219 protein-coding genes, 3 pseudogenes and 1 riboswitch (1 of these 223 running past the window's edge) are annotated in these 230,686 nt (G+C 34.3%); of the genes and pseudogenes, 185 read left to right on the plus strand and 37 right to left on the minus strand.

Annotated elements, in window-relative coordinates; all coding sequences use genetic code 11:
• Positions 1-95 precede the first annotated feature (95 nt).
• From rpsO to AB4Y30_RS07700, 34 genes are all read left to right on the plus strand, one after another.
• The gene (rpsO, locus tag AB4Y30_RS07535) at positions 96-365 is read left to right on the plus strand and encodes a 30S ribosomal protein S15 (protein WP_368654868.1); all 270 of its coding nucleotides are present in this window, start codon (positions 96-98) and stop codon (positions 363-365) included.
• Between the two features lie 428 nt (positions 366-793).
• Entirely contained in the window at positions 794-2,893 is a 2,100-nt protein-coding gene (gene pnp / locus AB4Y30_RS07540; RefSeq protein ID WP_368654869.1) for a polyribonucleotide nucleotidyltransferase, read from the plus strand.
• A gap of 71 nt (positions 2,894-2,964) precedes the next feature.
• The gene (locus tag AB4Y30_RS07545; protein ID WP_368654870.1) at positions 2,965-3,912 is read left to right on the plus strand and encodes a polysaccharide deacetylase family protein; all 948 of its coding nucleotides are present in this window, start codon (positions 2,965-2,967) and stop codon (positions 3,910-3,912) included.
• Positions 3,913-3,941: 29 nt separating this feature from the next.
• Entirely contained in the window at positions 3,942-5,156 is a 1,215-nt protein-coding gene (locus AB4Y30_RS07550) for a M16 family metallopeptidase (protein ID WP_368654871.1), read from the plus strand.
• Between the two features lie 69 nt (positions 5,157-5,225).
• Entirely contained in the window at positions 5,226-5,465 is a 240-nt protein-coding gene (locus AB4Y30_RS07555) for a YlmC/YmxH family sporulation protein (protein WP_368654872.1), read from the plus strand.
• A 190-nt stretch (positions 5,466-5,655) separates the two neighbouring features.
• Positions 5,656-6,702, plus strand: coding sequence for an aspartate-semialdehyde dehydrogenase (locus AB4Y30_RS07560; RefSeq protein ID WP_368654873.1), 1,047 nt, complete (start codon positions 5,656-5,658; stop codon positions 6,700-6,702).
• 77 nt (positions 6,703-6,779) lie between these two features.
• Complete coding sequence (locus tag AB4Y30_RS07565; protein WP_368654874.1) at positions 6,780-7,496, plus strand: ClpP family protease; 717 nt, start codon at positions 6,780-6,782, stop codon at positions 7,494-7,496.
• On the plus strand, positions 7,493-7,702 hold the full coding sequence (locus tag AB4Y30_RS07570; protein ID WP_368654875.1) for a YlzJ-like family protein: 210 nt from the start codon (positions 7,493-7,495) through the stop codon (positions 7,700-7,702). The genes AB4Y30_RS07565 and AB4Y30_RS07570 overlap by 4 nt, the downstream gene beginning before the upstream one ends.
• Before the next feature lie 946 nt (positions 7,703-8,648).
• Positions 8,649-10,937 (plus strand): DNA translocase FtsK, encoded by a 2,289-nt coding sequence (locus AB4Y30_RS07575; RefSeq protein ID WP_368654876.1) that lies wholly within the window; start codon positions 8,649-8,651, stop codon positions 10,935-10,937.
• Between the two features lie 180 nt (positions 10,938-11,117).
• Positions 11,118-11,843: a GntR family transcriptional regulator gene (locus AB4Y30_RS07580; protein ID WP_368654877.1), complete on the plus strand. Its 726-nt coding sequence runs from the start codon at positions 11,118-11,120 to the stop codon at positions 11,841-11,843.
• A gap of 378 nt (positions 11,844-12,221) precedes the next feature.
• Positions 12,222-13,505, plus strand: a complete 1,284-nt coding sequence (locus AB4Y30_RS07585) for a M16 family metallopeptidase (RefSeq protein WP_368654878.1) — start codon at positions 12,222-12,224, stop codon at positions 13,503-13,505.
• On the plus strand, positions 13,498-14,781 hold the full coding sequence (locus AB4Y30_RS07590) for a M16 family metallopeptidase (protein WP_368654879.1): 1,284 nt from the start codon (positions 13,498-13,500) through the stop codon (positions 14,779-14,781). The genes AB4Y30_RS07585 and AB4Y30_RS07590 overlap by 8 nt, the downstream gene beginning before the upstream one ends.
• Before the next feature lie 8 nt (positions 14,782-14,789).
• Positions 14,790-15,500 carry an SDR family oxidoreductase gene (locus tag AB4Y30_RS07595; RefSeq protein WP_368654880.1) on the plus strand — a complete coding sequence of 237 codons (711 nt, stop codon included), beginning with the start codon at positions 14,790-14,792 and terminating at the stop codon, positions 15,498-15,500.
• Positions 15,501-15,578: 78 nt separating this feature from the next.
• Positions 15,579-15,836 carry a DUF3243 domain-containing protein gene (locus AB4Y30_RS07600; protein WP_368654881.1) on the plus strand — a complete coding sequence of 86 codons (258 nt, stop codon included), beginning with the start codon at positions 15,579-15,581 and terminating at the stop codon, positions 15,834-15,836.
• A 567-nt stretch (positions 15,837-16,403) separates the two neighbouring features.
• Positions 16,404-17,279 carry a helix-turn-helix domain-containing protein gene (locus AB4Y30_RS07605; RefSeq protein ID WP_368654882.1) on the plus strand — a complete coding sequence of 292 codons (876 nt, stop codon included), beginning with the start codon at positions 16,404-16,406 and terminating at the stop codon, positions 17,277-17,279.
• Between the two features lie 162 nt (positions 17,280-17,441).
• Positions 17,442-18,020, plus strand: a complete 579-nt coding sequence (gene pgsA / locus AB4Y30_RS07610) for a CDP-diacylglycerol--glycerol-3-phosphate 3-phosphatidyltransferase (protein ID WP_368654883.1) — start codon at positions 17,442-17,444, stop codon at positions 18,018-18,020.
• Entirely contained in the window at positions 18,017-19,264 is a 1,248-nt protein-coding gene (locus tag AB4Y30_RS07615; protein WP_368654884.1) for a competence/damage-inducible protein A, read from the plus strand. The genes pgsA and AB4Y30_RS07615 overlap by 4 nt, the downstream gene beginning before the upstream one ends.
• A 165-nt stretch (positions 19,265-19,429) precedes the next feature.
• Complete coding sequence (gene recA, locus AB4Y30_RS07620; protein WP_368654885.1) at positions 19,430-20,473, plus strand: recombinase RecA; 1,044 nt, start codon at positions 19,430-19,432, stop codon at positions 20,471-20,473.
• Between the two features lie 203 nt (positions 20,474-20,676).
• A complete protein-coding gene (locus AB4Y30_RS07625; protein ID WP_368654886.1) occupies positions 20,677-21,798 on the plus strand; it encodes a CAP-associated domain-containing protein in 1,122 nt (373 codons plus the stop codon).
• 518 nt (positions 21,799-22,316) lie between these two features.
• Positions 22,317-23,882: a ribonuclease Y gene (gene rny, locus AB4Y30_RS07630; RefSeq protein ID WP_368654887.1), complete on the plus strand. Its 1,566-nt coding sequence runs from the start codon at positions 22,317-22,319 to the stop codon at positions 23,880-23,882.
• A gap of 95 nt (positions 23,883-23,977) precedes the next feature.
• Positions 23,978-24,775 carry a TIGR00282 family metallophosphoesterase gene (locus AB4Y30_RS07635; RefSeq protein WP_368654888.1) on the plus strand — a complete coding sequence of 266 codons (798 nt, stop codon included), beginning with the start codon at positions 23,978-23,980 and terminating at the stop codon, positions 24,773-24,775.
• A 112-nt stretch (positions 24,776-24,887) separates the two neighbouring features.
• Complete coding sequence (locus AB4Y30_RS07640; RefSeq protein WP_368655193.1) at positions 24,888-25,148, plus strand: stage V sporulation protein S; 261 nt, start codon at positions 24,888-24,890, stop codon at positions 25,146-25,148.
• A 583-nt stretch (positions 25,149-25,731) separates the two neighbouring features.
• Positions 25,732-27,288, plus strand: a complete 1,557-nt coding sequence (gene miaB / locus AB4Y30_RS07645) for a tRNA (N6-isopentenyl adenosine(37)-C2)-methylthiotransferase MiaB (RefSeq protein WP_368654889.1) — start codon at positions 25,732-25,734, stop codon at positions 27,286-27,288.
• Position 27,289: 1 nt separating this feature from the next.
• The gene (locus tag AB4Y30_RS07650) at positions 27,290-27,694 is read left to right on the plus strand and encodes a RicAFT regulatory complex protein RicA family protein (RefSeq protein ID WP_368654890.1); all 405 of its coding nucleotides are present in this window, start codon (positions 27,290-27,292) and stop codon (positions 27,692-27,694) included.
• A gap of 181 nt (positions 27,695-27,875) precedes the next feature.
• A complete protein-coding gene (locus AB4Y30_RS07655) occupies positions 27,876-28,622 on the plus strand; it encodes a hypothetical protein (protein WP_368654891.1) in 747 nt (248 codons plus the stop codon).
• Positions 28,623-28,647: 25 nt separating this feature from the next.
• The gene (locus AB4Y30_RS07660; protein WP_368654892.1) at positions 28,648-29,886 is read left to right on the plus strand and encodes an ABC transporter substrate-binding protein; all 1,239 of its coding nucleotides are present in this window, start codon (positions 28,648-28,650) and stop codon (positions 29,884-29,886) included.
• Between the two features lie 290 nt (positions 29,887-30,176).
• Complete coding sequence (gene cotE / locus AB4Y30_RS07665; protein ID WP_368654893.1) at positions 30,177-30,740, plus strand: outer spore coat protein CotE; 564 nt, start codon at positions 30,177-30,179, stop codon at positions 30,738-30,740.
• Positions 30,741-30,981: 241 nt separating this feature from the next.
• A complete protein-coding gene (gene mutS, locus AB4Y30_RS07670; protein ID WP_368654894.1) occupies positions 30,982-33,585 on the plus strand; it encodes a DNA mismatch repair protein MutS in 2,604 nt (867 codons plus the stop codon).
• Between the two features lie 16 nt (positions 33,586-33,601).
• The gene (gene mutL / locus AB4Y30_RS07675) at positions 33,602-35,446 is read left to right on the plus strand and encodes a DNA mismatch repair endonuclease MutL (protein WP_368654895.1); all 1,845 of its coding nucleotides are present in this window, start codon (positions 33,602-33,604) and stop codon (positions 35,444-35,446) included.
• Between the two features lie 27 nt (positions 35,447-35,473).
• Entirely contained in the window at positions 35,474-36,409 is a 936-nt protein-coding gene (gene miaA, locus AB4Y30_RS07680; protein ID WP_368654896.1) for a tRNA (adenosine(37)-N6)-dimethylallyltransferase MiaA, read from the plus strand.
• A 37-nt stretch (positions 36,410-36,446) separates the two neighbouring features.
• Positions 36,447-36,671: an RNA chaperone Hfq gene (gene hfq, locus AB4Y30_RS07685; RefSeq protein WP_368654897.1), complete on the plus strand. Its 225-nt coding sequence runs from the start codon at positions 36,447-36,449 to the stop codon at positions 36,669-36,671.
• 119 nt (positions 36,672-36,790) lie between these two features.
• A complete protein-coding gene (locus AB4Y30_RS07690) occupies positions 36,791-37,699 on the plus strand; it encodes an AAA family ATPase (protein ID WP_368654898.1) in 909 nt (302 codons plus the stop codon).
• A 91-nt stretch (positions 37,700-37,790) separates the two neighbouring features.
• Positions 37,791-39,068 carry a GTPase HflX gene (hflX, locus tag AB4Y30_RS07695; protein WP_368654899.1) on the plus strand — a complete coding sequence of 426 codons (1,278 nt, stop codon included), beginning with the start codon at positions 37,791-37,793 and terminating at the stop codon, positions 39,066-39,068.
• Positions 39,040-40,302 carry an aminotransferase class I/II-fold pyridoxal phosphate-dependent enzyme gene (locus tag AB4Y30_RS07700; RefSeq protein WP_368654900.1) on the plus strand — a complete coding sequence of 421 codons (1,263 nt, stop codon included), beginning with the start codon at positions 39,040-39,042 and terminating at the stop codon, positions 40,300-40,302. The genes hflX and AB4Y30_RS07700 overlap by 29 nt, the downstream gene beginning before the upstream one ends.
• A gap of 71 nt (positions 40,303-40,373) precedes the next feature.
• On the opposite strand, the gene lexA is transcribed toward AB4Y30_RS07700, so the two are convergent.
• Complete coding sequence (gene lexA / locus AB4Y30_RS07705) at positions 40,374-40,997, minus strand: transcriptional repressor LexA (protein ID WP_368654901.1); 624 nt, start codon at positions 40,995-40,997, stop codon at positions 40,374-40,376.
• Between the two features lie 467 nt (positions 40,998-41,464).
• Here lexA and AB4Y30_RS07710 point away from each other — a divergent pair, with 467 nt between their 5' ends.
• The 9 genes from AB4Y30_RS07710 (at position 41,465) to AB4Y30_RS07750 (ending at position 48,891) form a co-directional block, all read left to right on the plus strand.
• On the plus strand, positions 41,465-42,139 hold the full coding sequence (locus tag AB4Y30_RS07710; protein ID WP_368654902.1) for a haloacid dehalogenase type II: 675 nt from the start codon (positions 41,465-41,467) through the stop codon (positions 42,137-42,139).
• A gap of 349 nt (positions 42,140-42,488) precedes the next feature.
• Positions 42,489-43,127, plus strand: coding sequence for a recombinase family protein (locus tag AB4Y30_RS07715; RefSeq protein ID WP_368654903.1), 639 nt, complete (start codon positions 42,489-42,491; stop codon positions 43,125-43,127).
• A gap of 386 nt (positions 43,128-43,513) precedes the next feature.
• Positions 43,514-43,747 carry a DUF896 domain-containing protein gene (locus AB4Y30_RS07720; protein ID WP_368654904.1) on the plus strand — a complete coding sequence of 78 codons (234 nt, stop codon included), beginning with the start codon at positions 43,514-43,516 and terminating at the stop codon, positions 43,745-43,747.
• A gap of 71 nt (positions 43,748-43,818) precedes the next feature.
• Entirely contained in the window at positions 43,819-45,822 is a 2,004-nt protein-coding gene (tkt, locus tag AB4Y30_RS07725) for a transketolase (RefSeq protein WP_368654905.1), read from the plus strand.
• A 183-nt stretch (positions 45,823-46,005) separates the two neighbouring features.
• Positions 46,006-46,455, plus strand: a complete 450-nt coding sequence (gene sirA, locus AB4Y30_RS07730; protein WP_368654906.1) for a sporulation inhibitor of replication protein SirA — start codon at positions 46,006-46,008, stop codon at positions 46,453-46,455.
• Positions 46,456-46,498: 43 nt separating this feature from the next.
• Entirely contained in the window at positions 46,499-46,720 is a 222-nt protein-coding gene (locus AB4Y30_RS07735) for a YneF family protein (RefSeq protein WP_368654907.1), read from the plus strand.
• Between the two features lie 213 nt (positions 46,721-46,933).
• Positions 46,934-47,392, plus strand: a complete 459-nt coding sequence (locus AB4Y30_RS07740) for a hypothetical protein (protein WP_368654908.1) — start codon at positions 46,934-46,936, stop codon at positions 47,390-47,392.
• Between the two features lie 255 nt (positions 47,393-47,647).
• Entirely contained in the window at positions 47,648-48,361 is a 714-nt protein-coding gene (locus tag AB4Y30_RS07745; protein ID WP_368654909.1) for a cytochrome c biogenesis CcdA family protein, read from the plus strand.
• 56 nt (positions 48,362-48,417) lie between these two features.
• On the plus strand, positions 48,418-48,891 hold the full coding sequence (locus AB4Y30_RS07750) for a CcdC family protein (RefSeq protein ID WP_368655194.1): 474 nt from the start codon (positions 48,418-48,420) through the stop codon (positions 48,889-48,891).
• A 33-nt stretch (positions 48,892-48,924) separates the two neighbouring features.
• Here AB4Y30_RS07750 and AB4Y30_RS07755 read toward each other — a convergent pair whose 3' ends face one another.
• On the minus strand, positions 48,925-49,413 hold the full coding sequence (locus AB4Y30_RS07755; RefSeq protein WP_368654910.1) for a DUF2621 family protein: 489 nt from the start codon (positions 49,411-49,413) through the stop codon (positions 48,925-48,927).
• 416 nt (positions 49,414-49,829) lie between these two features.
• Here AB4Y30_RS07755 and AB4Y30_RS07760 point away from each other — a divergent pair, with 416 nt between their 5' ends.
• The 5 genes from AB4Y30_RS07760 (at position 49,830) to AB4Y30_RS07780 (ending at position 55,553) form a co-directional block, all read left to right on the plus strand.
• Positions 49,830-50,942, plus strand: a complete 1,113-nt coding sequence (locus tag AB4Y30_RS07760; protein ID WP_368654911.1) for an ATP-binding protein — start codon at positions 49,830-49,832, stop codon at positions 50,940-50,942.
• A gap of 216 nt (positions 50,943-51,158) precedes the next feature.
• The gene (gene acnA / locus AB4Y30_RS07765) at positions 51,159-53,864 is read left to right on the plus strand and encodes an aconitate hydratase AcnA (RefSeq protein ID WP_368654912.1); all 2,706 of its coding nucleotides are present in this window, start codon (positions 51,159-51,161) and stop codon (positions 53,862-53,864) included.
• A gap of 155 nt (positions 53,865-54,019) precedes the next feature.
• A complete protein-coding gene (locus AB4Y30_RS07770; protein WP_368654913.1) occupies positions 54,020-54,607 on the plus strand; it encodes a TlpA disulfide reductase family protein in 588 nt (195 codons plus the stop codon).
• 215 nt (positions 54,608-54,822) lie between these two features.
• Positions 54,823-55,245: an acyl-CoA thioesterase gene (locus AB4Y30_RS07775; RefSeq protein WP_368654914.1), complete on the plus strand. Its 423-nt coding sequence runs from the start codon at positions 54,823-54,825 to the stop codon at positions 55,243-55,245.
• A gap of 2 nt (positions 55,246-55,247) precedes the next feature.
• Entirely contained in the window at positions 55,248-55,553 is a 306-nt protein-coding gene (locus AB4Y30_RS07780; RefSeq protein WP_368654915.1) for a hypothetical protein, read from the plus strand.
• Positions 55,554-55,592: 39 nt separating this feature from the next.
• On the opposite strand, the gene AB4Y30_RS07785 is transcribed toward AB4Y30_RS07780, so the two are convergent.
• From AB4Y30_RS07785 to AB4Y30_RS07805, 5 genes are all read right to left on the minus strand, one after another.
• Positions 55,593-55,874, minus strand: coding sequence for a HesB/YadR/YfhF family protein (locus AB4Y30_RS07785; RefSeq protein ID WP_368654916.1), 282 nt, complete (start codon positions 55,872-55,874; stop codon positions 55,593-55,595).
• A gap of 30 nt (positions 55,875-55,904) precedes the next feature.
• Positions 55,905-56,141, minus strand: a complete 237-nt coding sequence (yidD, locus tag AB4Y30_RS07790; RefSeq protein ID WP_368654917.1) for a membrane protein insertion efficiency factor YidD — start codon at positions 56,139-56,141, stop codon at positions 55,905-55,907.
• 20 nt (positions 56,142-56,161) lie between these two features.
• On the minus strand, positions 56,162-57,082 hold the full coding sequence (gene folE2 / locus AB4Y30_RS07795; RefSeq protein WP_368654918.1) for a GTP cyclohydrolase FolE2: 921 nt from the start codon (positions 57,080-57,082) through the stop codon (positions 56,162-56,164).
• Between the two features lie 121 nt (positions 57,083-57,203).
• A complete protein-coding gene (plsY, locus tag AB4Y30_RS07800) occupies positions 57,204-57,788 on the minus strand; it encodes a glycerol-3-phosphate 1-O-acyltransferase PlsY (RefSeq protein WP_368654919.1) in 585 nt (194 codons plus the stop codon).
• 530 nt (positions 57,789-58,318) lie between these two features.
• A complete protein-coding gene (locus AB4Y30_RS07805) occupies positions 58,319-58,642 on the minus strand; it encodes a DUF2834 domain-containing protein (RefSeq protein WP_368654920.1) in 324 nt (107 codons plus the stop codon).
• 409 nt (positions 58,643-59,051) lie between these two features.
• Here AB4Y30_RS07805 and AB4Y30_RS07810 point away from each other — a divergent pair, with 409 nt between their 5' ends.
• The 3 genes from AB4Y30_RS07810 (at position 59,052) to parC (ending at position 64,651) form a co-directional block, all read left to right on the plus strand.
• Complete coding sequence (locus AB4Y30_RS07810) at positions 59,052-59,474, plus strand: CoA-binding protein (RefSeq protein WP_368654921.1); 423 nt, start codon at positions 59,052-59,054, stop codon at positions 59,472-59,474.
• A 763-nt stretch (positions 59,475-60,237) separates the two neighbouring features.
• Positions 60,238-62,178, plus strand: coding sequence for a DNA topoisomerase IV subunit B (gene parE / locus AB4Y30_RS07815; RefSeq protein WP_368655195.1), 1,941 nt, complete (start codon positions 60,238-60,240; stop codon positions 62,176-62,178).
• A 28-nt stretch (positions 62,179-62,206) separates the two neighbouring features.
• A complete protein-coding gene (gene parC / locus AB4Y30_RS07820) occupies positions 62,207-64,651 on the plus strand; it encodes a DNA topoisomerase IV subunit A (RefSeq protein WP_368654922.1) in 2,445 nt (814 codons plus the stop codon).
• Between the two features lie 46 nt (positions 64,652-64,697).
• Here the strand turns inward: parC and AB4Y30_RS07825 are convergent, their stop codons facing one another.
• Both AB4Y30_RS07825 and AB4Y30_RS07830 read right to left on the minus strand, forming a co-directional pair.
• Positions 64,698-65,249 carry a dihydrofolate reductase family protein gene (locus AB4Y30_RS07825; protein ID WP_368654923.1) on the minus strand — a complete coding sequence of 184 codons (552 nt, stop codon included), beginning with the start codon at positions 65,247-65,249 and terminating at the stop codon, positions 64,698-64,700.
• Positions 65,250-65,364: 115 nt separating this feature from the next.
• Positions 65,365-66,642 (minus strand): MFS transporter, encoded by a 1,278-nt coding sequence (locus tag AB4Y30_RS07830; protein WP_368654924.1) that lies wholly within the window; start codon positions 66,640-66,642, stop codon positions 65,365-65,367.
• Between the two features lie 227 nt (positions 66,643-66,869).
• Between AB4Y30_RS07830 and AB4Y30_RS07835 the strand changes: the two genes are divergently transcribed.
• From AB4Y30_RS07835 to AB4Y30_RS07895, 13 genes are all read left to right on the plus strand, one after another.
• A complete protein-coding gene (locus tag AB4Y30_RS07835; RefSeq protein WP_368654925.1) occupies positions 66,870-67,220 on the plus strand; it encodes a flavin reductase family protein in 351 nt (116 codons plus the stop codon).
• A 376-nt stretch (positions 67,221-67,596) separates the two neighbouring features.
• Positions 67,597-68,547: an alpha/beta fold hydrolase gene (locus AB4Y30_RS07840; RefSeq protein WP_368654926.1), complete on the plus strand. Its 951-nt coding sequence runs from the start codon at positions 67,597-67,599 to the stop codon at positions 68,545-68,547.
• Between the two features lie 241 nt (positions 68,548-68,788).
• Positions 68,789-69,139, plus strand: a complete 351-nt coding sequence (locus AB4Y30_RS07845) for a hypothetical protein (protein WP_368654927.1) — start codon at positions 68,789-68,791, stop codon at positions 69,137-69,139.
• 420 nt (positions 69,140-69,559) lie between these two features.
• Positions 69,560-69,931 (plus strand): GntR family transcriptional regulator, encoded by a 372-nt coding sequence (locus AB4Y30_RS07850; protein WP_368654928.1) that lies wholly within the window; start codon positions 69,560-69,562, stop codon positions 69,929-69,931.
• Positions 69,932-69,939: 8 nt separating this feature from the next.
• Entirely contained in the window at positions 69,940-70,809 is an 870-nt protein-coding gene (locus AB4Y30_RS07855) for an ABC transporter ATP-binding protein (protein ID WP_368654929.1), read from the plus strand.
• Between the two features lie 360 nt (positions 70,810-71,169).
• Positions 71,170-72,039, plus strand: coding sequence for an ABC transporter ATP-binding protein (locus tag AB4Y30_RS07860; protein ID WP_368654930.1), 870 nt, complete (start codon positions 71,170-71,172; stop codon positions 72,037-72,039).
• The gene (locus AB4Y30_RS07865; RefSeq protein ID WP_368654931.1) at positions 72,032-72,643 is read left to right on the plus strand and encodes an ABC-2 transporter permease; all 612 of its coding nucleotides are present in this window, start codon (positions 72,032-72,034) and stop codon (positions 72,641-72,643) included. Before AB4Y30_RS07860 ends, AB4Y30_RS07865 begins: the two co-directional genes overlap by 8 nt.
• 93 nt (positions 72,644-72,736) lie before the next feature.
• Positions 72,737-72,994 carry a YfzA family protein gene (locus AB4Y30_RS07870; RefSeq protein ID WP_368654932.1) on the plus strand — a complete coding sequence of 86 codons (258 nt, stop codon included), beginning with the start codon at positions 72,737-72,739 and terminating at the stop codon, positions 72,992-72,994.
• 409 nt (positions 72,995-73,403) lie between these two features.
• Positions 73,404-77,021 carry a dynamin family protein gene (locus AB4Y30_RS07875; RefSeq protein ID WP_368654933.1) on the plus strand — a complete coding sequence of 1,206 codons (3,618 nt, stop codon included), beginning with the start codon at positions 73,404-73,406 and terminating at the stop codon, positions 77,019-77,021.
• Between the two features lie 16 nt (positions 77,022-77,037).
• Positions 77,038-77,901 carry a 5'-3' exonuclease H3TH domain-containing protein gene (locus AB4Y30_RS07880; RefSeq protein WP_368654934.1) on the plus strand — a complete coding sequence of 288 codons (864 nt, stop codon included), beginning with the start codon at positions 77,038-77,040 and terminating at the stop codon, positions 77,899-77,901.
• Positions 77,902-77,926: 25 nt separating this feature from the next.
• A complete protein-coding gene (locus tag AB4Y30_RS07885; protein ID WP_368654935.1) occupies positions 77,927-79,264 on the plus strand; it encodes a D-serine ammonia-lyase in 1,338 nt (445 codons plus the stop codon).
• Positions 79,265-79,489: 225 nt separating this feature from the next.
• The gene (locus AB4Y30_RS07890) at positions 79,490-82,225 is read left to right on the plus strand and encodes a UPF0182 family protein (RefSeq protein WP_368654936.1); all 2,736 of its coding nucleotides are present in this window, start codon (positions 79,490-79,492) and stop codon (positions 82,223-82,225) included.
• Between the two features lie 105 nt (positions 82,226-82,330).
• Positions 82,331-82,480: a hypothetical protein gene (locus AB4Y30_RS07895; protein WP_368654937.1), complete on the plus strand. Its 150-nt coding sequence runs from the start codon at positions 82,331-82,333 to the stop codon at positions 82,478-82,480.
• Positions 82,481-82,536: 56 nt separating this feature from the next.
• Here the strand turns inward: AB4Y30_RS07895 and AB4Y30_RS07900 are convergent, their stop codons facing one another.
• Positions 82,537-83,436, minus strand: coding sequence for an acetamidase/formamidase family protein (locus AB4Y30_RS07900; RefSeq protein WP_368654938.1), 900 nt, complete (start codon positions 83,434-83,436; stop codon positions 82,537-82,539).
• A gap of 176 nt (positions 83,437-83,612) precedes the next feature.
• On the opposite strand from AB4Y30_RS07900, the gene AB4Y30_RS07905 reads away from it, so the two are divergent.
• From AB4Y30_RS07905 to AB4Y30_RS07945, 9 genes are all read left to right on the plus strand, one after another.
• Complete coding sequence (locus AB4Y30_RS07905) at positions 83,613-84,833, plus strand: MFS transporter (protein WP_368654939.1); 1,221 nt, start codon at positions 83,613-83,615, stop codon at positions 84,831-84,833.
• A 171-nt stretch (positions 84,834-85,004) separates the two neighbouring features.
• Positions 85,005-85,958, plus strand: a complete 954-nt coding sequence (locus AB4Y30_RS07910) for a M23 family metallopeptidase (protein ID WP_368654940.1) — start codon at positions 85,005-85,007, stop codon at positions 85,956-85,958.
• A 616-nt stretch (positions 85,959-86,574) separates the two neighbouring features.
• Positions 86,575-87,207 carry a TetR/AcrR family transcriptional regulator gene (locus tag AB4Y30_RS07915; RefSeq protein WP_368654941.1) on the plus strand — a complete coding sequence of 211 codons (633 nt, stop codon included), beginning with the start codon at positions 86,575-86,577 and terminating at the stop codon, positions 87,205-87,207.
• Between the two features lie 10 nt (positions 87,208-87,217).
• On the plus strand, positions 87,218-89,533 hold the full coding sequence (locus AB4Y30_RS07920) for an ABC transporter permease (RefSeq protein ID WP_368654942.1): 2,316 nt from the start codon (positions 87,218-87,220) through the stop codon (positions 89,531-89,533).
• Between the two features lie 3 nt (positions 89,534-89,536).
• The gene (locus AB4Y30_RS07925) at positions 89,537-90,295 is read left to right on the plus strand and encodes an ABC transporter ATP-binding protein (RefSeq protein ID WP_368654943.1); all 759 of its coding nucleotides are present in this window, start codon (positions 89,537-89,539) and stop codon (positions 90,293-90,295) included.
• Positions 90,296-90,652: 357 nt separating this feature from the next.
• Positions 90,653-90,841 (plus strand): hypothetical protein, encoded by a 189-nt coding sequence (locus AB4Y30_RS07930; protein WP_368654944.1) that lies wholly within the window; start codon positions 90,653-90,655, stop codon positions 90,839-90,841.
• A complete protein-coding gene (locus tag AB4Y30_RS07935) occupies positions 90,841-91,755 on the plus strand; it encodes an ATP-binding cassette domain-containing protein (RefSeq protein WP_368654945.1) in 915 nt (304 codons plus the stop codon). Before AB4Y30_RS07930 ends, AB4Y30_RS07935 begins: the two co-directional genes overlap by 1 nt.
• Positions 91,756-91,761: 6 nt before the next feature.
• The gene (locus AB4Y30_RS07940; protein ID WP_368654946.1) at positions 91,762-92,478 is read left to right on the plus strand and encodes an ABC transporter permease; all 717 of its coding nucleotides are present in this window, start codon (positions 91,762-91,764) and stop codon (positions 92,476-92,478) included.
• A 54-nt stretch (positions 92,479-92,532) separates the two neighbouring features.
• A complete protein-coding gene (locus tag AB4Y30_RS07945) occupies positions 92,533-93,177 on the plus strand; it encodes a class I SAM-dependent methyltransferase (protein WP_368654947.1) in 645 nt (214 codons plus the stop codon).
• 52 nt (positions 93,178-93,229) lie between these two features.
• On the opposite strand, the gene AB4Y30_RS07950 is transcribed toward AB4Y30_RS07945, so the two are convergent.
• Positions 93,230-96,316, minus strand: coding sequence for an ATP-binding protein (locus AB4Y30_RS07950; RefSeq protein ID WP_368654948.1), 3,087 nt, complete (start codon positions 96,314-96,316; stop codon positions 93,230-93,232).
• A 407-nt stretch (positions 96,317-96,723) separates the two neighbouring features.
• Complete coding sequence (locus AB4Y30_RS07955) at positions 96,724-98,022, minus strand: glutamine synthetase family protein (protein ID WP_368654949.1); 1,299 nt, start codon at positions 98,020-98,022, stop codon at positions 96,724-96,726.
• 398 nt (positions 98,023-98,420) lie between these two features.
• Between AB4Y30_RS07955 and AB4Y30_RS07960 the strand changes: the two genes are divergently transcribed.
• The 8 genes from AB4Y30_RS07960 to AB4Y30_RS07995 all read left to right on the plus strand — a co-directional run bounded on the left by AB4Y30_RS07960 (position 98,421) and on the right by AB4Y30_RS07995 (position 108,561).
• Positions 98,421-100,028 (plus strand): CTP synthase, encoded by a 1,608-nt coding sequence (locus AB4Y30_RS07960; RefSeq protein WP_368654950.1) that lies wholly within the window; start codon positions 98,421-98,423, stop codon positions 100,026-100,028.
• Positions 100,029-100,127: 99 nt separating this feature from the next.
• On the plus strand, positions 100,128-101,933 hold the full coding sequence (gene glmS, locus AB4Y30_RS07965) for a glutamine--fructose-6-phosphate transaminase (isomerizing) (RefSeq protein WP_368654951.1): 1,806 nt from the start codon (positions 100,128-100,130) through the stop codon (positions 101,931-101,933).
• Positions 101,934-102,214: 281 nt separating this feature from the next.
• A complete protein-coding gene (locus AB4Y30_RS07970; RefSeq protein ID WP_368654952.1) occupies positions 102,215-102,751 on the plus strand; it encodes a DinB family protein in 537 nt (178 codons plus the stop codon).
• A 683-nt stretch (positions 102,752-103,434) separates the two neighbouring features.
• On the plus strand, positions 103,435-103,713 hold the full coding sequence (locus AB4Y30_RS07975) for a hypothetical protein (RefSeq protein ID WP_368654953.1): 279 nt from the start codon (positions 103,435-103,437) through the stop codon (positions 103,711-103,713).
• Positions 103,714-104,263: 550 nt separating this feature from the next.
• On the plus strand, positions 104,264-105,580 hold the full coding sequence (locus AB4Y30_RS07980; RefSeq protein WP_368652261.1) for an IS1380 family transposase: 1,317 nt from the start codon (positions 104,264-104,266) through the stop codon (positions 105,578-105,580).
• Positions 105,581-105,802: 222 nt separating this feature from the next.
• Positions 105,803-106,657, plus strand: a complete 855-nt coding sequence (locus AB4Y30_RS07985) for an aldo/keto reductase (RefSeq protein WP_368654954.1) — start codon at positions 105,803-105,805, stop codon at positions 106,655-106,657.
• 409 nt (positions 106,658-107,066) lie between these two features.
• Complete coding sequence (locus tag AB4Y30_RS07990; protein WP_368654955.1) at positions 107,067-107,852, plus strand: SDR family oxidoreductase; 786 nt, start codon at positions 107,067-107,069, stop codon at positions 107,850-107,852.
• Positions 107,853-108,243: 391 nt separating this feature from the next.
• Entirely contained in the window at positions 108,244-108,561 is a 318-nt protein-coding gene (locus AB4Y30_RS07995) for a hypothetical protein (protein ID WP_368654956.1), read from the plus strand.
• Positions 108,562-108,622: 61 nt separating this feature from the next.
• Here the strand turns inward: AB4Y30_RS07995 and AB4Y30_RS08000 are convergent, their stop codons facing one another.
• Positions 108,623-109,051 carry an SRPBCC domain-containing protein gene (locus AB4Y30_RS08000; RefSeq protein WP_368654957.1) on the minus strand — a complete coding sequence of 143 codons (429 nt, stop codon included), beginning with the start codon at positions 109,049-109,051 and terminating at the stop codon, positions 108,623-108,625.
• Between the two features lie 264 nt (positions 109,052-109,315).
• Between AB4Y30_RS08000 and AB4Y30_RS08005 the strand changes: the two genes are divergently transcribed.
• From AB4Y30_RS08005 to istB (AB4Y30_RS08020), 4 genes are all read left to right on the plus strand, one after another.
• Positions 109,316-109,765 (plus strand): DUF1569 domain-containing protein, encoded by a 450-nt coding sequence (locus AB4Y30_RS08005; RefSeq protein WP_368654958.1) that lies wholly within the window; start codon positions 109,316-109,318, stop codon positions 109,763-109,765.
• Between the two features lie 301 nt (positions 109,766-110,066).
• The gene (locus tag AB4Y30_RS08010) at positions 110,067-110,510 is read left to right on the plus strand and encodes an SRPBCC family protein (RefSeq protein ID WP_368654959.1); all 444 of its coding nucleotides are present in this window, start codon (positions 110,067-110,069) and stop codon (positions 110,508-110,510) included.
• Between the two features lie 460 nt (positions 110,511-110,970).
• Positions 110,971-112,470: an IS21 family transposase gene (gene istA / locus AB4Y30_RS08015; protein WP_368652493.1), complete on the plus strand. Its 1,500-nt coding sequence runs from the start codon at positions 110,971-110,973 to the stop codon at positions 112,468-112,470.
• The gene (gene istB, locus AB4Y30_RS08020; RefSeq protein ID WP_003320558.1) at positions 112,467-113,186 is read left to right on the plus strand and encodes an IS21-like element helper ATPase IstB; all 720 of its coding nucleotides are present in this window, start codon (positions 112,467-112,469) and stop codon (positions 113,184-113,186) included. The genes istA (AB4Y30_RS08015) and istB (AB4Y30_RS08020) overlap by 4 nt, the downstream gene beginning before the upstream one ends.
• 424 nt (positions 113,187-113,610) lie before the next feature.
• Here istB (AB4Y30_RS08020) and AB4Y30_RS08025 read toward each other — a convergent pair whose 3' ends face one another.
• Positions 113,611-114,654 carry a hypothetical protein gene (locus AB4Y30_RS08025; RefSeq protein WP_368654960.1) on the minus strand — a complete coding sequence of 348 codons (1,044 nt, stop codon included), beginning with the start codon at positions 114,652-114,654 and terminating at the stop codon, positions 113,611-113,613.
• A gap of 731 nt (positions 114,655-115,385) precedes the next feature.
• Here AB4Y30_RS08025 and AB4Y30_RS08030 point away from each other — a divergent pair.
• From AB4Y30_RS08030 to AB4Y30_RS08065, 8 genes are all read left to right on the plus strand, one after another.
• Complete coding sequence (locus AB4Y30_RS08030) at positions 115,386-116,546, plus strand: sensor histidine kinase (RefSeq protein ID WP_368654961.1); 1,161 nt, start codon at positions 115,386-115,388, stop codon at positions 116,544-116,546.
• Positions 116,524-117,156 (plus strand): response regulator, encoded by a 633-nt coding sequence (locus tag AB4Y30_RS08035; protein WP_368654962.1) that lies wholly within the window; start codon positions 116,524-116,526, stop codon positions 117,154-117,156. Before AB4Y30_RS08030 ends, AB4Y30_RS08035 begins: the two co-directional genes overlap by 23 nt.
• Positions 117,157-117,279: 123 nt before the next feature.
• Positions 117,280-118,212 (plus strand): ABC transporter ATP-binding protein, encoded by a 933-nt coding sequence (locus AB4Y30_RS08040; RefSeq protein WP_368654963.1) that lies wholly within the window; start codon positions 117,280-117,282, stop codon positions 118,210-118,212.
• 16 nt (positions 118,213-118,228) lie between these two features.
• Complete coding sequence (locus tag AB4Y30_RS08045; protein ID WP_368654964.1) at positions 118,229-119,488, plus strand: ABC transporter permease; 1,260 nt, start codon at positions 118,229-118,231, stop codon at positions 119,486-119,488.
• Positions 119,488-120,591, plus strand: coding sequence for an ABC transporter permease (locus AB4Y30_RS08050; protein WP_368654965.1), 1,104 nt, complete (start codon positions 119,488-119,490; stop codon positions 120,589-120,591). The genes AB4Y30_RS08045 and AB4Y30_RS08050 overlap by 1 nt, the downstream gene beginning before the upstream one ends.
• 77 nt (positions 120,592-120,668) lie before the next feature.
• Positions 120,669-120,815: a hypothetical protein gene (locus AB4Y30_RS08055; RefSeq protein ID WP_368654966.1), complete on the plus strand. Its 147-nt coding sequence runs from the start codon at positions 120,669-120,671 to the stop codon at positions 120,813-120,815.
• 30 nt (positions 120,816-120,845) lie between these two features.
• On the plus strand, positions 120,846-121,199 hold the full coding sequence (locus AB4Y30_RS08060) for a VOC family protein (RefSeq protein ID WP_368654967.1): 354 nt from the start codon (positions 120,846-120,848) through the stop codon (positions 121,197-121,199).
• 179 nt (positions 121,200-121,378) lie between these two features.
• Positions 121,379-122,113 (plus strand): MerR family transcriptional regulator, encoded by a 735-nt coding sequence (locus AB4Y30_RS08065; protein ID WP_368654968.1) that lies wholly within the window; start codon positions 121,379-121,381, stop codon positions 122,111-122,113.
• A 132-nt stretch (positions 122,114-122,245) separates the two neighbouring features.
• Here the strand turns inward: AB4Y30_RS08065 and AB4Y30_RS08070 are convergent, their stop codons facing one another.
• Positions 122,246-122,920 carry a hypothetical protein gene (locus tag AB4Y30_RS08070; protein WP_368654969.1) on the minus strand — a complete coding sequence of 225 codons (675 nt, stop codon included), beginning with the start codon at positions 122,918-122,920 and terminating at the stop codon, positions 122,246-122,248.
• 687 nt (positions 122,921-123,607) lie between these two features.
• Here AB4Y30_RS08070 and AB4Y30_RS08075 point away from each other — a divergent pair.
• The 7 genes from AB4Y30_RS08075 (at position 123,608) to AB4Y30_RS08105 (ending at position 129,812) form a co-directional block, all read left to right on the plus strand.
• The gene (locus AB4Y30_RS08075) at positions 123,608-123,871 is read left to right on the plus strand and encodes a UPF0715 family protein (protein ID WP_368654970.1); all 264 of its coding nucleotides are present in this window, start codon (positions 123,608-123,610) and stop codon (positions 123,869-123,871) included.
• Between the two features lie 65 nt (positions 123,872-123,936).
• Complete coding sequence (locus AB4Y30_RS08080) at positions 123,937-124,524, plus strand: AAA family ATPase (protein WP_368654971.1); 588 nt, start codon at positions 123,937-123,939, stop codon at positions 124,522-124,524.
• Between the two features lie 51 nt (positions 124,525-124,575).
• Positions 124,576-125,061 carry a GNAT family N-acetyltransferase gene (locus tag AB4Y30_RS08085; RefSeq protein ID WP_368654972.1) on the plus strand — a complete coding sequence of 162 codons (486 nt, stop codon included), beginning with the start codon at positions 124,576-124,578 and terminating at the stop codon, positions 125,059-125,061.
• Between the two features lie 236 nt (positions 125,062-125,297).
• The gene (locus AB4Y30_RS08090; RefSeq protein WP_368654973.1) at positions 125,298-125,768 is read left to right on the plus strand and encodes a DUF6323 family protein; all 471 of its coding nucleotides are present in this window, start codon (positions 125,298-125,300) and stop codon (positions 125,766-125,768) included.
• Positions 125,768-127,207: a DUF6179 domain-containing protein gene (locus AB4Y30_RS08095; RefSeq protein ID WP_368654974.1), complete on the plus strand. Its 1,440-nt coding sequence runs from the start codon at positions 125,768-125,770 to the stop codon at positions 127,205-127,207. The genes AB4Y30_RS08090 and AB4Y30_RS08095 overlap by 1 nt, the downstream gene beginning before the upstream one ends.
• Positions 127,208-127,816: 609 nt before the next feature.
• Positions 127,817-129,412: an ABC transporter substrate-binding protein gene (locus tag AB4Y30_RS08100; protein ID WP_368654975.1), complete on the plus strand. Its 1,596-nt coding sequence runs from the start codon at positions 127,817-127,819 to the stop codon at positions 129,410-129,412.
• A gap of 181 nt (positions 129,413-129,593) precedes the next feature.
• The gene (locus AB4Y30_RS08105) at positions 129,594-129,812 is read left to right on the plus strand and encodes a DUF3221 domain-containing protein (RefSeq protein ID WP_368654976.1); all 219 of its coding nucleotides are present in this window, start codon (positions 129,594-129,596) and stop codon (positions 129,810-129,812) included.
• Positions 129,813-129,990: 178 nt separating this feature from the next.
• Here the strand turns inward: AB4Y30_RS08105 and AB4Y30_RS08110 are convergent, their stop codons facing one another.
• Entirely contained in the window at positions 129,991-131,103 is a 1,113-nt protein-coding gene (locus AB4Y30_RS08110; protein WP_368654977.1) for a C45 family autoproteolytic acyltransferase/hydolase, read from the minus strand.
• A gap of 72 nt (positions 131,104-131,175) precedes the next feature.
• Positions 131,176-132,729, minus strand: coding sequence for an ABC transporter substrate-binding protein (locus AB4Y30_RS08115; RefSeq protein WP_368654978.1), 1,554 nt, complete (start codon positions 132,727-132,729; stop codon positions 131,176-131,178).
• 570 nt (positions 132,730-133,299) lie between these two features.
• On the opposite strand from AB4Y30_RS08115, the gene AB4Y30_RS08120 reads away from it, so the two are divergent.
• Both AB4Y30_RS08120 and AB4Y30_RS08125 read left to right on the plus strand, forming a co-directional pair.
• Positions 133,300-134,055 (plus strand): SDR family NAD(P)-dependent oxidoreductase, encoded by a 756-nt coding sequence (locus tag AB4Y30_RS08120; protein ID WP_368654979.1) that lies wholly within the window; start codon positions 133,300-133,302, stop codon positions 134,053-134,055.
• A 151-nt stretch (positions 134,056-134,206) separates the two neighbouring features.
• Complete coding sequence (locus AB4Y30_RS08125; protein WP_368654980.1) at positions 134,207-136,066, plus strand: IS1182 family transposase; 1,860 nt, start codon at positions 134,207-134,209, stop codon at positions 136,064-136,066.
• Here AB4Y30_RS08125 and speB read toward each other — a convergent pair.
• Positions 135,978-136,910, minus strand: coding sequence for an agmatinase (speB, locus tag AB4Y30_RS08130; protein ID WP_368654981.1), 933 nt, complete (start codon positions 136,908-136,910; stop codon positions 135,978-135,980). The two genes, AB4Y30_RS08125 and speB, sit on opposite strands and share 89 nt — an antisense overlap.
• A 140-nt stretch (positions 136,911-137,050) precedes the next feature.
• On the opposite strand from speB, the gene AB4Y30_RS08135 reads away from it, so the two are divergent.
• The 11 genes from AB4Y30_RS08135 (at position 137,051) to AB4Y30_RS08185 (ending at position 144,943) form a co-directional block, all read left to right on the plus strand.
• Complete coding sequence (locus AB4Y30_RS08135; protein WP_368654982.1) at positions 137,051-137,515, plus strand: SMI1/KNR4 family protein; 465 nt, start codon at positions 137,051-137,053, stop codon at positions 137,513-137,515.
• A gap of 232 nt (positions 137,516-137,747) precedes the next feature.
• A complete protein-coding gene (locus tag AB4Y30_RS08140; protein WP_368654983.1) occupies positions 137,748-138,065 on the plus strand; it encodes a PadR family transcriptional regulator in 318 nt (105 codons plus the stop codon).
• Positions 138,052-138,606 (plus strand): DUF2812 domain-containing protein, encoded by a 555-nt coding sequence (locus AB4Y30_RS08145; protein WP_368654984.1) that lies wholly within the window; start codon positions 138,052-138,054, stop codon positions 138,604-138,606. The genes AB4Y30_RS08140 and AB4Y30_RS08145 overlap by 14 nt, the downstream gene beginning before the upstream one ends.
• Before the next feature lie 91 nt (positions 138,607-138,697).
• Positions 138,698-139,384 carry an MBL fold metallo-hydrolase gene (locus tag AB4Y30_RS08150; protein WP_368654985.1) on the plus strand — a complete coding sequence of 229 codons (687 nt, stop codon included), beginning with the start codon at positions 138,698-138,700 and terminating at the stop codon, positions 139,382-139,384.
• 41 nt (positions 139,385-139,425) lie between these two features.
• The gene (locus tag AB4Y30_RS08155) at positions 139,426-139,722 is read left to right on the plus strand and encodes a hypothetical protein (protein ID WP_368654986.1); all 297 of its coding nucleotides are present in this window, start codon (positions 139,426-139,428) and stop codon (positions 139,720-139,722) included.
• Between the two features lie 222 nt (positions 139,723-139,944).
• The gene (locus tag AB4Y30_RS08160; RefSeq protein WP_368655196.1) at positions 139,945-140,829 is read left to right on the plus strand and encodes an AraC family transcriptional regulator; all 885 of its coding nucleotides are present in this window, start codon (positions 139,945-139,947) and stop codon (positions 140,827-140,829) included.
• Positions 140,830-141,023: 194 nt separating this feature from the next.
• On the plus strand, positions 141,024-141,947 hold the full coding sequence (locus AB4Y30_RS08165; RefSeq protein WP_368654987.1) for an ABC transporter ATP-binding protein: 924 nt from the start codon (positions 141,024-141,026) through the stop codon (positions 141,945-141,947).
• Positions 141,940-142,893, plus strand: coding sequence for an ABC transporter permease (locus AB4Y30_RS08170; RefSeq protein WP_368654988.1), 954 nt, complete (start codon positions 141,940-141,942; stop codon positions 142,891-142,893). The genes AB4Y30_RS08165 and AB4Y30_RS08170 overlap by 8 nt, the downstream gene beginning before the upstream one ends.
• Before the next feature lie 24 nt (positions 142,894-142,917).
• Positions 142,918-143,127 (plus strand): hypothetical protein, encoded by a 210-nt coding sequence (locus tag AB4Y30_RS08175; RefSeq protein ID WP_368654989.1) that lies wholly within the window; start codon positions 142,918-142,920, stop codon positions 143,125-143,127.
• A gap of 186 nt (positions 143,128-143,313) precedes the next feature.
• Complete coding sequence (locus AB4Y30_RS08180) at positions 143,314-144,438, plus strand: threonine synthase (protein ID WP_368654990.1); 1,125 nt, start codon at positions 143,314-143,316, stop codon at positions 144,436-144,438.
• Between the two features lie 118 nt (positions 144,439-144,556).
• On the plus strand, positions 144,557-144,943 hold the full coding sequence (locus AB4Y30_RS08185; protein WP_368654991.1) for a DUF1801 domain-containing protein: 387 nt from the start codon (positions 144,557-144,559) through the stop codon (positions 144,941-144,943).
• A gap of 96 nt (positions 144,944-145,039) precedes the next feature.
• Here the strand turns inward: AB4Y30_RS08185 and catA are convergent, their stop codons facing one another.
• Positions 145,040-145,690 carry a type A chloramphenicol O-acetyltransferase gene (gene catA / locus AB4Y30_RS08190; protein WP_368654992.1) on the minus strand — a complete coding sequence of 217 codons (651 nt, stop codon included), beginning with the start codon at positions 145,688-145,690 and terminating at the stop codon, positions 145,040-145,042.
• A 483-nt stretch (positions 145,691-146,173) separates the two neighbouring features.
• On the opposite strand from catA, the gene AB4Y30_RS08195 reads away from it, so the two are divergent.
• The 4 genes from AB4Y30_RS08195 (at position 146,174) to AB4Y30_RS08210 (ending at position 150,462) form a co-directional block, all read left to right on the plus strand.
• Positions 146,174-146,851, plus strand: coding sequence for a hypothetical protein (locus AB4Y30_RS08195; RefSeq protein ID WP_368654993.1), 678 nt, complete (start codon positions 146,174-146,176; stop codon positions 146,849-146,851).
• A gap of 330 nt (positions 146,852-147,181) precedes the next feature.
• Entirely contained in the window at positions 147,182-148,054 is an 873-nt protein-coding gene (locus AB4Y30_RS08200) for a cation diffusion facilitator family transporter (RefSeq protein WP_368654994.1), read from the plus strand.
• 669 nt (positions 148,055-148,723) lie between these two features.
• Entirely contained in the window at positions 148,724-150,043 is a 1,320-nt protein-coding gene (locus AB4Y30_RS08205) for a Y-family DNA polymerase (RefSeq protein WP_368654995.1), read from the plus strand.
• Complete coding sequence (locus AB4Y30_RS08210; RefSeq protein ID WP_368654996.1) at positions 150,040-150,462, plus strand: hypothetical protein; 423 nt, start codon at positions 150,040-150,042, stop codon at positions 150,460-150,462. The genes AB4Y30_RS08205 and AB4Y30_RS08210 overlap by 4 nt, the downstream gene beginning before the upstream one ends.
• A 44-nt stretch (positions 150,463-150,506) precedes the next feature.
• Here AB4Y30_RS08210 and AB4Y30_RS08215 read toward each other — a convergent pair whose 3' ends face one another.
• Complete coding sequence (locus AB4Y30_RS08215; RefSeq protein WP_368654997.1) at positions 150,507-151,370, minus strand: Ku protein; 864 nt, start codon at positions 151,368-151,370, stop codon at positions 150,507-150,509.
• A gap of 96 nt (positions 151,371-151,466) precedes the next feature.
• Here AB4Y30_RS08215 and AB4Y30_RS08220 point away from each other — a divergent pair, with 96 nt between their 5' ends.
• The 10 genes from AB4Y30_RS08220 (at position 151,467) to AB4Y30_RS08265 (ending at position 161,189) form a co-directional block, all read left to right on the plus strand.
• Positions 151,467-153,242, plus strand: a complete 1,776-nt coding sequence (locus AB4Y30_RS08220) for a DNA ligase D (protein WP_368655197.1) — start codon at positions 151,467-151,469, stop codon at positions 153,240-153,242.
• Positions 153,243-153,436: 194 nt separating this feature from the next.
• Entirely contained in the window at positions 153,437-154,471 is a 1,035-nt protein-coding gene (locus AB4Y30_RS08225; protein ID WP_368654998.1) for an ABC transporter permease, read from the plus strand.
• 1 nt (position 154,472) lies between these two features.
• A complete protein-coding gene (locus AB4Y30_RS08230) occupies positions 154,473-155,159 on the plus strand; it encodes an ABC transporter ATP-binding protein (protein ID WP_368654999.1) in 687 nt (228 codons plus the stop codon).
• Positions 155,160-155,303: 144 nt separating this feature from the next.
• Positions 155,304-155,984 (plus strand): response regulator transcription factor, encoded by a 681-nt coding sequence (locus AB4Y30_RS08235; protein ID WP_368655000.1) that lies wholly within the window; start codon positions 155,304-155,306, stop codon positions 155,982-155,984.
• Positions 155,981-157,360 (plus strand): sensor histidine kinase, encoded by a 1,380-nt coding sequence (locus AB4Y30_RS08240; RefSeq protein ID WP_368655001.1) that lies wholly within the window; start codon positions 155,981-155,983, stop codon positions 157,358-157,360. The genes AB4Y30_RS08235 and AB4Y30_RS08240 overlap by 4 nt, the downstream gene beginning before the upstream one ends.
• 150 nt (positions 157,361-157,510) lie before the next feature.
• Positions 157,511-157,900: a hypothetical protein gene (locus tag AB4Y30_RS08245; protein WP_368655002.1), complete on the plus strand. Its 390-nt coding sequence runs from the start codon at positions 157,511-157,513 to the stop codon at positions 157,898-157,900.
• Between the two features lie 328 nt (positions 157,901-158,228).
• Positions 158,229-158,564 carry an ArsR/SmtB family transcription factor gene (locus tag AB4Y30_RS08250; protein WP_368655003.1) on the plus strand — a complete coding sequence of 112 codons (336 nt, stop codon included), beginning with the start codon at positions 158,229-158,231 and terminating at the stop codon, positions 158,562-158,564.
• A gap of 42 nt (positions 158,565-158,606) precedes the next feature.
• Positions 158,607-159,605, plus strand: a complete 999-nt coding sequence (locus AB4Y30_RS08255) for an NADP-dependent oxidoreductase (RefSeq protein WP_368655004.1) — start codon at positions 158,607-158,609, stop codon at positions 159,603-159,605.
• Positions 159,606-159,778: 173 nt separating this feature from the next.
• The gene (locus AB4Y30_RS08260; protein ID WP_368655005.1) at positions 159,779-160,768 is read left to right on the plus strand and encodes a zinc-dependent alcohol dehydrogenase family protein; all 990 of its coding nucleotides are present in this window, start codon (positions 159,779-159,781) and stop codon (positions 160,766-160,768) included.
• A gap of 211 nt (positions 160,769-160,979) precedes the next feature.
• The gene (locus tag AB4Y30_RS08265) at positions 160,980-161,189 is read left to right on the plus strand and encodes a PepSY domain-containing protein (protein WP_368655006.1); all 210 of its coding nucleotides are present in this window, start codon (positions 160,980-160,982) and stop codon (positions 161,187-161,189) included.
• A gap of 239 nt (positions 161,190-161,428) precedes the next feature.
• Here the strand turns inward: AB4Y30_RS08265 and AB4Y30_RS08270 are convergent, their stop codons facing one another.
• A complete protein-coding gene (locus tag AB4Y30_RS08270; RefSeq protein WP_368655007.1) occupies positions 161,429-161,911 on the minus strand; it encodes a DUF1259 domain-containing protein in 483 nt (160 codons plus the stop codon).
• 359 nt (positions 161,912-162,270) lie between these two features.
• Positions 162,271-163,257 (minus strand): NAD-dependent epimerase/dehydratase family protein, encoded by a 987-nt coding sequence (locus AB4Y30_RS08275; protein WP_368655008.1) that lies wholly within the window; start codon positions 163,255-163,257, stop codon positions 162,271-162,273.
• A gap of 347 nt (positions 163,258-163,604) precedes the next feature.
• Between AB4Y30_RS08275 and AB4Y30_RS08280 the strand changes: the two genes are divergently transcribed.
• The 12 genes and pseudogenes from AB4Y30_RS08280 to AB4Y30_RS08335 all read left to right on the plus strand — a co-directional run bounded on the left by AB4Y30_RS08280 (position 163,605) and on the right by AB4Y30_RS08335 (position 174,309).
• The gene (locus tag AB4Y30_RS08280; RefSeq protein WP_368655009.1) at positions 163,605-163,775 is read left to right on the plus strand and encodes a hypothetical protein; all 171 of its coding nucleotides are present in this window, start codon (positions 163,605-163,607) and stop codon (positions 163,773-163,775) included.
• 139 nt (positions 163,776-163,914) lie between these two features.
• Complete coding sequence (gene istA / locus AB4Y30_RS08285) at positions 163,915-165,381, plus strand: IS21 family transposase (protein ID WP_368653017.1); 1,467 nt, start codon at positions 163,915-163,917, stop codon at positions 165,379-165,381.
• The gene (gene istB / locus AB4Y30_RS08290) at positions 165,374-166,096 is read left to right on the plus strand and encodes an IS21-like element helper ATPase IstB (RefSeq protein WP_368653018.1); all 723 of its coding nucleotides are present in this window, start codon (positions 165,374-165,376) and stop codon (positions 166,094-166,096) included. The genes istA (AB4Y30_RS08285) and istB (AB4Y30_RS08290) overlap by 8 nt, the downstream gene beginning before the upstream one ends.
• A gap of 118 nt (positions 166,097-166,214) precedes the next feature.
• Complete coding sequence (locus tag AB4Y30_RS08295; protein ID WP_368655010.1) at positions 166,215-166,409, plus strand: hypothetical protein; 195 nt, start codon at positions 166,215-166,217, stop codon at positions 166,407-166,409.
• Positions 166,410-166,501: 92 nt separating this feature from the next.
• Positions 166,502-167,422: a hypothetical protein gene (locus AB4Y30_RS08300; RefSeq protein ID WP_368655011.1), complete on the plus strand. Its 921-nt coding sequence runs from the start codon at positions 166,502-166,504 to the stop codon at positions 167,420-167,422.
• 321 nt (positions 167,423-167,743) lie between these two features.
• The gene (locus AB4Y30_RS08305) at positions 167,744-168,079 is read left to right on the plus strand and encodes an ArsR/SmtB family transcription factor (RefSeq protein ID WP_368655012.1); all 336 of its coding nucleotides are present in this window, start codon (positions 167,744-167,746) and stop codon (positions 168,077-168,079) included.
• 18 nt (positions 168,080-168,097) lie between these two features.
• Positions 168,098-169,396 (plus strand): arsenic transporter, encoded by a 1,299-nt coding sequence (locus tag AB4Y30_RS08310; protein WP_368655013.1) that lies wholly within the window; start codon positions 168,098-168,100, stop codon positions 169,394-169,396.
• A gap of 47 nt (positions 169,397-169,443) precedes the next feature.
• Positions 169,444-169,848, plus strand: a complete 405-nt coding sequence (gene arsC / locus AB4Y30_RS08315) for an arsenate reductase (thioredoxin) (protein ID WP_368655014.1) — start codon at positions 169,444-169,446, stop codon at positions 169,846-169,848.
• A gap of 129 nt (positions 169,849-169,977) precedes the next feature.
• Complete coding sequence (locus tag AB4Y30_RS08320; RefSeq protein WP_368655015.1) at positions 169,978-170,493, plus strand: PepSY domain-containing protein; 516 nt, start codon at positions 169,978-169,980, stop codon at positions 170,491-170,493.
• 344 nt (positions 170,494-170,837) lie between these two features.
• Positions 170,838-171,708 (plus strand): annotated as a pseudogene (locus AB4Y30_RS08325) (pirin family protein).
• A 33-nt stretch (positions 171,709-171,741) separates the two neighbouring features.
• The gene (locus AB4Y30_RS08330; protein WP_368655016.1) at positions 171,742-172,290 is read left to right on the plus strand and encodes an NADPH-dependent FMN reductase; all 549 of its coding nucleotides are present in this window, start codon (positions 171,742-171,744) and stop codon (positions 172,288-172,290) included.
• Positions 172,291-172,536: 246 nt separating this feature from the next.
• Positions 172,537-174,309 carry an IS1182 family transposase gene (locus tag AB4Y30_RS08335; RefSeq protein WP_368655017.1) on the plus strand — a complete coding sequence of 591 codons (1,773 nt, stop codon included), beginning with the start codon at positions 172,537-172,539 and terminating at the stop codon, positions 174,307-174,309.
• A gap of 89 nt (positions 174,310-174,398) precedes the next feature.
• Here AB4Y30_RS08335 and AB4Y30_RS08340 read toward each other — a convergent pair whose 3' ends face one another.
• Positions 174,399-174,611 carry a hypothetical protein gene (locus AB4Y30_RS08340; protein ID WP_368655018.1) on the minus strand — a complete coding sequence of 71 codons (213 nt, stop codon included), beginning with the start codon at positions 174,609-174,611 and terminating at the stop codon, positions 174,399-174,401.
• 207 nt (positions 174,612-174,818) lie between these two features.
• On the opposite strand from AB4Y30_RS08340, the gene AB4Y30_RS08345 reads away from it, so the two are divergent.
• Entirely contained in the window at positions 174,819-175,475 is a 657-nt protein-coding gene (locus AB4Y30_RS08345; RefSeq protein WP_368655019.1) for a GntR family transcriptional regulator, read from the plus strand.
• A gap of 198 nt (positions 175,476-175,673) precedes the next feature.
• On the opposite strand, the gene AB4Y30_RS08350 is transcribed toward AB4Y30_RS08345, so the two are convergent.
• From AB4Y30_RS08350 to AB4Y30_RS08360, 3 genes are all read right to left on the minus strand, one after another.
• Positions 175,674-176,831 carry an endospore germination permease gene (locus AB4Y30_RS08350; protein ID WP_368655020.1) on the minus strand — a complete coding sequence of 386 codons (1,158 nt, stop codon included), beginning with the start codon at positions 176,829-176,831 and terminating at the stop codon, positions 175,674-175,676.
• A 226-nt stretch (positions 176,832-177,057) separates the two neighbouring features.
• Positions 177,058-178,248, minus strand: a complete 1,191-nt coding sequence (locus tag AB4Y30_RS08355; protein WP_368655021.1) for a Ger(x)C family spore germination protein — start codon at positions 178,246-178,248, stop codon at positions 177,058-177,060.
• Between the two features lie 21 nt (positions 178,249-178,269).
• Positions 178,270-179,868: a spore germination protein gene (locus tag AB4Y30_RS08360; RefSeq protein WP_368655022.1), complete on the minus strand. Its 1,599-nt coding sequence runs from the start codon at positions 179,866-179,868 to the stop codon at positions 178,270-178,272.
• Positions 179,869-180,324: 456 nt separating this feature from the next.
• Here AB4Y30_RS08360 and AB4Y30_RS08365 point away from each other — a divergent pair, with 456 nt between their 5' ends.
• Together AB4Y30_RS08365 and lepB are read left to right on the plus strand one after the other, a co-directional pair.
• The gene (locus tag AB4Y30_RS08365; RefSeq protein ID WP_368655023.1) at positions 180,325-180,774 is read left to right on the plus strand and encodes a GNAT family N-acetyltransferase; all 450 of its coding nucleotides are present in this window, start codon (positions 180,325-180,327) and stop codon (positions 180,772-180,774) included.
• Positions 180,775-181,667: 893 nt separating this feature from the next.
• Positions 181,668-182,219, plus strand: coding sequence for a signal peptidase I (gene lepB, locus AB4Y30_RS08370; RefSeq protein WP_368655024.1), 552 nt, complete (start codon positions 181,668-181,670; stop codon positions 182,217-182,219).
• 61 nt (positions 182,220-182,280) lie between these two features.
• Here the strand turns inward: lepB and AB4Y30_RS08375 are convergent, their stop codons facing one another.
• Both AB4Y30_RS08375 and AB4Y30_RS08380 read right to left on the minus strand, forming a co-directional pair.
• The gene (locus AB4Y30_RS08375) at positions 182,281-182,463 is read right to left on the minus strand and encodes an SDR family oxidoreductase (protein WP_368655025.1); all 183 of its coding nucleotides are present in this window, start codon (positions 182,461-182,463) and stop codon (positions 182,281-182,283) included.
• A 27-nt stretch (positions 182,464-182,490) separates the two neighbouring features.
• Positions 182,491-183,903, minus strand: a complete 1,413-nt coding sequence (locus tag AB4Y30_RS08380; RefSeq protein WP_368655026.1) for a catalase — start codon at positions 183,901-183,903, stop codon at positions 182,491-182,493.
• Positions 183,904-184,187: 284 nt separating this feature from the next.
• Between AB4Y30_RS08380 and AB4Y30_RS08385 the strand changes: the two genes are divergently transcribed.
• From AB4Y30_RS08385 to AB4Y30_RS08485, 21 genes are all read left to right on the plus strand, one after another.
• Entirely contained in the window at positions 184,188-184,814 is a 627-nt protein-coding gene (locus AB4Y30_RS08385; protein WP_368655027.1) for a TetR/AcrR family transcriptional regulator, read from the plus strand.
• Between the two features lie 120 nt (positions 184,815-184,934).
• Positions 184,935-185,558, plus strand: coding sequence for a class I SAM-dependent methyltransferase (locus AB4Y30_RS08390; RefSeq protein ID WP_368655028.1), 624 nt, complete (start codon positions 184,935-184,937; stop codon positions 185,556-185,558).
• Positions 185,559-185,681: 123 nt separating this feature from the next.
• Positions 185,682-186,527 (plus strand): pentapeptide repeat-containing protein, encoded by an 846-nt coding sequence (locus tag AB4Y30_RS08395; RefSeq protein WP_368655029.1) that lies wholly within the window; start codon positions 185,682-185,684, stop codon positions 186,525-186,527.
• An 87-nt stretch (positions 186,528-186,614) separates the two neighbouring features.
• Positions 186,615-187,160, plus strand: a complete 546-nt coding sequence (locus tag AB4Y30_RS08400; RefSeq protein WP_368655030.1) for a DUF1697 domain-containing protein — start codon at positions 186,615-186,617, stop codon at positions 187,158-187,160.
• Positions 187,161-187,204: 44 nt separating this feature from the next.
• Complete coding sequence (locus AB4Y30_RS08405; RefSeq protein ID WP_368655031.1) at positions 187,205-187,999, plus strand: MerR family transcriptional regulator; 795 nt, start codon at positions 187,205-187,207, stop codon at positions 187,997-187,999.
• 105 nt (positions 188,000-188,104) lie between these two features.
• Complete coding sequence (locus AB4Y30_RS08410) at positions 188,105-188,905, plus strand: lysostaphin resistance A-like protein (RefSeq protein WP_368655032.1); 801 nt, start codon at positions 188,105-188,107, stop codon at positions 188,903-188,905.
• A 308-nt stretch (positions 188,906-189,213) separates the two neighbouring features.
• A complete protein-coding gene (locus AB4Y30_RS08415) occupies positions 189,214-191,169 on the plus strand; it encodes a serine hydrolase domain-containing protein (RefSeq protein ID WP_368655033.1) in 1,956 nt (651 codons plus the stop codon).
• 97 nt (positions 191,170-191,266) lie between these two features.
• The gene (locus tag AB4Y30_RS08420) at positions 191,267-191,845 is read left to right on the plus strand and encodes a TetR/AcrR family transcriptional regulator (protein WP_368655034.1); all 579 of its coding nucleotides are present in this window, start codon (positions 191,267-191,269) and stop codon (positions 191,843-191,845) included.
• Positions 191,846-191,869: 24 nt separating this feature from the next.
• On the plus strand, positions 191,870-192,178 hold the full coding sequence (locus AB4Y30_RS08425; RefSeq protein ID WP_368655035.1) for a DUF3784 domain-containing protein: 309 nt from the start codon (positions 191,870-191,872) through the stop codon (positions 192,176-192,178).
• An 80-nt stretch (positions 192,179-192,258) separates the two neighbouring features.
• On the plus strand, positions 192,259-192,495 hold the full coding sequence (locus tag AB4Y30_RS08430) for a hypothetical protein (RefSeq protein WP_368655036.1): 237 nt from the start codon (positions 192,259-192,261) through the stop codon (positions 192,493-192,495).
• Positions 192,496-192,758: 263 nt separating this feature from the next.
• Positions 192,759-193,145: a hypothetical protein gene (locus tag AB4Y30_RS08435; RefSeq protein WP_368655037.1), complete on the plus strand. Its 387-nt coding sequence runs from the start codon at positions 192,759-192,761 to the stop codon at positions 193,143-193,145.
• Between the two features lie 440 nt (positions 193,146-193,585).
• The gene (locus tag AB4Y30_RS08440; RefSeq protein ID WP_368655198.1) at positions 193,586-194,866 is read left to right on the plus strand and encodes an adenylosuccinate synthase; all 1,281 of its coding nucleotides are present in this window, start codon (positions 193,586-193,588) and stop codon (positions 194,864-194,866) included.
• 204 nt (positions 194,867-195,070) lie between these two features.
• Positions 195,071-196,312 (plus strand): LL-diaminopimelate aminotransferase, encoded by a 1,242-nt coding sequence (locus AB4Y30_RS08445; protein ID WP_368655199.1) that lies wholly within the window; start codon positions 195,071-195,073, stop codon positions 196,310-196,312.
• Positions 196,313-196,451: 139 nt separating this feature from the next.
• Positions 196,452-197,747: an adenylosuccinate lyase gene (gene purB, locus AB4Y30_RS08450; protein ID WP_368655038.1), complete on the plus strand. Its 1,296-nt coding sequence runs from the start codon at positions 196,452-196,454 to the stop codon at positions 197,745-197,747.
• 13 nt (positions 197,748-197,760) lie between these two features.
• Positions 197,761-198,474 carry a phosphoribosylaminoimidazolesuccinocarboxamide synthase gene (gene purC / locus AB4Y30_RS08455; RefSeq protein ID WP_368655039.1) on the plus strand — a complete coding sequence of 238 codons (714 nt, stop codon included), beginning with the start codon at positions 197,761-197,763 and terminating at the stop codon, positions 198,472-198,474.
• Positions 198,471-198,713, plus strand: coding sequence for a phosphoribosylformylglycinamidine synthase subunit PurS (gene purS / locus AB4Y30_RS08460; RefSeq protein ID WP_368655040.1), 243 nt, complete (start codon positions 198,471-198,473; stop codon positions 198,711-198,713). Before purC ends, purS begins: the two co-directional genes overlap by 4 nt.
• A 5-nt stretch (positions 198,714-198,718) precedes the next feature.
• Positions 198,719-199,405, plus strand: coding sequence for a phosphoribosylformylglycinamidine synthase subunit PurQ (purQ, locus tag AB4Y30_RS08465; RefSeq protein ID WP_368655041.1), 687 nt, complete (start codon positions 198,719-198,721; stop codon positions 199,403-199,405).
• A complete protein-coding gene (purL, locus tag AB4Y30_RS08470) occupies positions 199,389-201,617 on the plus strand; it encodes a phosphoribosylformylglycinamidine synthase subunit PurL (protein ID WP_368655042.1) in 2,229 nt (742 codons plus the stop codon). The genes purQ and purL overlap by 17 nt, the downstream gene beginning before the upstream one ends.
• A complete protein-coding gene (gene purF / locus AB4Y30_RS08475) occupies positions 201,593-202,978 on the plus strand; it encodes an amidophosphoribosyltransferase (RefSeq protein ID WP_368655043.1) in 1,386 nt (461 codons plus the stop codon). The genes purL and purF overlap by 25 nt, the downstream gene beginning before the upstream one ends.
• 239 nt (positions 202,979-203,217) lie before the next feature.
• Positions 203,218-204,018, plus strand: a complete 801-nt coding sequence (locus tag AB4Y30_RS08480) for a nucleotidyltransferase (protein WP_368655044.1) — start codon at positions 203,218-203,220, stop codon at positions 204,016-204,018.
• Positions 204,019-204,263: 245 nt separating this feature from the next.
• Positions 204,264-204,833 (plus strand): hypothetical protein, encoded by a 570-nt coding sequence (locus AB4Y30_RS08485; protein WP_368655045.1) that lies wholly within the window; start codon positions 204,264-204,266, stop codon positions 204,831-204,833.
• 88 nt (positions 204,834-204,921) lie between these two features.
• Here the strand turns inward: AB4Y30_RS08485 and AB4Y30_RS08490 are convergent, their stop codons facing one another.
• The 5 genes from AB4Y30_RS08490 to AB4Y30_RS08510 form a co-directional block, all read right to left on the minus strand.
• Positions 204,922-205,608: a response regulator transcription factor gene (locus AB4Y30_RS08490; protein ID WP_368655046.1), complete on the minus strand. Its 687-nt coding sequence runs from the start codon at positions 205,606-205,608 to the stop codon at positions 204,922-204,924.
• Positions 205,609-206,694: a sensor histidine kinase gene (locus tag AB4Y30_RS08495; RefSeq protein WP_368655047.1), complete on the minus strand. Its 1,086-nt coding sequence runs from the start codon at positions 206,692-206,694 to the stop codon at positions 205,609-205,611.
• Between the two features lie 65 nt (positions 206,695-206,759).
• The gene (locus AB4Y30_RS08500; protein ID WP_368655048.1) at positions 206,760-206,948 is read right to left on the minus strand and encodes a DUF5957 family protein; all 189 of its coding nucleotides are present in this window, start codon (positions 206,946-206,948) and stop codon (positions 206,760-206,762) included.
• A complete protein-coding gene (locus AB4Y30_RS08505; protein WP_368655049.1) occupies positions 206,945-207,358 on the minus strand; it encodes a DUF6220 domain-containing protein in 414 nt (137 codons plus the stop codon). The genes AB4Y30_RS08500 and AB4Y30_RS08505 overlap by 4 nt, the downstream gene beginning before the upstream one ends.
• A 324-nt stretch (positions 207,359-207,682) precedes the next feature.
• Positions 207,683-208,336: a hypothetical protein gene (locus tag AB4Y30_RS08510; RefSeq protein WP_368655050.1), complete on the minus strand. Its 654-nt coding sequence runs from the start codon at positions 208,334-208,336 to the stop codon at positions 207,683-207,685.
• A 451-nt stretch (positions 208,337-208,787) separates the two neighbouring features.
• Between AB4Y30_RS08510 and AB4Y30_RS08515 the strand changes: the two genes are divergently transcribed.
• A complete protein-coding gene (locus tag AB4Y30_RS08515) occupies positions 208,788-209,213 on the plus strand; it encodes an immunoglobulin-like domain-containing protein (RefSeq protein WP_368655051.1) in 426 nt (141 codons plus the stop codon).
• Between the two features lie 180 nt (positions 209,214-209,393).
• On the opposite strand, the gene AB4Y30_RS08520 is transcribed toward AB4Y30_RS08515, so the two are convergent.
• A complete protein-coding gene (locus AB4Y30_RS08520; protein ID WP_368655052.1) occupies positions 209,394-209,825 on the minus strand; it encodes a hypothetical protein in 432 nt (143 codons plus the stop codon).
• 103 nt (positions 209,826-209,928) lie between these two features.
• Here AB4Y30_RS08520 and AB4Y30_RS08525 point away from each other — a divergent pair, with 103 nt between their 5' ends.
• From AB4Y30_RS08525 to AB4Y30_RS08585, 13 genes are all read left to right on the plus strand, one after another.
• On the plus strand, positions 209,929-210,393 hold the full coding sequence (locus AB4Y30_RS08525; RefSeq protein WP_368655053.1) for a DUF3995 domain-containing protein: 465 nt from the start codon (positions 209,929-209,931) through the stop codon (positions 210,391-210,393).
• A gap of 60 nt (positions 210,394-210,453) precedes the next feature.
• Positions 210,454-210,563: riboswitch (TPP riboswitch) on the plus strand.
• 86 nt (positions 210,564-210,649) lie between these two features.
• Entirely contained in the window at positions 210,650-211,699 is a 1,050-nt protein-coding gene (locus tag AB4Y30_RS08530; RefSeq protein ID WP_368655054.1) for a long-chain fatty acid--CoA ligase, read from the plus strand.
• Positions 211,696-213,132, plus strand: a complete 1,437-nt coding sequence (locus AB4Y30_RS08535; protein ID WP_368655055.1) for an acyl-CoA reductase — start codon at positions 211,696-211,698, stop codon at positions 213,130-213,132. Before AB4Y30_RS08530 ends, AB4Y30_RS08535 begins: the two co-directional genes overlap by 4 nt.
• 12 nt (positions 213,133-213,144) lie before the next feature.
• Positions 213,145-213,894, plus strand: a complete 750-nt coding sequence (locus AB4Y30_RS08540) for an ABC transporter ATP-binding protein (RefSeq protein ID WP_368655056.1) — start codon at positions 213,145-213,147, stop codon at positions 213,892-213,894.
• Positions 213,887-214,645 carry an ABC transporter permease gene (locus AB4Y30_RS08545; RefSeq protein WP_368655057.1) on the plus strand — a complete coding sequence of 253 codons (759 nt, stop codon included), beginning with the start codon at positions 213,887-213,889 and terminating at the stop codon, positions 214,643-214,645. The genes AB4Y30_RS08540 and AB4Y30_RS08545 overlap by 8 nt, the downstream gene beginning before the upstream one ends.
• A complete protein-coding gene (locus tag AB4Y30_RS08550; RefSeq protein ID WP_368655058.1) occupies positions 214,642-215,616 on the plus strand; it encodes an ABC transporter substrate-binding protein in 975 nt (324 codons plus the stop codon). The genes AB4Y30_RS08545 and AB4Y30_RS08550 overlap by 4 nt, the downstream gene beginning before the upstream one ends.
• Positions 215,617-215,622: 6 nt before the next feature.
• A complete protein-coding gene (locus tag AB4Y30_RS08555) occupies positions 215,623-216,387 on the plus strand; it encodes an SDR family oxidoreductase (protein WP_368655059.1) in 765 nt (254 codons plus the stop codon).
• 76 nt (positions 216,388-216,463) lie between these two features.
• Positions 216,464-216,901: a VOC family protein gene (locus AB4Y30_RS08560; RefSeq protein ID WP_368655060.1), complete on the plus strand. Its 438-nt coding sequence runs from the start codon at positions 216,464-216,466 to the stop codon at positions 216,899-216,901.
• 178 nt (positions 216,902-217,079) lie between these two features.
• Complete coding sequence (locus tag AB4Y30_RS08565) at positions 217,080-217,979, plus strand: ABC transporter ATP-binding protein (protein WP_368655061.1); 900 nt, start codon at positions 217,080-217,082, stop codon at positions 217,977-217,979.
• A gap of 16 nt (positions 217,980-217,995) precedes the next feature.
• Entirely contained in the window at positions 217,996-218,742 is a 747-nt protein-coding gene (locus AB4Y30_RS08570) for an ABC transporter permease (RefSeq protein ID WP_368655062.1), read from the plus strand.
• A 31-nt stretch (positions 218,743-218,773) separates the two neighbouring features.
• Positions 218,774-219,223: a LytTR family DNA-binding domain-containing protein gene (locus tag AB4Y30_RS08575; RefSeq protein ID WP_368655063.1), complete on the plus strand. Its 450-nt coding sequence runs from the start codon at positions 218,774-218,776 to the stop codon at positions 219,221-219,223.
• Positions 219,224-219,225: 2 nt separating this feature from the next.
• Entirely contained in the window at positions 219,226-219,636 is a 411-nt protein-coding gene (locus AB4Y30_RS08580) for a DUF3021 domain-containing protein (protein WP_368655064.1), read from the plus strand.
• A 144-nt stretch (positions 219,637-219,780) separates the two neighbouring features.
• Positions 219,781-220,302, plus strand: a complete 522-nt coding sequence (locus tag AB4Y30_RS08585) for an NUDIX domain-containing protein (RefSeq protein WP_368655065.1) — start codon at positions 219,781-219,783, stop codon at positions 220,300-220,302.
• Between the two features lie 174 nt (positions 220,303-220,476).
• Here AB4Y30_RS08585 and AB4Y30_RS08590 read toward each other — a convergent pair whose 3' ends face one another.
• The 3 genes from AB4Y30_RS08590 to AB4Y30_RS08600 form a co-directional block, all read right to left on the minus strand.
• Positions 220,477-221,727 (minus strand): IS110 family transposase, encoded by a 1,251-nt coding sequence (locus tag AB4Y30_RS08590; RefSeq protein WP_368654095.1) that lies wholly within the window; start codon positions 221,725-221,727, stop codon positions 220,477-220,479.
• Positions 221,728-222,202: 475 nt separating this feature from the next.
• Complete coding sequence (locus AB4Y30_RS08595) at positions 222,203-223,198, minus strand: hypothetical protein (RefSeq protein ID WP_368655200.1); 996 nt, start codon at positions 223,196-223,198, stop codon at positions 222,203-222,205.
• Positions 223,191-223,553, minus strand: coding sequence for a PadR family transcriptional regulator (locus tag AB4Y30_RS08600; protein WP_368655066.1), 363 nt, complete (start codon positions 223,551-223,553; stop codon positions 223,191-223,193). The genes AB4Y30_RS08595 and AB4Y30_RS08600 overlap by 8 nt, the downstream gene beginning before the upstream one ends.
• Positions 223,554-223,983: 430 nt before the next feature.
• Here AB4Y30_RS08600 and AB4Y30_RS08605 point away from each other — a divergent pair, with 430 nt between their 5' ends.
• The 8 genes and pseudogenes from AB4Y30_RS08605 to AB4Y30_RS08640 all read left to right on the plus strand — a co-directional run.
• Complete coding sequence (locus AB4Y30_RS08605) at positions 223,984-224,520, plus strand: phosphatase PAP2 family protein (protein WP_368655201.1); 537 nt, start codon at positions 223,984-223,986, stop codon at positions 224,518-224,520.
• Between the two features lie 152 nt (positions 224,521-224,672).
• Positions 224,673-225,533 carry a diaminopimelate epimerase gene (gene dapF / locus AB4Y30_RS08610; protein WP_368655067.1) on the plus strand — a complete coding sequence of 287 codons (861 nt, stop codon included), beginning with the start codon at positions 224,673-224,675 and terminating at the stop codon, positions 225,531-225,533.
• A 62-nt stretch (positions 225,534-225,595) separates the two neighbouring features.
• Positions 225,596-226,081 carry an immunoglobulin-like domain-containing protein gene (locus AB4Y30_RS08615; protein WP_368655068.1) on the plus strand — a complete coding sequence of 162 codons (486 nt, stop codon included), beginning with the start codon at positions 225,596-225,598 and terminating at the stop codon, positions 226,079-226,081.
• A 19-nt stretch (positions 226,082-226,100) separates the two neighbouring features.
• Positions 226,101-226,481 (plus strand): annotated as a pseudogene (locus AB4Y30_RS08620) (ribosomal protein L7/L12); the annotation flags it as partial.
• A 180-nt stretch (positions 226,482-226,661) separates the two neighbouring features.
• Positions 226,662-227,501: a helix-turn-helix domain-containing protein gene (locus tag AB4Y30_RS08625; protein ID WP_368655069.1), complete on the plus strand. Its 840-nt coding sequence runs from the start codon at positions 226,662-226,664 to the stop codon at positions 227,499-227,501.
• Between the two features lie 306 nt (positions 227,502-227,807).
• The gene (locus AB4Y30_RS08630; RefSeq protein WP_368655070.1) at positions 227,808-228,857 is read left to right on the plus strand and encodes an NAD(P)/FAD-dependent oxidoreductase; all 1,050 of its coding nucleotides are present in this window, start codon (positions 227,808-227,810) and stop codon (positions 228,855-228,857) included.
• Positions 228,858-228,869: 12 nt separating this feature from the next.
• On the plus strand, positions 228,870-230,597 hold the full coding sequence (locus tag AB4Y30_RS08635) for an ABC transporter ATP-binding protein (protein ID WP_368655071.1): 1,728 nt from the start codon (positions 228,870-228,872) through the stop codon (positions 230,595-230,597).
• Positions 230,598-230,640: 43 nt separating this feature from the next.
• Positions 230,641-230,686: pseudogene (locus AB4Y30_RS08640) on the plus strand (hypothetical protein) (its annotated part continues 384 nt past the right edge of the window); the annotation flags it as partial.

Raw genomic sequence — 230,686 nt, forward strand, 5'->3', positions numbered from 1 at the left:
TACGATATAACACGTAAAACCATCGCTTGGCAATTCGATTCTCCGACGGTTGCTAGGAGATTGGGGATATAAAAAAATAACTGGAGGTGCCTAACATGGCAATTTCAAACGAAAGAAAAACAGAAATCATTAATGAGTTCAAAACACACGAAAACGACACTGGTTCTGCAGAAGTGCAAATCGCAGTATTGACTGCAGAAATCAATTCTTTAAACGATCATTTACGTGTTCATAAGCATGATCACCATTCTCGTAGAGGATTATTAAAAATGGTTGGTAAGCGTCGTAACTTATTAAGCTACCTACGTAATAGAGACATCGCTAGTTACCGTGAGTTAATTAAAAAATTAGGCTTACGTCGCTAGTCACTGAAAAAGCAGGAGAAATCCTGCTTTTTTTTAAGAGATAAGCTCATGCCTCGCCTTATCTAACTTCTAAAATATTGTCTCTTCCATTCTTACGCCATAAGGTCATTCTATATAAACGGATGGGATTTTCGAAGATGAACAATCGAAAAAGTGGACATGTGTCATCTAGAAGTATAAAGATTGCATTTCGTTTACTTTGATCCAATAATGGTGCCAAGGTGAGTTGAATAGAATGAAACTGGTGAAAATACTTTCCTACATGAGAATATCAATTATCAATTATTGACCCTGCCTAATTTGCTTTAGTACCTCTTTAAATTAGAGGCAGGAATTTTTATGAATAATTATAGCATGATAAAATTTACATTTTGAATAGATAGCTTTAAAATAGACTTAGTATGAGTGTTGAAAGGAGTACGCATGAAATGACAGAAAATAAACACGTATTCTCCACTGAAATATCTGGAAAAAAATTAATTGTTGAGGTTGGAGAATTAGCAAAACAAGCAAATGGCGCATGTATGGTGCGTTATGGAGATACAGCTGTGCTATCAGCAGCGACAGCTTCTAAAGAACCAAAAGATTTGCCATTTTTCCCATTAACGGTTAACTATGAGGAAAAATTATATGCAGTGGGTAAAATTCCGGGAGGTTTTATTAAGCGTGAAGGAAGACCTAGTGAAAAAGCTGTTCTAGCTTCTCGTTTAATTGATCGTCCTATTCGTCCGTTATTTCCTGATGGCTTCCGTAATGAAGTTCAAGTAATTAGTACAGTGATGAGTGTGGATCAGGATTGCTCATCTGAAATTGCAGCAATGATCGGATCATCTATCGCATTAGGAATTTCTGATATTCCGTTTGATGGACCAATTGCTGGTATTAATATTGGACGAGTTGATGGAGAATTTGTAATCAATCCAAATGTTGAGCAGCAAGCAAAAAGTGATATTCAACTGACTGTTGCAGGAACAAAAGATGCAGTGAACATGGTAGAAGCCGAATCGGATGAGGTACCTGAAGATGTAATTTTAGATGCAATTATGTTAGGTCACCAAGAGATTATTCGCTTAGTTGAGTTCCAAGAAGAAATCGTAAAAGCTGTTGGCAAAGAAAAATCAGAAATTGTTTTATTTGTTGGAGACGAAGAAATTTTTGCCAAAGTAGAAGCAGATGCAAAAGAAAAATTAGTTGAAGCAATTAAGGTTGTTGAAAAGCATGCTAGAGAAGAAGCTATTAGTGCTGTGAAAGACGAAGTACTAAGCGCTTATGAAGAAGCAGAAGATGAAGTAATTAAACAGGTGAAACTTGCTTTAGATAAAATGACAAAAGCAGAAGTTCGTCGTCTTATTACCGAAGAAAAAGTTCGTCCAGATGGTCGTAAAATAGATGAAATTCGTCCATTATCCCATCGAGTGGGTGTTTTACCAAGAACACATGGTTCAGGCCTGTTCACAAGAGGACAAACACAAACCCTAAGTGTTTGTACATTAGGTGCTTTAGGAGATGTACAAATTCTAGATGGTCTTGACCTTGAAGAAACAAAACGTTTTATGCATCATTATAATTTCCCACAATATAGTGTTGGAGAAACAGGTCCGTTACGTTCGCCAGGTCGTCGTGAAATTGGACATGGTGCATTAGGAGAACGTGCATTGGAAAAAGTAATTCCATCAGAAGCTGACTTCCCTTACACGATTCGAGTGGTTTCAGAAGTTCTAGAATCTAATGGTTCTTCATCACAAGCTAGTATTTGCTCAAGTACATTAGCGATGATGGATGCTGGTGTTCCAATTAAGGCTCCAGTTGCTGGGATTGCAATGGGATTAGTAAAATCTGGTGATGATTATTCCATTTTAACAGATATTCAAGGTATGGAAGATGCATTAGGTGATATGGACTTTAAAGTAGCAGGTACTACGAAAGGTATTACTGCACTGCAAATGGATATTAAAATTGAGGGTCTATCAAAAGAAATCTTAGAAGAATCATTAAACCAGGCTAAAGTTGGACGTTTAGCTATCATTGAGTCAATGATGCAGACAATCGATCAACCAAACACAGAGCTTTCACCATATGCACCGAAGATTTTAACAATGAAAATTAACCCAGATAAAATCCGTGATGTTATTGGACCAAGTGGAAAACAAATCAATCAAATTATTGATGAAACTGGCGTGAAAATCGACATTGAGCAGGATGGAAATGTATTTATTTCATCTACGGATGACGAAATGAACCAACGTGCAAAACAAATTATTGAAGATCTAGTAAGAGAGTTAAAAGTTGGAGATATCTACTTAGGTACAGTACGTCGAATCGAAAAATTTGGCGCATTTGTAGAATTATTCCGCGGAAAAGACGGCTTAGTACATATTTCCGAGTTAGCTGAGGAAAGAGTTAAGAAAGTAGAAGATATTTTATCCATTGGTGAGCAAGTGATGGTTAAAGTAATCGAAATTGATCGTCAAGGTCGTGTCAATCTTTCTCGTAAAGCCGTGCTTAAGGAAGAAGAAAAAGCAAAATAAATGGCTATGATTCATTTTGATGAACATAACAAGTCTACCCTTCTCATATAAATAAATGAGGAGGGTTTTCTATGCAAAAGAATAAAATAATCATTCATTTTATTGTTTTCACCATTGCATTTTTTATTGCTGTCCAAGTTCATCCAGATAAACATATCTTCCCAAACGTTTCCAATGTACTTCCAGCAGTAGCGGTAAAAGAAAAAAATTTACGAGAAGAAATTGAGGAAAAGAAAGAGTCATATGAAGAGCAACCTCAGGATGCGTATATTGATGAGGTATGGAAAAAGACTCCAGGAAGAAATGGACGAAAAGTAGATGTGGAGAAATCACTAGAAAAGATGAAGAAAGAAAATAGATTTGATGAATCGCTTCTTGTTTATAAAAATATAAAACCAAAAGTAAGTATAGAGGATTTACCTCCTGCGCCTATCTATCGTGGCCATCCAGAGAAGCAAATGGTAAGCTTATTAATCAATGTAGCTTGGGGGACGGAACATATCCCAACTATATTAGAAATATTAGAGGATCAAAAAGTACGAGCTAATTTTTTCCTTGATGGGAAATGGGCAAAGGAAAACATGAAGATGGTGAAGAAAATAGCTGAGGCTGGACATGTTATTGGCAGTCATGCATATAATCATCCTGATATGGCAATGTTGACAGAGGATCAAATGAAAGAAAATATTGAGCAAACAAATAATATTATTCAATCTATTATTGGACATCCCCCAGAATGGTTTGCGCCTCCAAGTGGAAGCTTTAATGATAAGGTAGTAGAGATAGCACATCAATTTGATATGGAAACAATCCTGTGGACAGTGGATACGATTGATTGGAAGAAGCCATCTGTTTCTGTTATGATTAATCGTGTTATTTCAAATATCCATCCAGGAGCAATGATATTAATGCACCCAACACCTTCTGTTGCGAATGGATTAGCGGAATTAATAGATGAATTGAAACAAAAAGACTATCAAATAGATGCTATTGATAAACTATTAGATGAATCAAGATAGGCATGCCCTATGTTTGTGGAGGAGATAGAATGGTAGTAAAGCATACAGGAAAAAATGGTTTAAGAATCGTATTAGAGAAAGTGCCTTTTGTTCGTTCGGTATCCATAGGAATTTGGATTTTAACTGGCTCACGTAATGAATCAGCAGAAAATAACGGGATTTCTCATTTCTTAGAACATATGCTATTTAAAGGGACTAAAAAACGAAATGCACAAGATATCGCTGAAGCATTTGATTCGATTGGCGGACAAGTCAACGCATTTACAGCAAAGGAATACACATGCTATTATGCAAAAGTGTTAGATCATCATAAAGAATATGCATTAGAGATTCTATCAGATATGTTTTTTAATTCTATTTTTGATGAAGAGGAATTAGAGCGAGAGAAGAATGTAGTACTAGAAGAAATCAAAATGGCAGAAGATACACCAGATGATATTATTCATGATTTATTAGAAAAAACATCATTTGCTAATCATCCATTAGGAAATCCTATTTTAGGTAAAGAGGATACTGTTCAAGCATTTCATAGAGAAAAGCTACAAGAATACATGAAGAATCACTATATTCCAGAAAATATGGTTATTTCAATTGCTGGTAATGTTGATGAGTCATTTATTCAAACAGTAGAAGATGCTTTTCATCATTTTCAGGAAACTGGTACAAGTATGAAGGTAAAAGCACCTCATTTTTCGGCAGGTAGAATTGAGCGAAACAAGGATACGGAACAAGCACATATTTGTTTAGGATATCGTGGACTTGCTTTGGAGGATGAATCTATTTATAGTCTTATTATGTTAAACAATCTTTTAGGTGGCAGTATGAGTTCACGTCTATTTCAAGAAATTCGTGAAAAACGCGGTTTAGCATACTCTGTTTTTTCCTATCCTTCCACTTATATGGATAGTGGTTTACTGACGATTTATGCAGGGACAAGTAAAGACCAGCTATCCCTTTTAGAAAATACCATTCAAGATACGATTGAACAATTGGTTAAAAACGGAATAACAGATAAAGAGTTAACCAATAACAAAGAACAATTAAAAGGAAACCTTCTTTTAAGTCTGGAAAGCTCTAGTAGCATTATGTCTCGTAATGGAAAAAATGAGCTATTATTAGGTAGAGAGCGTCCAATTGATGAAATGGTGCAAGCTATTGACATGGTTACAAAGGAATCCATTCAATTTGTGATTGAAAAGATCTTCAAACAATCAGCATCCAGAGCATTGATTTTCCCTAATTAAATAACGAAAAAACATAACTCTCCCTTTCCACTCATAAACATAAGACAATAATAGTGGAGGAGGGAGTTTATGCGTTTTAGCGAAATTAGCAGTAAAGAAATAGTCAACATTACAACAGGAACTAAATTAGGAATGCTAGGACATACTGATTTAGAGATAAATGCAGAGACAGGAGAAATTCGTGCATTTATTTTGCCAAACTACAAATGGTTTGGCATAAAAAAAGAAGCAAGTGAATTTAAGATTAATTGGAATGCGATAAGCAAAATTGGTGAAGATATGATTATGATTGAGGAACAAGAAGGTTAAAATAAAGTTTGCCGTAGGAGTAGAAATTAGACTTCTACGGCTTAAAAGCATTATTTTTAATAATTATCTTACGAATCTAATAAAAGTATGATAGAATCAACTATTATAATTTAATGTGTTAAAGAGGTTGGGAAGAAGGACAACCTAGTTAAATGAATAGTCATTTTATTAAAAAGGGGAGAAGAAGACAATGGCTAAAAAAGCGGCGTATAATGTAGCGATTTTAGGTGCTACTGGAGCAGTAGGTCAAAAAATTTTAAACCTATTAGAAAAGGACAAATTACCAATTAATGAATTAAAGTTATTATCTTCAGCACGTTCTGCTGGAGCGAAATTAACTTTTCTAGATAAAGAGATTACCGTAGAAGAAGCAACACCAGAAAGTTTTGAAAATATTGATATTGCATTATTTTCAGCAGGAGGCAGTGTTTCTAAGAAGCTTGCACCTGAAGCAATTAAACGTGGTGCAGTAGTTATTGATAATACAAGTGCATTCCGTATGGATGAAGATACGCCATTAGTAGTTCCAGAGGTAAACCCTGAGGCATTAAAAGATCATAAAGGATTAATTGCCAATCCAAACTGTTCGACGATCCAAATGATGGTTGCATTAAAGCCAGTTAAAGATGCATTCGGTCTAAAGCGAATTATTGTATCTACATATCAAGCGGTATCTGGAGCAGGCTTACAAGCAATTGAAGAATTAAAAACACAAACAAAGCAATATTTAAATGGTGAAGAGATGGAAGCAAATATTTTACCAGCTGGCTCAGATAAGAAGCATTTTCCAATTGCTTTTAATGCGCTTCCTCAAATTGATGTATTTGGAGAAAATGGATATACAGCAGAAGAAATGAAAATGATTAATGAAACGAAGAAAATTTTGAGTGCACCAGAATTATCTGTTGCTGCTACTTGCGTTCGTTTACCAGTTGTTTCATCGCATGCAGAAAGCATCTATATTGAGCTGGATCAGGAAGATGTAACTGTTGCTGACCTTCACAAGGTATTTAGTAATGCAGAAGGACTTGTATTAGAGGATGATATTACAACTCAAACATATCCAACACCACTTGCAGCTGCAGATAAAGAAGAAGTATTTGTTGGTCGTGTACGTAAAGATTTAGATCATAAAAATGGATTCCATCTGTGGGTAGTAACAGATAATATTGTAAAAGGTGCTGCATTAAACACGATTCAAATTGCTGAATCTCTATTGGAGCAAGATTTAATTTAGGATAAATGTATAAAAGCACTCTTCTTTTGAACATACTATGAATAATCATAGATGGATCATAGGGGGAGTGTTTTTGAATGAGTGAAAAAGAAAAGGAAAAAGAAAATTCAAATCCAGCAGTATCATCACCACTAATGGAAACAATTCAACAGCTTGGCCAAACTAATATTCCGCAAGCGCCTGACTCAAATGTACATGTGTTAACGATCATTGGACAAATAGAAGGACATATTCAATTACCACCACAAAATAAAACAACGAAATATGAGCATCTACTGCCACAAATTATTGCGATTGAACAAAATCCAAAAATTGAAGGATTAATTTTATTGCTTAATACTGTCGGAGGAGATGTAGAAGCAGGGCTTGCACTTGCTGAGATGATAGCTTCCTTATCGAAGCCAACTGTTTCCATTGTATTAGGTGGTGGTCATTCTATTGGATTACCAGTAGCACTATCGGCTGACTATTCTTTTATCGTTCCAACAGCTACGATTACTATTCATCCAATTCGTTTGACAGGATTAGTTATTGGTGTGCCACAAACTTTTGAATACTTGGATAAAATGCAAGAACGTGTGCTTAATTTTATTGTTATGCATTCTGAGGTAGGAGAGCATAAGCTTAAAGATTTAATGTTTGCAAAAGGAAATTTAACTCGAGATATAGGAACAAATGTAGTAGGAAAAGACGCTGTCGAATATGGATTAATAAATGAAGTAGGCGGAGTCAAAGAAGCAATGGAAAAAATAACAGAATTAATACAATCAGAGAAAAAGGTGGAAGAAAAATGATTTTATATACCCCTTTATCCATGGAAGAGATTTTTCCAGCGACTGATTCATCAACAACCCAATTGATCCAATATGAAGGTAAGCATTGTTACGCAGAACCTCTAGAGGACGGGCAATATAAATTAGTTCAATTACTATCTACCAATCCACATGACTTTCTAGAGGTAAATTATATGCCAGGACGTGTAATAACAAAGGATTTTTAAGTAGCATTTAAGCTGATTAGATTATCTAATTCACTTGAGCTTGAATTTTCACTTTATGCTATAATGATGAAAAGACCGTTGAGGTTGAGACAAAAATTTTTTAGTTTAAAAGAACCGAACAAAGTTCAAATAAAGCGTAGGAAATATACGTAGACTCCTCGTCGGCTATGGTCGGTCACGTCATGAGCACCAACGCCGACACTGGGACATCGTGCTCATCTTGGGAGCAAGGCCTAGGTGAGACCCCACAGTGCGACAACCACGAGGCAGACGAGTACACCACGTCTGCATTAGGACGTCCTGCCTGTCGAGGCTCTCCAGTTGCCCATGGAAAGCGAAGTATATTTCCGAAGCGGGTATTTTCAGCATCTTTGTTTGGGAACTACTAACTAAAAATGTCTCAACCTCTTGTTATTCTTTTTTTAGAAGATGCAAGTATAAAAGTATTGCACAAATTTATTCTTATTCGGAGATAGCGCTGTCTAGCTCCGAGCGCCAAAAACGAAGAGCTAACGCGAGCCACCCTACAATAAAGAAGACTTAGCGATTGGCAAGCCGACAGGCGCAGACAGAGCTAAAGTCGCACTTTCATCAGCTAAATACGGTCACGTCACGAGCACCAACGCTGATATTAGGACATCCTGTCTGTCGTGCCCTGCGGGTGAAAGTCAACATCGGTTTTGTTTGATAAGGAAGCCCAACTAAAACCAGGCTAAAGCCCAACGTTGGATACCCCTAAAAGGGCATGTTTCCTTTATCTCGGTTGTGCCATTCCAATCTCTACGCTTTTACGACGTACAGGACGTTGTGCTCGTGACGTCGCGTTTTTAGCCTGTAAGGGCGCTCTGCGCTTTTCGTTCGAAAGTTTAATAATATGTGAGGATACAGTCAGTTGCTATGATATCCTTGCATTTTTACTAATGAACAAAATGAAAGAGGTGAAACAATGGCAAAAAAGAAAGCAAAGCCTAAGAAAAATGCACGGAAATTTTTAAAGCTTGAATTAATAGGACTATTATTTATCTTTTTAGCAATATTTGGAAGTGGCGCAAGTGCGATTAGTGATGGCGCTTTTCCAAGTATATTAGAGAACTTTTTTCGATTTTTCATTGGGATTTGGTATTTTGTAGCGTCTATAGCATTGCTTGTTATTGGAATTTACTTAATGGTAAAAAGGAAGTATCCGTTATTTTTTACGAAAAAATTATTTGGTTTTTATCTTGCTTTCTTAGGGGTTTTACTGTTCACACATATCCAAGTATATGAAAAGCTATTATACATAAATCCAGATATCTCTATTTTTTCAGAAACATGGGAGAATTATTTTGCTTACTTAGATGGAGAAGTAAGTGCAAAACAAATTGGTGGCGGAATAGTTGGTGGACTATTGTTCACCATTACAAAAGCTTTATTTTCTACCATTGGAGCAAAAATTGTTTCCATATTTATGGTCATGGTCGGATTCGTATTCATGACGAATTATTCTCTTGGAGAATTATTCTCGTATTTTGGTAAAAAAATAGTTCAGACAACGAAGAAAAGCAAAGCATTTATTCAAACGAAACAAAAAGAAAGAGCAACGAAGAAATTAGAAATACAATCATTGGAAAATGAAAAGCAACAAGAAGAACAAGTCATTGAACCACCAATTGAAGATTTTGTAGATGTGGCATACTCCTTTGAGCACCAACAAGAGGAACAAAATCAACAAGAATTATCCAAGGAGAAGGATAATGAACAACAAAAAATAGAAGAAGCTGAAGAAGTTGTTATTCCGCCAACTACGACAGTGACGGAAAACTATGATTATGAGCTTCCAACAATCGATTTACTTGGAAAACCGGCCTATAATGCGCAGCAATATGAAAAATCTCATATTCAATCAACCGTAAAAACACTAGAAAAAACATTTCATAGTTTTGGAGTAAAGGCTAAAGTTACTAAAGTGCATGTGGGTCCTGCTGTAACAAAATATGAGATTTATCCGGAAGCAGGTGTGAAAGTAAGCAAGATTGTGAGTTTACATGATGATCTGGCCTTAGCTTTAGCAGCACAGGATATTCGGATTGAAGCTCCAATCCCTGGAAAGTCTGCAGTTGGAATTGAAGTACCGAATACAGAAGTCGCCATGGTATCATTAAGAGAAATTTTAGAAGCAACAACAGCCAATTCTTCTAAACTACTATTTGCTTTAGGAAGAGATATTTCAGGTGAAGCAGTTGTAGGCGAATTAAATAAAATGCCTCACTTATTAATTGCAGGTTCTACAGGAAGCGGGAAAAGCGTTTGTATTAATGGAATTATTACGAGTGTATTGATGCGTACAAAGCCACATGAAGTTAAGTTAATGATGATTGACCCGAAAAAAGTAGAGTTAAATGTTTATAATGGAATTCCTCATTTATTAACACCTGTGGTGACTGAACCGAAGAAAGCTTCACAAGCATTGAAAAAAGTAGTTGCAGAAATGGAAAGAAGATACGAATTGTTCTCAGAAACGGGTACACGTAATATGCAAGGATATAATGATTATGTCCATAAGCATAATGAATATAGTGAAGAAAAAATTTCTTTATTACCTTTTATTGTAGTGATTGTTGATGAGCTTGCTGACTTAATGATGGTTGCTGCTAAAGATGTAGAAGATTCGATTACACGATTAGCTCAAATGGCTAGAGCAGCAGGAATTCATTTGATTATTGCAACACAGCGTCCTTCTGTGGATGTTATTACAGGAGTGATCAAAGCAAATATCCCGTCAAGAATTGCTTTTAGTGTATCTTCACAAATTGATTCACGTACCATTCTCGATATGGGTGGAGCGGAGAAACTACTTGGTAGAGGGGACATGCTCTATATTCCAGTAGGTGCATCCAAACCAATAAGGGTACAAGGGGCATTTCTATCAGATGAAGAAGTTCAACGTGTTGTTCAGCATTGTATTAGCCAGCAAGAAGTAGATTATGTCGAAGAAATGATTCCAGAAAATACTACCGAAGTAACAGAACAAGTGGAAGATGAGCTTTATGAAGATGCTGTCCAAATGGTAGTAGAGATGCAAACAGCAAGTGTTTCTTTACTACAACGTAGATTCCGAATTGGTTACACTCGAGCTGCCCGTTTAATTGATGCGATGGAGGATCGAGGGGTAGTTGGACCTTATGAAGGAAGTAAACCAAGATCTGTCTTAGTATCTGTTACGGAGGAAGAACAAACACCACCAAATACGAATTGATATTTCTACAATTTATTGCTTTTAATCCTTTTCTTTGTAAAACAGTATAAGGAATTTAGGAATTTTAAAATGTATAAATATTTTCAAATGTCGAAAGAAATGTTATATTGATTTTATATGTCTATTAGAGATTGTTGAACACACATTATTATGAAAGATCATCTTAAGAGGGGGGACATTATGTCTACTACATCTGATTCCCGCCATTTTTATTTTCAAGTTATTGATGAAATTAAACGAAGAATTGAAAATGGTGTTTATAAGGAAAAACAAATGCTTCCATCTGAATTTCAATTGACCAAAGAATTGGGTGTTTCGAGAACAGCACTTAGAGAGGCATTACGAATTTTGGAAGAAGATAATATTGTTATTAGGAGACATGGTGTTGGGACGTTTGTCAACTCACGTCCAATTTTCAGTTCAGGTATTGAAGAGCTTTATAGCATACATCATATGATTGAAAAATCGGGTAAAGTGCCAGCATCACAGTATTTATCTACAGATATTGTCGTTCCAACTGAAGAGGAACGTGAGAAATTTGCTCCGCTTGAAGTAAATGAACTAATAAAAATAGAGAGAGTACGTACGGCAGATGGTGCTCCTGTTGCATTTTGTATAGAGAAAATTCCAGCACAAATTATGTCAATAGAGAATATATTTAAAAATGATTCTTTATTTTATATTATGGAAAATTACGCTAACAAAAAAATTGCATACGCTGTAACAGATATTGAACCAATTAGCTATCATGATCGTATTTTTGATATTTTAAATTGTGAACCAGATCAGTCATTGCTGTTATTAAAGCAAATACATTATACAGAAAACGATGAGCCAATTCTTTATTCGGCACATTATTTTCGACCAGATGTTTTTAGATTTCATGTGTTACGCAAAAGATCTTAATCCAGAGATAGAACTGACTTGCTAAACGATTGTTTCAAGTCAGTTTTTTTGTGGAGTAAGGAAATAAAAAAATTACATAATTTAATTTTTTTGCAGAGATAGCACTGTCCAGCTCCGAGCGCCAAAAACGAAGAGCTAACGCGAGTCACCCTACAATAAGTCAATATCGGTTTTGTTTTATAAGGAAGCCCAACTAAAACCAGGCTAAAGCCCAACGTTGGATACCCCTAAAGGGGCATGTTTCCTTTATCTCGGTTGTGCCACTCTAATCTCTACGTTTTTAAACGGGCACTCTGCGCTTTTTTTATGGTTAACTGGAGCTTGATTGGGTATGATTATAGTAATTGGATAAACGCAGTTTTAATTAGGAGGATTTTCATGACAATGATTCAAGAAGAAACAATGAAGTTACAAGGTTATCATTTACATCTTGTTCCTACAAAGAAATACAAAACGATTACAGTAGTAGTCAAATTTAAAGGGATTTTAGAGCGTGAACAAATTACAAAACGTGTGCTTCTACCATATATACTTAGAAAAGGAACAGCAAATTATCCAACAGAGAAGCTGTTTCAAGAAAAATTAAATCAACTATATGGCGCTGTACTGTCCATTGATGGGGCAAAAAAAGGGAATCAACATATTTTAAGCTTTCGCTTAGAATTCGCTAATCAAAAATATATTGCTGATGAAGCCTCAATTTTAGACGAAGCTATTCGTTTATTACATGAAGTAATTTTTTCGCCTTCTCTTGAGGGAGAAGCATTTAAACAAAAAACAGTAGAGCGTGAGAAGGAGTCATTAAAGCAAAGAATTGCTTCCATTGCAGATGATAAAATGGCATATGCTAATCAACGTTTAATTGATGAAATGTGTGAGAACGAAAGGTTCAGCATTCATTCTAGTGGTTATATGGAGGATTTAGAGGATATTGATGCAGAGAATATGTATGCATATTACCAATCCGTTATTCAAGAAAAGATGGATATTTATGTAGTAGGAGATATTCAAAAAGAAGCTATTGTCCATAGTATTCGTACATCATTTGACCGAGAAAATACTTTGATAGCAACTCAAGCAATAACACCAGAAGAACATACTACAAGTGAAGTAAAAGAAGTAATAGAGAAGCAGGATGTGCAGCAGGCCAAGCTACATATTGGTTATCGAACGCACACCACATATCAAAGTGAGGATTATTTTGCTTTACAAGTCTTTAACGGCATTTTTGGCGGGTTTCCTAGCTCTAAGCTATTTATAAATGTACGTGAAAAAAATAGTTTGGCTTATTATGCTTCCTCAAGAGTTGAAAGTCATAAAGGGCTGTTATTTGTAATTAGCGGAATTGCTCCAGCAGATTATCAAAAAGCACGAGAAATTATCGAGCTCCAATTGCAAATGATGCAATCAGGTGATTTTACAGAAAATGATGTAGAAGAGACAAAAGAACAATTAATTAATCAAATATTAGAAACGCTTGACCATACACAAGGTATTGTTGAGATGTTATACCAGGAAGTAATAGGAGAGAGAGATCTTCCACCACATGCGCTTATTGAGGGAATTAAAGCTGTAACCCGAGAGGATATTATTCAGGTTGCTAATAAAATTAAGCAAGATACCGTTTATTTACTAACAGATAAGGGTGAAGTAAATGATTAAGAAAGTATATGATGCGATAGATGAAATAATTTATAGTAAAAAATTAGATAATGGTCTTACAGTCTTACTCTTGCCAAAAGAAGAAATGTCAAAAACCTATAGTTTATTTTCAACGAATTATGGGTCGATTGATCAGTCATTTGTTCCATACAATAGCACAGAGAAAATTACTGTTCCAGAAGGGATAGCACATTTTTTAGAGCATAAATTATTTGAAAAAGAAGATCATGATGTATTTGCTGATTTTGGAAAGCAAGGAGCATCTGCAAATGCATATACATCTTTTACGAATACAGCTTATTTGTTTTCTGCGACAAGCCAAATCGAACAGAATTTATTAACATTACTTGATTTTGTTCAAGATCCTTATTTCTCTGATCAATCAGTGGAGAAAGAAAAAGGAATTATCGAGCAAGAGATTAAGATGTATGATGATCAACCTGGTTGGCAATCATTTATGGGCACAATGAGAGCAATGTACGTACATCATCCTGCAAATATTGATATTGCTGGAACAGCTGATTCGATTAAAACAATCACGAAAGAGGATTTATATACTTGTTATCACACCTTTTACCATCCACAAAACATGACCTTATTTGTTGCAGGTAATTTTAATCCTGAAGAGATTATGCATTTAATTGAGGAAAATCAAAGTAAAAAAGAATTTCCAAAGGCAAAAGAAATCGAGCGATTTTTCCCTGAAGAGCCATCTCAAGTAGCAACAGAAGAATTAGTTGTTCCATTACCTGTATCTATTCCAAAATGTACAGTTGGTATTAAAGAATTGACAAGGGAATTAAGTAAAGAGGAATTTCTTTTTCGTGAGCTGATGTTAGAGATTGTTCTCGATCATTATTTTTCTAAAGGAGGCTCCTTTTATCAAACGCTTTATGATGAGCAACTGATTGATAGCAGCTTTGGCTGTAGTGCGACATTAGAGCGTGGATTTGGTTACACGATGATTAGTGGAGATACAAGTCGACCAGATGACTTTGCAAATAAGGTAAAAGAATTATTATTGCAAACAAAAACCGATGTATTAACAGCAGAAGAGTTAGAAATACTGAAGAAAAAGAAAATTGGGCAACTCTTAAGTGGCATGAATTCTTTGGAATTTATTGCGAATCAATATACACATTATTATCAGTTTGACATTGATTTATTTGAGATGATTCCATCTATTCAAGAAATCACCTTAGAAGCAGCTAATAATTTCTTACAGAATTGGATTGATGAGGAACGCTTAACTGTATGTAAAGTAATGGAAAAGTAGGGTTTCTTATGAAAAAAAGAAATATATTAATCATAGGGGCGAGCGGGGATATTGGTTTATCCATTGCAAATAAGTTATTAGAGCAAGGATACCAGCTTATCTTACATTATTATTCCAATTCAGCTGTTATCGAAGAATTATTTAAACATGAACAGGTGCTTGCCAGTATACAAGCAAATTTATCGAAGGAAGAAGAAATTAAGTTATTTCTAAAACAACTTGCTTTTCCAGTAGATGGAGTAGTCTTTGCTAGCGGTAAAGCACAATTTGGTCTTTTCCAGGATGCATCAGAAGAAATATTAGATGAAATGCTGACTCTTCATGTAAAAGCTCCTTGGATGATTACACAGCATGTACTACCAAGTATGATTCAAGAACAATACGGTAAAATTATTTTTATTTCTTCTATCTGGGGAACAGTAGGTGCGAGCTATGAAGTAATTTATTCAACTGTCAAAGGAGCTCAAAATAGTTTTGTAAAAGCTTTAGCAAAAGAAGTTGCTCCAAGTAGTATATCTGTAAACGCAATTAGTCCTGGGTTCATTGATACTAAAATGAATAATCATCTTACAGAAGATGAAAAAGAAGCTATCCTTGCAGACATTCCAATGCAACGTGCTGGAAAAGCAGAAGAGATTGCAAATACAGTAAATTTTTTATTGGGAGACCAGGCAAATTATATTCAAGGTGAAATAATTCATATCACTGGTGGCTGGTAAGACAAATTATTCCTTTCTATCGTATAAATTTTGTGAAATACAGAATACTAAGCTTGAAAACGATAGGAGGTATGAAAGATGTCTGTACTAGATAATTTCGAAACATGGAAAGACTTCTTAGCAAATCGACTTGGTGATGCTCTTCAACAAGGATTAGGGGAAGAGACAATCACAAACCTCGCTTATGAGGTTGGGGATTATTTAGCTAGCAACGTAGAAGCGAAAAATCCTGAAGAAGCAATGCTAAGAGAGTTATGGAATGCGGCATCAGAAGAAGAACAACATGCAATAGCCAGTACAATGGTAAAATTAGTTCAAGATAAAAGAAAAGCGTAATTCTAGGCAGGGCTACAATAAAATATTGTAGCTCTTTCTTTTATGGCAAAAGCGGAGAGCTAAGCATTTGTATTATATACAATGATATCTGAACATAATTTATTATCCTAAAATCTTTACATTTTCTAAACGAGAAATATGGATACATTTTCTCTTAAAAAGCTCAATAATTAATTATAAAAGCACATTGCTTTTATGTATTTCTTTATGTAACATGTAACATAGGTATGCAACCATATTTGTATATAATTTAATGATTATTTAAAATACTTTTTTAAAGATGATAATTTTTTGATGGGATGAAGAAAATCCATAGATAATAAATAATTAAGAAGAATGAATAAATAGAATTGGAATATATATGAGTATATATTAGCGAAGCAAAAGGTTTAGTGAGAACTTCGACGTTATCAAAAAGCACAAGGCACACGTTGCAGGAGCAAGAATGGACATCCTGTAAAAAACCGAGCTTAGTCGATAAAAGTGCTGTGAAGGCAATCTGGCGCCTATTGGGCCTGGCTTGCTAATTTTCTTTAGATAAATTGAAATGAAGCTGGAAGGTGTTGAATGATGGAGGTAGGAAATGTTTTAAAGGAGGCAAGAATCGCTAAAGGTCTCTCTTTAGAAGAAATACAAGAACAAACAAAAATTCAAAAACGTTATCTTCTTGCTGTAGAAGAGGATAATTTACATTTATTGCCCGGAAAATTTTATGCAAGAGCATTTATTAGAGAATATGCTTTAGCAGTTGATCTTAATCCAGATGATTTGCTTGGAGAAGCTGAAATAGAAGTGCCGAAAGAGATTACTAAAAATAATGTTACCTATTCACGTATGTGGTCAAGAAAGGTAAATTCTCAGACGAAAAACACGTCTTCCTTTTCTTTTGTTCCACTATTTATTGTAGTGTTATTAATTATTGGTATTATATTTGTTGCGATTACCCTGTATCAAAAAGCAATGAATGATGACGCTGATCCAATTGATCCAGATAATAGTAATGGTTTTATTAGGGATAATACAAGTGATGATACAAATGATTCAGATGATGTAGATGCTGATACAGAAGAACCTGAAGAGGAACCGGAGGAAGAACCAGAAGAAACTAATCCTGAATTTGAGTTAATTGATCAGCAAACAGGAAGAAATACGACTTCAACTTATGAGCTGAAAAATGCAGGAGATCAAATTACACTAGAATTGAGCTCTACTGGTGAAACTTGGTTGGATGTCCAAGACAGTGATGGAACATCTATCTATACAGGCACATTAACAGAAAGTGAATCACCTCTTGAATTTGATATTTCGGATGAGGAAAAAGTATATATTCGAACAGGTTATGCAGAGGCATTAGGTATCACAGTAAATGATACTCCGCTTGATATTGAAACTCCACCTAGTGTCCAAATTTTTTGGATTCATTTACAAGAAGGAGTAGAATAAAGAAGATTAGCGTTAGATGAAGTTTTTAGATTTCATCTAGAATTAAGTCTTATTTATTTCTAAGTTGGAGTAAGGAGTTTTAGAAATACAAAGTTAAATAGTTAAAGCCTTTCCTTATCACATGGAGGAGGGCTTTTCTTTCCCATATAGGAGGTACAATTGATGAATATCCCAAATCGAATTACAGTTTTTAGAATTCTTTTAATCCCAGTATTTATTTTATTATATACGGTTCCATTTAATTGGGGAGAATGGGCTATTGGTGATCAGACATTGCCAATTGCTCATTTTATTGGTGCTTTAATCTTTATCTTTGCAGCAGGAACAGATTGGTTAGATGGTTATTACGCTAGAAAATATAATCTAGTAACGAATTTGGGTAAATTTTTAGATCCACTAGCAGATAAATTACTTGTATCTGCAGCTTTTATTTTATTAGTTGAAATTGGACTTGCTCCTGCTTGGGTAGTTATTGTAATTATTAGTAGAGAATTAGCTGTTACAGGTTTACGACTTGTTGCAGCAGGTGAAGGAATTGTCCTTGCGGCTGGGAATATGGGTAAATTAAAAACCGTTACTCAATTATTAGCTATTGCTTTACTGTTATTAAAAAACTTTCCATTCGAGTATATTAACTTCCCGCTTGGAACAATCATGCTATATATCGCATTATTCTTTACAGTAGTTTCTGGAGTCGATTATTTTATTAAAAACTGGCATGTCATGAGGGATTCAAAATGAGACAAATAAACTGTGAAATTATTGCTGTTGGTACAGAATTACTATTAGGGCAAATTGCTAATACAAATGCAAAATGGCTTTCGGAACAATTAGCAGTATATGGGATCAATACGTTTTATCATACGGTTGTTGGCGATAATCTATTTCGTGTAGAGGAAGTATTTCGTCAAGCCCAACAGCGCTCAGATGTGATTATTGTTTCTGGTGGTCTTGGTCCAACAGATGATGATTTAACAAGAGAAGCATTTCAACAGCTTACTAACTTTGAATTAGTGGAAGACAAGGAGTCAATGGATAAAATTGAAGATTTCTTTGTTAAACAAAATCTTGAGATGACTCCTAATAATAGACGCCAGGCAAGAGTTTTTGCTAATGCTGAAGTATTGCAAAATCGGGTTGGAATGGCTCCTGGGATGCGAGTTATATTTGACGATAAGATCTGGTTTTTTCTACCAGGTGTACCAAGGGAAATGAAGCAATTAGCATTAGATGGTGTTTTTCCTTATTTAGTAAGCCAATTAGACGCTCAGGTAACCATTCAATCTATGGTTTTAAAATTTATTGGTATTGGTGAATCGGAGCTAGAACATAAATTACAAGATTTAATTCGTGGACAAAACAACCCAACCATTGCGCCACTTGCTCAAAAAGAAGGGGTTGTCATTCGATTAACTGCGAAGGAACAAACAGCAGATCAAGCAAGAGCATTACTAGAGGATACGAAGGAAAAAATTCTTGAAAAAGTTGGTCAATATTTTTACGGACTTGACAATCAAACACTTGAGGAAAGATTATATTTAAAATTAAAATCACAGAATAAACGTCTTGCTGCCGCGGAGAGCCTAACTGGTGGTATGTTTACAGAAAAATTGGTTTCTATTATCGGTGCATCAGATGTTTGTTTAGGTGGGATTGTTTGTTATGATACAAGTGTGAAAAGAAATGTACTAAAGATTCCTGCTGAAATTATTGATAATCAAGGTGTAGTAAGTGAGGAATGTGCCCTAGCAATGGCCAAAAATGTTTCAGAAATACTAAATTCTGATATTGGCATTAGTTTTACAGGTGTAGCAGGGCCAACCACTATAGATGGACACCCTGTAGGTACGGTATATATTAGTATTTATCAAAAAGACGGTAAGCAGCTTACAGAAAAATTTGTATTTCAAGGCGATAGATTTGCTGTCCGTAGGCGTTCTATGTTAAAAGGATACGAGCTTCTATTAAACTTTTTAAATTCGTAATTTGATCATGCTTGTCATAGAGAAAATTAAATTTTTACATAGGTATTTTTTATTTTTCATATAAATGTTAATACGAAAAAATAAGAACATTCATTCGCATTTTTGTTGGCAAAAGGGAATAAAAGGTGTATGATATACATAGTTAATTGAAGGAGGTTTTACACTTTGAGTGATAGAAAACAAGCTTTAGACATGGCGTTAAGACAAATAGAGAAACAATTTGGTAAAGGATCAGTTATGAAACTTGGTGAAGATGCAGAACGAAAAATCGCAACCATCCCAAGTGGATCCTTGGCTTTAGATATTGCATTAGGAATAGGTGGGTATCCTAAGGGACGTGTAATTGAAATTTATGGACCAGAATCTTCTGGTAAAACAACGGTGGCCCTCCATGCGATTGCGGAAGCGCAGAAAAATGGTGGACAAGTTGCTTTTATTGATGCAGAGCACGCACTTGATCCTAAATATGCAAGAGCGCTTGGAGTGAATATAGATGAGTTATTATTATCACAGCCAGATACTGGAGAGCAAGCATTAGAGATTTCAGAAGCTCTAGTACGAAGCGGTGCTATTGATATTATCGTAATTGACTCTGTAGCAGCACTTGTGCCAAAAGCAGAGATTGAAGGAGAAATGGGCGATGCACATGTTGGTTTACAAGCTCGTCTAATGTCCCAAGCATTAAGAAAATTATCTGGTGCGATTAATAAATCAAATACCATTGCTATTTTTATCAACCAAATTCGTGAAAAAGTAGGAATCATGTTTGGTAACCCTGAAACAACACCGGGTGGAAGAGCCCTAAAATTCTACTCTTCCGTTCGTTTAGAAGTAAGAAGAGCTGAAACTATTAAGCAAGGAAATGACATGGTAGGTAATAAAACAAGAATTAAAGTTGTAAAAAATAAAGTAGCTCCACCATTTACTCAAGCTCTTGTTGATATCATGTATGGTGAAGGAATCTCTAAAGAGGGAGAGATTTTAGATATTGGTTCAGAATTAGATATTGTTGAGAAGAGTGGAGCTTGGTATTCTTATGAAGGCGAAAGACTTGGACAAGGTCGTGAGAATGCAAAACAATTTTTACGGGAAAATGAAGCCGTAATGAATACAATCCATCAAGCAATTAGAGCCCATTATAAATTAGATGAAGTAGAAACAGCAGATGTTCGTGAAGAAGTTCCTGAACAAGATGCTTTAGATTTATAAAATCTTGAATTTGAAAATGAAGCAGACAATCTGTATTTTGGCAGACTGACTGTTTCATTTTTTTCTTTTAATAAGTTTTATTGTTATATGATAAGGTAATAATAGTTCTAAAAAGGGAGAAAGAAAATAGTTAAAAAAGAAGAAACAGGGTCATATCTTAAGTTTACAGCATTGATTAAACAGAAGTTTGGAGTGAGAAGATCATGAAATTTAGAAATATATTTTTCCTATTGCTTATTTTCGGCGTACTATGGTATATCTACGCTGATCATTATAAACAAGATGGCGTGACCGGTGTATGGAATGGGATGAAACAAGATTTTTATGATATTCGTGATAGTGAATTCTTTCATACCTCAATGGAATATGCTAATGATTCTATTGGACGGATAAGCAACTTTATTTCTGACCAAATTTCAAAGGATGAAAAGAATCCTGTAGCTCCCAAACCTGAATTACAAACACCACTAGAACAAACCTTTTCCATTCATAATATTGAAATAGCAGAAGAAAAAGCAGATGTAGAATCAAACCTTCCAGAGAACACGAGAATAACTGCGAATGAGTATAATAGAGATTGGCATACATATCATGAGCATTATCAGAACTTTGTAATGGTTGCTTATGATGCAGAGGATAAAGTATCTGGTTTATTTACAAATCAAGATTTATTAAGCTCTAAGGATGGAATTACATTGAGTAATACAAAACAAGAAGTAAGAGAAATGTATGGAGAGCCGATTCAATCGATACAAAAAGGAATGACACGTTATCGACTTAATGAAAATGAAGAGCAGGATACTTTTAAAGTTGATGGGAACTACGTTACTTTCTTTTATGATAAGCATCAAGGTGAACAAATTGCGGCTATTCAAATTATCTCAGAAGAAATGGAAGCAGAAAAGAAATCGTATTATGGAGAAACAAATGCAGAAATTGCGCAAGGATTTGAGTATCAATTGTTTGACTTAACGAATGCGGCTAGAGCTAAATTTGATAAAAGGATACTCGATTGGTATGAACCAGCTCAGTCAACAGCTCGTAATCATAGTCTAGACATGGCTTCACATAATTATTTTAGTCATGATAATTTAGAAGGTTTATCTCCATTTGACCGATTAACAAATGATGGTATCTCCTATAGAGCAGCAGGAGAAAACTTGGCGATGGGGCAGTCAAGTAGTATTTATGCACATCAAGGGCTAATGAATTCAGAAAATCATCGAAAAAATATTCTACATGATGATTTCCGATTAATGGCAGTAGGTGTTGCACAGCATGAAGATGGTCAACCTTATTATACAGAAGCTTATTTAACTCAATGATTGAAGGTTTCGTCTATTGGTCAAATTGAGGAAATAGATAAAATGCATAAATTAATTCTTGTTTCAGAGCTAGCCATGTCCAGCGCAGAGCGCCAAAAACTAAGAGATTTCACGTCACACCCTACAATAAGTCAACATCGGCTCTGTTTTATAAGGAGGCCCAACTAAAACCAGGCTAAAGCCTAACGTTGGATACCCCTAAAGGGGCATGTTTCCTTTATCTCGGTTGTGCCGCTCCAATCTCTACGTTTTTACGACGCATAGGATGTGCTAGTGCAGGACGTTGTGCTCGTGACGTCACGTTTTTAGTCTGTAAGGGCGCTCTGCGCTTTTCCTAATATGTTAAAGTATGAGAAAAGGATTTAAGTTGGAACGTTTACTTGACATAAATTCACTAGACAATTAAAATTAACATGTATAGTTATATTATTATACCTTTAAGATGTTTTCATTTATTGAATCTGTAAAATGCCGACAATAATGAATCAAACAACTTTATAGCAATAGGAGGTGAGACTGTGGACAGTCCTTTAATCATCTCCATTTTGCTTGCCCTAATCCTGATCGTCGGTATTGTTGTTGGTTATCTGATTCGTAAATCTATTGCAGAAGCTAAAATATCTAGTGCTGAAACTTTAGCGAAACAAATTGTTGATGAAGCACATCGAAATGCGGAAGCGTCAAAGAAAGAGGCACTTCTAGAAGCGAAAGACGAGATTCATAAATTACGCCAAGAAGCGGAAGTTGAAATTCGTGAGCGTCGCTCGGAGGTTCTTTCACAAGAAAATCGTCTAATGCAACGAGAAGAAAATCTAGATAGAAAAGGTGAAACGCAAGATAAGCGTGAGCTCATGTTAGAGAAGCGAGAGCAAACTCTAACGGAAAAACAACAACAAATTGAAGAAATGGAAAGCAAAGTGGAAGCGATGGTCCAGGAGCAGCAAACCGAGCTTGAACGCATATCAGGATACACTACTGACCAAGCAAGAAAGATTATTTTAAATCGTGTCGAACAAGACGTTACTCATGAATCAGCATTATTAATTAAAGAAATTGAAAACCGCGCAAAAGAAGAAGCGGATAAGAAAGCGAAAAATATTCTTTCTCTTGCCTTGCAACGTTGTGCAGCTGATCATGTGGCAGAGACTACTGTATCAGTAGTTAACCTTCCAAACGATGAAATGAAGGGTCGTATTATTGGACGTGAAGGTCGTAATATTCGAACGTTAGAAACATTAACGGGAATTGATCTCATCATTGATGATACACCGGAAGCAGTTATTTTATCTGGATTTGATCCAATACGTCGAGAAATTGCTCGTTTAGCATTAGAAAATCTTGTTCAGGATGGAAGAATCCACCCGGCAAGAATAGAAGAAATGGTCGAAAAAGCGAGACGAGAAGTTGATGAATATATCCGTGAAATCGGTGAAGAGACCACTTTTGACATTGGTGTTCATGGAATACATCCAGATTTAATTAAAATTTTAGGTCGTTTAAAGTATCGTACAAGTTATGGTCAAAATGTGTTGAAACATTCGAGAGAAGTTGCACATTTAGCAGGGTTACTAGCTGCTGAACTTGGTGAAGATGAAATGTTAGCAAGAAGAGCAGGCTTACTTCATGACATTGGTAAAGCGATTGATCATGAAGTTGAGGGAAGCCATGTTGAAATCGGTAAGGAATTAGCAATGAAATATAAAGAGCCAGAGGTAGTAATTAATTCTATTGCTTCACATCATGGCGATGAAGAAGCTACAAGTGTAATTTCTGTTTTAGTTGCTGCAGCAGATGCTCTCTCAGCAGCAAGACCAGGAGCAAGAAGTGAAACATTAGAGAATTACATTAAGCGCTTGGAAAAACTAGAAGAAATTTCTGAATCATTTGCTGGTGTTGAAAAATCATTTGCTGTTCAAGCCGGACGAGAAATACGAATTATTGTTAAACCAGAGGAGATTGATGATGCAGCGTCAATCCATATTGCAAGAGATATTCGAAAACGTATTGAAAGTGAACTCGACTATCCAGGGCATATCAAGGTAACAGTAATTAGAGAAACAAGAGCTGTAGAATACGCAAAATAATATACGCTCTTTCAAATAAAGTGGTCAATCGACCACTTTATTTTTTTAGGAATTATTATAGTGAAAAAGGCTCTTTACAGATTGGATGGGTTGAAATGAAGATTTTATTTATAGGTGATGTTGTAGGTTCACCAGGCAGAGATATGGTCAAGACCTATTTGCCGAAGCTAAAGGAAAAGTATCGCCCGACAGTAACAATCATTAATGGTGAAAATGCAGCGTCGGGAAAAGGGATTACAGAAAAAATTTATAAAGATTTTTTATCTTGGGGTGCTCAAGCTGTAACGCTTGGTAATCATACATGGGATAAAAAGGATATTTTTGAATTTATTGATGAAGCGAAATACTTAGTTCGTCCAGCAAACTATCCGGCGAATAACCCTGGAAAAGGGATTGTCTATGTAAAAATAAATGATATAGAAGTAGCAGTCATTAATGCTCAGGGAAGAATATTTTTGCCAGCTATAGAAGATCCCTTTGATAAATTAGATGAACTAGTGACAGAAGCAAAAAAACGAACAAATTATATTTTTGTTGATTTCCATGCTGAAGCAACTAGTGAAAAGCAGGCAGTTGGTTGGTATTTAGATGGAAGAGTAAGTGCTGTAGTTGGCACACATACACATGTACAAACGGCAGATGAACGAATTTTACCGAACGGTACAGCATACATTACTGATGTAGGAATGACAGGACCTTATAATGGAATTTTAGGTGTAGAAAGAGATAGAGTCATTGAAAAATTTAAAACTAATCTACCAACACGTTTTGAAGTTACCAAAGATGGGAATAATCAATTAAATGCGGTATGTATTACTTTAGATGCTAAAACGGGTCAATCCAAGAAGATCGAGCGAATTTTAATTAATGAAGATCATCCATTTTATGGGTGAATATTTGAATAATTGTAAAAATTATTGCATAATAAAAGATAAGTAATAAGTAATCATCCCTAAGAATATACTAGTCGAAGAACTACATTAGCAAATGAAGGAGGTACTAGTAATGGATGTATTAAAGGTTTCAGCTAAATCAAATCCAAACTCAGTAGCAGGTGCACTCGCAAATGTATTAAGAGAACACGGTTCAGCGGAGCTTCAAGCAATTGGTGCTGGTGCAATTAATCAGGCGGTGAAAGCTGTGGCGATCGCTAGAGGTTTTGTTGCACCGAGCGGCATTGACTTAATATGCATACCAGCGTTTACTGATATTCTTATTGATGATGAAGAACGTACTGCAATAAAATTAATTATAGAACCACGATAAGTAAGAATTGCCTTAAGGGTGCTGCATAGATTTGCAGCACCCTTTTCCCTGTTTTTCCACTCATAACTTTCTTGTTTGATTATTTGTTGGTATCCATGGCTATCCGTAATCATGAGGTTAGGGATCATAGAGAGTTTTTTCATGATCGGAACCCAATTTAACTTCCTTAATTTATTTTTCTATTGTAAAGCTTTAAATAACATGAATTTATATTTTCGATCAGCAGTTGTATATAAAGGCTATTTTCTTTCTATTCTTTGAACGTTTTTTCTTGTTAGTACATTTTTTCGGTGCATTGTATTTAGTTATTCATTTAATCATGAAATGTAGTTTAATTTAATTGTTATTTTAAAGCTTTTTCTGCTATTATAGGACATGCGATAATACTAATAGTTTGAGGAATGAATGGTAACATACAAAATATATATAAATTGCCTACATATCAGTGTTAACAGCACTTTTTTATTCCACAGGCATAAATACAATACTGTAATGAGCGGTCATAAATAATTTATTATTAGAATATTTTTGTAGAAATCAATTCATTATAGAGAGATTTTTGGAAAGGAGATTTATTTACACTATGAACGAAGAGCAAAGAAAGTCACAATCGCAGATTAAACAAGTGGAATCTACAAAAGTGGAAAAGCCATTAAGTGAAAAAACAACTGCTGATTTTGCAAAGTATTTTCAAACTACTTATCAACCGCCTGATATTCGTAAAGCGCGTAAAAGATATCGTGAGAAAATTGAGGTACATTATGATTTTGAAATACCTGACGATATGAAAGAGATTGGGGAAGGGAAAAAATTCCTTATCCAAACATATGGCTGTCAAATGAATGAACATGATACAGAAGTGATGGCAGGAATTTTAACAGAGATGGGTTATCAAGCAACTACCGTGACTGAAGAGGCTGATATTGTCTTATTAAATACTTGTGCAATCCGAGAAAATGCGGAAAATAAAGTGTTTGGTGAGTTAGGTCATTTAAAGCCTTTAAAAATGGAGAAGCCTGACCTAATCATTGGTGTTTGTGGTTGTATGTCACAGCAGGAATCTGTTGTAAATAAAATTATGCAGAAGCACCAGCATGTGGATCTAATTTTTGGAACACATAATATTCATCGTTTACCACATTTAATTAAGGAAGCATTTTATAGTAAGGCAAAAGTGGTAGAAGTATGGTCGAAGGAAGGAGATATCATTGAAAACCTTCCAAAAGTACGTCATGGAAAAATTAAAGCATGGGTAAATATTATGTATGGCTGTGATAAATTTTGTACATACTGCATCGTTCCAATGACTCGTGGTAAAGAGAGAAGCCGTCGCCCAGAGGATATTATTCAAGAAGTACGTCGTTTAGCGGCAGAAGGGTATCAAGAAGTGACATTACTTGGGCAGAATGTAAATGCATATGGAAAAGATTTTGAGGACATTGATTATACCTTCGCTAATTTAATGGATGATATGCATAAGATCGATATTCCACGTGTTCGTTTTACAACATCACATCCACGTGATTTCGATGACCACTTAATTGAAGTATTGGCACAAGGTGGAAATCTACTTGATCATATACATTTACCTGTTCAATCTGGAAGTAGTGAAGTATTACGCAGAATGAATCGTAAATATACAAGAGAAGAATATTTAGAATTAGTTAGAAAAATAAAACAAGCAATTCCTAATGTAACATTAACGACTGATATTATTGTTGGTTTCCCGAATGAAACAGAAGAACAATTCGAAGAGACAATGACATTAGTAGAAGAAGTTGGTTTTGAATCAGCTTATACATTTATTTATTCTCCGCGTGAAGGTACTCCTGCAGCGGCCCGTAAAGATGATGTATCAATGGATGAGAAAAAACGTCGACTATATCGTTTAAATGAATTAGTAAATCATCAAGCAGCAGATTCGATGCAAGAATATCAAGGAAAAGTTGTTAAAGTCCTCGTTGAGGGAGAGAGTAAGAAGGATCCAGATGTTCTTGCTGGTTATACGGAAAAGAATAAAGTTGTTAATTTCCGTGGGCCAAAATCAGTAATCGGCCAAATTGTTGATGTAAAAATTACAGACGCAAAAACATGGTCTTTAAACGGAGAAATGGTTGAAAATCAAGTTGAGGTGAACTAACATGGCAAAATACACAAGAAAAGAAGTATTAGAAGAAGCAAAGCAATTAGCTGCTATGCTTGCACATACAGAAGAAATTGAACGTTTCAAGCAATTAGAAGCACAAGTAAATAATCATGAAAATTTACAAAAAATGATTAAAGCATTGAAAACTTTACAGAAACAAGCAGTTAACTTACAAGCATATGAAAAAATGGAAGCATTGAAAAAAGTAGAGGAAGAAATTGAACGCTTGCAAAACGAAATTGATGCTATTCCAGTTGTTCAAGAATTTAAAGAAAATCAAATTGTAGTAAATGATGTATTACAGCTTGTAACAGGTACCATTGCACGTGAGATTACGAATTCTGTTATTGAAGCAACAGGCGGAGATTTGATGTCTGGTAAAACAGGAAAACAAATCTAAAATTTAAATAGTTTACTGAAATCCGACGATACGATTAATGTATTATCGGATTTTTTTGTGGAGAAAAATTTATTTTAAACTATTAACATTCCTCAATATACATAATCCAAGAAATAATATATGATCAAAAAGAAGTGGGCTATTTTAGCTATTTAGAGTTGATTAAAAGGAGCTATCGATGATGAAAAAATGGAAACATGCTACATTATTGTCTGTAATCGCTGGAGGATTGGCGACATCTAGTTTTATAAATATTGTAGAAGCAAATAATGACTCGAATGCAGAGATAATAGAAGCAATCGAGACAGTACAGCAAGAGTATACTGAAATTACTGGAGATAATCTGGAATTAGATTCATCTGTTATTGCTGAGGAAGAGGCGCAAGAGCAGTATCAAGAAGAATTAGAGCAATCATTGGAAGCAATAGAAAACGTTGAAGAAGAAATAACTGAGTTAGCGGAAGAATTGGTCAATGCTCAAGAAAAAGAAGATGAAAAAGCTGTAGCGCAGATAGAAGCGCAAGTAGCACAAAAGCAAACACAGCAAGTTCAAATTGCGGCAATGGGATCAAATTTAAATGGACTTGACCTTAGCTCAATGGATCTAGAAACAGCTTTAATGCATGTTCAAACACAAAGGACACAACTTTTAGATACGCAATTAAAGGAACAGCTACAAGCCGTACAAGCTAGAAATGACGAAGTTGCAAGATTACATGAACAAATTCGTTTGGCTCAAGAAGCAAACGATAAAGCATTAGAAGAATCATTAAACAGGGCTATGGATGTTTTACATAATACTCAACAAATGGACATGCTTAGGTTACAATCTTTATCTAATAAACGAAATGAAGCATTTGATCTAATGACTAATTTTATCAAAAAAATGCAAGAATCAAGAAGCTCCATTATTGGCAATATGAGATAAAGTATTTTTATAAGGAGAGTAGAGGATGAAAAAGAAGGCAGTACAATTATGGCTATGGCCTGCTCTTATTCTTATAGGAATAGCTATCTATTGGGTAAGTCAGAAAGAAGATGAGCCAACTCTGGCGAATACTGAGGCAAAAATCATTGAAATTGGTGTAATTTTACCATTAACTGGAGAGTTGTCATCAAAAGCTGAAATGATAAACCAGGCATTGAATATCTCAGTAGCAGATACGAATGAATTCTTAACAATAGCTGGTTTTGAATTTCAATTTCGTTTAGTAGTAAAGGATAGCCAAAGTGATCCAGATGAAGGACTAAAACAAGCCAAACAACTTTATAAAGAAGGAATTTCTATCTTTATTGCAGGAGCTAGTCAGGAAATAGAAGCTTTAAAACCATGGGCAGATACAGAGGATGTTGTAGTTCTTAGCTACAGTAGTACAGCCCCATCACTAAGTGAAGCTAATGACGGGATCTTTCGCATTGTACCAAATGACCATCATCAAGCTAATGCACTTGCGACATTATTGACTGATGAAGAGATAGAATATGTGATACCAGTATACCGTAATGATATCTATGGAAATGAATTACTACAATTATTTGTGGAAAATTATAAAATGCTATCTCCTACAGGCAATATAGCCGAACCAATTCAATATCAACCAGATAAAACTGATTTTGAAGTAATAGCTAAGCAAATTGAGGATGCCACGACACTAAATGATACAAAGACGGGTGTTATGCTGATTGCATTTGATGAAGCAACTGAAATATTTAAAGCATCGAAACATCTAACCGCTGTTCAGTGGTATGGTACTGAAACTTTAACACGTAATGAACCGTTAATGGCAGATAAGGAAGCTTTTGATTTTGCAAAGGAAGTAGCATTTACAGGTTTATCTTTTAGTGCACCAGAAACGGATATTTATCAAGCCATTGCACAAAAGATTGCCGATCAGGCTGAAGTGGAAGTTATACCAACAGCTGTATTTGCATATGACATCATTGGATTGCTAATGTCTGTTTCTCAAAAAATGGATATACCAGGTGATCCGATTGAGCTAAAGGAAAACCTTATTTCTCTTTCAGAAAACTATGCAGGAGCTACGGGATGGATAGTGTTAGATGATGCTGGCGATAGAAAGTACTCTAATTATGATGTATGGCAAGTAGATAAAGCATCAGAAAATAAATGGATAAATCGAGGCACTTATCAAAGAGATCCTGGTTTACCAGGCTATATTAATTATAAATAAAAAGTGGTTCTGTTCATTGCTGATCGCAATGGATAGAATCACTTTTTTTGATGGGTATGAAAGTATAATGAAAACTGACTTCCTACAGGGACATTTGCATGATAGGAACATATCTATATAAAAGACTAATTACTTTTCTGTTTTTATGCTTGGAGAGACAAAATTAATAAAATATATCATGAATTTCTAAACTTCTTCTATTTTTAATTATGAAATGTAAGAAAGCTCTATGCACTTTAGGTAAATGCCTTGCATAAAATGAAATGGAGAAAAGAGGAGGTTGCGTGTAAATGTCTTATTTAGATAAAGATTATCGTGAAATCATTACGAAAGCGGTTTGTGGAAAAGGGAAAAAGTTTGTAAAAGATAAGCACAAAATAGAACCGCTTCATCGCCCATCAAGTATTCTAGGTTGCTGGATTATCAATCATGAGTATCAAGCAGTCCAAAAAGGACGTCATAAAGTAGAGATTAATGGAAGCTATGACATCAATATTTGGTATTCATACAGTGATAACACGAAAACAGAGGTTGTAACAGAACGTGTAAATTATTGTGATGAGATTCCTTTAACTATTCGTGATGATCATTGTATTAGTGATGATTTTGAAATTATTGTCCGTGTTGTCCAGCAGCCAAATTGTTTGGAATGTGTAATTGAAGAAAAAGGCAATCGAATGGTTGTAGAAGTAGAAAGAGAATTTGTTGTTAAAGTTATTGGCGAAACAAAAGTATTTGTCCGTGTTGATCAAAAAGCATATGAAGATAAAGACAGTGACGACTGGGATGAAAAAGTCACAGATGAGGAATTGCGTGATGTCAGCCCTGATTTTTTACGGAAGAAAAGAGCATAAACTCTTAACAACTAATAAATTTAGAATCAATACAAAGAAAAAACATGTAAAAAGAAATGCTGAATAAGGGAGAGGTGAAGTTTAATCATGCATTTGCAGATAACTAACAACCTCTCTTTTTTTGTTATTTGAAAAAAATGCTTAAACGCTAGAAAATTTAGATGTAATTATGTCTGACGTAATTGGTCTAGTGATATGTTATAATTAATCTAACTAATTTTGTGTATTTGGAGGACAAATCATGGCAAAGCACACACCAATGATGGAACAATATTTACGAATTAAAGCTGAACATAGAGATTCTTTCTTGTTTTTTCGTCTCGGCGATTTTTACGAGATGTTTTTTGATGATGCGGTACTAGCTGCAAGAGAATTGGAAATTACATTGACAAAAAGAGATCCAGGGCAAAATGAACCAATTCCAATGTGTGGGGTACCTTATCATGCTGCACAAAATTATATCAAAATATTGATTGATAAAGGCTATAAAGTGGCTATTTGTGAACAAGTGGAGGATCCTAAAAAAGCTGTAGGCGTAGTAAAACGTGAGGTTGTCCAAATCATTACACCAGGAACGGTGATGGATCATGGAATGTTGAAGGAAAGTGAAAGCAATTATATTGCAAGCCTTACACATTTCAATGATGGTTCTTATGCGATTGTCTATAATGATTTATCAACTGGTGAGAATAGTATTGCATTAATTGAAGAAGGCTGGGATGCAGTCTTTCATGAGTTATATAATCAATCGGTAAAAGAAATTGTTATTTCATCAGAGCTTCCAAATGAATTCCAAGAACAGCTTCGTGAGAGACTGCATGTAACGTTATCCTACCAAGATGAGGTTAATTTTAATGCAGAGTTTCGTAATCTTTGTGATCATCTGTTGAATGATGAACGTCTGATGAAGGCATTTAGCCGTCTATTAAACTATATTCAACATACACAAAAGCGATCTCTTGATCACTTACAACCAGCAAAAGTAATTAAATTAGATAATTACTTAAAACTAGATATGTACTCCAAACGTAATCTAGAGCTTACAGAAACAATTATGAAAAAAGGAAAACATGGCAGCTTATTGTGGGTGTTAGATCGCACGATAACCGCAATGGGAACTCGTTTATTAAAAAAATGGTTAGAACGTCCTTTATTAAATAAAAAACGTATCGAAGAAAGACTAGCAATTGTATCAAGTTTATATGATAACTTTATGGAAAGAGATAGCTTAAGAGAGACATTAAAATCTGTATATGATTTAGAACGTCTAGCGGGAAGAATTGCTTTTGGGAATGCGAACGCTCGTGATCTTATTCAATTGAAGCAATCTTTACAAAATATCCCAGAAATTCTTTCCGTGCTTGAGCTATTAAATGATAATCAAGAAATTAAGAATTTAATGGAGCGCCTTTTCTATCCAAAAGAAATTGTGGAGTTACTGGAGACAAGCATTATTGATGAACCACCTATTTCAGTAAAAGAAGGTTCGATTATTAAAGAAGGTTGTAATGAAACATTAGATAAATACCGTGAAGCTGCTAAAAATGGCAAGAAGTGGATTACAGAGTTAGAGATTGCGGAGAAAGAAGCAACAAATATTAAATCACTTAAAATTAAATACAATCGAGTATTCGGTTATTTTATTGAAGTGACGAAAGCTAATCTATATCTTATTCCAGAAGACAGATATGAACGTAAGCAAACATTGACAAATGCGGAGCGCTTTATTACTCCTGAATTAAAGGAAAAAGAATTACTTATTTTGGAAGCCGAAGAAAAAAGTGTTGAATTAGAGTATGAATTATTTACAGAGATTCGTGAGAAAATCAAAGATCATATTCCAGAGATTCAATTTTTAGCAGAAGTGATTAGTACGATTGATGTTTTACAGTCTTTTGCGACAGTTAGTGAAGCGAATAATTATACACGACCAAATTTTGTTGAGAAGGAATTAAAAATTACCCAAGGAAGACATCCGGTAGTAGAACAAGTGATGAAAAACGGATCTTATGTACCTAATGATGTTTCCTTAAATGATGAACGAACGATTTTATTGATTACAGGACCAAATATGTCTGGGAAGAGTACATATATGCGTCAACTTGCTCTAACAGTGATTATGGGACAAATTGGATGCTTTGTTCCTTGTGAACATGCTGATCTATTAATATTCGATCAAATATTTACAAGAATCGGGGCAGCGGATGATTTAGTTGCAGGCCAGAGCACTTTTATGGTAGAAATGCTGGAAGCTAATCATGCTCTGCAACACGCAACTGAGAATAGCCTTATTTTATTAGATGAAATTGGTAGAGGGACAAGCACATATGATGGAATGGCACTTGCCCAAGCCATCGTCGAATATATTCATCATCATGTTCATGCAAAAACATTATTCTCTACCCATTATCATGAATTGACATCCATGGAGGATGAGTTAGACCGATTGAAAAATATTCATGTTCGGGCAGAGGAGCATGATGGAAAAGTAGTATTCCTCCATCAAATTAAAGATGGAGCAGCAGATGAAAGCTATGGGATACATGTTGCTAGATTAGCCAATTTACCAGCAGGATTAATTTCTAGAGCAACAGCAATTTTAGAACAGCTTGAGGATAAAGAGAAAGTAAATACGGTTAAAGAAACATCAGAAGAAATGGAAGTAGGACAGCTATCTTTCTTTGTAGAAAACAAGCAAGCGACAAAATCTGTCTCAAAAGAAATAGTTTCTTCTGCTCATAAAAAGGTTATGGAAGAACTAAAGGAGATTCCTTTGTTTGAAATGACTCCATTAGATGCAATGAATGCATTATATCGCTTGCAGAAACAAATACAAGAGCAATAGAGAGAGGGTGGAAGCATTGAAAATTATTCAGCTCCCAGCGTCACTTGCTAATAAAATTGCTGCAGGAGAGGTTGTTGAAAGACCCGCCTCAGTTGTAAAAGAGTTAATGGAGAACAGCATTGATGCAAAAAGCACATGGATTAAAATTGATTTAGTAGAAGCAGGTCTTGAAGAAATTAAGATCACGGATAATGGGGAGGGGATGTCTCCAGAGGATTGTGAACGTGCCTTTTTAAGGCATGCAACGAGCAAAATAAAGTATGAAACAGATTTATTTCATATTGGTACTTTAGGCTTTCGTGGTGAAGCATTAGCGAGTATTGCTTCAGTTAGCAATCTAACTATTAAAACATCATTAGGCGAAGAAGCAGGAACGCTACTACAATTAGAAGGTGGCGAAATTACGCATCGAGATCGTAGTGATGCCAGACAAGGTACGGAAATTACTGTGCAGCAATTATTTTTTAATACACCTGCACGGTTAAAGTACATGAAAACACTCCATACTGAATTAGGGCATATTACGGATGTCCTGAACCGAATTGCTCTTGCAAATCCATCTATACGAATTGAAGTAACACATAACGGGAAGCGATTATTCCAAACGACAGGATCTGGTGATGGACGACAAGTGATTGCGAATATTTATGGAATGAATGTAGCAAAGCAAATGCTAGCTGTAGAAAAGCGAACATTAGATTTCCAGATACAAGGTTTTGTTTCTAAACCAGAATTAACAAGAGCTAGTCGTTCATATATTTCTATTATCATTAATGGTAGGTATATCCGTAGTCATGCATTAAATCATGCGATTACACGTGCTTATCACACATTACTTCCAATTAATCGCTATCCAGTTGCTGTCTTAGCTATACAAATGGATCCAATCTTAGTTGATGTGAATGTACATCCAACAAAGCTAGAAGTACGTTTTAGTAAAGAAAAAGAGCTAATAGAGGCCATTGAAGTAATGATACGTGATAACTTTCGTAAACAAACATTAATACCAGAAATAAAGCCTAAACCAACGACAGAAGAAAGAAAATCAGTTCAACATGAGCTTGATTTCAATCAATGGCAAAAACATGTAGTTCCGGAACCATACAAAGTAAATGAAACAATGCAAATCCACGAAACTCCAGTTTTTGAGCATAAAAGTATTACTGAAGAATTACCAAATCAAATAGAACAAGAAATTCATATAGAGCAAAAAGAACCAAAAGAAACTCCGTTACCTGTTCAAGAAAATTCACCGCAAATAGAAGTAGAGCCACAACAGCGTGTTCCAGTTATGTATCCTGTTGGACAAGTTCAAGGAACTTATATTATTGCTCAAAATGAACAAGGATTATATTTAATTGATCAGCATGCTGCACAAGAAAGAATTAAATATGAATTTTTTAAAGAGAAATTAGGTAAAACCATTAATGAATCTCAGGAGCTGCTTATTCCACTTACCTTTGAATTTTCGAAGACAGAAGCTATTTTTATTGAAAAATTTAAAGAAGAATTTGAAAAAGTAGGTTTATTTTTCGAATCGTTTGGTCATCAAACGTATATTATTCGCTCTCATCCTACATGGTTTCCAAAAGGATTTGAAATAGAAATTATTCAAGAAATGGTAGAACAAATCATTCAAAATGAAAAAATTAACATCGAAAAATTACGTGAAGAGGCTGCAATTTTAATGTCATGTAAACGTTCGATTAAAGCAAATCACTATTTAAATGATAAAGATATGTTTCGCTTGCTTGAAGACTTACGAAATACAGTTGACCCATTTACATGTCCACATGGCAGGCCGATTATTATTCATTTTTCTTCATATGATTTAGAAAAAATGTTTAAACGTGTGATGTAGTTATTAAATCGTAATAGGAGTAGAATATTGAAAAAGACTGTGATAGTGATTGTTGGCCCAACTGCGGTTGGAAAGACAAATTTAAGTATTGAAGTTGCTAAACAATTTAACGGTGAAATTATTAGCGGTGATTCCATGCAAGTATATAAAACGATGGATATTGGAACTGCAAAGGTAACCCCAGTAGAAATGCAAGGGATACCTCATTATCTGATTGATCAAATAGAACCGAATGAAGCATACTCTGTAGCTGATTTTAAAGAAGATGTTCAAAAATATATTCATGAGATTTCAGAAAGAGGAAAATTGCCAATTATTGTTGGGGGTAGTGGACTCTATATTCAAGGAGCGTTATATAATTATCATTTCTCTGATAAACAACGTGATGAATCAATTACTAAAAGATTAGAGGAACAGCTAGAGAAGCATGGTATTTCTCCATTGTATGAGTATTTACAGGAAGTAGATCCTGCTCAAGCAGAGAAAATACATCCAAATAACCATCGTCGTGTTATTCGAGCATTGGAAATTTACGAAACAACTGGGAAGAAGATGTCTGAGATAGAAGCAACACAGACGAAAGAATCTCCATACCATATTATTTTTATTGGTTTAGAAATGGAGAGAAAATTATTATATGAACAAATTAATCACCGTGTAGATCTGATGATGGAGGCAGGATTGTTAGCTGAAGTAAAAAGACTTTATGAGCTTGGATTAAAGGATTGTCAATCTATGAAAGCCATTGGTTACAAGGAATTCATTCCTTATTTCGAAGGATTTCAAGAATTAGAAGAAGCAATCGAACTACTCAAAAGAAATTCCCGTAGATATGCTAAACGTCAATATACTTGGTTTAAAAACAAAATGGATATTACTTGGTATTCAATGAATCCAGATGAGAAAATAGAAAATTACAAAAAAATATTAAAAGATATAGAAGGAATCCTTAAAAAAATATAGAATGTTATTTATTAGATAGAAATAAGGAGGAATCGCTATGGCACAATCAGTAAACATTCAAGACTTCTATTTGAATCAACTTAGAAAGACACACGGGGCTGTAACAGTGTTCTTAACCAATGGATTTCAATTAAGGGGAATAATAAAAGCCTTTGATAATTATACGGTCTTACTGGAATCAGAAGGGAAGCAGCAACTTATATACAAGCATGCGATTTCAACATATGCACCACAGAAGAATATATCTTTTGAAGAAGAATAATAAAAATCGTTTTGTGAGGAAGTAAGTAATCCTTACAAAACGATTTTTTATGAAAAAAACTGGGCGAATGTCACAATTCTGATATGAATTCATATACTAGCTTACACAGGGGTGATCTTGTGAAAGTGAAGGCTATGGAAGCAAAAACATCCAAAATTAATATTGTTCTCCAAGAAGAGAAAAATGTTTTATATCAACGGGAGAATGAAGTAAGTCATCCTTTATTAGAACAAATCGATAAAGCATTTGCAGATTTAATTAATATGAATGAAATAAAGGGCACATTAAAGGAAATTTGCGCGATGTTATGGATTAATCAGCAACGAGAAAATTTTGGTTTACTAAGCAGCAAACAAGTTTTGCATATGCTATTTACAGGTAATCCTGGTACAGGAAAAACAACCGTTGCTCGTAAGCTTGCAAAAATTTATTATGAATGGAATTTTTTGTCTAAAGGACAATTTATAGAAGTAGAGCGTGCTGACCTTGTTGGAGAATACATTGGGCAAACTGCACAAAAAACAAGGGCATTGATTCAGAAGGCACAAGGTGGGATCTTATTTATTGATGAAGCTTATTCTCTTTCAAGAGGTGGAGAGAAGGATTTTGGAAAAGAAGCAATCGATACACTCGTAACACATATGGAGAATAATTATACTGATTTTGTACTTATTTTAGCAGGCTATCCGAATGAAATGGAAAATTTTTTGAATTTAAATCCTGGACTACAGTCAAGATTCCCATTTATTATTGATTTTCCTGATTTCTCAGGTAAAGAATTACTTGAGGTAGCTAAAAAGATGGTTATGGCAAGAGAGTTTTCTTTAACGAAGGAAGCGGAATGGCATTTGCAAAAGCATTTTCATGAAAAAACAAGCACATCAACCCGCCATTTTGCTAATGCTCGTTATGTACGAAACACAATAGAACATGCGATTCGTAAGCAGGCGGTTCGTTTAATGAAAAAACAACCTTTAACTGCAGAAGACCTCATTTTTTTATCAAAAGAAGATTTTTCTTTTTTATAGAATTTCCCCAAAGCATTACCTATTGCTATCATATTTTCTAAATTAATGTAGAATAAAAGTAATCTATATGTAAAGGACGGAAAAAAATTATATGAATGAAAAAGAAAAAATTCTTATCATGGCAGTAAAAAGACCATTCGAAAAAGAAGAACGATTTTTATCCTCCGTTGACGAGTTAAAATCATTAAGTGCAACAGCTGGTGGTGAAGTGATCGAAGTAATTACACAAAATCGTCAGCAGATTCATCCAGCTACTTACTTAGGTTCAGGAAAAGTGAATGAAATAAGAGAAAGAGTGGATAGTTTAGAAATCGATCTTGTTATTTCTAATGATGAGTTATCTCCTGGGCAGTTACGAAATTTAGGAGATTTATTTGGAGTACGTGTCATTGATCGGAGTCAATTGATCCTAGATATATTTGCTATGCGTGCAAAGACAAAAGAAGGTAAGCTACAGGTCGAATTGGCACAATTAGAATATACATTGCCGAGATTACGAGGTATTGGAATTGAACTATCTCGTCTTGGAGCGGGAATTGGTACACGTGGTCCTGGGGAAACAAAACTTGAGACAGATCAACGACATATTCGTAGACGTATTGATGAAATTAAACGTCGACTTACTTTAGTGGTAAAACAGCGTGAACAATATCGAAAGCATCGCAGGGAAAAGGGCGTATTTCAAATCGCTATTGTCGGTTATACCAATGCCGGTAAATCAACCATCTTTAATCGGATTACAAATAGTGATTCATTAGAAGAAGATCAGCTTTTTGCTACGCTTGATCCGTTAACGAGACAGCTCCCATTGCCTTCAGGCTTTCAAACATTAGTTACGGATACGGTAGGATTTATTCAAGATTTACCTACTTCATTAATCGCTTCTTTTCGTTCGACTTTAGAAGAAGTTACTGAAGCAGATTTAATCTTGCATGTTGTAGATAGCTCACATCCTGATCAAGAGCAGCATCAAGCAACAGTGTTAAAAATTTTGGAGGATTTAGAAGCACATCAAATTCCCATGTTGACGGTCTATAATAAAAAGGATAAAATAACATCGGATTTTATTCCATTACATCAACCAAGTATTGTTATTAGCGCATATGATGAAGCTGAGTTAGAGCGTTTAATTATAAAAACAGAAGAAACAATTTGTGAAAACTGGGAGTCATATGCTTTACGTTTACCAATGAATGAAACAAAGAGATTACACCGTCTATTAAATGAATCGATTGTGAAATATAATCAATTTGATGAAGAAACAAATGAATATGTTGTCCATGGTTATATATCAGGAGAGCATCCACTACAAGGCTTTATAAAGGAGAACAATATCATAAATGATGGAACGAATCATACAACAAGTTGAAGCAGAGTGCGTGGCACTACATGAACAAGTAAATAAAATGGTAGAGATAAATCAAAAACGAGTCTTAGAAGCATTTAAAAATAATCGTATTGGCGATTATCATTTTAACTCTACAGATGGTTATGGCTATGATGATCTAGGTCGTGAAGGTCTAGAAAAACTGTATGCAGAAGTATTTGGGGGAGAAGATGCACTTGTGCGTCCGCAAATTATCTCTGGAACACATGCGATCTCAACAACCTTATTTAGCTTATTGCGTCCAGGTGATGAGCTATTGTATATTACAGGCGCACCATATGACACGTTAGAAGAAGTAATCGGAAAACGTGGAAATCAATCAGGTTCTTTAAAGGATTACCATATAGAATATAATGAGATTCCCTTACTGGAAAGTGGAAATGTAGACTTTCAAGAAGTGGAAAAAGCTATTACTAGTAAAACAAAGGTTATTGGGATTCAACGGTCAAAAGGATATAGTGATCGGCCTTCATTTACGATTGATGAAATTGCAGAAATGGTTAATTTCATAAAAGGAATAAATGAAAACATCATTGTCTTTGTTGACAATTGTTATGGAGAATTTGTAGAAGAATGTGAACCATTACATGTAGGAGCTGACGTTATTGCTGGTTCTTTAATTAAAAATCCCGGTGGAGGCTTGGTTCGTTCTGGTGGTTATATCGTTGGGAAAGAACATATTGTAGAACAAGCAGCTAATCGTTTAACAGCTCCAGGTTTAGGAAAAGAAGCAGGAGCAACTTTAAATATGCTCCAGGAAATGTATCAAGGATTCTTCTTAGCACCGCATGTTGTTGGGGAATCTATCAAAGGCTCGATTTTTACTGCAAGACTTATGGAATTACTGGGATATACGACAACACCTCATTATCAAGCAAAACGTACGGATTTAATTCAGTCGATTACTTTTAATGATCCAGAACAGATGATTGCTTTTTGTCAGGCGATTCAAGAAAACTCACCTATTAATTCATTTGTTGCCCCCTATCCAAGTAAGATGCCAGGATATGATAATGAAGTAATTATGGCAGCTGGAACCTTCATTCAAGGGGCGAGTATTGAGTTAAGTGCTGATGGCCCAATTAAACCTCCTTATCTTGTGTTTGTACAAGGAGGATTAACATATGCGCATGTCAAACTCGCGATAATAGGTTGTGTAAATAAATTAATAGAAAAAGGTTATATCCAACAAGGTAACTTAATAATTAGTAAATAAAAAAAGCAAGCTTCGTTGATCCATATTAAAATCAACGAAGCTCGCTTTTTATGGTTTAAGGCTATATTTTCTTATCCAAAATGACGATATAATCCAATGACTTTACCTAGAATCGATACATTTTGTAAAAGCAGTGGCTCCATATAATCGTTCTCAGGCTGTAAACGGATATGATCAGATTCTTTATAAAAAGTTTTGACAGTTGCTTCATCATCCTCTGTCATCGCTACTACAATATCACCATTTAATGCTGTGTTTTGCTGTTTAACAATAACCCGATCTCCATCTAGGATTCCTGCATTAACCATACTTTCTCCTTCAACAATTAAAATAAATAAATTATCGTTCTCATTAGCAGCAGAACGTGGTAGAGGAATATATTCTTCTATGTTTTCAATTGCTGTAATAGGAATACCAGCTGTAACTTTCCCAATAACGGGAGCATAGCGAGCTTCATCTTTTGGAACTGAATTTTCCATATCTAAATCCAAAATTTCAATCGCACGAGGTTTGGTAGGATCTCTTCGGATATAGCCTTTCCTCTCTAATCTTGATAGATGTCCATGAACAGTTGAACTAGAAGCTAATCCAACAGCTTTAGCAATTTCACGTACAGATGGTGGATAACCTTTAATCTCAACCTGCTCTTTTATGTAATCGAGTATCATTTGTTGTCTTTTAGCCAGTTTTGACATGTCTGCTTCACCTCGCTCTTTATGTTTGATTGTATTAATTTTATCATTCATAAAATCAAAATGCAAACATTCGTTCGAATAAATTAGTGGAAAAGCTGATAACAAAGGGGAGTGGGGCTGAGCTGTTTCTATTTAGCCCCAAAAATAGCCCCAGTAACATTGTTTCCAAAAAGTTGAACAGCTTTATCTTGAGTTTCTTTTAGTAGTGTATTATCTAGTCGCTCAGCAATAATGTTTCTTGGTAATTCTTTATTTAATGTAAGCAAGCTTATAGAAAATAACTTGTGTGGTAAAGATTTATCAAAAAATGAAATACTTGTAACGATTAATTATAAAGCTTTAGCGGATATTTATTAAAGTTTAATCAGGACAAATAAAAATGTTAGAATATATTAAAGGATAAGAAAGTTAATATAAATATAGAGTACTATAATAGCTTCAGATTAAATTCAAATTGGAGGTTTATCATGAATCCTAAAGTTATTACATTTGATGTATATTCAGCTTTAACTGATCTTAAAGGTAGTGTAGTTCAGGAATTGCAAAATGTTTTACAGGATGAAAATATTCACTATCCTACCATGTTTCAAATGTGGCGCGATAGACAATGGAATTACTTATTGATTACTAATTCTCTGCAAAAAGGATATGTTAGCTATCATACATTAACGACACGCGCACTAGAATATACGTTAAATCAATATAAAATTGATCTGACAGAGCAAGAAAAGGAACAATTAGTAGCCGGATGGAGCCGATTAAAGCTTTGGCCTGAAGCAGAACAAATATTGATGAGGCTTAGAGAAAAAGGGTATAAACTCGGAATGCTTTCAAATGGGGATGAGTACATGCTACGTACATTAGATCAAACATTTAATTTTTCTTTTGATTATATTTTTTCTTCAGATCAGGCAGGAGTTTATAAGCCTAGTGCGGAGATTTATCAACTTCCTTTAAATTTATTAGAGATTTCTCCTGAAGAAGTTCTCCATGTTGCTGGGTCATATATCGATGTTATGGGAACAAAATCAGCTGGGTTGCCATGTGTCTGGACGAATAGGCTTAATGACACTATTTTTGATCCTGCCTATGCTCCAGATTATGAATTGAAAAATTTAGAAGGTTTATTACAATTTTTATAAAAGTAAAGACTTACATATTTTTTAATGTAGATATAATCAAGGCGATGATATTTATCTTTTTTAAGGGTAAATATCATCGTTTTTTTGCTTAACTTTTCCCTATATTTCATCCTTTTGTTCGCATAATAAAACAAAACAAACATTTGTTCGCAAAAACTGTTGACAAGAACAAATGATCGTATTATTATATAAATAACCAAAGGCGAACAAAAGTTCTTATCTGAAATAGGAGGGTTCAAATATGTTTAGTAATTTATCAAAAACAGATTTATTTTATATTGTAGGATTTGGAGTATCACTAGTACTTATGTATTTTGCAATGGTTTCTGTACTTTAATAGGTTATTATCATGAATGCGATTATCTATTGCCGAGTCAGTACAAATAAGGATGAACAAATTACCTCTTTAGATCGACAACGAATAGAATTGATGAAATTAGCAGAACAATACCAATTTATAGTGGTTGATAGTATTTTAGAACAGCAGAGTGGTTATGACATTGAAAGAGAAGGTATTTTACAACTGTTAGATTATTTTACATCAGGAAAGGCTGATTGCCTCCTAATTCAAGATGAAACTCGTTTAGGAAGAGGAAATACAAAGATTGCATTATTTCATCAATTGAATAAGCTAAATATTCCTATCTATACGGTGACTCATCAAGGAGAACTGCAATTATCTGAATCAGACTCAATGGTTCTAGAAATAGTAGGCATTGTAGAAGAATACCAGCGTATGATTCATAATATGAAAATAAAACGAGGCATGCGACGGGCAATAGAAAAGGGCTATCAACCTGAGCAAAATTTGACTAATCGTAATCAAGCACCTGGGAGAGAGCGGATTGAATTTCCTATCGAGGAAGTAATACGTTTACGTGAGAAGAAATTAACCTTTATGGAAATTACAACGATTTTAAAAGGTCTTGGTTACAATGTTTCTAAAGCAACCGTGCATCGTAGATATAAGGAATTTCAAAACTCTTGAAAATGATATAGGGGAAGAGTAAGATAAAGGCAGGTAGTTACTGCCTTTTTTGTTGTATAGGAAAGTATAAAATTTTCCTAAGGTTGGTTCTTATTCCAAGCTAGTGTTGTCTAGCTCCGAGCGCCAAAAACTAAGAGATTTCACGTCACATCCTACAATAAGTCAACATCGGTTCGTCACCTCACCGTGTTTCCTTTATCTTGGTTGTGTCGCTCCAATCTCTACGTTTTTAAACGGGCGCTCTGCGCTTTTCGTTCCTGTTTATAAACGAATTTTGTCAAAATATCTAAATTCATATAATTAATATGTTTGAAGTGCAAAAAACTAAGTAATATTACCTGGATAAATTTAAATAGTTCTTATTAAAATAGGAGGTCATATATAACATGACATTTGAAGAAAAATTAGCAAGAATTAATGAGTTAGCTCATAAGGAAAAAAAAGAAGAATTGACAAAGGAAGAAAAACAGGAGCAACAACAACTGCGTCAGGACTATTTGCAGAATTTGAGAAAGTCTTTTTCCAATCAAATTGAAACATTAACTGTTATCGATCCAGAGGGAAAAGATGTTACTCCAGAAAAATTAAAAGAAATCCAAAAGCGAAACAAATCAAACTAACCTTGTTTTTGTAGGTTTTTCCATATAAAATGAAGGCAATAAGTGAATTTTAATTAAAAGGAGCAAATAAATTGTCAATTCAAGTTGAACAACTATCTATCAATACAATTCGTACTTTATCTATTGATGCAATTGAAAAAGCAAATTCTGGTCATCCAGGACTACCTATGGGAGCAGCACCAATGGCTTATACCCTATGGACTGATTTTATGAACCACTATCCAAAGCAATCAAAATGGTTTAATCGAGACCGTTTTGTTTTGTCAGCAGGTCATGGTTCTATGCTGTTATATAGCTTACTTCATTTATCTGGTTACGATGTGACAATGGATGATATTAAATCCTTCCGTCAATGGGATTCACGTACACCAGGACACCCAGAGGTTCATTATACGGATGGTGTAGAAGCTACAACTGGTCCATTAGGTCAAGGACTGGCAATGTCTGTTGGTATGGCAATGGCGGAAGCACATTTAGCTGCAAAGTTTAATAAGGAAAATTACCCAATAGTAGATCACTATACTTATACATTAGTTGGTGATGGAGATATCATGGAAGGTATCTCACATGAAGCAGCTTCTTTAGCTGGTCATCTTGGATTAGGTAAACTTATTGTCTTATATGATTCAAATGATATTTCATTAGATGGTGATTTAAATCGCTCTTTTTCTGATAACACAGAACATCGCTTCCAAGCATACGGATGGCAGGTACTACGTGTAGAAGATGGAAATGATACTGCTGCACTTAGAAATGCGATGAAAGAAGCACGAGCAAATACAGATCAACCAACATTAATTGAGGTTAAAACAATTATTGGTTATGGTTCACCAAACAAAGGAAATTCTTCTGCATCACATGGTGCTCCATTAGGTAAAGAAGAAGTTACTTTAACAAAAGGAAATTATGAATGGGCACATCAGGAATTTCATGTACCACAAGAGGTCTATTCTGATTTTAATGAAAAAGTTGTCGAAAAAGGTGAGAAGCGCTTTAAAGAGTGGGAGCAATTGATTGCCTCTTATAAAGAAGCTTACCCTGAATTAGCGCAAGAACTTGAATTAGTAATGAAGGATGAACTCCCAGTAGATTGGGATAAAGATCTTCCTACTTATGAAGCTGGTAAAGATAATTTAGCAACAAGAGTTTCATCAAGTGAAGTAATTAATGCTGTTTCAAAAACAGTTCCAAACTTCTTTGGTGGTAGTGCAGACCTTGCAAGCTCTAATAATACGATGATGAAGGCTGAAGAAGATTTTACTAAGGAGAATTATGCTGGTAGAAACATCTGGTTTGGTGTTCGTGAATTTGGAATGGCTGCAGCTTTAAATGGTTTAGCACTTCATGGAGGATTGAAAGTATATGGCGGAACATTCTTCGTGTTCTCTGATTATTTACGCCCAGCAGTTCGTTTATCTGCAATTATGAAAATGCCTGTTACTTATGTATTTACACATGATTCTATTGCAGTAGGAGAAGATGGACCAACACATGAGCCAGTAGAACATCTAGCTTCATTTAGAGCAATGCCAGGATTATCTGTTATTCGACCTGCAGACGGCAATGAAACACAAGCTGCATGGAAATTAGCATTAGAATCTCAAGATAAACCAACAGCACTAGTATTAACAAGACAAGGCTTACCTACATTAGAAGGCACTGTTGAACATGCTTATGAAGGTGTGAAAAAAGGTGCTTATGTAGTAAGTAAATCTGCAAAAGAAACTCCAGATGCATTATTATTAGCAACTGGATCTGAAGTTCAGTTAGCAGTGAAGGCCCAAACGGTATTGAAGGAGAAAAATATCGATGTGTCTGTAGTGAGTATGCCTTCTTGGGATCGTTTTGAAGCTCAGGATGAAGCATATAAAAATGAAATCATTCCACCAGAAGTAACATGCCGTGTTGGAATTGAAATGGCTTCAACATTAGGCTGGGATCGTTATGTTGGTAATGGAACAATGATTGGTGTGGAAACATTCGGCGCTTCTGCAAAAGGGGATACAGTAATTGCTGAATATGGCTTTACTGTCGAGAATGTTGTTAAGCATGTAGAAGCATTATTAAATAAATAAGTAAATAAGTATTAAAAAGAAGACTGCTTGAGAAGATTCACCAGGTATAAATATCAACCTAGGTGATTTCTCTCAAGTAGTTTTTTTCTTTTTGCTATTCGACAAAACAAGTGCTAGTCCAAAACAAATATTGACAATTATTTTTATGGAAATGGGGTAATATGAAGAGAAGGGAGTGATTACATGCTGCAATATCAAATATTTGCGATAAAAAAAGATTTTGCATATCATTACTATTACAAAGGGGATATATTATATCGATTTATTCAACACTATGTTGAGAACAAACATTGTGAAGACTTTTCTAAGCAGTATCATTATATTACTCGAGATATACCTGAAAATGTATTCCTATCAAATTTAAAGCAAAAAAATATTAATAGTAAAGTTATTGATCCACAAACCATTCAAATATCTGACACCCATCAAAGAATATATCTTCAAATCCATAAGCGGCATATAACGATTTATTGCCCTTCTTTAATTGAGCCAGAAAAACTAATTTTTCCAGTATTACGCAAACTAAACAGACATCTTTTTGTAGTGGGCATCAACGTACAGGAGTATGGTTGGTTAACTTCTTTAAGTAAAATTGAGGATATGCATCATCAGGAGTTGTATTCTTTTCATTGATTTATTATACTGTATTAGGAACGAATGAAGGGGGACAAGCGTGATGCATATAATTTGGATTATTTTAATTGCTCTTGCAGCATTAATTGCCGGAGTAGCATTAGGGTTTTTTATTGCGAGAAAATCAATGATGAATTACTTAAAGAAAAATCCACCAATTAATGAGCAAATGCTTCGCACATTAATGATGCAAATGGGACAGAAACCATCACAAAAGAAAATCAATCAAATGATGCGCTCAATGAATAATCAAATGGATAAGTAAGTAGAGCTAAATGTCTTATATATCAAGGAATTTGGTGAATACGAAGACAGGCAATTTTCCTATAATAATGAGTTTGATTAATTTTCATTGTAGAAAATCAATCAAAAATTGAAACACTTTTTTATTAGTTAACTGACTGATAAGGAGGTGTTTTTTAACGTTATGGTCAATTAGTAAGAAATAACGAATAATACTATACGAGGAGATATTCTAATGAAAAAACTAATTACATTATTATCATTACTCTTGCTACTAGCAGGATGTGGTCAAAGTGATGAGGAGAAAATCAAAGCAAACGAAGAATTTTTTGCACCTCTTGATGAAATAATCAAAATAAGTGATGATGAACTACAAGAAATAGAAGAAGGCATGCTTAGAGTGTGGAGGAAGCATGTAACAAAGCTAGAAGAAGGGTTCAGTAGATATAGTCTTGAAGACTGTAGAGTTATATCGCTTTGCGATGAATACATAACAAAAAGTGATTTTGATTTAGATGTTGGGCGTGAAATTATAGATTATTATAGTGGACTAAGAGAAGGAGAAACTATTAATTATTCTCTGGAAGAAATAAAGGAAAGTATAGAAAGAAGTTTTGAAGAAGATTGGGAACTTAAAATGTATAAAGAGTTTATCACTATTATCGTGTCAAATACGATAACACATAATTTATAAGATTAACATTTATTCTAACGCAATTCGCTTATCATAAATTAATTTGTGCAAAATAATGAACAAAGAATACCTTTTTGTAGTAATGAAATAAATTACTATAAAAGGGTGTTTTTTCTTTGTTTAGATATAATTGTTTTCCTAATGTTGCATGATAATCTATAATAGTCAGCAATTTGTCAAATAACTAACTGTATTATTTTGTTAAAATAGTAATAGTTGTAATATTTCTCACGCAGTTTAAAGAGGAGGAGTTACATGTCTGCAGTGATTAGTGTTTTGATGGCGTTTGGTGGTGGGGTCTTATCTTTTGTTTCACCATGTACGCTCCCATTGTATCCAGCATTTTTATCCTATATTACAGGAATGAGTGTTGGGGAGTTGAAGGAAAATAGAAAGTTTAATTCAAAAGCCTTTTTACATACGATCTTCTTTCTATTAGGTTTTTCAGTTGTATTTATAATGATTGGATTTGCTTATACTAATGTTACAGCTGTTTCCGATTTTTTGATGCAATATAAAGATTTATTCAGACAGCTTGGAGCTATCTTAATGGTATTTTTCGGATTAGTGATTATTGGAGTGTTTAATTTCCAATTTTTAATGAAGGAAAGAAAAATTACATTTAAGAACAGACCAGCAGGATTTATTGGTTCATTTATTATTGGATTAGCTTTTTCAATGGGATGGACTCCGTGCATTGGGCCTATTTTAATGGGGATATTTGGTAAAATGCTAGATGAACCACAATTAGGTATGGTAATGATGATTTCATATGTACTTGGATTTTCTATACCATTTTTAATCCTTTCTTTCTTTATAGGACGTTTAGACTGGATTAAACGACATAGTGTAAGATTGATGAAAATTGGCGGATATATTATGATCTTACTTGGAATTGCACTATTTTTCGACTGGATGACAGCATTTACTTCATTTTTAGCAAATTGGTTTGGCTGGTTCGGATTTTAGCGGTATAATTATGTTTATATGGAGATAAACATTAAAGGGGTCAATCATATATGCATATGTTTTTAGTAATTGGAAGTGTTATTGTTACCATATTTATGGCAACATTGATGATATTTGTTCGCCTACGAGCGGCTAAACAACCAGCAAGTGTAAAAAAAATTATTTTACCACCTATTTTTATGAGTACTGGTGCATTTATGTTTCTTTTCCCTATATTTCAAGTGAGCTGGGTGCAAGTTGCAGAAGCTCTTCTTGTAGGAATGATTTTTTCTATTGTATTAATAAAGACATCGAAATTTGAGATTAAGGATAAAGATATTTATTTAGTTCCTTCCAAATCATTTGCGTTTATTTTATTTGGATTATTATTTGTTCGAATTATATTTAAGCTTATTATTGGAAGTCAGATTAGTTTTGGCGAAACAAGTGGGATGTTTTTCTTGCTTGGTTTTGGAATGATTTTTACATGGCGTATGGCAATGCTTTACAAATATAGTCAATTAAAAAAAGAATTATTGTCGGTAACATAAAGAAAAGATGCTTAAATCGTATTTTCCTTCGATTTAAGCATCTTTTTGTGCTTGTTGATGTTTTTCTTTCCAATTTTCGCGATAATCTTTCTTTGACAAAGCGAATAAATGCTCATATGGTGCTACATCAATATTTAATTGGGCAAGCTTTTTACGCAAAAAGCGATGATCCTTTTTAGGTGTTCCAATAATATATCCTTCAAGAAGAATTTCACGAGTGATTTTTGTCGCATTTTTTTCTAGAGCAACTTGACCGACTTTTCCTGCAATTGTTTGTCTAGCTACATCTCTAAATAATTCTGGTACTGGTGAAACAAGCTCTTCAAGCAAAGCCTTTTGCTCATCATCCCACATATGCTTGGTTTCTTCTATATGATATCGTTCCCAATCCATCATCGAACGTCCATCTTTTTTGGGCAATTGCTTTAGAAATTTTCGAAACATAAAAAATCCGCCTATTGCCATAAAAACAATCATAAAAAGTCCCCAGAAAATGATAAAATAATCTGTGATAACCGACATTTCCTTCACCTATCTTTTATAGAAATTAACGAAACATGCCATTTAATCAATAAATATTTTTCTTTGTTCGGAGAATATTGTACTCTAGTTGAACAAAGATAAAGCTTCTAGTAGGTGTCATAGATTTTTTCAAGATTAACTATTAAAAAAATCTGGACGTAATTACGCCAAAATATAATAAATTTTATTTAATCGAAATTGATTGAATTATTGGCAAGTTTTATAAATATGGTATATTAATTATACTGGTTATAAATAATTCGTGATAATTATTTAAAGTATATTATAGCAATTTTTACAGTAAATAGGAAGAATAGAGACGTTACGAGTAATTGTATAATCATATTTATATTTTTTTCATCATATTACTCCAATAAATGATTGATGCAAATCGAATGGTATTGGGAGATGATAAGATGAACAATAATGATACAGGAATCGAAAACTTTATAGAACCAAGAAGGGATGATATGACAATTTATCAGAGTTTGGGATCATTACCTAGTGAAATTTTACAATGGCTCGATAAAAACAGTATGTCGCATGTCATGGTATGGGATACTGGTGGAAAATTAAGATATATAACAGATTCAATGGAAAATGTTCTTGGATACAAGGCAGAAGAATTAATTGGTAAAACATGGCGTGAAATCGTTTCACCTATGGATATAAAATATATAGAACAGGCTTTTTACGACGAGGGAAACGACGGATTAGAGTCTGAGGATTCTAGTTTTGATGTAAGTATGGTGAATAAAAATGGTCAAGTTATCTGGTTTGAATATCGCCTTGGAAAGGTTCATAGTAAGAAAGATGAGAGCTTTTTTATTACTACAATACAAGAGTTAAAAGACCAGCAAGAAGCAAAAAATCGATTAATTCAATCAGAGAAATTATCTGTTGCTGGGCAGTTAGCTGCTGGAATTGCACATGAGATTCGTAATCCATTAACATCTTTGAAAGGTTTCTTGCAATTATTACAGGCAGGAGTTAGTCAAAAAGAAGTCTATTATAAAATAATGTACGAAGAAATTGAAAAAATTGAAGCGATTACTACAGAGCTTCTGTTTTTGTCTAAGCCAATGACAAACAACAAAAAAGAAGAAAGCGTTCAATCCATGATAAACGATGTAATTATTTTATTACGACTACAAGCAAAGTTAAATAATATTGTAATTGAAACACAAATCGATGAGGATTATTCGATTTTTTGTGATCGTTCTCAAATGAAACAGGTATTTATAAATTTAATAAAAAATGCGATAGAAGTATCAGAAGCTGATACTAAGGTAGTCGTTATAAGTAGAAAAAAGGAAGATTGTATTGAGATTGATGTAGTGGATGAAGGCCCCGGTATACCAGAATCAATTATTCATAAAATTGGCGAACCGTTTTTTACAACTAGAAATGGTGGAACAGGATTAGGGATTATGATAACGAAACAAATTCTTAAGCATCATGAATCAAAATTAGAAATATTGTCGAATGAATCGAAAGGAACAATATTTAGAATTTGTTTTCCAATTTAATTATTTTTATATATAACGAACTGTTTTCTTTTATTTCATAACGTATAAGTAATATTTATCCAATTGAATAAGTTTTTAGTATACGAAAAAGGACGTAAACATTTGTTTTATGTCCTTTTTTTGTATAAGATAGGATTAGGACTGTGGTGTTTAATGACCACTGTGAGTTTTTATTTGATAGTACATTTTAAGTATGTTTGAGAGGAGTAAAAAACCATGACAAAAAATGCATTTAATGCAAAGAAACAGTTTGAATTAGATGGTAAGAAGTATAATTATTATCATCTAAAACAGTTAGAGCAAGATGGTTTAGGAGAAATTGCAAGATTACCTTTCTCTATTCGTGTTCTACTTGAATCTGTCTTACGTCAACATGATGGATTTGTAATTAATGATGATCATGTAAAAAGCTTGACAAAGTGGGGTAAAAAAGAGTGTACGGAGGATGTACCTTTTAAACCTTCCCGTGTAATTTTACAGGATTTCACAGGAGTTCCAGCTGTAGTAGACCTTGCTTCACTACGTAAAGCGGTAGTTGATATGGGAGGAAGCCCAGATGAAATTAATCCAGAGGTTCCAGTAGACCTAGTAATTGACCACTCTGTACAGGTAGACCAGTATGGATCTCCAACAGCACTTCAAGCAAATATGGATTTAGAATTTGAGCGTAACGCTGAGCGTTATTCATTCTTACATTGGGCACAGAAAGCTTTCAATAACTATCGTGCTGTACCACCAGCAACAGGTATTGTACACCAAGTAAACTTAGAGTACTTGGCAAATGTTGTTCATGCATATGAACAAGAAGATGGTTCTTTTGATGCTTTCCCTGATACACTTGTAGGTACTGATTCTCATACAACAATGATCAACGGTCTTGGTATTTTAGGCTGGGGTGTTGGTGGTATTGAGGCAGAAGCTGGTATGTTAGGTCAGCCTTCTTATTTCCCTGCACCTGAGGTAATTGGTGTTAAATTTACAGGAAGCTTCCCAGAAGGAACGACTGCAACAGACTTAGCATTAAAAGTAACTCAGGTATTACGTGAGAAGAATGTAGTAGGGAAGTTTGTTGAATTCTACGGCCCAGGTCTAAAGGATATGCCACTTGCTGACCGTGCTACTATTTCTAACATGGCTCCAGAATATGGTGCAACATGTGGATTCTTCCCAATTGATGAGGAGTCTTTAAATTATTTACGTTTAACAGGACGCAGCGAATCATTAATTGACCTAGTTGAAAAATATTGTAAAGAAAATGATCTTTGGTATTCTGCAGATCAAGCGGATCCAGATTATACAGTAACAATAGAGGTTGATCTTTCTGAACTAGAGCCTAACTTATCAGGACCAAAACGTCCTCAAGATTTAATCCCATTATCTGCAATGCAGAAAGAGTTTAAGAAAGCAATTACTGCACCTGTAGGGAACCAAGGATTTGGTCTTGATAATGAAGAATTTGATAAAGAAGCAACAGTTAAATTTGCTGATGGAAAAGAAGCAGTAATGAAAACTGGTGCAGTAGCTATTGCAGCTATTACTTCTTGTACAAATACATCTAACCCATATGTTATGTTAGGTGCTGGACTTTTAGCGAAAAATGCTATTGAAAAAGGTCTGGAAGTACCTGCATATGTGAAGACATCTTTAGCTCCAGGTTCTACAGTAGTTACACGCTACTTAGATGATTCTGGTTTAACTCAATATTTAGATCAATTAGGATTTAATACAGTTGGTTATGGTTGTACAACATGTATTGGTAACTCTGGTCCATTACTTCCAGAAGTAGAAGATGCAATTGTTAATAGTGATTTAACAGTATCATCTGTACTTTCTGGTAACCGTAACTTTGAAGGACGTATTCACCCACTAACAAAAGCAAACTACTTAGCTTCACCGCCATTAGTAGTAGCTTATGCATTAGCTGGTACTGTGGATATCGATCTAGTAAAAGATCCAATTGGTCAAGATAAAGCAGGAAACGATGTATATCTTAAAGATATTTGGCCAGCAATGGAAGAAATCAAGTCTACCATTAACGAAGTGGTAAATCCTGAAATCTTCCGCAGCGAGTACGATAATGTATTTGCTTCTAATGAGAAGTGGAATGAAATTAACACAACAGATGAGCCATTATATGAGTGGGATAATGAATCTACATATATTCAAAACCCACCATTCTTTGAAAACTTATCTAAAGAAATCAGAGAAATTAAGCCATTAACTGGTTTACGTGCGCTTGCAAGTTTTGGTGATTCCATTACTACAGACCACATTTCTCCTGCAGGTGCGATTGCGATCGACATGCCTGCTGGTAAATATTTACAAGAAAAAGGTGTATCTCCTCGTAACTTTAACTCTTATGGTTCTCGTCGTGGTAACCATGAAGTAATGATGCGTGGTACATTTGCAAATATTCGTATTCGTAACTTACTAGCTCCTGAAACTGAGGGTGGCTATACTACTTACTTCCCAACAGATGAAGTAATGCCAATCTATGACGCTTCTATGAAATATCAAGAAGATGGCACAGGCTTAATCGTAATGGGTGGTAAAGATTACGGTATGGGATCTTCACGTGACTGGGCAGCTAAAGGTACTAACCTATTAGGCGTAGAAGCAGTAATTGCTGAGAGCTTTGAGCGTATTCACCGTTCAAACCTTGTAATGATGGGAGTTCTTCCATTAGTGTTTGAAAAAGGCCAAAATGCTGAGAAGCTTGGGTTAACAGGTAGAGAAACATTTAAGATTGAATTAGACGAAAATGTTCAACCTAACCAGTTAACTGCTGTTACTGCAGTAGCTGAAGATGGAAAAGAAACTAAATTTAATGCTGTAGTTCGTTTTGATAGTGAAGTAGAGGTAGATTACTATCGTCATGGTGGTATTCTTCAAAAAGTACTTCGCAGTAAATTACACGCATAAATCATAATAAATCTTCCTATTCAATCAATTTTTGGATAGGAAGATTTTTTTGCGTTCTAGAAATGTTCCGAAAGCTTTAACAATCTGCTAATGATGTTTCACTATGATAATGGTATCATTTAGGAAAGAGTAGATTTTTAATGGGATGTGATGAAATGATAAAGAAAATAATTGGTATCTCAATTATTGTAGTGCTCATAGGGATTGTAATTTTTAATGTGATTGAAAAATATATATCAGAACCGAGTAGACAAGCAGAGGAAGATACTTTAACTGCACAGGAGGGAACAACCCTTGTACCTCCACAAATTGATGGATTAGCAGTTGGGGATGAAGTAGCTCCCTTCACTTTAGAAACAATGGATGGAAACTATTTAAATATTGCTGATTTAAAAGGAAAGAAAATCATCTTAAACTTTTGGGCATCTTGGTGTGGGCCTTGTAAAGCAGAAATGCCAGATATGCAGAAATTTTATGAGAATCATAAGGATGAGGTAGAAATTATTGCGATTAATATGACTGGTAAAGAGACAAATTTCAGTGATGCAGAGGAATTTGTGGAAGCATATGAGCTTACTTTTCCTATTTTATTAGATCATGATTTAGAACTTAGTGACAAGTACGGAATTATGGCTATTCCAACAACTTATTTTATTGGTACAGATATGACTTATCAATTACCACCAAAATTAGGTCCTATGACTTATGATGAGATGATTGAAAAGATGGAAGATATAAATTAATTTATGGAGAAGTTGAGGTAAAACTCAGCTTCTTTTTAATAGGCAAAATGTATTGAAATTTTAGCACAGATGTATCTTTAGAGAGGAGAAATACTAATACAGGCAATTACTCTCATGACATCTATTTTTAGCTTATAAGAGCTTCTAAGAGGCATTGTAACATACAACAGATTCAAACTATGTTAGAATAGTTATGCATGAAGGAGGTATTTTCTTTGAAAAAGGTTAAGACACCTATTGAGGTTAGATATCAGGAAACTGATCAAATGGGTATTGTTTATCACGCAAATTATTTAGTTTGGTTTGAGATAGGTAGGACCAAATTTATCGAACATTTAGGATTTAAATATGCAGATATGGAAAAAAGTAATGTGGTTTCCCCGGTTATTGATGCCCAAATTACATATAAGAAAGCAATTCGTTATGGCGAGAAAGTAATGATTGAAACATGGTTGGAGCAATATGATGGAATTCGCACAGAATATGGCTATCGTATTTTAAATGAAAATGGAGAATTAGCTGTTTCTGGAACAACAAAACATGTGATTGTTAATAAAGATACTTTTCGTCCCATGTCATTAAGAAAAGCATTTCCAGATTGGCATGCGGCGTATTCAAAACAATTAAATGAGGAATAATCATGGCATTTGGAATTAACCGACAAGAATTATTAATATGGAAAGAACAAGTAGGGCGTGGAGAAATAGCCTTTTTAACACATTATTGGATCGATGAACGTTTTCCAGACTGTAATACCGTTACTAAGGTAGGCTGTAATGATCTTACAAAGCTTATTATCTGGGGAGAACAATATGGTCTACTAGCTGATTGGATCGATAAACGAGGTGGATTTCCCCATTTTGATCTATTTGGTGAAAGACAACTACATATATTGCAAAAAGAAAAACAGTGGTCACATATTGATAAATTTAACCTTCGTAATTAAAAATTAAAAAAGGCGTTTAAGAACGCCTTTTTTCTATGATTACTGAATATTAATTTTTGGTTCTTCTAAGTTTTCATCCCATGTAACGTCGATATTTAAACCTTCAAAAAACCAAGCATCTTTTTCTTCTACATAAAAAGTGATTTGTTCTATTTCCTTGGAAACATGAACTGTCTCAGGTGGATCATCAATTACCGCAATGGCAAAGCCTGGTATATGTCCGCCTCCGCCATATCGAGGATAGAATCGGATAAATGGTGAAGTATTAATTAGTTCGTCCTTATACCATTGTACAGCTTTTTGGTCAACGTTAATATGCATGTTTATCTTCCCCTTTGTAAAAATAGTGAGTTATCGCTTCTTCTTTTTCTCTTCTTTTTCAGGTACTAAATCGATTCCTCCAGGGTGAAATGGATGACATTTACTAATTCGTTTAATGGTTAAATACCCGCCTTTTATAACCCCAAAACGCTTAAAAGCAGTTATTCCATATTCTGAGCAGGTAGGTAAGAATCTACATGTTGGTGGTTTAAGAGGACTGATTACTTTTTGATAAAATTTAATAAGTCCAATAAATATATATTTCATATTATTCCCACCTATTCTGTTTATTCTTCCAGTTTATTATAAGAAATTGACGCAATTGCATCATGCATATGAATGGATTCTTCATTTCGACAGGTTACTTCAAATTGTGTAATGAAAGATGTTTCATACAAGTCAGCAGCAACTAGACGAACCATATCCTCTACAAATCGTGGATTTTCATAGGCTAATTCAGTTACTATTTTTTCATCAGGGCGTTTAAGTACAGGGTGAATTCTTGCACTTGCATTACTTTCAGCCGCCTCTAGTAATAATTGCTTCCAATCATATTGATCTTCATCATAAGTATCAGAAAGGCTAACTTCCATGAGTACTTCTCCACGCTGGTTATGAGCACTATATTCACTAATTTCTTTTGAACAAGGGCAAAGCGTTGTGATAAGTACAGATAAACTTACTTTTACAGTGTAGCCAGTTTCTTTATGATATTGAACATGAATACTTACATCTGCATGATTCATTCCTTTTAAATTTGATTGTGGTCCTTTTCTTTCATAGAACCAAGGGAATGAAACTTTTATTTCGGCATCGTTTTGCTCTAGTCGATCAGCTAGTTCTTTAGTGAATTTCTTTAATGTTTTGATATCTGTTACACAGCCGTCTTCATAATAGAGTTGTAATTGTTCGGTAAAACGACTCATATTTGTACCTTTTGCAGATTGTGCAATACTTGATGAGAAGAAGAAAGTCCCAATGGTTGTTTGTGTCATTGGCTGTAAACTACTTTTCACCGTAATAGGATGTTTTACATTAGAGATTCCAACTACATCTATATGAAAAAGAAAATCCTTTTTAACATTTTGTAAGTCCTTCATTTTATTTTTCTCAGTCGGTTTTGATTTAGGACCTGGAGAGACTGAGCCAAACAAATGATGACGCTCTGTTTTATTTGGTAAATGCCTAGTTGGCATTGGTTTGTCCATGATGAATGACTCCTTCCAACAAAAAGTTCAACAGCAATATGTGTTGAACAAATAGATAATTCGCTATTTCAAAGTATACTTAACGATTTGCTTATTTTCAATTGTTTGAACTGGACAGTAGTTACATCCACTTGATTTTTGGCTCTGTACCATTCCAAATACGCTTTATATTTGCTGCATGTCGATATAATACAAATGCAGTAACAACAACTAATGCAATGGTTAAGCCGATATCCTTTAAGAATAAAGATACAATGACAGCAACTATACCCGCAACAATAGAGGATAGAGATACATATTTGGATAAATATAAACTAAGGAAGAATGTAGCAAACATCATTAAAAATAAAATAGGGCTAATTCCTAAAAATACTCCACTTGATGTTGCAACAGCTTTACCACCTTTAAATTTAGCAAAAATAGGATAAGTATGGCCTAAAATAGCAAATGCACCAATGATTAATGGATACACATCTGCTTTAAAAATAAGTGTAGGAATAATAATTGCTAATGTACCTTTTAAGATATCGGATAAAGTAACAATAAATCCAGCTTTTTTTCCTAATGTACGAAAAGCATTTGTTGCACCGAGATTTCCGCTTCCATGCTCACGAATATCTATATTATAACCAACTTTCCCAACAATTAGTGCAAAAGGAATTGATCCAATCAGATAAGCAATAATCCCAAAAATAATATAATCCATATAATATTTCCTCTCTCATTTTCTCTAAATAAAATTTTCTTTTAAATTTCCTTATCTATGCTGTTTTTCACTAATTGAAATTATAACATTTTTATTAATCATTGTGTGAATTCATTGTAAATATCTCGTAGTATATGTGAATTGCTTGATTTCCATCTGGCAAAACCTTCTTCATCTATCAAGCGTTCGAGAGAAAGGAAAGGAGGGAATTAAATAATAAAGATCTTAAGTAGTTTAATGATGATTTAGATAACATATTAGATGAAGGAAATTATATAAATGCCCGTACAAGCAACTACATGATGAATATTGAACGAGAGTTAATCCGTGACGGATATCACCTATCCGATACGGATTGTTTTATTAATGGATCAACGTTATTTGATAAACATGTAGACATTGACCATATTTCCTCCAGATTTACTCGATTAAAAATAATAAAGTCGTTTAAATCTAAAGGTTTATACAACAATCGCGCCCGATACTTAAATAAAGATTTTATTATAGCTGGAGCATGCTTATTTTCCAATTTATATTTCATCTTTACTCTTAATATAAGAATGTCTAAAAAACAAAAATAAAGGTAGTGCTAAAGATAATCCAACTGTAAACAGAGATAAAAGACAAATCCATTTTTCCTTAATGTTATACTTTCGTGATTCATTGAACATAAATACCAAGAAAACAACACATGAGATTAAAAAATCAACTGCAAAAAAGGCCGATATCGTGTTAGTAAATAATAATTCTATTAATAAACCCAAATTAAGTCCATTATCCTTGATGAACTGAATTAAAAAATAATACGGAAAAACAGTACCAATTAGCCCTAAAATTAAATATAATTTTTTCACTGGATAATTTCCCCTTTTTTAACAAAGTTACTATTAGATTACCATACTAAGACCGTTCAAAATATATATTATTGAAGATTGCTTTACTAAACAATCTGGCCCGATTACTGAATAGGCATGATTGACGTTTGTTAAATAACTTTATTTAACACCACTCACATTTACGGACGGTGTTATACGAGTTTATAGTATTGAAACTACTTTATTGTCATTAATTAGCCAATAAAAACAAAAGACCTCAAGCTTCTCTAATTAACCCACGCTTTTCAATCTCATGATATAACGTTTTGTTTTTAAATATATGGTGAAATTTTTAAAAATCTTATATACAGCAGTATTGTGTGTTGTTACGTTTGAAAAAATTGTGTTATGATGAAGCATAATAAGTTACAGAAAAATAAGACAAGGAATGATTATATTGGTACAGAACCCGACAAAAGAAGAATTGAAAGGCATTTTAGAAGATGCAAAAACAATTGCTGTAGTTGGTTTATCTGGAAATCCTGAACGAACTTCTTACCAAGTATCAGCAGCAATGCAAAAGGCAGGATATCGAATAATACCCGTAAATCCAACAGTGGATGAAGTACTTGGAGAAAAATCATATCCTTCCTTAACAGATATCAAAGGGAAAATTGACATTATCAATGTGTTTCGTAGACCAGAGCATTTGCCACAAGTTGCTAAAGAAGCAGCTCAAACAGATTGTCGTATCTTCTGGGCTCAGCAAGGGATTGTTAATGAAGAAGCGGCGGACTACCTACAAGAAAGAGATTTTACGGTCATTATGGATCTATGTATTAAAGTAGCACATGCTACGTTAGTTAAATAATTGACTTCAAGGATGACTATTATACTAGGTCATCCTTATTTTGTCTTTATTTAGCGAAGTTTGCTATTTAGAAAGGATGTTCAAAAAGTCCAGTAAAATGACATAGGACATCGAAGTCATCACAACACGCGCAATTCCGCTAATCTAAGCTGTGCTGTCTTGAACTTTTGACGGACAAGATGTACTAGTACGGATGTTGCTCTCATGACGTTCCGAACTTAACCGATTGCAGTTCTTTTTACTGACCTTTTTGAATACGCACTTATATAGCTACCTCGTCTAGATATTTTAAAATGATTCTCCATGGATGCATAAATATTTGTCTAAGCTTCGTCAAATTTCCGTTTGAAAACGATGAAAAAACAGATTACCATTGGACAATAGCGGGAGATACCTATACTATTTAAACAAAAGATTTTTTGCATAATACTATTGCATAGATGAATTTCTGTTAAGACCGCCCACGTCCTATGGGCAGTACAGAAGTCACCACAACACGCGCAAGTCCGTGCGTAAAAATGATGTCGCCTTAAACTTTCGACGCACACGATGTGCTACGACGTATAGGATGTACTAATGCGAATGTTTCTCTCGTGATGTTGCGAAATTAACCGATGATGGGCTTTTTTATCGCCCTTTTTGAACACGCATTTATAGATAGGAATTAAAAATCTGTTTTACATTATCAAACATTTGTTCTATGATAAACGTTGAGAAATTGTTTGAGCGGAAAGGAGTAGAGCGTTTTTTGGATAAGGATATAATGACATATACTGATGATTCCATACAAGTATTAGAAGGATTAGATGCTGTACGTAAACGCCCAGCAATGTATATTGGAAGTACTGACGTTCGCGGACTGCATCATTTATTATATGAGATTGTAGATAATGCGGTGGATGAAGCATTAGCTGGCTTTGGTGAAAAGATTAAAGTTACTATTTATAAAGATAATAGTATTTCTGTTCAGGATAGTGGAAGAGGGATGCCTACAGGAATGCACCGTACTGGAAAATCAACACCAGAGGTTATCTTAACAGTTCTACATTCAGGTGGAAAGTTTGGTCAAGGTGGTTATAAGGCAAGTGGTGGTCTACATGGAGTAGGTGCTGCTGTTGTTAATGCTCTATCTGAGTGGTTAGAAGTAAAGGTTCAACGTGATGGTTCTGTATATTACCAGCGTTTTGAGAATGGTGGACATCCAATTGGCACGTTAGAAAAAGTTGGTGAGACGAGAAAAACCGGTACGTTTATTCATTTTAAACCAGATCCAGAGATTTTTTCTGTAACGACATTTGATATCGAAATCATTGCTGAGCGCCTAAGAGAATCAGCATTTTTATTAAAAAATCTAGAAATTGAAATTATAGATGAACGCACAGACTATCACGAAGTTTTTCATTATCCTGATGGGGTAAAATCATTTATTCAATACTTAAATGAAGGTAAAGACACCGTAATGGATGTTGTGGCTTTTGAAGGAAATCAAAATGGATTTGAGTTAGATTTTGCTTTCCAATTTAATGATGGGTATGCAGAGAATATGCTTTCCTTTGTAAACCATGTACGTACAAAAGACGGTGGAACGCATGAAATAGGTGCACGTTCTGCCATTACAAGAGCAGTTAATGAATACGCTCGCAAGCAAAGTTTATTAAAAGATAAAGATAAAAATCTAGAAGGAACAGATATTCGTGAAGGGTTAACAGCTATTGTATCTATACGCGTACCTGAAGAACATTTACAGTTTGAGGGACAAACTAAAGGTAGGCTTGGTACACAGGAAGCACGTTCTATTGTTGACGGGATCGTATCAGAGCATTTGCAATTTTTCTTAACAGAAAATCCAGATATTGCAGGAATGTTAATTAAAAAAGCAATTCAAGCAAAAGAAGCTCGTGAAGCGGCACGAAAAGCCCGTGAAGATGCACGTTCAGGAAAGAAGAAACGTAAAAAGGAAACCATTTTAAGCGGGAAATTAACACCAGCACAATCGAAGAACCCTGATAGAAATGAATTGTACTTAGTAGAGGGAGATTCAGCAGGTGGTTCAGCTAAACAAGGAAGAAACCGCACTTTCCAGGCTATCTTACCATTAAGAGGTAAAGTAATTAATACCGAAAAAGCGAAGTTAGAGGATGTCATGAAGAATGAAGAAATTTCTACAATCATCCACACAATTGGTGCTGGTGTAGGTGGAGATTTTAATTTAGAAGATGTACAATACGATAAAATCATTATTATGACAGATGCGGATACAGATGGTGCGCATATCCAAGTACTTTTACTTACATTCTTCTACCGCTATATGCGTCCATTATTAAACGCTGGTAAAGTATATATTGCCTTACCTCCATTATTTAAGATTTCAAAGGGGAAAGGTAAGAAAGAGGAAGTTGTTTACGCTTGGGATGAGTCTGAGCTCCAACAAGCAACTAAAAAATTTAAGTCTAACTATGTAATTCAGCGTTATAAAGGTTTAGGGGAAATGAATGCAGACCAATTATGGGAAACAACGATGGATCCTGAAACCCGTACATTGATACGTGTTACCATTGATGATTTAGCAAGAGCAGAACGTAGAGTAACCACGTTAATGGGCGATAAAGTATTACCAAGACGTGAATGGATTGAAAGCAATGTAAGCTTTGGATTAGATGAAGACGAAAATATTTTAGAAAATGAGAAAATCCAGTATGAATAATAGGTTAAGTTATTAGGGGTGGATTTGTTTGGTGAAGCAGGAGAATTTTTTAGACCTTCCATTAGAAGAAGTAATTGGTGATCGTTTTGGAAGATATAGTAAATATATTATTCAGGACCGAGCTTTACCAGATGTACGAGATGGGTTAAAGCCAGTTCAACGTCGAATATTGTTTGCGATGCATGAGGATAGAAATACACATGAGAATCCGTACCGTAAAGCAGCAAAAACTGTCGGAACAGTAATTGGTAACTATCACCCACACGGAGATACATCTGTATATGATGCAATGGTTCGATTAAGTCAAGATTGGAAGGTTCGTAACGAGCTTATTGAAATGCATGGAAATAACGGGAGTATTGATGGAGATCCTCCTGCGGCAATGCGATACACAGAAGCGCGTTTATCAAGTATTTCATCCGAATTATTAAAGGATATTGATAAACAAACAGTTGATTTTATTCCAAACTTTGATGATACACACTTCGAGCCTGTTGTATTCCCAGCGAAGTTCCCGAATTTATTAGTAAATGGTTCGACCGGAATATCTGCTGGTTATGCGACAGATATTCCACCGCATAATTTGGGCGAAGTCATTGATGCAGTTATTAAAAGAATCGATAATCCAAATGTATCTATTGATGAATTAATGACAGTTATGCAAGGGCCTGATTTTCCAACAGGTGGTATTATCCAGGGAGTAGAAGGAATAAAGCAAGCTTATGAAACTGGTAAAGGGCGAATTATTGTCCGTGCTAAAGCTAGTATTCAAAAAGCAAAAGGTAATCGGGAGCAGATTGTCGTTGACGAGATTCCATATGATGTGAATAAGGCAAACCTTGTACGAAAAATCGATGAATTAAGTATTGAACGAAAAGTAGAAGGTATTGCAGAAGTAAGAGATGAGACAGATAGAACTGGGTTACGAATCGTTATTGAATTAAAGAAGGATGCCAATAGTGAAGGTGTTCTAAACTATTTATATAAAAATACAGATCTACAAGTATCCTTTAATTTTAATATGGTAGCAATTCAAGATAAAACACCAAGACTACTTTCTCTACCAGCTATCCTAGATGCCTATATTGTCCATCAGAAGGAAGTTGTAACAAGACAAACTCAATTTGATTTGAAAAAAGCAAAGGATCGTGCTCATATTGTAGAAGGATTGATGAAAGCAATCTCTATTTTAGATGAGTTAATTGCAACGATTCGTTCATCGAAAAACAAACAAGATGCAAAAAATAATATTATTGAAGCATATGATTTTACGGAAAAACAAGCAGAAGCTATTGTGATGTTGCAGTTATATCGTTTAACAAATACAGATATTACAGCATTAGAGAAGGAAGCTGCTGAGTTAATCCAAGAAATTGGAAAATATGAATCAATTTTAGCGAGTGAGAAAAAGCTATTTCAATCGATTAAAAAAGATCTTCTGTCGTTGAAGAAAAAATATATGACAGAACGCAGAACAATTATTGAAGAGAAGATTTCTGAGCTTAATATTAATATTGAAGTAATGATTCCTAGTGAAGAGGTACTTGTTTCCGTAACGAAAGAGGGCTATATTAAGCGTACTAGTCTTCGCTCCTATGGTGCATCCAATGGCGAAGATTTTACTATTAAGGATAGAGACTATCTCGTTGGCTTAATTGAGCTAAATACGACAGATACGATGTTGTTATTTACTGATAAAGGTAGATATATCCCGATTCCTGTACATGAATTACCTGATATTCGCTGGAAGGATCTTGGGGAACATGTTTCTAATCTGTCTGCGATTGATAATAATGAAAAAATAGTTAAGGCAATTCCAATTCGTGCATTTAGTGAAGAGGAATACTTGATTTTCTTTACGAAAAAGGGAATGGTAAAACGAACAGTATTAAAAGAATATGACTCAAAACGTTATGCGCGTCCATTAGTTGCAGTAAATCTAAAAGCAGATGATGAAGTTGTCAATGTATGTCAATCAGATGGGAATGCACAAATATTCATCGCTTCTAATCGAGGCTACGGACTGTGGTATGATGAATCAGAAGTTTCAAGTGTAGGACTACGTGCACAGGGAGTTATTGCCATTCAGTTAAAGGATGAGGAATATGTAGTGAACGGTCATGTATTCTATTCAGATGATCATCCATCCATTGTACTTGTTACTCAACGTGGAGCATGTAAACGCATGAGCTTCTCTGAATTCCAAAAATCATCGAGAGCAAAACGGGGTCAAGTTATGCTGAGAGAATTAAAAGGAAAACCACACCGAATTCGTGGTTTCTATACAATTAATGAGAATGATACGGTTCAATTTAGAACAGAAACAAATAAAATATCAAGTGTTTTCCCACTTGAATTGGCATTAAGTGAAAGATTAAGTAATGGATCCTTTATTATTGATTCCGATCAAGATGGGGAAGTTGTCGAAGTTTGGAAAGAAGTTAATTATTTAAAGGCATTTGATGAAGAATAAAAGCGAAAGGTGTACCTTGTGATCTAGCTCAAGGTACACCTTCTGTTTATCTGTAGACTAAAAGTATATTTCCACACTGGAATGTTTTTGTCTCTACTAAGTTGAGCTTTTGTTGGAAATTATTGAATAATCTCTGTCCTTTTCCAAGTAAAATTGGATTAACGATTAATCGATACTCGTCAATGAGATTCTGTTCAATAAAAAACTGAGCAATATTAGCACCTGCAAATAAAACCAAATCTTTTCCAGGCTTAGATTTTAGATACTCCATTTCTAAAGCCACATCTTCTTTTACAACTCTTGCATTCCATGATTCTTTTTCCAATGTACGTGAGAACACAATTTTTTCTTTTTGATTCATTTTTTTAGCAAAAGAACGGGTTTTCTCTGTATTTGAATCATCGAATTCAGCCACTGGCCAATACTGAAGCATCATATCATAGGCAACTCGCCCATAAAGTAGCGTATCTACAGTATCTAAGAAATCATCCATATAATCATGCATCTCCTGATCCATTACATGCCATGAGCAATCTCCATTTTCACCGGCTACAAAACCATCTAATGATACCACCATCGATAAAACAATTTTCCTCATTTGGTTATCACCCTTTTTAATATGAATAGTTATATTCTAATTATAAGATAGAGATGGAGTAATGATTTCTTTTCGATTGCTTTTTTAGCTAGTAAATTAGTATAAGGAGTTTTTCTTATTTCAATATAGCTTCTTCTTTCCTCTGATTATATATTTTTGTTCCTTCTTTTCGATCATGCACCAAAGCAAATACCCAAAATAAAGCAAGAATCAATAAAATAATGGAGCTAGCAATAAACACGGCTTGTAGACCATATGTGAATGAAATAATTGAAAATGCTAAGATTGGTCCAGCTGCGGAGCCCAGATCTAAAACAATAGAATAAAGTGTAATAAATGAAATAATGGACGATGAGCTTGCACTATCAGAAGCAAATGCATCACTTACTGTTGTTAAGGATGTTGCTGCCAACATCACAACAATACAAACAATAATCCAGATGATGACATTCATATTTAAAGCTAACAAACCAAAAGAAATGGCAGCTATAACTAATGAACCAATATAAATTGGAATTCGTCCTTTATATCCATCTGTCAAAGCCCCAATTTTACTAGCAAGGAATGGTTCCCACATCCAACGCAAAGCTTGAATAATTCCAGCTAAAGCTGTTACTGTAAATAACCAACCAAAGATCATAATATTTTCTCCATAATTAAATTCTAATGCTGTGCTTATTATAGAAGCAAATACGCCTTGGAATAATAAAGCAATAATAAATCCACTAGAAATAATTAATAAAGTTCGCTTATTTAATAGATAACGAACAAATGCTGAACCATTTATAGAGGCTGTAGGATTATCTATATCTGTTGTATGTGTGTTTCCGGAAACTGCCATCCAAATAAGTGGTATTCCAATCATTGACATAAAGCCAAAAATAATTGAAGTAGTGGAGAAGCCCATAAATGGAACAATAATTCCACCAACAAGCATACCTACTAGGCTGCCGATTCGATAAATTCCGTTATATAGCCCAATTACTCTCCCTCTATTAGCAGCTGTGGAATAGAAGACAGCTGTAGACATACCTCCAATTTTTAATAAAGACCATGCAATTCCCCAAATACAACGTAAAAGAATCCAAAGAACAAAGCCACTAGCAAGCCCATACCCTAAAGTAGAGATAACAGCTAATACTAAAGCAATGATAATTCCCGTACGCAATGATGTTTTTTTATAAAAATAACCAATAAACGGATGAAGAGGAAGGCGAACAAACCGGTTAATGGATAGAATCACACCAACTTGCCATAAAGAGTCTAATCCAGCTTCTTTATAATATATTGGTAAAACAACATAGAGCATGGAATCACCAATTAATGCTAATGCTGTTGCAACAGCAACAAAAGTAACTACTTTATTCGTTGGTTGGTCAGATGTACTTTTCATCATATCTCCTTCTTTATTTCGAAATACGTAATAATTTCATCATAACGGGAATGGATTTCAAAAACAATAACAATTTAGATTTTTTAAAATTAATTATATAGATTACAATAATATTATTATGTAAACTAAAAAGTCATTATTTCAGTATAAAACAATTAGTGATAATCTTATAATGGATGAATGGAAAGAGAGGTATCATGATGGATGATTGACTTTTTCGCGATGCAATGGGAAAATTCGCAACAGGAATTACCATTGTAACGCTAGAAGATAATCATAAAATTTTGGAGATGACAGTAAATGCATTTATGTCCGTCTCTTTGGAACCAAAATTAATTGCAATTTCTATTGATGAAAGTGCAAGTGTGTATGAAGAATTACAGGAAACAGATAAATTTGGCATTAGTATATTAAGCACGGAGCAACAAAATATTTCGATGTACTTTGCGAAACAAATAGAAGAAGTTACGATCAATTATGAATATCGTGATGGAGTTCCTATATTACAAGATGCACTTGCTACCATCATTTGTCGTAAATTAAAGCAGGTGACCATCTTATCTTTATTGCAGAAGTGACAGATATACAACTAGCTGAACTAGAAGATCCGTTATTGTACTTTGGTGGAAAATACTGAACGCTATAACTATTATCATACTTACATTAAAAATATTCAGTATTTTGACGTCATGATACTGAATATTTTATTTTTAAAAAGTCAACATCTAAGTTAAAATAAATAGGTAAGGAGACATATGAAAATGGCTACTTTTTCAAACTATGAAGAAGTATTATAGAATTTTTTAATTTATTTTATCTTTTAGCGAATATTTATTTAAGAGAATAGATATGAAAAATTGATAGTTATAAGCTACAGGATGTCAAAAGTTTAAAATTTATATAGCTGAGCGTAATTGAAGTATATATTACTATGGGGGAGTTGTTTAAGAGAAAATGCAACAAGATGATAAGAGGGTTTCTAAAGTATATATAGATATCAATGGAGCCAAGCAAGGTTTAATTATTGAAACAACAGATGAAAATCTACCAGTTTTACTTGTGGTGCATGGAGGACCAGGTTATCCATTATATCCAATTGCTCGAGCAAATAATGTTCAGCTATATCGTCTCTTCACGGTTTGCTATTGGGATCAACGCGGTACGGGCATGTCTTATACATCGGACAAAAAGAGCCTAACAATCGATCAAATTGTAAATGATACCGTTGAAGTCAGTAATTATTTGATTCAAACATTTTCTAAAGAAAAAATTTATCTGATGGGACATTCATGGGGTACAATTATTGGTAGCAAGGCCGCTAGTATCCGTCCAGATCTTTTTCAAGCCTATATTGGTGTAGGACAAATTGGGTCACAGAGTGCATCTGAGAAAGAAAACTATAATGTTATTTCAGAAAAAGTCGAAGCTTCGGGAAATGAAAAGTGGATTTCTGAGATCAATAGCGTAAATTATAGTGATAACTATTATAAAGATCGAAAATACTTTTCAATAGTTGATAAATATAGAACTAAATTTGGGTGCGGTTTTTTACGTGAAGGATACCCAAATTCACAAGGATTAAGAGATATATTTGGTACACGCCAATATTCGTTCAAAGAAAAAATGAATGTTTTTCGAGGTATTGCAAACGCGTATCAAGCCTTTGGTGAGAAGATGGCTAAGACGGATTTGGCAACTGAAATTAGCGAGATAAATACCAATGTCTATATATTTCATGGAAGGCATGATTACATAACCACGCACCATCAAGCATTGCGTTTCTACGATTATTTGAAAGCATCTAAAAAGAGCTTCCATACTTTTGAAAATTCTGCACACACACCTTTTATTGAGGAACAATCAGCATTTTTAGAGAAATTGCAAAATGAAGTATTAAATAGTTAGTGATTTAAAATATTTACGATTTTTATTGTAGTTCTTTAATGGTCATCTGAACAGTTTTACCAACAGATGGCTTTTTTAATGTCATTATTTAGGAATTAATCATTTTTTTCAACCAAATGAAATAAAATGCAGGTTCATTTATTCAAAATTATTTACTGAAGTTAAGCCTTATATAGGAGAAAATAGATGATATAATAAATAAAATTATCCATTGAGATCAGGATAGAAAAGGAGTTCCAAATTGATAGGAATTAAAATAAGCAGTTATGTTTATCTGGCAGAAACCGTTTCGATTATACGGAAATTTGATAATAGCATTTCTATAAAAGAAATTAAAGATAATATATCTAACCAAAAATATGTATTGGAATACGATATTTATCAATTTGATATTACAGAAGAAATTCAGCACATAGATCGGAAAGACACCATTATGGAGCTGGTTAGTAATTTATTGAATAATAACATTTCCATAAGTATCTTTATAGAAGATGAGGAAGTGAACTTCGATTTTTTCAAAAACTATCTTGAAAGTGCGAAAGAAATAGAAAAACAGACAATGTTGGATATGGAAAGAGAAGCAGAAAAATAGTTGATAGATTCCTGATGTATGGGAGGAATCAGGTAGAGCTATGATTAAAACACAAGTCAATGTATTGGAATAACGAGTAGCACTTAAAAGCCATTTGAAAGGTATATACCGACCGATGGCGTTTTTTACTAAATAATTATTTTGGATTAGGAGATAGCCCCAGAATCAATAGCTGCAAAAAATGTTCTATTCCTCCATTTTTATAAATACTTGAAATGCAATGATATTGGTGGTTAACTAATGTATATAATGATTATGTAATCTATATATAATATTTAATAATATAAGAACATCCTATCATTTAATTTTAAGAAATGAAGAGTTGTATTAAATGAGTAATTTAAACTGATTAAAAATGATGCAAAGCCTTCTATGCCGTTAATAACAGCTGTACATAATGATTAAAAAAGAGGTATTATTATGCAAATTATTATATCAAACAGCTCAAAAGAGCCAATCTATGAACAGATTTTGAAACAAATTCAAACGAAAATATTATCGGGTGAACTGAAAGAAGGAACAACTTTGCCTTCTATTAGACAATTAGCGAAGGATTTAAAAATCAGTGTGATCACGACGAAACGGGCATATGAGGAACTAGAAAAATTGGGATTTATCTATTCGATGGTTGGAAAAGGTTCGTTTGTGGCAGAACAAAACTTAGATGTTATTCGAGAGAAAAAATTAAGAATGATTGAAGAGCAATTAAGTGCAGTTATCTCAAATAGTCGAGAAATTGGGTTATCCTATGAAGAACTACAGGAATTATTGAAGTTGTTGTACGAGGAGTAGTGATAGGCATGGAAAATGTAATAGAATTAAGCGGCATTTCCAAACAATTTAAGGCATTCTCTATAGAAGATGTTGATTTACAGATAAAAAAAGGGTACATAACAGGATTTATCGGAGCAAATGGAGCTGGTAAGTCAACAATGATTAAGTTGATGATGAATCTTTTAAAGCCAGAAAAAGGGGAAGTAAAAGTATTTGGACTGGATTATGCTAGCCATACAAAAGAGATAAAAGAGCGTATTGGCTTTGTTTATGACAGCAATATATTATATGAGTCATCAACGCTTAAGGATATTAGTAAAATCGTTGCGCCAGCTTATAAACGTTGGAATCATAAGCAATTTAAAGCATATGCAGATCAATTTGAACTAGCTTTAAATAAACCAATTAAGAAATTTTCTAAAGGAATGCAGATGAAGGCAGCTTTAGCGCTCGCCTTATCTCATGATGCGGAGCTAATCATAATGGATGAGCCAACTGCTGGATTAGATCCAACCTTTCGCAGAGAGGTACTAGATATTCTTCAAGATATGATGGTAGACGAAAAAAGAAGTATATTTTTCTCAACACATATTACAAGTGATTTAGATCGTCTTGCTGATTATATTGTCCTGATTGATAAAGGGGAAATTCTTTTTAATCAATCTATTGATGTGCTGCAGGAACAGTATGCATTAGTGAAAGGAAGTACTGATTTACTTGATCGGGATACAGAAGCAAACTTTATTAAAATTGAACGTTCGCTAAGTGGATTTCAAGCTTTAACAAACGATGTAGAAAAAGTACAAACAGTATTTGGTGATCATGTAGTGATAGAGAAAGCTTCATTAGAAGAGATTATGTTTTATGTTAAAGGTGAACGCCAGCTAAGGAATTAACATACCTGCTTCTATTTCTTTTGACAGTAACGTCACGTGCTTTAAATAAGCTATTTCTTATGCAAAATCTTTAAAATTAATAAATGGTAAAGCTTTATTTTTGGAGATCTTAAACATATATTAAGATCTCTTATTTTTTATCTTAAATAATAAAGAAAAGTTATTGAAAAACAATTTAATATTGTATATAGTGTTTATATAGTATATACTGTTTATGTGATATATATACTCTTGTGAAATAAAGCATGTGAGTATGTGCAAGAAGGAGGGCCTTGTAACAGAAGAAAGAGATGGTGCTTATTTTAAAAAGCCAGCCTAAAGCAAAATAAATTACTGAAAATTTTTGTAAGGAGTGTGAATATGAGCAATATAATAGAATTTAAAAATGTAACTAAGCGTTTTAAAGATTTTTCCATAGAAAATATCAATCTACAAATAAAACAAGGCTATGTAACAGGATTTATTGGGGCAAACGGAGCTGGCAAGTCTACAACAATGAAGCTGATGATGAACCTTTTACAACCAGATGTAGGAGAGATAAGTGTATTTGGATTAGATTATGCCAAGCATGAGAAAGAAATAAAGGAACGCATGGGATTTGTTTATGATAGTAATGTGTTTTATGAGAATTTAAATTTAAAAGATATACGAAAGATTGTAGCACCCTCATATAAAAAATGGAGTGACAAGCAATTTTATGACTATATAAAACAGTTTGAACTGCCATTAAATAAAGCGATTAAAACTTTTTCAAAAGGAATGCAAATGAAAGCTTCCTTGGCAATGGCTTTATCCCATGATGCAGAATTTATCATGATGGATGAGCCGACAGCTGGATTAGATCCAGTTTTCCGGAGAGAGCTGTTAGATATACTACAAGATATTATGAAGGATGGAAGACGGACGCTATTCTTTTCCACTCATGTTACCAGTGATATAGAACGGATTGCTGACTATATTGCTTTTATTCAAAAAGGAAAAATTCTTTTTAATGATTCGATAGATGATGTGCAAGAGCGTTATGCTTTGGTCAAAGGAAGTACTACTTTACTGAATCGTGATATAGAAAAAAGTTTTATAAAGATAGAGCGTTCTTCTAGTGAATTTCAAGCTTTAACAAACGATGCAACGAGAGTAAGGGTTTTATTAGGAGATCAAGTAGACATTGAAAGAGCTAGTTTAGAGGATATTATGTTTTATGCGAAAGGAGCGGATCATCAGCATGTTTAACTTGATAAAAAAAGATTTAATCATACAAAAATCTCAATTATTTCTGTTCATTCCAGTTATTGTTTTCTTTGCGATTTTTGGAGGGCATTTGAGTCCTGCTGTCATTTTTCTGGCTGCAAGTACTTATATACCTATGAATGGATATATTTACGATGAACGGGTAGAATCGAATATTTTTCTTAATTCTTTACCCTATACACGAAAAGAGATTGTTGCAGCAAAATACATCGGAGGTATTGTTTATATGATTATATCAATGGGGATAGCTGGAATTATTCTGTATTTATTTAATTACAGCTATATAATCAAAGATATAGCCATCGCCGCTGGATTGTTCTTTGCTTTTGCAGCTATCGCTTTTCCGTTATTTTATATATTAAAACCTGGTTATATAGGAACAGCAGTTTTAATCGGATTTATTTTCTTAGTAGTGGTTATGCCACCAATTATCCGATTCTTAGGAAAACATCTTACAGCGATTACAGAATTTTTTACAAGTTTGTCGACAACAACTCTTTATCTTACTGGATCAGTTATCGCTATTGGTCTATATCTGATTTCTTGGCTGTTTAGTCAATTTATTTATCAACGCAAAGCATTCTGATGGTAGCGTAAGGTAACAGTCTGAAAGGAGCAATTATCATTAGTTGAACAGCTTTTCGTTCTTAAAATTATAAAAAACTAGGGAAGGTTTGGAATGAAAAATTGGTTAATTAATATTGGGTACTTTTTAGTTCTTAATTTAATATTGTTGATTGTGGATGGTACGCCTCTTGTTGATAATTTTACCAAATTTAGTAATTTTGGAAACGTAGTTTTACAGACAGGAATTTTTACAAAATGGTTCAATTTTTATGATACTCCATTCTTTAATGTGGTTTTATTGTTCGCTTTAGTTCATATAATAACATTTCCTTTTTATCAAATTCTTTTTAAGAAACCAGCTAGTAAGTAACTTTTTTAGTCTTAAAAAAAATAATACCAGATGAAAATATCCAGAGTTATCGAAGAGTACCTTTTAAAATATATTATATTTTACTGACGATAGTTGAAAAGCTGTCGTCTTTTTGTTTGAAGTAAGAACTACCTCTGAGGAATTTAAAATAAAGTTAATAAATTTTAGATAATGCTTTTAAGATTCAATTTAACGAATAAAAAATTACTTTCCTTCGTACATACATCAGGTTGAAATACATTAACTCTTTTCATATTGCTTCGCTAATTTTCTCTCATTTGTAGTAATAGCGAACGAGGCAGAATTGCTCTTATTGTTTTTTTATAAAATAATTGAATATTTATTTAGTAAAATGTCGATTTGTTCAGTATAATAGATGGGTAATATCAATGGAAAGGGAATGTACAATTTGACTTCGATAGATATAAAATCAAAACAAATCACATTACAGCATATTGTTGCACTTTATGATGTAATGAAAAAGCATCAAGATGATGTGAATGCAGGAAAGCTTTTGGATCTTTATGAGAAAATGAATAAGGATCAATTTATTATTAGTTTTTCAGGACATTTTTCAGCTGGTAAATCTTCCATGATTAATGCTCTATTAGAGGAAGAAATTTTGCCAAAAAGTCCAATCCCAACAAGTGCCAATATTGTTGAGATTACGAATGGAAATGGAAATGCTAAAATTCATTTTTATGATGAAGCACCAAAGGAATATCAAGCGCCTTATGATATTGAGATGATTAAAGAATATTGTAAGGATAAAAATACAGTAAAGAAAATTGAATTAAGTACATCGAAGGATATTATTCCTGAGGATTGTATCATTGTGGATACACCTGGGATTGATGCAGCTGATGATGCAGACCGAGTGATTACAGAGTCTTTTTTACATGTAGTAGATAGACTCTTCTATGTGATGGATTATAATCATGTGCAATCTGATGTAAACTTACACTTCTTAAAACAAATTCAGGAAAAAGGAATTCCATTCTTTATTATTATCAATCAAGTAGATAAACATAATGAAGCAGAAATTCCTTTCACGTCTTTTGATGAAAGTGTTCGTCTTACTTTTGAACAGTGGAATCTAGAACCAGAGCAAATTTTCTACACTTCCTTATTTGATCAAGAGAATATCCATAATCAATATGCAATCGTAAAAGAAACCATTTTTAATATATTAGAAAATCGTAAACAAGTAGAAAACACATTAGAGCATGCTATAAATGGTCTTCTTAAGGATCATAATAAATTTTTAAAACAATCCTATGATGAGAAGCTAGCAACATTTGCGACTGAGGAAATGGATGAAGAGGAAGCAAATGAATTACGTGAAGCGAAAGCAAAATTATTAACGATTCAGAACCAGCCACAGCAATTGGAAGAAGAATTCCAATTTGATTTATCAGAAACGTTGAAAAATGCATATTTAATGCCAGCAGCTTTAAGAGAGAAAGCTAGTGAATTTTTAGAATCACAGCAAAAAGATTTTAAAATAGGTTTCTTTGGAGCGAAAAAGAAGACAGAAGCAGAACAAGAGCGGAGAATGAATGAATTTTTAGAGGAATTACAAAAGAATATTGAAACTTCTATTCAATGGAAGCTACGTGATAAAATCATTGCTTTACTATCAAAATATAAGGTATCTAGCCCACAGCTAATGGAGTTTACGAAGCAATTTTCCATTACATATACAGGAGAAGACCTGCTTTCTCAAATCAAAAGAGGTGCAAAGTTTAGTGGGGATTATGTTCTAAACTATACCAATGATGTGAGTGCACATATTAAGGGGAAATTTAGAACACAAGCGCAGCATTTATGGGAAGAAATTCAACAGGAAATTCATCAATCTGCGGAAAAAGAAGCTACTCAATATGAAAAACAAGCTTCTAAATTTGAAGAATTAGCTGCTGTAGAAGCAGAGAAGGCGAAGCTTGCTGATGAACTAGACAATAAAAAAGAAGTAGCAAAATCTACTTTAGAAGAGCCACATGCAACAGATGCAGCTTTGGAGCTTATTGAGCATGATCGCAAAAATAATATCCAAGTCTCTCAAGTAGTTCAATACGTTGAAAAAGAGAAATCTGCAGCTAAAGCGGTAGAGAAGAAGGAAGAGCCAGTTATTTCACACAGCAAGAGTCAGCATTCTATTGCAGATGTGATTGAATCCATTGAAAATACGATTGCTACCGTTGAAAATGTACATGGCTTCCAAGAAATTATTGAGGATTTATTAGACAAGAAACGTCGTTTAGATCATCGTACATTAACTATTGCATTATTTGGTGCTTTTAGTGCAGGTAAATCATCTTTTGCCAATGCATTAATAGGTCAAAGTGTATTGCCATCTTCACCGAATCCAACTACTGCTGTAATTAATCGTATTGCACCTGTTACAGAAGAACATAAGCATGGTACGGTTGTTATTCAACTGAAGAGTGAAGAAACATTATTGCAGGATCTTATTTCGATTACAAAGGATTTTTCACCTGAAAGTGAAAATCTAGATACGATGGTAAAATGGATTCGCGATAAAAAAATGATGGAGCATGCTAGTATCAATAAAACATATCAGTCGTATTTACGTGCCGTATTAGCTGGATATGATCATAATAAAAATGATATTGGTAATGTAAAAACAATTACTTTAGAAGATTTTGCAGAATATGTAACAGATGAAACAAAGGCTTGTTATATCGAGCTTGTAACCCTTTATTATGACTGTTCTCTAACGCAGCTTGGCATTACGTTAGTAGACACTCCTGGGGCAGATTCTGTTAATGCAAGACATACAAATGTAGCATTTGATTATATTAAATATGCGGATGCTATCTTATATGTAACTTATTATAACCATGCTTTAAATAGAGCAGATAAAGACTTTTTAATGCAGTTAGGTCGAATTAAAGAATCATTTGAACTAGACAAGATGTTCTTTATTATTAATGCATCTGATCTTGCAGCAGATGAATCAGAGCTATCATTAGTTAAAGAATATGTACAAGAACAGCTCTTACAGTTAGGAATTCGTTTTCCTAGAATCTATCCTGTTTCAAGTAAACGTTCGTTAGAAGAGAAGCAGAGTAGAGAAGAGCTTAATGAAAGAATGGAAATCTTTGAAACAGAGTTTTATCAGTTTATTAACGAAGATTTACCTTCTTTAACAATGGAGTCGGCATTATGGGATATAAAGCGTGCCTATGAATGGATGACGAATTATATTGAAACTGTTCACTTAAGTACACAAGAGAAAGAAACGTATCAGGCTGACCTACAAGAAAAGAATGGTTTACTTATTAAAGAAGTCGAAACAGTCAATGCGACGATGTATGAGGAGAGAATTATTCAACGAATCGAACGTCAATTACATTATGTAAAAGAAAGAATGGGCATTAGGTTCCATGATATGTTTAAAGATAAATTTAATCCAACCACGATTAATGAATCCGGACAAAAAGGAATGCGTCAAATAGAAGCTTCCTTGAAGGAGTTATTAGATTATACAGGTTATGAATTGCTTCAAGAAATCCGAGCTGTTTCTTTGAGAATAGAAGCGTTTATCAAAGAATTAAGTAAAGAAGTGTATGAGGATTTAAGTAAGCAGTTAAAAACAATTGATTCGAAGTTCTCCTTACCAATGATGGCTAGTGAGGAGTTAGTTACACCAGCTTATGAGCAAGCATTTTTAAATATTGATTTTAGTGAATTTAATAAAGCGATGAAACGCTTTAAGGGGCCTAAAGCATTCTTTGTAGAGAATGAGAAAGAAATAATGAAAGAAGATATCTATGAATCCTTAGTCCCTCATATCGAAGATTATATTTCTACTAATAATCAAACAATGGATCAAGCATATAAAGAACAGTGGCAGCAAGTAATTGAAGAGCGCAATACACAAGTGAAGAAGAATATTCAAAACTATATTGATAATTTACTTGCGATTACTTCTGAAACAGTGGATATTGATATGCTTCAAGAAAAACAGGATCAATTAGCACAAATTATTTCTGAGAAGTAAGAGAGGGGCGAATGAAATGACAGAGAGAATCTTACTTGTAGATGGAATGGCTTTATTATTTCGTGGTTTTTACGCTACATCTTTTACAGGAAATTACATGATAACAAGTAATGGCACACCTACAAATGGAGTGTTTCAATTTCTACGCTATTTTACAAATGCGATTGAAACTTTCGAGCCTACACATGTCATTTGCTGTTGGGATATGGGAAGCAAAACATTCCGTACAGAGATGTATCCAGCATATAAGGGGAATAGAGAGGCTCCACCAGAGGAGCTTATCCCTCAATTTGATTTAGTAAAGGAAGTTGTAGAAGCATATCAGGTTCCTAATATTGGTTTAGTCAATTATGAGGCAGACGATTGCATTGGTACATTTTCTAGAAAATTTAGCAATACCCATGATGTACTTATTCTTACAGGCGATCATGATATGCTGCAATTGGTTGATTATCAAATTAGTGTAGCTATTATGCGTAAAGGAATCGGAAATTATGAAGTGTATAACCAAGAGAACTTTGCAGAGAAAATGGGGGTTATTCCAAGCCAAATCATTGATATGAAAGGCTTAACTGGTGATTCTGCTGATAATTATCCAGGTGTAAAGGGAATTGGAGAAAAAACGGCACTTAAACTATTAAGTGAGTATGAAACAATTGATAATTTACTAGAGAATGTACATCTGCTAACAAAAGGCTTGCAGAAGAAGATAAACGAGAACATGGATATGCTGCACCTTTCCCGTGAACTAGCTAAAATTAAATGTGATGTACCGATAGAATGTACTTTAGAACATGCGATTTGGAAATATGAAAAAGAAAAGGTAAATGATTTTCTTACAGAACTAGAAATTCGCAAGGCAGAAACGTTCTTAATCTAAATAGAGACATAAGGGGGCAGCAAATATGAGTTTTTCTAAAGAAGTGATTCAGCAGTATACAGAAAAATTTCCACTTTTAAATCAAATTATTGGTTTAGAAGAAGTAGTATGGTTTAATCCAAAGATTCGTAGTGTAACAGAGGTAGATGCAACAGAGCTATCGATTTATGATATGAAAGATTCAGAGAAGCTTTGGCAGCGTTTTGCTCCATTTCTAGAAAAGAGTTTCCCTGAAGAATTAAAGGAATCGAAAGGAATTATCGAATCTCCTTTACGTCAAATTAATCAGATGCGTGAGCAATTAAATGATGTATTTTCATCTAATATTGAAGGAAATCTTTTCGTGAAATGTGATAATGAGCTATCCATTGCTGGTTCCGTAAAAGCTAGAGGTAGTTTTTTCGAAATATTACATTATGCAGAAAGACTAGCAATTGAAGCAGGATTAATTACAAAAGAGGATAATTATGAAAAATTCACAGAGCAACAATTTAAAGATTTCTTTAGCCAGTATTCCATTGGTGTTGGTTCAACTGGAAATTTAGGCTTAGGTATTGGCATCATGAGTGCGAAATTAGGATTTAATGTATCTGTATTTATGTCTGCTGATGCAAAACAGTGGAAAAAAGATCTTTTGCGAGAAAAAGGTGCTACTGTTTATGAATTCGATGGAGATTTTAGTGAAGCAATTAAAATCGGTCGTGAAAAAACATTAGAGCAGCCAAATGGTTATTTCGTAGATGATGAAGATTCTGAGCATTTATTTTTAGGATATAGTACAGCTGCATTTCGTCTAAAAAAACAATTAGACGAACAAGGTGTAGTAGTAGATAAAGACCACCCATTATTTGTTTATTTACCTTGTGGGGTAGGTGGTGCTCCAGGTGGAATTATGTTTGGCCTAAAACAAGTATTCGGAGATCATGTGCATTGTTTCTTTGTCGAACCAACAGAAGCTCCTGCTGTACTAATCGGCCTGTTAACAGAAGAAAAAGATAAAGTTTGTGTACAGGATTTTGGCATTAGTAATCGCACTGAAGCAGATGGACTTGCTGTTGGAAGAGGTTCTCGTTTTGCAACAATGATTAGTGAACAATTAGTGAGTGGAGTATATACATTAGAGGACAAGCATTTATTTGAATTCTTAGCACTGCTAAAGGATAGTGAAAATATTTTTGTCGAGCCTTCAGCTACAGCCGGATTCTATGGACCAAAACAAATCTCAGGTACAGATTATATAGCTAAGCAAGGTTTGAAAGCAGATCAAATTACACACATTGTTTGGGCAACAGGCGGATCATTAGTACCTGAAGAGGAGCGTCAGGCGCTTTATCGTAAAGGGAAAGATAGTTTAGAAAAATAATTTAACCTATATAAAAAGCTGAGCAAAAGTATTATTTCAAAAATGTACATGTGTAATTCCTTAATTAGGAGATAAAATTTTATAAAAACACATCGTATTTCTTTGAATTTGAATTCGTTCAATAATACTTACGGCTCAGCTTTTTATTATGCTGTTATAAATTAGCCAAAGCAAAAAGCATATTAATCTGTTATCATTAAATGAGGAGACAATAGGGGGGATAGTTTGGATAGAAAGCAAAACAACACTATAAATATGCCAGATTGGCGTAAGTTTCGTAAAATGATTCGAAATATCAGTATTATTTTGATCTTACTAATTGTGGTCTTCACATTAGGTATTCCTGCATTTCATTGGTTAATCGAGTACATTTGGATGGATTCATTAGGATTTGGTAAGGTATATACAACCATTTTAACCAGTAAAATAATGCTTGTTGCAGTAGGTTTTATTTTGTTTGCTCTTACTTCATATTTTACTTTATTTTGGATTCGTCATGCTTATTTAAAACAATTTCATGCATCAAAGCTACCATCAATCGTTTCGAATCGAAAAATAAGCAATGGAATGATAATTTTCGTATCCTTTATTATGGGAGTAATAGGTAGTAGCATTGTTCAAGGTATTGGTTGGGAACCATCTTTGAAATTGTTGAATCAAGAAAGCTACGGAATTACCGATCCATTCTTTGGCATGGATGTTTCATTTTATGTGTTTACATTACCATTTATTAATTTTGTTATTTATGTATTATTAAGCTTAGCAATTTTTTATTTAATGATTGAATTTGCAGCATATGCATTTTTTAACATGTATCGCGAAAATCGTACGGCACAGCTTCATTTAGGAGTGACACTAGCATTTATTGGATTATTACTTGCTGGACAGCATCTATTGGCACCATTTGAAACATTGCTGACAGACCAAGTGAATATTTTCCAGAAGAGTGTTGTTCACGGGCTAAGTTTCACAGATAAAGTAATCAACATACCCAAATCTTATCTATTAGCAGCTGTTGTACTATTTGCAGCAATTTGGATGATTACAATTATTGTTCGAGGTAAATTACATAAAATTTTCTTCCCAATTGTGTTATATGTAGGATTGGTTATTATAGGACAACTTGCATCAGTTGTTGTTCAGAACTTCATTGTTGCACCAAATGAGTTTGCTCGTGAGACACCGTATTTAGAGCATAATCTTAATTTTACTCGAGCGGCATATGGTTTAGATGAAATTACAGAGGAAGAACATCCTGGTAATTATTCTCTAGATGAAGATATGGTGACAAGAAATGAGTTAACACTTGATAATGTGCGTTTAAATGATTCACGACCATTGCTAGATATTTATAATCAATTACAAACCTTCCGTACATATTATAAATTCAATGATATGGATATTGATCGCTATGAAATTGATGGAGAATATGAGCAAGTCTTTATTGGTGCTAGAGAACTAAGTACAAATGATTTACCTTCTCAAGCGCAAACCTGGGTTAACCGCACACTTCGTTATACACATGGTTATGGTGTTGCGATGAGTCATGTAAATAAGGTAACGAATCAAGGACAACCAGAGTATATGTTGAGAAATATACCTTCTGAAGGGGTTTTAGATGTTACACGTCCGCAAATCTACTTCGGTGAGGAACCGTATGGAAATGTTATCGTGAATTCGAAGGTAGATGAATTTGATTATCCAACGGGTGATGAGAATGCGACAAATCGATTTGAAGAAGATACAGGTATCAATTTAAGTGGCATCAATCGCTTCTTATTTGCGGCAAGTGAGAAATCCTTCCGCATGCTGTTTTCTGATCGAATTACAGGTGAAAGTCAACTATTAGCCACAAGAAATATTATGGATCGTGTAGAAAGAATTGCACCATTTTTTGAATATGATAGTGATCCGTATATCGTTGTTCGTGATGATGGAACATTAGTATGGATTATTGACGCTTATCTAACTGCTGAGCATTATCCTTATGCAGAAACATATAATGGAAATAAAAGCTATATTCGAAACTCTGTAAAAGTAGTAGTTGATGCATATTCTGGTGAAGTGAATTACTATATTGTAGATCCAGATGATCCATTATTAAAAACATATTCGAAAATGTTTCCAGATTTATTTACAGAAGAAATCCCTGAGGATATAAAGGCGCATTTCCGTTATCCTGAAATGCTATTTAAAATTCAAGCGAAAATGTATGGAACCTACCATATGTCCAATTTAGAAGTATTTTATAATCGAGAGGACTATTGGGAATTTCCTACAGAGAAATACTTTAATCAAGATATCGAAATGGAACCATACTATATTACGATGAAGTTGGAAGAGGAAACCGATGAAGAATTTATCTTAATGATGCCGTACACGCCCAAAAAACGTCAAAATATGATTGCTTGGATGGGTGTTCGAAATGATGGAGATAATTATGGTGAAATCTTTGTATACCGTTTTCCAAAGCAAAAAAATATTTATGGTCCGCAACAAATTGAGAATAGAATCAACCAAGATAGTGTTATTTCACAGCAATTAAATCTATGGTCTCAAGGCGGCTCAGAGGTTATTCGAGGAAACTTATTGGCAATTCCAATTGAAGACACCGTTTTATATGTAGAACCTGTCTATATTGAATCATCTAATGAAACTTCATTACCTGAAGTAAAACAAGTTGTAATGGCATATGAAGACCATATTGTAATGGAAGAGACATTTGACAAATCATTAGATAAGATTTTACAACTAGTAGACTCTGGCTACACATCAGATGATAAAGAGCAAGAAGATGAAAGTCCAGATAGCTCTCCACAACCTATTGTCGGTGCAGAAGAGCAATTATCACATATTGCAGAACGCTTCACTGCATATCAAGAAGCATTAGCAAATGGAGAATGGAAAGCAGCAGGAGAAATTCTGGAAGAAATAGAACAAATGTTAGAAGAAGTAGAATAAATTTTTATGCAAGCACTCAATTTTGGGTGCTTGTTTTTTATTCCAAATAATATGAATAAAAGAAAATAGGAAGGAGAGGATAAGAGTAAAAAGAAGGTGAACACATTGAAGAAAAAGGAGAAAGCTAAAGAGCAACAGCAGAGTAAATCAGTAGAGTTTTCCAATGAGTTTCTAGAAGGGCTAGAAGAAAATATGAAAAGCCCGCAGCAGGATAAAAAGAAGCTCAAAAATTGGCGTCGAGAAAATAAGAATTAAAGAGAAAGAGATTGGGAAGAAAAACCATCATATTTTTCCCAATCTCTTTTTCCGTGTTATTTTAATGTGATATTATATTTTTCTAATATATTTCGCGGTAATTCCATCCTTGTTGTTTTTAATGGGTTAACAATTTGGCATATTTTTAAATCGCCAACTAATGATAAAAGCATTCCAGCCTCTGCAGCTGATAGTTTTACTTGCTCTTCTAAAAAGGCATGCATATTCTCAGTTGCACGAACCGAAGCTTCATCTAATGTGTCTGCTGCAGCAATTGTCATTAAATGTGTATCATTAGTTAAGAATGGAAGTGGGTATTCCTGACCCTCAAGTACAGTTACTTTTACTGTTGTTTTGGAAGGAATTTCCAAACCGCAAATAAGTACTTCACCATCGCTCATTACTGCATGGGCATCTCCCATTGCAAGCATTCCTCCGGCAACATTGACAGGTAAATACAATGTTGCACCTTTAGTAATTTTTTTACAGTCCATATTTGCACCATGATCTCCAGGCGAACCAGTTGGAATATCACCTTCTTTTGGAGCTGTACCAATAACACCAATCATCGGATCAATAGGGATTTCAATATGCTCACTAAAAATAGCTTTTCCATCTCTTATTGGGATTATTTTAGTGGTTTCCTCGTTAATTCTATTTTTCAATGAACCAAGACCTGGTACAGTAGCCATCACACCTTGATCTGCAATCTCAATATCTAAAATTTCTACTTTTAAAGTATCTCCAGGGTTTGCACCTTCAACATACAGAGGACCTGTAGCAGGGTTAATCTTATCCCAACCAACCTTACTGAATTTATCTGCTGTCGTCTCTAGTTTATTACTAAAACAATCATAAGCTTCAAAAACAACCGTGCTACCGGAAGGAACCGTTTCAACAGCTTCATGTTCTGGTGACATGGATATTACAAATTTTTCTTTAGGAATTATTTTCATGAAAAGTACCTCCTGTTTTTATATTATATTTCTCAGTATAACAAACTCGTCTTTGAAAACGAAATGAAGTATCAGAAAATTAAGTGCTTTCTTAATCAAATGAAAAATATGTTACAATAATATGAACTTCGTTAAAAAATACAATAAACCAGTAAGAAGGGGGAGTGAAGCGGATAATGCCTACAGTAAATCGGCAAAAGAAAATACGTTCATTAAAAGATGGAGCTTTATGGGGGATTTGCTTAGGTCATACATTTACCCATTGGTATTCAGCTAGTTTTTATATTTTATTACCTTATATTACGTTAGAGCTTGGTTTATCTGTTGCCCAAGCAGGTGCGCTTGTTACGGTAATGTTTATTGCTAAAACATTGATTGGTATGCCGATTGGTGCGATAACAGATATGACTTCTAGGAAGAATTTATTAATGGCTATTTCACTTTTGTTATCAGGAATACCATTTCTTTTTATGGGATTATCACATGCGTATTGGCTGATTATGTTGCTAGTTATTATTATGGGAATTGGGAATGAGATGTGGCACCCAGCATCATTTGCGACATTGTCCAGTAGATTTCCAGCACAAAAAGGTGTTGTTTTTGGATTACACGGAATGGCAGCTAATTTAGGAGATTTATTAGCACCTATCATTATTGGAGGGTTAATTGCAACAATTGCTTGGCGTGAAGTTGTATTTTGGAATGTTGCTCCTGGAATAATCGTTAGTATTATTATATTAATCTTATTGCGTAAGGTAGCAGAAGATAAAAAGCAAACACAACAACAGGATGATACTGTTACAATAAGTGATTACATAAAAAGCTTTAAGCAGGTTATCCAAAATAAAACAGTATTATTATTAGCTTTAGCGAGCGGCTTTCGCTCTATGGCGCAAACAGGATTAATGACATTTTTACCATTATATTTAGCGCTAGATATGGAGTTATCTCCATTATGGGTAGGTGTGTATGTTTCCATTCTACAAGGTGGAGGTTTATTATCAGCACCAATTGTAGGGGCAGTATCTGATAAATATGGTGCAAGAAAAGTTGTAAACTCTGGAATGATATTGACTTCGGTGATGGTTCTAGTAATGACATTTATCCAAATTAATTGGTTATTAGTAGGATCCATTGCGGTGATCGGATTCTTTTTATATGCACTTCGTCCAGTTATGCATGCCTGGGCCATGGAAACTACACCAGATGAGATGGCAGGTACTACAACAAGTTTGGTGTTTACATCCCAAGCCTTAATGGCATCCGTATCGCCAATGATAGGCGGTTTCTTAGCAGATATGTACGGATTTACTGCTGCGTTCTATTTCATTGCGGCTGTTATTTTAATTGGAAATTTCGTAATAGTAATTATTCCTAAATCTGAAAATGTAGCTTGATAAGACCTGACTTTTATAGCTAATTTTTTAAAAATTTCTTCCCATTTTCTCGGCGTTAAAGCTGATTTTCCTATATCGATTGAATACAATCAAAAAGATAGTTACACTTAAAGATAAGTATTGAACATTTTACAATTGTACCAATGTGCAGAGAAAAAGAGGGATAAATACATGAAAGCTTACTTAACCATTTTTTTGAGCCTTTTCTTAGCTGTTATTTTAAGTGGATGCGGAAAAGCAGAAAAAGACCCAGTGGAGAATGAAACGGCGATATCTCCTGACCAATTTACAGATCGCTTTTTAGCAGGTGATTTCGAAGCGTTATATAATCAGACTAGTGATGATTTTCAGGATATGGTAACACTAGAATCCTTTATTGAACTCGGAGAGGGTTTTAATGCAGATGTAGAAGGCTTTGAACTTGTATCGGAGATGCCTATAGACCATGTGACAGAATATCAATGGATCAGTGAGCGTGGGGACAAAGGAATTCGAAGTTATTTCTTAGAGGACCACACGATCGAAGGTATGCAGCTTATGCCACTTTCTGTTTTTCCAGAAAGTGATGAAAAGTATACTGAAAACATCTATCAAATGCCAATAAATGAAGAATGGTATACTTTTTGGGGTGGTACCAATGAGCTTGTCAATTATCACTACGCGCATGAAAATCAACGATATGCTTATGATCTCTTAATAGTAGAAGCAGGCAATAGCTTTGATGGTGATTCAGAAGATAATGAAAGCTATTTTGCTTTTGGAAAAGAAGTGCTTGCTCCTTTAGAGGGTGTCGTTGTGTCTACGGAAAATAGTATTCCTGACAATACACCACTTGTTGAAACAAACGCAGAGGAGCCCCTCGGCAATCATGTCATTATCGAACATAAAAATAATGAATACAGTGTGATTGCGCATTTACAGGAAAACAGTCTACAGGTTAGTGAAGGGGATAGTGTAGCAGCAGGAGATGTAGTTGGATTAGCTGGTAACTCGGGGAACTCAAGTGAGCCTCATATCCATTTCCATGTAGCAGATGGCGAGGACTGGGAGAATGCAACTTCCATCCGAATAAATTTTAAGAATGGAGAAGAACCAGTTCGTGGAGAAACAACTACTGGTTTTTGATGCAATAAATCTTAAAAAAGATCAGAATTGCCTAGAATCACAAGCTAGTTTTTTAATAGGGACTGGCTTGTGATTTTAAATTGGTAAAGGGATTAAATCTTTTTTCAGCAAGACTACTCCTAACATTTTTATACTTCTATTCTATAAAATGGATGAGTGTTGAATATTTCCTATCTAAAAAATATTTGAATCAACATACCGATTGCAAAAAGAGCATATGCAAACTGAATAACAACGTACATGGTTAATTCAAAAGGTGTAAGTTTTCTTTGTTTTTTCGTTTTATGTAAATGTCGAAAATAGAAGCTCCCACTAAGAATGAGTAATACAATTGCTATTACAATTAAAATTTCTGAAAAAATCAACATATATACACCTCACTTTCCCTTACTATTAAACATTCCACACTGAATATTGAAAGACAATATAAATCCCTTTTAAATTCATTCTAACATATTCCTCCTACAATAATACTTCGCTCTGTAGTACTGCTATCCATGGTTTTAGAATAAAATAAGCCTAGGGTCTAATTGCATATTTTGAGTTTTTTGATTATAATTTGAATTAACTTATTTAATCGACAGACAGACGGTCTAATGATGGAAGGATGATAGATATGAGGAAAACTAAAGAAGCTCAGGAAAGAAGAAACGAAATTTTAGATGTAGCAGAGGCCTTATTTAATGAGCAAGGTTATGACGCAACAAGTACAAATGATATCTTAAAAAAGATTGGAATTGCCAGAGGTACACTTTATTATCACTTTGAAAGCAAAGAGGCCATTATGGATGGAATTATTGATCGTTATAACAGAAAGGTGGTAGCAGGCGTACAATCAATTGTTGGGAGAAAGGAAATACCTGTTGTCAGTCGATTACTAATGGCAATTACTTCATTGAATGTAAGTGGATCTGTCTCTGAAGAATTGATGACACATATTCATAAGCCACAAAATGCCCTGATGCATCAGAAGATTCAGCAGGTGCTATTTAAAGATATCACACCAATTTTCACAGAAATTATTCAAAGTGGTATAGATGAGAAAATATTTCATACACCTTACCCTTATGAAAGCGTAGAAATGTTATTAGTATATGCTGTTACTATTTTTGATGATGGAACAATTGAATTGACAAAAGAGGAGCAAATGCAGCGAATGATAGCTTTTGCATATAACGTGGAGAGATTACTTGGAACAGAAGAAGGAATGATCAGTCAGCAGTTAATGGAAATTTTAACAAAAGAATAGAGGAAATAGGATGTTTTTTCAAATCATACGAAATGATTTTTTGAGAAATAAATTAATCAGTGTAACAACGATGCTATTCATCACTGCTGCAACAATGCTTGTAAGTATTGTTGCTATTTTAACTGTTAATCTTGTTGGATCTATTGATACATTAACAAAGCAAGCTAAAATACCAGATTTTTTGCAAATGCATAATGGAGATATTGATAAGGAAAGATTACAAAGCTTTGCAATTGAACATAAGAATGTAAAAGATTTTCAAGTACTGGACTTTCTAAATATAACAGGATCAAAAATTCAATTAGGTGAAAATAGTCTGATTGATAATATCCAAGACAATGGCTTTTCAACCCAAAGTCCAAATTTCGATTATTTATTAGATTTGGATGGCCAACCAATTGATCCAGCTGTAGGAGAGCTATATGTACCCATTGGTTATATGAAAGAAGGAATTGCTCAGGTTGGGGATCAAGCTAAAATTGCCGGAAAAGAATTTCAAATCGCAGGCTTCCTAAGAGATGCACAGATGAATTCGCCATTAGCCTCCTCCAAACGTTTTTTAGTGCATGAACAGGATTATCAGGAACTGGCTTCAGAAGGAACCCTCGAATATTTAATCGAATTTCAGTTGAAAGACTCATCTAAAACCAATCAATTTGAGACGGCATATGCGGATGCAGGTTTGGAGGCAAATGGACCGACACTAACTGGTGGTTTATTCAAGGTTATTAATGGATTATCTGATGGCATTATGATAGCAATGATTCTATTAATAGGCTTTTTAATTGTGATGATTGCCTTTATGTGTATTCGTTTCACCTTATTAACTAAAATTGAAGAGGATTATCGAGAAATTGGAACAATGAAGGCAATTGGTTTACGGTTAGCAGATATTAAGAAGATTTATTTAGCTAAATATGCTGTAATTGCTTTGGTAGGCTGCTTAATAGGCTTAATTCTATCCTTTATTTTCAGTCATCCATTATTAGAAAATATTCGACTTTATATAGGTGAAAGTGATTATGCTAGCTGGAGTATTTTACTTGCGGTTTTTGGAAGTGGGTTTGTTTTTCTACTAGTTATTGGTTACATCCATTTCTTATTAAGGCGCTTTAGAAAAATATCTGCTGCCTCAGCAATTCGCACGGGGAGCCCAGAGGAAAAAACTGCTCGTAGAAATTACTTTTTTCTTAGCAAGAACAGGTTGCTACCAACCAATGTATTTATGGGAATAAAAGATGTATTTTCTAGGAAAAAGCTTTACGTGACGATGTTTATTGTATTATTACTTTCCTGTTTTATTATGATTGTTCCTTGGAATACTCACCAAACAGTATCTTCACCATCGTTCACAAAATATTTAGGCTTTGGAGATATGGATCTCATGATCAGTATGTATCAATCCGATGAACCATTAAAAAGCGAGCAGCAGGTTGTAAATTATTTAAATGAAGATAGTTCTATTAATAAATTTGTCCAAATCATTTCAAAATCTTTTAAAGCAAAGACAGAAGACGGTTTAGAGGAAAAAATAGTCATTGAACTTGGTGATCATGCTGCATTTCCAATTGAATATAATACCGGGAAAGCGCCAGAACAGCCTAACGAAATTGCTTTATCCTCTATGAATGCAGCAGCGTTTGAAAAACAAGTTGGTGATACAATAGAGATTATTACAGATAATGGAACAAAGAATTTTGTTGTATCTGGAATTTACTCCAATATTTTAAATGGCGGTAAGACCGCAAAGGCAAATTTTTCAGATGAAACGGCTCCAACGATGTGGCTGAACTATTATATCAAGCTAAGTGATACCAGTCAGATTGCTGCAATCGCTGAAGAAATGTCACAAGCATTGCCTTTTGTAAAAGTAACAGATGCCAATAATCATAAGCAGCAGGTATTCGGCACGACCATGGCGTCCATTAAAACTGTAGCAAAGGTTGCGTTGATTGTTGCTTTATTTATTACAGGATTAGTGAGTATATTATTTATGAAATTATTAGTGGCTAAGGATAAACCAGCCATTGCAATGTTAAAAGCAATTGGCTTCACCAATCAGGATCTTGCTAATCAATACGCAGTTCGTGGAATTTTCATCTTAATCATTGGTGTTGCCGGAGGAAGTATCCTAGCAAGTACCTTGGGTGAATCGATCACAGGGATGGCAATCTCCTTCTTTGGTGTGGATTCACTCACCTTTAGCAGTCATCCACTGATTTATTTGGGCTTTCCTGTATTGATGTTGTTTGTCACTTTGTTAGCTACTAAGCTCGGAACCAATCAAGCTGGGAAAATTACAATTGCAGAAAATATAAAGGAGTAAATTATGAAAAAAATAATAGATGGACAACAAATTCATAAGTCATTTGCTACGGACAAGAAAAAAGTTAATGTTCTTCGTGATGTATCTGTTAGCCTTTATGAAGGCGAGTTTATCTCTGTTATGGGACCTTCAGGATCAGGAAAATCAACGCTACTCTATGCTTTGAGTGGAATGGATACAATTGATAGTGGCGAGGTAATATTTAATAGTCAATCTCTTACAGCATGTGGAGAAACAGAGTTATCAGATATTCGCAGACAACAAATGGGTTTTGTCTTTCAGCAACCAACATTTTTGAAAAATTTAACTATTATTGATAATATCGTACTTCCAGCAATGCGAGATAATCGAAAAAAGAGAAAATCAATCGTAAATAATGCGCAGCAGCTTTTGGAAAAAACAGGGATTGGTGATTTAGCCTATCGAATGCCAAATCAAGTGTCTGGAGGACAGCTACAAAGAGCGGGAATTTGTCGGGCTTTAATTAATGAACCGAAAATTATTTTTGGAGATGAACCAACTGGAGCACTAAATTCAAAATCTGCTGAGGAAATTATGAGGTATTTCCTTCAAACAAATCAAGCTGGCATGACGATTTTATTAGTGACACATGATGCGAAGGTTGCTGCTCAAAGCGAACGGGTATTATTTATGAAAGACGGGCAAATTGTCGATGAATTACAGTTAGGAAAGCTGTCGAATCAAGTTTTGGATAACCGAATAGAAAAAGTAACAAGGAAAATGCTCAAGGTAGAGATGTAGATCGTGCAGGCGCTACTCAAACACCTGAACTTAAACAAGTACATTTATTTTTTTATTAATTGCTTTTATAACTACTCTGATTATTCGAACTGTTTAGTTAATGTTCGATTTGAGAATTAGTAATAATAGAGACTAACTGAAAAACCCTTTTGATTAATTATTCAAAAGGGTTTTTACTATTTATTATAAAATACGGATAGAAAGTTGACTAAGCATATTTGAAGGTTAATCAAGATTTGGAGATCGATAACTTTTATTACAACATAGAGAATAATTCCTTGACTATATCCTTAGTTTAACTTATTCTATTTATAGACCGACAGTCAGTCTATTAAATTGTAAAAAGGAGAGGTGTAAATGAATAACGTAGAAGTAATTATCAAGGTATCGGAAAACTCTGGTGTTAACGTGAATGATTGTGAAAAGGTACTGAATGCGTTAGAGAATTTATTAGATGATGAATTATCTAATTCCAAAAGTATGGCCGGGGCATTTGAAAAGATTTATAAACTGATGACTTACTTTAACAAAAAGGGAAGGACATAATGGATCCTATTATTATGGTTAAGGATTTCACCAAAAGTTATGGAACATATCTTGCGGTTGATCATATTTCTTTTGAAGTGGAACGAGGTAGTATTTTCGCTTTTTTAGGACCTAATGGAGCTGGTAAAAGCACAACGATAAATACGCTTTGTACGATACTAGATAAGACTGCAGGATCGCTAATGATTGATGGGAAAGAAATAGAACAAAATAAAGATTATATTCGTAGCATGATAGGTGTTGTGTTCCAAGACCAAACGCTTGATATCAAAATGACAGTTGAAGAAAATTTAAAAATGCATGGGCATTTTTATAGTATCCCTAAATCGGTAATTAACGAGAGAATTGATTTTGTACTTGATTTAGTTGAATTAACTAAATGGAAAAAGGCAGTTACTAGTAATTTATCGGGCGGAATGAAACGACGGGTAGAAATAGCTCGTAGCTTGCTGCATTTACCAAAATTATTGTTTTTGGATGAACCGACAACAGGATTGGACCCTCAAACAAGGGCAAATATATGGGATTATATTGTCAAATTACAGAAGGAAGAGGATATTACTATCTTTTTAACAACGCATTATATAGATGAAGCTGAAATAAGTGATAAAGTAGCTATTATGGATCATGGAAAAATTATTGTTTTTGATGATCCAGAAACATTAAAAAAGCAATATACTCGCGATAAGGTAGTCATTTTAAGCTCAAATCCAAAACAATTAAGCGACTTACTCGAAAAATATGACTTAGTTTATGTTAAAGAAAAGAACCATTTCTCCTTAGAAGTAAATGATTTATCGATATTGACTAGGGTCATAAATGAACATCAATTATCCATTATCGATTTTGAAGTTCGCAAAGGAACATTAAACGATGTTTTTCTCGAAATTACGGGAAAAGATATTAGGGAGTGAATATAAGTGCGTATTATAACTGCATTATGTATGAGAAATATTAAATTGTTTCTAAGGAATCGAATTCAATTAATTTTAGTCTTAATCATGCCCTTTTTTTACTTATATTTATTAAGTACTATTTTTAAAAGTACAAATATTTCTGATCCAACAAACTATGTACTATCAGGAATTGTAATCATCGTTGTATTTCAAACATCTCTAAATATTGCTACCTCAACAATTGATGATATGGTATCAGGTTATATGAAGGAAGTGCTTGTAAGTCCGGCAAAGAGAATCCAAATAGTTCTCGGTCAAATTTTATCCTCGACGATTATTGCTACATTGCAGGGGGTACTCATCTTGATTGTTGGTTATTTTATTGGTTTGAAATATGAATCTATATTTACACCACTTGCTGTCTTAGTATCCATGGTATTTATTGGTCTTGTATTTTCGGCTTTTGGTTTGTTTCTGGCAGCCTCAATTAAAAATGCTCAAACCTTTCAAATTACTTCGATAGCAGTTACAACACCAATTACATTTTTATGTGGAGTTTATGTACCTCTTAGTCTTCTTCCAAATGGTTTACAATTTATAGCTATGTTAAATCCGATGACATATGCTGCGTCTTTTTTTAGAGCATTGAGCTTAGAAAGGTTGTCTTTAATAACCTTTACTAAAGTAGATTTTTCAAAAATGGATCGAACACAAATAAGTAAGAATATTTATGAACAATAAAATAACTGTGAAAGATTACTGAAAGCACTAGAGAAGGAAGAGAGGAGACTTTAAATGAAAAAATTTAAATTAATTACCTTAGCAATAATTCCAATTAGTATTATTATCTTTTATATGTGGAGGTTTGCTTCACGAAAACGTGAAATACCTTGTCCATTTTGGTTACGAGGTCTAGTGGAGATTGATAATCCATTTACCAAGGCTAATAAAGCTAGCGTTATTATTCGGCAATCTAACATTGAACCAGGAATGCATGTGATTGATTTTGGATGTGGTCCTGGTCGGCTTACGATTCCTCTAGCAGAGCGTGTTGGTGCTGATGGGAAAGTGTCAGCAGTTGATATTCAAGCTGAAATGTTAGCAAGAGTTGAGAAAAAGGCATCACACAGAAATCTGAAAAATATTCTATGTGTACAAGGAAGAATAGGAGAGGGAGAACTTCAAATTCCTCAGTCTGACCATGCTGTGATGGTGAGTGTTTTAGGAGAAATTCCAAATAGGCAAGCGGCTTTTAATGAAATATTTAATCTGTTAAAGCCAGGTGGGGTACTAACTGTGGCAGAAACAATATTTGATCCACATTTCCAAAAGAAAGAAACAGTTATCCAGTTTGCTAAACAAGCGGGATTTCAGGAAAAGGATTTTTCAGGTAATTGGTCAGCATACTCTGTGTTGCTGTCAAAACCAGTGATCAAATAATCATAAAAAAGTCGAATTCCAGTGTGTAAAGGAATTCGACTTTGAGTTATAGTTAAAACTTTACAATAAAAGAGATAGTTGTTCCTTGATCTATTGCACTTTTAATCTGGAGGCCTCGTCCAAAATGTCTGATTAATCTTTGATTTGTATTGATAAGTCCAATACCTGTTCGGCTATTATTTTTTCTCTTTAATAAATCTTTTAGTTGATCATCGCTCATTCCAACACCGTTGTCTTCAACAGCAATTTCTGCATAATCATCATAGACAGAAATTTTAATAATAACCTTTCCGCCTTTTATACGTTTCATAATTCCATGTCTTATAGCATTTTCAACGAGAGGTTGAATGGTTAAGAAAGGAATTTTTATGTCCTCATCTATATCGACCTGCCATTCTACCTGTAGTCGATCTCCAAAACGCACTTTCTCGATATTGAGATACGAACGAATAATATTTAATTCATCTTCTATTGGTATAAGCTCGTCAATATTTTGTAATCGAAGCTTACTTCTTAGAAATTCGCTTAGCTCATGTAATAAATCATTCATTTTATTTAAGTCAATTGCACTTAAAGCAATGATCGAATTCAATGTATTAAATAAGAAATGAGGCTGAATTTGAGACTGTAACCATGCGGACTCCAATTGTAATTGTTCTCGAACCGAAATTTTCATCATAGCAAGCGTGTTAACTCTAGATCTCAATTCCAACATTTCAACAGGTTTCGTTACATAGTCATTAGCTCCAGCTAAGAAACCGGCCTGCACATCTCTTGGATCACTTCTAGCAGTAAGTAACAGAATAGGGAGTTCTGTAATAGTATAACGCTCACGAATTTTCTTCGTTAACTCATATCCCGACATTTGTGGTAGCATTACATCAGAAATGACTAAATTCCATTCTTTTTTTACTAATTTTTTAAGTGCTTCTTTACCACTCATAGCTGTAGTAATTTCATATTGCTCAGCAGATAAAATGGATTGCATAACCTGTAAATTTATTGGATCATCATCTACAATTAGTATAGCTAATTGGTTTTTTGGCGTTTGTTGTAGTTGGGATAGACCTAACCTATTTGCGATTTCTATCTCTGTTAAATCACTAGAAGGCTCCAATAAATAATTAGTTGAGTCTTGCACAGAGTTAACCATTTTTTCCTCGCTATCCTTATCAAATGTAGCTAACGGTAAAGTAAAGGTAAAGGTTGAACCATCTCCAGGAGTTGAAGTTACTTCCATTTCTCCACCATGGAGTTCTACTAATTGTTTACTAATACTTAATCCTAAACCGAATCCACCTTCAATCATTGATTCATCTGTTACTTGTTCATAAGGTTGGAATAAACGCTGGAGAAACTTTTTATCCATGCCTTTTCCTGTATCAACAATACTAATTAAGGCTTTATCATCTTTAATAGCTGCACGAATGCTAATGGTACCTTCATCAGTGAATTTGATTGCATTATGAAGTAAGTTAAAAATCACTTGTACAATTCGATTCTCATCTGCATTCACAGGTGGAAAATCCTCTGGAATTTGATTTATGATTTTCACTGGTTTGACTTCAACAGTAAATTGCAATAAATCAATAACTCCAGTCACAACCGGCTGTAATACAATATTCTTTTTCTGAAGGAGGGGGCGTCCTTCTTTCAAATGGGCTACATCAAGTAAATCATTTAATAATAATGACATTCTTCTTCCAACCGTTAAAATGGTTTCAAGTTCATAAATACTTTGATCTTTCAATACCCGTTTTTCCCGAAGTAGAACAGATTGCGACATATTAATCATTCCATGAAGCGGATTTTTAAATTCATGGGAAGTATTTGCCAAAAATTGATCTTTCTGTTCATTCATTTTTTGTAATTGAGTAGCTAATTTCTCTGTCTTAGAATGTGTTAAGAAATAATTTCTTAACCAAATAGATGCAAAAAGACCTATGGCAATGATTAAATCAAATGGATAATAAGTTACGCTTATTCCAATTTCTCTCCAGTAAATAAGCCATGCAAAGTGATGAAGGGCTGCAATAAAAGAGAATAATAATAAAGTATTTTCCGTAACATCCTTATATATGGTTTTTACAATTGCAGTAATAGCAACCAATATTGCAATCCCAGCTAATAAATAATAAACAGGAAACATGGCAATGACTTGGCTAGGTGTTAAAAACAAGGTTATGATAGAAACTCCAATACTTATAATCGAAAAGAACGGATTTATTTTATCCCAATATGGAACCCTAAAATGATTTGTACATTGTAATAATGCTAAACAGACAATAGGAACCGTAGCATTTGCTATTCGGAAATCCCAATCATATCCAATATAAAATAATAAATGAAATAATTTCTCATCACTACTAAATAAATTCATTATGGCAAGACAAAATACTAATACAGAAAAATAAACAAGTCTTTTATCCCGATTACCTAGAAAAAATAAAATAAGAGAATAAATTGAATGCATTAAAAATATAGCAATAGCTACTACTTGCATAGCTATGGAAAATGTTCGATCCTTGGAAACTGCCTCTTCTGATCCAAATTTAATCGAACGAATAATTCCACTCTGTCTAATATCCTTGAAATTTGCCGCTTGAATAACAAGCTCAATCAAACCATTCTCATCTGGAGAAAAGGTCGTTAAATAAGGCAGGTTTTTAGCATGATAATCTTCCTTTGTTTCCCCAACTTCACCTGATCCAGCCAGCAACCTTCCGTTCACATAGACTTCAGAAGAACTACGAACACTTGGTACATGGACACTATAATTTGTTTCATCTTCTAGATCTACATAGATGCGTAAACGATAAGAACCATATCCATATGGACTTGGTTTCTCACTATTAAGCTTTTCATTCCATCTACCAGGTACTTGAATAAATTCGCTTGTTTGTTCACTAGTACTTATTTCTTCTTCATGATCTATTAACCATTGAGAAGGGTAGAATTCCCACTCACCATCAAGTAATAAAACTTCATCAGCTTTCCCATGCCAATTCAGTAAATATAATTCACCATTCTCTATAGATATATCAGAAGGATTATGAAATGTATTCATCCATAAAAAACGAGACCCTGATAAAACAATTACAAATATAATAGATACTAATAAAAAGTATTTTTTTCTCATTTAATCATCCAACGAATCATCCCGCAGAACCCTTTCTAAAATTTCTACTATCAAACATTTATCTATTTATCTAATATACTATATTTTAATACTGGAAAACGATAGACAATAGTAATTTATAAATGTTTTTGATAAACGGGTGGGTTAAGTGAGATATTATTCATCTTGGGCTTTTTGGAAAGTTACTCTCCCCAGTGTGCTCAGTAGGGAAGAGTAGACTTTCTAAAAAAACTTTATTATTTTTATTGACTCTGTAATTTATTTGCGATATATTAGGTTTTCTATCTACATACAAGTTTGGGATGTGTTTATATAATTTTTTATTTTTTTATTGACACAGTTAATAACTTACGATATATTAGAATTTCCCGATTCGTTCTATAAAGTAAGTTATTACTTTAAAAACGTTAACGATAGTATTCTTTTTCCCAATCTGTAACGTAAACACGATAAGCATCCCATTCTTTCTTTTTGCTTTTTAAATAACATTCGAATGCATGGTTACCGAGAATTTCTTTAATTAGTGTATCTTGTTTCATAAGATCTAATGCTTCTATCAATGTGCCAGGTAAAGTCTCAATGTCTTTCATTTCAGATTCAGATACGTGATATAAGTTTTCATATCGAGGATTAGGTATTTTTGATTTTTGTTTAATCCCTTCTAGACCTGAACGAATTAATACAGCTAATGCTAAGTATGGATTTGCACTAGGATCTGGATTTCTGATTTCAACACGAGTTCCATTTCCACGAGCAGCAGGAATGCGAATCGTACAAGTACGGTTTGATGGACTCCAGGCTATATATACAGGTGCTTCATATCCAGGTATTAGACGCTTATATGAATTTACTGTTGGGTTAGTAATTGCAGCATTTGATTTTGCATGTTCTAATATACCAGCGATAAAGTGTTTTGCAGTTTCGGAAAGACCTAGTTCATCCGATTTATCATAGAATGCATTTTCTCCATCTTTAAATAACGAAATATGACTATGCATGCCACTACCATTATCCTTGTTTAAAGGCTTTGGCATAAAAATCGCTTCTAGATCATGTTTATCAGCAATATTTTTTACAACCCATTTAAAAGTTTGAATAAAATCAGCCGTTTTTAAAGCATCCTCATATTTCCAATCAATTTCATGTTGTCCTGCCGCTACTTCATGGTGACTGGCTTCCACTTCAAAACCTAATTCTTCCAACATTAAAACAATTTCACGTCGACAATGGATACCTTTGTCTGACGGAGCTAAATCAAAGTATTCACCATCATCATTCACTTCATCTGTTCCTTTTTTGAAAAGAAAAAATTCTGGTTCTGGTCCTACAAAAGGTTCATATCCCAATTCTCTTGCCTCTTCAATAACCTTTTTTAACATACTTCGTGGATCTCCTTCAAAAGGAGTAGCGTCTGGGTGGTGCACACTACAGATTAGACGTGCTACTTTTGCGTTGCCTTCTAATTCAGAGGGGAGAATACACCAAGTATCTAGATCAGGGAATAAATACATATCACTATTTTCAATACTCGCAAATCCTTCAATAGATGAGCCATCAAACATAATTTGATTGCTTAAGATTTTCTCCAATTGACTTGACGGCACCTCAATGTTTTTGGACGTACCAAATAAGTCTGTGAACTCCAATCGAATAAAACGTATCGATTCTTCTTCGACTTCATTTAAAATCTCTTCTTTTGTACTCATGTCTCTTTCACTCCTTTTGATTTGAGGTTAGATTTTTAAATGAAAATCGCGTCTTCTTCTATCGGAAAGAAAACGCGGAAATCATTTGAAAAATCATTTTCTTAATTTAGCACACGATTTTTTCTAACGCAACTATTTTATAAAATTTTTTTCCAACAAAATACTATTTATTTGTGCTGAATTGGTTTATTTAGTTCTTTTTAGCGTACTAAAAATACTGATTCTATACCGATAAACACGTCGATGATTCTTATTTGAACAGATAATCATTTGGTAAAAATAAAATAATTCAGAAAAAACAATTTTATCTTCTGGCTTGACTCATGATTTTTAAGCTTGTAATATGTGTGAATAATTTTTACAAGATTTCAGATCATGAAACAAGTGGAGGAGAGTAAATGACTACAAAATATATTTTTGTTACAGGCGGGGTCGTTTCAGGATTGGGTAAGGGGATTGTTGCCGCTTCTTTAGGACGTCTTTTGAAGGATCGAGGTCTTAAAGTTAAGATTCAAAAATTTGATCCATATCTTAATATTGATCCCGGTACGATGAGCCCTTATCAACATGGCGAAGTATTTGTAACCGATGATGGAGCTGAAACGGATTTAGATTTAGGTCATTATGAACGTTTTATAGATGAAAAATTAACTGTTAATTCCAGTGTAACTTCTGGAAAAGTATATTGGGACGTGCTTCATCGAGAACGAGATGGCGAATATTTGGGTGGAACTGTTCAGGTTATTCCTCATATTACAGATGAGATTAAGAGACGTATACGTGATAATAGTGACCCTAATCCAGACATCATCATAACTGAGATTGGTGGAACGGTGGGAGATATTGAATCACAGGCATTTATTGAGGCAATTCGTCAAATTGGTAATGATTTGGCTCGTGAAGATGTTATGTATATCCATGTTTCACTAGTAGTATCACTTCCTGGATCTAATGAATTAAAAACAAAGGCTACTCAGCATTCATGTAAGGAATTATTGTCAGTTGGTATTCAGCCAGATGTCATTATTTGTAGGTCAGATCAACATATCCCAAAAGATATTCGACGAAAGATTGCTCAATTTTGTAATGTATCACCAGAAAATGTAATCTCAAATTCAAATGCAAATATCCTTTATGAAGTACCACTGATGTTAGAAGCAGAAGGTTTGGCTGATGCAGTTACCAAAAGATTAAATCTTGGTTTATTAGAATCTAACTCTAAAGAATGGGAGAAGATGCTAGAAAGAGCAAAGACCTCAGACAAATCTGTAACCATTGGTTTAGTTGGAAAATATATTGATTTACATGACGCGTATTATTCTGTTATTGAAGCACTTACACATGGTGGAATTGAAAATGATGCAAAAGTAAATATTCGTTGGATTGATGCAGAAGAGGTAAATGAAAAAAATATAAAAGAAATGCTTCAAGGCTGTAATGGGATTATTGTACCAGGAGGATTTGGTGAAAGAGGGATAGAAGGAAAAATTTCTTCCATTCGTTGGGCTAGAGAGAATCATGTCCCGTTTTTTGGTATATGTCTAGGTATGCAAATGGCTGTAGTGGAATTTGCTCGTCATGTTGCGAATTTATCTGATGCACATTCCAATGAATTGAATCCATCTACGACAAACCCAGTGATTGATTTAATGGTGGAACAGCAAGAGGTAGAGGAATTGGGAGGTACAATGCGCTTAGGTGCATATGCTTGTAATCTCTTAGACAATAGTTCTAGAAGTTATCAAGCTTATGGAGAAGATATTATTTCTGAACGTCATCGTCATCGCTATGAATTTAATAATGCTTATCGTGATATGTTGACTGAGTCGGGTCTTTCTATTGTTGGATTATCTCCAGACCATCAATTAGTAGAAATTGTTGAATTAAAAGATCACCCTTGGTTTGTTGGTGTTCAGTTTCATCCGGAGTTTAAAAGTCGTCCAAATAGAGCACATCCTTTATTCCGGGATTTTGTCAAAGCTGCGGTGAATAATTCTAAGAAGTAATATTATAGGTATAATGGAATGGGCCCTGAGAACTGTTTAATAGTCAGTTGGAATGGGAATTATCTGATAGCAGAGACTTTCGTTAGGAGGAGTTAGAATATGTGTGGAATTGTAGGTTATATTGGAACACAAGATGCCAAGGAAATTTTATTAAAAGGTCTAGAGAAATTAGAGTATCGTGGCTATGACTCTGCAGGAATGTCTTTATTAAATGAAGAAGGAAGTCATTTATTTAAAGTAAAAGGACGAATTGATGCTTTGCGTCAAACAACAGACAAAACAGTTAAATCTACAATGGGAATAGGCCATACACGTTGGGCTACCCATGGAGTTCCTAGTGTAGAAAATGCTCATCCACACCAAAGTTTATCAGGGCGTTTTTCACTGGTACATAATGGTGTGATTGAAAATTATCGTCAATTACGAGATGCATATTTACAGGATATTCCTTTGAAAAGTGAAACAGATACAGAAGTGGTTGTCCAATTAGTTGAAAAACTTTATAAAGAACAAAATAGTGTGATAGAAGCATTTCAACAAACTATTAATCTCTTAAAAGGCTCTTATGCAATAGCTTTAATCGATGAACAAGATCCTGAGAAAATTTATGTAGCAAAAAATAAAAGCCCACTTCTAGTTGGATTAGGAGACAATGATTTTAATGTTATTTCAAGCGATGCAATGGCTATGCTTCAAGTTACTGATCAATTCGTTGAGATAATGGATGAAGAAATAGTGATTGTAGAACGTAAGAACATTACTATTCAGAAGCTTGATGGCAGCAAAGTGGAAAGAGATTCATTTATAGCTGAATTAGATGCAAGTGATATAGAAAAAGGAACCTATCCTCACTTTATGTTGAAAGAAATAGATGAACAAGCACTTGTGATTCGGAAAATTATTGAAGCATACCAGGATGAACAAAAGCAAATTCAGATAGAAGACACAACACGTAATGCGTTGAAACAGGTAGATCGAATTTATATAATTGCTGCAGGAACTAGTTACCATGCGGGGCTAGTAGGAAAACAATTCATTGAAAATCTAGCACGAATTCCGGTTGAAGTGCACATCGCAAGTGAATTTGCTTACAATATGCCATTATTATCTGAAAACCCATTATTTATTTTCATTTCACAAAGTGGAGAAACTGCGGATAGTCGCTCTGTGCTTGTCCAGATTAAAGAAATGGGTTATCCAACCTTAACCATTGTTAATGTACCTGGCTCTACTTTATCAAGAATGTCAGATCATACACTATATTTACATGCAGGACCTGAAATAGCTGTTGCTTCTACTAAGGCATATACAGCACAACTGGCTGTTCTTGCTATTTTAGCAGCAGACATGGCAAACACAAAAGGTATTCAGCTTGATTTTGATCTCCTGCAGGAATTATCGATTGTATCATCAGCAATTGAAACATTATGTGACCAAAAAGAGAAGATAGAGAGCATAACAGAACACTTTTTAGCGTCAACAAGAAATTGCTTCTTTCTCGGACGCGGCATGGATTACTATGTAGGTCTAGAAGGAGCCTTAAAGCTTAAGGAAATTTCCTATATACAAGCAGAAGGCTATGCAGGTGGAGAATTAAAACACGGAACCATCGCATTAATCGAAGAGAATACACCAGTTATTGCTCTAGCTACACAGAGTTCACTGAACGATTCAATCCGTTCAAATGTAGAAGAAGTGATTGCCCGTGGAGCAAATGTTTGTGTGATTAGTACGAAAGATCTAGAAGGAGATGCAGATTCATTAATTATACCAAAAGTCCTAGAAATTTTATCCCCACTTGTATCAGTAATTCCATTACAATTGATTGCATATTATGCAGCACTTCATCGTGATTGTGATGTGGATAAACCACGTAATTTAGCAAAGAGTGTTACGGTGGAGTAAGTTTGGTGGATTAAAGTGCCTATGTAATTTGAAATGAAATTTGATAAAAACAACCCTTTAAGCTATTGTGTTCTTAAAAGGTTGTTTTTTATTCTGAAAATAAAGTGAACTAACTGTGGCATTAAAATGAAAGTACGACGTTTATAAAAATGTTGCGATGGTTTATCCCTTTGGATATGATGATTCAAAAGGGTATTTTAACGGAAGACACTTATGCAACAAATGAACCATTTAACTGAATAATTGTTAAGGATAAAGAGGGAAAGAAGGGTTGTATTATCATGACCAATACTGATACAGCATTAAGGGATAATATTAGATTTCAATTTAGTATTTCTAGACAACTTCTCGAATACCATCTTTCATCATTAAGTCAGGATGAGTATATGTGGCGTTCCCCTAATAGTGGACTGTATATTCAAGAAGTAGATGGAAATTGGTATGCTGACTTACCTGAATCTGAAGCTTATGATATTGGTACACCAAGTATTGCTTGGACATTGTGGCATATAACATTTTGGTGGGAAATGGTTTTTAATCATTCGTTTGGTGATGGCACTCTAACCAAAGAGGATATAAATGTTAATAAAAATGTAGAATCAGTCAAGTCAACTATCAACTCTCTGATAGAGAGATGGGAAAAGACATTATCAAACGTAACAGAAGAAGATTTAAATAGTAAACATTACAGTAAATTCCCGTTTAATAATGAGGTGGAATTTCATAAATTAGCCTCTTGGCTAAATCTCGAATTAATGAAAAATGCTTCTGAAATTGGTTATGTTAGATTCGAATATGCATCATCATTTGATAGATAGAAAAGTGCACTTAGTAGCATGATATACACTCAAAAATTTTAGGATAAATAACTCAAGTGGAAATTGATCAAACTTTTTTATAAAAATTCTCCGGAACGAAATATTTTGAGAGCCTGTTTTAATCAATTTTTTTCAAAAGCAGACTCTCATCTTTTTATTAAATCAGGCTTTATCGCCCCATTTCGATCGGACTTTATTTTAAACCAACACCCTATAAAAAATTAACGTTAAAACCCGAATCTCCAGTGGAAATATTCTTGGAAGACCTTCGGGTTTTTTACGCCCAAATTGGTTAGAAAATCCAAAATTACTACCGCTTTATGCCTCCTATTTTTTCAATGGGTATATAATAGGGAGCACGTAATTTTTATGATATAATTCAATAAAAAATCAATCGTTTTATCCTAGCTTAATCCTGATCTATGCTATGCCTTGCTATTTTGCCAGAAACCTTTATTTTAACTGAAGCTGTGGAACGTGGGTTTGTCGTGATTGAATTATGAGATTTTTCTTTTGGTTATACGTAAGTAGAAAAGGGAATTAAGTTTATTTCTTACATAATTTACAAGATAAGAAGACATACAAAGAGAATTAGGGATGAAACTTAGGATGCCTTTATTTTTTTAAATCAATAAAGTTTTTGGAAATGAGATATTAATTATAAAAGTTAACGGAGGTCTACTATGGAGAACAAACAGTGTGACATAATACAGACAAAAGATGTTAAGGAAAAGAAACTAGAAGTGATTGACGGATTCACGATAAAGTATCATGCAAACGGTAAAACGATATGGTCAAAGGGGAAAATGATTGGAGATCAGACAGAAGGCTATTGGGAATGGTATCGTGCAAATGGAACTATAAAACGTTCAGGATATTTTGAAAATGGCGAGCCTGTTGGCGAGTGGATTACTTATGATAGCAAAGGTGAAAAATACAAAACAACTAATCGCGACAAGTAACAACTAATTGGATAGCTTCACTGTTATGTCTATAATAAATTAATGTTCCTTAAATAAAATTAATGTTAAAATCCGAAGGCCTTTCCGGTTATTTCCACCGGAGCTTCGGGTTTTTTTACGCCCAAATTTGGTAGGAAATCCAGTTGGCAGAGACATAATTTTCGTATCAAAATTTAGCAATATAGTATAAAAGTATGGGAGAGAAGCGATTAGTGTAGGATTTTTTTAATTGGGTATAGTAAATTATGGACATCATAGTGAAAGATGAAAACATGAAATGCTAGTATGTGACTTTGAGTTTGACGATTATCTGGCAGCTATTTTAAACAGAACTACTGTTTAGTGAAGACTGGTAGACGGGAAAGAAATATTTTTCTATCACTCTCAACTTACATTAACCTGAATTATTCATAGAAAATCGATAATAAACTGTTATCGCCTGTTTAATCAGCTTTTTTGCTAAAGATCTACTCATCTAAAAAGTGAAAAAAGAATCCATTTCTGCTAAGGTTAAAGCGCGAACAAATAACCAACAGAAAGGATTCTTATAATGGCTACTTTATCGCAATTAACGCTTGATTTCAATCACCAGATTAAATTGTCAAATAATGGAGGTTCCCTTTCTTCCGATACAGGTGAATTCCTCTTTAGAGAATTCGATGAAAGGATCGGTTTTTCAAAAACATTAGCGCAACATCTCCATTTGAAAGACGAGAGACTTTACTATGTTCATTCAAACGAAAATTTGCTCCGTCAAAAGATCTATCAAATCATTGCTGGATATTCTGAAGATGATGCTGCTGACCAATTGACAAAAGATCCTGTGTTTACTCAAGTGATTGGAACGGATGCGCTAGCTTCTCAACCAAGTTTATCCCGTTTTTTCAAACGGTTTGATCATCAATCGGTCGAACAATTAAATCAGGCCAACCAAGAACTTATGGACAAAATGCATCAATTCAGAGATTCAAAGGCACTTATCTTTGATTTGGATTCTACTCATTCAGATACCTATGGTAATCAAGAATCTGCGGCTTATAATGCCCATTATGGAACAATCGGTTTCCACCCACTGGTTGCTTTCGATGGGGTAACTGGTGACTTTATCAAAGCGAAGCTGCGTCCTGGAAATGTCTATACGTCAAATGGTGTGGTGGATTTTATTCAGCCACTTCTTGAACATTACAATGAAAAATTCCCAGAGACGACACCATTTGTTCGTGGTGACAGTGGTTTTGCAGTTCCAGCACTATATGATCTGTGTGAAAAAGAGTCCGTTTATTATGTGATCCGGCTCAAATCAAATGCGAACCTGCAACGATTGGCGGATGAACTCTATCCTTCATCTGTACCTTCTGATGTTACGAAGACGGAATGTTATTATGAAGAAACTGTTTATCAAGCAAAATCATGGTCAAAACCTAGAAAAGTGATTATAAAGTCCGTACGCCCTGCAGGTGAATTATTTTTTAACCATTCGTTCATGGTGACTAATTTAGTAGATGCCTTTTCTCCAAAGGATATCGTCCTTGCTTACCAAAAAAGAGGCACAATGGAGAACTACATCAAGGAAGCGAAGAATGGTTTTGGCCTAGATAAAATGAATAGCCATTCTTTCCAAGTAAACGAAGTAAGAATGATGTTGAGTTTACTCGCCTATAACTTAACCAACTGGTTGCGTACGCTTTGTTTTCCAAAAGAACAAAAAAAGATGCAAATAGAAACCATACGAACACGGATCATTAAAGTTGCCAGTAAATTAGTAAAATCAGGGCGATCCCTTTACTTTAAATTATCATCGAGTTTTGTTTACCAAAAATTCTTTTGGACAGTACTTCAGCGAATTCAGAACCTGAAACTGGAGTAAATCCATCAAGTAATGATCTTTTTAAAAATGTAATGTCAGATCAAGGGGGCAGTCTGCCCAAAAGCAGGCTATTTGCAATGGTTCATTTTAAAATCAAAACTAAGGATGCGAAATTACCATGATTTTTTAGTGGGAAGAGAAAATATTTGATATTGTCTTTATTCATGAGTTGATTTTAAAAGTGTGAATAATTCAGGATTAAATTTAAAAGGAGATGAGCTTTTGACTGTTGATAATAACGCTTTTATTCTAAATGATGGTTCAGTACTTCCACATATGGGATTAGGTACGGTCGGTATTGGAGGTGAGCGGGGTACATTAGAAATTTTAAGCGCCCTAAACCTAGGCTACCGTTTAATCGATACTTCAACAAACTATAACAATGAAGGTATTGTTGGTGAAGCTGTGCGTCGATCTGCACTCTCTAGAGAAGAAATTTTAATTAGTGACAAATTGCCCGGCTCTCACCATGAATACGATAAGGCGTTTATCTTTATTCAAGAATCTTTACGTCGCATGGGACTTAAATATTTTGACAAGTATTTAATTCATTGGCCGAATCCTAAAGACGGTAAATATGTAGAAGCTTGGAAGGCTTTAGTAGATGCTCAAAAACAAGGATTAATCAGAACTATCGGAGTTTCAAACTTTGAACCGGAACATCTTGATGATATTATCGCGGAAACAGGTGTGACTCCTGCTACAAACCAGGTGGAGCGCCATCCGTATTTTAATAATAACCGTATGGTTGAAGAAAATGAAAAACGGGGTATTCTTACCGAAGCCTGGAGCCCTTTTGGTCGAGGGTATTTGAATGATGTGCTACAAAATGCCACAATTAAAGAAATTGCGGATAAATACGATAAAACTCCGGCACAAATTATTTTAAACTGGAATTATCAGGCTGGCGTATTTGCTATTCCAAAATCGAGTAATCCAATGCATCAAAAAGATAATATCAATAGTACCAACTTTAAATTAGCTCCTGAGGATATTGAAACAATTGATTCATTGGATAAAGGGGAAGCTGGACGTGTAGAAGACCAGAATCCTAACGAATATCACGAATATGTGTAGCGAGGACACTATATGAGTTAGATATTCTTGAGCGATAGATAAAAGGCAGATCTGTTTTAAGCAGACCTGTCTTTTATTTTAAAAATGTACCGTTAACGTGCTTGTGTAAGAAAGATTAATTTAACTTTATCTTAACATAAAAAACACTGAAGCTATTTTTTAGGAGAGAGTGAAGCTGATATTCTGCTAATACATACAATCGGAGTCCAATGGTTGCCAAATCATCAGATGCTAGAGTTTAGTTTTCAACCAGATCAAATATTTAGTAGTGTAGGCGATTTCATACAATACCTACAAACTATAGATATGAACTACAGGTCTTTTACCTTTTAGACGTATTGAAAGCTGTTTGCTCTTCCTGTTATTGGGGAACCATATTGACATGCTATTTTAAATGGAGGAATTTAACATGGGAAAAACAATTTTCATTACTGGTGCAGGAACCGGACTTGGCAGAGGTGCAGCAATTGGTCTCGCCAAAAATGGTCATCGTGTGATTGCGGCTACAGAGCTGACTTCTCAAAAAACCGACCTCTTGCGGGAAGCAAATGACAAGAAACTGGATATAGAGGTGATTAAAGTCGATATAACGAACCCTATAGATCTGGGACAGATTGGGAAATATGACTTTGACATATTTGTTGCAAATGCTGCCGTTAATGAAAGAGGACCACTCGGGGAGGTGCCGATGGAACGATTTCGGGCACTTTTTGAGGTAAATGTTTTTGCAACGTTGGAAACAGTACAGATAGCTGCACGAAAGATGGTTGAAAAGGGGAGCGGGAAAATCGTTATCATGAGCTCAAGATCTGGAGTTATCGCATCTCCAACAAGCGGCCCTTATGAGGCTACAAAGCATGCGATTGAAGCGATTGCCCGTACCTTGCAGATGGAACTGAAAGGATATGGAGTAAAAGTTGCCACCATTAACCCTGGTTCCTTCAAGACAGGTTTTAATGATCGTTCGGCTGAGGAGCTATGGAAATGGTACGATGAAGAGGAAAATTTTACGAAAAAAAAGGATATAAAAAAGGCGGAAGAAGGGTTAAAGAACCAGTTTGATCCTAAAGATATGATTGCGAAAATGGTTGAAATCATTCCAGCTGACCATCATAAATTCCGTACCGTCTATCCTCAGCAAACGGAAAAAGAGATGAAGCAAGAAGAACAGAAGTGGTGGGATGTGGAAATTTAAGGGAGAAGCTATAGGAAAGAGAAAACTTTGACTTTATTTGATCCCCTTTCAAAATATAAAACAATATCAAAGCTCTATCTTTCCTCCCGCACTTAGTTTATATTTGCGAGCTTTTTTAATCAATAACCATAGCAGGAAGAACAGTCCCAGGTAACCGGATAACGGATACAGTACTGACAGTAATTTTCCATAGCCCACTTGACCTATCAAAAAGATGACAAACAGGATTATCAAGACAGCATGCTGATAAATGGGCTATTCAAAACAGAATCCGATTATTACTAAGGTTGCAGAGGGTCTGAAACTTAAAAACCAACACTGGAAAGCAAGTAGATATGCAGTATACGACGATATTAGGAATACTGCCTTGTTGTAAAAAGCTGGTGTATCCATGTCTGCAGCAGCCATTAAAAAGGCAAATCAATATTTACTTAATCGACAACAGATGAAATATGGCGATTGGAGTATCCATAAACCTTGTGGATGGAATTTCTCCAATACCAATAAGTTTAATTCCAATCTGGATAATACAACTGTTGCGTTAAGGTCTATTCATTCTTTTGCCCGTAAAGATCCCGTCTATCGTCAAGCATGGGATCGTGGGATTCATTGGCCGGTTTCCATGCAGAATGATGATGGTAGCTGGCCTGTTTTTGGGAAAAATGTAGATAATACGTTGCTTAATTATAATGTTAATTTTAGACCATAAGTAAACCGGCCATGGTAAAAGGCGGTTTACTTAGTAGAATCAGCAGTATAACTTTAAATGATTAAAACTTCCGTTTATGAAAAGGGATACCCTCGCCATCTTCACAATATGATTTGAGACTATAAAGGAAAATAGCCCAGTTGTAGTTACAGGAGCGATAAAATGGTGTTACTTCTTTCCAGTCCATATGACGCAAAGTGATAAAAGATTTTCCGTTCTTCTCTTGAATATCAAAGGAAATAATCGTACCAATCCATTCTGGGTCTGAATCTATACACTGCCAAACGACTTTTTTATTAGTGATCAATTCCTCTATTTTCATCTTAGTTATATCATTGCTACCAAATCGAAATTCATTAATAAAGCCAACCTGATTATTAACAACGAGTTCATTCGTCCATATTTCTGCTAGTCCTTTAGCAGTGGTTAGAGTTTCATACACTTTGGACGCTGGTACATGTACAGTTTGCAAGTGCTCAATATTCGCCATTCCTTACTCCTTTCTAACTGCGATAATTTGTGTTTCATGCTTATGATAACATTTGATGGATATAATTGTTTCTTTTGGATTGCTATGTTGCAGCTGCAATTATGTCAAGCGACTCTGGCGAATTTGGAGAGGAAAAATATTTTATATTTATATATTAAAGGTTTTACTATGATATTATTATTTTGAGATATTAGAGAAAATTACTAGCTAAATCAGCAACAGAATAAATGAATTTTTCATAGCGATATAAAGGGAGATGCATAAATGAAAAATATTTTTGATCCATTGCACACAAAAGAAATTTTAGATCGCATTGACAAATTAAGTCCAAATTCAAGACCCCAATGGGGAAAAATGGATGTTGCTCAAATGTTAGCTCATTGCTCAGCATTCCAAGATATTGCAATGGGAAATTCCGTTCCAAAGAGGGGTTGGTTGGGCATATTAATAGGACCGTTTGTGAAATCACTTTTTTACAATGACAAGCCACCAGCCCACAATATGTCTACTATCCCAAACATTTTGATTACAGACGAAAGAGAATTTGAAACAGAAAGAGGAAAACTGAAAGAAAAAATTATAATCTTCCAAAAGAATGGACCGGAGAAGTGTACTACCCATCCCCACGCTTTTTTTGGCAAACTTACTTCTGAGCAATGGGGGAAAGGCATTTACAAGCATCTTGACCATCATTTAAAACAGTTTGGAGTTTAGTTAGTATTTATTAATATAGTGAGGTGATTATTATGGATGAGTTACTCACGCAAATAAAACATAAACATGGAAGGATAATGGAGGGAAGACAATAAAACATTCTTACTTTGTAGAGTTAGATAAATAAATTTTATAATTTCTGTGTTATTTTTTCTCAATTATCTTGGGCACTGCTCCCTTTGTTTTTGTATTCAATGGTAGTTTACTGCAATAAATAGTGAGGATTTTTTAGTAAGACGAAAAATAGTGATAGGTATAATAGAAGAAGCAATAAGTAATATGAAAGAGAGTTGAATTTGTTATGGATAATCAAATAACTACAAAGTTTATGATACTCAAGTCAGCTAATGAGGTGTTTGAAGCGATAGTAGATCCTGTGAAAATAGGAAATTTTTGGTTCTCATCGAGTTCTGAAAGATGGGAACAAGGTAAATCCGTTACATTAAGATATGATGAATACGAGGCAGAAGGTGTTATCAACGTACTTGAAATCGAGCTAAACAAGAAGATCGTATTTTCGTGGGGTGAAGAATCAGGTGAGGAAACGATCGTTACCATTACATTAAAAGAGCTTGATAAAGAGAGTACACTTATTGAAGTAAACGAATCAGGCTTTCATAAACATGATCCTGAAATAGTAAACAAAATGCTAGGACAAAAAGAAGGTTGGGTATATATGTTAGCTTGTTTAAAGAGCTATTTGGAACATGGAGTTAGTGATTTAAGAGCATCATTAATTCATTAGCCTTAAAAAACTTTTTATTGTCTTGATAAAAAATAACAGTGCTTAAATAAACATTCCCAAACCCGAAGGTCTTCCCAGTTTAATTCCATCCAACCTATGGATTTCTATGACCAAATTTCGGTAGAAAATCCATAGGATGTGAGAATTTGGGATGCAAGCGTCAAGAGAGTTTGCCAAGAAAATCATATTATAAAAATATATCTACGCAAAAAATATGATATTATATTTCAATAAAAGAATTTTCAAATCAACGATATATCAAAATTAAATAATAAACAGAGGAGGATTCTCTAATGAGTAACATGATTGTTTATGGCAAACTAAATATGTAGGGAATGGCAGTTAATTTGTGTAGGGCCCGGAGGGCCCTACACAAATTAAAAAAGCCACTTGTCAACTTCTCAAAATAACTTTAAACTCCTCGTTGGACCAACAACGTTTAACAGGAGGCTATTAGGAGATGTTAGCAGTGGCACAAATTGATTATATCAGACATGAAGTGAATCAAAAAGGTGGAACTTATTCCAGTGTGGCAAGAAAGATGGAGCTGGATCCTCGTACAGTTTCTAAGTATGCGAATCAAGAAGAGTTTCCAGTAAAAAAACCACAGAAAAGAAGCTCTAGAGTGATGGATCCAGTGAAGCCTATTTTAGATAAGTGGATTCGAGAAGACTTAAAAAAGAAAAAGAAGAATCATAGAACTGCCAAAAGAATGTACGAGCAGTTAGTTAAGTTTCATAGCTTCGAAGGTTCTGCACGTACAGTTCGTGACTATGTTTCAAGAAGGAAGAAAGAGCTAAAAGAATATATAGAAGGAGCTTCATTACCTCTTGAATCCATACCAGGAACAGCACAAGTTGATTTTGGTACAGCACCCTTCTTATATGAATCAGAGATAATAGACCTACCGTATTTAGTGATGTCATTTCCGTACAGTAATTCATTCCTGTTTCAGGTATTTCCTTCGGAAAACACTGAGTGTTTACTAGAGGGTCTACAACGTATGTTTCACTATATGGGTGGTGTGCCGACAACGATACGATTCGATAACTTATCCCCCGCTGTGAAAAAGATAAAAGGTAAGGGTGAACGTGAACTCACTGATACATTTGAACGTTTTGTCTTACACTATGGGTTCAGTTACGAATTTTGTAATCCTGGGAAGGGGAATGAAAAAGGACACGTTGAAGCAATGGTGAAATATGTTCGAAATAACTTCTTATTACCCGAGTGCACCATAGTGGATCTCGACCAATTTAATGAAACACTTTGGCAATGCGCAGAGGAAGACCGAAATCGTCCACACTACTTAAAAGAAACGCTTCAATCAGAGTTATATAAGGAAGACAAAAAGGAATGGCTTATCCTTCCTGAGAAGAAGTTTGAATGTGTGCGTTATCAGGAAGTGAAGGCAGATAAATACGGGATTATAAACATCGATAACAAGGAATATTCAACGTCGCCTAGATTTGCCAAGCAGCGCATAAATATTTGTGTAACCTATAACTCTATTATTGTATTGAACGAAGAACGTCAGGTTATTGTAAAGCATTCTCGTTTATATGGAGTAAAAAGAAGGTCGATGAACTGGCAACCATATTTACACTTACTATCAAAACGTCCAAAGGCAATTAAATATTCTAGTTTATATGACCAATTTCCCCTTGAATGGTCCAACTTTTTAAGAGATTGTACAGAAGAAGAGCAGAAAGAAGTTTTACGTCTTTTAGCTACGCTCTTAAAAAATGATGATTTTACTTTATTGAATGAGGCATTAGAGTTAGCTTCTTCACATGGTCATCCTAGTGCGGATCAAATCAAGCATTGTTTCTATTCTCTACTAAATCAAGGTACATCTTATGAGGCGATTACTCCTCGTCTTAATGTTCCAACAGTACCTAGCGCAACTCGTGGGCTTTCTCATTACGATGCTTTCTTTCAAGGGGGTACGAGTGAATGAACGAGCAAATACAAGCCTACGCAAAGCGACTAAAGTTAAGTTGGATTAGAGAGAATTTTAATCAAATAGAAGCAGAAACAAATGAAGAGTACCTATTAAAGCTTTTTGAAAAGGAAGTCCAAAATCGAGAAGAAAGAAAAGTTAATTTATTACTAAGTCAAGCTCAGCTACCGAAGACAGGTTCTACTCCTTTCCAATGGGAACATATACAAATTCCACAAGGAATTGAACGTACAGCTGTCATTAATGGTGACTTTATTAAGGAGAGGGAAAACCTTATTTTATACGGTGGTGTCGGTACAGGAAAGACTTATTTGGCAACATTACTATCCTTAAATGCCATACATAGATTTGGCAGCCAGGTAAAGTTCTATACAGTGGCAGGCTTGGTTAATAAACTAATTGAAGCAAACCAGAAAAACACTCTACCAAAGCTGATGAAACAAATCGAAAAGCTAGACCTTTTAATACTTGATGAGCTCGGCTATATTCCGTTAAACAAAGAAGGAGCAGAGCTTTTATTTCAAGTGATTTCTATGTGTTATGAAAACCGAAGTATAGTGATTACAACCAATCTTCAATTCGGTCAATGGAATCATGTTTTTGGCGACCCGATTCTAACAGAAGCTGTCATTGACCGCCTGATTCACCATTCTCATTTACTTGTTTTTAAAGGAGATAGTTTTCGTTATAAAGAGTCTTTATTGCATCAATAATTTGAAGTGACAAGTGGCATGCATATTTAAATGCCATTTGGTACATTTTTTAATTGCCAAATACAACATGATTGCGTATCTTTTTGGCAGACTTTTAGGAGCATTTTTACTTTCTTTATTGCTTACTGGAATTTGGAGTCTGATCTACCGTGCGATTAAAAAGAAACCCATGCCTAAATTTTGGTTAAAGCTCTTTATTATTGCTGTTCTTCTAACAATAATTTCGATGGTAGGAGTAATGAATCAACAGAATATATAAAATATAGATACTCGTTTAATTGATGATGTAAGCTGAACAATAAAACAGAAGTTTATAAGTATTTTAGACTTTACTCCTAGGTCGTGGTTGCCAATTGAGTTACTCCTGGTAGAACTCAATCCATGATGATGAGAATAGAAAGAATGCGTGCCAAGTAAAACTTCTTTATTTTTCAGGAACTTTTATAATCAACAAACATAGCAGAAAGAACAGTCCCATGTAACCGAATATCGGATATAGTACTGACAGTAATTTCCCATATCCCACTTGGCTGATTAAAAAGATAACAAATAAGATTATCAATACAGCATGTTGATAACGGAGATGGAATGCCGACTGCAGCTGACGTGTAATTCCAAAGACATTCCCAACAACCGTATTGAAAATCTCGCCGTAAATAACGATTAAAAACAGGACGTGAATAAGAGTTCCAAAATGTTGGACGACTTCAGCCATAGGAATTTCATAATGAAATGTGTCCGGAAAGACCGATAATGAAAAATGAATCGATAACAGGATAAAGAATAAAGTCAGTCCACCCCAAAACCCGCCCCAGCGTAAGATATGTTCATCCTGAATTTCTTTTCCCAACGGTACAAGGACAACCTGTGCTGTCATCAGATTAAATGCTGCGTACGCAAAAGGGGATCCTGCCCAAGAAAGGTTGTCCGATAACTGAACAGGAAGGAGATTTTTTACCAGCAGATGCGGATGCTCGCCCGCAATAGAACTAGCTACAAACAGGACGAAAAGGATCATTAATGGAACAATGTAGGAGTTGATGGCGAATAAGCCGTTTAGCCCTTTCAACACGGTGATGTAAGAGAGAATAAGCGTAATGATAATTCCCAATTGAATTGGAAGGCCAAGCTGTTCATGAAAAACAGCGCCCGCCCCTGAAAGCATGACCGAAGTGACACCAATCACGACGAAGAAGATAAAAAGATTAACCGCTCTGGCAAAGTTGTGGCCGAAGAGATACTTATTTAATTCCTGATAAGAATAGGCCCCGATTCGAGCGGATATAATCATTATTTTAGTTCCAATCAGAATAAAAAATAGTCCGCTGATTGCAATGCCAATGGATCCTAAAGCCCCATAGACACTAAAAAACGTGACAATTTCTTTCCCTGATGAAAAACCTGCCCCCATAACAGTTCCGACATATGTTGCAGCTAATAGCAATATAGAAATTTTTCGATTCCGCATCACGCCACCTCATCATCATTTCTATGATAATGGAGGCGGGTAAAGACCAGCTTTTCAAATTTTAATCTTAAAAAAGCGAAAAACTTTCCAAACAAAGACGAGGAACAATATATATCAAAAATGAATAAGCATGATTTCAATCTAGATGATACAATTACTTTCAGAAAATCAATTGTTGGAGGAACTATAAAAGACATGACCAAAATCTCAGACGGTTTTCTTCTGCTAAAAATACATTAAAGTTCGACAAACAGATTAAGTCCCAGTAAGTAATTTTAGCTAGTAAGTATGAAGCTGGTATTGGTAAAGTAAATGAAAAATACTGAACTAAGAATTGGCTAAATCTCTCCAAATTGTATTCAAAACGATTTTCCTAACCCATTTTTAATCAAACTTTATTACTACTCTTCAATTTTGTAGGTTGCAAATAAAGTTGCGTCATTTTCCCCCTTTGGATATTATTATTTAAATGGTGTTTTTATGTCGAACATTTAAAGTCGAGAAGTGGAGCTAAGGTTAAAAGTTCCAGACGTTTCTTCTTTAGATCAATCAATAAGATGAAAAGGGATAAAAATCAGTAAACAACATGAGTTTTTAGTGAATTTAAGACATAACTACTTTTATATATCTGAATTTTCCGATGGTATCTTGGACTTTATTAGTGCCTTGAAGGAATTTTGATTTGGACGCTAATATGCACGATATATTAGTAAGAGAAATGGAAGGTGTGTATGTATTTATATTGGATATGGTTCTTGTTTCATGTAGCGACATGGATGTTAGGTTTTGTATATTTCGGAGATAATATTTCAGAAATGACATGGAGGCTACTTGGTTTATCGATATTTTTTATTCTATTCTTTATCATGCCTCTAGTTAGACAACATCCAATTATTATTACGTTTTTGCTTTCTATTAGTTCAGTAATTTCTGTAATTACGTTATTTCCAATGCAGCAGGAAAGTTTTAATCCGTTTTTGTTGCTTATTTTATCTTTATTGATTGGAGAAGCTTACTTTCGGTTGTCAAACCGTCTGGCCAGTATTGTCGCTGGAGTTTCTGTAATCGGAGTAATAGTTATCCTTTTGAATATAGTTCCTTCAATATCTATCATTAGTTTAATTTTGCTTTATCTTATTCTCTTCTTTGCTGCCGTTATCCTTTTTAAACGAACAAAGAATGATAGAGATGATCTTTTTGCCAGATATGATGCGTTGCTTAGTGAATATCGAAATATAAAAAGACGCCTTGCTTCTGAAGAAGAAACAGCGAGGCAGGAGGAACGTGTACTGATTGGTCATGAAATTCATGATTCTGTTGGTCACAAGCTGACTGCTCTCCTTATGCAGCTTGAAGTATTTCGGTTACAAGCTTCAGAAAGTGATAAATTGCATGTTGAATCGTTGAAGAAACTTGCAAACGAAAGCTTGGAAGAAACACGAAATGCAGTAAAAATGTTGAAAAGCAATGATGTTGGTGGGCTTCCAGGAATCTTACGTTTGATTCGTAAATTGGAAACAGAAAGTTTTATTCGAATCCATTTTTCAGTGAAGCATGGCGCATTTGCGGCACCACTTACTGGAGAGCAGTCCTTTGTTATCTATCGTTCTGTTCAGGAAGGATTGACGAATATTATGAAGCATAGTAATGCTAGAGAGGCAGAAGTTATGTTTGAAACGCCTGGGGGCAGTGTTTTTCGTTTTGAAATTAGTAACCCTGTAAAAAATGATAATCGATTTCAAGAAGGTTTTGGTCTAGCTTCCATGCGAGAACGGATTGAAAAAGTTGGTGGCGAGCTATATGTGGAGAAAACAGATGGTCAATTTATTGTTCGAGGTTTATTAAAATTAGCGGAGCTGGGGGAAGTTTATGATTCGAATACTACTAGCTGAAGACCAAGTGATGGTACGAGAAGGATTAAAAATGATGATGGAGACGGATGAGGAAATAAAAGTAACTGGAGAAGCAAGTAATGGGAAGGAAGCAATCGAGCTTTGTGAGAAGCAGTCATTTGATTTAATTATTTTAGATATTCGTATGCCTGTGATGGATGGGATTGAAGCTGCCAGAACGATTCAGAGTCGCTGGCCAGGGTCAAAAATTTTAATTTTGACAACTTTTGATAATAATCAATATGTGATGGATGCTTTAAAAATTGGTGTTAATGGATATATCCTAAAAAATGCTGATACAGATTCATTGATCCGGTCGATTCGCAGTGCATTACAAGGTGGATTAGCTGTAGAGGATCAGGTTGCTGCCAAGGTTATGCCACTATTACTTAACCAACAAGAGGAGAAAACCGTTGATCCGTCCTTAACACCTCGAGAACGTGCTATTTTAACGTGCATTGGAGAAGGGCTTAATAATAGTGAAATCGCAGAACGACTTGGGTTATCAGTAGGGACAGTGAAAAATAATACAAGTCAAATTTTAAATAAATTAGAACTGCGTGATCGGACACAATTAGCCATTTATGCCATTCGACATAACCTTGTTTGAGCATCGTAAAAAATAAAATGACTAAAGTAATCCTTATTAAACATGTTAGTGACTAAAGACAGTAGTGATGCTGTCTTTATTTTTGTATGCTTTAAATACAATCAATTAAGGGAGTGTGTCCAGATGATCGAAACGATTAAGTTAAGTAAAACATATAAGGGCAAAAATGCCGTAGACGAAATTGATATCTATTTAGATGAAGGAGAGTCAGTCGGCTTACTTGGTCCAAATGGAGCCGGGAAATCGACTACAATTTCCATGATATCCTCCTTACTGAAACCAACTTCCGGTGATGTAAAGCTATATGGTAAAAGTACGATTAAAAATCCCGCTGAAATTCGAAAGGTTCTTGGTGTTGTACCACAGGAAATTGCATTGTATGAGGATCTTTCTGCTTATGAGAATTTGAAGTTTTTCGGCGAAATTTACAAGGTGAAAAAAAATAAACTTGAGCAACAGATTCAAAATGTACTTGAAATGGTTGGATTAAAGGAGCGGCAAAAGGAACTTGTAAAAACATTCTCTGGCGGGATGAAAAGAAGAGTGAATATCGCAGCCGCATTGTTACACAATCCGAAAATCCTTATTTTAGATGAGCCAACTGTCGGAATTGATCCACAATCGAGAAACCATATTCTTGAAACGGTTCGTAAATTGAATGAAGAGAACGGGACAACGATACTATATACGAGTCATTACATGGAAGAGGTAGAGCAACTGTGTAAACGGGTCTATATTATGGATCACGGCAAAGTGGTAGCTTCAGGAAGTAAGGCAGAGCTATTAAGCATCCTCTCGAGTGAAGATACGATTCAAGTAAATTTAAGTGAAACAAGTGATAAATTGATTGAGAAGATCCGGTCAATAGAATATATCCGTCGTGTAGATGAAACAAGTGAAGGAATCCGAATTAGTGCAAAAAAAGGGACTAACATACTTAGTGATTTAGTTCGTACGGCAGAAAGTGAAGGGATTCAATTAACAAATTATCAAATGGAAACACCCAGTCTTGAGGATGTATTTTTACATTTGACTGGTCGAACATTAAGAGATTAGGAGGAGGTAAAGGAAGATGCGTTCATTTTTGAAAAAAGATTTACTTGTCTTTTGGAGAGACCGTAAAGAAGTGCTTATTTCTTTATTAGCACCAATTGTGCTGATTATTGTTTTAAACTTTGCCTTCTCTGGTTTATTTGGTGAGGATGCTGAAGTATTGGATATTGATTTAGGAATTGTTTTAGAAGATGATGAGTCTCTTGGGCTTGAGCAGTTTACGGAAGCCGTTTTAGAAATGGATTTATCGGAAGAAGAAAAGACAGGGATAATAGAGCAGGGATCATCTATTTCTCCAAGCGGCTTAATGACATCCTTTTTTAATGATCCAGAATTAAGTGGATGGATTACGACAAAGCAATTAAGTGAAGAAGAGGCAAAGGAAGAAGTTAAGAACGGGAATTTGGATGCAATTGTTAAGATTCCAGAAGGATTTACGTATAGTGTCCTAAGTAAGCTTATGCTTGATCAGTCTGCAGAGGTTGATCTTGTTCTCCAGATTGAAGAGCAATCTACAGAATCGGATACTATCAATAACATCATTTCAAATTATCTCAATACTCTTAACTTTCAATTTGCACTTCAAGGTGTAACGGACGGTGAATTACAGGAACTAGTATTGCCTGAAGGTGGTAGAGAAGTAGTTGAAGGAGCCGAGTCGTTTGGTATTTCGCAATATTTTACAGTTGCAATGAGCTCTTTGTTTGCATTATTTATAGCTTCAACTGTTGCAATGAAGACTACCATGGAAAAAAGAGAGCGCGTATTCAACCGGATTATATTAACGAATACAAATCCAATTTCCTTTTTAATGGGAAAAACTATTTCTACTTTCGGCTTCACATGGTTACAATTAATGATTGTATTTGGAGTATGTCAATTGCTGTTAAATGTGTTTGCAGGAAAATCAATGGCATTTTGGGTTGGAGCCATCGTAATTATAACGTTCTTCTCCTTAGCAGTAGCCGGACTATCCGCAGTGTTCACGACAATCACATTAAATCTAAGTAATACAGATGCAGCTAATGGAGCATTTAATTTGGTCATTATGTTACTTGCTGCAGTTGGTGGGAATTTATTTCCGATACAGGGACTACCAGAATGGTTACAAAGTGTTGGGGAATGGACACCGAATGGATTGAGCTTGTCCGTTTTTATGCAGTGGGCGCAATTCGGTGATCCTCAGACTTTAATTATTCCGATGGTGAAGTTATTTATGTTTTTTATTGGTTGTCTTATCATTGGAATATTTCTATTTCCTAGAAGGGGGAGAGTATAATGTTCCCAGTATTTAAGGCGCAATGGAGGAAAGATAAACGGAAGCCGTTGTTAGTTATTCTTTTTCTTGTAGGAAGTATTGCATTAACACTTATTTTTTCGAGTAATAATATGACATCCCAAACAACTATAGCGATATTTAGTAATGAATCAAATAGTAGTGATGTAGTTGATAAATGGGAACCTTTATTAAATCGCAGTGAATCCTTTAATTTTGTTATAGTAGATGAAGAAACTGCACGTACGGATGTGTCAGAGGGGAGAAGAGACATAGCAATTAACTTGATGGAGCATGATTATCGATTCATTACAGCCTATGATATTCCAACCCTACCACTGATTGATCAGTACGTTAAAAAGATATTTATAGAGGAAGCGCAAATTGAAGCAGCAGCAGGTTCACAGGAAATTGATGAGATTAAGAATTATGTAGAAGGCTATTTGGAAGATCCACCATTGCAAATTCATACGGAATCACTGGATGGAGGAGAAGTATCTAATCATGATATGGGGATTCAGTTATTGTTTGGATTTACGCTTTTTATGACGATGTTTACCATTGGATTTAAAGTGAATGGAGTCTTGTCAGATAAGGTAAGTGGAGTTTGGAATCGAATGATTTTATCACCTGTAAGTAAGACAGGAATGTACATGGGACATCTTCTTTATAGTTTTTTGGTCGGATTTATTCAGATCACTGTTGTATTTGTGATTTTCCACTATTTACTGAACTATGATTTAGGTAATAATTTCGCTATGCTTCTTGTAATAGCTGCAGTTTATGCACTGAGTATCGTTAGTATGGCGATGTTAATAACAGGGTTTGTGAAAACACCAGAGCAATTTTATATGATTTACCCTTCTGTTGTACCAATTATTCCTGTTATTAGTGGTGTTTATATGCCACCAGGAACAATAAGTAACACAGTTCTCTTGTTTATTGCCGATTTATTTCCGTTGACACATGCAATGGAAGCGATGATGGGTGTTACGTTATACCATGCAGGCTGGAATGAGATTGCTTTGTCATTAGTACTAATGCTTTTAATTGGTGTCATCTGCATGGGGGTAGGAATTAATTTGGTAGAACGAAGGAAGGATTGAAAATTTAAAAACGTGATGAAGGCATGATGTACACCCCAGAAGTTAGACCAAAAATCTGACTTCAGGGGTGTTTTTGTATGGCAAAATATGATTTAACATTTAAATTAGCTGTTATTAGAACTTATTTAAATGGTGATGGGTATCTTATAATCGGCTCTTGTATCATCATTAAGACTGCCTGTATTAAAGAGCAGGACATTATATTTACTATGTGGAATATTTAATAAAGATAAAAATTTAAAGGAGGGGTTTTTATGAGAAATCCTATTTTAAAACAAATCGGAACAGTATTTATCCCTGTAAGCAATATAGAGAAAGCAAGAGATTGGTACTGCGATATTTTGGGTTTGAATACAGATAGAGAAATTCAATTTGGTCATCTTTATGTTATACCCATGGAAGGTACAGGGATAGTTTTAGATAGCAGAATTTATTCAGAGGAGAGAGTATTTAGAACTCCAGCATTCCATTTTAATACAGAAAACATTGATGAAGCATTTCGGTTTATGAGTAATAAGGGCGTTAATTTGATTACTGACATTGAAAATAACCATTATTTTAATTTTAAAGATCCTGACGGTAATATATTAATGATTTGCAGATGCTAATTTTTAGTTAGCAGATAAAAATTTCACAGAAAAGATTAAAAATGTTTCTAATCTTGTTAATACATAAAAGTTAGAGTCTAGCTTTCGGAACCTAACTATTTTTAATTAATATCGAAATAATTGTTGACTCTTACCTTAGGTAGGAGTCTATTGTTTATTTATAGGGAGGTGACTTCAGTATGCTAACAGTGAAGCAAGTGGCTGATTTGACGGGAATAACGGTCAAAACGCTCTATCATTATCATAAGATCGGTTTGTTAGAGCCTAGTAAAATTACTGATGCCGGATATCGATTTTATGGAAAAAATGAACTAGAAAAATTACAGCATATTTTGTTTTATAGGGAATTAGATTTTTCATTGAAAGCCATTCGAGAAATATTGTGTGAAAAAAAGAACCGTTATCAAGTTTTAATGGAACAAAAAGAACTGTTGGAGAAGAAAAAAGAGCAAATCAGCCTTATATTAACTACGATCAATGAAACTATTTATTTTGAGGAGCGTGGAGAAGTGATGGATGAGCAAAGTATGTTCAAAGGATTAAACAAAGAACAATGGCAGGATCAATTAAAAGAACAAAATGAGTATTTAAAAGAAAACTATCAATATGAAATTCCTACAAATGATGTAAACAGTGAAGAATTAGATGAGTCAGCAAGGGAGTCAAAAGCATTTATGGATAAAATGGCTTTTGCGTTAAAACAAGGATGGCCGGTGGATGATCCAAGAGTGAAGCAGCAGATATCTGATCATATCTGCTATATCAATGATTATATTATGGAGTTAGATTCGAAAGGTTTTGTGGAATCTACATGGTTTTTTATTACTGATGAATTTCATAAAAATATGCTGGAAGAGCAACAAATTGGCTTAAGTTATTATTTATATGCTGCTTCTGTGAATTACGCGCAGTAGGTTTGGGATTTGAAGAATAGGGATGGAAGCTATAGTAAATGAATTGATAAAGCATTATAATGGTTTTAAAAAAACAGGGTTGCTCTATATAATGAACACCCCTGTTTTAATTTGTAATATAATAATTTTTGATTAGTGAATATGTAGTTTATCAATCATATTTATAACCTCTTTATCATTACCTGGATCAATATGGATGAGCTCTGTATTTTCAATAATATCTTCTCTTTCTTTTTGGATATCATCAGCAGTAACATCATCAGGTCGAGACATGCCGCCATACCAGCGATATGGGATGCTATAGAGATTAATTGAGCCATTCCCATTTCCATTATAAGTTATTATACCATCGACTATTCGGGAACCTCGTAGCTGAATAACATCTTCAGGATAATTAACATCAATATCATCTTCCTCTGGATTCAATGATGATCCGGCTGGGATATGTGTCACGTCTATTTCTTCTACATCTTGATTTGCTCCAAGCTGCAACCACACACGAGCATATTCGATTTCTTTAGAAGAATATCCGGATAATGGATTATCTTCCGGATTGCTAGATTTGTTATCAGCGTTACTTTCATTCTCGTTTTCGGACACAGACTCTTTAGCAGATGTGTCATTAGAATCTTCTGTTGTAGACTTTGATTCATTCTCGTTTGTTTCTTCCTGATTATTCGTTTCAAGAGCGGCATCTCTTTCTGAATCGGCCTCTGTTTCTTTTGAATTATTATCGCACCCAGCCAACAGCGAAATAAGTATTACTAGAGTAATATTAAAGATAAAAACTTTTGTAAATCCTTTCATAATGTAATACTCCTTTTTGTCTTGAAAAATTTGAGGGTATTTTTAAACATGTGCTAAATATGACTAGAAACATTTCACATCACTATCTTCTAAAAACCAAACAGATAAACCAACCAACTGAGATTACATCATAGTGAAGCAAACTAGTTAAATCTCTTGGAATTGAACTATATCGTAGTAAAAGAAGTAATAAAAATATCATCATTATCAAGGCTTATTCTCTCTACCGTAGTAGAGTATAACATTCTGTATGAATCAAAACCAAGGATTTGAGGCTGAGCAATTTGTAGAAGGCAGTTAAGAAAATGGTCAAGAACAATTGATAATAACTGATGATGGCATAGGTTTCAATCTGATAAAAAATCCAGCAATTTTAGAATGAATTAAAAAACTTCTCTGTTATTTAAAAATTGGACTGGAAAATCACTTTAAATCAATTTACGCTAGAGATAATATATCTTTAAATTTGGAGATTTTTTCTAATATCCCTTTCATATCAATTTTTTCTGAATCACTTTTGTCAATATGAGAAGGAGAGGTTTGACTATGAAAAAGTATAATGACATAATCTTTATTGCTAAAAAGTATTTTAAGCTAATCCTTATTGCTAGTTTCACGTATATATCTTTAGTTTTTATAGAGATGGTTTTGTTGCAGATTATTTTCCATCCTTAATTATCTGTACATGTGTTTTTGCATTTATATATATTGACAGCTTTTCCTATCTCTTTAGTTTTAAATAAAAGAAAGAAGAGATACAGTATTATTGATTTAATTGTTTACTTAATTGGTTCTCTATTAACTATTATATTTTTTGATAATTCTTTTTTGGCAAGCCTAGCAAATTTGACATGGCATATTTTTATGATCAAACTTATTTTATGGACCGGAGCGGCTTTGAGTTTCTGGTTTTGGAATTCAATTTTTATACTAAAGAATGGGGAGAAATGAGGAAGCTTAGAAAAGTCAATTGGATTATTATTCTAATTACTTAAATATACAAAGGAGTCATATGAATGATTATTTGGCTAAATGGGGCATTTGGGTCAGGTAAAACGACTAGCGCATTTGAATTAAAACGAAGGTTACCCAATTCTTTTGTTTATGATCCAGAAAATATAGGTTATTTTATCCGTGAAAACATACCAAAAGAATTGCATGAGTCAAATTTTCAAGACCATGAGCAGTGGAGAATCTTTAATTATGAAATGTTAAAATACATTTCTAATACATATGAAGGTACTGTTATTGTGCCAATGACCATATTTCATCCCCAATATTATGAAGAAATAGTTCAAAAACTAATAGATGAAGGTATTCCTTTAAGGCATTTTATCTTATATGCTGATAAAAATACCTTATTGAAACGCTTGAATAAACGGCTTGAACGAGGTGAAACCTGGGCAAAATCTCAAATTGATCGTTGTATTGAGGTTTTTAATACAGAAATTACGGAAGAAAAAATAATAACAGATAATAAAAGTATTGACTTCGTTGTGGAAGAAATTGCAAAAAGAAGTGGAATGAGCCTTTTACTAGATAAAAGAACTTACTTGAAAAAATTAATTGATAGAGTGGCTGTACTGATTAAACATATAAGGTAAGGAAAAAGTATAATATTAATAATTAAATTGGATTTCAGGAGATGAATTTTTTTGTTGGAAACAAAACGATGTACTGTGAAAACCTTTCAAAAATCTGATTGTGTTGATGTGGAAAAATTATATGTAGATCCTGAGGTAAGAAAATTTCTTGGTGGTGTTCGTCCAAAAGATTCAATTAAAGTAGTATTGAACGAAATGCTTGATACAAGTGATGATTCTTTTTATTGGGTAGTTAGAGAAAAAGCTACAGATAACTTGATTGGATTAGTTTCACTTGACCCTCATCATGATGGCTTTTACCATGAAGTTTCCTATCAATTTTTACCGAATTGGTGGGGAGAAGGTTATGCAACAGAAGTAGTTCAATTGATAATTGATTATGCTTTAAATGAATTAAACTTTTCAAAAATAGTTGCTGAAACGCAAACTGCAAATACGTCTTCGTGCAAGCTCTTAGAGAGATTAGGTATGAAATTAGAACAAAAAATTAGTAGATTCGGAGCTGAGCAAGCAATTTATTCAATTAAATCGTGCTAATGTAATAATGGAAAGGAAAAAAGGATGTTGCGTAAAAGCGACATCCTTTTTTGATTCCAAAATTATGTATGAGCTTCCTTTAATTTGAAAATTCCGAAAATTATAGACGGATTAAAGGTTGACATTCAAATAGAAAAAGACTAAAATATATAATCTGATAAATAATATTTAATTATAACATTATTTTAATTGAAAGTCAATAGTTTCAAGAGAAATATTTTTAAAGGAGGAAATATATGTTTCTACCCAAAATATTAAATTCTTTAGATTCTTCGATGTTGGAACAGTATACGGATGAAGTAATGGTGGTAAATCAAAAAGCCAAGGAATTTGGACTTGAGTTAACTCGCAATGAAATAAAAAGTCTAATCATTTCTAGAAACAAAGTGCTTCAAAGCTATGGTCGAGTAGAATTAAGTGTTGAAGTAATAAAAGAGTTAGCTGAGGTATTTTGTGCCTCTCCTTATGTAGACAATAAAAATTATGTAGCCATTTTATATGAGCTACAAGAGATATTTTATTACTTAAAAAATGAAACGGAGGATAAAATTGGTGATTCCCCGTTGATTGATATTATGAAGGATTATTTTGATGATATTTGTAATGGTTCTTTGGAATTTTTAAAGAGTAGGCTTGATGAATTTGCAGAACGATTTAGAAATGATGCTCGATTTAGAAGATCTATTCTTGAAAGGGATGAATTATAGTGGGATCAGAAGAACAATGCGGTAATCAGACCTTAGTTACACAGGGAAAGATGAATCAAGCTCATCTGTTACAAAACCAATATACGATATCTATTTTGAATGAAGGATTACGGGTAGGCTTGTTAAGTAGTAAAGAAGTCTATCATACCCAAGAGCAGTTGATGTCCATATTAAGAATTCTAATTAAGCGATACACTCAAGGTGAAAGTTCTTCTGTAACGTCTGAAACAGCTGGAAGTATCTTAGCTTCTGTTTTATATGCTGTTGATGCGTATTTATTGCATTTGAACAATCCAGAAAAAGCAATCGATATATTAAAAAAAGACAATGTGCAAAATGTATATGAACAGGGTATAGACTTAATTCACCAGTGTTTTGATGAAACAAGGCAACTCTATAAAAAGCTCAATCATAATAAATTGGATGTTGAGGTAGAAGCTTATAATCTGACAATTGATGAATCGATTCCTGTCTTTCTTAAAAAATATGGTATTATTTTTGATGCTCATAATACAATGGCAAGCATTGATTATCCGTTAGCGATTGATGATATGAGCATTCAGGGTGTTTATTACCTTAGGCAATATTTAACTCACTTAAAATTAGAAACTCAATTTTGTTATTTGTTTAGCAAGGATGATCTTCAACAGCTTTTGGTTAACTATGGGAGAATTTGTGGATTCGACTATCGGATAGAGCTATTCAATATATTTGAGTTGGTATTAAATAATGCGATCTTTTCCATTTTATCAGGAGGACATGCTAACCAAATAAAAATATCAATAAATCAATATAAACAGTTAGAAAAATTATTTAATAAATTGGATGATAGTCAGGCCCAGTCCATTATTTTAAAAGCTGTAGACCAATTACAATATCATTTCAATATTAATGATCTGAAGATGATTGATTATTTGCAGCAATGTGGAATAAATCTAGTGCAGAGGGTTAAAAATGTTGTGAAGCATAATCAACTTGGAACGGTAGTTATTGTTGAAAAAGAATTGGAATCAAAATCAATTTTAACCACATTCAAAGCATCCGATAGAATGAGTGATAACGATTTTCGAGTAATAGTTGAAAGAATTATGAACTGTGAAAATACTAAGGATAAGGTTGCCATGATTCAGGACAATTTCCATTCCCTTTATGATTATATAGATATGCTAAATGCTGATTGTTTATTGAATGATGAATATGAAGTACTCTTTAAGAGTTTTGGAGATATAGAACTAGCTGTCCTAATGAAAATTGTATTTTATGAGGAATTACGGAATGATTCAACATTTTTATCTTCTTTTCATATGGTGGATAAGGATCGCGAAAATAAATGGCAGATTTATTTTATTGAATTTATTCAAAACATTGATATTGATAGAAAGAATGCGATTGAGAAGTATGTTTCTGATATTGATTATGAAGAAATTAGTTTCTACTAAGTGCTGAGTGAGTAGGTATAAGAGGGCGGAGTGCCTTTGTTAATAGGGATTTCATTCTCTTTTCTATTTAATTTAATATTAATCCTTCCAAAAATAGTTTTATTTAACAGCAGTAAACAGGAAGTTAATGCATAGGAGGAGTAAATTTAGAAGAAATTTATCTAACTAGCTATTTTCTGGAGTTAGTATCTCAAATAGTTTTTATGCAAAAGGCTATTTAGATTTTTTTGCATCTAAGTTTTCTATTGTTTTAAATAGATTAACGCATTTTTCACCTTCTACTTTCCAGGCTTTGATACAATTTATTTGCTTCATACTATCAGAATTTTAAAAATGATCTTGAAAATAAAAAGGATTTTATATATAAATGTCGAATAATTTTTTAAAGGGAGAAACATCAATGTAAGTGTACACCTACGTTAACTCATCCATGACTATCCACAATTCAACCACGATCCCGTTATGTAAGATTCACCTACTTTTATTGTAATTTTGAGGGGGTTGTATATTCGTAAGGATCTTTAAGTATGTTATTAGAAAAATAATAGTTGACTGCGATCCAAAGCCTTAAGCAATTGTCCATCTAGATTATAATCAGGAGGAATAGGGATGAGAAACTTGAGAAATAGTATGCTGATGTTAGTATTCGTTTTGACGATTTTAATTACTGGATGTAGTACAGATTCTTCTAATTCTAATGATGACACAGGAGATAACGAGAGCTCTGGACAGGAAGCAGGGGGAACTTTAAATATTGGACTTGATGCTCAGCCACCGACATTGGACTTACCAACCTCAGGAACGATTGCAACACGTGATGTGGCAAGAGTAATGTTTGAAACACTTTTGACAACTGATGCTAACAATCAGGCAGTTCCAATGTTAGCAGAGTCGGTTGATACAACTGATAACCAAACATATACATTTAAATTACGCCAAGGAGTAAAGTTTCATAATGATAAAGAAATGATTGCTGAGGATGTAATTGCATCGATGGAAAGATGGGCCGGGAGATCATCGAATGCGGGGAGCATTTTTGAAGGTGCTACATGGGAAGCGGAAGATGATTATACTGTTGTTTTAACATTAGCTCAAGCCTCGGCACTAGCATTGGATTCCATGGCGGCTACGAAAATGGGTGCAGCTATTATGCCGAAAGAAGTCATTGATGCGATACCAGAAGATGGTGTAGATGAAATAGAAGAATATGTTGGAACTGGTCCATATAAATTTGTTGAATGGAAACAAGATCAATATATTAAATTTGAAAGATATGATGATTATCAAGCAGTAGAAGCTGAGCCGGATGGTTTATCAGGTAAAAAAGAAGCTTTATTTGATGAGATTTATTTCCATATGGCTTCAGATTCTTCTACAAGATTAACCGGCCTTCAATCTGGTGATTATGATTTTATATTTGGAGTTCCTTATGACAGCTATGATCAACTGGAAAGCGATCCAAATTTAAAAACATATTTAGCGGTAAATGGAGTGGAAGTGTTAAAATTTAATTCCGTTGAAGGTCTGGGAACGAATGCTGAACTACGTCAAGTGATCAATACAGGATTAGATATTAATGCAGCCATGATGGCCGCATTCCCAAGCGAAGATTTGTATTGGTTACATTCCGGATATATGGATGAGGATCTTGTGAACTGGGCTAGTGATGCAGGTAGTGAATACCATAATATTAATGATCAAGAAAAGGCAAAACAGATGTTAGCGGACATGGATTATGATGGAGAGCCATTCCGAATTCTTACCACACGGGATTATGCTCACCTTTATAATGTTGCTGTTGTTGTTCATGAACAATTAAGAGGGCTAGGAATTAACGCTGAACTAGAGATTTACGATTGGCCAACACTCGTCGATATCGCAAATAACCAGCCAGATCGATGGGAAGCCCATATGATTTCTTACTCTGTTACCAGTACACCACCACAATTTTTGGGGTTAGATCAAATTTCAGGTGGAGGCGTACATGACGAGCGTGTTATCGATTTGATGTCACAGATTGAAACAGCCCCAACATTAGAGGAGGCTAAAGAAATTTGGGATGAGTTACAACTTTACTCCTGGGAAGAGTTGTTACCGATTATACAGTTTGGTAGTTTCCATAGCTTATACGGCTCTAGTGATCGCATTGAAGGAATCACAACTTATTCTGGTCCAGTATTTTGGAATGCCGGTTTTGTAGAGTAAATGAATAAGGAATAGAAAAGGGCATCAAAAAGAACAAATGTTAAAAGTTCTTTTTGATGTCTGTTTTCACTTTTTATAGTTAAATAAAGGTTTGTTTTTTCTGGTGTTCTTAATTATCGGTCTTGTTTTCATATTTGTCAGTTGTTCAAATCACACAGCCAACAATGAAGATCAATCAACCATGGTAGGGATTATAGCAAAAATAGAAGATAAACAAATACTATTAAAAGGAATGACAAATGAAGAAATTCAAGGTTTGTCTGAGGAAGAAATGATAAAGAAAGCACAAAACGCTGCTTATTTTGAATTGAACCAAGAAGTGAAAAATCTAAAGGTCGGTCAAAAGGTAAAAGTTTTGATAGAAAGTTTGAACTTCAAACCCGGCGTACGCAACCAGTAGTAAAGTAGAAATATTAGATTAAGCGTACAGCTGTGTTTATCTCTAACAATTAAAGTTTTTATTGTCGAGTTGATTGGCTGGATTGAGTTCTGTATTCGACTAGAAAAAATCCAGCCAATCAGCTGCTTAATATTTGGTCTAACTTTAGGGTTTCAGTCCAGTTCTAACTTTGCGCTGACTACTCAGAAAAGCTATAACACTTATATTCATACTGGTTTGGTGGACCAATAGCTATCCAAAGTTTTCCTTCATTTGGCACACCAATAGCAGATGCACATGTGATGTTGTCAGTATCTTGCTTTGTAGGATCTTGCATTTCTTCATCTCCCAGTATGCGGCAAATACAGTTCGGATAATTTTCTCGATCACGGAAAAACTCTTTTATTTTCTCAACATCTATTTCCCCTCGGTTTTCATGAAGAAGCGAATTCATGCGCTCTAATCGAATTTGTGAATTTTTTAATGAGCTGCCAGTGGATCTTTCCTCACTCAATAAGCTATCTGCTACATAATGGTTTGTATGTGCTAGAATCCCATTTTCAGGCTTAATAACAGCATCTTTCATTGGAGTATTTTCATAGTCAGCCATTTCGCCATTTTTGTCCATCATAATAATATTTCGTGCTGAAGATCGTTTTAAATTGCTTAATTTTTCAACAGCTTCGTCTACCGTTCGACATGTTAGTGCCAAACGAGAAAACATATATCTCGGCAAGCCTTCTCCCCAGCCATCAGAGGTAATCGCATTGGCAAATACGGCCATTCCTTCTGTGTTGATTCCAATATGTGATATTTGTCCTGCAGGGGTAAACATTAATATTTTTGAACCAGATTCAGGAATTATTTCTAACACGACACCGATTTCTCCATAAAAAGATGGTAAATCAACATTCTGTCCAGCCAATGGTATTCCATCTTTAGTCACCTCAGATGAAACTGCAAAGGTTGTACACTCATTTAAAGCTTTAACATGATTGTTCATTTCAGCTCGAACCTGCAGGAGATAGGCTTCTCCTAAGGAAATACCAGCTCCTTCTGCCATACCTTGTATTTCCTCATCCAAGAAAGGTGCATATTCTTGTACATAGGCTTGATAGGAGAGGGCTTTTTCTTTAACAAATTCTAAAGAAACTTTTGTTCCAATTTGTAGCTTCTTTTTAACAGAAGTAAGATGTTTATAAATTAATTCCTTACATGATTCTCCATATTGTCTACCAATCTCTCTGTGTGTTCCTTTAAGTTGAAAGAATGGAAAGTGTTTTCTTTTAGTGCTTTGATCGTTTTTAATCATTAAAATGACGCCTCCTCTAAAGATGTAGTTTCACTAAGTTTCTTCATCATTTATCAATTATTTAAATTAAACTTATTTACTATTTGAGACATTCCATAGAATAAAGCCACTTTGGTACTGAACATTATCTACTGTACTTCTCGTTGCAGATATCGCTTGATTTTCTCCAACTTTGATAGCTGGTATATAATCCCAATACCATTTTTGTAAATCATCAAATAGATCCTGTGCATCTTCCAAACTTGCTTGGCCTCTAAATTCCTTTAATAAAGTTTCAAGCTTCGGATCTTCAGCCCAACCTGCATAGTCTTTTCTTAAGAAAACTGTTGTTGTAGGCTCTGGAACAAGCGTATTTCCAATAACATAAATCTCATATGCCGTTTCATCTTCTCTTTCAGACATAAGTGATGGCCAATCATATACTTCTAATGTCGCATTTAAACCAATTTTTTCCAGTTGATCTAAAAGAACGACAGAGGCATTATAAGATGTATCACCATCCCGAGATGTTATAATTCTTATTTCTTCTCCATCATATCCCATTTCGCTGAGTAATTGCTCCGCTTTCTCGGGATCATTTTGGTTATATATTTCTTTTCCACTATCACTTGGCCATTGTTTTAACTGATCTACAAACATGAAATTGTGATTGAGTGTATAGTATTCTTCATCAACAAATGCTGCTTTTAAAATACTTTCTATATCTAATGCAGCTGCTACCGCCTCTCGGGCTTTAACATCTGTGAATAGACCCTGTCTTTTATTAAAATGGATGACTAAAGATGAAGCGGTATAAGTCATTGTATCGACATCTGGGTCATTATCTAATTGTTCGACATTATCATATGGAATCGATTCTGCAATATCGTATTCCCCTGATTGAATCCCCGCTATTCGCGTAGATGCATCTGTAATAAACATAAAGTGAATATCATCTACAAGTGCTTCTTTTTTTCCAGATGATCCGTCAGACGCTTCTGTACGAGGGTTATAGTCTGCAAATTTAGTAAGGTGTATTTCTTGATCTTGCTTCCATTCCTCAAATTGAAATGGTCCTGTTCCAATATACTCTGTAACTCCATCTTCACTAGCGTTTTCAATGATTTCCTTCGGCATAATTGCGGCAAGGCCAGTTCCACTATGCGCAAGCGCTGGTAATGCGGTTGATAGCTGTTCAGGTAACTCTAAAACGACTGTATAATCATCTTCAGCTTTGAAAGTTGCATCGGTGAATTGGCTCCTGCTCCCAGCACTTTCTTTCCATCTGTTCATGGAAGCGACAACATCATCAGCTAACATTTCCTCACCATTATGAAAAAGAACTCCTTCTCTTAATTGAAAAGTTATAGTTTTTCCATCTTCGCTTTGTTCCCATGAATCTGCTAACATCGGTTGAATATTATAATCAGAATCAACTGTTAGTAGTGTCTCGTACACGTGACGCATTATATCAGAAGTCGCTGTGTTTGTATTGACATGTGTATCTAATGAGGCTGGTTGTTGGGAATAGGCAAATCTTAGTTCTCCATTTGTCTTTGCGCTAGTTTCTCCCTGGCTAGGCTCAGAAGCACAACCGAACAAAGTAAATAACACGATAATTAGCATGATAATTTTGCCATATTTCATAAAAGACTTCCTTTCTGACTGTTTTGTTAGTTATGATATTATTTTTCTTTACTTGTAAACTTTAAATTGCTAATCATTGATTTAATTCAGTCTCACTGTATTTTTTTGTGAGTTACTATGTTTTCTTTGTTATTTCAATTGTTTTTCCTAATGTGAATATTCTGTTAATTTTAACATCACAAAATCTACTATTCATAAAACCTTTCCTAATAATTAATATAGGGTTTCAAACATTGCAGAGCTTTAATGAATCATTGGAAAGGGGTAGCTGATTTCAGGTAGGATACGCCTTTTCGTAAGCTTTTTGGTTTTTAATTAGTTTCACCTCCCAATGTACACATTATCATATTCTGAAAAGGAATACAAATCTAGAGTATTCAGTTTATCGTGTAGAACTTTTATAAAATGCTTCATCTGACTAGATAATAAAACATTAAAAAAAATATTTTATCTCATAAGAGGCCTCCATGTTGAATTGCTAAAGTTGTTGAAATAGGTATATTCATTGTCTTTGCAAATTTCTAAAGATATAATACGGACTAAGATAAACAAAAGCTAGGAGGAGTAATTATGATGTTTGATTTGACAAATAAAATTGCTATAGTTACTGGTGGAGCTAATGGTATCGGAAAAGGGATAGTAAAAACTTTAGCTAAAGCAGGAGCAAAAGTTATGATTTGTGATATTGATAAAGAAGCAGGTGAAGAAACCGCTAAAGCCGTTGGCGGGGAATTTTTCAATTTAGATGTTACAAATAAAAGCAATGCTGAAAAAGTTGTTCAAGATATTCTAACTAAATACGAAAGAATTGATATCTTAGCTGCCAATACTGGAATTTACCCAGAAGTATCAATTGAAGATATGGAAGAAGACTGGGATAAAGTTCAAAGTATTAACTTAAAGGGAATATTTTTTGTCATAAAACCAGTATTGAAAGCTATGAAAGAACAAAATTATGGAAGAGTTATTCTTACTTCCTCTATCACTGGAGATATTACTGGATATCCAGGTGGTGCATTTTATGGAGCGACAAAAGCTGCAATTCTTGGATTTATGAGAAGTGCGGCATTAGAATATGCAAAATATGGTGTGACTATCAATGCAGTTCAACCAGGGATGATTGCGACAGAAGGTTTAAAAAAACAACTAGGTGTCTTAAGTGACAAGGGTGCTGAAGTTGTTCCAATGAAAAGATTAGGAGAGCCAGAGGATATCGGTGTAGCAATTTGCTTTTTTGCATCTGAGGAAGTTAAATATATTACAGGTCAATCCCTTGTCATAGACGGTGGTCAAGTCTTACCTGAAACACCTGATGTAATTTTATAAGTTGTAATAAGGGGCTGTCCAAAAAGTCAGTGAAAACTGATTTTCTATGACGGCCCTTTTTTTCTTTATTCTTCCTAAAAAACATATAAAAAAATCGCCTTTTCTTGTAAAATGGAGTTACCACACAACATTTCAGAAAGGGCGATTTTTTATGAAATCTCATACAAATTGTACCACACAAACGACACTTCCTCTAGAGGTAATCGAGGAAAAAGTTACAGCTTCTAACCCAGCAACTCCCTTATTTAAACCTTACGATAACCGACAAAGCACGGTGATTTTTGATATCCAAGATTATATCCCTACACATCATGTAGCACGAGTGGTAGATGAAATGGTGGAGCGTATCCCAAAGGAACAGCTCTATCGTTATTATAGCGGTGGAGGTAGACCAGCCTTTCATCCCAAAATGATGCTGAAAGTTATTTTATATGCTTACAGCCAAAAAACATATTCCTGTAGAGACATCGAAAAAATGACCAAAGAAAATCTACCAACTATGTGGCTTGCAGGTATGCAAACCCCTGATTTTCGCACCATCAATGCGTTTCGTGGGAAGCGAATGAAAGCCATGATGGATCAGCTATTTGAAACGATGATTCTGCAACTGATAGAAGATCAATGGATTACGATGGAAAACTACTTCTTGGATGGCACAAAGATAGAAGCCAATGCCAATAAGTATTCTTTCGTATGGAAAAAATCAACCGTGCGATGGGAGGCGCAGTTAAAGCAACGCATCCAGGAAACGTTGGCACATATCGATACGATTGCCGCACAGGAAGAGCTAGAGATAAGCCATTCTAAAGAAGAAGCGACTGCGGAAGACTTAGAAGCGATTGCCAATCAACTAGCAGAAAAAGTAGATGCCCTTTCTGAAGCTATCGAAAATACGGAAGAAAGTCAGCTTCGAAAACAGCTCCGCTCTCGTCGTAGCACCTTAAAAAAACCAATGAAACAAATACGTGAGAACTTTCTTCCACGTATGGAAAAGTATCAGACCTATCAAACCATCTTAGGAGATCGAAACAGCTTTTCCAAGACAGATCCGGATGCCACGTTTATGCGGATGAAAGAAGATCATATGAGAAATGGACAGTTGAAGCCAGGCTATAATGTACAAATGGCCACAGAAAATCAATTGATTGTCGATTACTCCGTGCATCAACGACCAAATGATACTCGGTGTTTTATTCCACACTTGGAGAAGTTGGCAGCTTCTAACCTTCCGATGCCTCAACGGATCATTGCCGATGCAGGTTATGGAAGTGAAGCAAATTATTTATATGCGATTGGTGAAGAGAAATCCCCTCGTTTTGAATTTTTAATACCCTATGGCACCTATCTCAAAGAACAAAAAAGAGCGTACAAAAAAGACATTAAAAACTTTAAAAATTGGACCTATCGTGCCCATGAGGATGATTATATCTGCCCAAATAACCGAAGAGTCGTGTTCAAAAAATATCTCAATCGGAAGAATAGGTCTGGTTATGTGCAGAGTTATAAAATTTATGAATGTGAAAGTTGTTTGGATTGTCCATTGAAGCCCCAGTGTACGAAGGCAAAGGGGAACAGACAAATTTTTTGGAATACAATCTTTGAAGAAATGAAAGCTAAGGCAAAAGCAGCCCTTGAAAGTGAAGAGGAAGCAGCAATCTACGCCCAACGAAAAGTGGAAGTAGAAAGTGTTTTCGGTCACATCAAGGGCAATCGGTCGTTCCGTAGATTTTCTTTACGGGGTATCGATAAAGTCCACACAGAATTCGGGATCGTGGCAATAGCCCACAATATCCTGAAAATAGCTGAGCTTCGCAGGCTACTTTTCAGGAATTTTTTACAAATGAAAAACAAGAAGAGAAAAATGATTTATTTTTCTTCCTCTTGTTTTATTTTGGGGGCTTATTGGACAGCCTCTTATTTTTTTAATAATTTCCGCGTATTTGCTTATTCTTCCTTAAATGATGCCCCCAACATTCTGTTAAAATCTTTCTTGCGGCAAAGACAGCAATAGAGGATTCATCTAACTTTGGCGAAACTTCTACAACATCAAAGCCTATTACAGGTAATTCAAACAAGCCATATAATAAATCTAAAAGTTCACGGCTATCTAATCCTCCAAACTGAGGGGTTCCAGTACCTGGAGCATAGGCCGGGTCCAGTGAATCAATATCAATAGTAATATAAATATTCTCGAAATCCTTCATTTTTTCTTTGATGACTTCTATTGTTCTTTCCACACCATTGCTTCGAACTTCCAATGCTTTAATAATGTTCATTTTATTTTTCTGGATGAAATCTAATTCTTCAGATTCTACCGAACGAATTCCTACAAAGAAAATGCTTTCAGTGCCTTGGATATTTTCTAATTCTAGCGCTCGTCTTTCAACAGACCCATGTGATTCTAAATCTCCACCCATTTCATTACATAAATCAAAATGTGCATCGATATGAATGATTCCTAAAGGTTTTTTTAGTGCTTTATTTACTCCACGCATCACTGGAATAGTAGTTGAATGGTCTCCACCAATCATAGTTAATAATTTCCCTGTTTTGACTATAGAATAAGCAGCATCTTCAACTAGTTTAAATTGTTCGTTACGATTTTCTGCTGTGATATCTCCTTGATCAAGAATTTGAAGAGAAGTAAGATCTTCCCATCTTTCTGTGGTTGGTGGAATAGTATAGGTTATGTTCCGAATAGCACGAGGACCGTCCTTCGCACCAGATCGAAAACTTACACCTCCATCATAAGGGATACCAAAAACAACAATATCTGCATCTTCCATCTTAATATTAGGACAATTTAGACCAGCCCAGATTGTATTTTCTTTAATCATTTCTTGAACGGTATTCATTATATTAGCCCTCTTTTCATCTTATTTTTATACTATATTAAACTCTATGTTACTCTATTAACATATGAATGAATAGCATAGTTACAGATCTAGTCATAAAACGATTAGCGTCATATAAATGACAGAAAGAAGGAAGCTTTATGAAAAAGAGTATCTGGCAAGAAGATGAAGATTGTAATCTGGAACCAATTACTAATGAGATGGTGGAAAAAGCAGAAAAAGAATTAAAAGTAAAATTACCTGAAAGTTATATAAACCTTTTAAAAGAGCAGAATGGTGGGTATATCTGCTATGATTCATACCCAATAACTAATCCAACATCATGGGCAGATGATCATATTAACATAGATTATATTAGAGGAATTGGTGGAGAAGAAAGCATTTTGGAAAGTGAGTATTTAATTGAAGAATGGGACCTGCCAAAGAAAATTGTTCTTATTTCAGGAGATGGACATATTTGGATTGCTTTAGATTACCGAAATACAAATGAAAATCCATCTATTATCCTCATTGATAATGATGGGGAGGATATTATCGATCTAGCTCCCAGTTTTGAATTATTTCTAAATGGATTAACGGTTTGGGAAGAAGATGAATATGAATAATTTTAAATTTGCGCAGATAATAATGTGTTTAAAACGGAGCTATTCAATTACATAGGACTACATAAAAATCGATTCCTAAATGTAGAAGGGATCGATTTTTTAGCTTTAAATTTTTGCTAAGAATAAAGATTTTACTCAAAGTTCCTTCAATAAATTATAAAAATATCGTTGACTATTCAGTTGAACTGTATTAAGTTAGACTATATAGTTGAACTTAATAGAAGGTGAGAATATGAAGCATAAATTATTACCGTTATCTGAAACCATGCATTATATTTTATTAGCTCTACGTGAGCCACTTCATGGTTATGCCGTGATGCAGAAGATAGAAAAGATGAGTGATGGAACAGTTGTTTTGGCAGCTGGTACATTATACGGTGCAATTGAAAACTTGCATAAACATGGTTGGATTGAACCTGTTGGAGAGTCAGGTCGAAGAAAGGTTTATATGATAACTGCTCAAGGAAGTGACATTTTGAAAATGGAACAGAGCAGGTTATTACATATTTTATCCTTGTATGAAGGAAGTGAGTCGCTTGAAGAAATTTAAGGTGTTTTTCGATATTGAAAAAGAAGAGCAATGGCTGAACGAGCAATTACAACAAGGTTATCGCTGTATAAATATTAGTGGTTTAGGCATATATACTTTTGAAAAAACGGATAAGAGATACGTGATACGACTGGATTTTCAAGATTATTTGCCAAGGAAAAAGTTAGCGGAATACAAAGGGATATATGAAGATTTTGGTTGGACCTATATAACAGGTTCTTGGCTTGGTGGAAGGTATTGGCAAAAAGAAGATGATGTTCAAACTGAAATCTTCTCAGACCGTCAATCAAAGGGGAATTATTATAAAAGGTTAATGGCTTATTCATTTATATTAGGTATGCTGTTATTGCCTTTTGCGTACATGCCCTACAATGAATTATATCATGAAGGCCTTTGGAGTATGAATGGTGCATTATTTTGGAAAGCATTTCTCTTTGAAACTCCATTTGTCTTTTTGAAGCTACTTCCCGCATTTATAGTCATTTTTTTGTATGGCAGTTTCTATAAATCCTACCGAAAATATTTGGCGTTAAAAGGATAAGTATAAACTTATTTATTATTAAAGAAATTATTATTCTACAAAAGTGATTGTTGTCAAATATCACATAATTGAGCAGTGTGGAGGAAGAAAAATGAAAATAGTAGAGCTACCAATAGAATTTGAATTTAATGGACAGAAAAACTATATTTATCCTAGTTTAATTATATCGGGTAACGAACTAACTTTAGTCGATACAGGATATTCAAATTTTTTACCTCTAATTGAAAATGAAATTTTAAAAAATGGATATGAAATGAAGTATTTAAAGAATATAATCATCACTCATTATGATGATGATCATATCGGTTCTTTATACGACTTTAAAGAAAAATATCCTTGGATTAATATGATAGCCAGTGAAATTGAATCAAAATATATTAGTGGTAAAGTGAAGTCAGAGAGATTAGTTCAAGCCGAAGAAATGCTAGTAAATATGTCAAGTGATGAGATCAAATTTGGTAACTGGTTTATACAGCAATTAAAGAAATTGAAGCATGTTTCAATTGATGAAATGGTACATGATGGTGATCTGATTCTAGATAATAAATGTAGAGTAGTAGCAACACCAGGGCATACTTCAGGGCATATTTCATTATATTTCCCATGTTTAAAAAGTATTATTACAGGCGACGCAGCAGTCCATGAAAACGATGAATTGGTCATTGCCAATCCACACTTCTGTTTAGATTCAGAGAGTGCAGAACACTCTTTAAACAAGATTAAAAATATGAAAGCTGATACTTATTATTGTTACCATGGTGGGAAGCTAACTTTGTGATTATAGATGAAAAAAGAATCATAAGGAAGGAGAGATTAGCATTGAGAGTACTATTAGAATTACTCCGGATAATATTTATTGTTATAATACTTAGTGCAGTGGGCTGGACAATTATAGGAAATATTTATACGGTCAATGAAGCAACAGAATCTTATTCATGGCTCGGTGCAATCGCGATTTTAATACTTCTTTTTGTATTGTACAGAAATAAGTGGCAATTCTCAGGGTGGCATAAAAAAGGAAGTTTAAAACTTTCAAAGTCTGTTACAGCAACTTTAATTGTAAGTTCTATATTGTTAATCATCTCTCCATTTGTAATGGCAGCCCTGTCAAGTTAATGATAGTATTAGCGGCAGTGGATTTACCAAAATGATAAACCCTACAATAAAAATAACTCCTAGATAGAAGACACTACTTTATCAAAATTTGTGTCTTTTATCTAGGGGTTTTTGCTGTGCAATAATCACCCATTTTTATTTGGAAAATTAAATATCCGCAATAATAATCAAAAAATCTCCTTTTGATATTTGTTATTCTATGAATGAAGGGAGGAAGCAGCCATTCCATACGAAGAGATAATTAAGAAAACGATAGATTATATTGAAGAGCATTTGCATGAATCATTAACGATGGATGATATAGCAGGTCAAGTGGGCTTTTCTAAATTTCATTTTCATCGAATTTTCCAAGCAGCGGTTGGAATGTCTATAACTGAGTATATTCGAATAAGACGATTGGCAAATGCTTCAGCGACTTTACTCTATACAAATGAAAGAATTATTGATATTGCATTTTATTATCATTTTGAGTCTCAGGAGGCATTTACAAGAGCCTTTAAGAAATATTATCATTTGCCACCTGGACAATATCGGAGATTGATGTCAGATATGCTAAAAAATAAGGAGGAGCCTTATATGGAGAAACAAGTAAAAGGTTGGTTTTTAAGTGGTTCAGATCCGTTTAGTTATGAAATGGGTACCGATCATGAGGTTGTTCATCAGGGAAAAGCATCAGGTTATTTGAAATCCAAAACAGTGCTGGATTCAACAAACTTTGCTACGATGATGCAGCAATTTAAAGCAGAGAAGTTTATTGGTAAACGAATTAGACTTTCATGTTTTTTAAAAACTAAAGATGTAGAAGCATTTTCTAGTGTGTGGATGAGAGTAGATAATGCTTTTGGCGATGTATTACAATTCGATAATATGAGTAATCGTCCAATTGAAGGGGATACGAACTGGAATCGATACTCCATCGTTTTGGATGTTCCGACAGATAGCTCGATTATATCTTTTGGAATTATTTTATCAGGTCAGGGTCATGTATGGGCGGATCAGTTTACCTTTGAAGAAGTAGATAAAAATGTGGAGACAACTAATATAGAGATGCAATCAGAATTATTAGATGAGCCAATGAATTTATCCTTTGAAGAGGAAATTTATTAAAGATTATCGGGAAATCCAGACCATACGTTCAACGTGTGGTCTGTAACTTGTAGCTTACGAGCAGCTTAACAAAAATAAATATTGTTAATGTTCTCGTAAGCATCTGTTTAATTTCATGAAAACTTTCATTGTTATGCTTTAATAAGGCTTTAGAAAATAAACGGAATGGAAATCTTTTAGTAGGGGGAGATTTTTTGACAGAAACAGCTATGAAATTAATCAATTTAAAGAAATCTATCGGGAAAAATCAAATCATTAAAGGATTGGATTTTGAGATTAAATCTGGGGAAGTATTTGGATTCATTGGGCCAAATGGAGCAGGGAAAACGACAACGATTCGCATGATGGTAGGATTAATGAAAATAACGGAAGGAGACGTGCAAATACTTGGAAAAAGTATTAGAGATAACTATAAAGAAGCGATACGCGAAGTAGGAGCAATTGTCGAAAATCCTGAAATGTATCCATTTATGACGGGGCTGCAGAATCTAAACCATTTTGCTCGAATGATTCCCGGAATAAAAAAGGAAAGAGTTCAAGAGGTTATTTCCTTAGTTGGACTTGAGAAGGCAATTAAACAGAAAGTTGGAAAGTATTCATTAGGGATGCGTCAGCGATTAGGAATTGCTCAAGCATTATTACATAATCCTTCTATCCTTATTTTAGATGAACCAACCAATGGTCTTGACCCTGCAGGTATACGAGAAATTCGTCAATATATCAGAAGACTAGCAACGGAGGAAAATGTATCTGTTATTATCTCAAGTCATTTACTATCCGAAATTGAACTGATGTGTGATCGGATAGGAATTATAAAGAATGGAGAACTTGTTGCGATTCAAAATGTGGGTGATTCAACAGATAATGAAACGCAATTAAGCCAGATACAGATGGAAGTAAAACCTGCAAAAAGAGCTATTGAACTAATGGAAGAAGAACATGAGATTAATGCCGTTCTTTCTCGTGGTTTAATAACATTTAAAATTCAAAAAGAGAAAATTCCTAATATCATTCAAACATTAGTAACAAATGATATCTTGGTTTATCAAGTTGCGGTTTCACAGGGAACATTAGAAGATAAATTTTTTGATTTGATAGGGGAGAACATTATTGGTTAACTTAATGAAACTCATACATAATGAAATAACTAAAATATACATACTTAAATCAACTTGGATAATGTACATTCTTTTAGCAGTAATCATTTTGGGGATTGGGATTATGGTTAATTCTGTAGGTGATATAACAAAAGGTTATGGCGAGTCAACATGGCGAGCGGAGCTAGAAGAGGAAAATGAAAATCTTGTCAAAGAGATGGAAGAGGAATCATTTTTACAAGATATCAATACGAGTATAATTGCTCAAAACAATTACTATTTAGAAAATGACATCAAGCCAGCGGGTTATGGAGCATGGCAGTTTGTGATGGAGAATGAGCTCTTGGTACCCATTGTTAGCTTATTAACGATTATAATAGCAGCTGGAATTGTTGCAAATGAATTTAGATGGGGCACTATAAAGCTTTTACTTATCCGACCAATTTCCAGATCAAAACTATTACTATCTAAATATATTGCTGTGCTTTTATTTGCTTTGAATACACTTTTGTTTGTAGTTATTTTTTCGTGGATTATTGGTGCAATATTCTTTGGCATGGAGGGACTGAATCCTTCTATTGCAATAGATAAAGGAAACGGCTTGGAGTATGTAGCAGTTATTAATGAGGTCATTTCGGGATATGGATATAAATTGGTGAATCTAGTTATGATGGCAACCTTTGCTTTTATGATATCTAGCATTTTCCGCAACAGTGCTCTTGCAATAGGAGTAGCAGTATTCTTGATGATGGCTGGGAATTCCATTGTTATGTTTTTTGCGGAGCGTACATGGGCTAAATATATTTTATTTGCAAACACGGATTTAAGTCAATATTCAAATAGCAGTGAGCCTTTGATGGAAGGCATGACACTAACATTCTCTATTATAGTATTGCTCGTTTATTTCGTTGTATTTTTAGTAGCTTCTTGGGGTGTATTTACGAAACGTGATGTTGCGGGGCAATAGGTCAGTCGGGAGGTAGTGCTTAATATGCCTATTAAAAAGATATTTATTTCAGTCATTTCCGCAGTGCTAGTTTCAATGATTGCTGTTGGAGGAAGTGTTTTAGCAACTTTTCTCTACTACTACTTCATTGGAGAGCACTTTGGTGAAGTAATTACTATGGCACGAATAATATGGTTTTCTATTCTATTTGTCTTATCCTTTTTAGTTATCTTTTTTGGATTAGATAAAAAATAAGATGTTAATCTTTCTGTCACGCCCAAACATACTAATATTAGTAGCACAAAACTATTATTTTGGTTTTGTGCTATTTTTTATGAGCGATTTGCATAAATATAAAATTTTAAGATAATATTGCATATTCCGATAATTTATTATGCATTTAGAATTATTTAAAAATAGATATTAGAAAGAGGTGTTTCCATGAGCTTGGTTTGTGACAATTGTCATAAAATATACAAAGAGGATAATATTCAGTGGCGATGTAGTTGTGGATCTTATATTAGTTATAAGTATAGTCCATCATTTACAAAAGAAGATATTATAAGTAATCGATTCAATATGTGGAGGTACGATTTCGCTTATCCTCTCAAATATGGTGAATTGACTGTGACTTATAATGAAGGGCTTACTCCGTTAGTAAATGTACCTACAACAAAATGCCGTTTGAGAGCTAAGCTTGATAATCTTATGCCTACTAGCTCTTTTAAAGATAGAGGAACCGTAATGGTTGTTAATAGTTTAATCAAACACAATGTTCAAAAAATTACCGAAGACTCTTCTGGAAATGCCGGAGCTTCTGTTGCAGCATATTGTGCACTTGCAAATATTCAATCTGAAATATATGTACCTAAAGGAACTTCTATTGGGAAATTAGCACAAATCCAAGCCTACGGTGCTTTGATACATGAAATAGAGGGGAATCGTGAGGACGTAGCTGCTGCCGCACAAAAAGATAGCGAATCGTATGCAGGACATAATTGGCACCCTTTATTTATTCAAGGCACAAAATCATTAGCATATGAAATATGGGAACAAAACAATTTTGAGTCTCCAAAAAACATCATATCAGTTGCAGGAAATGGAAGTGCCATATTAGGAATTTATTATGGATTCAAAGAGTTGCTTGATAATCGACAAATCAGTAATATCCCTCGATTATTTGTTGTACAAGCTAAAAATTGTAATCCTATTTATCGAGAATTTTTCAACATTGGAGATCCACTTTCTTTTAGTAATACGATAGCAGAAGGCATTGCACTTTCTTCTCCTAATAAAGGAAGTCAAGTAGTAGCAGCTGTGCGAAATACAGCTGGACAAGTGCTAGACGTAAGTGAAGAGGAAATAATTTCAGCAGTCAAAGAACTTGCTACTAAAGGCTTCTATGTAGAGCCTACTTCTGCTGCTGCATATGCAGGAATTTGCCAACTTGTAAATGAAGGGACATTTCAAATCGATGATGATGTAGTGATGATGATATCAGGCGATGGGCTAAAGGCTAGTTCGACCATTTCAAAAATGATTAATGAAACAAATATTAACTTCTAAAATAGAATAACATTAACACTATCAATGCCTTCTGATTTTGTTGATGGATTACTACAATGATTATGATGAAGGGTGGTAGAATAATGACTACTAATAAAAAATCAGGGGGAATAAGAATTTGTCTGGTTCTGAGCAGGTAGTAGAATTTATGAAAAATCTTGACCATCCACTTAAAGAAGAAATAGAAGAGGTCCGAAGTATCATTTTAAGTACAGATGGTAAAATTACGGAACATATTAAATGGAATGCACCTAGCTTCTGTTACGAGGGTGAAGACCGAATTACGTTTAATCTTCATGGAAAAGGATTTATTCGACTTATATTTCATTGTGGTGCTAAGGTGAAAGTTCGAAAGACTAAAGAACCTCTGATTTTAGATTCCAGCGGTATGTTAGAATGGAAAGCAGCGGATAGAGCTATAATGAAATTTACTGATAAAAATGATGTTATAGCTAAAGAAGAAAAATTGAGAGAAATAGTAATAGAGTGGATTAAAGCTATTTAAGGTGAACGAGGTTTGCAAAAATGACTCAGCTTTATTTCAAAGCTACAGATTAAAAAGCACTGGTTAAATAAAATTAGCCAGTGCTTTTTAGCTTATTTATTCAAATAACTCTTGAGGATTATCTACAAGAGCTTGAAATCTATCCATAAATAGAGCTGCATGATAACCGTCACAGACAGAATGATGAACCTGTAAGGATAAAGGTAAATAAATATTGCTGTTCTCATTAATGAATCCACCTGCAGTTACTATTGGCAAAAAGTAATTTGAATTATTATTCATGTTTAAGTTAAAACCAGTAAAAGAAGTCCATGGAATCATAGAAATGTTAACGATATTTTCAGGTATAGGTGTTTTCGGAAACATTTTTCCTGTTGCATTGTACAGCTCCGTATCAGAAATGTAGTCATCATGAAACTTTTTAAAATCCTCACCTGTATTTGTGTAAATAGTGGAGAATAAATCTGATTTTTTATCAAAGATTGTATACAATGGAACTACTGTATCCCAGTATCCAAACTCCCCCTCAGCATTAAAGTTCATTCTAAAATGTTTATTTGAGTTTGTCACATGAGTAACTAAAAAAATGAATACGGGATAGAATTTATATCCTTTTTCTTTTGTCATTTTATATAGCTTAGTAATATTAATGTTTTTAGTGATGCTAAAGCTTGTTTGTTGGTTTGAGAAATGATTAAAAACTTCTTTTCTCTTCCAATTTTTTATATCAATTTTATTGAATTTCATCTTCTAAAAGCCTCCTAAAATTTTAGTGTTCGATAATTTTAGGAAGCTAACTCAACTGCTTTTTTCATTAGTATCATTCCTTTTACTTAGTATAAGTTAATCTTAACATATTATTTTATATGCTTTATATTCTTCCTTGGAGTAAATCAACAAGCTAGGTGAATTTATCGCCAACTTATTTTAATTTGAAATATCTAACGTATCTCAAACCATCACAACAGGAATGGTCATAGCTAGCAAAAGTTACGAAGCACAACGTAACATGTGTTGGGAGAGGTAGGATTAATGATGCAACAGCAGTCATGCAAAACATCAATGGTACTATCATAACCGGAAGCTAAATGATGAATACATATTGAAAATAGGAGTACTAATCACTAACCCTAATAGTCATATAGTTGGTGAATTGTTAAGAATTAGTGATGGGTGTAACTTAATCATGATATACTTCTATTAATTGGGTTAAGGGGGAGCGGATAAATAATGATCCAAGAATTAAATAGATTCACGGATTTATTGCTGTTATTAGAAATTTCCGATTTAATTAATATTTTATTAATCATAATTACTATAGGCACAGTAAGATATGCTAGTAAAACTCTATTGATGGAGTACTCCTCACAAATAATAATAAGTAGATACAGAATTCGTTCTCAAAATAAAGAAGGTGAATCTTATACATGGGAGGTAGATATAGAAAATAAAGGAAGAGGATATGTTGTTAAAGGATTTATCCTATTATCGATTAAATCAAGCGAAAGAAAGTTTTTAAAGCAATATCATTTATCGCAACCATTGTTAGACATTGACCCGGGTGAAAAAGATGTTATTAAGCTAGAGTTAAAGAAAACTGACCTAGATGGATTTGATTCATATTCCGATGGAACAAGATTAGAAGTATACTATCAAGATGCGATGAATAACATATATGTTGTATCACCTGGATCGGATAGAAATAATAAACACTTAGAAAGATTTGAACAGTTACCTAAAAAAATTATTTTCCCATCTCCACGTTATTTTATATACAAACACAAATTCAAAAAAGCCATTAAACAAGAAAATACATATGTAAGTAGAAAAAAACAAGAAATAGAACATAGTAAGAATGAAGCTATAGAGGTATATGAATCAATTGGAAAAAACACAGATGCCAATTAATTGATGTCAAAAGAGGATGCTTAAGGTAAGTAGCATATGCTAATGAAAAATTAAATGATCTAACGACGATATAGAAACGATAAAAAATAAAAAGATTTACAAACACGATATATCGTATGTTTATTAATAGCCTATAGTTAACATTTTTTATTTAAACGTCTCAATCATGAGATGTTTTTTCTTTTGTGTTTATCAGGGCGTATTTTTTAATCTGATGCAACATATTTTTGTATCAGCTAGATATCTATAATAGTGAAACAAGGTTTCTATAGACCCACCCGTGTTTGATGCTGTATCATATTTTAGATGAAACTAGTGGGAGGTCTATAGGTGGAAAACCAAAAATATAAAAACTTAAAATTAGGAGAACGTGCCGCAATTATTAGCATTATTGCATACGTGATTCTTTCCATAATAAAATTGACTGTGGGGTATATTGGTAATTCTACTTCCTTAAGGGCAGATGGCTTAAATAATACAACTGATATCATAGCATCTATTGCTATACTTGTAGGGCTTAAAATATCTCAAAAACCGCCAGATAAAAACCATAAGTATGGTCATTGGAAAAGTGAGTCTATAGCAGCATTGATTGCAGCATTTATTATGATTGCTGTAGGGCTACAAGTGTTAATCGACGCGACCGTCTCCATGTTTCAAGCACGAGAAGAAGCTCCAGATATTTTAACTGCTTACGTAGGGATTTTCTCTGCTATATCCATGTATTTTGTTTATTTGTATAATAAAAAATTGGCGAATAGAATTAATAGTAAGGCTGTTATGGCAGCAGCAAAAGATAATCTTTCGGATGCCTGGGTTAGTATTGGTGTGGCGATAGGTATATTCAGCTCACAATTAAATATGCCATGGCTAGATACTGTAACTGCCCTTATCGTAGGGTTGTTAATATGTAAAACTGGTTGGGACATTTTTACGGGGGCTTCTTATGAATTATCTGATGGATTCGATGAAGATAAAATTCAACTTTATAAGAATGAAATTTTAGAAGTGAACGGGGTAAAAGGAGTCAAGGAAATTAAAGGAAGGAACTATGGAAATAACGAGATATTAGATGTAGTAATATTAGTTAATTCAATTTTAGATATTAAAGAAGCGCATGACATAGCCACACAAGTTAACGAAGTTATGATGAAAGAATTTGATATATATGATGTTCATGTCCATGTAGAACCTGACCAATAAAAAGAAATATTATCAAAAAACGCTCTTTCAAGGGCGTATTTTTTATGCTGTTGGATCAGATATACATAAAGCAATGATGACAGGATAACAACATGAGATAAACAAGCACTTTTTGTAGTGATGGATCACCTGAACCGGAAAAAAGATACAGCAGTAGCTACATGCATAAAATAATTTAGCTTATAAGCATGGCGTATGGTAACAAGTTCACTGTTGACGGTTTTCCAGATATAAATAAGCAGTTTTAATCAGATGGTTTGTCCAATCAACTTTTAAAAATCTCCATATATTAAAATAAGGCTACTGGTCTTAATACTATTAAGGAGAGATTAATTATGTGTTGCGAAGATTCTATCAGGGCGTTATATAGGAGTAGACGTAGAAGAAAACGTAGAATATTTATTTGTGAATGCTGGGAAGTAGATAGATGCAACCATCATCATCATTGTGGATGTAGCTGTAGCCATCGTTGTCGACCTGAATTTGAATGTAGATGTAGAGAGAAATAAGATTATCCATCCCTTCACATTGTGAGGGGATTTTTTTATTTACTCCTTATTTTGTTGGTGAAAACATTACATACATATTTTACCACTTCTAATTAAGAACAAATGTTCCTATAATAACATTAGATGGAAGCATATATTCGTATTTATAGGAGCGATATGAATGGAAAGGTTTAGTGAAGATATAGTGATGATGGATTACACAAAAGAGCCAAGTCGAGATATCATGTGTATTGATGCTAAAAGTTTTTTTGCCTCCGTCGAAGCATCTGAACGTAATCAACATCCTTTAGAAGCAAGAATCGCTGTTGTTTCCAAACCAAATAATCAGGGTGGCTTAGTGTTAGCCTCGTCTCCACTTGTTAAAAAAGAATATGGAATTAAGACAGGAACTAGAGTCTATGAAATTCCTCGTAATGCCAATATAGAAATTGTAGAACCGCGCATGGCATTATATTTAGAAAAAAATTTAGCTATCTTACGTATTTTTAAACGATATGTTGCAGATGAAGATGTGTTGGTTTATTCAATTGATGAGTCGTTTCTTGATGTATCAAAATCTCACGCATTATTTGGATCGACAGACGATATTGCGCAACGTATTCAAGACGATGTATGGAACGAATTACGACTCGTTTTAACGATAGGCATAGGTGATAATCCTCTGTTAGCCAAACTTGCACTTGATCATCAGGCAAAACATGATGATCAAAACAGATTTATTGGTACGTGGAGATACGAGAACGTCCCCAATACCGTGTGGAAAATAGAATCTTTAAGTGATTTTTGGGGAATTGGCAGCAAAACAGAACAAAAATTAAGACGAATAGGCATCCATAATATATTTCAACTAGCACAATACGATGTGAATAAGTTAAAACAAAGATTTGGGGTATTGGGACAGCAACTTTACTTTCACGCTCATGGTATAGATAGGACTATGTTATCTGATGTCTATATTCCTAAAAGTACGTCTTTCAGCAGAAATCAGATATTAAATAGAGACTATACCAATAAACATGACATTGAGATTGTTATTCGCGAAATGACTGATGAAAATGTTACTAGATTAAGAAAGCACAAGCTAGTCACTGGTGTAGTGAAGCTATACATTGGATATTCAAAAAATATTAATCAAAGCGGATTTAACCACCAAATAAAAATTGATCCTACAGATAACTCCAGACAATTAAAAGGATACATGCTGTTAATTTTTAATAAATATTATGAGTATTTTCCTGTACGAGTGATTAATGTTACATTTGGAAAGCTACAGCCTAAACGATTATTACAATTGAGTTTATTTGATTCCATTGAGGATACTATTATTAGTGATAATTTAGACGATACAATAAGCCATATACGTGCCAAATACGGCTATACATCATTACTACATGCTTCTAGTCTAACGGACGCTGGAATGGCTAAGTTTCGTGCTAAATTAGTCGGCGGCCATAGAGCGGATAAGGAGGAAGATCAATGAGACAATTTTCCATACCAAAACGATGGAATGTTATTAAAGTTACACCAGAACAATTTGGATATGAAGATAGGGGTATTGTTAAATGGTTTGGTATGATGCTGAGCGACCATTCAGAAGCGCTAAAAAAAGAAGAAGTAGACAGACAAATGCTAACTGTAGCTCCTAAGAATAAAATGACGGAAATAGAGATTTCAAAAGCGTTATTCCATGCTAATGCAGATGATTACCCAATTTTGATTCAAGCAAATATCATAAAAAATGGCAATTATTACAAAGATATTGAGTGCAAAGTGCTAGGCTATGATGATAATCAAATATATTTACTGCTCAGAGATGGACGCACAGTTAGTTGCACACTAGATCAAATAAGAAATGTGGAATGTATGGATTCTTTTGAATGGTATGATAAGATGCATTAATATGAATAAGCCCCTCACTTTGATCAGGTGAAGGGCTTTATATATTATGAAGTAATTTTTTTCTTCGCAGTTGTTTTTGTAGCTGTCTTTTTCTTTACTGGTTGTTTTTTCGGTTTTGACTTAGGATTATCTTTTTTTGCACGATTAAGCGATTCTTGGAGCGCATCCATTAAATTAATTACATTATCTGGTTTAGCTTTAGATTCTCCACCAATTTCAATTTCTTCATTATTTTTCTTCGCTTCGATTAATTCCATAAGTGCTGTACGATAATCATCTTTGTATTTTTCTGGTTCAAACTCTGTGGTCAACTGATCTATAAGCATCTTCGCAGTGTCTAATTCTTTTTTCATGACACTTTCTTTATTAGGCACATTTGGCACATCTTTAACGTTACGTACTTCATCTGGGTAATGAATTGTTTCCACTACTATGGCATCTTTATATACTCGAATTACTGCAAGTTGTTCTTTGGAGCGAATCATCATCTTCGCAATCCCGATTTTTCCAGTATCGGTTAAAGCCTCTCGCAATAGCGCATATGCTTTTGAACCCCCTTCGTTTGGGGATAAATAGTAGCTTTTCTCAAAATAAATAGGATCAATTTCTTGCAGTTGTACAAAATCAATGATTTCTACAGCTTTATCTTCCTGTTCCTTTTTGAGAGCTTCCAGTTCCTCATCATCTAAGATGATAAATTTATTTGCAGCATATTCATACGCCTTAACAATATCCTCATTTTTAACTTCTTCCTCACAGTTAGGGCAAGTTTTTTCATATTTAATAGGTGTCTTACATTTCTTATGCAGCTGTCGCAATTTAATATCCTTATTCTCAGTTGCAGCGTGCATCTTAACAGGAATATTAACTAGACCAAAACTGATTGTTCCTTTCCACATTGTATGCATTTTCTATCTCCTTTTTTAACTTATTTTGCTATTTAGTTAGTTTTTTATACAAAAAATGAGACATCCTATTAAGTAGAGGTGATACATGTGGATTGGATGAAGCCAATAGAAAGAACAGATATTCCAGAAGGTGACGAATGGATATATGAAGTAAAATATGATGGATTTTTTTGTAGATTAAAATGGTTAGATGATAAGAACATTATTTTAATAAGCAAAAATAATCAAGATATCTCCAGTAAGTTTCCAGAGATTATTAAAGGCTGCTTGGATAATTATAGTTACTTTAAACACAAAATTCCTCTTGAATTAGATGGAGAACTTGTCATCTTGAATCATCGCTACCAAGCTAATTTTGGTCTTATACAGGCTCGTGGAAGAATGAAAAGCGTTGAGAGAATAGAAAAACGGGCAAAACAAAGACCAGCTACTTTTATGGCATTTGATATTACAGAAAAAAGCGGAAAGAGATTGCATCAACAAAATTTATCGTTTCGTAAAGTAATTCTTCATCAACTCCTGCAGTCAATTCCTGATAATCCGATTTTAAAATATGTAGAAACCTTTACATCCATTCAAGAAATCCAGAAGGTTGTTTCTACATCTAAGAGTGAAGGCATCATTGCAAAGCGAAAAGATAGCGCTTATCAAAAGGGAAAGAACCATCATGACTGGTATAAGATTAAAAATTGGAGAGTGATTCAGGGGATATTAACAGAGTATAATCCTAGCAATGGATATTTTACTGTTAACGTATTAGATGACGAAAATTTAATAAAGATTGGCATATGCAAGCATGGGTTATCAAAAAAATCAGTGGAAACTGTTCAAAATCTCTTTAAAGAGCAAGGTAATTTTTCTAACGGTACTTATCACTTACCCCCAGCAATAACTAGTACAATCAATACATTAGATTTACATGGTGGGGAGTTGAGAGAACCTAATTTTAAAAGCATTAATCCAAATATTCCTTATACAGAATGTACACTGGATAAATTACAACTAGATATGGCTCAAATGCCAATAGATGTGTCCAATACCGATAAATACTTATGGTCAGATGTTTATACTAAAAAAGATCTTCTAGTCTATATCCGGGAAATATCACCCTGGATGTTGCCATTCTTAAAACAACGTGCTTTAACAATTATCCGTTACCCAGATGGGATTAATAAAGAATCATTTTTTCAGAAAAATCTTCCTGATTATGCACCAGACTATTTATTATCTAATGATGCTGATTTTATCGTATGTAATCAGCTAGAAAGCTTAGTTTGGTTGGCAAATCATGGTTCTATAGAGTATCATGTACCGTTTCAACAGTTAGGGCAGACTACACCATTAGAAATTGCATTTGACCTTGACCCGCCCGATAGAGAACATTTTACACTGGCAGTAAAAGCAGCGCGATTGATAAAACAGATATTAGACGACCTAAAACTTGTATCTTATGTAAAAACGTCGGGAAACAAAGGTCTGCAAGTGCATATTCCTATTCGTAGTGGGAGTATGACATATGAAGAGACAGGCGTTTTTACGGAGGCAGTTGCAAAAACTTTGGAACAGGCATACCCGAACGATTTCACTACGGAACGTCTGAAAAAGAATCGTAAAGAAAGATTATACATTGATTATCTACAGCATGGTAAAGATAAAACATTAATTGCTCCTTATTCACCTAGGGCGACAAAAGAGGGAACAGTTTCCACTCCTCTATATTGGCATGAAATTCATCAAGGTTTAGATCCAACAGCGTTTACAATCACTAATGTAGCAGATCGAGTAAGAGAGATAGGATGTCCATTTACTGATTACTTTGAGACTGGAATTAAGCAACAGATGCGTAAAGTAATAAAAATGGTTAGGAACTAAAAAGAGAGCAATTGCTCTTTTTTTAGTATTGCAATTGATTTATAAACATCCTTATTTTCGATACAATTACCACGAATTTCTGTATATATCTCGGTCCTCCATATAAGTGCTACTAAATGTAATTTGCTGTTCATCTTCTGTTCACATTCGATAGATAAGCTATAGATGTTAACAGAGATTGGAGGAAATTAGAGATGAATATTGCATGGAAAGAAATAAAGAAAAATAAAGTAAGATTTTTGATTCTAGGTTCAATCGTTTTTCTTGTTAGTTTATTAACATTTATCATATCTGGTTTGGCAAATGGATTATCGCAGGACAATGCTGCTCTCATTAAAGATTTACCAAAAGGGCAATTTTACATGAATGAGGATGCAGATGAAACTTATAACCTATCAAAAATAAATAATGATTTACAAGAAGAGATATTAAATGAACAAAAAGATGCTGTGGCATTTTCTATTCAAATGGGTTTTCTAAATGACAAGGATGATAAACAACAAAGTGTTGCGTTTGTTACTTCTACCGATTCAGGGTTATTTGAAAATGTTAAACCAGGAGAAGTTATATTAGATAGTTCATTGAAGGATAAAGGTATAAAAATTGGGGATACATTAACGAATAATCAATTTAGTGGCGAGTTTATCGTAAAGGGATTTGTTGATCAAAAGAAATATAGTCATACCCCTGTCGCTTATATAAACATGGAAAATTATCAAGAAATTTATCGAGTTATGGAAATGCAATTACTTTTTATACCAAGGGGAGATGCTTCACAAAAATTAACTGGATTACAATCATTTTCAAATAAAGATTTTCTTAATACGATCCCAAGTTACAATGCAGAACAAATGTCTTTAAATATGATTGTTTGGTTTTTAGTTGTAATTAGTGGAATGCTGTTTGCTATCTTTTTCTATATGATGAACGTTCAAAAAATTGGTTTATACGGTATTTTAAAAGCAATTGGTGTAAAAACAAGTAGATTATTTAAAATGATGTGGACACAAATGCTTTTTATTACAATCATTGCACTGATTATGTCGATTACACTAAGCCAAATTTTCAATATGGTTGCACCTGAAGGAATGCCCTTTCATTTAACCTTTGCAACAACAGTACAATTATCTATCGTCTTTCTAATTATTGGCTTTATTGGAGCTACACTCTCAGGTTTACAAATCAAAAAAATTGAACCATTACAAGCAATACAACAAGGAGAGGTTTAATATGACAATTATCACACTTGATGAAGTAAGAAAAACATTTACTAATGGTGAAATAGAAGAAGAAATATTAAAAGGAATAAATCTTTCCCTTAGGGAAGGGGAGGTAACCGCATTAGTAGGTGCATCAGGCTCTGGTAAAAGTACGCTCCTTACAATAGCGGCAGGCCTACAACCTGCTTCAAATGGGAAAGTTATATTTGATGGTAACAATATGACTGCTATGAATGCTGAACAGGTACGTAAAATAAGATCAAGTAAATTTGGCTTTATCTTTCAATTTGCTCATCTTGTTCCTTTTCTCACAGTTAAAGAACAATTAGTGCTCATGCTAGATGTTTCTGAAACAAAATTAAAGAAAAATGAACAAAAAAGGGAAGTTGATAGAATCCTAAAATTAGTTGAAATGGACCATCGTGAAAATGCTTATCCATCTTCCTTGTCGGGTGGAGAGAGGCAACGAGTTGCAGTCGCTCGTGCAATCATTCATAAACCTAAAATAATTTTCGCGGATGAACCAACTGCAAGTCTAGATTCGAAAAAATCTAAAGATGTTATAGCATTGATTCGAGAGTTAACTAAAAACTTGAATATTACTACATTAATGGTTACTCATGATGAAGAAATGCTCTCATATGCTGACCAAGTTATTAAAATGAGTGATGGAATCGTTTTACAAAGTAGAGATTAAAGTTCTACATAATATAGGGGAAAGCTTAATTAACAGCCTAAACGTTTTTAAGTGGCTGTTAATTTGCTATTATTTATTAGATATACTTTTAATCGAATAGATGAACAAAAAACTAATATTTTGATTAAAATAGGAGAATACAAAATGACAACTATTCTAATTGTAGATGATGATATTAATATTTTAAAGCTAGTAAGTATTCACTTATCCGAATCTGGGTATAAAATATTTCAAGCAAAAGATGGTATTGAAGCATTGGGAGTTCTTAATAGAGAATCATGTGATTTAGCAGTAGTGGATGTGATGATGCCTTATATGGATGGTTATGCATTAACAAAGGAAATTCGAAAGAAATATGATATTCCAGTAATTCTTTTAACAGCTAAAAGTCATATTGAGGATAAAGAAGAAGGATTTAGATCAGGGACAGATGATTACCTGGTCAAGCCATTTGAACCAAAAGAATTAAACTTTAGAATAGAAGCTTTATTGCGACGATGTGATAAACAATTAGATGAATCTATTATTCGCTTAGGTAGTACAACTATAAATAAAAGAAATTATGAGGTTCAGATTAGGGATAGAACGATTCTTTTACCTTTAAAAGAATTTGAACTATTGTATTTTTTGGCTTTAAATTCAATGCAAGTATTTTCTCGCGATCAACTAATAGAGCATATTTGGGGTTTGGATTACGAAGGGGATGAACGAACAGTAGATGTTCATGTGAAAAGATTAAGGGAACGATTTTCTAAATTGACGAATGATTTTCAAATTAAGACAGTACGTGGAATTGGATATTCACTGGAGGCAAATCGCAGATGAGATCACTTTATGTGAAATTTGTTGTGATAACCATTGGCATTATGATTATTAGTGGAATTTTTGCTTTTTTAATTTCCAATGCGTATTATCAGCAAAAGTTAAAACCTTATAATGATCATAAAAACACAAAGATTGCATTAGATATTGCTGAATTTACCGACAATCATCCGGAGATAAATCTTAATGAGTACTTGGAAAATATCTCTTCTATTGGCTACCAAATTTTCTTGGTTGATAATTCTGGAAAGGAATCCTATTTTGGTGCACCTTTTAGGGAATATAATCTAGCTAATTCTACTAAAGAACAAGTATTAAACGGAGAAATTTTTCATGGTATTCTAGATTTTCCACAGGAAACATTTGTTACAGGTTTTTTTGCAAATGAATTAAAGAATACGATTGGTGTACCGTTAACACATAATGAGGAAAAGTATGCTCTTTTTCTAAGACCAGATATTAAGCTTCTTTTTAATGAGATGCATATTTTATTTGGCTGGTTACTAGCATTAACGATTATTTTAAGTATCATTATGGTTATTTTTAGTACTAAATATTTAATTAATCCAATCTTAAAACTTACAACAGCTACCAAATCACTTGCTAATGGCAATTTTAATGTTCATCTTGATATTAGTCGCCATGATGAGCTAGGAGAGCTTTCACATAGTTTTTCACAAATGGTTAAAAAACTGGAGCAAATGGATGATATGAGGAAAGAGTTCACCTCGAATATTTCCCATGATATACAGTCACCTTTATCTAATATAAAAGGGTATACAAATCTATTGGAAAATGACTCAATAAGTCAAGAAGAAAGAAGCACTTATATTTCTATCATCAACGGAGAAATTCAAAGGCTCTCTACATTAACGAAACAATTACTACTACTTGCTTCACTAGATAGTGATGAGGATATTTTGAAAAAAGAGTCATTTAATGTTGGAAAACAAATGAAGGAACTAATACGCAACTATCAGTGGCAAATGGCTGAAAAAGATATTACGCTTGAGTTTACATTACCAGATGTAGAAATCAATGGAGATAAGTCTTTACTTCATACGGTTTGGGATAACTTGTTAACCAATGCCATCAAATACAACAAAGTGAATGGAAATATTGAAATATCAATTGAAGAGAAAGAAAAATCCGTATTGATAACCTTTGAAGATACAGGAATAGGATTAAGTGATAACGTGAAAGAAAGAATCTTTGATCGTTTTTATCGAGTAGATACCTCACGGACACATTCAGTTGAGGGGACTGGATTAGGATTATCAATTGTTGCTGCCATTGTTAAACTGCATGGTGGATTAATTCATGTGGATAGTATAGAAAATAAAGGAACTACCTTTGCTATTGAACTACCTGTAAATTAGTATTATTTATATATAAAATCAGGCAAATTGCTCTATTTGTTTTCAACTTAATTTTTATAAACGTCTGTTCACACTCCGTTCATATTCAGGAAGTACATTATAGATGATTAATTTATAAAAATATGATGAACAAATAGGAGAGAAGTCAGTATGAATAAAAATAGTAAAAACTTATTACGATTTGCAGGGATTTTTGGGTTGATTGGAGCAATATTAGGCGCACATATGGCTGGTTCAGGTTCATATGCATTTAGAGCGGTTCATGCACATATTCTTGTTGTCGGTTGGTTAACTCTTTTTGGATGGGCAGTTTTCTATAAGATTTTTCAAACAACAGAAACCGTTTTGACAAAGCTGCATGTTTGGAGTGCGATAATAGGATCTATCGGCTTAACAGTAGGAATGTGGTTATATATGGTTAAACCATTTAATCTACCTGAAGGTGTCACTTTATTCATTTATATCGGTGGGGGAGTAGCATTACTTCTGAGTTTTCTACTGTTTTTCCTGTTAACATTATTTATTAAGGAAAAAAAATAGTTATCTTTGAATTACACTGGTAATTGGGCCAGATGATTAAGAACATGGCAATTTTATTGTATTAAGTCGCTCAACTCTAAATACAAAATAGAATGTTTATAAACAGAAAAGTCCGGACTAGGATTCATAATTCTTTAATTAGAATTTGAATGACTGCGAACTTTTCTTCATTTAAATACCTTTATTGAATCAATGAAACCCTAAAATTTATTCGTCTCGATTTTCTTTCCCAATATTGCATAGGAAATCGTAATCGTATATCGTTTTATTTAGTTATTTGGTTCATCAACTTAAACTATTAAACTAATTACAGGAGGTATTTAATTGAATGAATAAACTTGACCAGCTAAATACTATCAAGGAAGACTTTATTAATTGTCAAAAAGTCCTACTGGCAATTGGAGATGAAACACGTCAATCAATTTTATTAGTTTTAATGGGAACAGATTGTCAAACAGGATTGCGTGTAGGTGAAATTACTGAACAAACACATCTTTCGCGACCTGCAGTGTCACATCATCTTCGGATTTTACGAGATGCTGGTGTTATTTCCATGCGTAAAGAAGGTACAAAAAACTTTTATTATATTGACGTACGTACAAAGTTAAGTTTATTAAAAACACTTGTGCTAGATATTGATAAATACATGCAGAATTTTTACTAAACGTGTTGAAATACAAATAGACATGAGCTGGAGGTATGGACAATGAAAGCAATGATTATTGATAGATATGGAAAAGTTCCAATGCGCCTAGTAGAAATACCCACACCTGAAATAGATGAACATGAGGTACTTGCAGAAATTCATGCAGCTAGTATTAATCCTATTGATTTCAAAATACGTGATGGGAAAGTGAAATTACTACTTAGATATAAAATGCCTCTTATCCTTGGTAATGACTTTTCTGGTGTCATAGTAAAGATCGGCTCAAAAGTGACACGTTTTAAAGTTGGTGATGAAATATATGCACGTCCACGTAAGAGTAATATCGGTACTTTTGCGGAATATATCTCCATTCATGAAGATGATATCGCCTTAAAGCCTAAAAACTTGAGCTTTGAGGAAGCAGCATCCATCCCATTGGTTGGATTAACTTCTTATCAAGCCTTACATGATATAGTGCAATTACAAAAGAGACAAAAGATTTTGATTCAAGCAGGAGCTGGTGGAGTTGGTACTTTTGCAATCCAACTGGCGAAATTAATGGGTGCGACTGTTGCTACAACTGCCAGTAAAGCCGGTTCGGATTTAGTAAAATCTCTTGGTGCAGATAAAATCATTAATTACAAAACAGAGAAATTTGAAGATATCCTGGAAAATTATGATGCGGTATTCGATACACTTGGAGGCAGTACACTCGAAAAATCATTTAGAATTATAAAAAACGAAGGAAAAATTGTTTCCGTTTCAGGATTGCCAAACGCTCGATTTGCTAAAGAATATGGTTCCGGATTTTTTAAAACCTTATTGTTTTCAGTAGCAAGTAGTAAACTTACGAAACTTGAAAAAAAGCATAATGTTCAATATACGTTTTTATTTATGAAGCCGAGTGGCGAACAATTGCGTATTATCGGAAACTATATAGAGACTGGTAAAATTAAACCTGTTATTGATAAAATTTATTCTTTTGAAGATGCTCAAAAGGCGATGGAATATGCAGAGTCAGGAAGAGCTAAAGGAAAAATAATTCTAAAAATGAGATAGTTACTAAATATAGAAAACTGTTCATGCTTGTCTAATCAATGTCATTGGGATTTACTTCTCTGGAACTTAGTTACACCATATAGAGTGAAAAAATAGCTTTGCTTACTATCCAACAGACAATATCTTCCTAGAATGATAAAATTAATTTAATTTATTTTTAAGGAGAATTATACTTGAAAGCGAAATGTGTTAAGTTTTACGAATTTGGCGAACCTACAAACGTTTTAAAAGTGGAAAATAAAAACATTCATCCTCTATTAAGAGGAGAAGTTCTTGCCCGCATGAAGGTTCGCCCAATTAATCCTTCTGACTTAATTCCAATTAGAGGAGCATATTCTCATAGAATCTCTTTGCCAATCATTCCAGGCTATGAAGGAGTTGGAGTTATTGAGGATGTGGGGGAAGGTGTTTCTAGGCAATTAATAGGAAGGCGTGTTTTACCATTAAGGGGCGAAGGAACTTGGCAGGAATTTGTTAGAGCTTCTGCTGATTTAGCAATTACAATTCCTAATTCTATTAATGATTATGAGGCATCCCAATTGTATATAAATCCGATAACTGCATGGGTCGTTTGTACAGAAATCCTAAAGCTAAAACCTGGTGATACTTTACTTGTCAATGCAGGCGGATCATCTATCAGTCGAATCTTCGCTCAACTATCTAGGATTATTGGTTTTCGAATGATAGGAGTAACAAGAAATAATCATTATACAAGTGAGCTACTTCAGTTAGGCGCTTTTGCTGTTATTAATACATCTCAAGAACCGCTATATGATTCCGTTATGGAATTAACGAATAGATTTCGTGCGACTTCCGCAATTGATTCAATCGGAGGTCCAGAGGGAGCAGAATTAGCATGTTGTGTTCGACCTAAGGGTGACTTTTTAACTATTGGTCTATTATCAGGAATTCCTGTAGATTGGAAGGCAATATCACAAAAGACAGAAGTAAATTTTAAATTATTCCATTTACGACATTGGAACCAACAAATATCTATACATACTTGGCATGAAACCTTTGAAAGGCTTATAACTTTCATTACTGAGAAAAAATTAGCATTGATGAGGAATGGATCTCAATACAACTTGTTAGATGTAAATGAAGCTGTCCATATGTCTGATTCTCCTAGACAAAATACAGGGAAGATCTTTTTGACAAGTTGAAGAAATGATTAATTAACCACTTAAACTTGAAGAAGACATAGTGTTGAGTACGAGTAGGTTGTTAAATTTTATACAACCAAGCGTAAAAGTCGAATTAAATATGCTCAGGTATTAAATATTCACAAAGGAAAAATAGGTTAAATGATCACTCATACTTTGTCTATTACATATAAATAAGAGATTGCAACTTTAAAGAAGGAGAATGTTTATTATGTATAGACAAAGGTTAACGGCGCAACAAGCGCAAGAAATTGCTCTTCAGCGAATCCCTGGGCAAATTCTTCATGTTGATATGGATTTGGAGCATGGGGTTTTTGTCTATGAAGTCTTTATTTTAACAGCAGAAAATAGAATTTATGAAGTAGAGGTAAACGCAAATACAGGGAACATAATAAAAATTGAAGAAGAAGATTTTGATTAAACTCGTTTGTAAATGTACAGGAGATTATTCATGTATCCAAGGGAAGTTGATTTTATTTTCTTAGCTAATTACTTAGAAAAATCTTGACATAACCCCAATGGTCCCTATAGCCCCCAAATACCAAATTGATTCAAAAAAGTGTGTTATACACGAGCTGCATATTGATTCTAACTAAAATAATAGTAGCACAAAACCAGAGGCCGATTTTGTGCTACTAATGTTATTAGGATGTCTAATTTTTAGAAAAGCCTTGCTTCTTTTGCGGCTGAAATACTTGCTTCTGCAAACTCAAATGGATTCATGTCGATATCCTCCCAATGCAAATACATCAATCGTGGTTCTTCAAACAGCCAATGGTTATGAAATGCTGTTACGATAATCCCCCTTTTTTGTAATGCATGGATCATTGGATTAACCTCTCTTTGAAGAACTACAGTCTCACCTAAATTAAGGCCATTATTTTCAAAGGATAACATAAATGGAAGAGCCAGTGGTGAACGAGTACGACGCCCTAGAATAGTCACTTGAATATCTCGCAGGCGCATCACTACACAAACAGGAGTTGATTGAATAACCTCCCCACCGATAATATTTGCAAGTTTTTGACAAGTGGATGCATTCTCTCCTCCCGTATTACAGTGACAACCATCTTTGTCAAATTTTTTATGATAATTTTCTTCATCTCCAAAGAAGTCTTCAAAATTATATTTTCTTCGACTCACTAAAACCATCTCCTTTTCACACTAAATAATATATTCAGCGATGTTATGTATGAATAAACATATCATGTAGGATAAGTGCGTTTTTATTTATATTGTTTTTTTTATACCTATTCTTCTATCTTATTGACTCAAGCATTATAACCAATGATTTCTTAATAAAGTAGATCAATAAATAAGCATATGTAATGCCACTTTATAAGTTTAATTACTGATGCGGATTTTGAGAAATCAGGAAGAACTTCATAGACTCATATGTGGAAAATTTAAAACAGATCACATAAAAAGGGAGACGACCCTGTTAATACAAGAATCATCTCCTATATGTGACATGAAGGCAATTTAATATTTTGATTAATACCTCAAACAGTGCTATTTCTCACTATTTCTAGCACACGAACTTCCTTCTCTTTTTCCAGTCCAGCTTGCCATTCGCCATGTCTTTCATGTAAGCTCCATTCAAGCGTATCCATTATTGTTTCTTTCATTGGACGAAAACTTAATCCTGCCTCGATGGCTTTGTCACTGTTCGCACACATCATACCATTCATATTTAAGGAATCGGGAAGCCAAAAGGGTAGTTCTATCCAAGGCTCAATTTGATTTTCCTCTAAAACAGATTCCTCCACCCAGCAAAGCTCTGTCTTTTCTGGTGAAACTAGCTTTTTGCAAGTTAAAATAAAGTCTCTAAATCCAAGAGTCTCTTTTGGGCCAACTGTATTAAATGTACCTTTCACTCCTTGCTGAATAGCTTCAATAATCCATGATGCTAAATCACGCACATCAATAAACTGAACTCTTTTACGGTCACTCACATTGGGAACGAGAATCCTTCCTCCTTGATTCATTCTCCAAGGCCAATAAGTAAAGCGGTCTGTTGAATCATCTGGCCCAACAATAAGCCCTGGTCGAATAATAAGTGATTTATCATAAAAATCCTTGTTTATAATAACCTCACAAGTAGCTTTATTGCTCCCGTAATCGCCCTGATATAGTTCATGGAGGACATTTGATTCGAACACCGGTCCTTTATCCAGATTCTTATAAGCACTTATGCTTGAGATGAAAACATAGCTATTACAACGATCTATTAATTGTTGTACAGAACGCTCTACATCATCTGGATTTCTACCTGATACATCTATGACCACATCCCAATTATCTGTGAGCTTTTCAATATCATTTATACTGCGATCACCAACGATATGTGTGACACCTTTTACTCCTTTTAGAAATTCTGGATTTGTTTTACCTCGATTGAATAATGTAATATCCATTCCTTTATTCAAAGCTTGTTTAGCAATATGTTTTCCTAAAAATAATGTCCCACCTAACAATAGTACTTTCATTAATCTCATTCCTCCCCTAAGATACAGTCAATAATTACTGACATTCTTGATCAGATGCTACCTTTTCATAGGAACAATCCGCATACTAAAACTAAGCAACCATTTTTTTACACTCCTTTTTAATCGCTCCTTTCATTTTTTATAACGGAAAATAGAGCAAAAGGATACGATTTTGAGATAAAGAAATTGAAAATGGAAAAAGTTCTATGTTATTAATTATATTATCAAAATTATTAGTAATATGTTTAACATGTACAAGTAATTATGTAGGGGATTGAGAACATATAAAGCTGTGCAGTCAGATATGATATATTTAGACTAACTCCAAATCGAAAGGTTGTATAAAGATGGCTCATCCTAAAAGTTCCATTCTTATTCAAAAAAATGTAGAAGTTATTTGGAATGCTATTACAAATGACGAAAGTTTTTCAGAGTGGTATGCACCTGGTTCGAAGTGGTCGATTCCGAAACTTGAAGTTGGAAGTAAAGCAAATTTTACCCTTATGCCAAATGTTTAGTGCAAAATAAAAGTTAAGAGTATTGCAACAAAAATGTTAGAAGATTGTACAAAGAAAAAGGCTTGCCAGTCCCTTCGAAATACCCTACCGTTATTGGTGTCGAATCAATCAATGGTGGGAGGACGAAAGGATGCTAGCAATGCCTGAAATTAATCATATCAAAAAGTTAAGGAATATTAAATCACTGTCAATCAACGAAATTTCTAAACGGACTGGTTTTAGTTGGGTAACGGTAAAAAAATACGCTGATGAAGATCAAATACCCCAAGAAAAAAATATAGTAAGGAAAGGCATGATGTACGAAGATAAATGGGGAGAAATTGTAATCGATTGGTTAAGTGAAGATTATTCGCTAAAAAAGAAACTTAGACGGAACAACAAGAACATTTTTGAAGGATTAAAAAAGATGGGTTTTACTGGTTCTTATCGAACCATTTGCAATTTTATCAAGGAAGAATGGAAAGAAAAAATACTAGAAGATTCGGAAGGATTGAGAGAAGAATATGAAAGGTTAACTCATCCACCAGCTGAAGCACAAGTGGATTTTGGCGTTACAGAAGCCATCGCAGATGGCAAAACAAAAGATATCCATGTTTTGGTGATGAGTTTTCCTTACAGTAATGCAGGTTATGTCGTACCACTACCAGCCGAAAATCAAGAATGTTTTTTAGAAGGTCTGAAAGTACTTTTTAACCAAGCTGGATTTGTACCTAGGAAGCTCCGTTTAGATAATCTTTCAGCTGCAGTTGTAAAAGCAAGAGGACGTGGTCGAGAAACAGTCTTTAATGAAACATTTTTACATTTCGCAAATCATTACGGTTTTGAAGCACAAGCTTGCAACGCTAGGAAGGGAAATGAAAAGGGTCATGTAGAAAACAAGGTAGGATATATTCGCTATAATTTTTTCACACCGTCCCCTATCATGAAAGACTTCGCTCACTTACGTGATCGTTTATTTGAAAAGTGTAAAGAGGATCAACAACGGTCTCATTATATAAAAGGCTGTTTAATTACAGATTTATTTAAAGCAGAAAAGAAATATGGACTGGCATTGCCCGAATCTGAATATCCAGTTTTTAAACAAGCGATGACTTCTGCGAATAAATACGGAGAAGTGCGAATTGACGAAACGTTAGTCCATGTACCTAAAAGTTATCATTACGGTAAGTTACAACTCATTTTATATTGGAATACATACAAAGTTGTTTCCCTGAACGGCGAGCTACTTTCCAAAGGGCCTAGACCATACATGAATCAAGAAAGAGAAATCCCATGGCAAGCTATTCTAAAAAATTGGAGAAAAAAACCACGTTCAGTTGTATATTCAAGATATTTTTCATACTTACCAGGCCGCATTTCTTATTACTTGAACATAGATTCGATGAAACTAAGAAAAGAACGTATAGATTGGTTATTAAACTTGATTATTCATCATGATATGAGAGAAATAGATTTAAGGTTTTATGAATTATTACCCGAAGAGTCACTTTATAATAATCATTCTAGAGACTCAATAAAACATCCCTATGATGTAGATTGGAATATATATGATTCGTTAAGACCTACCGGTCAAACAGATGTGAATGAAGGTGCTCAGCATGACTGATAGGGTTAAAGAAAAATGTAAAGTTTTACGTTTAGCTTATATTGCCGATATATACGAGAAAATTAGCTTTGAGAATCCAGAGCAATATTTAGTAGATGTATTAACCCAAGAAATAGAGCTTAGAGAAATAGCAAAAGCAGAACGTTTAATAAAAAAGGCAAAATTTATGAATAAGAAAGAACTAACGGATTATCAATGGGATGATCAAATCCATTTTCCGCAAAATTTTAATAGAGACACTCTTGAATCCCTTAGTTTTATTAAAAGGGAAGAGAATATAATTCTAACAGGAGCACCAGGAACTGGAAAATCCCATTTAGCAACAGCATTGGGAAGAAAAGCTTGTAGAAATGGATATGAAGTTCGTTTTTACAGAGTAGCAGATTTAATTGAGATATTGGAGAAGTCGTGGACCGAAGGTCGATTTCAGACCTTCCGCAATCGCTTTCAAAAGGTTGATATGATTATTCTAGATGAGATGGGATACGTGCCATTTAGTAAAGATGGAGCTGAATTATTATTTCAATTAATTTCCGATTGGTATGAACGAAAAAGTCTCATCATCACATCAAATTTAGAATTTAGTCAGTGGAATAAAATATTTGTGGATGCACGTTTAACTGCGGCTTTAGTAGATCGAGTAATCCACCACGCACATATTTTGAGCTTTACTGGTGGTAGTTACCGTGTAAAATACGCTTTATCAAATCGTTAATCAAATTAAAAATAAGGGATGGCAAAGTTCTAAACTTTCCACTGCATTTTTCTAAACTTTTTGCTTGCAAAATACACCAAATGCATACAATAACCTTAAATTAGGTGAAAGTATTCTCATGGACTTTACCATAAAAGAGATTAAGAAGAATAGAATCTTTTCACTTTATTCCAATGAAAAGGATATCCTCCTTAAGTTTGAATTAATTCCAGAACCTGACGGAATTCAAGTTAGCTTAAATATGGAAGGTTTTGAACAATCACTAGAGAACTTGAAAGCTTTTCTTGAAGGCAAGGACTTACCTTACGTTTAATTTGATAGCTTGTGTAGTTGCTTAGAAATGTTTTTTCTGTTTTCTTTTTGGGAATAGTTTTCTAGTTGTTTAAAGTAGGAGTGGAATAAATAATGCGAGCATATGCACAGTTTATTTTACTAAGTTTCTTCATTTTAGTCAGTACGACTGCATGTAATGATTCAGATACTGAAGAGACAAGTAATGCACAGGAAAACAAAGAAAATGAACAACAAGAAGTAGATCTAGAAGATGCATTTTCGCCTAACGAAGATAAAAACCGAGAAGAAGCCAAGGATACCAGTGAAGAGAATAAGGAAAACGAAGGAGTGTCCGAACCCGGCATTTATGATCCTGAGGAAGTGAGTGGACGAGAAAATCCAGATGCTGATGGAAATGTTGTATATCCTGAAGCTTTAGAAAATCTAGAGCTACCTTATATATATGAGAACACTTTAGTATATAGTGGTACAGTTAATCCGGATCAGGGAATTCGCTTTGAACTTCTACAGCCCGATAGTGCTAATAAGGAAACTGTTGATCCAGATGTGTCAGAAGAAGGGTACTTTACGATTGCGCTTAACGGAACAGAACTCGAAGCTGGGGATGAGTTAATCATCTATATTATTGGAGACATGCCTCATGAACAGCAACTTGTTCTCCCAATTCAACCAGCAGAGGAAGGCATGGAATTGGTAGAGAAAATATCGGAGAAAACAGCTGTCGAGGAAATTAAACAAGTCACTGATTTGCCGGAATTCTACGAGAATACAACAACGTATTATGGTAAAACCTCACCCGAAGCTATTGTGAATGTTTCAGAGATAGACCCATTTACAGGAGATACAATGGAATTAGAAGCTGATGAGAACGGTGATTTTAGTGGCGATTTTTCTAACTTTCCATATCAAGCAAAAGGTGAATCTGGACTGCAAGAAGGACAGATGTTGTTGTTTACGATGACAGATGTCGATGGACATGTAGCTTTATTTCTAAGTGAAATTCAACCGCCTTCTGATGATCCCCAATTATAATGGGCAAGTATCTAAAAATGATGGACGAATGATTTTCAATGCAAGAATGTTTGGAGATATAGTACCAAAAAAGAATGAAAATTTATAAGGGAGAATCCATTTCGAACAAACTCTGTTCAAAATGGATTTTTTCATTATGCTTTTAAAACTGCATGCTTTTCCTGTTGGCTGATGGAACTTGTTGAGTTATTGATGCGAAGTGTTTGGAACTTATATAATTTTTTCCACTGATTTTAAAATAAATCTTGAAGAAAATACATAAACAAATTAACATATAAGTAATTACTTATATGTTAATTTGAAAAGGAGGGAAAATCCAAAATGACTATTGAGATGGAAGAAGCAGCTATAATACTAAAATTATTAGGTGATAAAACTAGGTTGACGATGATGAAAATACTTGATGAAGGGGCATGTTGTGTATGTGAATTTGTTGAGATATTTCAAATGACACAACCTGCCATTAGCCAGCATTTAAGAAAATTAAAGGATATGGGATTGGTTAAAGAGGAGAAAAAAGGCCAGTGGGTTTTTTATTCCATTAATAAGAATAGTAGCTTTTATTCATTTGTGAACCAGATCCTTATTGAGCTACCTTGTCAAAAAGATAAATTAAAAGCTTTAGAAAAACAGGGCAAAAGGATTTTGTGTTGTTAAAATTGGAGGTTTTACATTTTGTCAGGAACACTTATTTTGGCTTTAATGATTTTTATTTCAACACTTATTCTCGTGATATGGCAACCTAAAGGGTTGAATATAGGTTGGTCAGCTTGTGGAGGCGCTGTGATTGCTTTATTAGTTGGTGTTGTGAATTTTAGTGATGTTGTTGAAGTAATTGATATTACATGGAATGCAACATTAACTTTTGTTGCCATTATTCTTATCTCATTAATTTTAGATGAAATCGGATTCTTTGAATGGGCAGCATTACACATGGCTCGTGTGGCAAAAGGGCATGGAATAAAAATGTTTATATATATATGTCTTCTAGGGGCTATTGTTGCAGCCTTATTTGCGAATGATGGTGCAGCATTAATACTTACACCAATTGTTCTTGCAATGGTTCGAAATTTGAACTTTAAAGAACAAATGATATTTCCTTTTATAATGGCGAGTGGCTTTATAGCTGATACAACATCTCTGCCATTTGTTATAAGTAACTTAGTTAACATTGTTTCAGCAGATTTCTTTGGGATTGGGTTTGCAGCATATGCCGCAAAAATGATGATTCCCAATTTATTTTCACTTTTGGCAACCATCATCGTATTATTAATTTATTTTAAAAAGAATATCCCACATCATTATGATTTATCGAAATTAAAATCGCCAAGTACAGCAATTAAGGATTTAAAAATATTTCGATTATCATGGTATGTACTTAGTTTATTAGTTATTGGATATTTTACTAGTGAATATCTCAACATACCAGTTTCGATTGTTGCAGGAGTAATCGCGATTTTCTTTATTGTTATAGCAAGGAAAAGTACTGTGCTTAATACGAAGAAACTAATTAAAAATGCACCATGGAATATTGTATTCTTCTCTATTGGAATGTATGTGGTTGTATATGGATTGGGGAACGCTGGACTAACAGTTGCACTTGCGAATATCATTCAAATTGTAGCAGATCAAGGTTTGTTTGAAGCAACGATAGGAATGGGATTTATTGCTGCTTTCTTGTCATCCATTATGAATAATCTGCCTACTGTTATGATTGATGCTTTAGCAATTGCTGAAACCAATACTTCTGGTGTATTGAGAGAAGCATTGATTTATGCGAATGTTGTTGGGTCAGACTTAGGTCCAAAAATTACGCCAATAGGTTCATTAGCTACATTAGTATGGCTTTATGTATTATCTCAAAAAGGAATTAAGATTTCATGGGGAACTTATTTTAAAACAGGAATTATATTGACTGTTCCAATATTATTTTTTACATTAATTGGATTGTACATAACTTTATTAATTCTGTAACAACAAAGTACTGTCCATATTATAAAAATATGAAAAGGGAAATTTATATGACTAAAAAAATAATTTATTTTTTATGTACTGGAAATTCATGTAGAAGCCAAATGGCAGAAGGCTGGGCGAAAAAATACTTAGATCCATATGAATGGGAAGTTAAAAGTGCTGGAATTGAAGCACATGGACTAAATCCAAATGCAATAAAAGCAATGAAGGAAGTAGGAATTGATATTTCTGGTCAAACATCTGACCTGATTGACTGGAAAATGTTGAATAATGCTGATTTTATTATCACACTTTGTAATCATGCAGACGAGAGTTGTCCAGTTACACCACCTCATATTAAGCGAGAACATTGGGCGTTTGATGATCCAGCAGGAAAAGAGTGGTCAGAATTTAAGCGTGTTTGCATCGCAATAGGTGAAAAAATTAAGCATTTTAGTAAATTTGAAGGTTGAAAGCTGTTTTCATTTTTCGATTTAAAAATTATCTCAATCATTGTAACAAGAAATTTAGCTATATAAGGTTTGATTTTTAAATAAAAAGTGAAATATATAATAAAAAATTTGAAAGGAGATGAATTTTAATTGAAAAAGATATTATTTGGAATGCTAATCATTGTAGTATTAGGTTTAACAGCTTGTGGCAAAGAAGAGCAATTGGATGTTACAAATATGTCATTGTCAGTAGAAGAGGCGCTTGAGACATTTCATAGTACTTATTCAAACGTTAAATTATCTGCTATTGAAGTAACAGAAGAGAGGTCCAAGCTTGTTTATGAGATAGATGGTTTTGATGATACTAAAGAATATACCGTCCAAGTTAGTGAAGAAAATGAAGTGGATCATAAAAAAGAAGAGGCTCGTGAAAATGATGAGCAATATCAAGAATTAGTTTTAACTGATTATATAACGGCAGAGGATGCACTATCTAGAGCAGCACAAGTATCTGAAACAAAGGATTTGATTCCTACGAGCTGGAGCTTAGATACAGAAAATGGCACTGTAGTCTATAGTATAAATTTTGAAGATGCGAAAAAAGAAGTAGAAGTTACCCTGGATGCTCAAACAGGTGAAGAATTATTTGTAGAATTAGATGATTAAAAAAGTATTTCTAAGTTAAAAATGTTTATAGATACTTTTGCAAATGGTGCAACTAAAAACTAAAATTCAGGGTGAAGTCCAGTAGGGTTTCGCCTCGTTTTTATTTTAAGAAGAATTATAATTCACTTCGGATACTTGAACATTTATCTAAATTTTAACTAAAAATTTCAAAGTGATAGGTATGTACTGCTTTCAAAATACCAAATAATAACATAAAATCTAAATGTGACTGTCTATACTGCTATTGCGTATATTTTCCATTGTGGAATTAAAATAAGCTAAACTTTAAACCAGAAAAGAATAATCTTATCAACTTCAGAGATGGAGCAGAAGGAGGTCTAGAAATGTCTAATCATTTAATGTTTCATAGAGAAATAAAAGATTATTGGTACCCAAAGTATAATAAAAATGGTTATCCGCATGTTCAGCAAGGATTTATCCTTCACCCTAAGAAGAAAGAAGAATTTGATCCTTTTATTTTAATGGCGGAGGATTGGTATAAGCGAGGAACCTTTCCTGACCACCCCCATCGTGGATTTCAAACGGTAACATATGTGATAGATGGAAGACTTGAACATATTGATAATGCAGGTGGATATGGGGTTTTGGACGCTGGGGATTCAGTACATGAATGCAGGCTGGGCAGCTCGATATGCAGAGGATGCGTTTGATGATGATCTTATTCATACTTTGCAGCTTTGGTTAAATCTTCCGAAACGATTAAAGCATACAGAAACAAGCTATCAAAATATTTATATTGAAGATGCACCAGTAGTTTCTTTTGCCGGAGGGCAGATCAGAGTATATTCAGGTGAGATTGCGGGAGTAAAAGGGCCGATGCAAAGCTTAGTTCCAATTACAATGGCTGAGATCACCCTTCAAGAAGGAGCTACATATAAACATCTTTTACCAGAAAATCATAATGCATTTCTGTACATGTTAGCTGGTGAAATGGAGTTTGGAGAAAACAATACGAAGGTAAGTAAGACTGGCGCAGCTACCATTACATATAACGAAAAAGGTAATGAGTCTAATTCAAAAAGTGAATTAAAGATAAAAGCAACATCTCGAGCTAAAGTATTAATTTATTCTGGAGTTCCGATTCGTGAAGAGTTTATTGCTTATGGACCATTTGTTATGAATACAATGGATGAAATCAAACAAGCCTATCAAGACTTCCAAGACGGAAAATTCGGGGCGCCTGCTGTAAAATAAAAATACATCTAATTTTTAGGAGGAAATAAAATAATGAACATTGTCACCATCGTAGGAAGCATTAGAAAAGAATCTTATAATATGAAATTGGCTAAAACATTGCAAGAAAGATACAAAGATAAATTAAATATTAACATTATCGATATTGCTTCCTTACCATTTTTTAATCAAGATGAAGAGGAAAACCCACCGCAGATTGTAAGGGAATTTAAAGAAACAATTGCCAATGCAGATGGTGTTATTATCGTTACACCAGAATATAATTGGTCCGTACCCGGCATCTTAAAGAATGCTTTAGATTGGACTTCTAGAGTGGATAAAGTATTGATTGGTAAGCCAGTAATGGCACTAGGTGCAAGCATGGGAATGCTCGGAACTGTGCGTGCACAAATGCATTTACGTGAAATTTTAAGCTCTCCAGGTATTCAGGCTAAAGTACTACCACCAGGTGGAAATGAAGTACTTATTGGTTTCGCTAATCAAAAATTTGATGAAGAAACCAATCAATTAGCAGAAGAAGGAACACTTAATTTCTTGGATAGTATCATAGATAAATTCACTAATTTTGTGAAGGAAGCATAAATTTTACTAACTATATAACATAATCAGGACTGGAGCCAATAGGTTTTCAGTCTTTTTTTGTTTTCTATTTCACTCCGGCACTCGTTCAATCAAAACAGCTTGATAGGGGCTGTCCAAAAAGTCAGTGAAAACTGATTTTCTATGACGGCCCTTTTTTTCTTTATTCTTCCTAAAAAACATATAAAAAAATCGCCTTTTCTTGTAAAATGGAGTTACCACACAACATTTCAGAAAGGGCGATTTTTTATGAAATCTCATACAAATTGTACCACACAAACGACACTTCCTCTAGAGGTAATCGAGGAAAAAGTTACAGCTTCTAACCCAGCAACTCCCTTATTTAAACCTTACGATAACCGACAAAGCACGGTGATTTTTGATATCCAAGATTATATCCCTACACATCATGTAGCACGAGTGGTAGATGAAATGGTGGAGCGTATCCCAAAGGAACAGCTCTATCGTTATTATAGCGGTGGAGGTAGACCAGCCTTTCATCCCAAAATGATGCTGAAAGTTATTTTATATGCTTACAGCCAAAAAACATATTCCTGTAGAGACATCGAAAAAATGACCAAAGAAAATCTACCAACTATGTGGCTTGCAGGTATGCAAACCCCTGATTTTCGCACCATCAATGCGTTTCGTGGGAAGCGAATGAAAGCCATGATGGATCAGCTATTTGAAACGATGATTCTGCAACTGATAGAAGATCAATGGATTACGATGGAAAACTACTTCTTGGATGGCACAAAGATAGAAGCCAATGCCAATAAGTATTCTTTCGTATGGAAAAAATCAACCGTGCGATGGGAGGCGCAGTTAAAGCAACGCATCCAGGAAACGTTGGCACATATCGATACGATTGCCGCACAGGAAGAGCTAGAGATAAGCCATTCTAAAGAAGAAGCGACTGCGGAAGACTTAGAAGCGATTGCCAATCAACTAGCAGAAAAAGTAGATGCCCTTTCTGAAGCTATCGAAAATACGGAAGAAAGTCAGCTTCGAAAACAGCTCCGCTCTCGTCGTAGCACCTTAAAAAAACCAATGAAACAAATACGTGAGAACTTTCTTCCACGTATGGAAAAGTATCAGACCTATCAAACCATCTTAGGAGATCGAAACAGCTTTTCCAAGACAGATCCGGATGCCACGTTTATGCGGATGAAAGAAGATCATATGAGAAATGGACAGTTGAAGCCAGGCTATAATGTACAAATGGCCACAGAAAATCAATTGATTGTCGATTACTCCGTGCATCAACGACCAAATGATACTCGGTGTTTTATTCCACACTTGGAGAAGTTGGCAGCTTCTAACCTTCCGATGCCTCAACGGATCATTGCCGATGCAGGTTATGGAAGTGAAGCAAATTATTTATATGCGATTGGTGAAGAGAAATCCCCTCGTTTTGAATTTTTAATACCCTATGGCACCTATCTCAAAGAACAAAAAAGAGCGTACAAAAAAGACATTAAAAACTTTAAAAATTGGACCTATCGTGCCCATGAGGATGATTATATCTGCCCAAATAACCGAAGAGTCGTGTTCAAAAAATATCTCAATCGGAAGAATAGGTCTGGTTATGTGCAGAGTTATAAAATTTATGAATGTGAAAGTTGTTTGGATTGTCCATTGAAGCCCCAGTGTACGAAGGCAAAGGGGAACAGACAAATTTTTTGGAATACAATCTTTGAAGAAATGAAAGCTAAGGCAAAAGCAGCCCTTGAAAGTGAAGAGGAAGCAGCAATCTACGCCCAACGAAAAGTGGAAGTAGAAAGTGTTTTCGGTCACATCAAGGGCAATCGGTCGTTCCGTAGATTTTCTTTACGGGGTATCGATAAAGTCCACACAGAATTCGGGATCGTGGCAATAGCCCACAATATCCTGAAAATAGCTGAGCTTCGCAGGCTACTTTTCAGGAATTTTTTACAAATGAAAAACAAGAAGAGAAAAATGATTTATTTTTCTTCCTCTTGTTTTATTTTGGGGGCTTATTGGACAGCCTCTTTGAGATAGGAAGAGTAAAGATGAATCTTTATCTCGTAGCAAAATTTGCTATTAATGGAGAATTATACTCACTTTATTTATTGGAGGAATGTAGGGGATTAGATATAGGTAGACCACTTCTTTCTGATATTGCCGAACATTTTAAAAGAAAAGATATCAATTTCATGTTTAGGTGCAATGCCTAATGCGATTGCTAATATGCAAGCTTTTACGAGTAAATATCCTCCTTCACCTACTGCGTTTTTCGTCATACCGGCAATAGGATTACTTGCTATTGATTTCGGAAACAGTATCTTGATAACAGCTTTCATGAATTTAGTCTCTTAGTTATTTCAAGTAGGAAAGTTTAAAAGATTAATATTATATTCAACAATTAAAACACTAAACAATGAAATTGATAAATATATATCTTTTGAAACCGCTAACTATTTCTGATTAAGCTTTTTCAAATTTAATGTTATAATCGTACAAAAGACGGGTGGGACTATTTAAAGGGGAAGGAAGATGTGGTTTCTGACATGAATATTAATCATAACACAAAATCGGTACAAGCCTTTGAAATAATGCGAGATTTGATATTAAATGGGACATGGGAACCAGGTTTCAGTATAAAAATACGTGAGACGGCTAAATTACTTGGAATAAGCGAAATGCCTGTAAGAGAAGCGGTTAGAACATTGGTTGAAAATGGACTTGCTGTACATCGTCCTCATCGAGGAGCAGTAGTATCAAAGCTATCTGTTAAAGAAATCCAAGATTTTTATAGAGTACGAATTTTATTAGAAGGTGAAGCAGCCAAATTAGGCGCTGAACAAATAAATGATAAACAATTAAAAGTAATGAAGCAGCACTGGACCTCCTTGAAGAAAGTAGTAGATGCGGGAAATGTGATAGAAGCATTAAACATTGATGCTGATTTTCTAACTGCATTATATGAAAGTAGTGGAAATCGTGAATTAGTTAATATAATCCAGTCCCTTTGGAATAGAGTTCAACCATATAGAATTCTATGGGCATCTAAATCTAAAGAAAAGTCTAGCTTAGTGATTTGGAAATACAAGCCAATGATTTTAGAAGCAGCTGAAAGAAAAGATGGGGAATTGGCAAAACGACTTACTATAGATTCCTTACTGGAAGCAGAGAAAGAATTAGAAAAATTATTGATGCATGATTGATATATTTGAGGCTGGAACATAAAAACCGTGAAAGCTCATGTGCACCCCTGAAGTTAGACCAAAAATCTAACCCTTGGGGGTGTTTTTGTATGATAGCTATTATCAAATCATTTGCAGCTTCATACAGAAATTTAAAATAAACAAGTAATGAACTAAAACAAAACCTATAAAAGTACAAGCAGTCATAAAAAAGTGATTCTACTTTTCTAAAAAATTTTCCTCATTTTCTGTTTCTTGTACTTCAGAGCCTTCAGATTCCTTTTTCAATTGCTTTTTTCTAATAAAATACACAACTACTAGCAAAAGAGGTATAAACAATCCCACCGAAAATGAAAGGAGTAAGCCAATTGTCTCGTTCCAAGTTTTTTGGTAGACGACATTAGGATAGAGTACAAGAGAAAGGACCACTACAACTCCACCTAAAGGCATTGTTAATGGACGATAATTTTTCAAATTAAATATTTGTGTAATCCCTAGAACAGAAGCATAAAAATAGGCGGTTGTCTTAAAATATAGCGCGATAATCCATAATATACTCATTAATGACTCAATGCGTTGAATAAAATCTCCAACATTTATTCTTTTAGCCAATTCATAGCCTGGAAAAATCTCTTCTGCTGTACCGTAAGCACCTAATACCAAGATACACAAAAGTGTAAGGATAATAATCATGATTCCGCCTATTAAATTTCCAATAAAAAAGAACTTTTTTCCTTTTTTAATATCGTTAATAAAAGCAGGAAAAATCATTAATAAAACGATTGCATTGATAGAAGTTACTTCAATAACTGACAAAGATGATTTAAAAATCTTTTTGGGATTACTCTCAAAAATCGGTTGTATATTTTCTAACTTTATTTCAGGTATAATAAAGACTATTAAAATGAAAAAAAGTACTATAAATACAAGGATAAATACTTCAGCAGAACGAGCGATGGTTTCTATTCCAAGATAGACCCCCATCACAATGATTATTGTCATAAGGATATTCAGGGCTGCCATTGGAGTGTCTGGCATAAAATGTATGTTAAGAAATGTCCCAGAATAAAATAAAAGAGTTGCAGCATAGATAAAAGACATGATCACAAACACTAGTGAAGTTAATTTACCTACCCATTTCCCTAAAATTTTTTCGTTAATCTGGACAAATGTAAGCTGAGGGAACCACTGTCCTATGATACAATATAGCCATATTATTAATAATCCGATAAGCGTCCCTAATATTGCAACAATCCAAGCATCTTGTTTCACTTCACCAGCTAAAATTGATGGAATGATTAAGATACTTGTACCTATGGAAAATAAGATGACGAGTAGTAGAAATTGATATGCATTTATTTTTTCATTTGGAATCATTTCATATCAGGAACTCCCTTCTATTAGAATATTTTACATATAGCAAGCCAAGCATCATATAATGGATTGAAACAAATTGTATTGGATATGAGATCGTTATTCCCAATTCATACCCCGTTCAAAGCAGAGGAAAAATAATAACTCCTTTTTATATTTTTCTTCAAGAAAGGGGGAGTTTAACTAGAAAAATAGCAGTTGCAACTAATTAACTCCCAATTATTATGATTTAGTCATTTATTTTTTCTAAAAAAGAGTTATTTATGGAACCTGTATGAAGAATTTTAAAGTCTACATTAATATTTACTGTTAAGTCAGGGAATTTTTCATCCCAATTTTTTTGTATCTTATGCCACTCTTTCGGATTAGATCGATGAATAGCTTGACCAAACCCGCAAATGTCTGTCTCATATTTCTTTTGTGATGCTTCAATAGTTTTCTCGATAGTTTCTTCCAGTTCTTTTTCAAAAATTTCTTCAAGCTCATTAATTGTTTCTAATTTCTCAAGATCAATTTCACATTCTACTGATCCTACGTTTCCTTCAACTTTCACATTGATGTCTACTTCAGGTTCTCCATTTTTTATTGCACCTTTCACATTAGACTTAGAGCGGATGATATCTATAGTCGCTTTTCCGTCACTAGGGCAATCAATAGGTCTTACAGATGTTGTTACCTTGTTTTTGATGTAACTAAAGCCTATCGTTTCTTGCTCCGTTAACCAGCCGATTAATTTATCTCTTTTAAATACGGCTAGATCATCATATTGAATTGTAGCTGCAGGCTTAATTGATTCTACATTTTGTTTGTTCGATCCTTTTTGAGGATTTCCTATTAACTGAATTCCTGTTACTACAGCTTCCTTACCTTCACTAATAAGGTCTGTTATTAGCTCATCTAAATTGATACTTCTCGTACCAGCCCAAACTTTTTCTGACATTTCAAGGCTATCAAACATTTTATTAGCTGGTATATTTTCTAAAGTTGTTGTGATATTTAGTATTTCTGAAGCAGCAACATCTTTAGCAATAACAACATAGAAATCTGGTCGAAGGTCTGGATCCCTTGACAGAAATTCCAAGGATTCGGCTATTCCTTCTTGAGCTAATTCTTCACTAATTACAAGGATTTGAAGGTGCCCAGGATATATTTTTCGGGGTGATTCCTTTGTCATTTTCCTAAACGCTTCAAAAATTGTTTCTCCTTTTTCTTGATAGAGTGTGACTGCTGAACTACCAGTACCTCTATTCATAGTTAATTCAGAAGGTACAACTACTTGAGCAGATACTAGAAATTCATCTTCCACTTTATCAATTCCTAACGCTAATGTAATGGAGATTTCATTTAGTTCCTGCCGATCCCAACATCCTGTAAGAAAGAACAGAGTTAGGATTAGAATACAGAACATGTATTTATTCATCGCTAAATTCCTTCTTGTCTCTTATTTTCTGGGTGGCTCAGGTTTTGCAAAAGCTGAACCTTGCTGCCTAACCCTATTTTTTTGACTAAGTAATCCAGGTCGAGTAATTCTTTTCCATAAATGCGCAACAATAAACGTATCCTTTTGATCCGATACATTAAAAGGTGCTATCGGAGACATATATGGTACGCCAAAAGAACGTAAACTGCATAAGTGAAGAATTAGGGAAATTAAACCAATCGTAATTCCAAATAAACCAAATGAAGCAGCTAAGCCCATAAACCCAAAGCGAAGTATCCTTACAGTAATTGCCATTTCATAAGAAGGTGAAGCAAAATTTGCTATGGCAGTGATTGAAATAACAATTACCATCATCGCTGAAACAATTCCCGCTTCAACTGCAGCTGTACCAATAACAAATGCTCCTACAATCGAAATGGCTGATCCTATGGCGCGTGGCATTCTTATACTTGCTTCTCGCAAAATTTCAAAAACAACTGCCATGATAATTGCTTCAACAAATGCAGGAAATGGGACACCTTCTCGTTGGCCCGCCAAACTAATAAGGAGGGCAGGCGGTAACATGGATTGATGAAATGTTGTGATTGCAATAAATAATGCTGGTGTCAGCATAGCAGTTCCAAATGTTAAAAACCGGAGAAGTCGAGTTAAGCTCCCGATAAAATTCTTCTCATAGTAATCTTCAGGAGATTGAAAAAACTGAATAAATAATGCTGGTACGAGTAATACAAATGGTGTTCCATCTACCAAAATAGCAATGCGTCCCTCTAGCAGCTCTGCAGCAACTACATCTGGACGCTCTGTGTTAAAAACAGTGTTAAAAAGAGAGTAAGGTGAATCCTGAATTAATTCCTCTATGTATCCACTTTCGAGAATTCCATCAATATCAATTCGATCTAAACGTAAACGGACTTCGTTCAATATTTTTTCATTTACGATGTCATTGATATAGACTATAGCAATGTCAGTTTTTGTACGTGTCCCAATGTTTTCAGTTTCCATCCAAAGATTAGGATCCTTAATTTTACGACGAATTAAGGCTGTATTGACACGCAAGTTTTCTGTAAATGCTTCACGTGGCCCTCTAATTAGTGTTTGGGTCTCGGGTTCAGTTACCCCTCGCTCAACCCAATGTTTATTGGAGATACTTAACCCTTGAGCATAACCATCGATTAAAACGATAGTATCCCCCGACAAAAGACTGTTGAATAAATGATTGAAATTATCTATTTCTTTAATATCTCCTACTGTTAATGCTGCATCTTTTAAAATGTTGATGAGATTTTGTTCAGAAGAAATTTTTCTCAGTAAATCAAGTTCTTTAATATCTATCATGAGAGTTTCTAAAATAAAACTTTGTAATGAGGCTGTATCGGTTAATCCATCTGTGTATATAATTGCAGCTTGAATGGTGCCTTTTTTCCCAATTGGGATTTCACGAATAACAATATCTGAACTTTTTCCAAGTGTATCGTTTACGATTTGTATATTTTGTTGGAGACTAGTTTTTAAAATATCTTTTTGTTTGGATTCCCTCACTTGACTCGACGAAGAGCTATGAGGATTCATTGTTTTTCCCTTTTTCTTTAAAAACCACATAGTTTCTCTTCCTTTTTATAGTATCTAAAAGTTATTATTATCTATTAGGATCATTTCATTAATAAGGATTAAGCCTTATTGGTTAATCATGGATATTAATAGTTAATATTAACTTCTTCAATTTTTTTTATACTTAATAAATTGTTGACATTGTAAATACAATATTTGTTTAGATGAATAGAAAGAAAAACATAATTATCTCACTGGACTTGCTAATGCATTCACAGAAGTGTAAGCTATAAATTTTTCTAAATACCTTGCAGAAGGAAGACTAGAAATTAAATATATGTTGGCCAGTTAAAAGTAAGGTTATTTGAAAAATACATACTCTGGGTTATTCTAAAAGTAACTTTGGCATCTTTTCTATACTATTTTTCAGAGGTTTGTAAGATGAAAATGTCGAAAGCCCATGTATTGTAAGACGAGAATTCTAAAACAAAATTGGAGGTATTCAAATTGATAAGAGCATTAAAAAAGGATGAGAAATTGCCATTGGATCTTTTATTATTAGCAGACCCATCAGAAAAACTTGTCAGGGAATATATTTCAAGAGGTAAGTGCTTTATTATGGAACGGGATGGAATAATTATAGGGGTATATGTACTTCTTCCAACTCGTCCAGAAACAGTAGAAATTGTAAATGTAGCAGTAAAAGAAGATTATCACAATCAAGGTTATGGAAAACAACTTGTCCTTCATGCGATTGAAATGGCAAAAGATGAGGGGTATAAGACGATTGAAATAGGCACTGGAAATTCCGGAGTCATTCAATTGGCGTTATATCAAAAATGCGGTTTTAGAATGACTTCTATTGATCGCGATTTCTTTATTAGGCATTATGATAAACCTATTTTTGAAAACGGTATCCAAGTCATCGATATGGTTCGGCTTTCACAGGATTTATAAAGTTGCTGTCTTGGAGCAGTTTTTAATTGAATTTTATTTGTTATGATTATAGGTAAGTTTATAAAAATAGATCGTTTGCGGTAATAAATCCTAAACAATATGAAGAGGGGGAGATATGAAAAAAAGCTGTTTTTAATTCATTCACCTTGCCTGGTGGAAGCGAATTAATGATTAAAGAAATTTTAAATATATGGGCGGTTTTATACTGAATACTGCGATAGCTGAATGGGTTATTTTGAAAAAGGATGAGGCCTTTTTAAAAGTAAAAAATGATTTATCTTGCAGTTTTAGTGGATAAATGAAAGCTCAGATTTATAAAAAAGAAATTAAAATGTTGATGTGTACCCCTGCAACTAGATTAAATAAATTTAATTGCGGGGGTGTTTTTATGGTTAAATAGGTGAGGTATTTAAGTAAAAGGTGGTTCACCACCCATGCATTAAATGGCCACACGATGTGATAAAATTTAAAATTAATCAGTTTTGCTGAAGTAATTATAATTTGGAGGTACATATTAGGTTTGGAAAAATGGAATCAAGTAGTTATGTCTTTATTCATTTAATAATAAAATGTACATAAATTCTTAGAAAGAGGAGTATCGACTATGTTAATATATAATTTGCAGATAAAAATCTGAAGTTTGTTATGATAAAAGTTTCTACGGAACAGAAACAATTAAATTGATTTAAAAAGGAAATTATAAGGTTTTCCATTATAATTTGGGTGAGAAACTTGATGATTGATTAATATGGAAAAAAACTTAATAATAGGTGTGGCTAAAAGTGAATATTTAGTTACAGGAAATTTAATGAAAACCCTAATACTGTTCAATTATTTAACAATTATTTAGAAACTTAAAATCTAATGGAATAGACAATAAAGGGAGGAAAAACATGACTAAAGAAAATGTAAAAAGGGAAATTTATTCTTGGATTAAAACTTTAGTGTTCGCATTAATAATAGTTTTTTTAGTTCGTAATTTCTTATTTTCACCAACAGTTGTTTCAGGAGAATCAATGTCACCAACATTTGAAAAAGATGATAAAGTTTTAATAAATAAGCTATCAGATATTGACCGATTTGATATTGTAGTGTTTGATGCACCAGATGAGGATTCTTTTTATATTAAAAGGGTTATTGGTTTACCTGGAGATACCATTGAGGTAAAAGATGATATTTTGTATATAAATGGTGAAGCAATGGAAGAACCCTATTTAGAAGAAAGTAAAAAGAGTAATAATTTAAATTTTAATTTTACAGCAGATTTTACGCTACAGGAGCTGACTGGTGAGGTAAGTGTACCTGAAGACTCCATTTTTGTTTTAGGAGATAATCGGATAAATAGTAAAGATAGTCGATTTTTTGGATTTATAGCTAATGAAGCAATTATTGGAGAAGTAAAATTTCGATATTTTCCATTCAGTGACATGGGTGTGCCAAAATAATAGGATTTTTATAAAATAATTTAAAACAGGAACCTACATTCAGGCTCCTGTTTTAAATTATTTACATAACAGAGTAAGTACCATCGATTGGAAGAATGGTTCCTGTTACAAAGGATGCGGCAGGGGAAGATAGGAAAGCATCAACTTTTCCTATTTCTTCAGGTTTTCCTAATCGTTTCATCGGTGTACGTTTGATAATATCATTTATTGGATAGTAGATATGAAAAGAACCTAGCTTGAGCATTTTCGTAAGCTAGGTTTCCCATATCATTTATTCTCGTAAGCCAGCTGATACACGTTCACCGAGCTCACGAGAAGCAAGAGAAAGGTATTCAATTGTCTTGACCTGATATTCCCTTCGTACTCCTGTCAGTCCAGTAACTAGATTTGAGACAAGTTGAGATTTTCCAGATTGTGATAACAATTGATAAAAAGCACCTGCCTGTGAAAAATCATCTTGCTTTTCGATATCCGAACGTACAAGCTTTCCTTCTATAAATCTTCCTTCTCCACTAGTCTGCAAATCACTAGGCCGCCAATTCCTTTGATCATTCACTGGCACATCCCGGAATCGTGGACCGATACGATAACGTTGAGAATCCCAATATACATTCGCCCGCCCTTGTAATATCCTATCATCAGACAATTCTGCGCCTTCTAATAAATTCGATGGGGAGAATGCAATTTTCTCCACCTCCTCCATATAATTTTCAGGATTACGATTGAGGACCATTTTTCCAATAGGGTGGAAAGGATACATCTTCGAATCCCATATTTTTGTATCATCAAGAGGATCGAATGGTAGCTGCTCAACATCTTTTGGGTCCATAATTTGTACATATAGACCGTATTCTACCGAGCGTCCGTTTGCGATTGTTTGAAAAAGATCTTCCCCAGCGTAATCAGGGTTGACTGCTGCAATCTTCTCTGCTTCCTCACTTGTAATGTATTGCACACCATCAAATGGAATCCAATGATATTTAATATAATGGCGTTTTCCTTCTGAATTTCTCCATACATAGGTACTGACACTATGTCCTGGAATTCGTCGAAAGCTTTTGACCGTGCCGTGATCGGAAAAGAGGCGGACAATAAAATGAGTGGATTCTGGAGTACTTGCGACAAATCGCCACAGCGAGTTCGGATCCATTAAGTTATTCCGTGGTGATGGCGATAGAGCTGCAATGCTTTCTGGAAAACGCATCGGATCACGCAATAAAAAGACGGGGATATGGTTACAAATTAGATCAAAAATCCCATCGTCTGTATAGAATTTCGTTGAAAATCCACGTATATTTCGTGATGTATCTGGTGTACCTTTATTGCTTGCCCCAAGTGAAAAGCGAACTGCGACAGGAACGGTTTGACCGGGCTGCTGAAGGAAGGGTAATTTTGTGTATTGACTCATACTGTTCATCGTTTCAAAATATCCGAAGGCACCATAGCCTTTCACATGTAAAGGACGTTCGATGATTTTCCCGTGAATAAACGTTTCTAGTTTTTCATGTAAAATATTATCTTGCTCTAGTATTGGACCATTCTTACCAACCGTTTGAGCATATCTTGGAGCAGCGTTATTAGAATACCCATGTTGACGAAAGGAATAATTGTTTCCTGTTGTTGCCTCAGTATTTTGAGCAGGAATATGTCTCTCTGTTTGAGGATTTTGATTATTATCGCTCATTATTTCCTCCTTATGGAAAAATGTTCTACATTATATTGATATGAATGATGCTTGTTTCAATATGCAGTATTAGCAAAGAATAATCGAAAGGAATGAAAATAAATTGATGAGAAATGAGTTATAAAAATAGATTTTTTCCTGAAATGGAATTACAGCTGAATGAGGATATCCAAGTTCAATAAAAACCTAATTATTTTAAATGCTCTTTTTCTAAAAAATTGACCTGTTAGATAAATAAATATACAATATCATTAACCTAATAGGTAAATGATATTAAAGGTGATATGATGCTACCAAAAATGAAAAGCTTAGACCCGAAAAGAAAAGATGCTATTTTAAATGCAGCGTTAAAAGAATTTGCTGCGAAAGGATTTGATGATGCCTCAACAAATGTAATTGCAAAAGAGGCGGGGATTTCAAAAGGATTAATGTTCCACTATGTAAATAGCAAAAAAGATCTTTTTCTATTTCTTTATGATTACTGTACGAAGATGATTGATGAAGAATATCTTAATTTAATGAAATTTGATGAACAGGATATTTTTGAAAAACTTCGACAATCTTATTTGCTCCAGCTGGAATTGATACAAAAATATCCTTGGATTTTTGAATTTATTAATCTTTCTTCTGTTACAAAAGCTGATGAAGTGAATAGAGAGCTGGAAAAAAAGACGAATGAAAAACTTTCTTTATGTCAGGAGACAATGTTAGATGTCGTAGATGAATCTAAATTCAAAGATGGGTTAGACATAGAAAAGTCGAAGCAGCTTATTTTATGGTCCAATATTGGTTTTACCAACCAAGTACTAGAGGATATTAGGAATATGAAAACTTCTGAATTAGATTATGACCATATTATTGCAGAACTAGATGGATACCTCGATGAGCTCAAAAAAGTTTTTTATAAATGAATAGTTGGAGGTATTGGTTGGGCAATGAAGCTTAATTTTTTCAACAGTAAGCAGCTATTTGAAAGCTTTTCTTCTGGGGATAAATTTTATTAAATAAAGGCTGGAGAATCGAGGGATGCTATGAATCGTCAATCATTGATTAAAAAGTTTGATAAGCAGGCAGAAAAATATAATAAACGACGTAAAAATGATCCATTATATAGATTTCGTCAAAGTATTTTTCAAGAAGCAGAGGGAAGTGTTCTGGAAGTAGCTATTGGCTCAGGTCTTAATTTTCCTTTTTATCATCAAGATATTGAATTGACAGGAGTAGATTTTAGTCAAGAAATGTTAAAAAAAGCAGATCATGCAGCAAAAAATTATCCATTCCAAACAACACTAATGCAAAATGATGTTGAAACTATTGAGTTTAATGATAATAGCTTTGACACGATCATATCTTCTACTAGTTTCTGCGCCTATCAAAAACCTGTCGATGTCTTAAATAAATTTCAAAAATGGTGTAAACCAGAAGGAAAAATACTATTGCTGGAGCATGGCATTAGTACAAATAAACTTTTGGCAGGATTACAAAGAATTTTTGATCCATTGGCACTACGGATGGTAGGGTGTCATCAAAATAGAGATATTTCTACTATAGTAGAAAAGTCTGATGTAAAGCTTATTAAAGAAAAGCGTTACATGGCAGGTTCTTTGTATTTGATATGGGCGAAACCATCAGAAAGAATAAATTTTAATGGTTAACAATAAATCAAAATAGAATTTAGATTATCTTTCGATATTATGAAGCTTTTTTATTCATCAACCAGCTAGGTATAAAACAATGGTGTATAATATAAGCAAAAATTTATATATGAGGTCATAAACATGTACAATGAAACAGCCCAAAATATTAGAATAAATTTAAAAGCCGATTGTTCGAGTTGCTTTGGACTTTGTTGCACTGCGCTTAACATTGTAGCATCAAGTGATTTTGCAATAGATAAACCTGCTGGGACACCTTGTTCTAATCTACAAAAGGATTTCCGATGTAAGATTCATACAGATTTAAGAAATAAAGGATTTAAGGGATGTACAGTGTTTGATTGTTTAGGCGCTGGCCAAAAGGTCTCTCAAGGTACTTTTAAGGGGAAAAGTTGGCAAGAGCATCCTGAAATTGCTGATAAGATGTTTCATGTATTTCCCATTATGGAACAATTATATGAAATGATAGCATTTACTGCTGAAGCATTATCTTATAATCTCTCCCATTCGTTGCAGAATCGGTTGAATAAACAACTAGAAAATTTACAAGACTTAACAGATATGGATGCTGATGGATTATTGGCTTTAGATATTATACATTGCCGGCTACCTGTAAATGAATTACTTTTAGAAACAAGTGAATATATCCGAAATGAATTAAGTTCAAAGGTTTTTATGATTAAGAAAAGAAAACAATATAGAGGTATTGATTGGGTTGGAAAGAATTTAAAAGGTAAGGATTTAAGAACAGCCGATTTAAGAGGAGCTTATTTAATTGCTGCAGATTTGCGGAATTCGGATTTAAGAGGTGTTGATTTTATTGGAGCTGATTTGCGTGATGCTAATTTAAATGGTGCAGATCTTTCTACAAGTATGTTTTTAACTCAAATGCAAATTAATTCAGCTAAAGGTAATGATAAAACGAAATTACCGCTACATATTCAACGGCCATTTCATTGGACTAGCTAATCTTAGTGAAAATATATTTAGACAGCTCTGTTTTTATATTTATGTATATTAAATAAGTCCTAAATAAAATTTGAAAGAAGGATGATTATGTTTTATATAGCACTTCTTCGAGGGATTAATGTAGGTGGAAATAATAAGATTAATATGGGATTACTTAAACAAACATTTGAAAAAGTTGGAATGAGTGATGTGCAAACTTACATTAATACAGGAAATATTATTTTTTCAAACAAAGATCTATCCAAAACTGAACTCTCACGTGTTTTGGAGGAAGCGATTTATGATGATTTTAAATTACAAATTAGGGTAGTCGTTCTTAGTGATGAGGATCTTGAGCAAATCATTAAGGCAATTCCTGATACATGGAAAAATGACAAAGAAATGAAAAGTGATGTTATGTTTTTATGGGATGAAATTAATAATGAGTCTGTACTTGAAAGTCTAGTCATCAAACCAGATATTGATACGGTGAAATATGTTCCAGGAGCAATTCTATGGTCTGTCGATAAGAAAAATGTAACGAAAAGCGGTATGTCAAGAATTATTGGTTCAAAATTATACAAACAAATTACAGTAAGAAATGTTAACACCACTCGTAAGATATATGAACTTATAAGGGCTCAGAACAGTTAGGCGAAATCACCTTATATATTAACCATAGATGCAAGGAGGGTATTATGTATACCATTGGACAAGTAGCTAATTTTTTAGGTGTGTCCAGAGATACTTTGAAATTTTATGAAGAAAAGAATTTAGTAAAGCCCAAACAGGATATGAAAAATGGTTATAGAAAATATAGCCATTATGACATATACGATATAGCAACAGTAAATTTCTATAGGGAAATAGATATTGAAATTAAAAAAATTCAAGAATTAAGAAAAAGCAAGAGTGTAGAAGGAATAAAAACATTACTAGAAGAAAAAGAGCGAGATGTTTTAAGGGAAATAGAATATCAAAAACTCCTTTTAAAGAAACTTCAACTTGTAAAAGAAGATTGTAAGAAGGTTCCTCAATTCTTAGGAAAATACTTAGTAAAAGGAATGAAGCCTTTAGTAGTAAAAGGGGAAATAGAGCATTTTACGATGTATGATCAATATGATGTTTTGAAACAGAATACAGACAGTTTAAAAAGAGCAGTTATCCTAACATCTTTAAGAAGAGCAATACGTTTTGATGACAAAGGAATGACAGAAGATAAATTTATCATTGTAAGGGAAATAGAAGACTTCGATCAGGAAATAGCTGGTGAAATTTTAGCTTATCCAAAATGCATATATACGGTTATTGAAAATGGAAGATGGTCAACTGGTGGAGAAAATATTGATCATCATGTGGAAGCAAGTTTAAGAAAAGCAGCAGCAGAGAAGGGTTACGAACTTTTAGGGTTAGTTTATATAAACATATTACTTACTACTTATGAAGAAGGACTTGAACGTGTGTTTTTAGAAATCTATGCACCGATAAAATAATACAAGTATTGACCCATGAGTAACTCCCGGGTTTAAGCTGTAAGTATTAGTAAATAGGAGCTTGATGATATTTACTAAAAACTTAGTTTAAAGTGGGGAGTATGTATGGATAGTAAAAAGAAGTTAAAGAGACCAATAACAAGTTTTATTTTATTAAGTAATATCATCTTTTTGCCGCTATTTTGTCTAATAGGGTCTGCACATATGTTAGGTTTGTCGGCATGGATCATTGATGTTTTGTTTTGTATATCAGCTTGGTCCTCAACTTTTGCTTTTGCCATACTATTTCGCAAAATTTATCCCGGAGTGCGTTTTATTGAATTTGTAAAAGACAAATTTAAGGACAAATTAAAAGCATCAGTTATTTTTACTGCTAGTATAATACAACTTTTTATATTTTTACTGATTTTGTTTATAGTGACTAGTGGAACTGAAGTAACTTCTACTTTCACTGTTTCTTCATGGGGTATGCTGATTTATTTCTTTTTTAAAAACCTTTTTGCAGGTCCATTAGGAGAAGAATTAGGCTGGAGGGGCTTTGCTCAAATTGAACTTCAGAAGAAGCATTCGCCATTAATGGCCTCTCTCATCATCGGATTTTGGTGGGGGATGTGGCATTTGCCTATCTGGTTTACTACCGGGCTTGGAGGCATTGATTTAATCAAGTACATATTACTCTTTATGGTAGCAATCATAGCGACTAAAATTGTCATGACAGCCTTTTATAATTTAAATCAGAATTTAATTATCCCAATCATCATTCACCAATTTTTTAATTTTTTTGCCGGCCTAATCAATGGAAATATCATAGATATAATCATGTATAATGCAATTTTTTATTCAGTATCTGCAGTTGTAATTATAATGGTAAATCCCAAGAAAGCATTATACGGAAAAAAGTTTTGACATGAAATTGTTGAAGAATTTCATCTTATTTATAATTCAAAAACACATACTTAAAATGGGAAGGTATAGATTATTTATCTATTTCCTTCTCATTTTTATTTGATGTAAACAGCAATATTATCCTGAAAAAAACTTCATTAAAGGCTCATCGAACACGCAATTTTATGTTGTTCATATATTTTATTTTCATCTTTACAAAGTGAGAAAAGAATGTATAATTAATGATACATATCATGTGATATATATTAAACTTGTAAGGCGATTCTAAGTTCCATACCTAAAGAATGACGAATGAGGGGAGAAAGATAATGAAGTTATTAAAAGTGGGTTTTATCTGTTTGATTGCAATGACACTGCTACTTTCTAGTTTTAATACATTAAATGTGTTCGCTTCTACTGAGAATTTAGACAGTAGTGATGTAGAAGCATTTTTGGATGGAATTATGCAGGAGAAGATGGAAGAGTTTCATATCGCAAATGCTACTGTTTCTGTTGTTGCTGATGGAGAAGTAGTTTTGGCAAAAGGATATGGTTATGCAGATTTAGATAACCAAGAGCCTGTTGATGCTGAGCATACACTTTTTCGTATAGGCTCCACTTCAAAGCTATTTACATGGACAGCAGTTATGCAATTGGTGGAACAGGGAAAATTGGATTTAGATACAGATGTGAATGATTATCTTGATTTTGAAATTCCTGATGAACTGGAATATAAAACACAAGGCTCATCTGAATTTAATGCGATTACGCTCAAGCATTTGATGAGTCATACCCCTGGATTTGAAGATTATTCTTCAGAGATTTTTAAGCTATCTGAAGATCAAATGGTACCACTTGATGAATATTTACGTGAAAAGTTGCCAGCACGTATTTTCCCAGCAGGAGAGGTGATTGCATACTCTAATTATGGTACTGCCTTAGCTGGTTATATTGTCGAACAAGTTTCTGGGATGCCTTTTGCTGAGTATATTGAAACACATATATATGCCCCGCTAGGAATGGAGCACAGTACGTTTAGGCAGCCTATATCGGAAAATCTAGATGCGAATATAACGAAGGCCTATCGCTATGTTGATGGAGATTTTCTAGAGGGAGAGTTTGAATTTATTCCACCTGAACCCGCTGGAAGTATGAGTAGTTCTGCTCATGATATGGCTCAATTTATGTTAGCTTTTTTACAAGAGGGAGAATATGACGGAGAGAAAATTCTAGAAAAAGATACTGTCAAAAAAATGTTCGGTCAGCTATACAGCCCGCATCAGAATCTACAAGGAATGGCGCATGGTTTTATAGAAGGTATATTCAATGAAAAACGCACTGCTTATCATCCAGGTAACACAATGCTTTTTAACACAGGATTCTATTTGTTGCCTGAAGAACAGATTGGAATTTTTATTTCCCATAGTGGTGGAAGCTATCTTGCAAATAATGAAGTGTTTCAAGCATTTATGGACCACTATTTTCCTGTGGGTGATGTAGAGACATTCCTTCCTACTGATGGAATGCTTGAACGGTCGAAAAAGTTTAAAGGTGAATATCAACAGAACAGAAAATCTTTAACCACTGAAGATAAATTTCTAAGTCTTTTAACGGGAGTGATTTCTGTTGATGTAGATGATGATGGTTATTTAATGGTCACTCACTTAGGGGAAACCGATCGTTTTATGGAAGTTGAACCAGGCCTGTATCATAACCTAGAAGAAGGCAGATCCCAAGATCCTGCCGGTGCATTTCAAAATATAATATTTGGAACAGATCCTTTTGGAAAAATCATGCTGATGACAGATGGACCAATGAGTTATTCTAAAGCTGATTGGTATAAGTCTGGTGGATTTAATTTTATATTAATTATCTTATCGATCCTGTTTATTATTGGAAGTTTATTCTACTGGGGTATAAAGTCGATTATTCAAAGGTTTCGTGGGAAAAAAATTGAACAGACATCATTAGCTTTGACAGCTAAAGGCATGGCGATCATATATGGACTTCTGACAATCGTTTTTTTAATAGACTTTATGAGCACAGGCAATCTACACCCTATCTATCAATTACCACCAACGGCTTATGGTGAGACTTCTCCATGGAGTGCATTTACTGTATTCATACCTTATCTCATGATTATTATTAGCTTAGCTATCGCCATTTTTACAGTGCTTGCCTGGTGGAAAAAGTTTTGGCAGAAACCAGGAAGAATCCATTATTCCTTATTTGCTGGAGCAACAATGGCTTTGCTGTGGATCTTTGTTTATTGGAATGTTATATAGTAAAAAATTGGTTTACTTTACAGAGAGCAGTCTCCATGTGTAAAATTTGATATATAACAAATATTTTACAATTATTTTTAAGAAGAGAGATGTAGTTATGGCTCCAAAGAATAAATTTTCCATGGAACAAATTATCAACGCTGCCTTTGAAATTGCTAAAAAAGAAGGAATAGATGGTATTACGATTAGGAAAGTAGCAGATCTTTTAGGTAGCTCGATTGCACCTATTTATGTGAATTTTAGTGATGTGAAGGAACTAAAACAAGCAGTGATTAAAAAGGTCGTTCAACTTAGTCAACAACTGGTATACGAACAAAATTCGGGTAGCCCATTCCAAGATATAGGGCTTGCTAGTATTCAATTTGCTAAGGAGTATCCTGTGCTATCAAAAGATTTTATCATGAAGCCAAATGAATATGTTGGAGACTATGATGAAGGAATGGGTAATGAACTTGTAGAACATATGAAAAAAGATCCTGACTTAGTAGGGTTTACGGATCAGGAACTTATGATGATCTTATTTAAAATGAGAGCTTTCCAAACTGGACTCACTATTATGATTTCTAATAAGACAGTCCCAGAGGAGTTTGATTTGGATGAAATGCAGGCAATTATGAACGATGTCGCTCTAGATGTGATTATGGCAACTCGAATGCGAAAACAAAAGGACCAATAAGAAAAAGTAGAGGATAGAAATACAATGATTATCATGTTAATCATGATTGGAGTATTTATCTTAATAGGAATTGTTCTAATCAATGGTAAAGGTTCATTTTTAATTGCTGGTTATAATACAATGTCACCAGAAGAAAAGGAAAAATATGACACTGTTTCTCTCTGTAAGTGTATGGGGAAAATGATGTTTGCTTTGTCATTTAGTATGTTATTTTGGGTGTTTAGTGAAATATATGAAATTGATTGGCTATTCGTTTTTGGCTTTGTTTTATTTATTGGCATCGTTGTATTTATGCTGATATACATGAATACTGGAAACAGATTTAAAAAATAGATAGGAAGTCCTGTTCATATAAAGTGAATAGGATTTCCTATCTATTTTATTTACCGAAATTTGAGAATGGGGGTCAAGATGTGAAGAAAGGGGAAATTCGTACTTTAGCTATTTTCGTATTTAAAAACGATAGCTTAATACTTGTAGCTAAAAGCTTTGATAAGGTGAATGAAGATTATTATGGCCGGCCAATCGGTGAAGGAATCGAATATAGGGAGACTTTCAAATTACTTTGGAAGTCCATTGATGACTTTAAAAATAATAAATTAAGATTAGTCCCAGAAAAATTATTTGATTTGCTTCGAGATCCAAATTAAGTGAATGATTCATGTGCAATTAGATTGAGTGTGATAGATAGTAAATGGAAAATGTTAATAACAAAATTTGAAGAGTAATATAAGCCAAGTTCAAGACTTAAAATCTTGAACTTGGCTTTTTCATGTTAGTAATCTATATACGATATTTAAGAAAAATTTAATAAGTGTTTTAGAAATAGCTAATACCTGACATCTATTATTTGATTATCGGAAAAAGAAAGTGAGCTAGCAAGAAATATATTTTGGAAGGGAAGAAATTTCGTATGATAAACAAACAGAATGCTATACTCAGTTTAGTTTTAGGGGCTTTAGCACTTATTAGACCTTTAATGAAGATAACTGGATTAATCGATATATTTGGAAGTGAAGCCGTCGGAAGTATTGTAATGACAGTACTTATTTCCGTAGTTTGGATTATTATTGTCTTAGCGATAAAGGTACAAAATCCAATTCAAGTATTGGTTTTTGCTGGGATTAGCTATGCAGCCTTTTCTATTATCTTAAGTGGAATCTTATCGCCAATTTTAACTGGTGAATTACAAGGACCATTAACAAACCCGATTGCATTAGTTAGTGTTTTTATCACCAATATTATTTGGGGATTAATACTAGGTATTATTGCTTCAGTAATATCTCACCTAGAAAAATAAAGTTTTATTAGACCTGCATATCCAGCTACACTACTATAAAAGCTGTATTTCATCTTTAAGCATTATTAAAAGTGGAATGTAGCTTTTTAATATCTACCCGTTTTAAAGATCTTCCTCAATCATCACCTTTTGAAGCTTTTGTCTATACGATTATTTCTTGTTTCAACCTTCTTTTATTAATATCCAGTTATTATAGCAATCTCCGTTGTTCCATTTCACAAGACATTGTTATTCCCTGTTTGAACCTCATCTACCTTGTATACTCCTCAACATTAATGTCGAACATTTAAATCATGAATAAATTAAATGTTCGTGTTTAGATTAAATAAAATTGTTTTTAACATTATTTATTACTTGACTTACAATATAAACCGAACGTATACTTTTAAAGGTAAATAGGCAAAGTAATTTAAAATGAAGAGAAAGGCGTGGATATGTTCATGGGTGTAACAGCTATTGTAGGTGCAAATTGGGGAGATGAAGGAAAAGGAAAATTAACTGATGTCTTAGCTACTGATGCAAATTATGTTGTTCGATATCAAGGTGGTAGTAATGCTGGGCATACAATCATTAACGAGTTTGGAAAATTTGCCCTCCATATGCTTCCATCAGGTGTATTTTATCCGAATGTTGTAAATGTAATTGCTCCTGGTGTTGCTTTGAATATGGACGATTTTTTCCGTGAACGAGAGGAGCTAATAAAGAGAGGAGTTCCTGAACCTACTTTACGTATTTCGGATCGAGCACAAATTGTTCTTCCTTATCATAAGCTTTTTGATGAATTAGAAGAGCAACGATTAGCTGACAAGAAATTTGGGTCAACCAAATCAGGAATAGCACCTTTTTATGGCGATAAGTATTTAAAGCTTGGTATCCAAGTTGGTGATCTATACAATCCTGACGAACTTAAAAGCCGACTTGAAGCGGCACTGGTTTCTAAAAATATTTTGCTTCAACATTTATACGGTCAGCCAATTTTAAAAGTAGATGATTTGTTAGAAGATTTACTCAAGCAAGCAGAAGCGTTAAATCCCTTCGTTTGTAATACAACAGAGCTACTAAACCAAGCATTAGATCGTAACGAAACGATTTTATTGGAAGGTCAATTAGGAGCGCTTCGTGATCCAGATCATGGTATTTATCCGTACTCCACATCTTCTTCCACTCTTGCTGGCTTTGCCTCAGTTGGAGCGGGGATACCACCGTATGCGATTAAAAATACGCTAGCTGTAGTAAAGGCTTATTCAACTTGCGTAGGAACAGGTCCATTTACAACAGAAATTACAAATGATGCGGCAGATGAATTGAGAAAGCTTGGGGGAGATGCAGGAGAGTATGGTGCAACTACAGGACGCCCTCGTAGAGTCGGTTGGTTTGATGCTGTAGCAACAAGATATGGATGTCTTATTCAAGGGGCAACAGAGGTTGCTTTGACCAATCTCGATGTTCTTGGTTATTTGGATGAAATCCCGATTTGCACGGAATATGAATTAGATGGTGAAAGAACGGCAGAATTTCCAGCAACTTCAAAACTAATGCAAGCAGTTCCTATATTCAAAAAACAAAAGGGGTGGAAAACGGATATATCAGAAGTTCGAGAATTTGATGAATTGCCGATAGAAGCTCAGGAATATGTGCTTGCTGTTGAGAAGTTAATCAATACGCCTATTCGTTGGGTATCTGTAGGACCTAAACGTGAGCAGTTGATCGAAAGAAAATAAGTACTGAATAACAAGAGTGAAATCGTCGTCTTAGGTGTAAAGGAAATATGCTTGTTTTGGAAGCAATATGTAAATTAATTTAACCATTGGATGGCTGATGAGGTTATAACTTGCTCATTTGAGTGATTCAAGAAGAAGGCGAAACAACCAAAGTATAACATCAATAACTTACTTGATAACAACATGAGAATCTAGGGGGATAAAATAATGACAAACAATTATATTCAACAATTATTTGCTGAACGTATCAGTAAAAAGAAATCTAGTTTAGACGAAGATGGATATAAATTTGGCAAAATTAAGCGAGTGAAAAAAGAAGCTATGTTGGCTAATCCTGATATGGAACTTATCGATTTAGGTATTGGCGAGCCAGATAAGATGGCAGACAATTCAATTGTTGAAATACTGAAGCAAGAGGCACAGAAACCAGAAAATCGTTTCTATGCAGATAATGGAATTGACGAATTGAAACAGGCTGCTGCTTCCTATATGGAGAATGTTTTTGGGGTCAGTGACCTTAATCCAGATACGGAAATCAACCATATCATTGGCTCTAAATCAGCCTTAGCTATGCTGCCAGCTGCTTTCATCAATCCTGGAGATATTACACTTATGCCATCACCTTGCTACCCAGTATTAGGTACCCATACAAAATATTATGGAGGTGAAGTGATTTCCTTTCCATTATTAGAGGAAAATGAATTTCTTCCTAACTTGAATCTGCTAGATGAAGAAATTTTGAAATCAGCAAAACTACTTTATTTGAATTATCCTAATAATCCTACTGGGGCAGTAGCGAATAAAGATTTCTTTGAGCAGGTGGTCCAATTTGCCAAACAATATGAGCTTATAGTTGTTCATGATGCTGCCTATGCTGTACTTGTATTTGATGATACGAAGCCACTAAGTTTTCTATCGATTCCTGGTGCAAAAGAAGTCGGGGTAGAGCTACATTCATTATCGAAGTCATTTAATATGACAGGATGGCGTATTGGCTTTATCGCAGGAAATGCGGAAATCGTTAAAGCTTTTGCAGAGATTAAGGATAATAGTGATTCTGGGCAATTTATCCCGATACAAAAAGCAGCAGCCTATGCATTAAATCATCCTGAAATTACAAAAGAAACAGCATTGAAATATTCTCGCAGACATGAAAAATTGACAACCGTACTGAATTCATATGGATTCAATGTTACGAAACCAAAAGGCTCTTTTTTCTTATATACCAAAATACCTCAAAGGACTGCTGACGGAACGAAATTTGATACAGCAGAACAGTTCAGCCAGTACCTATTAAGAGAACATCTTATTTCCACTGTTCCCTGGGATGATGTAGGACCGTTTGTCAGACTTTCAGTTACATTCCAAGCTAGTGACATACAAGAAGAAGACCGGATCATCGAGGAAATCAAGAGACGTGTTTCCAGAGATCAGTTCATATTTTAAGAGAGCTTTAAAATCCAAAAGAAAGTGGATTTTATATGGTTAATTGCCGATCGACTGGCAGAATATTTATTTGGCCCTTCATCAGTACAAGTATTTATGTTGAAAATAATTGGATAAATTCAAGGAGGCAACAGAATAAATGATCGAGCGTTATACAAGAGAAGAAATGGGCAATATTTGGACGGAAGAAAATAAATTTAAAGCTTGGCTGGAAGTAGAAATACTTGCCTGTGAAGCATGGAGTGAATTAGGCTTCATTCCTAAAGAAGATGTAAAAAGAATACGAAAAGATGCATCCTTTGATATCCAACGAATATATGAAATTGAAAAAGAAACACGACATGATGTTGTAGCATTTACACGCGCAGTATCAGAAACATTAGGAGAAGAAAGAAAGTGGATGCACTATGGTCTAACTTCAACAGATGTTGTTGACACAGCACTTTCCTATCTTTTAAAACAAGCAAATGAGATTTTAAGAAAAGATTTACAACGTTTTATCACTATTTTAGAAGTGAAAGCGAAAGAGCATAAACATACGGTTATGATGGGACGTACACATGGAGTACATGCGGAGCCAACAACATTCGGTTTAAAAATGGCTTTATGGTATGAAGAAATGAAGCGTAACCTAGAACGTTTTGAATTTGCTGCAAAAAATGTGGAATTTGGTAAGATCTCTGGAGCAGTTGGAACGTATGCTAATATTGATCCATTTGTAGAGGAATATGTTTGCTCTAAGTTAGGTACATCACCAGCACCAGTATCAACTCAAACATTACAGCGGGACCGTCATGCAGCTTACCTATCTACATTAGCATTGATTGCAACATCCATAGAAAAATTTGCAACAGAAATTCGTGGATTACAAAAAACAGAAACAAGAGAGGTAGAAGAACGTTTTGCAAAAGGACAAAAAGGATCTTCAGCTATGCCACATAAACGTAATCCAATTGGTTCGGAAAACATGACAGGGATGGCTCGTGTTATTCGTGGTTATATGGTGACAGCTTATGAAAATGTTTCCTTATGGCATGAGCGTGATATTTCACATTCTTCCGCTGAGCGTATCATTCTACCAGACGCAACCATTGCACTAGATTACATGCTACACCGTTTTGGTAATATTGTGGAGAACTTAACGGTATTTCCTGAAAATATGAAGCGTAATATGAATCGTACATACGGTGTTATATTCTCCCAACGTGTATTGCTATCCTTAATTGATAAAGGAATGGCACGTGAGGAAGCCTACGATATCGTTCAGCCAAAAGCAATGGAAGCTTGGGAAACAGCTACGCCTTTTAAAGCATTAATAGAACAGGAAGCACGTATTACAAGCAAATTAACACAAGAAGAAATTGATGATTGCTTTGACTATACCTATCATTTGAAGAATGTCGATCAAATCTTTACAAAAATTGGACTGGCCTAGGAGGAATTCTAGCATGGAGCTTGAGCTTTTATATGAAGGAAAAGCAAAGAAAGTCTATCAATCGAGTATGAATGAAAATCATCTGATTCTCTCGTATAAAAATGATGCAACAGCTTTTAATGGGGAGAAAAAAGCTCAATTTACTGGAAAAGGAAGACTTAATAATGAGATCTCATCCATTCTTTTCAAAGCATTAGAAGAAAGAGGAATCGAGTCACATTTTATTAAGCAATTGGATTCCATTACCCAGATGGTTCAAAAAACAGATATTATTCCGTTAGAAGTGGTTATTCGAAATATTGCTACTGGCAGTATTACAAAACGTTTGGCAATTCCTGAAAAATCTCCTTTTGAACCAGCGCTCGTTGAACTATTTTATAAGAATGATGAATTAGGTGATCCATTGATTAACGATGAGGAAGCCATTTATTTAACAAACCTTACAGTAGAGAATTTGAATGAGATCAAGGAAAAAGCAAGAAGTATTAATCAAGTGCTAACAGAGATTTTCGCTACTATAGGTGTTCGATTGATTGATTTTAAATTGGAATTTGGTAGAAATCAAGATGGGGAAATTATACTTTCCGATGAGATATCACCAGATACATGTAGGTTATGGGACATGAATACAAATGAAAAGCTCGACAAAGATGTTTTTCGTCAAGGCACAGGGGATTTAATCACTGTATATGAAGAAATATTAAATCGTTTGGAGGAACAGTTATGAGAAAAGTTCAGGTTTATATTACATTAAAACATGGTGTATTAGATCCGCAGGGAAAAGCGATAAAAACCTCTCTTGATTCTTTAGGGTATCCAGATATAGAAGATGTTCGAGTTGGAAAATATGTAGAACTGCAAGTAAAGGAAGGGCCAGAGTTAGAATCAAAAGTAATACAAATGTGTGAACAGTTATTGGCTAACCCTGTAATTGAAGATTATCGTATTGAACTAGAGGAGGCTTAATAGTCATGAAAGTGGCAGTTATTGTTTTTCCAGGTTCCAATTGTGATATGGATATGTATCATGCAGCTAAGGAGATTGTTGGGGCTGAAGCGATCCTTGTTTGGTACACAGATACACATTTATTAGAAGATGTAGATGGGATTCTTATACCAGGTGGTTTCTCTTATGGCGATTATCTACGCTGCGGTGCTATGGCAGCTAACTCAGATATAATGAGCAAAATCAAGGAACACGCAGAAAAAGGAAAACCAGTATTAGGTGTTTGTAATGGCTTTCAAATATTAACAGAAGCTGGACTTCTACCAGGTGCATTAATGCGCAATAAGAACCTTTCTTTTATGTGTCATTATGAAGAATTAGTTGTTGAAGATAATGAGTCAGCTTTTACTACTTTATATGAAGAGAAAGAAATAGTCCGTTTCCCAATTGCTCATGGAGAAGGCAACTATTTCTGTGATGAGGAAACATTAAAGGAGTTAAGAGCCAACAATCAAATTGCCTTTACATATAAAAACAATCCGAATGGCTCTGTTGCAGATATTGCTGGTATTCGTAATAAAGCTGGTAATGTGCTTGGTATGATGCCGCATCCAGAACGGGCTGTGGAAGTATTATTAGGAAGTGAAGACGGCTTAAGGCTATTTCAATCTATGATTGCGAATTGGAGGAGCGGCAATGCAGTTAACGCATAATATTGATCCAAAGACAATTGAACAAGAGCAAATGTACCGTGAAATGGGTTTAAGTGATAAGGAGTTTGAGAAAATCAAAGTAATTCTTGGCCGTCGTCCCAATTTTACAGAAACGGGTATCTTTTCTGTTATGTGGTCAGAGCATTGTAGCTATAAAACATCAAAACCACTGCTAAGAAAGTTTCCGACAGAAGGTCCGCATGTTCTGCAAGGTCCAGGAGAAGGCGCTGGGGTAATTGATATTGGCGATGAGCAGGCAGTTGTTTTTAAAGTAGAAAGTCATAATCATCCATCTGCTATAGAACCATATCAAGGTGCAGCAACAGGTGTTGGTGGAATTATCCGTGATGTATTCTCTATGGGCGCTCGTCCCATTGCGTTAATGAACTCGCTACGTTTTGGACTGTTAACAACAAATCGTAGTAAGTATCTCTTTTCAGAAGTTGTTGCGGGTATTGCTGGTTATGGGAACTGTGTCGGTGTTCCAACAGTGGGGGGAGAGATACAATTTGATGAAAGCTATGAAGATAATCCACTTGTAAATGCAATGTGTGTTGGACTGATTAATCATCAGGATATACAAAAAGGAATTGCCGCGGGTATTGGTAATACTATTTTATACGCTGGAGCTCCAACATGCAGGGACGGTATTCATGGTGCTACCTTTGCCTCAGATGACTTAACAGAGGATTCTAATAAAGATCGTCCAGCTGTACAGGTTGGTGATCCTTTTCTAGGTAAATTATTAGTTGAAGCATGCTTAGAAGTAATTCATTCTGATGCACTTGTAGGGATACAAGATATGGGTGCTGCAGGCTTAACCTCATCTGCAAGCGAAATGGCAAGTAAAGCTGGGAATGGAATAGAAATGAATTTGGATCTCATCCCGCAACGTGAGCAAAATATGACTGCTTATGAGATGATGCTTTCTGAATCTCAAGAGCGTATGCTGCTTTGTGTAAAATCAGGTCATGAGCAAGAAATTATAGCTATTTTTGAAAAATATGGACTGCAATCTGTTCCTGTTGGAAAAGTGATCGAAGAAAAAGTTTTTCGTATTACACATCATGATGAGATTGTAGCGAATATTCCTGTTGATTCTTTAGCAGATGATGCGCCAGTATATCATCTTCCATCAAAGGAAGCCGCATTTTATAAAGCATTTCAGCAAATGGATGTTAAAACACCAATTGTAGAGAATTATGGAGAAACTTTAAAACAATTATTACAACGCCCAACCATTGCAAGTAAAGAATGGGTCTATGATCAATATGATTCAATGGTACAAACTAATACAGTTGTTAGTCCGGGATCCGATGCAGCAGTAATTCGTATTAAAGGTACGGATAAAGCATTGGCAATTACAACCGACTGTAACTCTCGCTATATTTACTTAGATCCAGAGAAAGGTGGAAAAATTGCTGTTGCAGAAGCTGCTCGTAATATTATTTGCTCAGGAGCAAAGCCATTGGGATTAACAGACGGGCTAAACTTTGGAAATCCAACAAATCCAGAAATCTTTTGGCAAATGGAAAAAACGGTAGACGGGATGAGCGCTGCATGTAAAGCGCTACAAACACCTGTTATCAGTGGGAATGTTTCTTTATATAATCAATCCAAAGGTAAATCTATATATCCAACACCAATTGTTGGCATGGTTGGATTACATGAATCCACTGCACATATTACATCAAGCTTTTTCCAAGAATCTGGTGATTTCATTTATCTTATTGGTGAAACGTATAACGAGTTTGGTGGCAGTGAACTACAATTTATCCATGATGGAAAATATGCAGGAAAAGCGCCACACATAGATTTAGATGTCGAAGTAAAGCGTCAGGAAAAGCTACTTTCTTTAATCCAGCAAGGTAAGATTCAATCAGCACATGATCTTACAGAAGGTGGTTTAGGAGTTGCTTTAGCAGAATCCCTATTCTCAGCTCCATCACTTGGTGCAGAAATAACTCTTTCAGGTGATACAACGATTATGCTATTTAGTGAAACACAATCACGCTTTCTTGTTACTGTAAAACCTGAGAACCAAGCCACATTTGAAGCTGTATTTGCGGATGCTGCAAAACTCGGTCAAGTCACAGCAGATGCTCAGTTAACAATAACAGCAAATAATGAAATTATTCTCCAGGAAGATGTTGCTACGTTAAAGGCACTTTGGAAAGGGGCTATTCCATGCTTGCTGAAATCAAAAGTATAAACGAAGAATGCGGTGTATTCGGTATTTGGGGTCATGATAAAGCAGCAGAATTAACCTATTATGGATTACATTCCATGCAGCATCGTGGGCAAGAAGGTGCTGGAATTGTTGTCAGTAAAGAAGGCAGATTAAAAGGATTTAAACAGCTTGGACTGGTTAATGATGTCTTTAAACACATTAATTTTGATGATTTTAATGGCAGGATCGGCTTAGGACATGTTCGTTACGCAACACAAGGTGGGAACGAACTTGCGAATGTGCAACCACTTGTTTTCCAATCTCTTACTGGTGGGATGGCATTAGCACATAATGGAAACTTAATAAATGCAACAAAATTACGTGAAACGCTTGAAAAAAAGGGGAGTATTTTTCAAACAACCTCTGATACAGAAGTATTGGCTCATTTGATTAAGCGAGATGGTGTAGTGAATGAAGCAACTATTACTAATGCACTTAATCATGTAAAAGGGGCGTATGCCTATTTGGTATTAGAAGATGACACCTTATATGCTGCTTTAGATCCTGATGGCATTAGACCACTTTCTATAGGCAAATTAGAAGATGCATATGTCATTGCTTCAGAAACCTGTGCATTTGATCAAATTGGAGCAACATTTGAACGAGATGTATTGCCTGGAGAGTTAATCAAAATTAATCAGAATGGGCTTACATCCTCTCGATTTGCATCACCTAAAAAAAGAAATCTATGTGCAATGGAATATGTCTATTTTTCTCGACCAGATAGTAATTTGAACAATGTTAATGTTCATGCTTCACGTAAACAAATGGGAAAAGAATTGGCCAAGGAAGCATACATTGATGTGGATTTAGTAATTGGTGTGCCAGATTCTAGTATTTCAGCAGCTATTGGATATGCAGAAGAAAGTAAACTTCCTTATGAGATGGGAATTATCAAAAATCGTTACGTTGGAAGAACATTTATTCAGCCTTCACAGGAACTAAGAGAGCTTGGCGTGAAAATGAAGCTTGCACCTGTCCGGAGTATAGTAGAAGGAAAGCGTATCGTGATGATTGATGATTCCATTGTTCGAGGAACGACGAGCAAAAGAATTGTAAAAATGTTGAAGGATGCGGGAGCAAGGGAAGTCCATGTACGTATTGCCTCACCAGCTATTACAAATCCATGCTATTACGGAATCGATATGCCTACAAAGGAAGAATTACTTAGAGCAAATTATAGTGTTGAGGAAATTAGCGAAATTATTGGGGCAGATAGTCTTGCTTATCTTTCTCAACAGGGTTTAGAAAAAGCAATCATCAAAGAAGAAACGACTGATCAAGGAGTATGTATGGCCTGTATGACAGGTAATTATCCTTTGGCTGTAACAGATGACATATAAAATTATTTGATAAGTACCCTAAATTTTAGTTTTATATCTATTATTTAGGGTCCTTTTTATTTAATGAAAAATTTCCACCTAATTACACAGATAGGCAGTATCCATTAAACATGAAAACTATGCTATAATCATAACCATTAAGAAATGAAAGGAGCATAAACTATGTGTTGCTCTTGTTACTCAGTAGTTGATCATATCCTTATCTAAACAGAAAATATTTTAGATAAGGAGAATAAAAAATGTTAATTCAAAATCAAATGATTCAAACAATAAAAGATAAATGTATTACGGATGAGCTAGTAGCTGCAAGTATGATGTATGGTTCTTTCACAAAGGGTGAAGGAGATAGATACTCAGATATTGAGTTTTATATTTTTATCAAAAATACTGATATAGATGGTTTTAATTCCAAAAAATGGATTTCTGAAATTTATCCAGTAGATTTAATCTTCTACAATGAATTTGGAACAGAAGTAGTAATTTTTTCAAATATGATTCGTGGAGAATTTCATTTCCTTCCAGCGTCAAAAATAGAAATAATTAAGAGCTTCAAACCTACAGGAATCTTTCCAGATACAGCATCTATGTACATTTATGATGAAACAGAAAAATTAAAACCTCTACTTGATGATTTAGGAAGATCTGAACCAGAAAGAATTACTATGGAGAACATTAATTTTGCGTTTAATAATTTTGTAAATGCATGGATGATGGGGATCAATGTTTTAAATAGAGGAGAAGCTGCTAGAGCTTTAGAATGTTTAACATATGTCCAAAAATATATTTTACAATTAATTAGAATGAAAGAAAACAGTGTTGAGAGATGGTTAAACAGTACAAAAAATCTTGAAAAGGATATAAGCAAAAAATTTTATCAAGATTATATTTCAATAACCGCAAAATTGGAGAAAGCTGAGTTGGTAACAGCTTATACCAATGCCTTAAATCTAATGAGAGATTTATATGAAGAGTTTGAAGCTGAATATCCCGTAGATGTAGATAAACCCTTTATTGATAAGTTGTATCTTATAATAAAATAGATGTGATATGAATTCGTTTTGACTAATTGTTCAAAGCGAATTCTTTTTAAAAGAGGGAATTAAAACCTTAATTATTTTCGAGTCTTGTCCGAAGATCGATGTGATTCTGATAAGTATCGTCATATTTGTCGATAAATTAACAAGATATTCTCTTCAATATGATAATTTTTTGATATTTTGTTTGCAAATCCTCCTTCCATATATGATACTAGTCCTAGTATATTTTTAAGGGGGAAATTTTTATCATGAAGAAGGTTTTATTTTTGCTATTTGCACTAGTATTAGCTGGATTTCTAGTTGCATGTGGCGATGAGTCAGAAGAAAAAGAAATTGAAAATGTTAATTCAGAAGGGGAAAAACAGGCTGAACAAGATGATGCTGATGCTGAACAAGACGAAGCTGATAAAGACTCTGAAGAAGCAACAGATGAGGGATCTGAGGACACTGAATCAACTACATATGATGAGGTATTGCTAGATGATGAGAATGCAAAAGTTACATTAAAAAGTATTGAGAAAGTAAGCGATGATATTTTTGGTGATGAGTACCAAGTAAAAATGGAAATAGAAAATAAGCTAGACCAAACTATAGAAGTGCAGTCACGTGAAGCTTCAATTGATGGGTTTATGGTTGATGACATGGTAATCTTTAGTGAGACAGTAGCTGGAGGAAAAAAATCTAATGCTGAACTTTCTATTATGGCATTTGATGATGAACTACCTGAAATGAATGAAAATCTAGAATTTACTTTAGTGGTTTTAGATGATGGTTTTATGGATATAACTTCAGCAAATGTTAATATTGATATTAAATAATCATTGAATAATATTACTTAATTTTGTTGCCAATCCCCCAAAACTCAAGTTTTTCACCGAGTTTTGGGGGATAATTATTTTCATTTGATCATTTCTTAAATCGATAACCCACACCCCAAATCGTTTCAATTAATTGGGGGTTAGCTGGATCTTTTTCAATTTTTTCTCTGATTTTTCTAATATGCACAGTTACAGTTGAGTTATCACCTAAAGCATCATAACCCCAAATACGTTCGAAAAGCTGCTCTTTGCTGAAGACAATATTCCTATTTATTGCCAGAAAGTATAATAAATCAAATTCCTTAGCAGTAAATATTTTCTCCTCGTCATGAACTAATACTTGTCTAGATTCGCTATGGATGACTAAATCATTAATTTGAATACTGTTTTCTTTCTGTCCTTGATTGGTTAAACGATTATATCTTGCAATATGAGCTTTCACTCTAGCTACCAATTCATTTGGATTAAAAGGTTTTACAATATAATCATCAGCACCTCGATCAAACCCACGAATCTTATCTATATCTTCCTTTCTAGCTGTAACCATTAATATTGGAATCTCCAAAGTTTTTCGTAATTCTTTGGCTATAGTAAATCCATCTATTCCTGGAAGCATTAAATCTAAAAGGATAAGTTGATAGGAGTTTGTTTTAGCTAGCTGTAATCCTTCTTCACCAGTCGTCGCAATATCACTTTCAAACCCATTCACTTCCAAATAATCTTTTTCTAATTCAGCAATATTCATTTCATCTTCAATAATCAAAACTTTTTGCATTTATATCACCTTTTTTAATTTTAGATAAATACTTGTACCTTCGCCTAGCATGCTCTCTGCCCAAGCACTGCCACCATGCTTCTCCATAATTTGTTTAACAATAGATAAGCCAAGTCCACTACCACCAGTAGAGGAGTTTCTGGAAGCATCAGTACGGTAAAAGCTTTCAAAAATGAAGGGAAGATCCTCTTGTTTGATCCCACTCCCATTATCATTGATTTCTACAATAACTTCATTAGCTTCAGAGAATAACTGTACCTGAATTTTCTTATTATCCTTATCCATATATTTCATACTGTTTTGAGTAATATTAGTAATGACTCGTTTCAATTTATCTCTATCTGCTTCTACGATATAAGCCTCATTTTTATTTGCTATAAGTGTTGCACTGCCTTGTTCTTTTTCTAAATGAAATGCTAATTCATCAATAAAATCACTAAAAAAAGCGTATAAATCAACCTTTTCAAAATGAAATGAAATCTGTTGTAAATCTAGCCGAGAGTATAAAAATAATTCATCAATTAGTGCATCCATATCATTTGCTGTTTTAGAAATGATGTTTAAATACTTATCTAACTTCTCTGGAGTATTTGCTACACCATCTTGAATACCTTTGATATAGCCTTTGATAGAGGTTAGTGGTGTTTTTAGATCATGAGAAATGCTAGCAATAAGCTCTTGTCGATTTTGTTCATATTTTTCTCGAGCTGCTTTAGCATCTTTTAATTTAATTCGCATCGCGTCAAAGGTATTTGTTAGTTCACCTAATTCATCCCTCTTCTCAGATTTTAGAGGAGAATCTAAATCACCATTACCAACTTTTTTCGCTGCAATAGATAATTTCTGGAGTGGAGAAATAATACTTTTAGAGACAACATAGGTTAGAATGCCGTTTGTAACGACTAAAATAAAAGCCATCGCAACAAAACGGAGACCAATAAACCATTTCATTTCAGCACCTTGCGGATTTCCTTGAAAAACAACGAATAATAGGTATCCCAAAGCTATTTCTAATAAGAAAAAGGAAATAATCGGGATCAAAATCATTCCTATATTTGATAAAATTAAGCGCTTTTTAATAGACAATGATTGTCACCTCCCATTTCTCCTTTAACTTATGATATTACAATTCGACTAAACCTGTAAAACAGTTATCTATTTTTCTGATCTATGATAGGAACAATGATCGCACATAAGCCGGAAGTGTAAAAGGGTAAAAACTTAATACCAAGAGCTTTACCAAAAAAAGTCCAGCCAATAACACCAATAAAACTAGATAATGCAATTCCAAGGATAAAACCACCAATAATTCCGACCAATATAGCTAACATTAATCTCATTTTAAAACCTCATTTCTTTGTTTGAAAATAAATTTCCATGATTGGGTTAGCATGAAAATGGATAGGAGAAATAGTAAAAGACCAATAATAGGATGTAATACTCCAATCCATGGTAGTATTCCTCTTATATTTGCAGTGAAGTACATTAGAAAAATACCTGTAAATAAACCGAATATCTGCCAATATGCCCAGCGTGGTAAATTACTAATAAACGCGAAAATTAGTAGAAGAACAGGTAAAGTAAATCCAAATAAATGTACAAACATCGTATGCTTCATCCAATTTGCAGCATGAAGAAATATCGCCATTCCTGCAAACAAGAATTGAAGTGTTACTGATAAAGTAAAAATGCTTACTAAAATGAAAAAAGTTATTCTTCCAATAGAAACTCGAAGCTGTGTTGATTGCAATTTCATTTCCTCCTTTGTTTTGATTGCTAAAGATAACTTACAAAGGAAATATAAATTGCTTCTTATGAAATTCTTAAATAATTATTAAATTTAGGAGGGAGGAGGAATGTAAGGGAAATCAAATCGATCTCAACCGAAGCAAATATCTTTAGAGCAATAAGTGAAGAAAGATATGCCAAGGAAACATTCAATGGTGAACTATTTCTCCAGTTGAATGATATGCGCCCCAGAAGTTAGATTTATTTGGTCTAACTTCTGGGGCGCATATCAATGCTTTATCCACTTTTATTTTAATAGTGATACATAAAGGTAAGTCATTTATGACTATGACGCACTATCCACAGCTATTTGTAATGCATTTATTGGATTGTCGGTACTCTCATCAATTTCATAAACACTATTACCTTGCTGCCAACGGATAACTGTTTCAGGATGATCTCCAAAGTCATTAATATCAATTACTCCACGCTGATCAGGAGCAGGGAGATAATTTGTTTCTAAATAATCGACTACAGTTCTGGCAAGCTCTTCTCCATTCTCATAATTTCCGGTTGCATATTCAGGATCAGTTGGTGCATTTACTCGAATCATCCATTTCCCTTCATTCCAAGAAATATATTGGTGACCGGTAGCCCCTTCTGAGAGAGCCTTGATACCATACCCAAGTTCAATGTTTGTTTGTTCCACTACTTCATAGTTGTCAATGGCATCGATGGCTTCCTGCTCACTGGAGTAATCTTTTTGTTTTATATTATTATTGGAAGTGCCCTCGCTATCTGTATCTTCTTCTCCTTCTCCAGAAGCTGCTCCATCATTATTAGATTCACCGGCTTCTGTTTGCTGTTCCTCATCCAATTCATATTCTGGTTGGGAGACATCAATTTCATCTGGTGAAGGATCATTCCCTCCTTGACATGCACTTAGGATAAGTAAGATTGTTATTCCTGAGATTACAAAACCCAACCTTTTCAGGCTCATGATATACCACTCCTTCCAGTGTATATATTTCCCTTCTTTTGTAAAACGAATCCTAAGCTTTATAATAGGGAACAAGTAGATATATAGCTCTTTCACAAAGGGGGAAGGGAATTGGATATTGAATTTTATATTTTTATCAAAAACCCTGATATAGAAAAATTTAATTCTAAAAAGTAGATTTAATTCTTTCATAATGAAGTTGGAATAGACGTTGTAGTTTTTTCAAATATGATTTGTAGTGAATTTCATTTTCTTCCAGCGTCAAAAATGGAAAGATTCTTATACAATTTTAAAGGCATGCCTATTCTGTAGCGTTGTTATATAGGGGTTTAGACGCTATACTTAAAGTAAGTATTGAAAACTATACTGAATACTAGGTAGAATTAATGATGGAAAGAGATGAGAGCAAGCATTGATTCCATCTTTTTTGATAATATGGAGGTGTAGATTTATGAAGAAAATTTCTCTACTCATGTTATTTTGCACATTTCTTACTATAGTAGCCTGTAATAAAGAAGCTCCTAAATCAATTTCCATCCCACAACCAATATTTGATTCAGAAAATCTTTCCATAACAGTTTTATCCTCCACCCTAGAAAAGTTAGAAATCGAACTGCAAAACAATACTTCAGTTGATCTAACCACAAGCAATTATTATGTAATTGAACATTATATGGATAGTGAATGGAAAGAAGTACCATTATCGCTAAATGTGGAGGATGTTGAAATTCATCTTCCTGCTAATGAAGCTCATCCATTTACGATTGAATTATATCCGGAGCAACATGAATACGAATTGGGGAAATATCGTGTAGAGAAAACTGTTTCAACCGCAAATGGGGTAATACATCCTATAATTGAATTTCATATAGAATAGTTTCTCAAAACAAGGAAGTATGACTTAAAATAGCAATTAATCCTCAATAATTTCAATAAATCTTACTTTATCAAAAATTTGTATCTCCCAACCTTCAGCATCTTCAATAAGATCATATGAAATTCCCAAATCATCTACATTGGAAAGAGGAAATTTGAGATAAATTTCTTCATTATCTACTTAAAAAACACCTGTTTGTTCACCAATGATCCAGTAGTCAGCATCTATTTTCATTGTCTCTTTTAAAAACAAAATATATTTTTCTCCCTTAGCAAAAGGTTCGACAGAATTAACTAGCACTTCACTAGTTCCATCTTGCTTGATAGTAATTACTGGATTTGCACTTCCTTTGAACACCTGATTAATCTGTGCCTGAAAAACGGTATAAGGCATACCAATTTCCTTATCTGTTTCTTTTACTTTATCCATAATGGTAATTTCAGCAATTAGATTTGCCTGTTCTTTGGCTTCCTCCAACTCAAACGCTAGTACTTCAGCTTCAATTCCAGATTGAATAACATCTTCCTCATAAGTATATTCACTTTTTTCGTCACCCGTGTTGTATATGCCATACACAAATAAATAGATCAATAAAAATAAAATATACCTCATTTTTAAACCCTCCTTTTTGATAAGACGTAAAAAACGGGTCTTATGTTACAGCTTGATTTTTTACAATGAGTTTGATTGAGTAGTATAGAAGGGAGGGCGTAGAATGAAACAAAATTTTGATTTCAAACGCAATCGAACCTTTATTACGCTCGGAATATTTTGGACGATTATCTTTGCAGCAATGAGTTTTTACTGGGCGATGGGTGGTATGGTAGGAGTAAGATCTCTTGGAGGAGCCATATATGAAATGTCGCTTGATCCGGAGCCTTCTTTCATTGTGATTGTATGGCTTACTGGATTTGTAAAATTGCTAGGAGCTATCTGGTTATCATTATTACTTATATCTTGGCGTAATCCTATTATTATTAAAGTATTTTATTTTGTGACAAAAGCAGCTGGAATTTTCTTGTTTTTATATGGCTTATTAAATTTTATTACCATTTCCATGAGCGCATTTGGTCTTTTAGAATTTGACTTAGATACACATGCAACATTTTGGCGTTTAGTATTTTGGGAGCCATTTTGGATGATTGGTGGAATATGTTATTTCTTGGCTGTGAAAAAATAATGTGGCTATTCTATATTGAAAAAATATGAAAACTATGGCAGAGTTAGAGGTAATAATTGAATAAACATGTGGGGGGACCAGTGTTGCTGGTTGAGATAATATCCGTAAGATACAGACCCTTAGAACCTGATCTGGTTGATACCAGCGTAGGGAACATACAGGAAAAGTATTTTATTTTTACATAAAATTGTATGCACCCTAGGCTTCGTATAGCTAGGGTGCTTTTTATTGTGTTTATTTTTAGGAGGAATGCATAATGAAACAGGCAATTCAAACATTTATCGAGAAACCAGCAGCAAGTGAGCAAAACTTTAATGAACTTGCCATAGATCTTTTCAAGCATTTATATAGGAAGAATAATGCTTATCAACAATATTGTAGGAGAAAAGGAATCGGAATTCTACAAGTTCAAACGTGGAAGGATATTCCGAGTGTATCGACAGAAGCTTTTAAAAACACATTTCTAAGTACTGTTCCGGAGAAGGAATGTGCACGTGTATTTATGACAAGTGGAACAACAAGTGGAAAGCAGGGAAAGCATTATCATGCGGATTTAGAAATATATGATCTTTCTGCCTTAAGAAGCTTTCGAGAATTTGTTAGTGACGAAATCCGTCCAATGGCAATTTTATTTCCTAATGTACAAGAAATGCCTAATTCTTCGCTTGCTCATTATTTAGAATTACACCGCAAACATTTCGGTACAGAAGATTCACGACATTTTGTCACAAAAAATGGATTACAACTAGAAGCATTTATGAGGTGGATAAAGGAGCATGCTAATATTCCAGTAATTGTACTTGGTGCTAGCTATAGTTTTGTTCATTTATTTGATGCATTAGAGGAGCAAGGAGAATCACTTCCTCTACATGCAGATAGTCTAATTTTCGATACAGGTGGTTTTAAAAGTTTCTCTCGTACCTTAGAAGAAAATGTGTTTTACAATAAGCTTGCGCAAATATTCCATGTGAATATAGAAAATCTTATTAATATGTATGGAATGACAGAATTATCTACACAGTATTATGCGAAAATTACTAAAAATCAACCAAGTATTAAACAGGCGCCACATTGGCTTCGTTTTAAAGTCGTCGATCCGATTACAGGAGAAGAAGTACCTAAAGGGGAGGTAGGTATATTGGTGCATATTGATTTAGCTAATATTCATTCTGTTCCAGCAGTCCAAACAAGTGATTTAGCGATCGAAAGGGATACAGGATTTGAATTACTTGGTAGACAAGCAAATGCAGAACCTAAAGGCTGTTCCTTGTCTGCAAAAGAATGGTTAGAGGAGAAAGAATCATGAAAATGATTGAATATGGTGGATATCTACCTCCAGAAGCAAGAACAATGGATATAGCAAATCGTGTGCTTACTTTTCAACAAGGAGAAGAAGAATTAGAAATTCATATGCCATATCCTAGCTCTGAACAGTTAACTCAGCTCACGAAAATGATCAAAGCATCACCAATTCAATGTTTGCATACAACTGATTTGATGAAGGCAATTGATAAGACTGTCCATCTATTATTAGATCGTACACATCCACTTCGGCAAAAAGCTGAAAAGCTGTTACCGATTATTACAGGATATAACGCTGAAGTGGTGCGTTTAGGGCTTACACAATCTTTGCAAACCTTTCGTGAGCATGAATTACGTCGCTGGTTAAATGTTAATTTTCAGCAGCCTCACATATTAGATCAATTTGAACCGACTTCACATGGTGGATTTACAAAAGCAATTTCTCCGCAATTAACAACACATATATGGGCAGGTAATGTACCAGGATTACCACTTTGGAGTTTCATTGCAAGCCTTTTAGTAAAAGGTGGAGTAGTTGGGAAAGTTGCTAGTGCAGAACCTTTTTTCATCGGTTTATTCTGCCAAGTTTTAGCAGAAGTAGAACCACGTCTAGCTAATGCAATGGCAATTGTTTCATGGCAAGGAGGGGATCAAGCACGTGAAAAAGCTTTATTTAGAGCATCTGATGTTGTGGTAGGTTATGGAACGAATCAAACTATTATTAACTTACAAGCTCAAATAGTAGCACCTACTCGCTTTATTTCTTTCGGTCATAAATTAAGCTTTGGCTTATTACTGCGTGAAGCATTAGATCATCAAAAGAGTGAAAAATTTGCAGATCAAGCAGCATTAGATATTGTTCGTTATGATCAACAAGGCTGTTATTCTCCACAAACCTTTTTTGTAGAACGCAGGGGGCGAACAACACCAAAGGAATGGGCAGAATTATTAGCAAGGAAATTGCAAGTATATGAAGAACGTTATCCATTGCGTAAGCTCTCTATGGAAGAGGCAAGTGAAAGAATTGCTTGGCGTGATGCGAAAGAATGGCAAGAATCTGCTCAGGTTTTCTCTTCTAAAGTAAGTGCTTGGATGGTAGCGTATGAAGAAAAACTTAGCTTAGAGCCATCCCCATTATCTCGGACGGTTCATGTAATTGCAGTAGATGATTGGCAAGAAGTGTTAGATGTACTTCAGGATAAACGTGATATTTTGCAAACAGTTGGTGTTGGTGCATCTGTAGAAAATTTATTTGCTGTAGCAACAGCGTTCAGTAGATATGGAATAACAAGAGTAACCAGTATAGGCAGGATGACAAAGCTTCATCCCGGTTGGCATCAGGATGGTTATTCATTACTAAGAGAGCTTGTCCAATTAATTGATATTGATCCAGCTACAATTAGAGATTTAGAAGCTTTAAATACATATACAGATTAGGGGGAATACAAAATGATGGAATTAGAATTGCAAGATGTTTCATTTCAATATGAACAGAGAGCTTTCTCTTTAGAAAAAATAAATTGGGTATTGCCTCCGGGTGAAATTCATTGCTGGCTTGGAAGAAGTGGAAGTGGTAAAACAACACTACTTCAAATAGCAGCCGGATTAAAAATACCAACAGCAGGACAGGTGCTACATCAGCAAAATCTAGTAAATAATCCACTTTCAGATATTGGTTTTGTATTTCAAGATGCGACATTACTACCGTGGAAAAGAGTAATAGATAATATTTTATTGCCAATTCAGCTGCAACGAAAAATAGAAGCAAAGGATTATGCATATGCAGAAGAGCTACTTCAGATGTTGCGAATTCCTAATTTAGCAAAACGTTATCCATTAACACTTTCAGGTGGTCAAAAAAGTAGAGTAGCAATTGCACGAGCATTAATTACCAAGCCTACCTTACTTTTTTGTGATGAACCTTTTGCGGCACTGGACTTAATGACAAAGGAAGAATTACAAAATGAATTACTTTATTTAAATGAGAAGAAAAAACTAGCAATGCTATTTGTTACCCATGATATTGCAGAAGCTGCTTTTTTAGCACATCGGGTTGGTGTTATGGAAAATGGTGCTTTTATTTATGATGGCAAGACACCTATATATGAGGAAAATAATACAAATCGACGAAATTCAAAACAATTTCATGATTATTGTCGAGAGATTAGACAGTCGTTAGAAGGTAGTATCTATGCGTAAGAATGCAGCAATAACATCTGTTATTCTTGGAATTTTATTAATTATTGTGTGGGAATATCTTGCGCGAGGACTATCAAATCTTATTTTACCGAATCCAACTGCAGTGTTTTTGAAATTACAAGAAGGTATTGTAAGTGGCGATTTTCTTCCTCATTTATTAACAACATTGACAGAAGTTATGCTTGGTTTATTTATTGGTATTGTTTTTGGTGTGGGACTTGGGATTCTAATAGGAGAGAATGAATTTTTAAGGAAGGTATCTTTTCCCTATATTGTTATCTCCCAAGCGATTCCTAAAATAGCATTAGCTCCATTATTTATGCTGTGGTTTGGTTATGGGATGACTTCAAAAATAGTGATTACAGCTTTAATTTGTTTCTTCCCATTGCTTGAAGCAACAGCAAGTGCTGTCCGCCAAGTTAATCAACAACAGCTTGATTTGTTTCGATTAATCCATGCAAGTCAGATGCAAACACTATGGCATTTAAAGATTCCAGCAGGGCTTCCAACCATTCTACAAGGATTACGAGTTGCAGTAATTTTAGCATTAGTAGGAGCAATTGTTGGCGAATTTATTGGTGCAAATCAAGGATTAGGTGCATTAATTATTGCATCACAAAGCATGATGGATACTACTTTAATGTTTGCTATTTTAATTCTGTTATCGATGATTGGCTTTTTATTATATGGCCTTGTCAATTTATTAGAAAGTAAATTATTACGTTATAAAAAAGGAGATACAAAACATTGAAGAAAATAAAGGTTATCATACTACTTGTTTTTATAAGTTTACTAGTTGCTTGTGGTAAAGGTAATAGTAAAGATGGACAAATAGAAATCACATTAGCTAATTGGAGTCAGCTGATTGTTGAGCAGACTAACTTACTAGTTGAGGAAGAGAAAGGATTTTTTGAAAAGGAAGGAATTGATTTGAAGCTTATTCCAGGTAACGGAGGACAAGATGCATTAAAAACAATGATTGCTGGTCATGCTGATATTGCTTTTACCGATCCGGGGGCTGTATATAGCGCATTAGCTCGAGGAGAAGATTTAGTTATTATTTATACCGTATATCCGCAAAATGTCTTTAATGTGGTAGCTTCCAAAGACGCACAAATTTCAAGAATAGAAGATTTAAAAGGAAAAAAGGTCGGAATTTATAGTCGTGCAAGTGGTACATATCAGAATTTGCTTGTTTTATTACATGAAGCTGGACTTTCAGAAGAGGATGTGGAGTTAATTGAAGTGGGTATTGCTAATTTTGCTCCATTAATCCAAGGACAAGTAGATGCTACAGCAGCAACAGATACAGCCCTTGTTCCAGCCAAAAGAGAAGGATTGTCTGATGTTGAAGTTTTTGAAGTACGTGATTCTTTAAATATCCCAAGCGATTTTTTTGTCGTAAAGCGTTCCACCTATGAAGAAAAACAGGTAGAATTACAAGCTTTTATTAGAGCATATGAGGAAAGTGCGAGCTGGATGATGAATGAACCTGATGAAGCAGCAGAGTTAGCAAAAGAATATGCAATTGATGGAAGAGAACCAGAGATAAATCGTGAAATTATTGATTTACGTAATAGAGCTAGCTTAGACGATGAACAACAGCTTGGAGCTACAGATATAAATATGATTCAAGAAGGGGCAGATGCTTATTATGAACTTGGATTAATCCCTGAAAAGCTGAATATGGAAGAATATATTGAAGAGATTAAGGGGGATTGATAAGTAATGTTGAAACAAAAAGTAGTAATTATTAGTGGATCAAGTCGAGGAATTGGGGCAGCTCTTGCAAAAGGATTTGCAGCTCAAGGAGCTTCCGTTGTCGTAAATTATCGCCATAGTAAAACAGAGGCAGAAAATGTAGTAAAAGCTTGCGAAGCAGCGGGAGGTCAAGCTGTAGCTGTTGGAGCAGATGCGACAACGAAAGAAGGTGCTGAAGCAATGGTTGAGGAAGCAATCCTCTCTTTTGGAAGAGTAGATGTTCTAGTTAATAATGTTTTTGCTCCATATGTTTTTGATGCAGAAAATCGCAAAAAAGCTTGGGAATTGGATTGGCAGGACTACATGCTGCAATTAGAAGGTGGATTAAAAGCAGCACATATGCTAGTACAGGAGGTGCTACCATCTATGCGCCAATTTAACACAGGAAGTATTATTAATATTGCTTCTAATCTAGTTGCACATCCAGTTGTTCCATATCCAGATTACACAACAGCCAAAGCTTCTATTATAGGCTATACAAGAAGTATGGCAAAGGATCTAGGAACATTAGGCATCCGTATGAATGCGATTGCTCCAGGACTGGTTTATCCAACAGAGGCAACAAAACATACGAAAGAGAAATTAAAAAATGAATTAGCAGCCGTAACAGCACTTGGACGAATTGCACGTCCTGATGATATTGTAGGGCCAGCACTTTTTCTTGCCTCAAATTGGAGTAATTTTGTAACTGGTCAAACAATTTATGTAGATGGTGGACTAGTGATGAAATAAATAGTATTTTTAGCAAACCAAAAGAAATCTATATTTAGCATGTATGATAAGCTTAAGAAAAGAGGAGGAAGAATTGATGAAAATTCATCGGATAGATCATATAGGTATTATTGTGAATGATCTTGCTTCTGTCAAAGCCTTTTTTCTAGAGATGGGATTGAAAGAAGTAGGTGAAGCTGAGGTCCAAGGAGAGTGGGTAGAACAAATCATTGGCCTTTCTAATGTGAAAGAGACTGTTTCAATGCTAGAAATCCCAGGTGGACAAACAATGTTAGAATTAGTTAAATTTCATAGACCTTTAGATGAAATGGGTGTTCAACCTATCTCTGCAAATACATTAGGTATTCGACATATAGCATTTGCTGTAGAGGATATAGAAAGCATTGTTAGCAGATTAGAAAAACAAGGTGGAGAGCTAGTAGGCAAAATCGAGAACTATAATAACACATATAAATTATGCTATATACGTGGACCAGAAGAAATTATTATTGAGTTGGCGGAGAAAATAAAATAAAGATAGAAGTACTACAGCTCTTTGGACATTTTGTTCGAAGAGCTTTTTTGTATTTACTAACGTGAACTTTCATGTAGAATTTTTTGCATTTCATACATACTCTTTTGCATGTTATTCCATTTTAGACCGTATCTCCTTATTCATTTGCCATAATGTTAATAGGAGGGAGAGGATAAAGATGCTAAGTATTCAGCATGTTACCAAGCGTTATGAAAAAAACGTAGCTTTAAAGGATGTTTCGCTTACGGTTCCTAAGGGATGTTGTTATGGATTAGTTGGTCCAAATGGAGCAGGAAAATCTACATTAATTAAGATGATCACCTTTATTATTCGAGATTACGAGGGAAGCATCGTATTCAATGACGGACAGATTTCTAATAAAACAAAACAAAAATTAGGATATGTTCCGCAAGACATCGTTTTAGAGGAAGATCTTTCAGCAAATAGTAACCTACGTTTATTTGGTAGATTATATGGACTGAAAGGTAATCAATTAGATCAACGAGCAAAAGAAGTATTAGCACAGATTGGACTTAGTGAAAGAAGTAAAGATAAAGTATCCACTTTTTCAGGCGGAATGAAGCGAAGATTAAATATTGGCTGTGCGCTAATGCATAATCCAGAGCTCATCATCATGGATGAACCTACAGTTGGTATCGATCCACAATCACGAAAATATATTTTCCAAATGATTGAAGAATTAAAAATGGCAGGTAAAACAGTCATTTATGCGAGCCATTATATGGAGGAAGTTGAAAGACTTTGTGATTATACTGCTTTTCTAGACCAAGGAGAAATGATAGAAAATGGAGCTACAGATGCATTACTTCACCAATATGCAGTCCCATCCATTTATCTAAAAGCAAATGGAATAACCGAGGAAAGCTTAGAGAAATACGGTAAGATTTTACGAAAAAAAGATGCATTTGTTATCAACACAGATGATCCTCTTCAAGTAATGGGAGATATTATCTCTTATTGCAGAGAGTATACAATTGATGTAGAACGTTTAGAGCTTGTTCATCCTCAACTAGAAGATGTATTTTTTAGCTTAACTGGAAATAATTTAAGAGATTAATTTTGGAGGGATTCCTATGAATGCAATTATGACGGTGGAATTGAAAAAACATCTACAAGACAAAGGGCTTATCTTTTGGATGTTAGTTTTACCTATTTTATTTACTATTTTATTTATAGCCATATTTACAAGTGGCGCAGATGATCAAATGCGACAAGAGGTTATTCGATCAATTGTTCCAGGATACATTGTTATGTTTGTATTTTTTATTATGATTTCCATGGTGCAAGCCTTTATTAAGGATAGAGATAAAGGGATGGTAGCAAGACTAGCAAGTACTCCAGTGAAAAGCTCTGCCTATTTAGTTGGAAAGTGGTTACCGTTTGTATATATTGTGCTCATTCAGATTATTGTGTTATTTTTATTTGGAAAACTAGTTTATAATGTATCAATAGGAGAACCACTTATTTTAGTCATTTTATCCATATTTATCACATTTACTGTTACCGCAATTGGGCTCGTTATGGCGCTTACTGTAAATACAGAGAATATGGGGATTGCAATCACACAAATTATTGCATTGGGTGGAGCGATGTTAAGCGGTCTATGGATGCCACTTGAAATGATGCCAGGATTTATGCAAACAATTGGACGTTTCTTTCCACAATATTGGGCACATCAATCCTTTCAAGATGCGATGGCAGGAACAACACAGATTTCAGAGTTACTTCAAACATTGGGAATTTTATTTGCTATTGGAGTAGTTGCATTTATTTTTGCGCTCATTCGTTACCCATATTTTCTAAAACGAGCAGTTAACTAAGTTAGATGTCACACATACTTGGGGGATAAGCATGAAAATAAACATTGATATTGATGACAGTCATAAGGAGACTCAGATCACTATTCAAGCAAACGAATGGACACAGGAAATAGAAGAGCTTGTGAACGTCATAAAAAAGAAAAAACAACGTCGATTATTTGCGATTGAAGAAGATCAAACTATTCTTCTTGAACCAGAAGAGATTGATTTTATTCATGCAGAAAAAAGGAAAATATACGCTGCGCTCAAAGATACACGCTTTGAAGTGAAAATGAAGCTATATGAGGTAGAAGAATTTTTAATTCCATATGGTTTCATGCGTTTCTCAAAATCTGTTATTGGAAATATCCATCGTATTGAAAAATTTGAAGCATCCTTTAACGGAAATCTCTGTGTTTATTTTCAATCTGGTAACAAAGAATATATTACCCGCAAGTATGTAAGCCCAATTAAAGATAGATTGATTCAAGGGGGGCAGTAATTATGGTGCTTGAAATTTTAAAGCGTTCTATGATAGGTATAGCCTTTGGAGGGATATGTACATTTATTGCCCTTACCATTATGATGTTGAATGAATTTGATGCCACTGTTACTGAAGTATGGCAAAATATGGGTGCCAGCATGTTATTAGGTATATATTTTGGCATATCCTCGCTTATTTTTGGAAGTAGCGGTAGCAATATCATAAAAAAATCGCTTATTCATTTTGCGCTATCTTATAGTATTTGGCTTATTATTGCTAGTATAGTTGGCTGGGTACCACTAAGTATCAAAGCTGTTTTATGGAGCACTCTAGTGTTTATTTTAATCTATATTTTAAATTGGTTCGGATGGTATAGTTATTTTAAAAAGATAGAAACCGTTCTAAATAATCATTTACAGAAACATAAATAAGGGTTTTTGGCTGAAATGTCTTTTTAAAAAGAGTTTCAGCCTTTAGCGTGTGTTCGAGTTAAAATATTGATTATATTTTTCAATTATATTAATCTGTTGGAAGCTTTCATTCTAGTAAAAGTCAAAACAATAAGGGGCATTTGCATGGAGATTTGGGATACATATGATAAGCATAGAAATTTAACAGGCAAGCAGATGGAGCGTGGAGCTGCATTTGAAAAAGATAACTATCATTTAGTTATTCATGTTTGCCTTTTTAATCAACAGGGAAAAATGTTGATTCAGCAACGTCGTGCAGATAAAGAAGGATGGCCAAGTATGTGGGATATTACAGTCGGGGGCAGTGCCATTGCAGGTGAAACGAGTCAACAGGCTGCTGAAAGAGAAGTAGGGGAAGAGATTTCCTACTCCATTAATTTAGAAAATCATCGACCTTCGTTAACAATTAACTTTGAAAATGGATTTGATGATTATTATCTTCTTGAGGTAGATGTTGATATTACTAGACTTTCATTTCCTACAGAAGAAGTCGCTCAGGTAAAATGGGCATCACAAGAAGAAATTCTTGAAATGATTTCTAAAGGTTCATTTCTTCCTTATCGAGAATCATTGATCGCATTATTATTTGATATGAAATCGAGTAGAGGAGCACATGATGAGGTTTGATGTAAAATAAAAACGAGATTGAGACAAAAGGAAAAACTAAGTTTGAAATCCGAGCGATATTCAAATGAAGCGTAGGAAAAGTCTGAAATAAAGACCTCAAAGGTATCATTTAATTATAGACATGCCAAAGAAACCATCAAAAGATGATTTTTAAAAAATGGATTTGAATCAATTCTAGGTAGCGGTAGGTCGCTCTAGAATGCGAAATCCTTGAGATTTTGCGAATGAAATTGCTTGTTCAACCGTGATCTCACGGCTTACTGGAAGAACATCTACTGTTTGGTATAATTCCGGATTATAAGGTTCTTTCTTCTTTAAAATATGATATATTGCAGTTAATAACATTCGTGCGATGGCGATAATCGCACGTTTGTGACCGCGTCGCTTTTTTATGTTTAAGTAGCGGTTTCGAATTTCGGGATGTTTATCGCTCTTCACTACACTAAGACAACATTGTACGAGGAGAGGTTTTAAATATACTCCTGCTCTCGAAATTCTAACAGACTTTTTCTTGCCGGCACTTTCATGATTGGTTGGTGTTAACCCTGCCCATGAACATAAATGCTTGGCTGTCGGGAACACGTCCATCTTCACACCTATTTCTGAGATAATAGTAATGGCAGAAAAGATGTTTTTAATGGACGGAACAGTCAGAAGTAAATTTATTTCTTCGGTGTAGGGTTCGGCAAGAAAAAGAATCATTTTCTCAAGCTCTTGCTTCCGTTCTTGAATATCCTCATAATGTTGTTTTATCACTGCCATTTTTCCAGCCTGTTCAGGAGTGATAAAACCATCCACCGCAAGCTTTAGTTCTTCGACTTTATGTTTCATTGCCCCAAAAACTAATGGTTCGATATCAAAATCAGTATGAGTTGGATGGTCTAAAAGTTTTTGAATAATATTCATAGAACCTTTTCCAAACGTGTCACTGACAGTGTTGGCAAGTTGAATGTTAGAGACAGTTAAACTATTTTGAAAACGATTTTTTTCACTGGAACTAAAATTAGTGAGTTTATAGCGATAACGCATTAAATCTCGAAGCTGCCTGATTCGAAATGGTGGCATAAAACTTCCAGCTACCAAGTCATGTTTGAATAAATCAGCTATCCATTTCGCATCTTTCTTATCTGTTTTTTTCCCTCGAATCGCTTTCACATATTTAGGATGTGCTAAGGTGATATCACAGGAATCCTCCAATATATTAAACACAGGAATCCAGTATTTTCCTGTTGATTCCATGCAGACATCTTTACAACGATGTTCATCAAGCCATTTGGACAGCTCTCTCAATCCCTTTGTATAGGTTGAAAAGCGACGGCTTTGATAGGAAGTAACTCCATTGGTTGTGGAAGCAATCACCGCCACCACAAAATTTTTGTGGACATCAATACCACAACAAATAGGGTAGACAATTTTTAAAGCCATAAAAAAGACTCCTCTCTAGAATATATAGAGACAAGCCACAGGGACTGACTACCCAGCTGTAAACGTATTTGTTTTCTCCAAAGATAAGTCTTCGTGCTCGATAGGCACACTTATTTGTGCTTAAAAAGGTAATCTACACATATATATACGCGGTCATCTCCTATTCGAGACAATCCACTCCCTACGACGTGATTTGTAGTATGTGACACATCTCTATATTTTTAGATTAATGATTCTGAGTCAGAAAGCAAATTTTATTTCCTGTCGTTTTGTGCCTCAAGCAAAGCGAGAGGCATGATTATATATACGTAGACTCCTATGGGAGGAAGGCCTAGGCGAGACCCCGGACTGCGTTAGCATGAGGAGGCTCACCAGCCGCCCATGGAAAGCGAAGTATATTTCCGAAGCGGGTATTTGCTCAATTTATGTTCGGAATTAACTAAGTATAAAACCTTTTGTCCCAGTTTCGTTTTATTTATTTTTTGCGTGCTTTGAGGAATCCGACAAGAGCATCTACAATTAAACCAACAAGTAGTAAGATTAGTAACCAAAATGTTAGCTGATCCCAAATCTTTGTTATAATATTATATGCTTCAGAATTAACTATAAGCATACCTCGTTGTACTAATTCATCCATAAATTCTGGATTCCAAAAATCAGGTCGAGTAATCAAGATTAATGTAGCTATGATAGAGACTATATTGATGAAAAAGATGTAAGTAGCTAATTTATACGTCCATTTTCCACTCACTAGCTTTAAGACTTCTTTTACAATTCCAACTCCAAATATAAGAATAATAAAAAGCAGGTAAGTTGTATAGGTTTGCTCATTTAAAAAAGGAATAACACCGGAAAATTCATCTTGGAAAGTCCAAATTCCAAAATAATCACTTGAGAAAGATAAGAACACCAGCATAATCGTATAGAAAACAATTCCAGCTATTGAATCACCACGTGGAATTTGTCGCTTTTTTTCTGGTACTTCAGGTAAATCTGCTGGATCCCATTCATTTTCCGTACCCAAGTCGATTGGTTGCCCTGTGCCAAATAAATCAACCATTGCAAAAGAAAATGTCGTCCAACCAAAAGCCATCGGAATTCCAGTTACGATAGAAACAATCATGTCTATAAAATGAGATAAAATATTTGTTGGTTCCATAGCTGTTTGGACGATAAAGCTTATACCAATTCCACCAGCTACACAGATAAGAACAATTTTTAATACTAATAGATACGTATCAAATATTTCTGGACCAATGACATATCTTTTGGTTCCTCGGTATTTATTTGCAAGTTTTTTTGGGTGACCAAGCTCTAATAATATTTCTTTTACTAATTTTTCCTGTGAATCTGTTTCTTGCATTCGTTCTTCCAACATATCTTCAATTAGTCCACGAAGTTCAATTGATATATCATTACGTTGGTTAACCGGGAGCTTTTGGGTTACTGCATAAATATATCGATCAATCATCTCCAATTTTATCATCTCCTTTATTTTCTATGGCATTGTCTAAACTCACGACAATATTTTTCCATTCAAGAACTAACAAATCAAAAACCTTTTTACCTTCTTCACTCAATAGATAATATTTTCGTGGTCTGGATTCATTCGTATCCCATTCACTATCCAATAAACCTTGCTTCTCCAATCTTCGTAATAATGGATACAATGTTCCAGCTTCCACATGTATGCCTTTATCATTTAACATGGAAACTAACGAATAACCATATTGAGGTTCTGAAAGCTGACTTAATACTCCAATTGTAATGGTGCCACGTCTTAATTCTTGCATGATTTTATCTAGTTGTTCATTTGCATCAGTCATATCATCAACTCCTGTAATTTATTATAGTGTATGACGCACACTATTGTAAAGTGTATATTAATAATAAAAATAAAATATTTTAGAAGAATCTAGAACATTTGAAATTTATCCAGATTCTTCTTGGGTTTGATGTTTAAGCTTTTACGGCAGGATCGAAATATAATTTGATACCAATGATTAAAATATCCAGCTAATTTTTGAAATAAGAAAAGAGATAAAACACAGAACATCACAAACTGACTTCGATATATAGAATGACCTAGTTGTTAATGTTTGGTATTATTTTATTTAGAGGTATGTTAGTTCATTTAAAAGCAAACACCATAATTTTTACAAAAAAGTTGTGTTTTAGTCATGCTGTTTTTCAATAGATAGATTAAGATAAATAATAGAGATAAAGTATGGAAGGAGCGTGAAGCGTTTGAAATTAATGGAAAGCTTATATGAAATCGATTGTCGAATTTTCCGTAGTATTAATAAACATCACCATCATAAGATACTAAATAAATTCTTTCGTACCATTACACATTTAGGAGGACCTGTATTTACAATTACCTTTGTATGTATGCTTTTCTTTTTTACAAATGGTACGCTCAAGATGACCGCACTAGCCAGCGCTATTTCCTTAACGATCAGTCATCTTCCAGTTGCTGTGACAAAGAAATTATATCCTCGACAGCGTCCATATTTAGTACTGACCCAAATTAATGTGCTAGCGAATCCATTAAAAGATCATTCTTTCCCATCAGGCCACACAACAGCAATTTTTTCGATAGTTACTCCATTCATACTTTCTTTTCCAACTTGGGCAGCTCTTTTTATCATCATTGGCCTTTTAGTAGGAATATCACGTATTTTTTTAGGTTTACATTATCCATCTGATGTGATGGTAGGAATCATACTTGGTAGTGGTTCAGGAATCATCTCATATGCAATTGTTCAGTCCTGGTTAGTAGATTTTTTCTAAAATAGGGTATAGGTAGTTTGAATAGGGAATTTGGTTTTTGATCTTTTAAAATAGACAGTTATGAAACTATAAAATCTAGTTGCGTTCATGTTTATTCTCATTTAGGATGATTATTAGCAGTTGATAAATTAAACGAAAAGGGGAGATTAGTCATGCAATTTACAAAAATGCATGGTTTAGGCAATAATTATATATATTTTGATCTTCTAAAAAATAATTTAGAAGGAATCGATTTAAATGAACTAGCTAAATCAGTATCAGACATAAATTATGGAGTAGGGTCTGATGGCATGATTTTAATCTGCCCTGCGGAGCATAAAGAAGCTGATTTCCGTATGAGAATCTTTAATGCGGATGGATCAGAAGGAAAAAATTGTGGAAACGGCTTGCGTTGTACAGCCAAATACATATATGACCATGGATATACTTCCACACCAACATTTAAAATCGAAACAAAGGGTGGCATGATCGTAGAAGCAGAAGTATTTCCAAATGAAGGAATCGTAAAAATTGATATGGGAGAACCAGCGTTATTAAAGGAATCAATTCCAATGCAAGGAAATCCAGAATCAAAATCAATAAATGAATCCTTTGAAATTGGAGAGAAGAAGCTTAATTTGACATCGGTATCTATGGGAAATCCTCATACGATTTTATTTGTGGATGATGTGAAGGCATACCCACTTGAAGATTTTGGACCAGTAGTAGAGAATGCAGCACTTTTTCCTGAACGAGTAAATTTTGGTATTGTTCAAGTAGTGAATGAACAAAAAATCGATTATCGGGTATGGGAACGAGGCTCTGGGATAACAATGGCTTGCGGTACTGGAGCTTGTGCAGCAGTGGTCGCTGCTACATTAAATAATAAAGTTTCCAGAAATAAACCAATCACTGTTCATTTACCAGGTGGAGATTTAAATATTCTTTGGGATATGGATAATCATGTATGGAAAAGTGGTCCCGCAGAATATATTTTCCATGGAGAGTGGGATATAAAACCTTTTAGAAAGTAGGGTTAGGTGATTTGTAACTAATCCTATCTCCTTACCGTCTAACAGCGAAAGGAGATGATAATGTGAAACATTTATTCATGTTGACTTTTATAATTATAAGTTTTGTCCTTTTATCAGGATGCGAGAATTCTAACAATGAAGGTTCGAATGAGAAAACAAACTTAACATCAACAACCTATGATATTGTCAATGATCTAGATGGAGTAACAATGAGGGTAAAAGAGAATACTGTTTCATCTACAGGTTTGACTGTGATATTGGAAAATCAATCTGATAAAGAGTGCATCTATGGAGAGGATTTTCTATTGGAAAAAGAAATAGATGGAAAATGGTACCAAGTTCCTATTGCACTAGAAGATAATTATGGTTTCAATGATATTGGTTATGATTTGGCTTCTTCAGAAATTAAAGAATGGACTGCTGAATGGAAATGGCTTTACGGAAGTTTAGGTAAAGGTAAATATAGAATTGTCAAAGATGTCTTAGATTTTAGAGGCACTGGTGATTATGATAAACACCATTTAGCAGCAGACTTCACATTGGAATGAAAATTGAAAGGAGACAAGTATGAGTACAGAAACTATTTTAGTTATTGTTCTTGCTCTTGGAATTATCTTATTTCTCAATATGCGAAATAAAGATAAGCCAAAGAAAACATATCGACCACCAGAAGAAATTGTTTCTGAAGTACAGGAAAAACTCCAAGGTGGCATGAATAAGATTCCAGTTATTAAATATGTTCGCGAAGAAACAGGGCTAGGTCTTGTAGAGGCGAAAGAATTTGTAGAAAGACAAATGAATAGTGAAGCTAATCCAAATAGAAATGATGAAGATATTTTAGAAATTGTACAACAGAAGCTTCAAGCTGGTGAAGGTGAGATTCCGGTCATTAAACATGTTCGTGAAAAGACAGGGCTTGGGCTAAAAGAAGCAAAAGATATTGTTGATACTGTGAAAAGAGAAATGAATGCTTAAAAAATGTACCTTATAATTTAGGGTGCATTTTTTCGTTCTTAAATTTTAGTGATCTAAATATAATCGATATAAAATATATAATTGCTTCCTAGCCAATAAAAGAGTAAAATAAATGATAATGAGAATCGTTATCATTTATTTTGGAGGATAATTATGATACAAGAATATGAAAATTTAGTGGAATTGTTTGTGAAGCATCCCATTGATGTTCTTGGTGTGTATAAAACACGATTATCACCAAATGGGATTTACAAAGGACATAGCGACCAACCTACAACAAAATGTGGTTTTTTATTAGGTATACAAGGTGAAGCATCTTTACTTTGCAATGGTAATAAAGAAATAAAAATGGTACCTGGAAAAGTCTTATTAGGTGGATTTAATATGAGATTAGAAATGGAAACAGGAGATAGGGGTTTCGCTTATTACTTAATCCATTATCTGCCAAGTCCTTCCAATAAAGATAGAGAAAAGATGCTTCATCAGGATCCAATTTTATTTGAACCAGGGCTAGATGCTTATATGATAGAACTAATAGATGAACTACTTCAAAAAACAAAAACTCATAAGAGTATAGAGAAGTTAGAGAAAAAAATTCTGTTTCTTCAGCTTTTACATTTAACTATAACAGCAGATAGTGATTCTCACTTACAAGAAGAAAATGAAATTATTACTAGTGCTTATCGCTATATTCAACAATATTATATGAAGTCATTGACTTTAGAAAAATTAGCAGCACGTTATCATTTAAATGCTAAGTACTTCTCCTATTTATTTCAGCGTCATATGGGAATTTCACCAATTGCCTATCTTATTCAATATCGGATGAGTAAAGCTTATAAAATGTTGGTACAAACTTCTGATTCTATTAGCGATATTGCTTTACGAATTGGTTACACAGATGCTTATTATTTTAGTAGATTATTTAAAAAATATCATGGAATGACACCTACTGAAACTAGAAAGAAAGTGCAGAGTGATTTAAAGAAATAATCCATCATTGAAAAAAATTATAAATAACTATTGACTTCGATAATGATTATCATTATCATTTAATTAACCCCCCCTTAGTTAATTAAATCCAGGACTATTATAAATAGTTCTGGATTTTTTCATGACATTAATATTTATGGAAGGAGAAAATAATAAGGAGTGTAAATGAAAGAGAAGAAATAGTCCATTCTTTTTCGGAAAAATCTCCATTTCTTATTTTTTGTTCAAATGATATATTTGTTATTGATAATGAGAATCATTATCTTCGTAAAGTTGGTTAAAGGAAATAAGGAAAGGTTGTTAATCATGACAGAATGTAAAGATGTAACAATTATTGGAGGCGGATCGGCAGGACTTTATGCCGCTTTTTACAGTGGGATGAGGGATTTATCTACTCGTATTGTTGAATTCAAGCCCCAGCTTGGTGGGAAAATTCACGTTTATCCAGAAAAAATGATCTGGGATGTTGGAGGTATAACACCTATTACTGGTGCTCAATTGATGCAGCAAATGGAAGAGCAAGCTCGTACCTTTGATCCAGAAATCATTTTAAATGAAAAGGTAGAGAAGCTTGAGAAAAATGAAAAAGATATCTTTGTTGTGACTACTAGCTCAGGAAGAGAGTATTTAAGTAGAACAGTTATTTTAGCAACTGGAGGAGGGATTGTTGAACCAATAAAATTGGATATAGAAGGGGCAGATCGGTTTGAAATAACTAATCTTCATTATACGATACAAAGCTTAGAGAGGTTTAAAGGAAAGAAAGTTGTTATTTCAGGAGGCGGAAATACAGCTATCGATTGGGCCAATGAACTAGAGCCAATTGCAGAAAAAGTTACGCTTATCTATCGTGGTGAGGAATTAAAAGCAATGGAAGCACATATTGCTTACTTAGAATCTTCTTCTGCAGATATTTATAAAAATACTACAATTGAGAGAATCATTGGAAATGAAGAAGATCACCGTATTAAAGCAATTATAACTAAAAATAGTAAAACAGGTGAGGAAATCAAATTTAAAGTGGATGATTTAGTTATAAATTACGGATATGACAGAGAATTAAAATTTATTAAAGAAAGTCCTTTACAAGTAGATCTAGAACGTGACTTCTTTGTAAAAGGTACTGCTAAAGCTGAAACAAATATTACAGGATTATATGCAGCTGGAGATATTTTAGCATTTGATGGCAAGGTTGGTTTGATTGCGGGAGCATTCACAGATGCGGCTAATGCAGTAAACCAAGCGAAGGTCTATATTGAACCTGATGCATATTCAAAAGCAAGGGTTTCTTCTCATAATGCTAAATTTGATGCTAAAAACCGTGAATTACTTTCTCATTTATATACCAAAAGCTAAGGAGGTGGAAAAATGAAGGAAGTTCTTAAGCGTTTTATTTCCTATTATAAACCTTATAAGAAGCTTTTTATTTTAACTTTTGTTGCCGCAATTTTTGTTGCATTACTTGAAATTGCCTTTCCTATGATTGTAAATCGTGTGGTCGACACACTATTACCACAAGGAAATTTAACACTAATTTTCTGGGCATGTATTGGTTTACTTGTTATCTACATGTTTAACTCAGGAGCACATTATATCGTAATGTATTGGGGCCATCGATTGGGAATCAATATTGAAACAGACATGAGAGCACAATTATTTGATCATATTCAAAAGCTTTCGTTTACGTACCATGATAATAATAAAACAGGACATCTACTTTCAAATTTGACGAATGATTTATTTGAAGTTGGAGAAGTAGCACATCATGGACCAGAAGATGTATTCATTGCAATCATGACATTTATTGGCTCATTTGGAGCTATGCTATATATTAATGCGCAGTTAGCTCTAATCATGCTGATTATGGTACCTCCACTTACCTTTATCATCGTTTACTGTCAACGTCGCATGACAAAAACAATGAAACTGATGTTTAGCAGAATGGCGAATTTTAATGCCAGGGTTGAAGATACAGTAGGAGGTATTCGATTAGTTCAAGCATTTGCAAATGAAAAACATGAAAGCAAATTATTCCATAAGGATAATTATAATTTCCGAGATTCAAAGCTAGCGGCTTATCGAGTAATGGGAATAAATGGCTCACTTACTTATTTTATTATGAGAGCAATGATGTTAGTTGTCCTATTAGCAGGAGCGCATTTTATTCTTCAAGGAAATCTTTCGGTGGGAGACTTTATGGCTTTTGTGCTATTATCAAACATTTTTTTCCGTCCGATTGAGAAAATCAATGCAATTATTGAAAGCTATCCAAAAGGGTATGCAGGCTTCAAACGTTTTCTAAGCTTGCTTGATACAGATCCAGACATTACCAATAAACCTGAGGCTGAAAATTTAAAACAAGTAACAGGGGATATTGTTTATCATAATGTTCATTTTGGTTATAAAGATTCACAACCAATATTAAATGGGATTGATTTAACTATTAAAGCAGGAGAAACAATTGCTTTTGTCGGTCCTTCTGGAGCAGGGAAAACTACTTTATGTAGCTTATTGCCACGATTTTATGATGTGCAAGAAGGATCTATTACAATTGACGGAAAAGATATTCGTGATGTAACACTTGCTTCTTTACGTAGTCATATTGGGATTGTGCAGCAGGACGTATTTTTATTTTCTGGAACATTACGTGAAAACATTTCTTATGGAAAGCTTGATGCAACAGAAGAAGAGATTATAGACGCAGTAAAGCGAGCTGAATTAGCAAGCTTTGTTGAAGCTTTACCTGAAGGACTTGAAACAATTGTTGGGGAGCGTGGAGTGAAATTATCAGGAGGTCAAAAACAACGTTTATCCATCGCCAGGATGTTTCTGAAAAATCCTCCTATTCTTATTTTAGATGAAGCAACGTCAGCTTTAGATACGGAAACAGAATTATCTATTCAGCGTGCTTTGAATGAATTATCAGATGGAAGAACAACACTTGTTATTGCGCACCGATTAGCAACAATTCGTCATGCGGATCGAATTATTGTTACAACTTCAGAAGGGATTGAAGAGCAAGGAACTCATCACCAGCTTCTCAAACAAGGAGGCCATTATGCAACACTACATAATGCACAATACAGGTTATCATAAAGAAAAGTAATCAGCGATGCTTAAAATACTACATATTGCTGGTGGTGTTGTTTTTCTAGATGGTAAATTGATTGATTCATAAATATTCA

The organism is Ornithinibacillus sp. 4-3 (assembly GCF_040958695.1).
GTDB lineage: Bacteria > Bacillota > Bacilli > Bacillales > Amphibacillaceae > CALAMD01.

Coding starts and splice junctions, on each gene's coding strand:
- rpsO (WP_368654868.1), top strand. CDS start 96: ATGGCAATTTCAAACGAAAGAAAAACAGAAATCATTAATGAGTTCAAA.
- pnp (WP_368654869.1), top strand. CDS start 794: ATGACAGAAAATAAACACGTATTCTCCACTGAAATATCTGGAAAAAAA.
- AB4Y30_RS07545 (WP_368654870.1), top strand. CDS start 2,965: ATGCAAAAGAATAAAATAATCATTCATTTTATTGTTTTCACCATTGCA.
- AB4Y30_RS07550 (WP_368654871.1), top strand. CDS start 3,942: ATGGTAGTAAAGCATACAGGAAAAAATGGTTTAAGAATCGTATTAGAG.
- AB4Y30_RS07555 (WP_368654872.1), top strand. CDS start 5,226: ATGCGTTTTAGCGAAATTAGCAGTAAAGAAATAGTCAACATTACAACA.
- AB4Y30_RS07560 (WP_368654873.1), top strand. CDS start 5,656: ATGGCTAAAAAAGCGGCGTATAATGTAGCGATTTTAGGTGCTACTGGA.
- AB4Y30_RS07565 (WP_368654874.1), top strand. CDS start 6,780: ATGAGTGAAAAAGAAAAGGAAAAAGAAAATTCAAATCCAGCAGTATCA.
- AB4Y30_RS07570 (WP_368654875.1), top strand. CDS start 7,493: ATGATTTTATATACCCCTTTATCCATGGAAGAGATTTTTCCAGCGACT.
- AB4Y30_RS07575 (WP_368654876.1), top strand. CDS start 8,649: ATGGCAAAAAAGAAAGCAAAGCCTAAGAAAAATGCACGGAAATTTTTA.
- AB4Y30_RS07580 (WP_368654877.1), top strand. CDS start 11,118: ATGTCTACTACATCTGATTCCCGCCATTTTTATTTTCAAGTTATTGAT.
- AB4Y30_RS07585 (WP_368654878.1), top strand. CDS start 12,222: ATGACAATGATTCAAGAAGAAACAATGAAGTTACAAGGTTATCATTTA.
- AB4Y30_RS07590 (WP_368654879.1), top strand. CDS start 13,498: ATGATTAAGAAAGTATATGATGCGATAGATGAAATAATTTATAGTAAA.
- AB4Y30_RS07595 (WP_368654880.1), top strand. CDS start 14,790: ATGAAAAAAAGAAATATATTAATCATAGGGGCGAGCGGGGATATTGGT.
- AB4Y30_RS07600 (WP_368654881.1), top strand. CDS start 15,579: ATGTCTGTACTAGATAATTTCGAAACATGGAAAGACTTCTTAGCAAAT.
- AB4Y30_RS07605 (WP_368654882.1), top strand. CDS start 16,404: ATGATGGAGGTAGGAAATGTTTTAAAGGAGGCAAGAATCGCTAAAGGT.
- pgsA (WP_368654883.1), top strand. CDS start 17,442: ATGAATATCCCAAATCGAATTACAGTTTTTAGAATTCTTTTAATCCCA.
- AB4Y30_RS07615 (WP_368654884.1), top strand. CDS start 18,017: ATGAGACAAATAAACTGTGAAATTATTGCTGTTGGTACAGAATTACTA.
- AB4Y30_RS07625 (WP_368654886.1), top strand. CDS start 20,677: ATGAAATTTAGAAATATATTTTTCCTATTGCTTATTTTCGGCGTACTA.
- AB4Y30_RS07635 (WP_368654888.1), top strand. CDS start 23,978: ATGAAGATTTTATTTATAGGTGATGTTGTAGGTTCACCAGGCAGAGAT.
- AB4Y30_RS07640 (WP_368655193.1), top strand. CDS start 24,888: ATGGATGTATTAAAGGTTTCAGCTAAATCAAATCCAAACTCAGTAGCA.
- miaB (WP_368654889.1), top strand. CDS start 25,732: ATGAACGAAGAGCAAAGAAAGTCACAATCGCAGATTAAACAAGTGGAA.
- AB4Y30_RS07650 (WP_368654890.1), top strand. CDS start 27,290: ATGGCAAAATACACAAGAAAAGAAGTATTAGAAGAAGCAAAGCAATTA.
- AB4Y30_RS07655 (WP_368654891.1), top strand. CDS start 27,876: ATGAAAAAATGGAAACATGCTACATTATTGTCTGTAATCGCTGGAGGA.
- AB4Y30_RS07660 (WP_368654892.1), top strand. CDS start 28,648: ATGAAAAAGAAGGCAGTACAATTATGGCTATGGCCTGCTCTTATTCTT.
- cotE (WP_368654893.1), top strand. CDS start 30,177: ATGTCTTATTTAGATAAAGATTATCGTGAAATCATTACGAAAGCGGTT.
- mutS (WP_368654894.1), top strand. CDS start 30,982: ATGGCAAAGCACACACCAATGATGGAACAATATTTACGAATTAAAGCT.
- hfq (WP_368654897.1), top strand. CDS start 36,447: ATGGCACAATCAGTAAACATTCAAGACTTCTATTTGAATCAACTTAGA.
- hflX (WP_368654899.1), top strand. CDS start 37,791: ATGAATGAAAAAGAAAAAATTCTTATCATGGCAGTAAAAAGACCATTC.
- AB4Y30_RS07700 (WP_368654900.1), top strand. CDS start 39,040: ATGATGGAACGAATCATACAACAAGTTGAAGCAGAGTGCGTGGCACTA.
- lexA (WP_368654901.1), bottom strand. CDS start 40,997: ATGTCAAAACTGGCTAAAAGACAACAAATGATACTCGATTACATAAAA.
- AB4Y30_RS07710 (WP_368654902.1), top strand. CDS start 41,465: ATGAATCCTAAAGTTATTACATTTGATGTATATTCAGCTTTAACTGAT.
- AB4Y30_RS07715 (WP_368654903.1), top strand. CDS start 42,489: ATGAATGCGATTATCTATTGCCGAGTCAGTACAAATAAGGATGAACAA.
- AB4Y30_RS07720 (WP_368654904.1), top strand. CDS start 43,514: ATGACATTTGAAGAAAAATTAGCAAGAATTAATGAGTTAGCTCATAAG.
- sirA (WP_368654906.1), top strand. CDS start 46,006: ATGCTGCAATATCAAATATTTGCGATAAAAAAAGATTTTGCATATCAT.
- AB4Y30_RS07735 (WP_368654907.1), top strand. CDS start 46,499: ATGCATATAATTTGGATTATTTTAATTGCTCTTGCAGCATTAATTGCC.
- AB4Y30_RS07740 (WP_368654908.1), top strand. CDS start 46,934: ATGAAAAAACTAATTACATTATTATCATTACTCTTGCTACTAGCAGGA.
- AB4Y30_RS07745 (WP_368654909.1), top strand. CDS start 47,648: ATGTCTGCAGTGATTAGTGTTTTGATGGCGTTTGGTGGTGGGGTCTTA.
- AB4Y30_RS07750 (WP_368655194.1), top strand. CDS start 48,418: ATGTTTTTAGTAATTGGAAGTGTTATTGTTACCATATTTATGGCAACA.
- AB4Y30_RS07755 (WP_368654910.1), bottom strand. CDS start 49,413: ATGTCGGTTATCACAGATTATTTTATCATTTTCTGGGGACTTTTTATG.
- AB4Y30_RS07760 (WP_368654911.1), top strand. CDS start 49,830: ATGAACAATAATGATACAGGAATCGAAAACTTTATAGAACCAAGAAGG.
- acnA (WP_368654912.1), top strand. CDS start 51,159: ATGACAAAAAATGCATTTAATGCAAAGAAACAGTTTGAATTAGATGGT.
- AB4Y30_RS07770 (WP_368654913.1), top strand. CDS start 54,020: ATGATAAAGAAAATAATTGGTATCTCAATTATTGTAGTGCTCATAGGG.
- AB4Y30_RS07780 (WP_368654915.1), top strand. CDS start 55,248: ATGGCATTTGGAATTAACCGACAAGAATTATTAATATGGAAAGAACAA.
- AB4Y30_RS07785 (WP_368654916.1), bottom strand. CDS start 55,874: ATGCATATTAACGTTGACCAAAAAGCTGTACAATGGTATAAGGACGAA.
- yidD (WP_368654917.1), bottom strand. CDS start 56,141: ATGAAATATATATTTATTGGACTTATTAAATTTTATCAAAAAGTAATC.
- folE2 (WP_368654918.1), bottom strand. CDS start 57,082: ATGGACAAACCAATGCCAACTAGGCATTTACCAAATAAAACAGAGCGT.
- plsY (WP_368654919.1), bottom strand. CDS start 57,788: ATGGATTATATTATTTTTGGGATTATTGCTTATCTGATTGGATCAATT.
- AB4Y30_RS07810 (WP_368654921.1), top strand. CDS start 59,052: ATGATTATATTGGTACAGAACCCGACAAAAGAAGAATTGAAAGGCATT.
- parE (WP_368655195.1), top strand. CDS start 60,238: ATGACATATACTGATGATTCCATACAAGTATTAGAAGGATTAGATGCT.
- AB4Y30_RS07825 (WP_368654923.1), bottom strand. CDS start 65,249: ATGAGGAAAATTGTTTTATCGATGGTGGTATCATTAGATGGTTTTGTA.
- AB4Y30_RS07830 (WP_368654924.1), bottom strand. CDS start 66,642: ATGAAAAGTACATCTGACCAACCAACGAATAAAGTAGTTACTTTTGTT.
- AB4Y30_RS07835 (WP_368654925.1), top strand. CDS start 66,870: ATGGGAAAATTCGCAACAGGAATTACCATTGTAACGCTAGAAGATAAT.
- AB4Y30_RS07840 (WP_368654926.1), top strand. CDS start 67,597: ATGCAACAAGATGATAAGAGGGTTTCTAAAGTATATATAGATATCAAT.
- AB4Y30_RS07850 (WP_368654928.1), top strand. CDS start 69,560: ATGCAAATTATTATATCAAACAGCTCAAAAGAGCCAATCTATGAACAG.
- AB4Y30_RS07855 (WP_368654929.1), top strand. CDS start 69,940: ATGGAAAATGTAATAGAATTAAGCGGCATTTCCAAACAATTTAAGGCA.
- AB4Y30_RS07860 (WP_368654930.1), top strand. CDS start 71,170: ATGAGCAATATAATAGAATTTAAAAATGTAACTAAGCGTTTTAAAGAT.
- AB4Y30_RS07865 (WP_368654931.1), top strand. CDS start 72,032: ATGTTTAACTTGATAAAAAAAGATTTAATCATACAAAAATCTCAATTA.
- AB4Y30_RS07870 (WP_368654932.1), top strand. CDS start 72,737: ATGAAAAATTGGTTAATTAATATTGGGTACTTTTTAGTTCTTAATTTA.
- AB4Y30_RS07880 (WP_368654934.1), top strand. CDS start 77,038: ATGACAGAGAGAATCTTACTTGTAGATGGAATGGCTTTATTATTTCGT.
- AB4Y30_RS07885 (WP_368654935.1), top strand. CDS start 77,927: ATGAGTTTTTCTAAAGAAGTGATTCAGCAGTATACAGAAAAATTTCCA.
- AB4Y30_RS07900 (WP_368654938.1), bottom strand. CDS start 83,436: ATGAAAATAATTCCTAAAGAAAAATTTGTAATATCCATGTCACCAGAA.
- AB4Y30_RS07905 (WP_368654939.1), top strand. CDS start 83,613: ATGCCTACAGTAAATCGGCAAAAGAAAATACGTTCATTAAAAGATGGA.
- AB4Y30_RS07910 (WP_368654940.1), top strand. CDS start 85,005: ATGAAAGCTTACTTAACCATTTTTTTGAGCCTTTTCTTAGCTGTTATT.
- AB4Y30_RS07915 (WP_368654941.1), top strand. CDS start 86,575: ATGAGGAAAACTAAAGAAGCTCAGGAAAGAAGAAACGAAATTTTAGAT.
- AB4Y30_RS07920 (WP_368654942.1), top strand. CDS start 87,218: ATGTTTTTTCAAATCATACGAAATGATTTTTTGAGAAATAAATTAATC.
- AB4Y30_RS07925 (WP_368654943.1), top strand. CDS start 89,537: ATGAAAAAAATAATAGATGGACAACAAATTCATAAGTCATTTGCTACG.
- AB4Y30_RS07930 (WP_368654944.1), top strand. CDS start 90,653: ATGAATAACGTAGAAGTAATTATCAAGGTATCGGAAAACTCTGGTGTT.
- AB4Y30_RS07935 (WP_368654945.1), top strand. CDS start 90,841: ATGGATCCTATTATTATGGTTAAGGATTTCACCAAAAGTTATGGAACA.
- AB4Y30_RS07945 (WP_368654947.1), top strand. CDS start 92,533: ATGAAAAAATTTAAATTAATTACCTTAGCAATAATTCCAATTAGTATT.
- AB4Y30_RS07950 (WP_368654948.1), bottom strand. CDS start 96,316: ATGAGAAAAAAATACTTTTTATTAGTATCTATTATATTTGTAATTGTT.
- AB4Y30_RS07955 (WP_368654949.1), bottom strand. CDS start 98,022: ATGAGTACAAAAGAAGAGATTTTAAATGAAGTCGAAGAAGAATCGATA.
- AB4Y30_RS07960 (WP_368654950.1), top strand. CDS start 98,421: ATGACTACAAAATATATTTTTGTTACAGGCGGGGTCGTTTCAGGATTG.
- glmS (WP_368654951.1), top strand. CDS start 100,128: ATGTGTGGAATTGTAGGTTATATTGGAACACAAGATGCCAAGGAAATT.
- AB4Y30_RS07970 (WP_368654952.1), top strand. CDS start 102,215: ATGACCAATACTGATACAGCATTAAGGGATAATATTAGATTTCAATTT.
- AB4Y30_RS07975 (WP_368654953.1), top strand. CDS start 103,435: ATGGAGAACAAACAGTGTGACATAATACAGACAAAAGATGTTAAGGAA.
- AB4Y30_RS07980 (WP_368652261.1), top strand. CDS start 104,264: ATGGCTACTTTATCGCAATTAACGCTTGATTTCAATCACCAGATTAAA.
- AB4Y30_RS07990 (WP_368654955.1), top strand. CDS start 107,067: ATGGGAAAAACAATTTTCATTACTGGTGCAGGAACCGGACTTGGCAGA.
- AB4Y30_RS07995 (WP_368654956.1), top strand. CDS start 108,244: ATGTCTGCAGCAGCCATTAAAAAGGCAAATCAATATTTACTTAATCGA.
- AB4Y30_RS08000 (WP_368654957.1), bottom strand. CDS start 109,051: ATGGCGAATATTGAGCACTTGCAAACTGTACATGTACCAGCGTCCAAA.
- AB4Y30_RS08005 (WP_368654958.1), top strand. CDS start 109,316: ATGAAAAATATTTTTGATCCATTGCACACAAAAGAAATTTTAGATCGC.
- AB4Y30_RS08010 (WP_368654959.1), top strand. CDS start 110,067: ATGGATAATCAAATAACTACAAAGTTTATGATACTCAAGTCAGCTAAT.
- istA (WP_368652493.1), top strand. CDS start 110,971: ATGTTAGCAGTGGCACAAATTGATTATATCAGACATGAAGTGAATCAA.
- istB (WP_003320558.1), top strand. CDS start 112,467: ATGAACGAGCAAATACAAGCCTACGCAAAGCGACTAAAGTTAAGTTGG.
- AB4Y30_RS08025 (WP_368654960.1), bottom strand. CDS start 114,654: ATGCGGAATCGAAAAATTTCTATATTGCTATTAGCTGCAACATATGTC.
- AB4Y30_RS08030 (WP_368654961.1), top strand. CDS start 115,386: ATGTATTTATATTGGATATGGTTCTTGTTTCATGTAGCGACATGGATG.
- AB4Y30_RS08035 (WP_368654962.1), top strand. CDS start 116,524: ATGATTCGAATACTACTAGCTGAAGACCAAGTGATGGTACGAGAAGGA.
- AB4Y30_RS08040 (WP_368654963.1), top strand. CDS start 117,280: ATGATCGAAACGATTAAGTTAAGTAAAACATATAAGGGCAAAAATGCC.
- AB4Y30_RS08045 (WP_368654964.1), top strand. CDS start 118,229: ATGCGTTCATTTTTGAAAAAAGATTTACTTGTCTTTTGGAGAGACCGT.
- AB4Y30_RS08050 (WP_368654965.1), top strand. CDS start 119,488: ATGTTCCCAGTATTTAAGGCGCAATGGAGGAAAGATAAACGGAAGCCG.
- AB4Y30_RS08055 (WP_368654966.1), top strand. CDS start 120,669: ATGGCAAAATATGATTTAACATTTAAATTAGCTGTTATTAGAACTTAT.
- AB4Y30_RS08060 (WP_368654967.1), top strand. CDS start 120,846: ATGAGAAATCCTATTTTAAAACAAATCGGAACAGTATTTATCCCTGTA.
- AB4Y30_RS08065 (WP_368654968.1), top strand. CDS start 121,379: ATGCTAACAGTGAAGCAAGTGGCTGATTTGACGGGAATAACGGTCAAA.
- AB4Y30_RS08070 (WP_368654969.1), bottom strand. CDS start 122,920: ATGAAAGGATTTACAAAAGTTTTTATCTTTAATATTACTCTAGTAATA.
- AB4Y30_RS08080 (WP_368654971.1), top strand. CDS start 123,937: ATGATTATTTGGCTAAATGGGGCATTTGGGTCAGGTAAAACGACTAGC.
- AB4Y30_RS08090 (WP_368654973.1), top strand. CDS start 125,298: ATGTTTCTACCCAAAATATTAAATTCTTTAGATTCTTCGATGTTGGAA.
- AB4Y30_RS08100 (WP_368654975.1), top strand. CDS start 127,817: ATGAGAAACTTGAGAAATAGTATGCTGATGTTAGTATTCGTTTTGACG.
- AB4Y30_RS08105 (WP_368654976.1), top strand. CDS start 129,594: ATGGTAGGGATTATAGCAAAAATAGAAGATAAACAAATACTATTAAAA.
- AB4Y30_RS08110 (WP_368654977.1), bottom strand. CDS start 131,103: ATGATTAAAAACGATCAAAGCACTAAAAGAAAACACTTTCCATTCTTT.
- AB4Y30_RS08115 (WP_368654978.1), bottom strand. CDS start 132,729: ATGAAATATGGCAAAATTATCATGCTAATTATCGTGTTATTTACTTTG.
- AB4Y30_RS08120 (WP_368654979.1), top strand. CDS start 133,300: ATGATGTTTGATTTGACAAATAAAATTGCTATAGTTACTGGTGGAGCT.
- AB4Y30_RS08125 (WP_368654980.1), top strand. CDS start 134,207: ATGAAATCTCATACAAATTGTACCACACAAACGACACTTCCTCTAGAG.
- speB (WP_368654981.1), bottom strand. CDS start 136,910: ATGAATACCGTTCAAGAAATGATTAAAGAAAATACAATCTGGGCTGGT.
- AB4Y30_RS08135 (WP_368654982.1), top strand. CDS start 137,051: ATGAAAAAGAGTATCTGGCAAGAAGATGAAGATTGTAATCTGGAACCA.
- AB4Y30_RS08140 (WP_368654983.1), top strand. CDS start 137,748: ATGAAGCATAAATTATTACCGTTATCTGAAACCATGCATTATATTTTA.
- AB4Y30_RS08150 (WP_368654985.1), top strand. CDS start 138,698: ATGAAAATAGTAGAGCTACCAATAGAATTTGAATTTAATGGACAGAAA.
- AB4Y30_RS08175 (WP_368654989.1), top strand. CDS start 142,918: ATGCCTATTAAAAAGATATTTATTTCAGTCATTTCCGCAGTGCTAGTT.
- AB4Y30_RS08180 (WP_368654990.1), top strand. CDS start 143,314: ATGAGCTTGGTTTGTGACAATTGTCATAAAATATACAAAGAGGATAAT.
- catA (WP_368654992.1), bottom strand. CDS start 145,690: ATGAAATTCAATAAAATTGATATAAAAAATTGGAAGAGAAAAGAAGTT.
- AB4Y30_RS08195 (WP_368654993.1), top strand. CDS start 146,174: ATGATCCAAGAATTAAATAGATTCACGGATTTATTGCTGTTATTAGAA.
- AB4Y30_RS08205 (WP_368654995.1), top strand. CDS start 148,724: ATGGAAAGGTTTAGTGAAGATATAGTGATGATGGATTACACAAAAGAG.
- AB4Y30_RS08210 (WP_368654996.1), top strand. CDS start 150,040: ATGAGACAATTTTCCATACCAAAACGATGGAATGTTATTAAAGTTACA.
- AB4Y30_RS08215 (WP_368654997.1), bottom strand. CDS start 151,370: ATGCATACAATGTGGAAAGGAACAATCAGTTTTGGTCTAGTTAATATT.
- AB4Y30_RS08220 (WP_368655197.1), top strand. CDS start 151,467: ATGAAGCCAATAGAAAGAACAGATATTCCAGAAGGTGACGAATGGATA.
- AB4Y30_RS08225 (WP_368654998.1), top strand. CDS start 153,437: ATGAATATTGCATGGAAAGAAATAAAGAAAAATAAAGTAAGATTTTTG.
- AB4Y30_RS08230 (WP_368654999.1), top strand. CDS start 154,473: ATGACAATTATCACACTTGATGAAGTAAGAAAAACATTTACTAATGGT.
- AB4Y30_RS08235 (WP_368655000.1), top strand. CDS start 155,304: ATGACAACTATTCTAATTGTAGATGATGATATTAATATTTTAAAGCTA.
- AB4Y30_RS08240 (WP_368655001.1), top strand. CDS start 155,981: ATGAGATCACTTTATGTGAAATTTGTTGTGATAACCATTGGCATTATG.
- AB4Y30_RS08245 (WP_368655002.1), top strand. CDS start 157,511: ATGAATAAAAATAGTAAAAACTTATTACGATTTGCAGGGATTTTTGGG.
- AB4Y30_RS08250 (WP_368655003.1), top strand. CDS start 158,229: ATGAATAAACTTGACCAGCTAAATACTATCAAGGAAGACTTTATTAAT.
- AB4Y30_RS08255 (WP_368655004.1), top strand. CDS start 158,607: ATGAAAGCAATGATTATTGATAGATATGGAAAAGTTCCAATGCGCCTA.
- AB4Y30_RS08265 (WP_368655006.1), top strand. CDS start 160,980: ATGTATAGACAAAGGTTAACGGCGCAACAAGCGCAAGAAATTGCTCTT.
- AB4Y30_RS08275 (WP_368655008.1), bottom strand. CDS start 163,257: ATGAAAGTACTATTGTTAGGTGGGACATTATTTTTAGGAAAACATATT.
- AB4Y30_RS08280 (WP_368655009.1), top strand. CDS start 163,605: ATGGCTCATCCTAAAAGTTCCATTCTTATTCAAAAAAATGTAGAAGTT.
- istA (WP_368653017.1), top strand. CDS start 163,915: ATGCCTGAAATTAATCATATCAAAAAGTTAAGGAATATTAAATCACTG.
- istB (WP_368653018.1), top strand. CDS start 165,374: ATGACTGATAGGGTTAAAGAAAAATGTAAAGTTTTACGTTTAGCTTAT.
- AB4Y30_RS08295 (WP_368655010.1), top strand. CDS start 166,215: ATGGACTTTACCATAAAAGAGATTAAGAAGAATAGAATCTTTTCACTT.
- AB4Y30_RS08300 (WP_368655011.1), top strand. CDS start 166,502: ATGCGAGCATATGCACAGTTTATTTTACTAAGTTTCTTCATTTTAGTC.
- AB4Y30_RS08305 (WP_368655012.1), top strand. CDS start 167,744: ATGACTATTGAGATGGAAGAAGCAGCTATAATACTAAAATTATTAGGT.
- arsC (WP_368655014.1), top strand. CDS start 169,444: ATGACTAAAAAAATAATTTATTTTTTATGTACTGGAAATTCATGTAGA.
- AB4Y30_RS08330 (WP_368655016.1), top strand. CDS start 171,742: ATGAACATTGTCACCATCGTAGGAAGCATTAGAAAAGAATCTTATAAT.
- AB4Y30_RS08335 (WP_368655017.1), top strand. CDS start 172,537: ATGAAATCTCATACAAATTGTACCACACAAACGACACTTCCTCTAGAG.
- AB4Y30_RS08340 (WP_368655018.1), bottom strand. CDS start 174,611: ATGAAAGCTGTTATCAAGATACTGTTTCCGAAATCAATAGCAAGTAAT.
- AB4Y30_RS08345 (WP_368655019.1), top strand. CDS start 174,819: ATGAATATTAATCATAACACAAAATCGGTACAAGCCTTTGAAATAATG.
- AB4Y30_RS08350 (WP_368655020.1), bottom strand. CDS start 176,831: ATGATTCCAAATGAAAAAATAAATGCATATCAATTTCTACTACTCGTC.
- AB4Y30_RS08355 (WP_368655021.1), bottom strand. CDS start 178,248: ATGAATAAATACATGTTCTGTATTCTAATCCTAACTCTGTTCTTTCTT.
- AB4Y30_RS08360 (WP_368655022.1), bottom strand. CDS start 179,868: ATGTGGTTTTTAAAGAAAAAGGGAAAAACAATGAATCCTCATAGCTCT.
- lepB (WP_368655024.1), top strand. CDS start 181,668: ATGACTAAAGAAAATGTAAAAAGGGAAATTTATTCTTGGATTAAAACT.
- AB4Y30_RS08375 (WP_368655025.1), bottom strand. CDS start 182,463: ATGCTCAAGCTAGGTTCTTTTCATATCTACTATCCAATAAATGATATT.
- AB4Y30_RS08380 (WP_368655026.1), bottom strand. CDS start 183,903: ATGAGCGATAATAATCAAAATCCTCAAACAGAGAGACATATTCCTGCT.
- AB4Y30_RS08385 (WP_368655027.1), top strand. CDS start 184,188: ATGATGCTACCAAAAATGAAAAGCTTAGACCCGAAAAGAAAAGATGCT.
- AB4Y30_RS08390 (WP_368655028.1), top strand. CDS start 184,935: ATGAATCGTCAATCATTGATTAAAAAGTTTGATAAGCAGGCAGAAAAA.
- AB4Y30_RS08395 (WP_368655029.1), top strand. CDS start 185,682: ATGTACAATGAAACAGCCCAAAATATTAGAATAAATTTAAAAGCCGAT.
- AB4Y30_RS08400 (WP_368655030.1), top strand. CDS start 186,615: ATGTTTTATATAGCACTTCTTCGAGGGATTAATGTAGGTGGAAATAAT.
- AB4Y30_RS08405 (WP_368655031.1), top strand. CDS start 187,205: ATGTATACCATTGGACAAGTAGCTAATTTTTTAGGTGTGTCCAGAGAT.
- AB4Y30_RS08410 (WP_368655032.1), top strand. CDS start 188,105: ATGGATAGTAAAAAGAAGTTAAAGAGACCAATAACAAGTTTTATTTTA.
- AB4Y30_RS08415 (WP_368655033.1), top strand. CDS start 189,214: ATGAAGTTATTAAAAGTGGGTTTTATCTGTTTGATTGCAATGACACTG.
- AB4Y30_RS08420 (WP_368655034.1), top strand. CDS start 191,267: ATGGCTCCAAAGAATAAATTTTCCATGGAACAAATTATCAACGCTGCC.
- AB4Y30_RS08425 (WP_368655035.1), top strand. CDS start 191,870: ATGATTATCATGTTAATCATGATTGGAGTATTTATCTTAATAGGAATT.
- AB4Y30_RS08435 (WP_368655037.1), top strand. CDS start 192,759: ATGATAAACAAACAGAATGCTATACTCAGTTTAGTTTTAGGGGCTTTA.
- AB4Y30_RS08440 (WP_368655198.1), top strand. CDS start 193,586: ATGGGTGTAACAGCTATTGTAGGTGCAAATTGGGGAGATGAAGGAAAA.
- purB (WP_368655038.1), top strand. CDS start 196,452: ATGATCGAGCGTTATACAAGAGAAGAAATGGGCAATATTTGGACGGAA.
- purC (WP_368655039.1), top strand. CDS start 197,761: ATGGAGCTTGAGCTTTTATATGAAGGAAAAGCAAAGAAAGTCTATCAA.
- purS (WP_368655040.1), top strand. CDS start 198,471: ATGAGAAAAGTTCAGGTTTATATTACATTAAAACATGGTGTATTAGAT.
- purQ (WP_368655041.1), top strand. CDS start 198,719: ATGAAAGTGGCAGTTATTGTTTTTCCAGGTTCCAATTGTGATATGGAT.
- purL (WP_368655042.1), top strand. CDS start 199,389: ATGCAGTTAACGCATAATATTGATCCAAAGACAATTGAACAAGAGCAA.
- purF (WP_368655043.1), top strand. CDS start 201,593: ATGCTTGCTGAAATCAAAAGTATAAACGAAGAATGCGGTGTATTCGGT.
- AB4Y30_RS08480 (WP_368655044.1), top strand. CDS start 203,218: ATGTTAATTCAAAATCAAATGATTCAAACAATAAAAGATAAATGTATT.
- AB4Y30_RS08485 (WP_368655045.1), top strand. CDS start 204,264: ATGAAGAAGGTTTTATTTTTGCTATTTGCACTAGTATTAGCTGGATTT.
- AB4Y30_RS08490 (WP_368655046.1), bottom strand. CDS start 205,608: ATGCAAAAAGTTTTGATTATTGAAGATGAAATGAATATTGCTGAATTA.
- AB4Y30_RS08500 (WP_368655048.1), bottom strand. CDS start 206,948: ATGAGATTAATGTTAGCTATATTGGTCGGAATTATTGGTGGTTTTATC.
- AB4Y30_RS08510 (WP_368655050.1), bottom strand. CDS start 208,336: ATGAGCCTGAAAAGGTTGGGTTTTGTAATCTCAGGAATAACAATCTTA.
- AB4Y30_RS08515 (WP_368655051.1), top strand. CDS start 208,788: ATGAAGAAAATTTCTCTACTCATGTTATTTTGCACATTTCTTACTATA.
- AB4Y30_RS08520 (WP_368655052.1), bottom strand. CDS start 209,825: ATGAGGTATATTTTATTTTTATTGATCTATTTATTTGTGTATGGCATA.
- AB4Y30_RS08525 (WP_368655053.1), top strand. CDS start 209,929: ATGAAACAAAATTTTGATTTCAAACGCAATCGAACCTTTATTACGCTC.
- AB4Y30_RS08530 (WP_368655054.1), top strand. CDS start 210,650: ATGAAACAGGCAATTCAAACATTTATCGAGAAACCAGCAGCAAGTGAG.
- AB4Y30_RS08535 (WP_368655055.1), top strand. CDS start 211,696: ATGAAAATGATTGAATATGGTGGATATCTACCTCCAGAAGCAAGAACA.
- AB4Y30_RS08540 (WP_368655056.1), top strand. CDS start 213,145: ATGATGGAATTAGAATTGCAAGATGTTTCATTTCAATATGAACAGAGA.
- AB4Y30_RS08545 (WP_368655057.1), top strand. CDS start 213,887: ATGCGTAAGAATGCAGCAATAACATCTGTTATTCTTGGAATTTTATTA.
- AB4Y30_RS08555 (WP_368655059.1), top strand. CDS start 215,623: ATGTTGAAACAAAAAGTAGTAATTATTAGTGGATCAAGTCGAGGAATT.
- AB4Y30_RS08560 (WP_368655060.1), top strand. CDS start 216,464: ATGAAAATTCATCGGATAGATCATATAGGTATTATTGTGAATGATCTT.
- AB4Y30_RS08565 (WP_368655061.1), top strand. CDS start 217,080: ATGCTAAGTATTCAGCATGTTACCAAGCGTTATGAAAAAAACGTAGCT.
- AB4Y30_RS08570 (WP_368655062.1), top strand. CDS start 217,996: ATGAATGCAATTATGACGGTGGAATTGAAAAAACATCTACAAGACAAA.
- AB4Y30_RS08575 (WP_368655063.1), top strand. CDS start 218,774: ATGAAAATAAACATTGATATTGATGACAGTCATAAGGAGACTCAGATC.
- AB4Y30_RS08580 (WP_368655064.1), top strand. CDS start 219,226: ATGGTGCTTGAAATTTTAAAGCGTTCTATGATAGGTATAGCCTTTGGA.
- AB4Y30_RS08585 (WP_368655065.1), top strand. CDS start 219,781: ATGGAGATTTGGGATACATATGATAAGCATAGAAATTTAACAGGCAAG.
- AB4Y30_RS08590 (WP_368654095.1), bottom strand. CDS start 221,727: ATGGCTTTAAAAATTGTCTACCCTATTTGTTGTGGTATTGATGTCCAC.
- AB4Y30_RS08595 (WP_368655200.1), bottom strand. CDS start 223,198: ATGATTGATCGATATATTTATGCAGTAACCCAAAAGCTCCCGGTTAAC.
- AB4Y30_RS08600 (WP_368655066.1), bottom strand. CDS start 223,553: ATGACTGATGCAAATGAACAACTAGATAAAATCATGCAAGAATTAAGA.
- AB4Y30_RS08605 (WP_368655201.1), top strand. CDS start 223,984: ATGGAAAGCTTATATGAAATCGATTGTCGAATTTTCCGTAGTATTAAT.
- dapF (WP_368655067.1), top strand. CDS start 224,673: ATGCAATTTACAAAAATGCATGGTTTAGGCAATAATTATATATATTTT.
- AB4Y30_RS08625 (WP_368655069.1), top strand. CDS start 226,662: ATGATACAAGAATATGAAAATTTAGTGGAATTGTTTGTGAAGCATCCC.
- AB4Y30_RS08630 (WP_368655070.1), top strand. CDS start 227,808: ATGACAGAATGTAAAGATGTAACAATTATTGGAGGCGGATCGGCAGGA.
- AB4Y30_RS08635 (WP_368655071.1), top strand. CDS start 228,870: ATGAAGGAAGTTCTTAAGCGTTTTATTTCCTATTATAAACCTTATAAG.